The sequence below is a fragment of the Bacillus sp. SYZHCR11 genome (assembly GCF_057196865.1).
In genome coordinates this window covers 1-229,557 of the sequence record NZ_JBXUND010000002.1, presented here as the reverse complement: position 1 = coordinate 229,557, position 229,557 = coordinate 1, and the positions used below count along the sequence as shown (strand labels likewise).

230 protein-coding genes, 1 tRNA gene, 9 pseudogenes and 2 riboswitches (1 of these 242 only partly in view) are annotated in these 229,557 nt (G+C 47.2%); of the genes and pseudogenes, 163 read left to right on the top strand and 77 right to left on the bottom strand.

What is annotated here, in order from left to right; genetic code table 11:
• Positions 1-897, bottom strand: partial view of a class I SAM-dependent methyltransferase gene (locus AC2CGA_RS07835; protein ID WP_139885428.1) — the 5' portion only. 18 nt of this gene lie to the left of the window's left edge; the window shows 897 of its 915 coding nt (coding positions 1-897); its start codon is at positions 895-897; its stop codon lies off the left edge, out of view.
• 146 nt (positions 898-1,043) lie between these two features.
• Entirely contained in the window at positions 1,044-1,982 is a 939-nt protein-coding gene (locus AC2CGA_RS07830; protein WP_073981936.1) for an iron-hydroxamate ABC transporter substrate-binding protein, read from the bottom strand.
• A 247-nt stretch (positions 1,983-2,229) separates the two neighbouring features.
• Between AC2CGA_RS07830 and AC2CGA_RS07825 the strand changes: the two genes are divergently transcribed.
• From AC2CGA_RS07825 to AC2CGA_RS07815, 3 genes are read left to right on the top strand one after another with little or no spacing between them, the layout of a single operon-like run.
• Positions 2,230-3,267, top strand: a complete 1,038-nt coding sequence (locus AC2CGA_RS07825; RefSeq protein ID WP_172401312.1) for a FecCD family ABC transporter permease — start codon at positions 2,230-2,232, stop codon at positions 3,265-3,267.
• Positions 3,267-4,277, top strand: a complete 1,011-nt coding sequence (locus tag AC2CGA_RS07820) for a FecCD family ABC transporter permease (protein WP_003151770.1) — start codon at positions 3,267-3,269, stop codon at positions 4,275-4,277. Before AC2CGA_RS07825 ends, AC2CGA_RS07820 begins: the two co-directional genes overlap by 1 nt.
• Positions 4,278-4,295: 18 nt before the next feature.
• Complete coding sequence (locus AC2CGA_RS07815; protein ID WP_003151771.1) at positions 4,296-5,102, top strand: ABC transporter ATP-binding protein; 807 nt, start codon at positions 4,296-4,298, stop codon at positions 5,100-5,102.
• 33 nt (positions 5,103-5,135) lie between these two features.
• On the opposite strand, the gene AC2CGA_RS07810 is transcribed toward AC2CGA_RS07815, so the two are convergent.
• From AC2CGA_RS07810 to AC2CGA_RS07800, 3 genes are all read right to left on the bottom strand, one after another.
• Positions 5,136-5,558: a YrvL family regulatory protein gene (locus tag AC2CGA_RS07810; RefSeq protein WP_014305794.1), complete on the bottom strand. Its 423-nt coding sequence runs from the start codon at positions 5,556-5,558 to the stop codon at positions 5,136-5,138.
• Positions 5,559-5,625: 67 nt separating this feature from the next.
• Complete coding sequence (locus tag AC2CGA_RS07805; RefSeq protein WP_003151773.1) at positions 5,626-6,786, bottom strand: oxalate decarboxylase family bicupin; 1,161 nt, start codon at positions 6,784-6,786, stop codon at positions 5,626-5,628.
• 117 nt (positions 6,787-6,903) lie between these two features.
• Positions 6,904-7,059, bottom strand: coding sequence for a YvrJ family protein (locus tag AC2CGA_RS07800; protein ID WP_003151774.1), 156 nt, complete (start codon positions 7,057-7,059; stop codon positions 6,904-6,906).
• Positions 7,060-7,301: 242 nt separating this feature from the next.
• Between AC2CGA_RS07800 and AC2CGA_RS07795 the strand changes: the two genes are divergently transcribed.
• The 5 genes from AC2CGA_RS07795 to AC2CGA_RS07775 all read left to right on the top strand — a co-directional run bounded on the left by AC2CGA_RS07795 (position 7,302) and on the right by AC2CGA_RS07775 (position 11,644).
• Complete coding sequence (locus tag AC2CGA_RS07795; RefSeq protein ID WP_088005512.1) at positions 7,302-7,838, top strand: sigma-70 family RNA polymerase sigma factor; 537 nt, start codon at positions 7,302-7,304, stop codon at positions 7,836-7,838.
• Complete coding sequence (gene rsoA, locus AC2CGA_RS07790; RefSeq protein ID WP_003151778.1) at positions 7,835-8,071, top strand: sigma-O factor regulator RsoA; 237 nt, start codon at positions 7,835-7,837, stop codon at positions 8,069-8,071. Before AC2CGA_RS07795 ends, rsoA begins: the two co-directional genes overlap by 4 nt.
• A 172-nt stretch (positions 8,072-8,243) precedes the next feature.
• A complete protein-coding gene (locus AC2CGA_RS07785; RefSeq protein ID WP_024085784.1) occupies positions 8,244-8,963 on the top strand; it encodes a response regulator transcription factor in 720 nt (239 codons plus the stop codon).
• Positions 8,960-10,702 (top strand): HAMP domain-containing sensor histidine kinase, encoded by a 1,743-nt coding sequence (locus AC2CGA_RS07780; protein ID WP_003151781.1) that lies wholly within the window; start codon positions 8,960-8,962, stop codon positions 10,700-10,702. Before AC2CGA_RS07785 ends, AC2CGA_RS07780 begins: the two co-directional genes overlap by 4 nt.
• Positions 10,703-10,765: 63 nt before the next feature.
• Complete coding sequence (locus AC2CGA_RS07775; protein ID WP_014305793.1) at positions 10,766-11,644, top strand: SMP-30/gluconolactonase/LRE family protein; 879 nt, start codon at positions 10,766-10,768, stop codon at positions 11,642-11,644.
• 51 nt (positions 11,645-11,695) lie between these two features.
• Here the strand turns inward: AC2CGA_RS07775 and AC2CGA_RS07770 are convergent, their stop codons facing one another.
• Positions 11,696-12,487, bottom strand: coding sequence for an SDR family NAD(P)-dependent oxidoreductase (locus AC2CGA_RS07770; RefSeq protein WP_484480158.1), 792 nt, complete (start codon positions 12,485-12,487; stop codon positions 11,696-11,698).
• Positions 12,488-12,674: 187 nt separating this feature from the next.
• On the opposite strand from AC2CGA_RS07770, the gene AC2CGA_RS07765 reads away from it, so the two are divergent.
• The 11 genes from AC2CGA_RS07765 to liaR all read left to right on the top strand — a co-directional run bounded on the left by AC2CGA_RS07765 (position 12,675) and on the right by liaR (position 22,510).
• A complete protein-coding gene (locus AC2CGA_RS07765; RefSeq protein ID WP_044052914.1) occupies positions 12,675-13,619 on the top strand; it encodes an ABC transporter substrate-binding protein in 945 nt (314 codons plus the stop codon).
• Positions 13,582-14,628: a FecCD family ABC transporter permease gene (locus tag AC2CGA_RS07760; RefSeq protein WP_024085782.1), complete on the top strand. Its 1,047-nt coding sequence runs from the start codon at positions 13,582-13,584 to the stop codon at positions 14,626-14,628. The genes AC2CGA_RS07765 and AC2CGA_RS07760 overlap by 38 nt, the downstream gene beginning before the upstream one ends.
• Positions 14,625-15,851 (top strand): ABC transporter ATP-binding protein, encoded by a 1,227-nt coding sequence (locus tag AC2CGA_RS07755; RefSeq protein ID WP_003151786.1) that lies wholly within the window; start codon positions 14,625-14,627, stop codon positions 15,849-15,851. Before AC2CGA_RS07760 ends, AC2CGA_RS07755 begins: the two co-directional genes overlap by 4 nt.
• The gene (locus AC2CGA_RS07750; RefSeq protein ID WP_025853870.1) at positions 15,848-16,417 is read left to right on the top strand and encodes a cob(I)yrinic acid a,c-diamide adenosyltransferase; all 570 of its coding nucleotides are present in this window, start codon (positions 15,848-15,850) and stop codon (positions 16,415-16,417) included. The genes AC2CGA_RS07755 and AC2CGA_RS07750 overlap by 4 nt, the downstream gene beginning before the upstream one ends.
• A 164-nt stretch (positions 16,418-16,581) precedes the next feature.
• The gene (locus AC2CGA_RS07745) at positions 16,582-17,850 is read left to right on the top strand and encodes an MFS transporter (protein WP_003151788.1); all 1,269 of its coding nucleotides are present in this window, start codon (positions 16,582-16,584) and stop codon (positions 17,848-17,850) included.
• Positions 17,851-18,016: 166 nt separating this feature from the next.
• On the top strand, positions 18,017-18,397 hold the full coding sequence (locus AC2CGA_RS07740; protein ID WP_063174545.1) for a hypothetical protein: 381 nt from the start codon (positions 18,017-18,019) through the stop codon (positions 18,395-18,397).
• A gap of 13 nt (positions 18,398-18,410) precedes the next feature.
• Complete coding sequence (gene liaH / locus AC2CGA_RS07735) at positions 18,411-19,088, top strand: stress responsive protein LiaH (protein WP_003151791.1); 678 nt, start codon at positions 18,411-18,413, stop codon at positions 19,086-19,088.
• A gap of 105 nt (positions 19,089-19,193) precedes the next feature.
• A complete protein-coding gene (liaG, locus tag AC2CGA_RS07730) occupies positions 19,194-20,063 on the top strand; it encodes a LiaG family protein (RefSeq protein WP_025853871.1) in 870 nt (289 codons plus the stop codon).
• A gap of 26 nt (positions 20,064-20,089) precedes the next feature.
• Entirely contained in the window at positions 20,090-20,821 is a 732-nt protein-coding gene (liaF, locus tag AC2CGA_RS07725) for a cell wall-active antibiotics response protein LiaF (RefSeq protein WP_003151794.1), read from the top strand.
• The gene (gene liaS / locus AC2CGA_RS07720) at positions 20,818-21,900 is read left to right on the top strand and encodes a two-component system sensor histidine kinase LiaS (RefSeq protein ID WP_003151796.1); all 1,083 of its coding nucleotides are present in this window, start codon (positions 20,818-20,820) and stop codon (positions 21,898-21,900) included. Before liaF ends, liaS begins: the two co-directional genes overlap by 4 nt.
• Positions 21,878-22,510, top strand: a complete 633-nt coding sequence (gene liaR, locus AC2CGA_RS07715; protein WP_484480157.1) for a two-component system response regulator LiaR — start codon at positions 21,878-21,880, stop codon at positions 22,508-22,510. Before liaS ends, liaR begins: the two co-directional genes overlap by 23 nt.
• A gap of 42 nt (positions 22,511-22,552) precedes the next feature.
• Here the strand turns inward: liaR and AC2CGA_RS07710 are convergent, their stop codons facing one another.
• Genes AC2CGA_RS07710 through gerAA form a run of 3 tightly spaced genes read right to left on the bottom strand, consistent with a single transcriptional unit; the run spans position 22,553 to position 26,179 of the window.
• Positions 22,553-23,665, bottom strand: a complete 1,113-nt coding sequence (locus AC2CGA_RS07710; protein WP_003151800.1) for a Ger(x)C family spore germination protein — start codon at positions 23,663-23,665, stop codon at positions 22,553-22,555.
• Positions 23,662-24,762 (bottom strand): spore germination protein, encoded by a 1,101-nt coding sequence (locus tag AC2CGA_RS07705; RefSeq protein WP_003151802.1) that lies wholly within the window; start codon positions 24,760-24,762, stop codon positions 23,662-23,664. Before AC2CGA_RS07705 ends, AC2CGA_RS07710 begins: the two co-directional genes overlap by 4 nt.
• Complete coding sequence (gene gerAA / locus AC2CGA_RS07700) at positions 24,737-26,179, bottom strand: spore germination receptor protein GerAA (protein ID WP_003151804.1); 1,443 nt, start codon at positions 26,177-26,179, stop codon at positions 24,737-24,739. Before gerAA ends, AC2CGA_RS07705 begins: the two co-directional genes overlap by 26 nt.
• Positions 26,180-26,295: 116 nt before the next feature.
• On the opposite strand from gerAA, the gene AC2CGA_RS07695 reads away from it, so the two are divergent.
• Together AC2CGA_RS07695 and fumC are read left to right on the top strand one after the other, a co-directional pair.
• Positions 26,296-26,481 carry a YvzF family protein gene (locus tag AC2CGA_RS07695; RefSeq protein WP_003151806.1) on the top strand — a complete coding sequence of 62 codons (186 nt, stop codon included), beginning with the start codon at positions 26,296-26,298 and terminating at the stop codon, positions 26,479-26,481.
• A 67-nt stretch (positions 26,482-26,548) separates the two neighbouring features.
• Entirely contained in the window at positions 26,549-27,937 is a 1,389-nt protein-coding gene (fumC, locus tag AC2CGA_RS07690) for a class II fumarate hydratase (protein WP_003151808.1), read from the top strand.
• Positions 27,938-27,973: 36 nt separating this feature from the next.
• Here the strand turns inward: fumC and AC2CGA_RS07685 are convergent, their stop codons facing one another.
• Positions 27,974-28,849, bottom strand: coding sequence for a TetR/AcrR family transcriptional regulator (locus AC2CGA_RS07685; RefSeq protein ID WP_484480156.1), 876 nt, complete (start codon positions 28,847-28,849; stop codon positions 27,974-27,976).
• A 178-nt stretch (positions 28,850-29,027) separates the two neighbouring features.
• Here AC2CGA_RS07685 and spxO point away from each other — a divergent pair, with 178 nt between their 5' ends.
• Positions 29,028-29,192, top strand: a complete 165-nt coding sequence (gene spxO / locus AC2CGA_RS07680) for an anti-adapter protein SpxO (RefSeq protein WP_003151811.1) — start codon at positions 29,028-29,030, stop codon at positions 29,190-29,192.
• Positions 29,193-29,219: 27 nt separating this feature from the next.
• On the opposite strand, the gene cssS is transcribed toward spxO, so the two are convergent.
• Positions 29,220-30,575, bottom strand: a complete 1,356-nt coding sequence (gene cssS, locus AC2CGA_RS07675; protein WP_484480155.1) for a two-component system sensor histidine kinase CssS — start codon at positions 30,573-30,575, stop codon at positions 29,220-29,222.
• The gene (gene cssR / locus AC2CGA_RS07670; protein WP_053285174.1) at positions 30,572-31,249 is read right to left on the bottom strand and encodes a two-component system response regulator CssR; all 678 of its coding nucleotides are present in this window, start codon (positions 31,247-31,249) and stop codon (positions 30,572-30,574) included. The genes cssS and cssR overlap by 4 nt, the downstream gene beginning before the upstream one ends.
• 276 nt (positions 31,250-31,525) lie before the next feature.
• Here cssR and AC2CGA_RS07665 point away from each other — a divergent pair, with 276 nt between their 5' ends.
• Positions 31,526-32,887, top strand: a complete 1,362-nt coding sequence (locus AC2CGA_RS07665; protein ID WP_003151814.1) for a S1C family serine protease — start codon at positions 31,526-31,528, stop codon at positions 32,885-32,887.
• A 48-nt stretch (positions 32,888-32,935) separates the two neighbouring features.
• Here the strand turns inward: AC2CGA_RS07665 and AC2CGA_RS07660 are convergent, their stop codons facing one another.
• Both AC2CGA_RS07660 and AC2CGA_RS07655 read right to left on the bottom strand, forming a co-directional pair.
• Positions 32,936-33,400, bottom strand: a complete 465-nt coding sequence (locus AC2CGA_RS07660) for a Dps family protein (RefSeq protein WP_014305778.1) — start codon at positions 33,398-33,400, stop codon at positions 32,936-32,938.
• An 88-nt stretch (positions 33,401-33,488) separates the two neighbouring features.
• The gene (locus tag AC2CGA_RS07655; RefSeq protein ID WP_046560041.1) at positions 33,489-34,331 is read right to left on the bottom strand and encodes an oxidoreductase; all 843 of its coding nucleotides are present in this window, start codon (positions 34,329-34,331) and stop codon (positions 33,489-33,491) included.
• 132 nt (positions 34,332-34,463) lie between these two features.
• Here AC2CGA_RS07655 and AC2CGA_RS07650 point away from each other — a divergent pair, with 132 nt between their 5' ends.
• The 4 genes and pseudogenes from AC2CGA_RS07650 to AC2CGA_RS07635 all read left to right on the top strand — a co-directional run bounded on the left by AC2CGA_RS07650 (position 34,464) and on the right by AC2CGA_RS07635 (position 38,052).
• Complete coding sequence (locus AC2CGA_RS07650; RefSeq protein WP_057080201.1) at positions 34,464-36,245, top strand: M3 family oligoendopeptidase; 1,782 nt, start codon at positions 34,464-34,466, stop codon at positions 36,243-36,245.
• A 119-nt stretch (positions 36,246-36,364) separates the two neighbouring features.
• Positions 36,365-36,802 carry a YusW family protein gene (locus tag AC2CGA_RS07645; RefSeq protein WP_015387740.1) on the top strand — a complete coding sequence of 146 codons (438 nt, stop codon included), beginning with the start codon at positions 36,365-36,367 and terminating at the stop codon, positions 36,800-36,802.
• Between the two features lie 155 nt (positions 36,803-36,957).
• Positions 36,958-37,782, top strand: coding sequence for an ABC transporter ATP-binding protein (locus tag AC2CGA_RS07640; RefSeq protein ID WP_003151820.1), 825 nt, complete (start codon positions 36,958-36,960; stop codon positions 37,780-37,782).
• 2 nt (positions 37,783-37,784) lie between these two features.
• Positions 37,785-38,052: pseudogene (locus AC2CGA_RS07635) on the top strand (YusU family protein).
• Positions 38,053-38,225: 173 nt separating this feature from the next.
• Here the strand turns inward: AC2CGA_RS07635 and AC2CGA_RS07630 are convergent.
• Positions 38,226-39,266: a ketopantoate reductase family protein gene (locus AC2CGA_RS07630; RefSeq protein WP_117614682.1), complete on the bottom strand. Its 1,041-nt coding sequence runs from the start codon at positions 39,264-39,266 to the stop codon at positions 38,226-38,228.
• A gap of 13 nt (positions 39,267-39,279) precedes the next feature.
• A complete protein-coding gene (locus AC2CGA_RS07625; RefSeq protein ID WP_057080199.1) occupies positions 39,280-40,026 on the bottom strand; it encodes an acetoacetate decarboxylase in 747 nt (248 codons plus the stop codon).
• A 121-nt stretch (positions 40,027-40,147) separates the two neighbouring features.
• Between AC2CGA_RS07625 and AC2CGA_RS07620 the strand changes: the two genes are divergently transcribed.
• Entirely contained in the window at positions 40,148-41,035 is an 888-nt protein-coding gene (locus tag AC2CGA_RS07620; protein WP_025853876.1) for a LysR family transcriptional regulator, read from the top strand.
• A gap of 108 nt (positions 41,036-41,143) precedes the next feature.
• Here AC2CGA_RS07620 and AC2CGA_RS07615 read toward each other — a convergent pair whose 3' ends face one another.
• From AC2CGA_RS07615 to AC2CGA_RS07600, 4 genes are all read right to left on the bottom strand, one after another.
• Positions 41,144-42,739 (bottom strand): MDR family MFS transporter, encoded by a 1,596-nt coding sequence (locus tag AC2CGA_RS07615; protein WP_003151827.1) that lies wholly within the window; start codon positions 42,737-42,739, stop codon positions 41,144-41,146.
• A 19-nt stretch (positions 42,740-42,758) separates the two neighbouring features.
• The gene (locus tag AC2CGA_RS07610; protein WP_003151828.1) at positions 42,759-43,220 is read right to left on the bottom strand and encodes a MarR family winged helix-turn-helix transcriptional regulator; all 462 of its coding nucleotides are present in this window, start codon (positions 43,218-43,220) and stop codon (positions 42,759-42,761) included.
• A 138-nt stretch (positions 43,221-43,358) separates the two neighbouring features.
• Positions 43,359-43,691 carry a spore coat protein gene (locus tag AC2CGA_RS07605; RefSeq protein WP_003151830.1) on the bottom strand — a complete coding sequence of 111 codons (333 nt, stop codon included), beginning with the start codon at positions 43,689-43,691 and terminating at the stop codon, positions 43,359-43,361.
• 11 nt (positions 43,692-43,702) lie between these two features.
• Entirely contained in the window at positions 43,703-43,960 is a 258-nt protein-coding gene (locus tag AC2CGA_RS07600) for a hypothetical protein (RefSeq protein WP_003151832.1), read from the bottom strand.
• An 89-nt stretch (positions 43,961-44,049) separates the two neighbouring features.
• Here AC2CGA_RS07600 and AC2CGA_RS07595 point away from each other — a divergent pair, with 89 nt between their 5' ends.
• Complete coding sequence (locus AC2CGA_RS07595) at positions 44,050-44,958, top strand: proline dehydrogenase family protein (RefSeq protein ID WP_003151834.1); 909 nt, start codon at positions 44,050-44,052, stop codon at positions 44,956-44,958.
• A gap of 29 nt (positions 44,959-44,987) precedes the next feature.
• Here the strand turns inward: AC2CGA_RS07595 and AC2CGA_RS07590 are convergent, their stop codons facing one another.
• Entirely contained in the window at positions 44,988-45,128 is a 141-nt protein-coding gene (locus AC2CGA_RS07590) for a YuzL family protein (RefSeq protein ID WP_003151836.1), read from the bottom strand.
• A gap of 190 nt (positions 45,129-45,318) precedes the next feature.
• On the opposite strand from AC2CGA_RS07590, the gene AC2CGA_RS07585 reads away from it, so the two are divergent.
• The 19 genes from AC2CGA_RS07585 (at position 45,319) to sufB (ending at position 62,102) form a co-directional block, all read left to right on the top strand.
• Entirely contained in the window at positions 45,319-47,688 is a 2,370-nt protein-coding gene (locus AC2CGA_RS07585; protein WP_014305770.1) for a 3-hydroxyacyl-CoA dehydrogenase/enoyl-CoA hydratase family protein, read from the top strand.
• 10 nt (positions 47,689-47,698) lie between these two features.
• Positions 47,699-48,874: an acetyl-CoA C-acetyltransferase gene (locus tag AC2CGA_RS07580; RefSeq protein ID WP_117614681.1), complete on the top strand. Its 1,176-nt coding sequence runs from the start codon at positions 47,699-47,701 to the stop codon at positions 48,872-48,874.
• An 18-nt stretch (positions 48,875-48,892) separates the two neighbouring features.
• Positions 48,893-50,677 (top strand): acyl-CoA dehydrogenase family protein, encoded by a 1,785-nt coding sequence (locus tag AC2CGA_RS07575; RefSeq protein WP_014305769.1) that lies wholly within the window; start codon positions 48,893-48,895, stop codon positions 50,675-50,677.
• 113 nt (positions 50,678-50,790) lie between these two features.
• On the top strand, positions 50,791-51,147 hold the full coding sequence (locus tag AC2CGA_RS07570; RefSeq protein ID WP_003151843.1) for an arsenate reductase family protein: 357 nt from the start codon (positions 50,791-50,793) through the stop codon (positions 51,145-51,147).
• Positions 51,148-51,206: 59 nt separating this feature from the next.
• Positions 51,207-51,590 carry a glycine cleavage system protein GcvH gene (gene gcvH, locus AC2CGA_RS07565; protein WP_003151844.1) on the top strand — a complete coding sequence of 128 codons (384 nt, stop codon included), beginning with the start codon at positions 51,207-51,209 and terminating at the stop codon, positions 51,588-51,590.
• 54 nt (positions 51,591-51,644) lie between these two features.
• Positions 51,645-51,881, top strand: coding sequence for a YusG family protein (locus AC2CGA_RS07560; protein WP_003151845.1), 237 nt, complete (start codon positions 51,645-51,647; stop codon positions 51,879-51,881).
• A 69-nt stretch (positions 51,882-51,950) separates the two neighbouring features.
• A complete protein-coding gene (locus tag AC2CGA_RS07555) occupies positions 51,951-52,316 on the top strand; it encodes a toprim domain-containing protein (RefSeq protein ID WP_003151846.1) in 366 nt (121 codons plus the stop codon).
• A 2-nt stretch (positions 52,317-52,318) separates the two neighbouring features.
• On the top strand, positions 52,319-52,639 hold the full coding sequence (locus tag AC2CGA_RS07550) for a thioredoxin family protein (protein ID WP_003151847.1): 321 nt from the start codon (positions 52,319-52,321) through the stop codon (positions 52,637-52,639).
• 96 nt (positions 52,640-52,735) lie between these two features.
• Complete coding sequence (locus AC2CGA_RS07545; RefSeq protein WP_003151848.1) at positions 52,736-53,086, top strand: SCP2 sterol-binding domain-containing protein; 351 nt, start codon at positions 52,736-52,738, stop codon at positions 53,084-53,086.
• A 110-nt stretch (positions 53,087-53,196) separates the two neighbouring features.
• A riboswitch (SAM riboswitch) is annotated at positions 53,197-53,303 on the top strand.
• Positions 53,304-53,408: 105 nt separating this feature from the next.
• Entirely contained in the window at positions 53,409-54,434 is a 1,026-nt protein-coding gene (gene metN / locus AC2CGA_RS07540) for a methionine ABC transporter ATP-binding protein MetN (protein WP_003151850.1), read from the top strand.
• Entirely contained in the window at positions 54,427-55,095 is a 669-nt protein-coding gene (locus AC2CGA_RS07535) for a methionine ABC transporter permease (RefSeq protein ID WP_003151851.1), read from the top strand. The genes metN and AC2CGA_RS07535 overlap by 8 nt, the downstream gene beginning before the upstream one ends.
• A 13-nt stretch (positions 55,096-55,108) precedes the next feature.
• Entirely contained in the window at positions 55,109-55,924 is an 816-nt protein-coding gene (gene metQ, locus AC2CGA_RS07530; protein ID WP_003151853.1) for a methionine ABC transporter substrate-binding lipoprotein MetQ, read from the top strand.
• 92 nt (positions 55,925-56,016) lie between these two features.
• Entirely contained in the window at positions 56,017-56,394 is a 378-nt protein-coding gene (locus AC2CGA_RS07525) for a carboxymuconolactone decarboxylase family protein (RefSeq protein WP_031306536.1), read from the top strand.
• A gap of 192 nt (positions 56,395-56,586) precedes the next feature.
• Entirely contained in the window at positions 56,587-56,739 is a 153-nt protein-coding gene (locus AC2CGA_RS07520) for a YuzK family famiily protein (protein ID WP_003151857.1), read from the top strand.
• Between the two features lie 176 nt (positions 56,740-56,915).
• A complete protein-coding gene (gene sufC, locus AC2CGA_RS07515) occupies positions 56,916-57,701 on the top strand; it encodes a Fe-S cluster assembly ATPase SufC (protein WP_003151872.1) in 786 nt (261 codons plus the stop codon).
• Positions 57,702-57,718: 17 nt separating this feature from the next.
• A complete protein-coding gene (gene sufD, locus AC2CGA_RS07510; protein ID WP_210601976.1) occupies positions 57,719-59,032 on the top strand; it encodes a Fe-S cluster assembly protein SufD in 1,314 nt (437 codons plus the stop codon).
• The gene (sufS, locus tag AC2CGA_RS07505) at positions 59,032-60,252 is read left to right on the top strand and encodes a cysteine desulfurase SufS (protein ID WP_007410089.1); all 1,221 of its coding nucleotides are present in this window, start codon (positions 59,032-59,034) and stop codon (positions 60,250-60,252) included. The genes sufD and sufS overlap by 1 nt, the downstream gene beginning before the upstream one ends.
• On the top strand, positions 60,242-60,685 hold the full coding sequence (gene sufU / locus AC2CGA_RS07500) for a Fe-S cluster assembly sulfur transfer protein SufU (RefSeq protein ID WP_003151877.1): 444 nt from the start codon (positions 60,242-60,244) through the stop codon (positions 60,683-60,685). The genes sufS and sufU overlap by 11 nt, the downstream gene beginning before the upstream one ends.
• A gap of 19 nt (positions 60,686-60,704) precedes the next feature.
• On the top strand, positions 60,705-62,102 hold the full coding sequence (sufB, locus tag AC2CGA_RS07495) for a Fe-S cluster assembly protein SufB (protein WP_003151878.1): 1,398 nt from the start codon (positions 60,705-60,707) through the stop codon (positions 62,100-62,102).
• 35 nt (positions 62,103-62,137) lie between these two features.
• Here the strand turns inward: sufB and csn are convergent, their stop codons facing one another.
• Positions 62,138-62,974 (bottom strand): chitosanase, encoded by an 837-nt coding sequence (csn, locus tag AC2CGA_RS07490; protein WP_015387749.1) that lies wholly within the window; start codon positions 62,972-62,974, stop codon positions 62,138-62,140.
• Between the two features lie 136 nt (positions 62,975-63,110).
• Positions 63,111-63,354: pseudogene (locus tag AC2CGA_RS07485) on the bottom strand (DUF2691 family protein); the annotation flags it as partial.
• On the opposite strand from AC2CGA_RS07485, the pseudogene AC2CGA_RS07480 reads away from it, so the two are divergent.
• The 3 genes and pseudogenes from AC2CGA_RS07480 to AC2CGA_RS07470 form a co-directional block, all read left to right on the top strand.
• A pseudogene (locus AC2CGA_RS07480) lies at positions 63,347-63,580 on the top strand (class I SAM-dependent methyltransferase); the annotation flags it as partial. The pseudogenes AC2CGA_RS07485 and AC2CGA_RS07480 sit on opposite strands and share 8 nt — an antisense overlap.
• A 37-nt stretch (positions 63,581-63,617) precedes the next feature.
• Positions 63,618-64,733 (top strand): NAD(P)/FAD-dependent oxidoreductase, encoded by a 1,116-nt coding sequence (locus tag AC2CGA_RS07475; RefSeq protein ID WP_046560034.1) that lies wholly within the window; start codon positions 63,618-63,620, stop codon positions 64,731-64,733.
• Positions 64,734-64,799: 66 nt separating this feature from the next.
• Positions 64,800-65,174 carry a nucleotide excision repair endonuclease gene (locus tag AC2CGA_RS07470; protein WP_003151888.1) on the top strand — a complete coding sequence of 125 codons (375 nt, stop codon included), beginning with the start codon at positions 64,800-64,802 and terminating at the stop codon, positions 65,172-65,174.
• A 37-nt stretch (positions 65,175-65,211) separates the two neighbouring features.
• Here AC2CGA_RS07470 and AC2CGA_RS07465 read toward each other — a convergent pair whose 3' ends face one another.
• The gene (locus tag AC2CGA_RS07465; RefSeq protein ID WP_007410095.1) at positions 65,212-65,484 is read right to left on the bottom strand and encodes a DUF1648 domain-containing protein; all 273 of its coding nucleotides are present in this window, start codon (positions 65,482-65,484) and stop codon (positions 65,212-65,214) included.
• Between the two features lie 315 nt (positions 65,485-65,799).
• Here AC2CGA_RS07465 and AC2CGA_RS07460 point away from each other — a divergent pair, with 315 nt between their 5' ends.
• The 5 genes from AC2CGA_RS07460 (at position 65,800) to AC2CGA_RS07440 (ending at position 70,797) form a co-directional block, all read left to right on the top strand.
• On the top strand, positions 65,800-66,786 hold the full coding sequence (locus tag AC2CGA_RS07460; RefSeq protein ID WP_003151892.1) for an SIS domain-containing protein: 987 nt from the start codon (positions 65,800-65,802) through the stop codon (positions 66,784-66,786).
• Positions 66,787-66,859: 73 nt separating this feature from the next.
• Positions 66,860-68,125 carry an ABC transporter substrate-binding protein gene (locus tag AC2CGA_RS07455; protein WP_117614771.1) on the top strand — a complete coding sequence of 422 codons (1,266 nt, stop codon included), beginning with the start codon at positions 66,860-66,862 and terminating at the stop codon, positions 68,123-68,125.
• A 24-nt stretch (positions 68,126-68,149) separates the two neighbouring features.
• The gene (locus tag AC2CGA_RS07450; RefSeq protein ID WP_371979531.1) at positions 68,150-69,040 is read left to right on the top strand and encodes a carbohydrate ABC transporter permease; all 891 of its coding nucleotides are present in this window, start codon (positions 68,150-68,152) and stop codon (positions 69,038-69,040) included.
• Positions 69,041-69,044: 4 nt separating this feature from the next.
• Positions 69,045-69,929 (top strand): carbohydrate ABC transporter permease, encoded by an 885-nt coding sequence (locus tag AC2CGA_RS07445; protein WP_088461629.1) that lies wholly within the window; start codon positions 69,045-69,047, stop codon positions 69,927-69,929.
• Between the two features lie 13 nt (positions 69,930-69,942).
• On the top strand, positions 69,943-70,797 hold the full coding sequence (locus AC2CGA_RS07440; protein WP_015387755.1) for a PfkB family carbohydrate kinase: 855 nt from the start codon (positions 69,943-69,945) through the stop codon (positions 70,795-70,797).
• 24 nt (positions 70,798-70,821) lie between these two features.
• Here AC2CGA_RS07440 and frlR read toward each other — a convergent pair whose 3' ends face one another.
• Complete coding sequence (gene frlR, locus AC2CGA_RS07435; protein WP_003151898.1) at positions 70,822-71,550, bottom strand: transcriptional regulator FrlR; 729 nt, start codon at positions 71,548-71,550, stop codon at positions 70,822-70,824.
• A 155-nt stretch (positions 71,551-71,705) separates the two neighbouring features.
• Here frlR and AC2CGA_RS07430 point away from each other — a divergent pair, with 155 nt between their 5' ends.
• The gene (locus AC2CGA_RS07430) at positions 71,706-72,812 is read left to right on the top strand and encodes an ABC transporter ATP-binding protein (protein WP_003151899.1); all 1,107 of its coding nucleotides are present in this window, start codon (positions 71,706-71,708) and stop codon (positions 72,810-72,812) included.
• Between the two features lie 48 nt (positions 72,813-72,860).
• On the opposite strand, the gene AC2CGA_RS07425 is transcribed toward AC2CGA_RS07430, so the two are convergent.
• Positions 72,861-73,730 (bottom strand): endonuclease I family protein, encoded by an 870-nt coding sequence (locus AC2CGA_RS07425; protein WP_003151902.1) that lies wholly within the window; start codon positions 73,728-73,730, stop codon positions 72,861-72,863.
• Positions 73,731-73,949: 219 nt separating this feature from the next.
• On the opposite strand from AC2CGA_RS07425, the gene allC reads away from it, so the two are divergent.
• The 4 genes from allC (at position 73,950) to AC2CGA_RS07405 (ending at position 78,713) form a co-directional block, all read left to right on the top strand.
• Positions 73,950-75,191, top strand: a complete 1,242-nt coding sequence (allC, locus tag AC2CGA_RS07420; RefSeq protein ID WP_003151903.1) for an allantoate deiminase — start codon at positions 73,950-73,952, stop codon at positions 75,189-75,191.
• 60 nt (positions 75,192-75,251) lie between these two features.
• Positions 75,252-76,463 carry a pyridoxal-phosphate-dependent aminotransferase family protein gene (locus AC2CGA_RS07415; protein WP_372583980.1) on the top strand — a complete coding sequence of 404 codons (1,212 nt, stop codon included), beginning with the start codon at positions 75,252-75,254 and terminating at the stop codon, positions 76,461-76,463.
• A gap of 121 nt (positions 76,464-76,584) precedes the next feature.
• Complete coding sequence (locus AC2CGA_RS07410; protein ID WP_007410110.1) at positions 76,585-77,781, top strand: MFS transporter; 1,197 nt, start codon at positions 76,585-76,587, stop codon at positions 77,779-77,781.
• A gap of 491 nt (positions 77,782-78,272) precedes the next feature.
• Positions 78,273-78,713: a hypothetical protein gene (locus AC2CGA_RS07405; RefSeq protein ID WP_003151908.1), complete on the top strand. Its 441-nt coding sequence runs from the start codon at positions 78,273-78,275 to the stop codon at positions 78,711-78,713.
• Between the two features lie 793 nt (positions 78,714-79,506).
• Here AC2CGA_RS07405 and AC2CGA_RS07400 read toward each other — a convergent pair.
• A complete protein-coding gene (locus AC2CGA_RS07400) occupies positions 79,507-81,102 on the bottom strand; it encodes a PucR family transcriptional regulator (protein ID WP_014305757.1) in 1,596 nt (531 codons plus the stop codon).
• A 179-nt stretch (positions 81,103-81,281) separates the two neighbouring features.
• On the opposite strand from AC2CGA_RS07400, the gene AC2CGA_RS07395 reads away from it, so the two are divergent.
• From AC2CGA_RS07395 to yunB, 6 genes are all read left to right on the top strand, one after another.
• The gene (locus tag AC2CGA_RS07395; RefSeq protein WP_032857628.1) at positions 81,282-82,646 is read left to right on the top strand and encodes an allantoinase; all 1,365 of its coding nucleotides are present in this window, start codon (positions 81,282-81,284) and stop codon (positions 82,644-82,646) included.
• Positions 82,647-82,718: 72 nt separating this feature from the next.
• Positions 82,719-83,072, top strand: coding sequence for a YunG family protein (locus AC2CGA_RS07390; protein WP_015387759.1), 354 nt, complete (start codon positions 82,719-82,721; stop codon positions 83,070-83,072).
• A gap of 26 nt (positions 83,073-83,098) precedes the next feature.
• Positions 83,099-83,950, top strand: a complete 852-nt coding sequence (locus tag AC2CGA_RS07385) for a DUF72 domain-containing protein (RefSeq protein WP_014305754.1) — start codon at positions 83,099-83,101, stop codon at positions 83,948-83,950.
• Positions 83,951-83,969: 19 nt separating this feature from the next.
• Positions 83,970-84,791: a sulfite exporter TauE/SafE family protein gene (locus tag AC2CGA_RS07380; protein ID WP_052586528.1), complete on the top strand. Its 822-nt coding sequence runs from the start codon at positions 83,970-83,972 to the stop codon at positions 84,789-84,791.
• 17 nt (positions 84,792-84,808) lie between these two features.
• Positions 84,809-86,203 carry a bifunctional metallophosphatase/5'-nucleotidase gene (locus tag AC2CGA_RS07375; protein WP_014305753.1) on the top strand — a complete coding sequence of 465 codons (1,395 nt, stop codon included), beginning with the start codon at positions 84,809-84,811 and terminating at the stop codon, positions 86,201-86,203.
• Between the two features lie 126 nt (positions 86,204-86,329).
• Positions 86,330-87,088, top strand: a complete 759-nt coding sequence (yunB, locus tag AC2CGA_RS07370) for a sporulation protein YunB (RefSeq protein WP_024085756.1) — start codon at positions 86,330-86,332, stop codon at positions 87,086-87,088.
• A 37-nt stretch (positions 87,089-87,125) separates the two neighbouring features.
• Here yunB and lytH read toward each other — a convergent pair whose 3' ends face one another.
• On the bottom strand, positions 87,126-88,103 hold the full coding sequence (gene lytH / locus AC2CGA_RS07365) for an L-Ala--D-Glu endopeptidase (RefSeq protein WP_003151918.1): 978 nt from the start codon (positions 88,101-88,103) through the stop codon (positions 87,126-87,128).
• A gap of 201 nt (positions 88,104-88,304) precedes the next feature.
• Between lytH and lipA the strand changes: the two genes are divergently transcribed.
• From lipA to AC2CGA_RS07345, 4 genes are all read left to right on the top strand, one after another.
• Positions 88,305-89,201 carry a lipoyl synthase gene (gene lipA / locus AC2CGA_RS07360; RefSeq protein ID WP_003151923.1) on the top strand — a complete coding sequence of 299 codons (897 nt, stop codon included), beginning with the start codon at positions 88,305-88,307 and terminating at the stop codon, positions 89,199-89,201.
• Positions 89,202-89,419: 218 nt separating this feature from the next.
• Positions 89,420-89,695, top strand: coding sequence for a YutD family protein (locus AC2CGA_RS07355; RefSeq protein ID WP_003151928.1), 276 nt, complete (start codon positions 89,420-89,422; stop codon positions 89,693-89,695).
• A gap of 25 nt (positions 89,696-89,720) precedes the next feature.
• The gene (locus AC2CGA_RS07350) at positions 89,721-90,155 is read left to right on the top strand and encodes a DUF86 domain-containing protein (RefSeq protein ID WP_003151930.1); all 435 of its coding nucleotides are present in this window, start codon (positions 89,721-89,723) and stop codon (positions 90,153-90,155) included.
• Between the two features lie 33 nt (positions 90,156-90,188).
• Entirely contained in the window at positions 90,189-90,959 is a 771-nt protein-coding gene (locus AC2CGA_RS07345) for a TIGR01457 family HAD-type hydrolase (protein WP_003151932.1), read from the top strand.
• 26 nt (positions 90,960-90,985) lie between these two features.
• On the opposite strand, the gene AC2CGA_RS07340 is transcribed toward AC2CGA_RS07345, so the two are convergent.
• Entirely contained in the window at positions 90,986-91,486 is a 501-nt protein-coding gene (locus AC2CGA_RS07340; protein ID WP_014305750.1) for a phosphatidylglycerophosphatase A family protein, read from the bottom strand.
• 154 nt (positions 91,487-91,640) lie between these two features.
• Between AC2CGA_RS07340 and cotNH the strand changes: the two genes are divergently transcribed.
• The 5 genes from cotNH to AC2CGA_RS07315 all read left to right on the top strand — a co-directional run bounded on the left by cotNH (position 91,641) and on the right by AC2CGA_RS07315 (position 98,224).
• Positions 91,641-92,657, top strand: a complete 1,017-nt coding sequence (gene cotNH, locus AC2CGA_RS07335; protein WP_031306537.1) for a spore coat-associated protein CotNH — start codon at positions 91,641-91,643, stop codon at positions 92,655-92,657.
• 201 nt (positions 92,658-92,858) lie between these two features.
• Positions 92,859-94,160: a homoserine dehydrogenase gene (locus AC2CGA_RS07330; protein WP_003151938.1), complete on the top strand. Its 1,302-nt coding sequence runs from the start codon at positions 92,859-92,861 to the stop codon at positions 94,158-94,160.
• A complete protein-coding gene (gene thrC, locus AC2CGA_RS07325; RefSeq protein WP_484480202.1) occupies positions 94,160-95,218 on the top strand; it encodes a threonine synthase in 1,059 nt (352 codons plus the stop codon). Before AC2CGA_RS07330 ends, thrC begins: the two co-directional genes overlap by 1 nt.
• Positions 95,215-96,144, top strand: a complete 930-nt coding sequence (thrB, locus tag AC2CGA_RS07320) for a homoserine kinase (RefSeq protein ID WP_003151940.1) — start codon at positions 95,215-95,217, stop codon at positions 96,142-96,144. The genes thrC and thrB overlap by 4 nt, the downstream gene beginning before the upstream one ends.
• A gap of 103 nt (positions 96,145-96,247) precedes the next feature.
• A complete protein-coding gene (locus tag AC2CGA_RS07315; protein ID WP_207119988.1) occupies positions 96,248-98,224 on the top strand; it encodes a S9 family peptidase in 1,977 nt (658 codons plus the stop codon).
• A gap of 40 nt (positions 98,225-98,264) precedes the next feature.
• Here the strand turns inward: AC2CGA_RS07315 and AC2CGA_RS07310 are convergent, their stop codons facing one another.
• Complete coding sequence (locus AC2CGA_RS07310; protein WP_169510385.1) at positions 98,265-98,600, bottom strand: NifU family protein; 336 nt, start codon at positions 98,598-98,600, stop codon at positions 98,265-98,267.
• A gap of 79 nt (positions 98,601-98,679) precedes the next feature.
• Here AC2CGA_RS07310 and AC2CGA_RS07305 point away from each other — a divergent pair, with 79 nt between their 5' ends.
• The gene (locus tag AC2CGA_RS07305) at positions 98,680-99,006 is read left to right on the top strand and encodes a YuzD family protein (RefSeq protein ID WP_044052935.1); all 327 of its coding nucleotides are present in this window, start codon (positions 98,680-98,682) and stop codon (positions 99,004-99,006) included.
• A gap of 36 nt (positions 99,007-99,042) precedes the next feature.
• Here the strand turns inward: AC2CGA_RS07305 and AC2CGA_RS07300 are convergent, their stop codons facing one another.
• Positions 99,043-100,110: an NAD(P)/FAD-dependent oxidoreductase gene (locus AC2CGA_RS07300; protein ID WP_060657594.1), complete on the bottom strand. Its 1,068-nt coding sequence runs from the start codon at positions 100,108-100,110 to the stop codon at positions 99,043-99,045.
• Between the two features lie 266 nt (positions 100,111-100,376).
• Here AC2CGA_RS07300 and AC2CGA_RS07295 point away from each other — a divergent pair, with 266 nt between their 5' ends.
• From AC2CGA_RS07295 to AC2CGA_RS07280, 4 genes are all read left to right on the top strand, one after another.
• On the top strand, positions 100,377-100,613 hold the full coding sequence (locus AC2CGA_RS07295; RefSeq protein WP_007408721.1) for a YuzB family protein: 237 nt from the start codon (positions 100,377-100,379) through the stop codon (positions 100,611-100,613).
• 133 nt (positions 100,614-100,746) lie between these two features.
• The gene (locus AC2CGA_RS07290; RefSeq protein ID WP_024085753.1) at positions 100,747-101,964 is read left to right on the top strand and encodes a NupC/NupG family nucleoside CNT transporter; all 1,218 of its coding nucleotides are present in this window, start codon (positions 100,747-100,749) and stop codon (positions 101,962-101,964) included.
• Between the two features lie 123 nt (positions 101,965-102,087).
• Positions 102,088-102,942, top strand: a complete 855-nt coding sequence (gene dapF, locus AC2CGA_RS07285) for a diaminopimelate epimerase (protein ID WP_003151965.1) — start codon at positions 102,088-102,090, stop codon at positions 102,940-102,942.
• A gap of 77 nt (positions 102,943-103,019) precedes the next feature.
• Positions 103,020-103,382, top strand: coding sequence for a HesB/IscA family protein (locus AC2CGA_RS07280; protein WP_139885439.1), 363 nt, complete (start codon positions 103,020-103,022; stop codon positions 103,380-103,382).
• A 142-nt stretch (positions 103,383-103,524) separates the two neighbouring features.
• Here the strand turns inward: AC2CGA_RS07280 and AC2CGA_RS07275 are convergent, their stop codons facing one another.
• Both AC2CGA_RS07275 and AC2CGA_RS07270 read right to left on the bottom strand, forming a co-directional pair.
• Positions 103,525-104,286, bottom strand: a complete 762-nt coding sequence (locus AC2CGA_RS07275; protein ID WP_139885440.1) for an SDR family oxidoreductase — start codon at positions 104,284-104,286, stop codon at positions 103,525-103,527.
• A 39-nt stretch (positions 104,287-104,325) separates the two neighbouring features.
• Positions 104,326-104,652 (bottom strand): MerR family transcriptional regulator, encoded by a 327-nt coding sequence (locus tag AC2CGA_RS07270; RefSeq protein ID WP_257262507.1) that lies wholly within the window; start codon positions 104,650-104,652, stop codon positions 104,326-104,328.
• Between the two features lie 380 nt (positions 104,653-105,032).
• Here AC2CGA_RS07270 and AC2CGA_RS07265 point away from each other — a divergent pair, with 380 nt between their 5' ends.
• From AC2CGA_RS07265 to AC2CGA_RS07240, 6 genes are all read left to right on the top strand, one after another.
• On the top strand, positions 105,033-105,605 hold the full coding sequence (locus AC2CGA_RS07265) for a hypothetical protein (protein WP_139885441.1): 573 nt from the start codon (positions 105,033-105,035) through the stop codon (positions 105,603-105,605).
• Positions 105,606-105,672: 67 nt separating this feature from the next.
• Positions 105,673-106,008: an uberolysin/carnocyclin family circular bacteriocin gene (locus AC2CGA_RS07260; protein WP_003151973.1), complete on the top strand. Its 336-nt coding sequence runs from the start codon at positions 105,673-105,675 to the stop codon at positions 106,006-106,008.
• 82 nt (positions 106,009-106,090) lie between these two features.
• A complete protein-coding gene (locus tag AC2CGA_RS07255) occupies positions 106,091-107,746 on the top strand; it encodes a hypothetical protein (RefSeq protein ID WP_003151974.1) in 1,656 nt (551 codons plus the stop codon).
• Positions 107,739-108,443: an ABC transporter ATP-binding protein gene (locus AC2CGA_RS07250; RefSeq protein ID WP_003151975.1), complete on the top strand. Its 705-nt coding sequence runs from the start codon at positions 107,739-107,741 to the stop codon at positions 108,441-108,443. The genes AC2CGA_RS07255 and AC2CGA_RS07250 overlap by 8 nt, the downstream gene beginning before the upstream one ends.
• The gene (locus AC2CGA_RS07245) at positions 108,440-108,967 is read left to right on the top strand and encodes a stage II sporulation protein M (RefSeq protein WP_014305739.1); all 528 of its coding nucleotides are present in this window, start codon (positions 108,440-108,442) and stop codon (positions 108,965-108,967) included. Before AC2CGA_RS07250 ends, AC2CGA_RS07245 begins: the two co-directional genes overlap by 4 nt.
• 16 nt (positions 108,968-108,983) lie before the next feature.
• Positions 108,984-109,205, top strand: coding sequence for a DUF5970 family protein (locus AC2CGA_RS07240; protein ID WP_003151978.1), 222 nt, complete (start codon positions 108,984-108,986; stop codon positions 109,203-109,205).
• 62 nt (positions 109,206-109,267) lie between these two features.
• On the opposite strand, the gene guaC is transcribed toward AC2CGA_RS07240, so the two are convergent.
• Positions 109,268-110,248, bottom strand: coding sequence for a GMP reductase (guaC, locus tag AC2CGA_RS07235; RefSeq protein WP_014305737.1), 981 nt, complete (start codon positions 110,246-110,248; stop codon positions 109,268-109,270).
• Between the two features lie 217 nt (positions 110,249-110,465).
• On the opposite strand from guaC, the gene AC2CGA_RS07230 reads away from it, so the two are divergent.
• The gene (locus AC2CGA_RS07230) at positions 110,466-110,609 is read left to right on the top strand and encodes a hypothetical protein (RefSeq protein ID WP_003151982.1); all 144 of its coding nucleotides are present in this window, start codon (positions 110,466-110,468) and stop codon (positions 110,607-110,609) included.
• 40 nt (positions 110,610-110,649) lie between these two features.
• On the opposite strand, the gene yumC is transcribed toward AC2CGA_RS07230, so the two are convergent.
• On the bottom strand, positions 110,650-111,645 hold the full coding sequence (yumC, locus tag AC2CGA_RS07225; RefSeq protein WP_003151984.1) for a ferredoxin--NADP reductase 2: 996 nt from the start codon (positions 111,643-111,645) through the stop codon (positions 110,650-110,652).
• 311 nt (positions 111,646-111,956) lie between these two features.
• On the opposite strand from yumC, the gene AC2CGA_RS07220 reads away from it, so the two are divergent.
• The 4 genes from AC2CGA_RS07220 (at position 111,957) to AC2CGA_RS07205 (ending at position 114,607) form a co-directional block, all read left to right on the top strand.
• Complete coding sequence (locus AC2CGA_RS07220) at positions 111,957-113,177, top strand: NAD(P)/FAD-dependent oxidoreductase (RefSeq protein ID WP_012118337.1); 1,221 nt, start codon at positions 111,957-111,959, stop codon at positions 113,175-113,177.
• A gap of 174 nt (positions 113,178-113,351) precedes the next feature.
• Complete coding sequence (locus tag AC2CGA_RS07215) at positions 113,352-113,477, top strand: YuiA family protein (protein ID WP_007408708.1); 126 nt, start codon at positions 113,352-113,354, stop codon at positions 113,475-113,477.
• A gap of 68 nt (positions 113,478-113,545) precedes the next feature.
• The gene (locus AC2CGA_RS07210) at positions 113,546-113,866 is read left to right on the top strand and encodes a YuiB family protein (RefSeq protein ID WP_003151989.1); all 321 of its coding nucleotides are present in this window, start codon (positions 113,546-113,548) and stop codon (positions 113,864-113,866) included.
• Between the two features lie 99 nt (positions 113,867-113,965).
• Positions 113,966-114,607 carry a 3D domain-containing protein gene (locus AC2CGA_RS07205; RefSeq protein WP_015387773.1) on the top strand — a complete coding sequence of 214 codons (642 nt, stop codon included), beginning with the start codon at positions 113,966-113,968 and terminating at the stop codon, positions 114,605-114,607.
• A 28-nt stretch (positions 114,608-114,635) separates the two neighbouring features.
• Here AC2CGA_RS07205 and AC2CGA_RS07200 read toward each other — a convergent pair whose 3' ends face one another.
• Positions 114,636-115,112 (bottom strand): divergent PAP2 family protein, encoded by a 477-nt coding sequence (locus AC2CGA_RS07200; protein WP_003151991.1) that lies wholly within the window; start codon positions 115,110-115,112, stop codon positions 114,636-114,638.
• A gap of 147 nt (positions 115,113-115,259) precedes the next feature.
• On the opposite strand from AC2CGA_RS07200, the gene AC2CGA_RS07195 reads away from it, so the two are divergent.
• A complete protein-coding gene (locus AC2CGA_RS07195) occupies positions 115,260-116,750 on the top strand; it encodes a leucyl aminopeptidase (RefSeq protein WP_003151992.1) in 1,491 nt (496 codons plus the stop codon).
• 132 nt (positions 116,751-116,882) lie between these two features.
• Positions 116,883-118,211 carry a Na+/H+ antiporter NhaC family protein gene (locus AC2CGA_RS07190; RefSeq protein WP_115996649.1) on the top strand — a complete coding sequence of 443 codons (1,329 nt, stop codon included), beginning with the start codon at positions 116,883-116,885 and terminating at the stop codon, positions 118,209-118,211.
• Between the two features lie 46 nt (positions 118,212-118,257).
• On the opposite strand, the gene AC2CGA_RS07185 is transcribed toward AC2CGA_RS07190, so the two are convergent.
• Complete coding sequence (locus tag AC2CGA_RS07185; RefSeq protein ID WP_003151994.1) at positions 118,258-118,851, bottom strand: biotin transporter BioY; 594 nt, start codon at positions 118,849-118,851, stop codon at positions 118,258-118,260.
• Positions 118,852-118,950: 99 nt separating this feature from the next.
• Here AC2CGA_RS07185 and AC2CGA_RS07180 point away from each other — a divergent pair, with 99 nt between their 5' ends.
• The 8 genes from AC2CGA_RS07180 (at position 118,951) to AC2CGA_RS07145 (ending at position 132,697) form a co-directional block, all read left to right on the top strand.
• Positions 118,951-119,547, top strand: a complete 597-nt coding sequence (locus tag AC2CGA_RS07180; protein WP_003151997.1) for a sulfite oxidase-like oxidoreductase — start codon at positions 118,951-118,953, stop codon at positions 119,545-119,547.
• 175 nt (positions 119,548-119,722) lie between these two features.
• Positions 119,723-120,592: an alpha/beta hydrolase gene (locus tag AC2CGA_RS07175; RefSeq protein WP_484480154.1), complete on the top strand. Its 870-nt coding sequence runs from the start codon at positions 119,723-119,725 to the stop codon at positions 120,590-120,592.
• A 135-nt stretch (positions 120,593-120,727) separates the two neighbouring features.
• Positions 120,728-121,513, top strand: coding sequence for a 2,3-dihydro-2,3-dihydroxybenzoate dehydrogenase (locus tag AC2CGA_RS07170; protein WP_072588412.1), 786 nt, complete (start codon positions 120,728-120,730; stop codon positions 121,511-121,513).
• A 23-nt stretch (positions 121,514-121,536) separates the two neighbouring features.
• Positions 121,537-122,733, top strand: coding sequence for an isochorismate synthase DhbC (gene dhbC, locus AC2CGA_RS07165; RefSeq protein WP_003152002.1), 1,197 nt, complete (start codon positions 121,537-121,539; stop codon positions 122,731-122,733).
• A gap of 18 nt (positions 122,734-122,751) precedes the next feature.
• The gene (locus AC2CGA_RS07160; RefSeq protein WP_044052940.1) at positions 122,752-124,377 is read left to right on the top strand and encodes a (2,3-dihydroxybenzoyl)adenylate synthase; all 1,626 of its coding nucleotides are present in this window, start codon (positions 122,752-122,754) and stop codon (positions 124,375-124,377) included.
• 17 nt (positions 124,378-124,394) lie between these two features.
• Complete coding sequence (locus AC2CGA_RS07155; protein WP_003152006.1) at positions 124,395-125,321, top strand: isochorismatase; 927 nt, start codon at positions 124,395-124,397, stop codon at positions 125,319-125,321.
• A 14-nt stretch (positions 125,322-125,335) separates the two neighbouring features.
• Positions 125,336-132,463: an amino acid adenylation domain-containing protein gene (locus AC2CGA_RS07150; protein ID WP_283002434.1), complete on the top strand. Its 7,128-nt coding sequence runs from the start codon at positions 125,336-125,338 to the stop codon at positions 132,461-132,463.
• A gap of 18 nt (positions 132,464-132,481) precedes the next feature.
• A complete protein-coding gene (locus AC2CGA_RS07145) occupies positions 132,482-132,697 on the top strand; it encodes an MbtH family protein (RefSeq protein ID WP_003152009.1) in 216 nt (71 codons plus the stop codon).
• Between the two features lie 44 nt (positions 132,698-132,741).
• On the opposite strand, the gene AC2CGA_RS07140 is transcribed toward AC2CGA_RS07145, so the two are convergent.
• The 3 genes from AC2CGA_RS07140 to adeR all read right to left on the bottom strand — a co-directional run bounded on the left by AC2CGA_RS07140 (position 132,742) and on the right by adeR (position 136,000).
• A complete protein-coding gene (locus tag AC2CGA_RS07140) occupies positions 132,742-133,419 on the bottom strand; it encodes a YukJ family protein (RefSeq protein WP_044052941.1) in 678 nt (225 codons plus the stop codon).
• Between the two features lie 117 nt (positions 133,420-133,536).
• The gene (ald, locus tag AC2CGA_RS07135) at positions 133,537-134,667 is read right to left on the bottom strand and encodes an alanine dehydrogenase (RefSeq protein WP_003152011.1); all 1,131 of its coding nucleotides are present in this window, start codon (positions 134,665-134,667) and stop codon (positions 133,537-133,539) included.
• 103 nt (positions 134,668-134,770) lie between these two features.
• The gene (gene adeR, locus AC2CGA_RS07130) at positions 134,771-136,000 is read right to left on the bottom strand and encodes a sporulation transcriptional activator AdeR (RefSeq protein WP_003152012.1); all 1,230 of its coding nucleotides are present in this window, start codon (positions 135,998-136,000) and stop codon (positions 134,771-134,773) included.
• 315 nt (positions 136,001-136,315) lie between these two features.
• Between adeR and AC2CGA_RS07125 the strand changes: the two genes are divergently transcribed.
• From AC2CGA_RS07125 to AC2CGA_RS07050, 16 genes are all read left to right on the top strand, one after another.
• Complete coding sequence (locus AC2CGA_RS07125; RefSeq protein ID WP_003152013.1) at positions 136,316-136,609, top strand: WXG100 family type VII secretion target; 294 nt, start codon at positions 136,316-136,318, stop codon at positions 136,607-136,609.
• Positions 136,610-136,684: 75 nt separating this feature from the next.
• A complete protein-coding gene (gene yukD, locus AC2CGA_RS07120; RefSeq protein WP_003152015.1) occupies positions 136,685-136,924 on the top strand; it encodes an ESX secretion system protein YukD in 240 nt (79 codons plus the stop codon).
• A gap of 14 nt (positions 136,925-136,938) precedes the next feature.
• Positions 136,939-138,225, top strand: a complete 1,287-nt coding sequence (gene essB, locus AC2CGA_RS07115; protein ID WP_159164970.1) for a type VII secretion protein EssB — start codon at positions 136,939-136,941, stop codon at positions 138,223-138,225.
• Positions 138,226-138,282: 57 nt separating this feature from the next.
• Positions 138,283-142,758 carry a type VII secretion protein EssC gene (gene essC, locus AC2CGA_RS07110; RefSeq protein WP_484480153.1) on the top strand — a complete coding sequence of 1,492 codons (4,476 nt, stop codon included), beginning with the start codon at positions 138,283-138,285 and terminating at the stop codon, positions 142,756-142,758.
• The gene (esaA, locus tag AC2CGA_RS07105; RefSeq protein WP_139885446.1) at positions 142,755-145,871 is read left to right on the top strand and encodes a type VII secretion protein EsaA; all 3,117 of its coding nucleotides are present in this window, start codon (positions 142,755-142,757) and stop codon (positions 145,869-145,871) included. Before essC ends, esaA begins: the two co-directional genes overlap by 4 nt.
• A 7-nt stretch (positions 145,872-145,878) precedes the next feature.
• Entirely contained in the window at positions 145,879-146,352 is a 474-nt protein-coding gene (gene essA / locus AC2CGA_RS07100) for a type VII secretion protein EssA (protein WP_043867377.1), read from the top strand.
• 61 nt (positions 146,353-146,413) lie between these two features.
• Positions 146,414-147,145, top strand: coding sequence for a (S)-benzoin forming benzil reductase (locus tag AC2CGA_RS07095; RefSeq protein ID WP_015387781.1), 732 nt, complete (start codon positions 146,414-146,416; stop codon positions 147,143-147,145).
• Between the two features lie 163 nt (positions 147,146-147,308).
• Positions 147,309-147,839 carry an HD domain-containing protein gene (locus tag AC2CGA_RS07090; RefSeq protein ID WP_003152022.1) on the top strand — a complete coding sequence of 177 codons (531 nt, stop codon included), beginning with the start codon at positions 147,309-147,311 and terminating at the stop codon, positions 147,837-147,839.
• A gap of 137 nt (positions 147,840-147,976) precedes the next feature.
• Positions 147,977-148,213: a DUF2642 domain-containing protein gene (locus tag AC2CGA_RS07085; protein WP_003152023.1), complete on the top strand. Its 237-nt coding sequence runs from the start codon at positions 147,977-147,979 to the stop codon at positions 148,211-148,213.
• A 135-nt stretch (positions 148,214-148,348) separates the two neighbouring features.
• Positions 148,349-149,455: an AI-2E family transporter gene (locus tag AC2CGA_RS07080; protein WP_014305723.1), complete on the top strand. Its 1,107-nt coding sequence runs from the start codon at positions 148,349-148,351 to the stop codon at positions 149,453-149,455.
• Positions 149,456-149,516: 61 nt separating this feature from the next.
• Positions 149,517-149,738 (top strand): spore germination protein, encoded by a 222-nt coding sequence (locus tag AC2CGA_RS07075; RefSeq protein WP_003152026.1) that lies wholly within the window; start codon positions 149,517-149,519, stop codon positions 149,736-149,738.
• Between the two features lie 72 nt (positions 149,739-149,810).
• Entirely contained in the window at positions 149,811-150,059 is a 249-nt protein-coding gene (locus tag AC2CGA_RS07070) for a YueH family protein (protein WP_060387126.1), read from the top strand.
• Positions 150,060-150,124: 65 nt separating this feature from the next.
• Complete coding sequence (locus AC2CGA_RS07065; protein ID WP_484480152.1) at positions 150,125-150,523, top strand: YueI family protein; 399 nt, start codon at positions 150,125-150,127, stop codon at positions 150,521-150,523.
• Between the two features lie 96 nt (positions 150,524-150,619).
• Positions 150,620-151,171, top strand: a complete 552-nt coding sequence (locus AC2CGA_RS07060; protein WP_003152033.1) for a cysteine hydrolase family protein — start codon at positions 150,620-150,622, stop codon at positions 151,169-151,171.
• Positions 151,172-151,188: 17 nt separating this feature from the next.
• A complete protein-coding gene (locus AC2CGA_RS07055; RefSeq protein ID WP_014305722.1) occupies positions 151,189-152,655 on the top strand; it encodes a nicotinate phosphoribosyltransferase in 1,467 nt (488 codons plus the stop codon).
• A gap of 129 nt (positions 152,656-152,784) precedes the next feature.
• Positions 152,785-154,005, top strand: coding sequence for an EAL and HDOD domain-containing protein (locus tag AC2CGA_RS07050; protein WP_003152038.1), 1,221 nt, complete (start codon positions 152,785-152,787; stop codon positions 154,003-154,005).
• Positions 154,006-154,011: 6 nt separating this feature from the next.
• Here AC2CGA_RS07050 and AC2CGA_RS07045 read toward each other — a convergent pair whose 3' ends face one another.
• The gene (locus tag AC2CGA_RS07045; protein ID WP_014305721.1) at positions 154,012-154,353 is read right to left on the bottom strand and encodes a YuzC family spore coat inner layer protein; all 342 of its coding nucleotides are present in this window, start codon (positions 154,351-154,353) and stop codon (positions 154,012-154,014) included.
• A 465-nt stretch (positions 154,354-154,818) separates the two neighbouring features.
• Between AC2CGA_RS07045 and degQ the strand changes: the two genes are divergently transcribed.
• The 6 genes and pseudogenes from degQ (at position 154,819) to AC2CGA_RS07015 (ending at position 159,618) form a co-directional block, all read left to right on the top strand.
• Positions 154,819-154,959 (top strand): degradation enzyme regulation protein DegQ, encoded by a 141-nt coding sequence (gene degQ / locus AC2CGA_RS07040; protein WP_003152043.1) that lies wholly within the window; start codon positions 154,819-154,821, stop codon positions 154,957-154,959.
• 151 nt (positions 154,960-155,110) lie between these two features.
• Complete coding sequence (locus AC2CGA_RS07035; RefSeq protein ID WP_014305720.1) at positions 155,111-156,022, top strand: polyprenyl synthetase family protein; 912 nt, start codon at positions 155,111-155,113, stop codon at positions 156,020-156,022.
• Complete coding sequence (comX, locus tag AC2CGA_RS07030) at positions 156,022-156,186, top strand: competence pheromone ComX (RefSeq protein WP_007613432.1); 165 nt, start codon at positions 156,022-156,024, stop codon at positions 156,184-156,186. Before AC2CGA_RS07035 ends, comX begins: the two co-directional genes overlap by 1 nt.
• An 11-nt stretch (positions 156,187-156,197) precedes the next feature.
• Positions 156,198-158,489: a sensor histidine kinase gene (locus tag AC2CGA_RS07025; RefSeq protein ID WP_014305719.1), complete on the top strand. Its 2,292-nt coding sequence runs from the start codon at positions 156,198-156,200 to the stop codon at positions 158,487-158,489.
• 80 nt (positions 158,490-158,569) lie between these two features.
• Positions 158,570-159,213, top strand: a pseudogene (gene comA / locus AC2CGA_RS07020) (two-component system response regulator ComA).
• A 21-nt stretch (positions 159,214-159,234) separates the two neighbouring features.
• A complete protein-coding gene (locus AC2CGA_RS07015; protein ID WP_003152054.1) occupies positions 159,235-159,618 on the top strand; it encodes a hotdog fold thioesterase in 384 nt (127 codons plus the stop codon).
• A 39-nt stretch (positions 159,619-159,657) separates the two neighbouring features.
• On the opposite strand, the gene mnhG is transcribed toward AC2CGA_RS07015, so the two are convergent.
• From mnhG to AC2CGA_RS06980, 7 genes are read right to left on the bottom strand one after another with little or no spacing between them, the layout of a single operon-like run.
• Positions 159,658-160,032, bottom strand: a complete 375-nt coding sequence (gene mnhG / locus AC2CGA_RS07010) for a monovalent cation/H(+) antiporter subunit G (RefSeq protein WP_003152056.1) — start codon at positions 160,030-160,032, stop codon at positions 159,658-159,660.
• The gene (locus tag AC2CGA_RS07005) at positions 160,016-160,300 is read right to left on the bottom strand and encodes a Na(+)/H(+) antiporter subunit F1 (RefSeq protein WP_003152057.1); all 285 of its coding nucleotides are present in this window, start codon (positions 160,298-160,300) and stop codon (positions 160,016-160,018) included. Before AC2CGA_RS07005 ends, mnhG begins: the two co-directional genes overlap by 17 nt.
• Positions 160,300-160,776, bottom strand: a complete 477-nt coding sequence (locus AC2CGA_RS07000) for a Na+/H+ antiporter subunit E (protein ID WP_003152059.1) — start codon at positions 160,774-160,776, stop codon at positions 160,300-160,302. Before AC2CGA_RS07000 ends, AC2CGA_RS07005 begins: the two co-directional genes overlap by 1 nt.
• A gap of 5 nt (positions 160,777-160,781) precedes the next feature.
• Positions 160,782-162,263 (bottom strand): Na+/H+ antiporter subunit D, encoded by a 1,482-nt coding sequence (locus AC2CGA_RS06995; RefSeq protein WP_117614673.1) that lies wholly within the window; start codon positions 162,261-162,263, stop codon positions 160,782-160,784.
• Positions 162,256-162,597, bottom strand: coding sequence for a Na(+)/H(+) antiporter subunit C (locus tag AC2CGA_RS06990; RefSeq protein ID WP_003152063.1), 342 nt, complete (start codon positions 162,595-162,597; stop codon positions 162,256-162,258). The genes AC2CGA_RS06995 and AC2CGA_RS06990 overlap by 8 nt, the downstream gene beginning before the upstream one ends.
• Entirely contained in the window at positions 162,597-163,028 is a 432-nt protein-coding gene (locus AC2CGA_RS06985; RefSeq protein WP_003152066.1) for a Na(+)/H(+) antiporter subunit B, read from the bottom strand. Before AC2CGA_RS06985 ends, AC2CGA_RS06990 begins: the two co-directional genes overlap by 1 nt.
• Complete coding sequence (locus AC2CGA_RS06980) at positions 163,025-165,427, bottom strand: Na+/H+ antiporter subunit A (protein WP_015387786.1); 2,403 nt, start codon at positions 165,425-165,427, stop codon at positions 163,025-163,027. The genes AC2CGA_RS06985 and AC2CGA_RS06980 overlap by 4 nt, the downstream gene beginning before the upstream one ends.
• A gap of 242 nt (positions 165,428-165,669) precedes the next feature.
• Here AC2CGA_RS06980 and AC2CGA_RS06975 point away from each other — a divergent pair, with 242 nt between their 5' ends.
• Positions 165,670-165,888 (top strand): hypothetical protein, encoded by a 219-nt coding sequence (locus AC2CGA_RS06975; RefSeq protein ID WP_046560009.1) that lies wholly within the window; start codon positions 165,670-165,672, stop codon positions 165,886-165,888.
• A gap of 44 nt (positions 165,889-165,932) precedes the next feature.
• Here the strand turns inward: AC2CGA_RS06975 and nupQ are convergent, their stop codons facing one another.
• The 6 genes from nupQ to malK all read right to left on the bottom strand — a co-directional run bounded on the left by nupQ (position 165,933) and on the right by malK (position 173,382).
• Positions 165,933-166,892, bottom strand: a complete 960-nt coding sequence (nupQ, locus tag AC2CGA_RS06970; protein ID WP_139885450.1) for a guanosine ABC transporter permease NupQ — start codon at positions 166,890-166,892, stop codon at positions 165,933-165,935.
• Positions 166,893-167,939: an ABC transporter permease gene (locus tag AC2CGA_RS06965; protein WP_046560008.1), complete on the bottom strand. Its 1,047-nt coding sequence runs from the start codon at positions 167,937-167,939 to the stop codon at positions 166,893-166,895.
• Positions 167,932-169,464, bottom strand: a complete 1,533-nt coding sequence (locus AC2CGA_RS06960) for an ABC transporter ATP-binding protein (RefSeq protein ID WP_015387787.1) — start codon at positions 169,462-169,464, stop codon at positions 167,932-167,934. The genes AC2CGA_RS06965 and AC2CGA_RS06960 overlap by 8 nt, the downstream gene beginning before the upstream one ends.
• Positions 169,465-169,605: 141 nt before the next feature.
• Entirely contained in the window at positions 169,606-170,679 is a 1,074-nt protein-coding gene (locus tag AC2CGA_RS06955; protein WP_025853923.1) for a BMP family lipoprotein, read from the bottom strand.
• Between the two features lie 401 nt (positions 170,680-171,080).
• Entirely contained in the window at positions 171,081-171,788 is a 708-nt protein-coding gene (locus tag AC2CGA_RS06950) for a response regulator (RefSeq protein ID WP_003152077.1), read from the bottom strand.
• Entirely contained in the window at positions 171,781-173,382 is a 1,602-nt protein-coding gene (gene malK / locus AC2CGA_RS06945; RefSeq protein WP_015387789.1) for a malate sensor histidine kinase MalK, read from the bottom strand. Before malK ends, AC2CGA_RS06950 begins: the two co-directional genes overlap by 8 nt.
• Before the next feature lie 174 nt (positions 173,383-173,556).
• Between malK and AC2CGA_RS06940 the strand changes: the two genes are divergently transcribed.
• Positions 173,557-174,114 (top strand): YufK family protein, encoded by a 558-nt coding sequence (locus AC2CGA_RS06940; RefSeq protein ID WP_014305711.1) that lies wholly within the window; start codon positions 173,557-173,559, stop codon positions 174,112-174,114.
• 14 nt (positions 174,115-174,128) lie between these two features.
• Here the strand turns inward: AC2CGA_RS06940 and AC2CGA_RS06935 are convergent, their stop codons facing one another.
• The 3 genes from AC2CGA_RS06935 to AC2CGA_RS06925 form a co-directional block, all read right to left on the bottom strand.
• Positions 174,129-174,542 (bottom strand): thiol-disulfide oxidoreductase DCC family protein, encoded by a 414-nt coding sequence (locus AC2CGA_RS06935; RefSeq protein ID WP_014305710.1) that lies wholly within the window; start codon positions 174,540-174,542, stop codon positions 174,129-174,131.
• 21 nt (positions 174,543-174,563) lie between these two features.
• The gene (locus AC2CGA_RS06930) at positions 174,564-176,438 is read right to left on the bottom strand and encodes a transglycosylase domain-containing protein (RefSeq protein ID WP_014305709.1); all 1,875 of its coding nucleotides are present in this window, start codon (positions 176,436-176,438) and stop codon (positions 174,564-174,566) included.
• A gap of 89 nt (positions 176,439-176,527) precedes the next feature.
• On the bottom strand, positions 176,528-177,772 hold the full coding sequence (locus tag AC2CGA_RS06925; protein ID WP_015387791.1) for a multidrug efflux MFS transporter: 1,245 nt from the start codon (positions 177,770-177,772) through the stop codon (positions 176,528-176,530).
• A gap of 150 nt (positions 177,773-177,922) precedes the next feature.
• Here AC2CGA_RS06925 and kapD point away from each other — a divergent pair, with 150 nt between their 5' ends.
• Positions 177,923-178,540: a 3'-5' exonuclease KapD gene (kapD, locus tag AC2CGA_RS06920; protein ID WP_003152084.1), complete on the top strand. Its 618-nt coding sequence runs from the start codon at positions 177,923-177,925 to the stop codon at positions 178,538-178,540.
• Between the two features lie 24 nt (positions 178,541-178,564).
• Here kapD and kapB read toward each other — a convergent pair whose 3' ends face one another.
• The 3 genes from kapB to AC2CGA_RS06905 all read right to left on the bottom strand — a co-directional run bounded on the left by kapB (position 178,565) and on the right by AC2CGA_RS06905 (position 181,568).
• Positions 178,565-178,951, bottom strand: coding sequence for a kinase-associated lipoprotein KapB (kapB, locus tag AC2CGA_RS06915; RefSeq protein ID WP_117614671.1), 387 nt, complete (start codon positions 178,949-178,951; stop codon positions 178,565-178,567).
• Between the two features lie 47 nt (positions 178,952-178,998).
• Positions 178,999-180,282: a sensor histidine kinase gene (locus AC2CGA_RS06910; RefSeq protein WP_139885452.1), complete on the bottom strand. Its 1,284-nt coding sequence runs from the start codon at positions 180,280-180,282 to the stop codon at positions 178,999-179,001.
• Positions 180,283-180,404: 122 nt separating this feature from the next.
• Complete coding sequence (locus tag AC2CGA_RS06905) at positions 180,405-181,568, bottom strand: MalY/PatB family protein (protein WP_139885453.1); 1,164 nt, start codon at positions 181,566-181,568, stop codon at positions 180,405-180,407.
• Positions 181,569-181,654: 86 nt separating this feature from the next.
• Here AC2CGA_RS06905 and AC2CGA_RS06900 point away from each other — a divergent pair, with 86 nt between their 5' ends.
• Positions 181,655-181,915, top strand: a complete 261-nt coding sequence (locus AC2CGA_RS06900) for a DUF1871 family protein (RefSeq protein WP_003152094.1) — start codon at positions 181,655-181,657, stop codon at positions 181,913-181,915.
• A 25-nt stretch (positions 181,916-181,940) separates the two neighbouring features.
• On the opposite strand, the gene AC2CGA_RS06895 is transcribed toward AC2CGA_RS06900, so the two are convergent.
• Positions 181,941-182,762 carry an alpha/beta fold hydrolase gene (locus tag AC2CGA_RS06895; RefSeq protein WP_003152096.1) on the bottom strand — a complete coding sequence of 274 codons (822 nt, stop codon included), beginning with the start codon at positions 182,760-182,762 and terminating at the stop codon, positions 181,941-181,943.
• Between the two features lie 152 nt (positions 182,763-182,914).
• Between AC2CGA_RS06895 and AC2CGA_RS06890 the strand changes: the two genes are divergently transcribed.
• From AC2CGA_RS06890 to yugI, 3 genes are all read left to right on the top strand, one after another.
• Positions 182,915-183,415, top strand: coding sequence for an Lrp/AsnC family transcriptional regulator (locus AC2CGA_RS06890; RefSeq protein WP_003152098.1), 501 nt, complete (start codon positions 182,915-182,917; stop codon positions 183,413-183,415).
• A complete protein-coding gene (locus tag AC2CGA_RS06885; RefSeq protein WP_014305705.1) occupies positions 183,416-184,585 on the top strand; it encodes an aminotransferase in 1,170 nt (389 codons plus the stop codon).
• 197 nt (positions 184,586-184,782) lie between these two features.
• Positions 184,783-185,175, top strand: coding sequence for a S1 domain-containing post-transcriptional regulator GSP13 (gene yugI / locus AC2CGA_RS06880; protein WP_003152102.1), 393 nt, complete (start codon positions 184,783-184,785; stop codon positions 185,173-185,175).
• A 47-nt stretch (positions 185,176-185,222) separates the two neighbouring features.
• Here the strand turns inward: yugI and AC2CGA_RS06875 are convergent, their stop codons facing one another.
• The gene (locus tag AC2CGA_RS06875) at positions 185,223-185,459 is read right to left on the bottom strand and encodes a DUF378 domain-containing protein (protein WP_003152104.1); all 237 of its coding nucleotides are present in this window, start codon (positions 185,457-185,459) and stop codon (positions 185,223-185,225) included.
• A gap of 230 nt (positions 185,460-185,689) precedes the next feature.
• Here AC2CGA_RS06875 and AC2CGA_RS06870 point away from each other — a divergent pair, with 230 nt between their 5' ends.
• Positions 185,690-186,853 (top strand): iron-containing alcohol dehydrogenase, encoded by a 1,164-nt coding sequence (locus tag AC2CGA_RS06870; protein WP_014305704.1) that lies wholly within the window; start codon positions 185,690-185,692, stop codon positions 186,851-186,853.
• Positions 186,854-186,940: 87 nt separating this feature from the next.
• Positions 186,941-188,113 (top strand): iron-containing alcohol dehydrogenase, encoded by a 1,173-nt coding sequence (locus AC2CGA_RS06865; protein ID WP_014305703.1) that lies wholly within the window; start codon positions 186,941-186,943, stop codon positions 188,111-188,113.
• A gap of 253 nt (positions 188,114-188,366) precedes the next feature.
• Here the strand turns inward: AC2CGA_RS06865 and ycaC are convergent, their stop codons facing one another.
• Entirely contained in the window at positions 188,367-189,011 is a 645-nt protein-coding gene (ycaC, locus tag AC2CGA_RS06860; RefSeq protein ID WP_014305702.1) for an isochorismate family cysteine hydrolase YcaC, read from the bottom strand.
• 124 nt (positions 189,012-189,135) lie between these two features.
• Positions 189,136-189,702, bottom strand: coding sequence for an NADPH-dependent FMN reductase (locus AC2CGA_RS06855; protein ID WP_139885454.1), 567 nt, complete (start codon positions 189,700-189,702; stop codon positions 189,136-189,138).
• A 397-nt stretch (positions 189,703-190,099) separates the two neighbouring features.
• Between AC2CGA_RS06855 and AC2CGA_RS06850 the strand changes: the two genes are divergently transcribed.
• The 3 genes from AC2CGA_RS06850 to AC2CGA_RS06840 are packed head-to-tail and all read left to right on the top strand — an operon-like array spanning position 190,100 to position 192,299.
• Positions 190,100-191,452 carry a glucose-6-phosphate isomerase gene (locus AC2CGA_RS06850; protein WP_007408647.1) on the top strand — a complete coding sequence of 451 codons (1,353 nt, stop codon included), beginning with the start codon at positions 190,100-190,102 and terminating at the stop codon, positions 191,450-191,452.
• A gap of 21 nt (positions 191,453-191,473) precedes the next feature.
• Positions 191,474-191,872 carry a hypothetical protein gene (locus AC2CGA_RS06845; RefSeq protein WP_014305700.1) on the top strand — a complete coding sequence of 133 codons (399 nt, stop codon included), beginning with the start codon at positions 191,474-191,476 and terminating at the stop codon, positions 191,870-191,872.
• 22 nt (positions 191,873-191,894) lie between these two features.
• Entirely contained in the window at positions 191,895-192,299 is a 405-nt protein-coding gene (locus AC2CGA_RS06840; RefSeq protein ID WP_003152121.1) for a YugN-like family protein, read from the top strand.
• Here the strand turns inward: AC2CGA_RS06840 and AC2CGA_RS06835 are convergent.
• Positions 192,296-193,282, bottom strand: a complete 987-nt coding sequence (locus AC2CGA_RS06835; protein WP_024085731.1) for a potassium channel family protein — start codon at positions 193,280-193,282, stop codon at positions 192,296-192,298. The genes AC2CGA_RS06840 and AC2CGA_RS06835 overlap by 4 nt on opposite strands.
• Positions 193,279-193,533 carry a protein mistic gene (locus AC2CGA_RS06830; protein WP_003152123.1) on the bottom strand — a complete coding sequence of 85 codons (255 nt, stop codon included), beginning with the start codon at positions 193,531-193,533 and terminating at the stop codon, positions 193,279-193,281. The genes AC2CGA_RS06835 and AC2CGA_RS06830 overlap by 4 nt, the downstream gene beginning before the upstream one ends.
• A 132-nt stretch (positions 193,534-193,665) precedes the next feature.
• Here AC2CGA_RS06830 and AC2CGA_RS06825 point away from each other — a divergent pair, with 132 nt between their 5' ends.
• The 7 genes from AC2CGA_RS06825 (at position 193,666) to AC2CGA_RS06795 (ending at position 199,576) form a co-directional block, all read left to right on the top strand.
• Positions 193,666-193,929, top strand: coding sequence for a YuzI family membrane protein (locus tag AC2CGA_RS06825; protein ID WP_014305698.1), 264 nt, complete (start codon positions 193,666-193,668; stop codon positions 193,927-193,929).
• A gap of 46 nt (positions 193,930-193,975) precedes the next feature.
• Positions 193,976-194,653: a zinc metallopeptidase gene (locus AC2CGA_RS06820; protein WP_003152125.1), complete on the top strand. Its 678-nt coding sequence runs from the start codon at positions 193,976-193,978 to the stop codon at positions 194,651-194,653.
• A 42-nt stretch (positions 194,654-194,695) separates the two neighbouring features.
• Positions 194,696-195,985 carry a hemolysin family protein gene (locus AC2CGA_RS06815; protein ID WP_014305697.1) on the top strand — a complete coding sequence of 430 codons (1,290 nt, stop codon included), beginning with the start codon at positions 194,696-194,698 and terminating at the stop codon, positions 195,983-195,985.
• A gap of 89 nt (positions 195,986-196,074) precedes the next feature.
• On the top strand, positions 196,075-197,733 hold the full coding sequence (locus AC2CGA_RS06810; RefSeq protein WP_484480151.1) for a glycoside hydrolase family 13 protein: 1,659 nt from the start codon (positions 196,075-196,077) through the stop codon (positions 197,731-197,733).
• Between the two features lie 121 nt (positions 197,734-197,854).
• The gene (locus AC2CGA_RS06805) at positions 197,855-198,271 is read left to right on the top strand and encodes a secondary thiamine-phosphate synthase enzyme YjbQ (RefSeq protein ID WP_095315446.1); all 417 of its coding nucleotides are present in this window, start codon (positions 197,855-197,857) and stop codon (positions 198,269-198,271) included.
• Complete coding sequence (locus AC2CGA_RS06800; RefSeq protein ID WP_095315435.1) at positions 198,268-199,299, top strand: NAD(P)H-dependent flavin oxidoreductase; 1,032 nt, start codon at positions 198,268-198,270, stop codon at positions 199,297-199,299. The genes AC2CGA_RS06805 and AC2CGA_RS06800 overlap by 4 nt, the downstream gene beginning before the upstream one ends.
• Before the next feature lie 25 nt (positions 199,300-199,324).
• Positions 199,325-199,576, top strand: a complete 252-nt coding sequence (locus tag AC2CGA_RS06795; protein ID WP_014305693.1) for a hypothetical protein — start codon at positions 199,325-199,327, stop codon at positions 199,574-199,576.
• A 17-nt stretch (positions 199,577-199,593) separates the two neighbouring features.
• On the opposite strand, the gene AC2CGA_RS06790 is transcribed toward AC2CGA_RS06795, so the two are convergent.
• Positions 199,594-200,331: a protein-glutamine gamma-glutamyltransferase gene (locus tag AC2CGA_RS06790; RefSeq protein ID WP_095315434.1), complete on the bottom strand. Its 738-nt coding sequence runs from the start codon at positions 200,329-200,331 to the stop codon at positions 199,594-199,596.
• 141 nt (positions 200,332-200,472) lie between these two features.
• Between AC2CGA_RS06790 and AC2CGA_RS06785 the strand changes: the two genes are divergently transcribed.
• From AC2CGA_RS06785 to AC2CGA_RS06750, 8 genes and pseudogenes are all read left to right on the top strand, one after another.
• Positions 200,473-202,458 (top strand): methyl-accepting chemotaxis protein, encoded by a 1,986-nt coding sequence (locus tag AC2CGA_RS06785; RefSeq protein WP_003152135.1) that lies wholly within the window; start codon positions 200,473-200,475, stop codon positions 202,456-202,458.
• A 184-nt stretch (positions 202,459-202,642) separates the two neighbouring features.
• A pseudogene (locus tag AC2CGA_RS06780) lies at positions 202,643-203,683 on the top strand (cache domain-containing protein); the annotation flags it as partial.
• Entirely contained in the window at positions 203,678-204,631 is a 954-nt protein-coding gene (locus AC2CGA_RS06775) for a methyl-accepting chemotaxis protein (RefSeq protein WP_370648488.1), read from the top strand. The pseudogene AC2CGA_RS06780 and the gene AC2CGA_RS06775, both read left to right, overlap by 6 nt.
• Positions 204,632-204,758: 127 nt before the next feature.
• Positions 204,759-205,799: pseudogene (locus tag AC2CGA_RS06770) on the top strand (cache domain-containing protein); the annotation flags it as partial.
• Positions 205,794-206,744: a methyl-accepting chemotaxis protein gene (locus AC2CGA_RS06765; RefSeq protein ID WP_409363010.1), complete on the top strand. Its 951-nt coding sequence runs from the start codon at positions 205,794-205,796 to the stop codon at positions 206,742-206,744. The pseudogene AC2CGA_RS06770 and the gene AC2CGA_RS06765, both read left to right, overlap by 6 nt.
• Before the next feature lie 19 nt (positions 206,745-206,763).
• A pseudogene (locus AC2CGA_RS06760) lies at positions 206,764-207,900 on the top strand (HAMP domain-containing protein); the annotation flags it as partial.
• Entirely contained in the window at positions 207,895-208,866 is a 972-nt protein-coding gene (locus tag AC2CGA_RS06755) for a methyl-accepting chemotaxis protein (RefSeq protein ID WP_369719118.1), read from the top strand. The pseudogene AC2CGA_RS06760 and the gene AC2CGA_RS06755, both read left to right, overlap by 6 nt.
• A 65-nt stretch (positions 208,867-208,931) precedes the next feature.
• Complete coding sequence (locus AC2CGA_RS06750; RefSeq protein ID WP_003152143.1) at positions 208,932-209,456, top strand: type 1 glutamine amidotransferase domain-containing protein; 525 nt, start codon at positions 208,932-208,934, stop codon at positions 209,454-209,456.
• A 31-nt stretch (positions 209,457-209,487) separates the two neighbouring features.
• Here the strand turns inward: AC2CGA_RS06750 and AC2CGA_RS06745 are convergent, their stop codons facing one another.
• Positions 209,488-210,474 carry a Gfo/Idh/MocA family protein gene (locus tag AC2CGA_RS06745; protein ID WP_095315432.1) on the bottom strand — a complete coding sequence of 329 codons (987 nt, stop codon included), beginning with the start codon at positions 210,472-210,474 and terminating at the stop codon, positions 209,488-209,490.
• Positions 210,475-210,653: 179 nt separating this feature from the next.
• Between AC2CGA_RS06745 and AC2CGA_RS06740 the strand changes: the two genes are divergently transcribed.
• The 3 genes from AC2CGA_RS06740 (at position 210,654) to AC2CGA_RS06730 (ending at position 212,937) form a co-directional block, all read left to right on the top strand.
• Positions 210,654-211,814, top strand: coding sequence for an AI-2E family transporter (locus AC2CGA_RS06740; RefSeq protein WP_003152148.1), 1,161 nt, complete (start codon positions 210,654-210,656; stop codon positions 211,812-211,814).
• 91 nt (positions 211,815-211,905) lie between these two features.
• Positions 211,906-212,736 carry an undecaprenyl-diphosphate phosphatase gene (locus tag AC2CGA_RS06735; protein ID WP_007613337.1) on the top strand — a complete coding sequence of 277 codons (831 nt, stop codon included), beginning with the start codon at positions 211,906-211,908 and terminating at the stop codon, positions 212,734-212,736.
• A 128-nt stretch (positions 212,737-212,864) separates the two neighbouring features.
• A tRNA-Ala gene (locus AC2CGA_RS06730) sits at positions 212,865-212,937 on the top strand.
• Positions 212,938-213,113: 176 nt separating this feature from the next.
• Here AC2CGA_RS06730 and AC2CGA_RS06725 read toward each other — a convergent pair.
• Complete coding sequence (locus AC2CGA_RS06725; protein WP_046560004.1) at positions 213,114-213,635, bottom strand: hypothetical protein; 522 nt, start codon at positions 213,633-213,635, stop codon at positions 213,114-213,116.
• A 125-nt stretch (positions 213,636-213,760) separates the two neighbouring features.
• Positions 213,761-213,964, bottom strand: coding sequence for a hypothetical protein (locus AC2CGA_RS06720; RefSeq protein WP_046560003.1), 204 nt, complete (start codon positions 213,962-213,964; stop codon positions 213,761-213,763).
• Positions 213,965-214,282: 318 nt separating this feature from the next.
• On the opposite strand from AC2CGA_RS06720, the pseudogene AC2CGA_RS06715 reads away from it, so the two are divergent.
• Positions 214,283-215,413, top strand: a pseudogene (locus AC2CGA_RS06715) (response regulator aspartate phosphatase).
• A 312-nt stretch (positions 215,414-215,725) separates the two neighbouring features.
• Here the strand turns inward: AC2CGA_RS06715 and AC2CGA_RS06710 are convergent.
• A pseudogene (locus AC2CGA_RS06710) lies at positions 215,726-215,910 on the bottom strand (hypothetical protein).
• 764 nt (positions 215,911-216,674) lie between these two features.
• Here AC2CGA_RS06710 and AC2CGA_RS06705 point away from each other — a divergent pair.
• Positions 216,675-216,995, top strand: a complete 321-nt coding sequence (locus AC2CGA_RS06705; RefSeq protein WP_014305649.1) for a hypothetical protein — start codon at positions 216,675-216,677, stop codon at positions 216,993-216,995.
• Between the two features lie 52 nt (positions 216,996-217,047).
• Here AC2CGA_RS06705 and AC2CGA_RS06700 read toward each other — a convergent pair whose 3' ends face one another.
• Positions 217,048-217,689, bottom strand: coding sequence for a cupin domain-containing protein (locus AC2CGA_RS06700; RefSeq protein ID WP_003152172.1), 642 nt, complete (start codon positions 217,687-217,689; stop codon positions 217,048-217,050).
• A gap of 217 nt (positions 217,690-217,906) precedes the next feature.
• Here AC2CGA_RS06700 and hmpA point away from each other — a divergent pair, with 217 nt between their 5' ends.
• Both hmpA and AC2CGA_RS06690 read left to right on the top strand, forming a co-directional pair.
• Positions 217,907-219,082, top strand: coding sequence for an NO-inducible flavohemoprotein (gene hmpA, locus AC2CGA_RS06695; protein ID WP_043867650.1), 1,176 nt, complete (start codon positions 217,907-217,909; stop codon positions 219,080-219,082).
• 142 nt (positions 219,083-219,224) lie between these two features.
• A complete protein-coding gene (locus AC2CGA_RS06690) occupies positions 219,225-220,070 on the top strand; it encodes a glucosaminidase domain-containing protein (RefSeq protein ID WP_024085723.1) in 846 nt (281 codons plus the stop codon).
• A gap of 34 nt (positions 220,071-220,104) precedes the next feature.
• Here the strand turns inward: AC2CGA_RS06690 and ktrA are convergent, their stop codons facing one another.
• From ktrA to gbsR, 3 genes are all read right to left on the bottom strand, one after another.
• A complete protein-coding gene (gene ktrA, locus AC2CGA_RS06685; protein ID WP_014305646.1) occupies positions 220,105-220,773 on the bottom strand; it encodes a potassium uptake protein KtrA in 669 nt (222 codons plus the stop codon).
• Between the two features lie 163 nt (positions 220,774-220,936).
• Positions 220,937-221,476: a biofilm surface layer hydrophobin BslA gene (bslA, locus tag AC2CGA_RS06680; protein ID WP_003152178.1), complete on the bottom strand. Its 540-nt coding sequence runs from the start codon at positions 221,474-221,476 to the stop codon at positions 220,937-220,939.
• Positions 221,477-221,635: 159 nt separating this feature from the next.
• Positions 221,636-222,190 (bottom strand): transcriptional regulator GbsR, encoded by a 555-nt coding sequence (gbsR, locus tag AC2CGA_RS06675; protein WP_003152179.1) that lies wholly within the window; start codon positions 222,188-222,190, stop codon positions 221,636-221,638.
• A 200-nt stretch (positions 222,191-222,390) separates the two neighbouring features.
• On the opposite strand from gbsR, the gene betB reads away from it, so the two are divergent.
• The 3 genes from betB (at position 222,391) to AC2CGA_RS06660 (ending at position 225,742) form a co-directional block, all read left to right on the top strand.
• Entirely contained in the window at positions 222,391-223,863 is a 1,473-nt protein-coding gene (gene betB / locus AC2CGA_RS06670; RefSeq protein ID WP_014305644.1) for a betaine-aldehyde dehydrogenase, read from the top strand.
• A gap of 17 nt (positions 223,864-223,880) precedes the next feature.
• Entirely contained in the window at positions 223,881-225,089 is a 1,209-nt protein-coding gene (gene gbsB, locus AC2CGA_RS06665) for a choline dehydrogenase (protein ID WP_003152181.1), read from the top strand.
• A 71-nt stretch (positions 225,090-225,160) separates the two neighbouring features.
• The gene (locus AC2CGA_RS06660) at positions 225,161-225,742 is read left to right on the top strand and encodes an MOSC domain-containing protein (protein ID WP_139885456.1); all 582 of its coding nucleotides are present in this window, start codon (positions 225,161-225,163) and stop codon (positions 225,740-225,742) included.
• 1 nt (position 225,743) lies between these two features.
• Here AC2CGA_RS06660 and AC2CGA_RS06655 read toward each other — a convergent pair whose 3' ends face one another.
• Positions 225,744-226,232: a DinB family protein gene (locus tag AC2CGA_RS06655; protein WP_024085722.1), complete on the bottom strand. Its 489-nt coding sequence runs from the start codon at positions 226,230-226,232 to the stop codon at positions 225,744-225,746.
• A gap of 146 nt (positions 226,233-226,378) precedes the next feature.
• On the opposite strand from AC2CGA_RS06655, the gene AC2CGA_RS06650 reads away from it, so the two are divergent.
• Positions 226,379-226,909 (top strand): NfeD family protein, encoded by a 531-nt coding sequence (locus AC2CGA_RS06650; protein WP_024085721.1) that lies wholly within the window; start codon positions 226,379-226,381, stop codon positions 226,907-226,909.
• Between the two features lie 19 nt (positions 226,910-226,928).
• On the top strand, positions 226,929-228,458 hold the full coding sequence (floT, locus tag AC2CGA_RS06645; protein WP_024085720.1) for a flotillin lipid rafts scaffold protein FloT: 1,530 nt from the start codon (positions 226,929-226,931) through the stop codon (positions 228,456-228,458).
• A 30-nt stretch (positions 228,459-228,488) separates the two neighbouring features.
• Here floT and thiT read toward each other — a convergent pair whose 3' ends face one another.
• Positions 228,489-229,070 carry an energy-coupled thiamine transporter ThiT gene (thiT, locus tag AC2CGA_RS06640; RefSeq protein WP_003152189.1) on the bottom strand — a complete coding sequence of 194 codons (582 nt, stop codon included), beginning with the start codon at positions 229,068-229,070 and terminating at the stop codon, positions 228,489-228,491.
• 100 nt (positions 229,071-229,170) lie between these two features.
• A riboswitch (TPP riboswitch) is annotated at positions 229,171-229,271 on the bottom strand.
• Between the last annotated feature and the right edge of the window lie 286 nt (positions 229,272-229,557).

Here is a 229,557-nt window from a genome sequence, read left to right as displayed (position 1 = left end):
TATATAATGAATGGTCTCAAATGAGGTTAAATGGTCAGTGCGTCCGCTGAAAAAACGGTCATTGACGTCCGCCGGAGATACATGTTCATAAATAAGCAGACCTGATGATTCTAATATTTTTTCGATTTCTTTATAACTGAAACACGATAACATCGGTTCTCCGCCTGCTGCAGCCATTTTCACCATGTTTTCCACTCTGTTTGACAGTCCTCTTTCTTCAAAGAGCGACTCATCTGCATAATCAAACACGATAGAGCTTCCCGGCGGGACTTCGGCAAATAATTGTGTGAGCAGGCGGGCGAGATGCTCTTTTGTAAGGTAGTATGACACACCGAGCAGGCTGAAAAAGGTTTTTTGGCGTGAAAAACCTTCCTGATACAGACGGCTGAAAGAAAGCGAAGCGGCGAAGTCCATCGGTACAAAATGAAGATGATGGGAAATGTCGAGATTCAGATGTTTCAATCTGTTTATTTTGTCTTCCTGTGAAGCGGGATGATCAATTTCAAATATGTCTAACGCGTTTGTTACCTCAGGATGCCTGAAACAGAAAGTATCGAGCCCCGCGCCAAGGATAACATACTGTTTGGCCCCGAGCTTCACTTCATTCAAAAGCACTTCTTCACAATATGCGGCACGGGCTAACGGTGTAGGAGACAGCTGTACTTGAGTCACCCATTTTAAGATGTCATCCGGTTGGCCTTGAAGCCTCTGTGCCATGTCTTTACTGAAAAATGATATACCTTGAATCAGATGATCGCGGATGTCCGAATGCTCTTTTTCGGAAATCAGATCTTGTGCCATAAAATCATCAAATATCACCGGGGTGTCGTATTTACTGTGGTACGCCCTTCCGAAAGCGGACAGCAGGGAAGTCATACTCGCCTTGTTTTCTTTCATATAAAGATCCTCCGTTATTTACATCAATCTCCGGCCGGGAGAATCTTATTATACATGTTAATCCAAAAATGTAAATTATAACATAAATAAATTTTTTTGTCAAGTTTTAAGCGTAATAAAAAGCCGCTGTGACAGCGGCTTCGGGGTTACTTCGTTAAGCTTTTTGTGATGTAGTCGAGCTGGCCTTCAAGTGAGATCGGGTCTGAGAAATAGAAGCCGATCGGATCAATGCGGTAGACATGGTTTTGTTTGACGGCATCGAGGTTCTTCCAGATTGAGCTGTCAAGCACGCCTTTGTCGTCACCGCCGGCCTGCCATGGCCCCATAAAGATGTAGTCTCCCGCGAAGTCAGGCAGTTTCTCGAGTGAAATGCTGGCGTAGCCCGGCCCTTGATTAATGGCTTTTTCCTGCGTCAGTTTTGTGGCCTTCAGCCCGAGTTTGTCATAAATGATGCTTCCGCCGCGGCCGAAGTCTTTACCGAATACATAGATGTCTTTTCCGTTTGTCTGCATGATGGAGATGGTTTTTGAGCCGACCGCTTTTTGAACCTTTGTTTTAGCGGCAGCGGTTTTCTTATCCCATTCAGCCAGCCATTTGTCTGCTTTATCTTCAGTGCCTGTCATTTTCGCAAACTCTTTGAATTGATCAATGTTGCTGAGCTTGTCATATTTAATGGCGATGGTCGGCGCGATTTTTTCCAGTTTTTCAATATCGGCGCCTTGTGTCGTCCAGACAACGATTAAATCCGGCTTTAAGTCAATGATTTTTTCAACGGACGTGCCGTCGCCGATGTTTGTGACACCTTTTGTTTTCCCTTTGTAATAAGGGTTTTTAAATACGTTTTGCGGCGCGCCGACAACATTGATGCCGAGCTGTTTAAAGTCGCCGTAGTAGCCGTCAGCCATGACGACGACCCGTTTCGGGTGCTTCGGAATTTTAATATTGCCGTTTTCGGCTTTATACGTGATGGTTTCTTCTTTTTCAGAAGAACCTTTTGTGTCTGAAGAATTGCCGCATGCGGCCAAAGCGGCGAAGAGCAGCACGGCAATCAGCGCTGCGCCGATTTTCTTGTATGTATGGAACATCTGACATTCCTTCTTTCATAAAAATTAGTGATAAAGAGAATCATTATCAGTGTGATTATATCACTGCTTTCATAGAGAAGCACGCTCTTTTTAAAGAAAAACTTTCTTTTTTTATATGAAATTAGGTCTATTAAATGAGAAGATAAAAGTGCTATACTGAAACAAGTCATTGATAATCATTATCATTACCATTCTTGTTTTGAGAAAGGAAGAACGAGTGTTGGGTCTATTGAAAAAGAAACAGACAATGACGGCTCAAGGGGCATCAGGGAGTGAAATCCAGTGGACGGCGCGTTCATTCCGGGCTGCTGTGCTGCTGTGTGCCGGTATTGCGGTTTTATTGATCGGCGCCGCTCTGTCTGTTTCCATCGGAGCTGCCGATATTCATCTGCGGACGGTGTGGGATGCTCTCTTTCACTTTCAGCCGCAAAATACATCTCATCAAATCATACGCGATCTGAGGCTGCCGAGAACCGCCGCCGCCGCGCTCGTCGGGGCTTTTTTAGCTGTGTCCGGAGCGATTATGCAGGGGCTGACGCGGAACCCGCTTGCTGAGCCTTCCATTATGGGCGTGACGTCGGGGTCAGGATTTGCGATCGCATTGGCATTTGCTTTTTTTCCGGGTCTGTCTGCGGCGGGACTTGTTTTGTGGTCCTTTGCGGGAGCGGGAATCGGAGCGCTTATTGTGTTTGGCATCGGCCTGTTTTCAAAAGGCGGTCTGACACCGGTGAAGCTCGCGCTGGCCGGTACGGCAGTCGGCTATTTCTTAACGGGGCTTTCAAGCGCGATTGCGATCCGTTTTGATGTCGCCCAGGATGTGAAGTTCTGGTATGCCGGAGGAGTCGCTTCCGTCAAATGGGAAGGCGTGCAGCTGCTTTTGGCGGCCGGGGTTATCGGACTTTTGCTGGCATTTCTGATTGCGCGCTCAGTGACGGTGCTGAGCTTGGGTGAGGAACTGGCCAAAGGGCTCGGGCAGTACACATCGCTTGTGAAAGTAATCGGAATGTTTGTCGTTGTCCTCTTGACGGGGGCTTCAGTCTCAGTCGCCGGAGCCATTTCTTTTATCGGCTTGGTGATTCCGCATATCACCCGATTTTTAGTCGGAGTAGATTACAGGTGGATCATTCCCTGTTCGGCGGTATTCGGCGCCGTTCTGTTAGTCTTCAGTGATATTGCCGCAAGACTCGTCAATGCGCCGTTTGAAACACCGGTCGGCGCTTTAACCGCCCTTATCGGCGTTCCCTTTTTCTTTTATTTGGCGCGCAGGGAAAGGAGAGGGCTGTAATGAATGTAAAATCGAAAAAACCGCTGGCGGTCATGGCCGTTACGTTTGTGCTCATATGCATCGTCTTTTTTATCAGCTTAAACATGGGTGTGATCCGGATTGCGCCACTTGATACGATGCGTGTCTTTTTCGGACAGGGGGATGCCCGGGATCAGCTCGTTTTATTTGAATTCAGACTGCCGCGCATGGTGCTGTCATTGCTTGTCGGTGCAGGAATCGCGGTTTCAGGCGCGATTTTTCAAAGCGTGTCTCAAAATGACTTGGCGGAGCCGGGCATTCTCGGTATTAACGCCGGGGCGTCTTTGGCGGTCGTTCTGTTTATCTTCTTTTTCCAAGGGTCAGCTGTTGATCTAAGCATGGCCAGTACATGGCTGCTTCCGGTGAGCGCTTTGGCGGGGGCTTTTCTGGCTGCGCTGCTCATCTATGTGCTGGCTTGGAAAAAAGGCGTTTCACCTGTCCGGCTCGTTTTGGTCGGGATCGGTGTCAATGCGGGGTTTAATGCGCTTCTCTTGATTTTTCAGCTGAAAATGGACCCGCGGGATTTCATGCAGGCGCTTGTATGGATTTCCGGTTCGATTTGGAACGCCAATTGGAAAATGGTGCTGTCCATTTTGCCGTGGCTGCTGGTTCTTTTACCGTTCAGCCTCTATAAAGCCAGGTATTTAAATGTGCTCCAGCTCGGTGATCAGCTGGCGGCGGGGCTTGGCACCAAGGTTGAAAAGGAGCGGCGCGTTCTGCTGATGTCCGCCGTTGCCCTGACCGCGTCATGTGTTGCGGCAGCCGGCGGAATCGCTTTTCTCGGACTCATTGCGCCGCATTTGGCCAGAAGGCTTACCGGGCCGCGCCACCAGACGCTTATCCCGGTTTCAGCTTTGATCGGAGCATTTTTATTTCTGCTTGCCGATACGCTGGCGAGAAATGTGCTTGCACCGTCCGAAGTTCCCGTCGGCCTGGTGATTTCCGTGCTCGGAGCGCCGTATTTTGTATATTTGCTGATGAAAACGAAATAGAGGAAGGAGACTGCCGCGATGAACTCATTATCGGCGGAACAGCTTACTGTCGGTTATGGCGACCGTTTGATAGCGAAAGAATTGGATATCGCCATCCCGAAAGGAAAAATTACAACGCTGATCGGTCCGAACGGCTGCGGAAAATCGACGGTTCTCAAAACGATGTCAAGAATCATGAAACCGAAATCCGGCGCCGTCTATTTAAACGGACAGGCGATCATGCAAAAATCCACGAAGGACATCGCCAAGGAAATGGCAATACTTCCGCAGACACCTGAAGCGCCGAGCGGGCTGACGGTGTACGAACTTGTTTCTTACGGCAGGTTTCCGCATCAGTCCGGAATGGGCCGCTTGAGTGATAAAGACCGTGACATGATCAAATGGGCGCTTGAAGAGACGGGGATGGCCGAATTTTACGACCGGCCGATCGAAGCGCTTTCCGGGGGGCAGCGGCAGCGTGTGTGGATCGCCATGGCGCTCGCTCAAGAAACGGAGCTGCTGCTTCTTGATGAACCGACCACTTATTTAGATCTCGCCCATCAGCTTGAAATTTTGCAGCTGCTGGACAAATTAAACAAGGAGCAGGGCCGCACCATTTTAATGGTCATTCATGATCTGAACCATGCCGCCCGTTTTTCCCATTACATGATCGCGCTGAAAAAAGGGCGCGTCATCAAGGAAGGAACGGCGGAGGAAGTCATGACTCCCGGTATATTGGAAGACGTGTTTCAAATTGACGCACAGATTGTAAAAGATCCGCGCACGAACAAACCGGTCTGCTTAACCTACGATTTAATCCGGCATGAAAACGCAACGGTAAGATGAAAAAAACGCAGAGCCATTCCGGCCTGCGTTTTTTTATTGCGCCCGGGTCTGCTTTTGTCCGGAGACGCATTTATCCAAAACGAAAAAAACCCCCGCCACAATCAGCTCCTCCGTCGTTGACAGCCAAATCTTTTCAATCAGTTTATCCGTCGTATACGCGGTCATCCAGAGGAACAGCAGCTGAACGGTGCCGGCTAAAAGGAGAAAAGGCAGCCTGCCCGTCCCAAAAAAGGTAAAGCTATGTATCATCAGCCGCTCAAGCGGTTCAAAACATAAACCGAGAAGAATAAAAAGCACGGAAAAAAGCAGGACGTACGCCATCGATCCGTAGCTCGTCCCGGCTAATGAAAATACGGCCATCATCACGATGAAATACCCGAATAATACGGCAGCGGCTGCCAGGGCATACCGGAGCACCTGAAGAAAAAACATTTTCGTCCCGTTTTGATTGATCATCTGTTCAGCTCCTTTTCACACAGAGGAGACTTGCAGAGACGGAACTCTGCAAGTCGGGTGTGTATCTTCAGCATTTCTTTTTGACGACAGGGTGTTTCTCTTTCGAAAGAATATCCGTAAAGTCTTTGCCCAGATCCAGATGCTGCTGGACGAATTTCTCAGGAAGCATGGCAAGCCATTGGTTCAGGGACACATCGGCATAGTGGTCATCTTTGAAGATTTCCAGGAAGACGAGCGGCTCATCCCCCAAATTCTCCACATAGTGGCCCATTGCGAACGGGACGTAACCGACATCCCCGGCCTGATAGTTAAATGTTCTTGCATGGCCGTCCGATGCAAAAACCGTCATCCGCCCTTTACCGGAAATATAATACTGCCATTCATGCGTATTCGGATGCCAGTGCAGCTCTCTCATTGCGCCCGGTTCGACCACAACAAGCGCTGAAGCGATCGTTTTGGACACTTTGAAGTTTGTGGAATCCGCGATATATACTTTGCCGCCGTCCGTCTCAGCAGTCGGACCTTCATCCAGCAGGCGGTAAGTGAACGGATAAGGCACTTCGCCGTTCGGGCCTTCCACAATGTCGTCTTTCAGCTTCCCGGGAACCGGCTCTTCAAAGATGTATTTTTCTTTCCGAGGCAGGCCGGCGAGGTCTTTTTCTGAAACCCCGAAATTGTTGGCGATGACATCAAGCGGCGTGTGGGCAAGCCAGTCAGTCACTTGGAATGTGCTGTTTTCTGAGAAGGAACCGTCATCAAAAACCAAGAGGAATTCACAGCCTTCTTTCAGCGCCTGAATGGAGTGCGGCAGGCCTGACGGGAAGTACCACAGATCTCCTTCCTTCACGTCATCGATAAAACTGCGTCCCTGTTCATCAACGATCGTGACCCGCGCTTTGCCCGTCAGCATATATGCCCATTCGGCTTCTTTATGCCAGTGCAGTTCACGGATGGCGCCCGGTTTTAAACGCATGTTGACAGATGCCAGATTTTCAGAAATCGGCAGCTCGCGAACGGTCACCTCACGCGCGTACCCGCCCTTTTCCAGCCGGTTATGCACATCTGAGAAAGAGAATTTCATATTATCCACTGTGCCGTGATCCGTTTCCGGCGGCGTCAGCATATCCGGATTTTGGCGGTCTCTTTCAAGATTGCGCGGAATCGTGACGGTCGCTCCTTTGTCTCCTCTGATCGGCTGCGGGATATTGCAGTTGTTTTCTTTTGACATGTAAATCGTCTCCTCTCAAGCTTTGTTTTTTCAGAAAGAGAATGTGAAAGGCCTTTCGTTTTCCCTTCTGCTTTGTTAAGTGATGCGTTCCGATGAAAAGTCAACTTCGTGTGAAAATTAATTTTTCATTTTCTGCTCTTTCAGTTCCGTCATCAGTTCGATCAGGGCGTCAAACTTCTTCTCAAACCGTGTGAGAAGATACATGGCAATCAGAGCCGGAAAGCCGAGATTGCCGATCTGTCTGACCGCTTCTTCTATAAAAACCTGATCCATTGTCAGCCACCTCCTGACTTGACCTGCAGTCATGTATATAAGTGAAAGAAAGAGCGGCTCCTGTAAACCTGATATCCCGGTTGAGGGTCTTTTTTTTGTTCCGGCAAATCCGGGACATAAGGAATGCGGAATCTTAGTCGGAAAGGAGTAGTTTACTTTTTTTTGCTTTCTTTCATTTAATTTAAATAGGGGGCGGTTTTATGGACTATCAAGTTCTTTTACGGTCAAAATGCAAGGAAATTATGAAACATCCGATCGTTAAACATTTTTTAAGTGACCCAAAGCATTACGAGAAATTTAAAAATGTGCTGGAACATTCAGACGAGAAGGATGCAAAATCATTGGACGACCATTTTAAACAGTTTTATAAGGAAATCCGGATCATCAAATATATGAACTCTATGATCCGGATTTTCTCCATCGATTTTGACAAGCGCATCCGTAAAAATCAGAATCGCTATCCGCTGACGGTGGATCAGCCGGAGGGAGGTGAAGCGCTTCCCTATGAAATGGGAAAAGACGCGTATGAAGAGTTTCTGCGGAAGCAGGGAGATTTGAGCCAGCATGTCCAAAACCGTGATTTATACGAAGCGCTTCAGACGTTAACCGATAAACAAAAAAGCGTGCTGACGAATATTTATCTTCACGGAGCGACGATGAAGGAGATTGCCGAGTCGCTGGGTGAATCACGGCAGAACATTTCCAATATTCATAAAAAAGGGCTCGACAATCTCAGAAAGCAGCTGGACAAGCAAAAAAAGGGGGAAAATAAGCAGTGAACGGGCCATTTGACTTCAACAAAGAGAACACAGATACCGACGAAATGGAACTTTTGATTTCACGTTTTTCGCCAATGATAAAAAAAAAACTGAGCAATACATCATACCAGGAAAGAGAAGACCTTGAACAAGAATTGAAGATTAAAATAGTTGAAAAAGCGGACATGCTGTTATGCCAGGAAGTGCCGGGTTTTTGGGAATTTATTCTTCATCTTATAAATGAAAGCTCCTGACAAAAACGGCGGAATGATGGATATTCCGCTCTGACAACGTGAGAAAAACGAGAAGAGATGTCCGTCTCGTTTTTCTTTTCTGTTTCCCCGCAAGACCTCCGCACTAAAAAGGTACCAAATCTTATCCATATAATGATATGATGAAAAAAACAAAGAGAAAGGAACGTCCAAGGTGGAAAATGCGTCAATTTTAATTGTAGACGATGAGAAGGCGATCGTTGATATGGTCAAACGCGTTCTCGTCAAAGAAGGCTATCACAACATTAAGACAGCCGGAAGCGCTGAGGAAGCGATTGAGTTTGTTAAACATGAAACCGCGGATCTGCTCGTGCTGGATGTGATGATGGAAGGCATGTCCGGTTTTGAAGCATGCACCGAAATCCGGAATTATACCGACGCTCCGATCTTTTTTCTGACTGCCCGTTCTTCTGATGCGGATAAGCTGTCAGGATTTGCATTGGGAGCTGACGATTATATAACAAAGCCGTTTAATCCGCTCGAATTGGCGGCGCGGATCAGAGCGACGTTAAAAAGAACCTATAAGCGCGAAGAGAAAGCGGCGGTAAAAACGTATTCATACAGCCATTTTTCCTATTCGCCGCAAAACGCCGAGCTGATCGTCGGGGGCGAGCCCGTCAGCTGCTCCGCACAGCTTCTGCAATTGCTTCAATATTTCTGTGAACACCCTGATGTGGTGCTCTCAAAAGATCAGATCTATGAAAAAGTGTGGGGATATCCGTCTTACGGCGATAACAACACCGTCATGGTGCATATCCGCAAGCTCAGAGAAAAGATTGAAAAAGACCCCAGCAATCCGTCTTATATTGTAACGGTGCGCGGCCTCGGCTATCGGTTTATTCCCGATCAAGGAGAAAAAGGAACCCGCTCATGAGAATGCGCGGAAAATTTCTGCTCCACTTTTTCGGACAGCTTCTGCTTGTCATCCTGCTGATGTCCGTTTTGGCCGTCGCTTCTTTCTTCTATTTGGATTGGCGTTTCAGCGAAGCGGAAGCCAATGCGGGACTGACCAAAGCGACGGCAGACTCGTTTGAAGCGTGGCTTGATAAAAACGAAGACGGCACATGGGATGTCGATGAATTTTTAAAGATGTCGGTCAGAAAGCAGAAGGGCTGGCTGCAGATCATTAATGACAAAGAAAAAACGGACTACGCATACAGAGTGCCGAAAGACGTCCCGAGCCATTACAGCAGAAAAGACCTCTTATCCATTTACCAGTACCGGAATTTTGACAACTACAAGCTGAATTACTGGACGGTCACGATAAATGATGAGACCTATTTGATTCTGTTCGGCTGGAAATCCGCCAGTGAGCAGCTTCTCACTTACATCGAATCACAGGAGCCATCCCTCGCTTCCCTTTCTCAATATAAAAAAAGCACGGTTGATTATATTAAACGGGAAAAAGGGGCGGTCTACCTTCTCGAAAACAGCGGCAGACTGCTCGGGGATATCAACAGCACGAAAAAAGAACGGAACACCGTCAATGAGCTTGAATTGCTGAAATACAGTTCCAAGCCGTGGAATTACAAACGGGAAATTTCTTTTAAAAGACTCGATAAAACGAAATGGATGGTCGCGTCGGTGCCGAACCCCGTGTACATCCCCGATCACGAGTTTAACAAATCATTTTTGAGAAATGTGATGAAAACCCTCTTCCTCTTGATCGGAATCTTAGTATTTATGATCTGCATCCTGACCATCTGGTACTCTTTCCGTTTCGGCTGGCCGCTGTTTCATACCATCAAATGGCTTGTCAATTTATCAAAGGGCCGGCTTGAAGAGCCGAAGAACCGCAAAGGACAGCCGGTCAGCAAAAACAAAAAAGGCAAAACAAAACAGCCGTTCCGCTTTTTCGCCGAGATTTTCGAATCGATGGATCAGCTGACCGACACGCTGAAGCGGGATAAGAAAAACAGAGAAAAAATCCAGGCGACAAGGGAAGAATGGATCGCCGGGCTGAGCCATGACTTAAAAACCCCGCTGAGCACGATTTACGGCTACAGCATGATGCTTGAATCGAAGCAATACGACTGGACACCGGAAGAAGTCAAAGAAATGGGGCAGATCGTCCGGGAAAAATCAGAATATATGTCGAAGCTGATTGAGGACTTAAACTTAACATACCGCCTCAAAAACGCGGCTCTCCCGATCGAACGGCGGCTGATCAACGTCGTGCCGTTTATCAGAAACGTCACGAACGATTTTACGAAAAACACGTTCTCGGAAGGCTATGACATCGCCTTTGAAACCAAAAAGGAAGACATTCTTTTCGCCATTGATGAAGCGTGGTTCCGCCGTATTCTGGAGAATCTGCTGGCAAACGCGGTTAAGCATAATAAGAAGGGGACCGCCATTCGGGTCGTGCTTGAGGAATCAGCCGAACAGCTCATTCTGAAGGTGAAAGATAACGGAAGAGGAATGGACGATGAAACGATTCACCAGCTGTTTAACCGTTATTACCGGGGAACGAATACGAAGGGGCCGTCAGAAGGAACGGGACTCGGGCTCGCCATTGCCAAAGAGCTGGTTCACCTTCATAACGGAACCATCCATGTCAACAGCAGAATCAGCGCCGGAACGGTGATTACGATTCTTTTTAAAAAAGATTGAGTTTGGACGCCGCTTTGTCGGGAATAACAATAGAAGACTGACAAGCAAAAGAGGTGTTCACACATGGAAGCAGCATTACGAGCAGATACGAGAGCAGTTATCGGAGAAGGCCCTTTATGGGACAAGGATAAGGAATGCCTGTACTGGGTGGATATACTGGGCAGCCAGCTCCATATCTTCACTCCGGCTGACGGAATCAACCGTTCCGTTAAATTCAAGTCATTTGTCACGGCTCTGGCCTTGTATTCAAAGGAAGAGCTGGTGATGACGATGAAAGACGGGTTTTACCTGTACAATCTGCGGGAAGACACATTGACGAAGATGAAGCAGCCGAAAGACATGCGGGAAGATATCCGTTTCAATGACGCAAAATGCGACCCGTCCGGCAGATTATGGGCGGGAACGACGAGCATGGAAGGCAAAGAAGAGGAGGCTTCGCTGTACCGTCTGAATACGGACGGCAGCCTTGCCAAAATAAAAGACCAGGTCTCCACCTCGAACGGTTTGGATTGGGATCGGGACCGAAACCTGATGTACTATATTGATACTCCGACGCAGGAAATCGTCTGTTATGCATATGATCCTGAAACCGGAGCCGTATCAGATCCGAAAACGGTCTACCGCTTTCCGGAGTCGCAAGGATCTCCCGACGGAATGACCATTGACCGTGACGGAATGCTGTGGGTGGCTTTGTTCGGAGGCGGCCGCGCCGTCCGGATTGATCCGTTTTTGCATAAGGAAATTGCATCTATCGAAGTTCCGGCGAAATACGTTACCTGCTGCGCGTTCGGAGGCAGCAATTTGAACACGTTATACATTACGACCGCGACGGAAAAATTGACGGAAGCCGAAAGACTTGAGCAGCCGCATGCGGGCGGCCTGTTTTCAGCAGAGCTTGAGACGGGCGGCTGGGAGCCGGTTCCGTTTGCAGGCATGATGTAAAAAAAAGCCCTGGCATATGGGGAAGTTCCCCTTGTGCCGGGCTTTTTTGTGTTAAATGGAGCGGATGATGCCGCCTTCAACCCGCTGTGCGGTGCCGTTAATGGCAGAAGCAGCTGATGAAGCGAGAAATACAATCGTATTGGCGACTTCTTCCGGGGTTGCATAGCGCTGAATCAAAGATGTCGGTTCATTCACTTTAAAATAATCCCGGACGAAGCTGTCCGTGTCTTCTCCGGCAGCCTTTGCGGCTCCTTCCATGTAAAAAGCGACGCCTTCGGTCCATGTCGGTCCCGGCAGCACGGAGTTGACCGTGACATTCGTGCCTTTCGTCATTTCCGCCATTCCCCGGGACAAGCTGATTAACGCCGTTTTCGTCATTGAATACGGAATCATTTGCGCAAGCGGTTTGACACCGGCTTCACTGGAGATGTTCAAAATCCGTCCGCTGTTTCTTTCAAGCATTTGCGGCAGAAAACGCCGGCACAGGCGCACGGCGCTCATAACATTCACTTCAAAATACCGAGTCCATTCGTCATCAGACACCTCAGCGAAGTCCTTTACTTCAAAAAAACCGAGATTATTGACGAGAATATCGACTTCCCCGATTCCGCCGGCGCGCTTGATCAGGTCATCCGCCTCATCCTGACGCGATAAATCCGCAGCGATGCCGTGAACCGTTCCGTAAGCGGAAAGCTCCTCAACCGTCCGTTCCACGGTTTCTTTTTTTCTTCCGTTTACAATCACCTCGGCGCCTTCGGCTAAAAAGCTTTTTGCCGCGGCTTTTCCGATCCCTGAAGTTGATCCTGTAATCAACACGAGCTTTCGTTCAAGCTGTAATTCCATGATAATCCTCCTTATTACACCATTGTGTAACAGTATACATGATGAATTTTAGTGTGTACGAACAATTTGCTTTCATGCAAAAAGGCCGGATATACAAGCCTTAAAGACTTATAGTATAATTACTGCGAAAAAAGGATACGAATGTCAAAGAGACAATCGTTTACCATAATCAGGGGGAGTTAAAAGAATGAAGAAGATCACTGCCGTCTGGGCGGCGCTCTTGGTCACCGCCTTTGTGATCGCCGGCTGTTCCGGCGCACAGGAAGAAGGAAGCGCGGCCAAACAAAAAGCCGTCTCAACCGAAGCATTCCCGGTAACCATTAAGGATGCCGCGAACGAAAAAGTAACCATAAAGCAGGCACCGGAAAAAATCGTTTCCCTCATGCCGAGCAATACGGAAATTACATACGCGCTCGGACTGGGAGATAAGGTCGCAGGCGTCACGACAAATGATACATATCCGAAAGAAGCCGTAAAAAAACCGAAAGTCGGAGATATGAATGTGAACGCTGAAAAAGTCATCGCGCTGAAGCCGGATCTCGTGCTTGCCCACGCGTCCTCTATGTCCGCTTCCGCCGATGCGATGAAGCAGCTGAAAGATGCGGGCATCACCGTCTTAACGGTCAATGATGCGCAATCGTTCCAAGATGTGTACAAATCAATCAGCATGATCGGAAAAGCGGCCGGCAAAGAAAAGCAGGCGGATCAGCTGATCCAATCGATGAAATCCGACCTTTCCGGCATAGAAAAGAAAGCGGCGGCAATTTCTGAAAAAGACGAAAAGAAAGTATTCGTCGAAGTGTCTCCTGACGGCTACACGACGGGGAAAGACACGTTTATGAACGAAATGCTTGAAGATATACATGCGAAAAACGCCGCCGGCAGCCAGACCGGCTGGGTGCAGCTGACGGATGAAGCGATTGTCAAAATGAATCCGGACGTTATCATCACGACAGACGGCGTAAAGGCCGCTGAAGTGGAAAAACGCGCCGGCTGGGGTGCCGTCAATGCGGTCAAACACCACAATGTCTATTCTGTTGATCCTGACCTTGTCACACGCTCAGGCCCGCGCCTTGTCAAAGGGGTCGAGAAGCTTGCAGAAAGCGTTTATCCTGAAACGTTTAAAAAGTAACCGCCCGCTGGCCTACACGGTCAGCCTGCTGTTTTTAGCCGTTTGTACGGCACTCGGCATTTCAATCGGCAGTCTGCATATTCCTTTATCCGACGTTTTTTGGATCGGGATCGGCCGGACATCCTCTGTTGATCCCATGAATGTAAATATTATGATCAATATCCGCCTGCCGAGAGTCGTTCTGGCCGCTCTTGTCGGAGCCGCGCTATCCATTGCGGGGGCGGCGTTTCAGGGACTTCTGAAAAATCCGCTCGCCGACCCTTATACACTCGGGGTATCTTCGGGAGCCTCGGCGGGAGCCGTTATCACCTTGTTTTTCGGCATTCAGATTCCCGTCATCGGCCGGTTCACACTTCCGGTTGTCAGCATCGCCGCTGCCATTGCGGTTATGGCGGCGGTTCTGTTTTTCAGCCGCCTCGTTCATGCGTCGATGTCGGTTTCGACGCTCATTTTGACAGGCATCATTATGAATTCTTTTCTCGGGGCTCTCATTTCGCTTGTGATTGCTTTAACGGGAAATGATCTGCTCCCGATTGTCCGCTGGCTGTTGGGAAGCGTGTCAATGAGGGGCTGGGGCTATGTCGCGCTGTTTCTGCCTTTTTTTCTGGCCGGGACGGCGCTTCTGCTTATCAATGGCAGAGAATTAAACATTATGACTTATGGAGAAGAAAAGGCAAAGCTGTTAGGCGTCAGTACGGGAAAAAGAAAACTGCTGATGATCGCCGCCGGATCTCTGTTGACGGGAGGAGCGGTTGCCGTCTCGGGGACGATCGGGTTTGTCGGCCTTGTCATTCCCCACGTGACACGGCTTTTGTGGGGGACGGATCATCGCCATTTACTGCCGCTGTCAGCATTGACGGGCGCCGGGTTTCTCATTTTGGCGGATTTGTTTTCCCGCACCGTTATTGAGCCTGTCGAATTGCCGATCGGCATTATGACGGCTTTGGCGGGAGCGCCTGTGTTTGCCTTGATTCTGCTTCGCCAGCATCATGGAGGGAAACGCTTATGATCAGGGTGAGCAGCCTGTCCGGCGGGTACGGAGGCCGGATGATTGTAGAAGATGTCAGTTTTACCGCCGGAAAAGGTGAATTTGTCGGCATACTCGGTCCGAACGGCTCGGGAAAAACAACGCTGATGAAATTGCTGACGGGAATGCTCTCTCCGTCAAAGGGCGAGGTGCTCGTCGCAGGCAGGCCCGCGGGCAGATACAAGCCGCGGGAGCTTGCGAAAATTATGGCCGTTTTGCCGCAGCATACGGAGCAAGCTTTTACATTTACCGTTAAGGAAACGGTGTCCTTCGGCAGATACCCGTATCAAAAAGGACTCTTCAGACAGATGGATCAACATGACGAAGACATTGTCCGGGAAGCAATGGAAATGACGGGCATCGACCGATATGCACAGCAATCCGTCCGCAATCTGAGCGGAGGGGAGCGGCAGCGCGTCTATCTGGCGCAGGCGCTGGCTCAGCAGCCTGAGGTGCTGTGTCTGGATGAGCCGACGACCTTTCTTGATCTCAAATATCAAAAAGACCTGCTTGATACGGTAAAGCGGCTGACGAGAGAAAGAGGCCTGACGGTCATCAGTATTTTTCACGACCTCAACGCCGCAAGCCAATATTGTGATCAGCTCCTGATGATGAAAGACGGACGCGCTTTTCCGAAGCAGCCGCCGGATCAGGCTTTGAAAAAAGAGACGATTGAAGACATTTATGGCATTACCGTCAGCGCTGTTGCACGGCAATCGTCGCCGAAACCGCTGATCGCTTTCATGCCGGAAGCGCGGGAGGAAAGAGAGCCCGCCGGCGTTCCGTTCGCCTCTCTGATAAACAAAAGCGGAAATACCGTAACGCTTCATACAGAACGGCCGTTCAGAATGCTGTCAACCGCATCTGACGGCCCGGGCTTTTCGTGGAGCCGCCGGCTTTCCGGCTCGGCGGCAGCTGGTTTGATCTGCCGTACGTTTGATTCGGTTACGATAGCCGTGACTGCGCAGTATACCGTTTGGGTGCTGATCAGCGGACGTTTATCGGAACAGGGATTTGTTCGGCTGTTAACGGCAGCGGCTGAAGCGAGAATGCAGGCTCTTTCCGGCAGACAGGCAAAAGGCGACATTGCCATTTGTGCCTTGCAGACAGGAGAGGCAATGGACGTCCCTCACGCGGAAAGAGCCGTCAGAAGAGGAACCGCGGTATGTGTAAAAGCGGCGGAAGAAGGAGGAATACAACAATGAAGCTTTATACGAAAACCGGCGATAAAGGACAGACAAGCCTGATCGGCGGCAGAACGGATAAAGACAGTCTGCGGGTTGAAAGCTACGGGACGATCGATGAGCTGAACAGCTTTATCGGGCTTGCGCTTGCGGAGCTAGATAATTGTGAGAATTGCGGTGATGTGAAAGCCGAACTCCGAAACATTCAGCATGAGCTGTTTGACTGCGGCGGCGACTTGGCGACGGTCACTGAACATAGAAGCTATACATTAAGAGAGACATCTATTTCCGCATTGGAAGACTGCATAGACCGTTACACGGCTGAAGCGCCCCCGCTTGAGAAATTTATTCTTCCGGGCGGGCATAAGGCGGCTGCTCAGCTTCATATCGCGCGGACCGTCACAAGACGGGCTGAGCGTCTCGTCGTGAAACTGGGCAAAACAGAAGAGATAAACGATACGGTGATGCGTTACTTGAACCGCCTGTCTGATTATTTTTTCGCGGCGGCAAGAGCAGTTAACGCAAGACAGGGCGTTCAGGATATAGAGTATGAAAGAAGCGCCGCGGTATTCCGTGATGATGAATAACGTTTTGTTCAGCCGGCAGCAGCAAGCCGGCTGTTTTTTTATAGAGATATCCATCAATTGAACCTTTATTGACAGAAGGAAAATGTATCTTATGCATTATTGACTGAAAAATTAAAAAATGAGATATTATAAGAAACATTGTAAAATAATGGGGGATTTGATAGATGGATACATATAATAAGAGCGAGAGCATCTGGAATAAAAATTTCACCCTTCTGTTTATCTCGAGGCTTGTTAAATTGTCAGGCGACGGTTTTGCCTTTAATTCCATTCTGTGGTTTTTGATTTTTGACGGGGAAGGCGCGATCGGCACGTCCCTGCTCATTGCGGTCACGTTCCTTCCGGAGGCGATGCTGGCGCCGATTACCGGGCCTTTTATGAAGCAGCATACGCTGAAATTCTGGATGTATTTCTCCGATCTCACGCGCGCGGCGGTCGTGTTGATCATTCCGGTCTGTTACTTTAACGGTTTTTCTCCTTTATGGTTTGTCATGCTTCTCATGATTTTGCATTCAGCCACGGGAGCCGCTTATAATCCTGCATCTATCTCATTAATCCCCAATATTGTCGGAGAAAACAGCCTGCAGAAAGCGAATGCGGTCATCCAGTCATCAGGCCAGATCGTCAGACTTGCCGCCATTACGCTGAGCGGGGTGTTCTTAACATTTATCAGTCCCGCTTATTCTTTGTTTATCGCTCTTATATTCTATCTTCTATCAGGTTTTCTCGTACTCTTTATGTCATACCAAGTCCAGCATGCCAAAGAGGATACCGTCGCCGTCAGACAGCGCGGGACGTATGTCGGAAGGCTCAAACGGGGTTTCGTTCTTGTCAGGAAACACCAGATTTTATACCCGCTCGCCATCTATTGTATCTTCATGAATTTTGCGGCCGCTCCGTGGGAGGCGCTCTCTGCCGTTTATGTCGCCGAAGATTTAAACATGCCGCCGGTCATCTACTCGCTTTTGAAAGCGACAGGCACGGGCGGAGCCTTTTTAATGGGTTTTATTTTGGCTAAGGTGAAGGTGAACAAATACGGTCTCCTGTTTGTGTCAGCGGGAATCATAGAAGGGGCGGCATTTTTCATCACCGGCCTCAACACTTTTCTGCCGCTCGTCTTCCTCGCCGCGTTTGCGTTCGGATCTGCCGTCAGCGCGATTAATGTGCCGGAATATACGATTATTCAGACGTCTGTGGACCATGATGATCAGCCGCAAGTCTATGCCGTCATCCATATGATCTCAAACATATCCATTCCGCTCGGCGCGGTTCTTTGCGGATACGCGGCTAACGCCTTCGGTCCCGGAAAAGTCATTGCCGCCGGCGGTCTCGTTGAAGTCCTGTCCGGTCTCGGAATATTGCTCTTTACGAAGCTGGCCAAAGCTGAACGCTCAGATCTCATCAGGGAAAAAGAAGCGAGCATCAGAATATAGATTTTTCGTGAAACGCCCTGCGCCGTCCGGTGCAGCGGCGTTTTTTTATGCGAAGGTCCGGGGGGTTATACGACTCCGGTCTGATATGAAAATCAATCTCTGACTCGTTTTGCCGGCCGCGCGATTTGTTTATAGTAAAGACAAGGAAAACGAAAGGAGGATCTGCATGAATATAAATGTAAAAACGGCAGGCGGCTTTCTGCTGATTGTGTTCGGACTTTCTGTCTTTTTCGGAGGAGGCCATTTCGCATTTATCATCCCGCTGGCGATCGGAGGCCTGATGCTTTACTGGGGAATCAAACGTTTTTCAAAAGGCCGGGCGGTATCGGGTATCATCGCGGGCTTCATCGGAGCTATGATTCTCGTCGGTGCTCTTCCATTTATCGTTGCCATCGGACTGGCCGGCGCCATGGTGTATTTCGGGTGGAAGATGATGAAGCAGGGCGGCTCAGACACCGCTTCCCGCCAGTATGAACCGGAAGCGGCATCACCGGGCTATCAATCCGGATTTGACACTGAATGGGAAGAATTTCTGAAGAAAAAATAAGGAGGAAGACAAAATGGTCTTAAAAAGAATAAGAAATATGTTCGTCGCATCTGTTAACGAAGGGCTTGATAAATTAGAAAATCCGAAAGTCATGCTGAATCAATATGTGCGTGATATGGAAAGTGACATCGCTAAGGCGAAACAAACGATTGTCAAACAGCACACGATCGTCCATCAGTTTAAGAAAAAACAGGAAGACGCCTCCGAAACGGCGGCAAAACGGAAAAACCAGGCTCAGCTTGCTTTTGACGCCGGGGAAGAGGAGCTTGCGAAAAAGGCGCTGACTGAAATGAAATACCTTGAGGGAAAAGCGGCCGAACATGAAAAAGCGTATGAGCAGGCGAAAACACAGCTGGCAGAGCTGAAAGAGCAGCTGGAAACTTTAGAAACGCGCCTCCGCGACGTAAAGGATAAAAAACAGGCGCTCATCGCCCGCGCCAACGCGGCAAAAGCGAAGGAACATATGAACGCTTCTTTCGACAAAATTGACAGTGAAAGCGCCTACAGAGAGTTTCTTCGAATGGAAAGCCGCATTGAAGAAATGGAAGTCCGCGTCAAATACGGCACTTCAGCTGAGGCGAACACAGAATACAGCCGCTCCCAATATTCAGACGAGGTGGAAGCTGAGATTGAAAAAATGCGCTCGCTTTCTCTGGAGAAAACAGAGCATCAAAAAGCGGCTCATGAATAATGTGCACAAGGGAAGATCGGCGCTTTTACGCCTCTTCCCTATACGCACGTATCAATTCTCCGGCTTTTCCTTTATAATAAAATGAATGAAAAAGGATGGAACGTAATGAAGCGTAAGATTGCCAAAGGACTGATGGCGGCGTCCGTTTTGATCTGCTGTCTGTTTTTGGTGAAAGAAGTGTTTGCCGGGCGTTTTTTTCCGCTGTACGAAACAGAAGCGGAATCGGCAAGCATACCGCCGCGTGCCGTCAACAGCCTGTCGGTTTCATCGGAACAGACGGATGTAAAAATCATCGCGGAAGCGCGGAATGATATCGCGGCAAACATGGCGGGACCGGCGGGGAAAATGTTTGTCCAAAGCAGGGGAAAAACCCTCAATCTCAAAGCGAAGGAGAAAGGGTTCCAATTTCTGAATCTCTTTCAGCGTCCTCTGCTGATTGTCCGCATTCCGTATGATTATCATCGGGACATTACCGTCCATACGTCAAGCGGCACCATTGCCGTTGACGGAAACAAGGGGCTGTCTCTTGCGCACCTCGGCGTCCGTTCTGTAAGCGGGAATATGTCGCTGAAGCACGTGAAGACGGATGTGTTTGAAGCGAAGGGGCTGTCGGGCAACCTCACAGCATCAGGCCTTGCGGCGAAAACGGGGGATATCCGCTTATCCTCCGGACATGTCGGGCTTCAACATGCGGCGGGCGCCCTTGACGTGCGGGTCGCTTCCGGCAGTGTCGACGCCTCGCTTGAGACGGCGGATGCTCCCGTATCCGTCAGGCTTGCGAGCGGCAGCGCAGCGATCAGCCTGCCGAAAGACGGAAGTTTTACGGTGAACGCCGAGACGGCAAGCGGAAGGATTCAGCCGTCTTATTCCTTTGAGAAAACGAGTAAGGACGGCGGGGCATTCACCGGTATGAAGGGCAGCGGCGCCAGGCCGATTGATATAAAAGTGACGAGCGGCAATATTGCACTGCAATAGTCAAGGAAAGGAGGGGCAGGCAGCTGATGGCAAAAAAACAGATTCTCGGACTTATCATCGCCTTATTAGGCGTCAGCATGTTTTTGCGTATTATCGGCATCGGCGACTTCTTGTTTTGGCCGCTCTTTTTTCTGATCACAGGCTATATTTTTAATAAATATTCCCGCGGCTGGCTCGGCTCCGTCCTGTATATCTTCGCCGCTTTTTTATTTTTGAGGAACCTGTTCAGCGCCACCTTTAACCTGTTCGGCTATGCCTTCGCCGCCTTTCTCATATACGCGGGCTACAGGCTCCTGAAAGGAAAGCGCGTGTATGAACATAAAGAGAAGAAAATCAATCTTGAAAAAGAAGAGCAGCCAAAGCCTTCCGCCCAGACGGAAAGCAGACAGCCGGACCTCCGCAGCTTTTTTATCGGCGAGCTCCGGATGATGAAGGACCCGTTTGAGCTGAATGATTTAAATGTTTCCGGATTCATCGGCGATGTGAAAATTGATTTGTCAAAAGCGATGATTCCCGAAGGAGAAAGCACGATGACCATCAGCGGTGTCATCGGCAATGTCGATGTGTACGTCCCGCCGGATATCGAAGTGTCCGTCAGTTCATCGGCTTTTATCGGCGATATGAACCTGCTCGGATCTAAGAAAAGCGGCATGAGCCCGAATCTTTATAAAGTATCGTCTGAGTACGGCGACTCGCCGCGGCGGATTAAAATTTCAATTTCTTTATTCATCGGCGATGTGGATGTGAAGTATTTATGAGGAAAAAATTACTCGCCAATATTCAGTGGCGCGCCATGCGGATGACTGCGGGGCTCAGTCTGCTCCTTTGTGCGGTGTTTATTACGCTGATGCTGCTGTATTACGGGCTTGACCCGATGCTGCTGTTTTCTTCCGGCTGGTTCGGTATTCCGTTTGTGGTCATCCTGCTTCTGGCGTCTCTTTCGGCCGGATTGATTTCCGGTTATGTATACGGCGGCCGTCTGAAAACAAGAATGGATACACTGATTGAAGCGGTTTTGAAATTTGAAAACGGCAATTTCGCTTATCGGGTGCCGCCGCTCGGCGATGATGAAATCGGCCTGGCGGCAGATCAGCTTAACGAAATGGCCAAGCGGGTCGAGCTCCAGGTCACATCGCTGCAAAAACTCTCCAACGAGCGGGCGGAATGGCAGGATCAAATGAAAAAATCGGTCATCACTGAAGAACGCCAGCGGCTGGCGCGCGATCTGCACGATGCCGTCAGCCAGCAGCTCTTTGCCATTTCTATGATGACATCCGCCGTCTTAGAGCAGGTGAAAGATGCGGATGACAAAATCGTCAAACGGATTCGCATGGTTGAACATATGGCGGGGGAAGCGCAAAACGAGATGAGAGCGCTGCTATTGCATCTGCGGCCCGTCACTTTAGAAGGAAAAGGCTTAAAAGAAGGGCTGATTGAGCTGTTAAAAGAGTTCAAAGCGAAGCAGCCGCTGGATATTGAGTGGGACATCAGCGATACGGGTGTGTCAAAAGGTGTTGAAGACCATCTGTTCCGCATCGTGCAGGAGGCGCTTTCCAACGTTTTCAGACATTCAAAGGCGACCAAGGTCACCGTCAGACTCGGCGCGAAACATCAAAAGCTGCAGCTTAAAGTCATTGATAACGGGGCGGGTTTTACGATGGATCAAGTGAAAGCATCCTCATACGGGCTGCATTCCATCAAGGAAAGAGCGAGTGAAATCGGCGGCATAGCGGAAATTATCTCCGTGAAGGGAAAAGGCACGCAGATCGACGTGAAAGTCCCGATTTATCAGAAAACAAAAGGAGAGAACGACAGTGATTCGAGTGTTACTGATTGATGATCATGAGATGGTCAGGATGGGTCTGGCCGCATTTTTAGAAGCACAGCCGGACATTGAAGTCGCCGGTGAAGCATCAGACGGGCAGCAGGGCGTCGATCTGGCCGCAGAGCTTTTGCCGGATGTGATTTTAATGGACCTTGTCATGGACGGCATGGACGGCATCGAAGCGACAAAACAGATCTGCGCGAAACTCAATGGCCCGAAAATCATCGTGCTGACGAGCTTTATTGATGACGACAAAGTGTATCCGGTGATCGAAGCGGGAGCGCTCAGCTATTTGCTGAAAACGTCCAAGGCGGCAGAAATAGCAGAAGCCATCAGAGCGGCTGCCAAGGGTGAACCGAAGCTTGAGTCGAAAGTGGCGGGAAAAGTGCTGTCAAGGCTGCGCCATTCAGAGAATCAGCTTCCGCATGAAACGCTGACGAAAAGAGAACTGGAAATCCTCTGTCTCGTCGCGGAAGGCAAGACGAATAAAGAGATTGGTGAAGAGTTGTTCATTACGATTAAAACGGTGAAAACCCACATTACGAATATATTGTCAAAGCTTGATGTCAGTGACCGCACGCAGGCAGCCGTATATGCCCACCGCAATCATCTCGTGACATAAAAAAAGGAGAGCGGCGCCGGCACACTCTCCCGAGGGACGGGGTCATTGGGACATTCCCTTTGTTCCGAAATCCCTGATGGCGACTTTGACTTTGTATTCAATATCCGATTCACTGAAGTGATGATCCCAGTCAGAGGATATCTTTTTCCATTTATCAGGATAATGAATCCGGACTTGATCGCCTAACCCGGTAATATCCACTTTCAACTCATGCTGCATGTAATCAATGAATGCCATAACATCTGAATGAATGCTGCGTTTTACCGCGTTTTTGATTTCATTTATATAGGACTCCTTGAAAGAATCTTCTTTCGGATTCCAATCCTCAGACAGACGGCCTTCAACAAACCGGGTGACGATAAACTTGAATTTTCCGTTTTTATATTGTGTTTTTACATTATATTTGCTGGAAAATACCTCGAAAGATAAATAATAATTGTCATGCTTTGCAAACGTGACGCCTCCCTTTACCGTGCCTGTGAACAGGTTCATATTCTGGACTTGTAAAGGCGTTAAATTTGCATACCAGAATTTATTTTTAATAATGGTAGCGCCCCAGATTTCCAGTCTGCTGCCCACTTTGCGCACTTGAGGAAGGGCAAAGGTTTCGCCCTTGGCGATTTTCTCTGATATTTCCCCCAATGTCACGGGCTCCATCATCCGGATGGTGACCGAATTATTCTCCGTTAAGTCATAGATCGTATTTGACGCAGGTTCTCCCTGGTCACTGATATTGAAAATATCTTTCGTTTTATCCGGCACCGTCATCACATTGCAGCTTCTTCTCGTACCGTTGTCTCTGATAAATTGGTTCATCAATGCGTCAAGCGGAATGTCATCCTTTAACAGCGCTTCGGAAAACAGCATGATACGCAAGTGCTGGGAGAAGGCCGGGTGATTTTTTAACGATGCCGTTCTTAATGCTTGATGGACGGTTTCCCCCGGAGTGGAAGTCACCTTTGTCGTGTCGCCTGACGACGACTGCTGGGCACTTGCTTTTTGCGGAACCAGAATCTGCTGTGTCACTTCCACATTTTCTTCCGCGGGTTTATCGAGCCCGACTCCGATAACGAGGCTCAAATCTTCTAAATTGCGGCTGTCCCAGCACCCGGCCAAAAGCAATGTGCAAAATATGATTACGATGTATTTCTTCATTGCGCTTTTTTCACCTTCCTTTTCACAGCGACGACTGCAAACATCAGTAAAGGCAGCAAAAAGAAAACCAAGAAGATATAGCCGAGAATATCACTGAACAGCATCAGCTTGTTTCCGTCTTTTGGCAACAATGATCCGAAGAATGTCGCGATGCCTACGAAGATGATGCCTTTTTTCTGTTTCAGCCCGAAAATCTTATGAAGAGCTGATGTCGCGAAATATCCGTATGATACATAGGTGGCGAAAAACTGGATGATCCAGACAACAAGCAAAAAGGACTCGAACCTTTCAATAAAAAGCCCTTTGATTTCAAATGATTGAAAGAGCGCGATCGTTGGCCAGATCATTGTTTTGACATCCTGGGTGGTTAAGGCGCCGACGACGAGAACGTAGGTAATGATGTATAAAATAATCGGGATGCCAAAGCCTATGGCCGACATGCGGAATGTGTGTTTTTTATTTTTGAGGTACTCGGGGAGAAACAGCATAATCTCAATTCCCAAGAAGGAAACAGAAACGACGGTCAAGGAAGCCATAACGGGAGAAAATCCCTGCCCGAGCACCGGCCGCAGGTTGTCCAGATCAAATATTTTAAAGCTGAAAGAAAACACCACCAGCAAAATAATGATCGTAATCGTTAAATAGAAAGGAAAGAGCCTGCCGATATCGCTCATGCCGCCGATAATTAAATAAACGGAACAGGCGATAAAGATAAACAGTGTGACCGGCACGGGCGTTCTTTCCAATAAAAAGAACTTGACCATTTCCGCCATCGCCCGGGCTTCGAAGCTGGCGACTCCTATAAAATAGAGACAGATCATCAGATTGACAATATTTCCCGCCCATTTGCCGAGTCCTTCATTCATATAATCAAATAATGATCCGTACTGATGCTTTTTCATAATGAGCGTATTGAGATAAATCAAAAAGATAAAGATGACGCCTTCCAGACATAACGCGATCCAGCCGTCCGGCGAATTTGCCCTGGATGACAGCGCCCGCGGCATGGTGAGGAGCCCCGCGCCGAGCATCGTGTTTGCAATCAATGCTGTCCCTTGATAGCTTGTAAGCTTATTGTGAGTTGTTTTCTGGCTCATTTACGTTTTTCGCCTCTTTTGGTTGATTTTTAATAGGGAGACGGAGAATAGAGTCGTTTGCGTTTTTTAAGCTGAAAAATCCATTCGGCGAGAAATACGGAGAACCGAAGCTTCGCTGTCTCGATAAATGAGTGTAGATCGCCAGCATAAATAAAATCATGCCGTACAGCCCGAAAGCTGCCGCGGTAAACATCGAAATAAAACGGAGCACACGGAACGACAGACCCATCCCGTACTGCGGCACCGTAAATGAAGCGAGCGCGACAATGCTGACCACGATGACCATGATGGAGCTGACAATATTCGCTTCAACGGCCGCCTGGCCGATGACGACTCCGCCCACCAATCCGATCGTCTGGCCGAGCGGGCTGGGAAGCCTCAAGCCCGCTTCCCTCAGCAGCTCGATCGTAATTTCCATTACCATCGCTTCAATGATAGGCGGGAAGGGGACGTTTTCTCTGTTCGCCGCGATGGTGACTGCAAGCGACGTCGGCAGCAACCCTTGGTGAAACGAAACGAGGGCGATATAAATGGACGAAAAAAACAGCGTGATAAAAATAGACGTAAACCTGAGCGCCCGGATGAGCGAGGCGGAAATCCACCGTTCATAATAATCATCGGGAGACTGCATTAAAATTCCTAAAGAAGCCGGAACCACCAGCGCAAACGGCGAGTTGTCGACAAGGATGGCGACGCGGCCGTTGAACAAGGCGGAAGACACTTTATCAGGCCGTTCCGTATTTTGTATTTGCGGAAAGGGCGAATACTTATTATCCTCAATAAGCTCCTCAAGCGTTCCGGAATCCTGGATGTCATCCATCTTCACTTTGCTGAGGCGCTTTACAACATCGCTGACGACAGACGGGTCCGCCTTATCATCTATGTACATGACCGTGGCGTATTTTAACTTGTTTTCTCCGATCGGAACCTTTTTCGTTTTCAGCTTCGGATGGTTCGTGCGCTGCCTGATCATGGCGATGTTTGTATCAGAATCTTCTATGAAGGCGATTTTCGGACCTCTTACGACCTTTTCGGATGTGGGTTCATTTACGCTTCTTTTTTCTCTTTTTCCCGTGGACAAAATGTATACGCTGTCAAGTCCGTTAATAAACACGGCGCATTTTCCCCGCAGAATGGAGATGACGGCTTCCTTCGACGTAAAGACGGGACGGGCGTTGATCTTATCAAGACGTTTCGCCACCGTATCCAGCGTCAGAGTGTCTTCCTCCTGAAGCAGCGTTTCAATCGCCTCTTTTATTTTGTCTTCGTCGTTCATTTCACTCAGATACATATAATAAAAAACAAGCCCGTTCGGAAGCATCTTTTTATTTTGAACCAGGTCATCATTCTGCTCTACGTGGGGAAGCACCAGTGCCAGGTTAACGTGTATGTATTCCTTGAATTCCGATTGCGCCATCGACAGTCACCCGCCTTCCAATCCTTAATTGAGGTTATCTTTTCCTGTTAAAAAAATGATATACTATGATAAAGTATTTAATGGTACAAGTTTTTTTATGAAAGCGGAGGAGAGATGTGGCACAAGTCAGACTGGCAGGAAATGCCGAAGAAATTGAACAGCTCATCAAATCATTTGAAGCGCATTACGAAGTGGCTTACACGTCGAAAGAATACCGTAAAACAAATCCGAAGTATAAATACTCTAAGGATTCGCGCGTCTATCTTGAGCTGAAATTAAAAACGGCCAAGGCCGAAAAATAAAAAGGGTTTCATCTGTTACTGGCGAATAATACTCAGGGTGAAGCAACTGTTATGGAGGGATACATAAATGGACTACAGAATTGAAAAAGACACCATGGGAGAAGTTAAAGTTCCGGCAGATAAATTTTGGGGCGCTCAGACACAGCGCAGCAAGGAGAACTTCAAAATCGGTTCAGAAAAAATGCCTCAGCGTGTTGTGAAGGCGTTTGCAATATTGAAAAGAAGCACAGCGATCGCCAACGAACGCCTCGGCAACTTAGAGTCTGAAAAAGCACAAGCGATTGCCGCTGTATGTGACGATGTTTTAAACGGCAAATACGACGATAACTTTCCGCTCGTTGTCTGGCAGACGGGAAGCGGCACGCAAAGCAACATGAACATGAATGAAGTGGTGGCCAACCGCGCAACTGCTTTATTGAAAGAAAAAAATTCCGAGCTGAAGATTCATCCGAATGACGACGTCAACCGCAGCCAAAGCTCAAACGATACATTCCCGACGGCGATGCACGTTGCGGCGGTTCTTGCCGTATATGAGCAGCTCGTTCCGGCGCTTGATCAGCTGCGCGCGACGCTTGATGAAAAAGCGAAAGCTTATCAGGATATTGTGAAAATCGGACGCACGCATTTGCAGGACGCCACTCCGCTGACGCTCGGACAGGAAATCAGCGGCTGGGTATACATGCTTGACCGTTCGAAAGAAATGATTCTTGAGTCAACGGAAAAAATCCGCGCGCTTGCCATCGGAGGCACGGCAGTCGGCACGGGAATCAACGCCCATCCGCAGTTCGGTGAATACGTCGCGGAAGAAATCACAAAAGTAACGGGGCAGACATTCAAAAGTTCGCCTAACAAATTCCACGCGCTCACAAGCCATGATGAAATCACTCACGTTCACGGCGCGTTAAAAGCATTGGCTGCCGACCTGATGAAGATTGCCAACGATGTCAGATGGCTGGCCAGCGGCCCGCGCTGCGGAATCGGCGAAATCGTCATTCCTGAAAATGAGCCGGGAAGCTCTATCATGCCGGGCAAAGTCAACCCGACGCAAAGTGAGGCGCTGACAATGATCGCCGCGCAAGTGATGGGAAATGACGCGACAATCGGATTTGCGGCCAGCCAAGGAAACTTCGAGCTGAATGTCTTCAAACCGGTTATTATTTATAACTTCCTGCAGACCGTGCAGCTGCTCAGTGACGGAATGAATTCCTTCCATGACAAATGCGCTGTCGGTATTGAGCCGAACCAAGAGACGATTCAGGAAAATCTCTCTAACTCATTAATGCTTGTTACGGCGCTTAACCCGCACATCGGTTATGAAAACGCCGCGAAAATCGCCAAGCTTGCTCACAAAGAAGGCCTGACGCTGAAAGAAGCGGCATTACAGCTGAACCTTCTGACAGAAGAACAATTTAATGAAATGGTGCGTCCGGAAGATATGGTGCACCCGAAAGCATAAAAAGAAAGAACGGCTGCAGTCATTGCGGCCGTTCTTCTAAATAAACTGCTGTTTCAGTAAAAATCTGAGCTGTTCTGCATCTTCAGCCAGCAGGTCGGATTCCTTCAAATTCAAAATCATTCCTTTGATGATTGCCGGTTTCGGCGACTTTTTCTTCATTTCCGCTTCCAGAATATCCAAGCTCTCGGTGAATTCAGATGCTTCCGCCTTGTCCATCGTGCCGATGCGCGTGCGGAGGGTCTGCAAGATCGATTGGCTTAAAGGATCGGGCTGCCCGTTATGAAGGGGCCCAAACAGTGAGCTTGCCTCATCAAGAGAAATAAATGCTTCATCATGTCTGCCCGCCATTCCGTTTACGATGTCATCAATTCTGTGAATCACGGTATTTGCCAAAAGCGAAGGCTGTACGGACCGGCCGGTCAGAATGAGATATTCAAGATACATCTGACTGATTCCTTCTATTAAAAAACAAAGCTCGGCTGTGTATGGTTCAGCTTTTTCTCCGTAAATAGCAAGAAGACTGTCGATATGAAACTGCAGGATCGACCGGCGGATTCTCTTTCCGCACTGCGCCGCTTCTTCGGTATAAGGAAGTGAACCGTCTTTCATCTGCATGGTAATAAAATCCTGATGGGCGAGAATCGATTCGTAAAACACCGCAAGCTGTTTTTGGTAAGCGGCCCTCGGACTGTCACCCTCCGTTTGGATCGTCGTGATTCGGGTAAACGTTTTATCATAGTAGTAATTCAGCATGGATAGGAGCAGTGCTTCTTTGGAAGGAAAGTAAAGATAAAAAGCGCCTTTTGAGATTTTGCATTCATCGGCGATTTCCTGAACCGATGTAGATTTGTACCCTTTTCGGGCAAACAGTTTGATTGCTGCTTCAATGATCAGCTTTTCTTTTTCCTTCAATGGTTCCACCCTTTCGGAGCCAGGAGGCTGGCTTGTGCTTCTCATGTATGACTATATGGTCATATTGATATTCCGTAAATTTAACCTGATTGTAACTTGTTTTTTTGTTTTGTTTTATTTATATTATAAAGTGAGCTGACCGAATGGTCAAAGTTCTGGCGAAAGGGTGAATCTGAAAATGAAAGAATTAGATGAAATGATCAGCCGCTTGCGAAACAGAGGAATTAAAGTCGAAAAGGTGAAATATCCGAAAAAGACAATTTGTGAAAAGAAATGGGTTCATCAATGCCAAAAACCGCTGAAAGCAAACTACAGAGATTTTAACGGCTATTCCTTCACATAAAAAAAGACTGCAATGAAACACTACAGTCTACTTTGGTATGATAATTCGGTAGATTACACCCGATTGGTCATTTTCAATTGAAATTGATGCTTTATGCAGGGTTAAAATCCGTTTTACGATGCTGAGTCCTATGCCGAACTCGCCTTTCTTCCCTTTATTAAAAGGCTCGTACAAGCTGGATAGCATCTCATCCTCAATCGGAGGCCCGTCATTTTCAACCGTCATGACAATCTGCTGCTGATTTTGGCTGATCCGAATGTGAATCGCCGTTTCTGCATAGCGGATTTGATTTTCAAGAATGTTTTCAAGAAGTTTGCTCCATTGTTCCGGATCACCGGGCATCTTTAATGCATCTTCTGTATCAACGCTCCACAATAATTCCTTCCGGGCCCATTTGAGCCGTTCAATGACTTCTTCCGTGACCTTCACAATGTCAAATGTCTCATGGTGCACCCGCTGCTTCATTAAATAATCAAGCTTCGTTAAATATAATAAATCCTTAATTTTCTTCTCAAGTTTTTCTGCTTCGCCTTCAATGACATCAATTGTGGTTTCCAGATCCCCCTTAGGAAAAATCCCGTCCTTTATTGATTGAGTATAGCCCCTTATCACCATGACAGGCGTTTTTAAATCATGAGAGATATTTTGCAGGAGCGTTCTTTCCGTTTCATCCTTTTGTACCAGCTTGCTCCGCATGTCTTCAATGGTATGGCCTAATTTTCCGATTTCGTCTTTTCTGTCGACGATGACCGGATCATCCCAATCCTGTTTTGAAATCCGTTTGACATGCTTCTCTAAGGAAACGAGCGGGCGCGAGAGATATTTGGCAAGCCAAATCGCCGGAATCCAGCTTAACAAAATCACGCCGGCAATGATAAAGAGCAGCTGCTTGAACAGGGTGAATGCCAGATCATCACGATAGGAATCAAGGGCGTAAGACAGCATCATCGCATCCTGGCCGTTAATGGTGAGGCCTTTTTTAATGACGAAAAATACTTTTTCACCGCTGATGTCCGCGCTGTATCGTTTCGTGACGCTGTGCTGGCGGCCCGCGAGCTTGTACACCTTATGGATAAAGGAAGAAGAAAAGTAGTTCAAGTCTTTGTCACTGGCCGATTCCTCCCGTTCCGGCAGAAGAACGTGCTGAACGGATCGGAAAGTCGTCGGCGCGGTCGCATCCTCGCTGTAATATCCCCGCTCGATCGATCCGGGCAGCCGGTACTCCGTCAGTACATGCTGTTCATTTTCAATGGTCGTATACGTTTCATCCGTGAAAAAATTACGCAGCGTATTTGAGAACAGCACGAGCAGCAGAATCGAAATGGCTAAGAGGATGCCTGAGATGACCACCCATATTTGAAAAGCAAGCGGCTTATTTTTCATGACGTCATCATCCTGTAGCCGAATCCGTAAATGGTTTCAACCTTTAACTCCGGCATTTTTTTCCGCAGCCTCCGCACAAGATCATCGACCACCCGGTCAGTGCCGAAATAATCATGGCCCCATATTTTCAGCAGAATATCTTCCCTGGAAAAGGGGTGTCCTTTATGGTGAAGAAATAAAAGCAGCAGATCAAATTCCTTAGACGTCAAATTGACCAGGCTGCCGGTTTCATCATAAACCTCTCGGGCATCTTCGATCACATTGTAGGAAGAAACGGTGATGCCGGTTTTCTTTGCGGCGGGCTGTTCTTTATACACGAGCTCCAGCAGCTTCTGAACCCGTATAATGAGCTCTCTCGGCAAAAAAGGCTTGGCGATATAATCATTGCTTCCAAGCTCTAACCCGAGGACTCTGTCAATATCGGCATCCCGCGCGGAAATGAAAATGACGGGCACATCGGGATCTTTTTCTTTTATTTCTTTTATCAATGTATAGCCGTCCGTATCCGGAAGCATGATGTCGAGAATCCACAAGTGGGGAGACGGCAACATCTGCTTTCTGGCATCTTCGCCTTTTGTGAAAGATGTAATGTTCCAGCCTTCATTCTCTAAATATTTTGTGAGCAGTTCATTCAGGTTATCCTCATCTTCAACTAGATAAATGGTGTATGACAAGGCATTTCACATCCTTTCAACGTCATTATACTAGTTTTAACACACTCAAGCCGCATTTTCATAATTTCACATATTCTTTTCATTTTTATCCCACAATGTTTGTTTATGATGTGTATAAGGGAAGAAAGGAAGAAAAAAAGCGGGGAAGATAACATGTTCAAACACATTTTGTTTTGGAGCTTTGCTTTTCTCCTTATTATTGGGACAATAGAACTTGTACATGCGATGAATATGTAATCGATAGAATGAAAACATGCTGAAGGAGTGTGCGTGAATATGAATGATCATCGAGATGACGGCAGAAGCCGCGATCAGTCAGATCTTTCACATACGGAACAAAACAGAAATGAACAGCAGCAGATCAGCCATCAGGAGCCCGAGCTGCTTGAAGGGACCGTCTCGAAAGAACCGGAAAACGAGACGGCTGCCGGTACGGAATTTGAAAAAACGGCTGCCGTGAAAAAAGAAAAAAAACGGAGAGCCGCTTGGCTGAGCCCGATTTTAGGCGGCATTATCGGCGGAGGCCTCGTGCTTGGCATTGTGCCGAACCTGCCGGGTGAGCAGCATAAGACAGAAGCCGTTTCTGATACGAAACAAGTTCAGTCTTCGAATTTTACGTCAACGCCTTTGAAAAATACCTCAAGCGTAGCGGATATGGTGGAAGAATTGGAGCCCGCGATTGTCGGAGTGTCCAACTACCAAGCTTCGCAAAGCAGCCAGTTCGGACTTGACGGCGGTTCAAGCTCTGAAACGGAAAGCGGCACGGGGTCAGGCGTCATCTTCAAAAAAGACGGCGAAAAAGCGTACATCATTACAAACAATCATGTCGTAGAAGGGGCGAACAAACTGTCGGTCACTCTTTACAATGGGAAAACCGAAACGGCAAAGCTTGTCGGAAAGGATGCCATCAGTGACTTGGCTGTATTGGAAATCAGCTCGTCCAATGTCAAAAAAGCGGCCAGCTTCGGGGATTCCTCCAAGCTCCGCATTGCCGATAAAGTGATTGCCATCGGCAACCCGCTCGGCCAGCAGTTTTCCGGCACCGTCACACAAGGTGTCATCAGCGGGCTGAACAGAACGGTGGACGCCGATACATCCCAAGGCACGGTGGAAATGAACGTGATTCAGACGGATGCGGCGATTAACCCCGGAAACAGCGGCGGCCCGTTAATCAACTCAAGCGGCCAGGTCATCGGGATCAACAGCATGAAAGTCAGTGAAAACGGCGTGGAGTCACTCGGCTTTGCCATTCCGAGCAATGATGTAGAACCGATAGTCGACCAGCTGCTTGCAAAAGGAAAAGTCGAGCGCCCGTTTTTAGGTGTGCAGATGATTGACATGGCGCAAGTGCCGGAAACCTATCAGGAAAACACGCTCGGACTGTTCGGCGACCAGCTGTCTAAGGGTGTTTACGTAAAAGAAGTGCAATCCGGCTCACCGGCTGCGAAAGCGGGCATCAAATCAAATGACGTCATTGTACAACTGAACGGCAAAGATGTCGACAGCAGCGCCGATATCAGACAGATCTTATATAACCAGCTGAAAATCGGCGATAAAACGACTGTTCAAGTGCTCAGAAGCGGAAGCAAAAAGACGCTGAACGTCACATTAACGAAACAAACTGAAAGCGCAAGCTGAACGCAAAAAAAAAAAGCTGAACCTTCAACTGAGGTTCAGCTTTTTTCGTCATTCTCCCAAGTAGGCTGACAGCATCCACACATGCTTGTCCGCTTCTTCAACTAATCCGACAAACAGGTCGGCAGTTGACGGGTCATTTTGTTCCTCTGCGATGCCGATGACAAATTTTGATTCGCGGCTGATTTGTTTATAGTCTTGAACCAGTGATTTCACCATTTCAGAAGCCGTTTTTTCCTGACCTTCATCCGTAATGGAAGCTTGTTCAAGGTAAGTGTGCAAAGTCGCCGCAGGCTGTCCGCCGATGGCCAGAAGACGCTCTGCGATGGCGTCCGCCGTTTCCGCCGCTTCGTTATACAGTTCTTCAAATTTTTCATGAAGCGTAAAGAAGTGAGGCCCTTTTACATACCAATGGAAGCGGTGCAGTTTAGAGTAAAGGATAAACCAGTTTGATAATTGTGTGTTCATTGATTTCTCAACAAGAGTTTCAGTTTTTTTCGCGTTTTGTGTATTCATATTCATCGTCCTCCCTGTGATCTGTTAATTTAATTATATCACATATCAAATAAAAATCAATACTAAATTATAATTATTATAATTTAGTTTAAGTGAACAGCTTTTTCTTTATAATCGATTCCCAAGCGGACCACGGAAAGAGTGAGCGGAAAGCCAATGTCAGCTTAACGCCCCTGCCGATCGGATACCGCAGTTTCTTCAGCCGTTTCCTTTGTGCCAATTGATAAATCAGCTCCGCTACGTCATCAGGATCGCCGCTTTTGGATGCGTTGGCTTTGAAGTAAGCTTCAAGGGGCTGATAAAAGCGATAATAAGGCGAGTCTTTGCCGGGCGCCGTAATATGGCTGGAGAGAGACGTCTCCCAAATAGACGTTTTATAGGAGCCCGGTTCTATTAAAGCGGCATCAATTCCTAAAGGCAGAAGCTCGAGGCGCAGACACTCTGTAAACCCTTCAACCGCGAACTTGGAAGAGACATACGGAGATAGAGCCGGGAAACCGGTCAGTCCGCTGATACTGCTGATATTGAAGATTTTCGCCCCGCCATGTTTCCGCATATAAGGCAGCACGGTTTTTGTGACGTGAATCAGACCGAATACATTTGTTTCATACTGCTGTCTGTAATGTTCCATCAGCACATCTTCAATAAACCCCCCGTACGCAGTGCCGGCGTTATTGACAAGCAGGTCAATCAGTCCGAAACTGCTGATGGTGTTCCCGAAGTCAGACACCGACTGCTCATTTGTCACATCTAAAGAAACGACCGTAACATGTTCGGATGCACCCGCTTGAGCGGCGGCCTCTTTCAGTATTACAGCTTTCTCCGGCTGTCTGGCTGTTGCGATGACGTGATAAGACCGGGCGAGCTTCAGCGCTGTCAGCATCCCGAATCCGCTCGTCGCACCGGTTACAATGGCAACTTTTCTGTTCATCTTATAATCCTCCCCGTTTGTTCTTATCTCATAGTGTATAACATCTCGCGGAAAGAAGGAGAAATCGTTCGGAAATATGTCAGAATTGTTTTATAATGGAGTCAGCTTCGGATAGAAAGGGGTAAAGAAAAGATGGCATTAGAGGGATTGAAGGAAACATGGGATTTAAACTCCATTTTTGAGGGCGGGAGCCGGTCGGAAGAGTTTCAGCAATACATACAAGAGCTCAAAAAGCATCTAAGCGCTTTTCAACATGCGGTTGAAGCATTTACAGTTCCGACGCACGCGGATGAAAGCCGGGAGCTGATCAATCTGATTGATAGGTTTGAACGGTCAGCGATCATGATCAGGCAGGCGGGAGCGTTCGTCGGCTGTCTTCAGGCTCAGAACACTCATGATCAGAAAGCGAATGAATGGAGAGCGCGGATCAATCAGCTGAGCAGTGATTTTAAATCCGCTCTGGTCACCCTTGACGATACACTTGCCCGGATTGACGAGCGGGTCTGGGAGGAGCTCCTGCAAAAACCGGAACTTCAGGATCTCACATATGTTTTAAATGAGAGAAGAGACCGGGTCAGAGAGAAGCTCAGCGCTTCAGAAGAAAGGCTGATTGAAGGCCTGGCCGTTGACGGCTATCACGCATGGGGCGACCTGTATAATGCGGCTGTCGGCAGAATGAAGATTCCGTTTGAGGATAAAGAGCTGTCGGTCGGCCAAGCGGAAAATATGATGGCGCACCCGGATCGCCGCATCAGACGTCAAGTGTTCAAAGAGCTTAATGAAGCCTGGAAAGGAGAAGAGGAGCTTTTCAGCAGCACGCTGAACCATCTGGCCGGCTTCCGCACGGAAATCTATAAAGCGCGGGGCTGGAAAAGCGCTTTGGAAGAGCCGCTTGCGATCAATCGGATGAAAAAAGAAACGCTGGATGTCATGTGGCAGGTCATTACCGATCATAAAAAGCCTTTTGCCGAATACCTGAATCGAAAGGCGTCTCTTTTAGGGCTTGAGCGGCTGAACTGGTATGATGTGGGCGCGCCGATCGGCGAGGCTTCGAAAGAATACACATATGATGAAGCGGCTAATCTGATCGTCAGCCAATTTTCGACGTTTGGCAAAAAGCTGTCCGCATTCACGGAAAAAGCGTTCCGCGATCGGTGGATAGAAGCGGAAGACCGCAGCGGCAAACGGGTCGGCGGTTTCTGCACCAGCTTTCCCGACAGCGGAGAATCCCGGATTTTTATGACGTTTTCCGGAAGCGCTTCGAACGTATCGACGCTGGCGCATGAGCTCGGTCACGCGTTTCATCAGGAGGCCATGCTCCAAGTGCGGCAGCTGAACAGAGCCTACGCCATGAATGTGGCTGAAACAGCCTCGACCTTTGCGGAAATGATCGTCGCCGACGCCGCTTTGAAACAAGCGGAGACAAAGGATGAAAAGCTGTTCTTGCTTGAAGATAAAATTCAAAGAAGCGTAGCCATGTTTATGAATATACATGCGAGATTTTTATTTGAAACGCGTTTTTATGAAGAGCGGAAGCAGGGCGTCGTTCCGGCTGAGAAACTGAATGAACTGATGGAAGCGGCGCAGAAAGAAGCATTTTGCGATTCATTAGGGGAATACCACCCTCATTTCTGGGCATCAAAACTGCATTTTCATCTTACGGGAGTGCCGTTCTACAATTTTCCGTACACGTTCGGTTATTTATTTTCGCTTGGAATATATGCAAGAGCTCTTCGGGAAAAAGCGGATTTTGAAGAAAAATATATCGCGCTTTTGTGTGACACGGCTTCGATGACCGTTGAGGATTTGGCGATGAAGCACCTTGGAGCGGATCTCACGGAACGGTCGTTTTGGGAAGACGCGGTCCGCCTTGCCGTACAGGATGTGCAGGAATTTTTAGAGCTGACTGAATGATAATCTGGAGATGAACCGGCCGGAGCTGTTACCGCTCCGGTTCTTTTTTGTTCCGTGAATGACAGCCGCCTCCCTTGGAAATACCTAAAAACGATCGGAATGGAATGGGAGTGAATCGCATGAAATGGATCAGAACGGCGGGCGTTTTATGTCTTACGCTGATGCTGATTGCCGGCTGCCGATTGAATGAAGAAAAACGGGAAGCGGAACAAGACAGCACACCTGTGTCATCCGAGAAGCCGGTTCCTTACAGCAGCTTTTCCCTGCGCGTCAGCTACGGAGCCGGAGAGCATAACCGCTATGAAGGTTTGTATGAAAGAAAAAGCGGTCATGAAAAGGCGGACATCCGGGACAAGCTCTCAGGGGTTCACAGAGAGGGCGAGGAAGCGCTTGACGAAATGAAGATGATCCTCGGAGAACTTGCCGTAAACGGCCGGATGCAGGAAAGCGAGGTCGTCCGGCAGGTGCTTTCGGCTTTTAATTTGGACAGCCGCTATGACCATTTTTATCTGAAACTGAAAAAGAACGATGGAGAAATGACGGAAATAAAAAAATAACCGCCACCCGCTGCTTTTTTACCCAAAACTAATTGATAATGATATTCAGAGTCATTAATTTCTGTTACAATATAATCATGATCTCACGTTGAATGTTTAGGCAATTTGTTTATATACATAGTGTTGGGAAACTCAAAAAAGGAGCGGTTAGCGGTATGAGTGCAATTTCTACAGAGACGCTGAGCTTAGGGTACGGAGAGACTGTTATCATTGACGAATTGGATGTCGCGATTCCAAAAGGCGAAATCACTGTATTGATCGGAAGCAACGGCTGCGGAAAATCGACGCTTTTACGTTCATTGGCCCGGCTGATGAAACCGAGAGGCGGTTCTGTGCTTTTAGAAGGAAAAGCCATCGCTAAGCTTCCGACGAAGGAAGTGGCAAGAGAGCTCGCTATTTTGCCGCAGAGTCCGTCAGCTCCCGAAGGCCTGACGGTGCATCAGCTTGTGAAGCAGGGAAGATACCCTTATCAAAGCTGGCTGAAGCAATGGTCCAAAGAGGACGAAGACGCAGTCACAAAAGCGCTAAAAGCGACGAAGCTTGAGGAAATGGCCGACCGTCCTGTGGATTCCTTGTCAGGCGGACAGCGCCAGCGTGCATGGATTGCGATGACACTCGCTCAGGATACGGATATCATTCTGCTTGACGAGCCGACAACTTATCTCGACATGACGCATCAAATTGAAATTCTTGATTTGCTGTTTGAATTAAATGAAAAAGAAAAACGCACAATCGTCATGGTGCTGCACGACCTCAATCTGGCATGCCGTTATGCCCATTATCTGGTCGCCATTAAGGATAAACAGATTTACGCAGAGGGCCGTCCCGAAGAAGTCATCACTTGCGAGCTTGTACAGCAGGTCTTTGCAATGAACTGTCAGGTAACGCAAGATCCGCTGTTCGGCACGCCGCTTTGCATTCCGCACGGACGCGGCAGATGTATCGTGCAGGAAGCGGCCCTCACCGCCCGATTGTCATAATCATGAAAAAGGGAAGGAAACGGTATGGAAGAGAAACTGCAGCAGCAGCTGGACGGCCTGCTTGAGAAATACACTGAACTATTGCTTGGCGAAACAAACCCGGATGTAAAGGAAGAAGTCAGGCAGTGGATTTTGTATACACATATCGCAAAAAGCATGCCGCCGCTCGTCAAACATTGGAATCAATCCTACCCGGACGCCAAAGAGGGCATCAAAGCTGCGATACAGCACATTAAACAGCTCAATGAAGCTCACAGAAAAAAACAATAAAAAGCTTTCGGCATCAAAGAGAGGTGCCGGAAGCTTTTTTGCTGAAACGGAATCAATAAAGGCGCCGTTCAATCCATAGCGAAGAACTTTAATGTAACTAACACACCCGTTTGTTTACTTGCTGAACCAAGAAAAAAGGACCGCCGCAGCAATCCCTTACTCTTTCCTATATGTCACATTTCCTTTCGGATACGTAATAACTCTTTAAATGCTTTTATATTTGTATCAAAATTGGGCACTGTTTGAGATTCCTCGGCACATTTGACTTGTGCTACAACTAAATCATTAAAAGGTGTTGAAATTCCAGTACCTTCTGCCATTTTGGGAATAACTCCATTAATATAATCAATTTCAGTTTTTCGTTTTTTCTCAAGATCCTGAAGCATACTTGCTCTTAAAAGCCTGGATGGTTCCATGGCTGCCCTAAATGTTTGAATACGTTCAGGAATCTCATTTTCACTTCTTAATTCCAAAGATTCTAAATCAAGGCCGCCCATTTTCGCAAATGTGACACCATTGGCGTGTCCAACCTTAATCGTCTCATCTGCGATATGAACTGCGCTGACAATGCCGATTTCATGGTCAAGAATATCACCGTATTCTCCGTTTAATGCTGCCGATAAACCACTGAATGCATTATTGATAAGTAATTTTGACCACTTCGTTCCAACTAAATTATCGGAAATATGTGTTCCGCCGATAAGGTCTAAAACCGATTTAATACGCTGGATTCTTTCTGTTGTTTCACCATTTAATTCTCCAATTTGAAAAGCGTACTCTTTAAATTGAGTATACTCAGTTGTAAGTCTGGATACGCCTGGTTCAATAAACGTAGCACCAAATTCAACAGAACCTGCAATAACACGTTCACCACCAACGATCGAAGCAACTTTCTGTTCAGGTATACCGTTTTGCAAGGAACATACTACACTATCATCCTTTAAAAAAGGCAGTAACTCTTTAAGAATGGAGTCATTATATAATTGTTTCGTCAGGAGCAATATGAAATCATACTTGCCTGATTTGTTTTCAGGGGTAATGGCTTTCACCTTTGCCTGAAATGCCGTTGTACCAACTACTTTAGCACCTATTTGATTTAAAGTATCTACATGTTCTTTGTATGAATCAATCAATTCGACATCCATTCCGCCAGCAGACAGATATGCGCCAACTATGGTTCCTAAAGAACCTGCTCCTAAAATTGCAATTCTCATTGTAAACGTCTCCTTATTTTTCCTCTAAGTAGTTATAAACCGGCTGTGCTGCATTTAAGGTTAAATCCGTAATAATATGAGATGCTGAAACGACTTCTAATACAGGCAAATCTGCAAGAGGCGCCAGAGCATGTTCAAATAATTGAAGCCGCGCCGGTCCAGACCAGGCACCTTTAACTTCTATATTCGTTATTTGCGTGCGCACCAAATCGCAAACCCTTAAATCACCATTGTAATCAGTAGCAATCTTAACCATAAAATTAGGTCGGCAAATTTCCCTTTTCGCTTTTTCCTTGTCCATTTCGAAATGTTTATATCCCATAGTCGCAGCTGCCACACGAAGACTGCCATAATCTAATGTGCCAACGAGAGTATCAGAGTCTATATACAGCTTAGGGGCGCCCAATTTCTTTGGATATGCAGTAAGTTCCCGTCCGCTTGCAATAGCCGGGAAATTGTCTACATACATAGAATGTACATAATCTCCTTCTTCACCATTAAAGCTGACAGGGACGACTTGTCCCGCCTCTGTATAGGCACCAAGTCCGGAAACATCGGGCATCCGCATCACTTCGAATTTCACTAAAGGTTCAGTAATTTCAAGAGGTTCCGGCACTGCCGCACGCAAAGCTTTTTCATCCGTTCGGTAAATAATATTTAAATATTCACGGTTAACAAATTTATAATTTGGGATAGGATAAGCAGGAGCCGTTAGCGGTGTATTTAAATTTTTTGCTATATCTTTCACATCAATTTTCATTGCATGACACCCTTTCCTTTTCTTTAACTATGCTATTATCTTACATCCGCATTTACATTTAATCTAATACATAATAAGGTATATATATATTTATTGAAATAAATAAGGGGGATGCAGACAGATGGAATTGCTGCAGCTAAAATACTTTCAGACAGTTGCCTATACTGAGCATATTTCTAAAGCAGCAGAACAATTAAAGATTGCCCAGCCTTCTTTAAGTCTCACTATAAAAAGACTTGAGAATGAACTGGGAACAGCTTTGTTTGAGAGAAAAGGCAGAAATATTAAGCTGAGTTCATCAGGGAAAATTCTTTTAAAACATGTAAACAGGATTTTTACTGAGATTGAAAATGCACAAACGGAAATTCAATTGGAGGAACATCAAATGTCTGACACCATCAGAATATCTATTTCTAATCCGAGATTCCTTGCAGGACTGATGAGTGAATATATCAACCGCTCCCCTCAATCAAAAATTCTCCAAGCCATCGGAGTTAAAAGCGGGATCCTAACAAGTTTAAAAAAAGGGGACATTGATTTAGGAATAACAGGTCATCCGATTCAAGATGAAGAGATAGAAAGTTGTATGCTGGTAAATGAAGATATTGTTCTGGCTTTGCCCTCAAACCACCGATTTACGGGTAAAACCGAAATTTCTTTACGTCTTGTCGCCGATGAACCATTTATTACCCTTGCTAATAATGAAGAGTATAGCGGTTTTACAGCCTCGCTTTGTGAAAAAGCCGGTTTCACCCCAAATATTGCATTTGAGGCGGATTCTCATTTACTGGCCGAGATTATAAAGCTGGATCAGGGGGTGGCGTTGCTTCCTATTTCGGTTTGCAGAACATTGGGGCTGAATTTTATAAAAGTGACTGATCACTCTGCTTCATATCCAGTCGGCTTATCTTGGATGAAACATAAGCTGTTATCTTCTTCGGTAAGAAATTTTCGTGACTTTATTTTGTCGTACTATAAAGATAACGATGAAATGTTTAAGGTTTATTAAATAATTTTCACCCCCCGATTTCCAATGAGGCGGAAGACTGGTCATTCGGAAACGGAGAGGCCCAGATGATATAAAAAAATCCCGCGGCATCCGCGGGATTTTTCTTTGTTAAACGGCTTTCGCCTTTTCTTCTTGTTTGCCTGTCTTTTTGTTTGTCAGCGTAATTGATTTAACAAACAGCGTGAGGATCAATCCGGCAGCGATAAAGGCCAGGCCTGTGAAAAACACGCTGTGAAGCGAATCCATCAGTGACGTTTTCAAAACCGGCACGATATGGGAAGAAAATGCGGCCGGGATCTGCTTAATCGATTCCTGACTGAACAAGGATTGAAGCAGCCCTTCAGGATTTTTGTCAATCATACCTTTAAACTGGGCGGCAAAGGCACTTGCCTGTTTCGGGAGTGAGTCTAAGTAAGGCACCAGTCTGTCGGTTAAAAGGCTTCCTGATCTGGCATTCATGACAGCGCCGAGCACCGTAATGCCGAACGTTCCCCCGATCATCCGGAAAAATTGGCTTGATGAAGTCACAACGCCCAGCTCTTCTTTTGAAAACGTTTCTTGCAGAGCGAGTGTGAGAAGCGGCATGACGAGCCCCATTCCCAGACCGATCACGGCCATATAGCACGTAGCCGCGAGCTTGCTTGTATCCAGCTGTAAGGTCGTTAATAAGAAGAAGCCGACGGCCATGATCAGCATGCCGATCATGATTTGCGGTTTAATACCGATCTTATAAACCAGCTGGCCTCCGATAATACTTGTGATAATCATAGATACCATCATCGGCGTCATAATCGTGCCTGACGCGGTGGCGCTGACTCCGATAATTCCCTGCATAAAGAAAGGAACGAACGTAACGGCGCCGAACATGCCGATACTCATGAAAAAGCCGATCAGATTCAGTACGGTAAACGTTCTGTTTTTAAACAGGTACATCGGCAGAATCGGTTCTTTTGCTTTGATTTCAGCGAAAATGAATCCGACAATCCCGGCAAGCGCAAGCGCAAAGAGACCGAGAATCTGCCAAGAGCCCCATGCGTAATCCTTTCCTCCGAAGCTGAGCGCGAGAAGGAGGCTGACGATTCCGACGATCATTGTGAAAATGCCGGCAATGTCAAAGTTAATCGGCCCAGTCTGTTTTCTGCCCTGAAGTCCTCTTGCGATAAAGATCACGGCTAAGATTCCGACAGGCAAGTTGATATAGAAAACCCATTTCCAATTTAATGAGTCAACAATCCAGCCCCCGATTTGCGGGCCGATAACGGAAGCAAGCCCGTAAATCGCCCCGAAAAGCCCTTGGAACTTGGCACGCTGTTTCCCTGTGAACAAATCCCCGATGACGATCATGGCCATCGGCATCATGACACCGCCGCCGATTCCCTGAAGTCCGCGGAAAATAATCAGTTCCGTCATGTTGCTGGCCATTCCGCACAGTGCGGAAGCCCCCATAAAAATCAATAAACCTGACACATAGACGACGCGGCGCCCCAATAAATCTGCAAGTTTCCCCGCAATCGGAACGATCGTCGTCGAAGTTAAAAGATATGCCGTGGTCAGCCAGGTCATCATGCTTAATCCCCCGAGGTCACCCACGATTTTAGGAATCGCCGTTCCTACGATGGTGCCGTCAAGGGCTGAGAAAAACATGGCGATGATTAAGCCTGTTATTAATAATGTGCGTTTTGGATCTTTCTTTTCAATGCTCATGTTTCGGCAGCTCCTCTTTCTATTCGTTTTCTTTTTGATCAGCCGCGTATTTCTCGGCGGCTTCCGCTACTTTGCGGATGATGTTCACAGACTGAATCAGTTCATCGTCAGTCAGAACGGACAGGTTTCGCGCCAGTATCGCTTTCCGTCCTTCCACAACATCTTCGAATTTTGTTTCGCCTTTTTTGGTCAGGCTGATGTCGATGACGCGTCTGTCCTGCTGGTTATGTTTGCGGACGATAAGTCCTTTTTGTTCGAGGCGGTCGGCCATCAGCGTAACTGCGCTCGGCTTTACCTCCATGCGTTCCGCAATTTCGGAAACTTTGCAGCTCCCGTGTTTTTTCAGGCTGGCTAAAACAAATAATTGGGCAGGCGTCACCTCGTGTTTTGCCATGCTTTCCACCATTTCAGGCTGTATGTTTTGCAGCAGCGTCTGAAGAGATTTCTGGATGTCAGACACATATTGATCCGCGTTTTTCATAACTCCTCCTCATCTTGTTCCTCGAGAAAATAATTAACATTAGTTAAATATAAATAAGGATTAATGATAAGTCAATCTTTTTGTGCAAAAATAAAAAAAGGACTGATGCTTGGCGAAAACATCAAATCCTTCTTCATTTTACTGCTGGTAGGGAGACTGCTGCTGAATGGTCTGCCGGAACTTCTGATACGATTGCTGAAGCTTTTGGGTATCGGCGGCTTCAATGGAATACCAGCCATTTTGAAACATCACATCGTATAATCTTCTTTGCGCTTTTTGTGACTCATCGAAAATCGCCTGAATATCTTGATAAAGAGACTCGTGGCTGAACTCGTGCAGGGCTGTGCAATATGAAGCCGTGATGTATTTTTCCGTCGTCAGCAGCTCATTGACCAAGTCTCTGTCATTCATTTGCGCCGTATTGGGCACGGGCGTTTGCGGATTCGTGATTTTTTGATTTTGCTGTTCCATGTATTGTCCTCCTATTGCATGTAGCCTGTTGTTGTCTGTCCGCCTTGATCGGGGTTCAAGCGGCCCAATATGTGCTGATAATGCTTCTCATGCATCCGGCCGATCTGATCAAGCTCTTGTTTTAACGTCTGATTCTGGCAGTGTTCCGCCATAAAATGCGCTTTTTTCATGGCAAGCAGATTCCAGTTCAGCATGTCCTCAAGATACAAATGGTCTTTCGTTGAGATGACGGCAGGCGGCAAGTTTCCGTGCTGCTCTTGGTTGTTCATATAAACGCCTCCTTCAATTCTGTTCTTTTTAGCTTTCTCTGCGATCGGAAATTCATACACGAATAAAAGAAAAAGGAGGGAGTTCATCCTTGCTGCGGAGCATATGTTTATTTTTGTCGAAAAATAAAATGCTTACAAAATTCGCCCAGGCTTACGGAATCCGCTTCGGCGCGGGAAGGTTCGTTGCAGGGGAAACGCTCACGGAAGCTGTGAAAACGGTAAAGCGGCTGAACCAAAAAGGGCTGTCGGCTTCGATTGATTATCTAGGTGAATATGCGGGTTCAGAGAAGGATGCGAAAAAGACGGCGGAAGAATGTAAAAAAGCAATCAGGGCGATTGCCGAGAATCAACTGGATTGTGAGCTGTCGCTGAAATTAACATCCATCGGTCTGGATATTTCCGAGGAACTCGCGGAACAGCATATCAGAGACATATTGACGGAGGCAAAAGAACGCGGCGTGCCTGTAACGATTGATATGGAGGACTATTCAAGATGCGGCCGTACGCTTGAGCTGTATAAGCGGTGCAAGCCGGATTTTCCGATGCTCGGCACCGTCATTCAGGCTTATTTGTACCGCGCAGCTGAAGACATCAGCGGTCTGATGCCATATAAGCCGAGGCTCAGGCTTGTAAAAGGCGCTTATAAAGAATCGGCGGCCGTTGCGTTCCCTGATAAAAAAGCAACCGATCTTCATTTCCAGCAGCTGATTAAGCTGCAGCTTTTGAGCGGCTATGAAACGGCGGTGGCGACACATGATGATGACATCATTTCTTATACGAAAACACTCATCAGCGAGCATCAGATTCCCCGGGAGCAGTTTGAATTCCAAATGCTGTACGGCATCAGAACGGAGCGCCAGAAGGAGCTTGCCGAAGAAGGATACAGGATGAGGGTGTATGTCCCGTACGGAACCGATTGGTACGGGTACCTGATGAGAAGAATTGCCGAGCGCCCGGCAAATGCGGCGTTTGTGCTGAAAGGAATCTTCAAAAAATAACGGCTGCTCCAAAAAGCAGCCGCAGTATGTTATTCCATGTTGTCTTTTTTATATTGCTGATTTTGGCTCGTCCGTTTGCCGCCGCCGTATTTTTGCTTCGGTCCCGCATTTCCTTTCATGCTGGCCGCGCTCACTGCGGCAGAAGACGGATCTTTTCTCCCTCGCACCATTCCCTTCACCTCCGGGTTTAAGTTTCCCGCCCGCGCCATGGAACATGCGGAAGCCGAAAAATTTAAAAAAATTCCATATTTGCTATTGAAGTCATCCTGAAAATCTTTTAAGATGAAAGAAGAAAAGGGTTTCATTTTTTTTGCCGAAAAAATGAATGACTATTCATTCAAAGTTCAAGGGGGATGACTCATGCACAAGTTTATAAAGAAAGCAGCCGTTCTCGGATCAGGCGTCATGGGGTCCGGAATTGCCGCGCACTTGGCTAACATCGGAATTCCCGTCCTGCTGCTTGATATTGTGCCAAACGAGCTGACAAAGGATGAGATGAAAAAAGGGCTGACATTAGAAAGCCCGGAGGTCCGCAGCAGACTGAGCCGATCGGCCATGCAAAAGCTGCTGAAGCAAAAACCGGCGCCGCTGACTTCGGCTGCCAATCTCGACTATATAACGGCGGGGAATTTGGAAGATGACGCAGCTCAATTGAAGGATGCTGATTGGATTATTGAAGTCGTCGTCGAAAACCTTGACGTAAAAAAACAGATTTTCTCACTCGTTGATGAATACCGGAAACCGGGAAGCATCGTGTCGAGCAATACGTCCGGTATCTCCGTCACAAAAATGGCGGAAGGCCGATCTGCCGATTTTAAGGCTCATTTCTTAGGAACCCATTTCTTTAATCCGGCCCGCTACTTGAAGCTTCTGGAAATCATTCCGATTCAGGAAACAGATCCTGACGTGCTGGAGTTTATGACTTCATTTGCAGAAAACACGCTTGGGAAAGGTGTCGTCATCGCAAAAGACACGCCAAACTTTATCGCCAACCGCATCGGTACGTACGGCCTGCTGGTCACGGTAAGAGAAATGCTTTCTTCCGGCTGCCGCATCGGCGAGGTGGACACGGTGACCGGACCTTTGATCGGCAGACCAAAAAGCGCGACCTTCAGAACCCTTGACGTTGTGGGGCTTGATACTTTCGCTCATGTGGCAAAAAACGTATATGATAAAGCCGACGGCGCTGAAAAAGACATGTTTAAGCTTCCTGAATTTATGAATGACATGCTGAAAAACAATTGGCTGGGCAGCAAATCAGGCCAAGGTTTTTACAAAAAAGAAGGTAAAACAATATATGAACTCGATCCGCTGACCATGACATACGGTGAGCGCTCGAAAATGAAGACGCCCGCTTTAGAAGCCGCCAAACAGGCAAAGGGTGCCAAAGGCAAAATGAAAGCGCTTGTATATTCCGATGACCGCGCCGGACGCCTGCTTTGGAATATCACATCGCAAACACTCTTATACTCAGCCCGGCTTTTAGGTGAGATCGCTGATGATATAAAAGCGATTGATGACGCCATGAAATGGGGCTTCGGATGGGAGCTCGGACCGTTTGAGATGTGGGATGCCATCGGCGTCAGAAAATCAGCGGATCGGCTCGAAGAAGAAGGCGCAGCACTCCCCGGCTGGGTGAAAGAAATGCTTAATCAGGGTCATGAAACATTTTATATGAAGGAAAACGGAACACAATTTTATTATTCAGACGGCCAATACAGGGCTGTGAAAGAAAATCCGAAACGGATCAGCCTGCAGACGTTAAAAGAAACAAAAGGCGTTATCACTAAAAACAGCGGCGCAAGTCTGATTGATCTCGGCGATGATGTCGCGCTGCTGGAATTTCATACGAAAAGCAACGCGATCGGCTTAGACATTATTCAGATGATTGACAATGCGCTTGAGGAAACGGAGCGGAATTATAAAGGTCTTGTCATCGGAAACCAAGGCAGACATTTCTGCGCGGGAGCAAACCTTGCGATGATTTTAATGGAAGCCCAGGATGATAACTTCATGGAAGTCGATTTTGTCATCCGCCGTTTTCAGCAGACGATGCTGAACATCAAATACAGCGCTAAACCCGTTGTAGCGGCGCCATTCGGGATGACACTCGGCGGAGGCACGGAAGTCTGTCTCCCGGCGGCACGCGTTCAGGCGGCGAGCGAATCGTATATGGGTCTCGTTGAAACCGGCGTCGGCCTTATTCCGGGCGGCGGAGGAAACAAAGAGCTGTACATGAATTATTTGGACGGCGGAAGTGAACTCATGGACGCAGCGATTAAAACCTTCGAAACAATCGCGCTTGCCAAGGTGTCCGGTTCGGCACACGAAGCCCGTGACATGAAGATTTTGTCCGCGGCAGACCGTATCAGCATGAATCAGGATCACCTGCTGCACGATGCGAAACAGCTGGCTGCTTCCTTATATGACAGCGGATACCGTCCGCCTGCCCGCAAAAAAGTGAAAGTCACCGGAGAAACCGGCTGTGCGGCATTACTGCTCGGAGCAGACCAAATGAGACGGTCGGGTTATTTATCCGATCACGATATGAAGATTGCGAAGAAGCTGGCCCATGTCATTGCCGGCGGAAGAGTCCCGTTCGGCACGGAGGTTTCAGAAGAATATTTACTCGAGATTGAAAGAGAAGCCTTTTTAAGCCTCGCTGGCGAGGCGAAATCTCAAGCGAGAATGCAGCATATGCTCGTCAAAGGCAAACCTTTACGGAACTAGGAGGGTGTTTATGAGAGAAGCAGTCATTGTGGCCGGTGCGAGAACCCCGGTCGGTAAAGCGAGAAAAGGATCGCTTGCAGCCGTTCGTCCTGATGATTTAGGCGCGCTTTGTGTAAAAGAAACGCTGAAACGGGCAGGCGGCTATGAAGGAAATATCGATGACTTAATTATCGGATGTGCAACACCTGAAGCCGAACAAGGATTAAATATGGCGCGGAATATCGGTGCGCTGGCGGGGCTTCCTCATACGGTGCCGGCCATTACGGTGAATCGCTACTGCTCTTCCGGGCTCCAATCCATCGCTTACGGTGCTGAAAAAATTATGATCGGCGCGGGTGATACCGTCATTGCGGGCGGTGCGGAATCCATGTCGCAAGTTCCGATGATGGGGCATGTGACACGGCCGAATATCGCTTTGGCGGAGCATGCGCCTGAGTATTACATGAGCATGGGGCATACGGCGGAGCAGGTCGCCGAAACGTACGGGGTATCCAGAGAAGACCAGGATGCATTTGCAGTCCGCAGCCATCAGAATGCCGCAAAAGCCCTTAAGGAAGGGAAATTCAATGACGAAATCGTGCCGGTTGAAGTATCGCTGACAGAAGTCGGTGATGACCATAAGCCGCGGAAAAAACAATTTACCTTTTCTCAGGATGAAGGCGTTCGTCCCGGCACGTCGGCTGACGTCTTGGCGAAGCTCCGCCCGGCTTTTTCTAAAACGGGAACCGTGACGGCCGGGAACTCTTCACAAACAAGTGACGGCGCGGCGGCTGTCATGCTGATGGATCGCGAAAAAGCATCGTCGCTCGGATTGGCCCCGCTTGTCAAATTCCGTTCCTTTGCCGTAGGCGGCGTTCCGCCTGAGGTAATGGGAATCGGTCCGATTGAAGCCATTCCGCGGGCGCTCAAGCTTGCCGGACTCGAATTACAGGATATCGGGCTTTTTGAATTGAATGAGGCCTTTGCTTCACAGGCCATTCAAGTCATCAGATCGCTCGGGATAGATGAAGAAAAGGTGAACGTCAACGGAGGCGCCATCGCGCTCGGACATCCGCTCGGCTGCACGGGGACGAAGCTGACCCTGTCACTCATTCATGAAATGAAACGGAGAAACGAGCAATTCGGCGTTGTGACGATGTGCATCGGAGGCGGCATGGGCGCTGCCGGCGTATTTGAACTCATTTAAAAAAAGGGGGAAATGAACATGAAACAGGAAACGGTCAACGTCAAAAAAGGCGGCAGCTTTCTGATTGAAGAGACGGGATATGATCAAATATTCACTCCGGAGGACTTTACAGACGAACATAAAATGATCGGCAAAACGACAGAAGACTATGTCGTCAACGATGTGCTTCCTTATATCGATGAAATTGAAAACCATCAGTTTGAGCATTCGGTCAGACTGCTGAGAAAAGCCGGAGATCTCGGCCTCCTCGGAGCAGACGTGCCTGAAGAGTACGGCGGTATCGGCCTGGATAAAATCAGTTCAGCCTTCATCACGGAAAAGTTTTCACGTGCCGGCAGCTTTTCGCTATCTTACGGCGCTCACGTCGGGATCGGTTCATTGCCGATCGTGTTCTTCGGAACGGAAGAACAGAAAAAAACCTATTTGCCGGACTTGGCTTCAGGACAAAGAATCGCGGCATACGCCTTAACTGAGCCCGGTTCAGGTTCAGATGCCCTCGGCGCGAAAACGACGGCTGTTTTGAATGAAGCGGGCACACACTATATTCTTAACGGAGAAAAGCAATGGATTACAAACTCCGCCTTTGCAGATGTCTTTGTCGTCTACGCTAAAGTGGACGGAGATAAGTTTTCCGCATTTATCGTAGAAAAGAACTATCCGGGCGTATCAACGGGACCGGAAGAGAAAAAAATGGGGATTAAGGGTTCATCGACAAGAACGCTGATTTTAGATCAGGCGGAAGTCCCGAAAGAAAATCTTCTCGGCGAAATCGGAAAAGGCCATGTCATCGCCTTTAATATCCTGAATATCGGGCGCTACAAGCTTGCCGTCGGCACAATCGGCGCTTCAAAACGGGTGATTGAGCTGTCTGCCGCTTATGCAAACCAGCGCCGGCAATTTAAAACGCCGATCTCAAGCTTCACGCTCACTCAGGAAAAGCTTGCGACGATGTCAGCGCGGCTTTACGCCATGGAGAGCTCTGTATACAGAACAGTGGGCTTATTCGAAGATAATATGAGCAGACTGACGGAAGAGGAGCAAAAAGACGGACGCGAAGTCGCGAAGTCCATCGCCGAGTACGCGATTGAATGCTCGCTCAACAAAATGTGCGGTTCTGAAACGCTTGATTACATTGCCGACGAAGGGGTTCAAATTCACGGCGGTTACGGATTTATGCAGGAATATGAAGTGGAGCGCGCCTATCGCGACTCAAGAATCAACAGGATTTTTGAAGGCACAAATGAAATCAACCGCCTGATCGTAACGAGCACGTTTCTGAAAAAAGCCGTAAAAGGTCAGCTGCCGCTCTTTGAAAAAGCAAAAGCGCTCCAAGAAGAACTCATGATGCTGATGCCTGAAGAGCCGGGCTCAGAACCTCTTGAACAGGAAAAATACATTGTCAGACAGGCGAAAAAGATCGCCCTCTTGACAGCGGGTCTCGCGGCGCAGAAATACGGCAAAGAGATTGAAGGCGAGCAGGAAATCATGGTGAACATTGCCGATATTGTCAGCGCGCTGTATGCTTTGGAATCTGCCGTCCTCAGAACGGAAAAAGCAATTGCGGCGGACGGTGCCGAAAAAGCCGCGCAGAAGCTGTTATATACGGAAATCTTTGCCCAGGAAGCCCTTCAGAACATTGAAGCGCACGCCAAAGAATCACTGATCGCCATGGAGGAAGGAGATTCCCTCCGCATGATGCTTTCCGTGCTGCGCAAACTGACGCGCCTGACGCCGAAAAACCTCATTCAGAAAAAACGTGAAGCGGCAGCCGCCGTCTTCCGTGAAGAAAAATATACAGTCTGATCACATGCTGAAAGCGCTCCTTCATCAGGGGCGCTTTTTCATGAAGCAACGTTATAGGTTTTTACAAGTGATTGTGTTAAAATAACGACGATCATTTACAAGGGGTGAAGAAGATGTCGTTAAATTTTTACTGGTACCCTAAATGCGGAACGTGCCGTAATGCGAAAAAATGGCTGGAAGACCGCGGCAAGGAAATAAACGAAATACATATCGCGGAGGAAACTCCGTCGAAAGAAGAAATTAAAGACCTCTATGAAAAGAGCGGTCTTGAGCTCAAAAAGTTTTTCAACACGAGCGGAATGAAATACCGCGAGCTGAACTTAAAGGAAAAACTGTACCATATGTCAGAGGATGAACAGCTCGAACTTCTGGCATCAGACGGTATGCTCCTGAAACGCCCGATTACGACAGACGGCGAAAAAGTCACTGTCGGCTTTAAAGAAGACCAATTCGAAAAATATTGGATGTAATGCCAGGTTCAAAGAATTATGGTATCTTCTTATTATAAGAAAAAAATGGAGGGATTTAGATGAGCACACCGAAAGATATGCGTTATTCCAAAGAGCACGAATGGGTCAAAGTTGAGGACGGAAAAGCCCGTATCGGGATTACACATTTCGCGCAAGCCGAACTTGGCGACATCGTATTTGTCGAGCTTCCGGAAGTCGGCGCCGAAATTAAAGCGGACGAGCCATTCGGCAGCGTGGAATCCGTCAAAACCGTATCCGAACTGTACGCACCGATTAACGGAACGGTGACGGAAGTGAACGAAGACCTTGATGACAGTCCTGAATTCGTAAACGAGTCTCCGTATGAAAAAGCGTGGATGATCGTCGTGGAACCGGCTGATGCTGAAGAAATCGAAAACCTCATGACTTCTGAGCAATATGACGAAATGACACAGGAAGACTGATCGGATAGCAAAGGGGCCATTTGGACACTCTATCTGTAACGGGAGGTGTCTAAAATGGCTTTTGATAAACAAAAGGTCGATGTGACGGAGAACGTCACGGGCCGCTTTCAAAACGGCCGGTTTTCCTTGTTTCATGAAAATGAAGCCATCGGCGAGATGACAGGCATGGACCAGTACGAGCTCAAACAGGGCTTTTCATTTGAAAATCAAAAATTTTATAAAACAGCCGATGTCATAAACGGCAGCGATCCGAAATATGTCGATTGCGATTATGAGAATGGCTGGTGTTAACAGTTGGCGGTGAATTTCACTGCCTTCTTTTTCAATCTGACGCTAAAACAATCGGCAGGTGACACGCTTATGTACAACGGAGATGAAAAGGTCATTATCGTAGAAGGAAAATCTGATAAAATCAAAGTCAGGGAAGTGCTCATCGAACCCGCGGAAATCGTCTGTACAAACGGGACGATCGGCCAAACCGAACTGGAAGAGTTGGCGGACCGCCTGTTTGACAGAGACGTCTATATTTTAACGGACGCAGATGACTCCGGAGAAAAATTAAGAAAACAGCTGAAACGGGAGCTTCCCGAAGCGCGCCATATTTATATAGACAGAACATACAGGCAAGTCGAGTCGTGCCCGGGCCATCATCTCGCATCTGTGCTGATCAGAGCCGGCTTTGATGCTGACACTGTATTTTTGAAAAAGAACGACCTGAGGTGGTAATCATGAAAGAACTCCAAGAAAATGAACTCGAATCGATTCAGGATGACGTTTATCTCCTGTATTTGTACACCCCGTTTTGCGGCACATGCCAGCTGGCGTCCAAAATGCTTACTGTCGTCGAAGAAATGCTGCCCGGCGCCGCCTTCTATAAAAACAACGTGAATTATTCCCCCGCATTCGCCAAAGCCTATCAGATTGAAAGCGTTCCGTGCTTTTTGCTGTTTAAAGGCGGAGAGCTTGTTGAGAAAGGATACGCCTTCCGCTCCGTTTCCTATTTATATGAGCTGATTAAACAAAAAACATCGCAAACGTTCCCGATGTGACAATATTTACAGGAAAATGTCGTGCGGTTTATAAAGGGTTCTGTCCGTTAAAAAGAGAAAGTGTATGTATGGCCATTAAAACGGGAGGTTATACGAGTGGAGAAAATAGAAGTTTCAGAGAATGACGGACAGCATCTGTTTTTGAAACCGCTATTAAACGCCTCAACGCTGCTGATTACATTCCAAGGAGAAACAGAAGCCTTAACGGTCTCAATTAACGGACAGGGAGAAATGAGAAAAACGTCGGCTTCAAAGGAGAAATCTAATTTGACCTTTTACGGAAACCAGACGGAAATCATCCATCTCCTGCATGGTGATGTCTCTTTGCAAAAGCTTATCCAAAGCGGAAAACTCAAAGTGAAAGGATCATTCAGAGCCCTGCTGAAGCTGGAGGCCATCCTCTGGCTGACAAACGGATTTTTTCAGGCGATCAGTAAACGGCCGTAACTGCCAATCTACTATGTGACAATAGCTTCCAATATTTATTTTATTGACTTTTTATCATTCGCCGTGCTATTCTACAGTAAGAATTTCCGGACGAAAATACGATATGTTTTCTCTTATCAAGAGAGGTGGAGGGAAGTGCCCTATGAAGCCCGGCAACCATCAACAATGTTGAAATGGTGCCAATTCACTCAAAGCGGTCTGCTTTGAAAGATGAGAGAAAGGCCTTTTTCAATAAGCCTTTCTGCTCATTTTTGCAGAAAGGCTTTTCTTTTGCGGAGAAACCCGGAAGATTTCTTAGAATAGTGTAAGGCGGGTGATTGCTTTGATCCATCTTCAAAATGTTTCAAAAATTTACAAAGCGAAGCATGGGGATGTCAATGCTGTCCAAGATGTCACTCTTGATATCAAAAAGGGCGAAATATTTGGAATTATAGGATATAGCGGAGCTGGTAAAAGTTCCTTAATCCGTCTCCTGAACGGCCTTGAAAAGCCGACGTCGGGAACCGTGGAAGTCGCGGGGACGGAATTAAATAAAGTAAGCAGCCGCGGGCTGAGAAAAGCGCGCCAGGAAATCAGCATGATCTTCCAGCATTTTAACCTTTTGTGGTCGCGCACCGTCCGGGAGAACATTATGTTCCCGCTGGAAATCGCCGGCGTGAAAAAAAGCGAACGGGTCCGCCGCGCTGATGAATTGATTAAACTGGTCGGATTAGAGGGGAAAGAAAAATCTTATCCGTCGCAGCTGAGCGGCGGTCAAAAGCAGCGTGTCGGTATCGCCCGGGCGCTCGCTAATAATCCGAAAGTCCTTCTGTGCGATGAAGCGACATCAGCGCTCGATCCGCAGACGACCGATTCAATTTTGGATCTTTTATCCGATATAAACGACAGACTCGGTCTGACGATCGTGCTCATTACCCATGAAATGCACGTCATCCGAAAAATCTGCAACAGAGTCGCCGTCATGGAAAACGGGAAAGTCGTTGAAGAAGGCGAAGTACTCCAAGTTTTCAGAAACCCGCGCGAACCGATGACCAAGCGTTTCGTTCAGCAGGTGACAGAACCGGAGGAGACGAAAGAAACCATCCAGCATTTTCTGCAGGAAACAGCGACAGGGAAAACGATTCAGCTTTCATTTGTCGGGCAGGCCGCCGAGCAGCCCCTCATTACGGAAATGATCCGAAACTTTGATGTGGACGTTAATATTCTGCAGGGGAAAATTTCACAGACGAAGGACGGAGCTTACGGTTCATTATTCATTCATATTGACGGTCAGGAAAAAGAAGTAGAAAACGTGATCCGGTTCATCAAAGACAAACAGGTAGAAGCAGAGGTGATCACAAATGTTTGAAAAATGGTTCCCGAACGTTGATATAACCGAGCTGTGGACGGCCACATACGAGACCCTTTATATGACGGTCATCGCTTTAGTTTTTTCATTTATCATCGGAGCGATTCTCGGTCTTCTGCTCTTTTTAACGGGCAAGGGAAGCTTATGGGAAAATAAAATCATTAACACCGTGATTGCGGCGGTCGTTAATATTTTCAGGTCTATTCCGTTTCTTATTTTAATTATTCTGCTTCTCGGCTTTACTAAGATTTTGGTCGGATCGATTTTAGGACCGAATGCCGCATTGCCGGCGCTGATTATCGGCTCCGCGCCGTTTTACGCCCGTCTTGCGGAAATTGCGCTCCGGGAAGTCGATAAAGGAGTCATCGAAGCTGCCAGATCAATGGGAGCAAAGACATCGACGATTATCTTCAAAGTGCTGATTCCTGAATCAATGCCTGCGTTAATTTCAGGCATCACCGTGACGGCCATCGCCCTGATCGGATCTACCGCCATTGCCGGCGCCATCGGTTCAGGCGGACTCGGAAACCTTGCATATGTAGAAGGCTACCAGTCCAATAATACGGATGTAACGTTTGTAGCGACAGTATTTATACTCATCATCGTCTTTATCATTCAGATTATCGGTGATGTAATTACAAATATAATAGACAAAAGATAAGGGAGGATTTACATTGAAAAAGATTGTATTAAGTGCGCTGCTGCTTGTGTTCGCGGGAGTTTTAGCCGCCTGCGGATCAAACGGCTCGAATAAAAAGGAAATCGTTGTCGCCGCGACAAAAACACCGCATGCTGAAATCTTAAAAGAAGCGGAACCGCTCTTGAAGGAAAAAGGCTACACATTAAAAGTAAAAGTGCTGAACGATTACAAAATGTACAACAAAGCGTTAGCTGATAATGAAGTGGATGCGAACTACTTCCAGCACGTTCCTTACCTTGAACAGGAAATGAAAGAAAATAAAGATTACAAACTCGTGAATGCCGGAGCCGTTCACCTTGAGCCATTCGGAGTTTACACGAAAAAATACAAATCACTGAAAGACCTGCCTAAAGGCGCGACCATCATCATGACTAACAATGTCGCTGAACAAGGCCGTATGCTGGCGATGCTTGAAAAAGCCGGACTGATCACACTTGATCCGAAGGTAAAAACGATTGAAGCGACTACGAAAAACATTACGAAAAACCCGAAAAACCTGACATTCAAAAAAATCGCCCCTGAATTAACGGCGAAAGCATATAATGAAGAAGAAGGCGATGCAGTCTTCATTAACGTCAACTATGCGATTCAAAACAAACTGAATCCGTTAAAAGATGCGATTCAAGTGGAATCAACGAAAAACAACCCGTACGCAAACATCATCGCCGTACGCAAAGGTGACGAAAAATCAGAGAAAATCAAAGCGCTTATGGAAGTGCTTCACTCTAAGAAAATCAAAGACTTTATTGAGAAAAAATACGACGGAGCCGTGCTTCCCGTATCTGAATAAAGCGAAAACCCCGGATGAATCATCCGGGGTTTTTTTCGGGTATTAATCGGAGAACTGTCCATAATAAAAAGGAAGGTTAACGATTGGAGGGAATGGCAGTGGCTCAATACCAGGATAACGGAAAAAGCGTGCATGACGCATTGAAACAATATAAAGAAGGTTTAGGCATATTCGAGCAAAAAATGCCGATGATGGGGCGGAAGTTTAATGAATTTACTGAGCAGTGTTTCTCAGCGGATTCATTAACTGAAAAAGAGAAACAATTAATCGCTCTGGGCATCAGCATCAGCGCTCAAGATGAATTTTGCATGATTTATCATACGAAGGGCTGCCTTGACCAAGGGGCCACAGAAGAAAACATCCTTGAGGTCATCAGCGTCGCGGCGGCATTCGGGGGCGGCGCGGCTCTCAGTCAGGGAGTGACCCTCGTGCAGCAGTGTATTCAGGAATTCGGACATACGACGCATTAGAATGAGCAATCGTGTGAATACCGTTTTTCAGATAAAGCGAGCGCCGGTTTCCGGCACATTCGAAAGGATTCAGGGGCACACCCTCTTTGGCCGGAGCAGCGGATCATTGTTACAATAGAAACAAATATATGAAGGGATTGATTCATTATCTGCACCAGCCAAGAGAGACTGGACCTTGACTATACGCCTGAAATGGAAAAAGCGATGCAGAAGTCACACGGCATCGGCTACGAGGAATACGGACGGCGTCTTTCAAAAAGGATGGAAGTCGAACGGCAGAGGGAGCTTGAATATCAAAAAAGCAAGTTCCTCGCAGCGCAGCTTAATGAGAAAATCGGTCAGTAAAAAAGGGTGGATTTCCGCCCTTTTTCTGTTTCAAACAGCTTTAATTACGCCTTGATCTTTGATAAACTTTAGGAATGTTCCGGGTAATATAAAAAGTTGTATTTACTTTTCATTTGTTATAAAATTAGAATGAGAATAAATTGAGAATAATGATTATATATTTTGGAGGTATAGATATGGCTGCTTCAACATTAACGATCAAGGATCTTCACGTTGAAATCGAAGGAAAAGAGATCTTAAAAGGTGTAAACCTTGAAATAAAAGGCGGCGAATTCCACGCTGTCATGGGGCCGAACGGTACCGGTAAATCCACGCTCTCAGCAGCGATTATGGGACACCCGAAATACGAAGTTACAAAAGGCAGCATCACGCTTGACGGCAAAGATGTACTGGAAATGGAAGTGGACGAGCGCGCTCAGGCGGGTCTTTTCCTTGCGATGCAGTACCCAAGCGAAATCAGCGGTGTGACAAATGCCGATTTCCTTCGCTCTGCGATTAACGCACGCCGTGAAGAAGGCGATGAAATTTCTCTTATGAAATTCATCCGCAAAATGGACGAAAACATGGAGTTCCTTGAAATGGACCCTGAAATGGCGCAGCGTTACCTGAACGAAGGTTTCTCAGGCGGGGAGAAAAAACGCAACGAAATCCTTCAGCTTATGATGATCGAGCCGAAAATCGCCATTCTTGACGAGATCGATTCAGGTCTTGATATCGATGCGCTTAAAGTCGTTTCTAAAGGAATCAACAAAATGCGCAGCGAAAACTTCGGCTGCTTAATGATCACTCACTACCAGCGCCTTCTGAACTACATCACGCCTGATGTCGTTCACGTTATGATGCAGGGACGCGTAGTGAAATCCGGCGGCGCGGAGCTTGCACAGCGCCTTGAAGCGGAAGGTTATGACTGGATTAAACAGGAACTAGGCATTGAAGACGAAACTGTAGGCCAAGAAGCGTAAGCGTTAGGGGGATAATCATGACATTGGAAACGAAACTATCCGTAGATCAGGAATATGTCAAAGGCTTTTCCGAAAAGCATCAAGAACCTGCCTGGCTGAAAAACCTGCGCTTACAGGCTCTTGAAAAAGCTGAAGATCTGCCGCTGCCTAAGCCTGATAAAACAAAAATCACAAATTGGAACTTTACAAAGTTCAACAAGCATACAGTAGATAACGCGCCGCTTGCTTCTTTAGAAGATTTAGCTGATGAAGCAAAAGCGCTGATCGATATCGAAAACGAAGACAAAACGTTATATGTGCAGCGTGATCAAACGCCTGCTTTCCTTTCTCTTTCAAAAGAACTGAAAGACAAAGGCGTTATTTTCACGGACATCTTAACGGCTGCCCGTGAGCACAGCGACCTCGTTGAGAAATACTTCATGAAAGACGGCGTAAAGGTCGACGAGCATAAACTGACTGCGCTTCATGCGGCATTAATGAACGGCGGGGCATTCCTTTATGTTCCTAAAAACGTTCAGGTGGAGACGCCTGTTCAGGCCGTTTACGTTCATGAAAGCAATGACACGGCATTGTTCAACCACGTGCTGATCGTCGCTGAAGACCACAGCTCCGTCACTTACGTTGAGAACTACATCAGCACGGTGAATCCGAAAGAAGCGGTATTCAACATTATCAGTGAAGTGGTCACAGGTGATAATGCCAGCGTGACATACGGCGCCGTTGACAACCTGTCAGCAGGTGTCACAACATACGTCAACCGCCGCGGAGCCGCGCGCGGACGAGACAGCAAAATCGAGTGGGCGCTCGGACTGATGAACGACGGCGACACGATTTCTGAAAACACGACAAACCTCTACGGAGACGGCACATACGGCGATACGAAAACCGTAGTTGTCGGAAGAGGAGAACAGACGGAAAACTTTACGACGCAGATCATCCACTTCGGTAAGGCTTCTGAAGGCTATATCCTGAAGCACGGAGTCATGAAAGATGCCGCATCTTCCATCTTTAACGGAATCGGCAAAATCGAGCACGGCGCGTCTAAAGCAAACGCTGAACAGGAATCCCGCGTCCTGATGCTGAGTGAAAAAGCACGCGGAGATGCAAACCCGATTCTCTTAATTGATGAAGACGATGTAACTGCAGGACATGCGGCATCTGTCGGCCGTGTGGATCCGATCCAGCTTTACTACTTAATGAGCCGCGGAATTCCGAAAGAAGAAGCGGAGCGCTTAGTCATTTACGGATTCCTTGCTCCGGTGGTAAAAGAGCTTCCGATTGAAGGAGTTAAGAAACAGCTCGTCTCCGTCATCGAAAGGAAAGTAAAATAATGAATATCACCGATATTCGTGAACAGTTCCCGATCCTTCATCAGCAAGTGAACGGACATGACCTCGTGTACCTTGACAGCGCGGCGACTTCCCAGAAGCCGCGTGCTGTCATTGAAGCAGTGGATCAGTATTACAGCAAATACAATTCCAATGTTCACAGAGGCGTTCATACTCTTGGCACGAGAGCGACAGACGGCTATGAAGGTGCGCGTGAAAAAGTCCGTAAGTTTATCAATGCGAAGTCAATGGCTGAGGTCATTTTCACAAAAGGCACGACAACTTCACTGAATATGGTGGCGCTGAGCTATGCCCGCGCCAGCTTAAAACCCGGTGATGAAGTGGTCATCACCCAAATGGAGCATCATGCGAATATCATTCCGTGGCAGCAGGCAGTAAAAGCAACCGGCGCGACTTTAAAATATATCCCGATGCAGGAAGACGGCACGCTTTCGCTGGACGACGTCCGGCAGACTGTCACAAGCCATACGAAGATCGTGGCAGTCGCTCATGTGTCAAACGTGCTCGGCACGATTAACCCGATTAAAGAGATCGCCAAAATCGCTCATGACAATGGCGCTGTCATCGTGGTGGACGGGGCGCAGAGCACACCGCACATGAAAATTGACGTTCAGGACCTGGATTGCGACTTCTTCGCGCTTTCTTCCCATAAAATGTGCGGCCCGACGGGAATCGGCGTGCTGTACGGCAAGAAAGAACTGCTTGAGAATATGGAACCGGCCGAATTTGGCGGCGAAATGATCGACTTTGTAGGGCTTTATGAATCAACTTGGAAAGAGCTTCCGTGGAAATTTGAAGCAGGCACGCCGATTATCGCAGGCGCGATCGGATTGGGAGCCGCGATTGATTTTCTTGAAGAGATCGGACTCGACGAGATTTCCCGGCATGAGCATAAGCTTGCAGCCTATGCGCTTGACCGCTTCGAGCAGCTGGACGGCGTGACGGTATACGGTCCGAAAGAGCGGGCGGGACTTGTGACATTTAATCTTGATGAGGTTCACCCTCATGATGTCGCGACTGTCCTCGATGCTGAGGGCATTGCGGTCAGAGCCGGCCATCATTGCGCCCAGCCGCTCATGAAATGGCTGGATGTATCTGCTACTGCGAGAGCGAGTTTTTATCTGTATAATACAGAGGAAGAGATCGATAAGCTCGCGGAAGCCCTCCAAAAGACAAAGGAGTACTTTACAAATGTCTTTTAATGCAAATTTAGATACATTATACAGACAAGTGATCATGGATCATTACAAAAATCCGCGCAACAAAGGGGTTTTGGATGACAGCATCGTCGTCGATATGAACAACCCGACTTGCGGCGACCGGATCAGACTGACAATGAAGCTTGACGGCGATACCGTTCAGGAAGCGAAGTTTGAAGGGGAAGGCTGTTCTATCTCCATGGCTTCAGCTTCCATGATGACGCAGGCGATTAAAGGAAAAGATATTGATACCGCCCTTTCCATGTCTAAGATTTTCTCAGACATGATGCAAGGGAAAGAGTATGACGACTCAATAGATCTCGGGGATATTGAAGCCCTTCAAGGCGTTTCGAAATTCCCGGCCCGGATTAAATGTGCCACCCTTTCATGGAAAGCACTTGAAAAAGGAGTCGCTGGCGAAAAAGGCGGCAATTAAAAGATTGGAGTGAAAATGGATGGCTAAAAAAATGCCTGAAATTGGTGAATACAAGTACGGTTTTCACGATAAGGACGTTTCCATTTTCCGTTCAGAGCGCGGATTGACAAAAGAAATCGTAGAAGAAATTTCACGCATGAAAGAAGAACCTCAATGGATGCTTGATTTCCGCCTGAAATCTCTTGAGCATTTCTACAACATGCCGATGCCGCAGTGGGGCGGGGATTTAAACTCTTTAAACTTTGACGAAATTACGTATTACGTAAAGCCGTCTGAGCGTTCAGAGCGTTCTTGGGATGAAGTGCCTGAGGAAATTAAACAGACATTTGACAAACTCGGTATTCCTGAAGCTGAGCAAAAATACCTTGCCGGTGTTTCTGCACAGTACGAATCCGAAGTTGTGTACCACAATATGAAAGAAGATCTTGAAGCGCAAGGCATTGTCTTCAAAGACACAGACAGCGCGCTGAAAGAAAATGAAGACATTTTCCGTGAGCACTGGGCGAAAGTCATTCCGCCGACTGATAACAAGTTTGCGGCGCTGAACTCAGCTGTTTGGTCCGGCGGATCTTTCATCTACGTGCCTAAAGGCGTGAAGGTTGAGACACCACTTCAAGCTTACTTCCGCATCAACTCAGAAAACATGGGTCAGTTCGAACGTACGCTGATCATCGTTGACGAAGAAGCAAGCGTTCATTACGTAGAGGGCTGTACGGCTCCTGTGTACACAACAAACTCGCTTCACAGCGCGGTTGTTGAAATCATCGTCAAAAAAGGCGGCTACTGCCGTTATACAACAATTCAAAACTGGGCGAACAACGTTTACAACTTAGTAACGAAACGTACGGTTTGTGAAGAAAACGCGACGATGGAATGGGTTGACGGAAACATCGGTTCTAAATTAACGATGAAATATCCGGCTGTCATTCTGAAAGGTGAAGGCGCGCGCGGCATGACGCTCTCTATCGCTCTTGCGGGCAAAGGACAGCATCAGGACGCAGGTGCGAAAATGATTCACCTTGCACCGAATACGTCATCCACAATCGTATCAAAATCGATTTCGAAACAGGGCGGAAAAGTAACATACCGCGGTATCGTCCACTTCGGACGGAAAGCGGACGGCGCCCGTTCAAACATCGAGTGTGATACGCTCATTATGGATAATAAATCAACTTCTGATACAATCCCTTACAATGAAATCCTGAACGACAACATTTCATTGGAGCACGAAGCGAAAGTATCAAAAGTTTCTGAAGAACAGCTTTTCTACTTGATGAGCCGCGGTATTTCTGAAGAAGAAGCAACAGAAATGATCGTTATGGGCTTCATCGAGCCATTCACAAAAGAACTTCCGATGGAATACGCAGTTGAAATGAACCGTTTGATCAAGTTCGAAATGGAAGGCTCCATCGGTTAATAGTAAAACCCCGCCATATGGCGGGGTTTTTTTGTTTATTGAATAGTGAAATTTCCGTATTCGCTTGACCGGACATGAATCGGCCCGTTTAAATTGTAGTTCTTCTCTTTGACAATATCGCGGAAAACGTCGACACGGGCAACCGATTCTCTCCATTCATCCTGGGTGTCCTCATCTGCCGGATTCATCAGATCGTCATAGCGTACATCCAAGAATTTATTGAGCCATTTCTTCTCGTCCGTTCCGTCTTTCGGTGACCCGCCCATTTTTTTGTTCGTGCGTTTAATCAGGGCATAAAAGGAGTCTGGATCATCACCGTCACCATGCTGAATCACCGTATCGTACATCACCGCTTTGGCCAAGGCCGTTTTCAGTCCGGCATTTTCTGAACGTTTCATCGCCGGCTGATAATACAAGCTGTCGTTTACCTTATCCTGGGCAGCGCGGAAGGCTTTATCATTGCCAAGTGAGCGCCAGGCAGAAGCGAATCCTTTCAGATTGCTGATGTCATCGCTTTCGTCCTTCGCAAGACGGCGCAATTCAGGCAAATACTTTTTCAATTTGTTATTCGGCACCGCTTTCGTATATACTTCGACTACTTCCAGCGCATCTCCGGTAGCCGTCGTAAAGCCGGCCCGCCCGCAAGTGTAACCTCTTCCGTCATCCAACGCTTCAACATATCCATATTGGATTTCCGTCTTTCCGTTTTCAAAAATGCTGGTCAGCTGTTCCGCCCGGCGCTTCTGATCCTTATTCAGCCCGGCCGCAAAAACCGTACCGCTCATCATCAGGGTGAAAAACATGGTGAAAATAAGAGATGAAACCGCCGTCTTCTTCCAAAAACCTGCTTTTTTCTTCAAACTGATTTTCATTGCCATACCCCTTTCATATGTAAGTTACGGACTCAGTATACATGAGGGAGTGATTTTTTTGTTGAAAACACACGAATTTGTCAATATTTTGAATCCTAAGCCCTATCCGGCGCTTCATAAAAAGAACGCACCACCTTCACCAGACAGACAATCCCGTTCTCGCATCATTCTCATCTGTACATAGTCAACGCGGTGAAACCCGCATTGTACAGCCTGCTGAAAAAGGGCTTCGAGCATGTCCGGATCTTTGCAATATAACGTTACATACGAGCAATCTGCGATGAGAAGCACAAGTTCACAGGAACTATCCAAATATTCTCATACGTATTGATTTCCGTTACCATCCCGCTCGGGAAAGCTTTCAATTCAGCACACAACATTTCAGGCAGAAAAGAGAGGGAACGGGCGATCACGGAAATGGTGAGGGTGCTGAAGCCTGGCGGCACATTGGCCGTGTCAGATATAAAAAATACATCACAATACAGAGCAATTCTTGAGGAAAACGGCTTTCAGACAAGAACGTATTCCTTTTATTATACGTTTCCGTTTTCGAAACTTATCATTGCCGTCAGGACTCCGGTAGGAACCGGGCGCTCTATTTGTTAAAATAAATAAGACAAAACAGATAGAAAAGGTGTTACATATGAAGTCTTATATGATTATCGGAGCCGGCATTCTCGGTGCGTCCGCGGCTTATCATCTCGCAAAGGCCGGTGCGGATGTAACGGTCTTTGACAGGAAACACCCGGGGCAGGCGACTGACGCCGCGGCAGGGATCGTCTGCCCGTGGCTGTCGCAGCGCCGCAATCAGGCATGGTATGCGATCGCAAAAGGCGGAGCCCGCTATTATAACCAATTGATACAGCAGCTTGAAGCTGACGGAGAAACGGACACCGGCTATCAAAAGGTCGGTGCCGTCAGTCTCCATACGGATGAAAAAAAGCTCAGCCAAATGGAGGAAAGAGCTTATAAAAGAAGAGAGGACGCTCCTGAAATCGGTGACATTACGAGACTGACTCCGGCAGAAACGAAGGCGCTGTTCCCCGCGCTGTCGGAGGAATACGGGGCGGTTCATGTCAGCGGCGCGGCCCGGGTGAACGGGAGGGCGCTTCGTAAGGCGCTGTTAAACGCGGCCGTTAAGCACGGCGCGGCTGTTTACAATGAAGAAGCGTCAATATTGACAGACGACGGTGCTGTTATCGGTGTGAAAACCGCAGAACGCACGCTTACTGCCGGCCAGGTTCTCGTAACGGCCGGCGCTTGGGCGAGAGAGCTGCTTGAACCGCTCGGCATCCGTTTTTCAGTATCATACCAAAAGGCACAGATCGTTCATTTAGAGCTTCAGGGAGAGGATACGGGCGGCTGGCCCGTCGTCATGCCCCCAAACGATCAATACATTCTCGCCTTTGACAGCGGCAGAATCATAGCGGGCGCGACTCATGAAAACGATACCGGCATGGATTTGCGGGTGACGGCCGGCGGCCTCCGCGAGATTTTTGACAAAGCATTAACTGTGGCGCCGGGGCTTTCAGACAGTACTGTGATAGAGACAAGAGTCGGTTTCAGGCCGTTTACTCCCGGTTTTCTTCCCGTCATCGGCAAAGTGCCGAATATCAGCGGACTCCTCGTTGCCAACGGGCTGGGCGCCTCAGGGCTGACGAGCGGGCCGTATCTGGGGGCGGAACTGGCGAAACTCGCACTCGGCCAGCAGACGGAAATTGATTTGAGCCTTTATGATCCGGCCGGGGCGCTTGAATAAAAAATAGCTTTTGGCGCATTCTTATGATAGGATGGAGCTTTAATGAATAAGAGGACGTGACCCATTTTGATAAAAATAAACCTTCCTGCTCCTGATGTAACGATTACGGAACGGCAGCAGTCACCGTCGGAAAATGAACCGGCGATTAAAGCGATTTACGGTTTCATTGATTTTCACCGCATTCCGAGAGACAAAGGCGGCATCTTTATGTTTTATAACATTCATGATGAACTGCTGTTTGTCGGGAAAGCCCGTAAATTAAGACAAAGAATCAAAAAGCATTTTGAAGACAATGTGTCGCCTGTTAAACATCACAGGGACGAAGTGTATAAAATTGAAGTATGTGTCGTCAATGATCCGATGGAAAGGGAGATTTACGAAACGTACGCGATCAATACCCTTCAGTCGAAATACAACATTGAGAAAGTATTTTATAAATAAGAAAAACCGGAGCTTAAGGGCTCCGGTTTTCTTTATGTTACAGTGCCAGCCACATCACTGCAATATGCACGATCAGCAGACAGTAAACGACGAGGAACAGCTGAACGACCTTTTTTCTGAATAACATGCAGATCATCATGAGCACAGGAAAAATCAGGACGCCGGCCGTTTTATTGATTGATGTATTCGGACGGTTCGACACGTCATAGTGAATGGCCATATCAGCAGGAAGAAACGGATAAAACACAATCGACAGAATAAAGGCGAGAACCACAGCTCCCCACAGCACCTTATCATTCATCAAAAACATATGAACACTCCCTTTTTTACCTATAATAGTATTTTAGTGTGAAAAAGTTCATTTTTCAGTATTTATTTGATGGCTTTTTTCGTGAGACCCGTCTGCCTGGCGGCTTCTTTTATATTCATTCTGAATCACTCCCTGCTTTTCATTCTAAACGTGTCTCTAAGGGTCAGGTCAAGAAAGGGCGGGAAATTAGACGGGTTTATTCTATATTTTAGAAATTTCAGAAAATATGATTGACAACGCACCTTTGTTGCGATTAATATAACGTTATATAATGTTATATAACATTATATAATAAAACACTGAGGAGTGAAGGATTTGAGTCAAACTGCCGCACAAGTGAATCACAAGGTTCAGGCTTTCTTGGATGATCTGAAAGGAAAAACGATTGACCACGTCTTTTTCGTCGCTTGCGGGGGTTCTTCAGCCATTATGTATCCGAGCAAGTACGTGTTTGACAGAGAGGCGAAAGCCATCAGCTCTGATCTCTACAGTTCAAATGAATTTATTCAGCGCAATCCCATTCAGCTCGGAGAGAACTCTCTGGTGATTTTATGTTCTCAGTCAGGCAATACGCCGGAAACGGTGAAAGCCGCCGGTTTCGCCAGAAAAAAAGGCGCGCTTACGATTGCAATGACCTTTGAGCCTGATTCGCCGTTAGCGAAAGAAGCCGAATATGTCGCGGTGTATGACTGGGGTGAGAACGCACAGGCGATAAATACGAATTACGGGGTTCTGTATCAAATCGTGTTCGGCGCTTTACACGTGCTGGAAAACCATCCCGCGTTTGAGCAGGCGATCGACGGACTCAATAAACTCCAGACCGTATATGACAAAGCGCTTAAACAAGAAGCGGATCACGCAAAGGCATTCGCGAAAGCCCACGAAAAAGAAGATATCATTTACACGATGGCAAGCGGTGCGAACTACGGCGTCGCTTACTCCTACAGCATCTGCATTCTCATGGAAATGCAATGGATTCATTCTCACGCCATTCATGCCGGAGAATATTTTCACGGACCGTTCGAAATCATTGATGAATCCGTTCCATTTATTATCCTGCTCGGCTTAGACGAAACAAGACCCCTTGAAGAGCGGGCGCTTTCCTTCTCAAAAAGATACGGCAAAAAACTGACTGTGCTTGATGCGGCAGCATATGATTTTTCCGGAATTGACGATTCTGTAAAAGGCTACCTGGCTCCTCTCGTATTAAACCGGGTGCTCAGAAGCTATGCGGATGCGCTGGCGGAAGCAAGGAACCATCCGTTAAGCCAGCGGCGTTACATGTGGAAAGTCGAATATTAAGAACGCGCATTATATTTCACCGGACTATAATGATATATAACGTTATAGTCCGGTGACAAAGGAGGAAAAGCATCTGAAAAAGCTCATCTGCCTGTTCGTTCTGTTAGCTGTATGTCTGTCAGCCGCCGCCTGTTCAAGCCAAAGCAGTTCCTCTGACGGAAAAGTGACCCTGAAGTTTTTTCACAGGTGGCCGAAGGAGCCGGAAAAAAGCTATTTTGAAGAAGCGGTCAAAGATTTTGAAGCCGCTCATCCGGATATTCATATCCAAACGGAAGCGGTCTTAAACGATTCTTATAAAGACAAGGTGAAAGTCATGCTCGGAACAACGAGCCCCCCTGATATTTTCTTTTCATGGAGCGACCGGTTTGCTTATAAATTCATCAAAGGAGATAAAGCCCTCGATCTGTCGTCTTACTATCAGCAGGATAAAGATTGGTCCTCACAGCTTGTGCAGTCACAAATCAAACCCTTTACGCATGACGGAAAACAGTACGGTGTTCCGTGGCAAATGGACGCTAAATCATTCTTTTATAATAAAGACATTTTTAATACATTACATTTGAAGCCCCCGGCGACATGGGATGAACTGATCACAGTCTGTGAGAAATTGAAAGAGAACGGATATATTCCGATCAGTTTCGGCACAAAAGCGCCTTGGACCATTTCTCATTATATCGGGACGCTGAACCAGCGTATGGTGGATGAAAAAACGCGGGCGAAGGATTACAGCCCGGAAACCGGGGAGTTTACGGACGAAGGCTATGTCAAAGCGCTTGAAAAGCTTCAGGAACTTCTGCCGTACTTTACAAAGCACGTGAACTCCGTTGATCACGAATACGTGCGCCAGCAGTTTACGAGCGGCAAAGCGGCGATGATTTATGCGGAAACGGCAGAAATTAAGCTCGTCGAACCGGTCAATCTGGGCTTGTTTCCTTTCCCGAAAATCAGCGGCGAAAAGGGATCTCCCCGTGCACTGACCGGATCTCCCGAAGGATTTATGATTTCCTCAAAAACGAAGCACCCGAAAGAAGCCATGGAATTTCTTCAGTTTTTAACCTCGAAAAAAATGGGAGAGAAGCTGATAAAAGACGTCGGTAAATACAGCGCGGTTCAGGGAACGGCGACAGAAAACAATTCCACCCCGATCCAGCGCGAAGCCGTGCAGGATATCGTCCGCGCCGAAACAATGGTGCCGTGGTTTGATATGGATGTTGACGTTGAAATCGCCGATGTGTATGCGGCAGGCGTTCAGCAGATGCTCGGCGGCACAATGACACCGCGCGAGGTGATGAATTCCGTGCAAAAAGCGGCGCGTCAGGTCAAAGCGTTATCTGAATAGAACAGATTTCTTTGGAGAAAGGAGATGAGGATTTCCTTGGTCAGCCGAAAACGTTTCGTTCCATATCTGTTTCTCGCGCCCGCGCTGGTTTTTCTGCTGTTCGTTTACATTCCGATTATTGAGAATGTGTTTTTCAGTCTGTTTGAATGGAGCTCATTTCAACCCGAAAAGACGTTTATCGGTTTGAAAAATTATATTGACCTGTTCCGCGATTCCGTGTTTTTTACAGCACTCCGCAACAATGTGCTGTATGCGGTCATATCGCTGATTTGCCAGGTTGGCGGCGGGTTAATTCTGGCGGCCGTGCTGGAAGACAGATTGGTAAGAAAATGGTCGCCGTTTTTCCGTACGGTATTTTTTCTTCCGGTCGTCATTTCCATGACCGTCATTGCGCTGTTGTTTGATTTTATTTATAACCCGGAAATCGGGCTTTTGAATCAGCTGCTGGAAGCGGTCGGACTTGATGAACTGACCCGGGCGTGGCTGGGCGATGAAAACACCGCTATGCTGTCTGTCATTTTTGTGTCTCAATGGCAGTCTGTCGGTTACATCGCCATGCTGTACATTGTCTCGATTCAGAGCATTCCCGCTGAATTATATGAATCGGCGCAGCTGGACGGAGCCGGAAAAATCCAGCAGTTTTTTCACATTACGGTGCCGCAGACGAAAGAAATGTCGTTTGTTGCCGTGGTGATGACGCTGACCGGCGCATTTACCGTATTTAATGAACCGTATATTCTGACCGGCGGAGGGCCGGGCAATGCTTCAGAAGTGCTGAGCACATTTTTGTATAAGAGCGCTTTTACAAAGGATATGATGGGCTACGCTTCTGCGATCGCGACGGTGGTGCTTTTGCTGACGCTTGCTCTGTCGCTTATTCAGATGAAATTCTTTAAGACCGGAAAGGAGGAGTAGGCCGATGCTTCCTGAAAAGACGGACTTGCGTCATGCCCGTCAGGCCGTCAGAACAGGCGGAAAACCGAGAAAATGGTATGTCGGGGAAACGTCTGTGTGGCTGTTTCTCTTTATCTACCTCATTGCTGTTGCTTATCCGCTGTTATGGATGGCGGTCAGCGCCTTTAAAAGCTCGGATGAGATTTTTGAGCACAGCTGGTCGCTGCCCTCTGTCTGGCATCCCGAAAACTTCATATCCGCATGGAACCAAGGGATTTCCGCTTATTTTATGAACAGCGTCATTGTGACCGTGCTGACTTGTCTCATCACCGTATTTGTGAGTGCCTGGGCGGCATACGGGCTGGCCCGTTTTCAATTTAAAGGAAAAGGGTTTGTGCTGATCATTTGTCTTGGCGGCTTGATGCTGACGCCGCAGGTCAGTCTTGTGCCGCTGTACTCCATTATCCAGTCATTGGGATTGTACAATACGTATTGGGCATTGATTCTTCCGTACGCAGCCTACCGTATTCCGTTTACCGTGATTCTGATCCGTTCCTATTTTTTGTCGATTTCCAAAGAGCTTGAGGAAGCGGCCTATCTGGATGGATGTACAAGTTTCGGAATATTTTTCAGAATATTCTTACCTATGAGCGTGCCGATTCTGGTGACATCAGGCATTTTGACGGCTTACCATACATGGAATGAGTTTATGTTTGCGATTATTTTTATCGATGATGAAAATTTACGTACGATTCCGGCCGGGCTGATGCAGTTCAGAGATGCGCTGCAGACGGATTGGGGCGTGCTGCTGGCCGGGCTGACGATTTCTGCTGCTCCGATTATCGCGCTGTTTTTATTAATGCAGAGATATTTTATCCGCGGCATTGCAGCGGGAAGCGTGAAAGGATAAGGGGGATGAAAAGATGAAACTGATAGCGGCCGGAGATAATGTAGTAGATTATTATCAGGATCAGGAGACGTTTTACCCGGGCGGAAATGCGTTAAATGTAGCCGTGCTTGCCCGGCGCTTAGGCCACGAAACTTCTTATATCGGGATTCTCGGCAGTGATGAAGCGGCGGATCACGTATTGAATGTGCTGAAACTGGAGAAGGTGAATGCCGATCTGATCCGCCGGGCATACGGAGAAAACGGGATGGCGGTCGTCACACTTGATGAAAGAGGGGACAGGATATTTGCCGGATCAAATAAAGGCGGCGTGCAATCGCGTCTGACGCTCGCTTTTCAGGAGAATGACATCTCATTTATCGCCGGACATGATCTGCTGCATACGAGCGTATACAGCAGGATAGAACGTGACCTTCCGATGCTGAGCGGCCATGTGCCGATTTCCTTTGACTTCTCTGTAAAACGTGACGAAGCCTATTTAGAAGCGGTCTGTCCGTACGTGACGTATGCGTTTTTTTCCGGGAGTGATTTGAGTGAAAGTGAATGTGTGCGGCTTGCCGAAAAAGCCCGCGGTTTCGGAGCGAAAATCGTTTGTCTGACAAGGGGAGAACATGGCGCGGTGTTATCGGATGGGGAACGCGTCTATCATCAGCCGGTGGTAAGAGCTGATATCATAGATACATTGGGGGCGGGTGATTCTTTTATCGCCGGGTTTCTTACCGATTTCTACGAACATCAGGATATTCGGCGAGCGCTTACTGCGGCCGCCGGGACGGCTGCCAAAACATGCGGGGGGTTCGGAGCGTTCGGTTACGGGCATCCCTACAGGCCGGACGGCGGGAAAAGCAGTGAAAAAACGAGAATACGATAAGCATTGTCTCGTTTTTTATACTTGTTACGCATAGGGGCTGTTAATGGTAAACGTGACGCGGTCGGTATGCATTAAAAACAGCGAACTGTATATCGGCTGTTCTTTTGACATAAAAGCGGTTTTGTCAATTTCAAAAAGCGCATCCCCGATATCACAAGCCAGATAGCGGCTTTCTTCCTGCTTGGCGTATACGACATTTAACAGTTTCGTATTATGGGTGGGCACCACCTGATAGTGCTGTTTCAAAATGTCATGCATCGACACGCCGCCTTTAATATGCTTGCCGATGTCGGGAAATAAACTGAGCGGATAGTGGGCGATTTCGAATGAGAGCGGCTGGTCGTCGTGAAATAAAATGCGTTTTAATTCAAGAACGGGACTTTCGGAAGCGACGCGAAGTTTTTGAGCGATGGATTTAGGCGCTTCAATGATTTCATGGGAAAGGATCTGGTGTTTCGGTTTTTTTCCCGTTGATTCCATAAATTCAGAGTAGCCGTTGACCGCGATGAGCTCCCGCTTCAGTTTAGGGCTTTTAACGAACGTTCCCTTTCCCTGCTGCCGGACGAGCCAGCCTTCTTCCACAAGATCAAGGATGGCCTTCCTGACTGTTATGCGGCTGACGTTGTACGTTTCGCACAGCTCATTTTCAGTCGGCAGTTTTACGGACGGCGAATAAACGCCCTTCTTGATATCGTCCGCGATAATTTGTTTCAGCTGAATATATAAAGGTTTCGAGCTCCCGTTATTTAACAATGGGACGGACCTCCTTTGTCAAGTAGTAGTACTATTATATGTATTATGACGTTATAATACAAATTTGCTTTTCATTTATGAATCTGTCAGAAACCCCGAACATTTTTAACATAACAGAAAGATGTGGCGGTTTCCAGTATTGGAGGAGGTTTCGAATGGCATCATTAACATTTGACCATATCAAAAAAACATACGGCGCCCAATCGGCGGCAGTGAAGGATTTTCACTTAGATGTAAAGGATGAGGAGCTGCTGGTGCTTGTCGGTCCCTCCGGCTGCGGCAAATCTACGACACTCAGAATGATTGCCGGACTGGAGAGCATTTCTGAAGGGAAGCTTTATATCGATGGAGATGCGGTGAACGATCTGCCCCCGAAGGATCGTGATATCGCAATGGTTTTTCAGAATTACGCGCTGTATCCCCACATGACGGTGTTTGATAATATGGCGTTCGGTTTGAAGCTCAGAAAGCTGCCGAAAAAAGAAATCGCAGAGCGAGTCCGGACGGCCGCTGATATTTTGGAAATCGGGCATCTGCTCAAGCGGAAACCGAAGGCTCTTTCAGGCGGACAGCGGCAGCGGGTTGCGCTCGGCCGGTCGATCGTGCGGGAGCCGAAAGTGTTTCTGATGGACGAGCCGCTTTCCAACTTAGATGCGAAACTGCGTGTGACGATGCGCGCCGAAATCAGCAAGCTCCATCAGCGTTTGAAAGCGACCATCGTTTATGTGACGCATGATCAGACGGAAGCGATGACAATGGGCGACCGGATTGTCGTGATGAATGAAGGAGATATTCAGCAGGCCGCAAGCCCCCATGAGATTTATCATTATCCGGCGAATATGTTTGTGGCGGGTTTTATCGGTTCTCCGAGTATGAATTTTATAAAAGGCGTCATAGAAGAAAGTCACGGGCAATGGTATTTTGCCGGTTCGTCCGTTCGTCTGCCCATTCCGAAAGAAAAAGCGGCCGTTCTTGTGCAGAAAGGATACAGCGGTCAGGAGATGACTGCGGGGCTGCGTCCGGAGCATTTGACGCTTGCCGGACAATCAGAGCACCCGCCTGAAGCGGTGTGCCGCGCTGTGGCGGAAATATGTGAGAACTTAGGCGCGGAGATGTACGTTCATGCGGTGAGCGGAGATGACCGCATGACGATCCGCCTTGACGGCGCTTCAGAGGTGAAACCCGGCGATGCCATTCTGCTTGCGGTCAATATGAACCGGGCCGTGTTTTTTGATGCCGACACTGAAAACGCCGTATATTGAAAAAGGGAGCCTGATGATGGGGCTCCCTTATCACTTCTTATGATACGATTACCAGATTTCGTCCGCCCATTCCGGGTGGTCGATAAACGGATTGCGGTTATGCTGATAGTCTTCGTAAATGATTTCGTTCCGCCGTTTTTCCTTACTGTCGACGGGGTCTTGTTTATTCCATTTGAGCAAAACGGACAGTTTTCCCATGTAAGGAGCTGAGCCGTTTCCGGTTTTATCATTCAGCTCAAGGTCGGGATACCCGTCGCCGCCTTCATAACGCACCGCCATGTAAAACAGCATGCGGGCGACGTCTCCTTTGACCTCATCGCGCGGCTCCCAGGAATCACCGTCATAATAATTGCCCGGCGCTTTCGGGTATTCTGAGCCGCCGTTATCAAAATCCATGTTTCCTCTGGCGCTGTTCACCTGGACGTCTGCAGGGCGCAGATGATGAATGTCCGTCCCGGGGCCGGCAGCTGTTCCGAAGTTTCCGTGTGACTTTGCCCACACGTGTTCACGGTTCCAGTCCCCGACGCTGCCGCCGTTTTTACTTTTGGCCCGTGATTCCTGGGTGTAGAGCAAGATGACATTGTTCGGGTTTGCCGGATCTTCGTCAGTTTCCTTCAATGCATTCCATACTTGGCTGTAAGACAGCTTTGTATGTCCGCTGATGATGCGGTGCAGGGCGCTCTTTAAGGCTGTTCCGCTTTTTCCGGAAGCTTCTTTGTAATATGTCTCCGTATCCGCAGACGGAGTGATGACAGCTGAGGAAGTTTGCGGAAAAAGAGTTGTGCCGCCGGCAGTTGAAACCGCCAGCCGGCTGTACAGATTCGTGTCAGCCGGCGCGCCCGCAGAGGCTGACGGCGCGGTCCAACCCAAAATGAAAAACAGGCAGACAATCGGCAGAAACCAAAGTTTTTTTGTCATGACTTGCCCTCCTTTACCTCTATTATCCAAAAAATAAATCTAATATTCTATCTTTTTTGAAAAATGGTTCCTTCGGCTTATGGGACAGAGGGGCGGTTTCTTGGTCAAAGTATCCGGAAAATCATTGATTTTTTGGAAGATATGATAATGAACTCGTTATGCGCTCCTTCTATAATGAAGATCATCTTGTCAGTTTTTCAGTTTAAAAGGAGGGCGTGTATGGAACATCAGCAGCTTTCGGCGGCGAATATCGGGATTTCCGATGACATACAATGGCTGTCTCAATTCGGCGCTTCCGCTTCCGGCGGAGTGACGAGGCTTTTATATACGAAAGAATGGATGGACGCCCAGCTTGCCGTCAAAAAGAAAATGGAGGCGTTCGGGCTGGAAACGGCATTTGACGATGTCGGTAACGTGTTCGGCCGTCTGAACGGCACAGAATCGCCTGATGAGGTGATTCTGACCGGGTCGCATATTGACACCGTTATTGACGGCGGCAAATATGACGGTGCGTTCGGCGTGCTGGCGGGCATGCTGGCGATCCGGCATTTGCATGAGACGTGCGGGCGTCCGAAAAAAACGCTGGAGGCTGTGTCGCTCTGTGAAGAGGAAGGGAGCCGTTTTCCCATCACCTATTGGGGCTCAGGCAATATCACCGGTGCTTTCTCGCTTTCAGATGCGGAAACGCCGAAAGACGCGTCCGGCATTTCTCTGAAAGAAGCCATGCGGCAGAACGGCTTCGGTGCAGGCCGTTATCCGGCGCCGCTGCGCACTGATATTAGTGCCTTTCTGGAAATTCATATAGAACAGGGGCAAACGCTTGAACGATCGGGAAAGGATATCGGGATTGTCACCGGGATTGCCGGACAGAGACGCTATACCGTTACGCTTGACGGTGAATGCAACCATGCGGGGACCACTTCAATGAAATGGCGGAAAGATCCGCTCGCGGCGGGAAGCAGCATCATCCATGAACTCATGCTCTCAGCGGAAAGACAGCCGGAAGAGCTTCGCCTGACGTGCGGGAAAATGACGGTTGAGCCGAATATGGCGAATGTCATTCCGGGCCGTATCCAGTTTTCCGTTGATATTCGCCATCAGCAGGAAGACGTGCTGGCAGCCTTCCATCAGAAACTGGTGTCGATTATTGAAAACATCAGCCGCAGCAAAGGAGTCAGACCCTTTATTGATGAATATATGAGGATAGAGCCGGTTCAAATGGATCACACACTGACACGAACCGCAGCACAGGCTGCAAAAGAGCAGGGGGCGGACCCGGAGAAGATCGTAAGCGGAGCGGGACATGACGCCCAGATGCTCGGCAGAACCTTTCCGGCCTGCATGCTTTTTGTGCCGAGCCGTGGCGGGATCAGCCACTCGCCGCTTGAATTCACACCCGCACATCAGCTTGAAACCGGCGTCCTTACGCTGGCGAATGTATTACATAAACTTGCCTATTAACGTAAAGGGGGAATCGGCGTGCCGACCAGAAAAGAATTGTGCATTCCGCAAAGAACGATTATGACACCGGGACCGACTGAAGCTGAACCGAGAGTGCTGAGGGCGATGGGCGCTCCGATCCTCGGCCAGTTTGACCCGGCGTTTACCGGCATCATGAACGAAACGATGCAAATGCTCCGTGAATTGTTTCAAACGGAAAACCGCTGGGCCTATCCGATTGACGGCACATCAAGAGCGGGGATTGAGGCTGTTCTCGCAAGTTTGATAGAACCTGGCGACAGCGTGCTCGTTCCGATATACGGACGCTTCGGACACCTGCTGACTGAAATCGCCGAGCGGTACGGAGCGGACGTTCATACGATCGAGTGTGAATGGGGAACGGTCTTCCGGCCTGAAGAGATTATCGGCGAGATGAAAAAGATTTCCCCGAAAATCGTCGCTATGGTGCACGGAGAAACATCAACGGGGCGGATTCATCCGCTGAAAGAAATCGGGGAAGCGTGCCGCGCCCAAGATGCACTCTTTATCGTGGATGCTGTGGCCACGATTGGCGGATGCGCCGTAAAAACGGATGAATGGAAGATTGACGCAGTCATCGGGGGAACGCAAAAATGCCTATCGGTCCCTTCCGGAATGGCGCCGATTACTTATAATGACCGGACGGCCGCTGTCATTGCCGCTCGTAAAAAGGTAGAACGTGGCATTGCAACGGCAGCTGACGGTAAAATGCTGTCCGGTCATCGGCCGGTTACGAGCAACTATTTTGATCTGAGCCAGCTCGAAGATTATTGGAGTGAAAGAAGGCTGAATCACCATACAGAAGCGACAGCAATGCTTTATGCGCTGCGGGAGGGTGTGCGCCTTGTTCTGGAAGAAGGACTTGAAGAACGGTTCCGCAGGCATCAGCGCCATGAAAAAGCGCTTACGGCGGGACTTGCAGCGATGGGCCTTGATTTATTCGGCGATCCGGAGGCGAAGCTGCCTGTCGTCACATGTGTGAAGATTCCGCCGGAAGCAGACGGCGAATCGATAAGGAGTATGCTTTTGTCTCAATTCGGAATTGAAATCGCCAGCTCGTTCGGTCCGCTGCAGAGGAAAATTTGGAGAATCGGAACGATGGGCTACAGCTGCAGAAAGGAAAATGTGCTGTTTGTGCTGGCCGGACTTGAAGCGGTTCTGATCAGACACGGAGTTGCAGTTAAAGCCGGGGAAGCGCTGCAGGCGGCACTTAACATATATGATCTGCCGGCTGAAACCGGTGTGCTGTCATGAGATATGAAAACGAGATTGAAATCATCTGGACTTTTTTCCCTTTTCCCCGTTATACTGAATGGTATAAAAAATGACAAATATGGAATGACCATCTGTTTGTCTGGGGAGAAGGTAAGAAATCATGGCGTACATGGGGCGATTGTCAATTTTAATGCTGAATATGTTTATTGCGATGCTTGGGATCGGATTGATTATTCCGATTATGCCCGCATATATTACCGAATTCGGAGCGACGGGGAGCACGATGGGTCTGCTTGTTGCGGCGGCGGGGCTTACACAGCTTTTATTTGCGCCTATTGCCGGGGAAATAACCGACAAATACGGACGGCGGAAACTGATTATTTTCGGCATTGCCGCCTTTGCCGTGTCACAATTGATCTTCGCCTTTGCCGGAAGCCTGTGGCAATTGTTCGCATCCCGCCTTTTAGGCGGAATGGGCGCGGCGTTTTTAATGCCGTCAATGTTCGCTTACATTGCGGATATTACGACCGAGGAAGAACGCGGGAAAGGAATGGGGCTGTTCAGCGCGGCGATGACGCTCGGTGTCGTCATCGGACCCGGTGTCGGCGGTTATTTGGTTCATTACGGCATGTCTGTGCCGTTCATCGTGTCCGCAAGTCTCGCCTGCTTTTCAACCGTTCTTTCATTTTTCTTTCTGCCCGAAACGCTGGGGCGTGAAAAGCAGCTGGAAGCCCGGGCAAAAACGGAAAAACGTGAGCATCTGTTTAAGCAAATGTCACGCGCGCTCAAATCGCCGTTCGCGTTTATGCTGATTCTGGTTTTTGTGCTGAACTTCGGAATTATGAACTTTGAATCCGTTTTCGGCCTTTACGTTGACCATAAACACGGATTTAAAGCCTCTGATATTGCCTTTATTATTACGGCTGCGGGTCTCATCGGCGTATTTGTGCAGGCGGTCGGCGTCAGTTATCTCGTCCGCAGGTTCGGGGAAAAGCGCGTCATTAACGTGACGTTGATCGGTGCTGCTGCAGGACTTGTGTGGTGCCGGTTTGCGGGTTCATATTGGGCCGTTTTTGCCGCGGCAATCTTTTTCCTGACGCTGACATCGCTGCTCCGGCCGGCCGTTAATACGATGCTGTCGAAGCTCGCCGGTGACCAGCAGGGGTTTGCCGGCGGGATGAACACTTCATTCATCAGCTTAGCGAATATCGCCGGACCGTCAGCCGCCGGTTTTCTCTTTGATGTAAATATGGAATTTCCGTATATGCTGGGAGCGGCCATTCTCGCCATCAGTTTTCTGGCTGCGCTTGGCTGGGGCAAAAAGACACAGACCCGGCCGTTCACGCAGCAAGGATAAGAATCAAAAGCCTCCGGGTATCCGGAGGCTTTTTGCTTTTTCTTCAATTTGAAAATATCCATTTTTACTTATCTTCCAAGTTTGCTTCTGTTGTATTTTCTGTCTGTAATGAGGATATGAAGCAGGCTGACAGTAATAAAGTGGCCGAATACACCTTTTTGGTGAGTTCCGCCCCGGCTGCTATTGGGAAGCCAATAACAGATTGATACGCACAGAAAAAACGGCTTTTCGGCTAAAAAATCACAATGTCTTCCATTATTACTCAAGCCAATGAGAACTGAGGAGAAAATGAGGCGGAGGCTTTTGTTCTTATCAGATATCGTTTTTAAAATTTATTTATAAAATTCATACAATGTCTTTTAAAACTCATCTTATTCTTATCTAGTTTTTGTAACCAAAAGATTATTTAGTCTTTAAAAATCGGAAAATATGGGTTAGAATGTATAATAGTATTGTGTTTACAAGTATAATTATTAATGGAGGGATTTATCATGAGAAGTAAAACTAAGAATATTCTAGCAGTATTGTTGGCAGGTATTATGACTTTTGGCCTGATTATAGGATTCAGTCAATCAGCGCAAGCAGTAAGCAAAACAACGAGCTTTACTTACAATACTGGAACTGTTTCTGCAAAATCATATATACATACATCAGATAACTACAAAAATGTTAATGCCACAGTTGAATTAGGAAGATCAGGCACATGGGAGACCGCAGCTTATTGTAAATTATACCTTCAGCGGTATACAAGCGGTTCATGGAAGACTATTGATACTGCTTCCGGTAATGCGTCATACGGCAAAAAATTGAATGTTACTTTTACGAATATCGCTAAAAAATCTGCTTCAACTCGTGTAAAAGTGAAACTTTATAACAACTGGAAACACTCGGAACTACTTCAAACTGTAAATTCAAGTAAATGGAAACGCTAGTATCTAAAATATGATTTCGACTGATTAGTAATAATTATTCTTCTAAATTAATTTTTAAAGGCTGAAAATTTTCTGAATGTACTTAGGATGCAGGGGACCCCTGCATCCTTTTCATTGAGTATGAAACCCTAACTCCCCAGGTACAACTGATAGCCAAATAGGATGAGCAGGAGGGGGATGTGGTAGTCCTTTAATGCATCGATATATGAAAATGGATGGAGAGGGGTATTTTCAAGCAAGCCTAAACGAGAGAAGCAAGCACCCGTATGATTCCATCATATTTCTCCGTGCTGCATCCGTTCGCTGAGAATATGGCTGTCGAGCCGCCCGTCTTCGTTTTTCCTTCCGAGCATGGAATCTCACCGACGACTGTATCCCAAGTATGCTTTTGAGATTGGAAGGTAATGTGAAACAGCTAAGGAAATCTGCATCTAAATCAGGGTTCGCTATTGAGAGGGCTTGTTTGTGAAATACAGAAGCGGTTGGGCATGAACCTCTTCTGCGGCACCGTAGCCTTCGCGAAGCTCTCCGTACGATTTCCTTTGTATTCAATAAATCCCGCCGAATAAGGGATTGTAATGGCTCCTGCGTACATGGCAGCTACATACTGAGAGCGGATGGCCAGTGATGCTGTTTTTCTCTTATCCCAACTCCTCATTTTTCCGAATGTGATGTTTAAAACACGTTAGTATGCGGAAGACGGGCTGGCATTAGGCTTTATCGCTGAAATATTCGTGTTTTTTTGGCGGAAACGCCAATGAGAGTGGATTTCTTTTGAGAAAGCAGCAATTCCTTAACCGATCAGCCGCTGCATTCTCAGCGCGAGCCGCAGGCGCATCGTCGTCTCCGGATCTTTTAAGCTTTTGCCGAGCAGTTCCTCGCATTTTTCTAAACGATAGATCACCGTATTTCGATGGACGTACAGGCGCTTAGCCGTTTCTGAAATCTGGCAGTGGGTCTCCAGGTAAACAGACAGTGTATGAAGCAGGCTCTGGTCCTCCTTTTGCCGATCGGCCAGGCTTTGGAGGGTGGCTTCGTAAAACTTCTTCACATCTTCCGCCGGAAGCAGGCGGAGCAGCTCCGGCACGTCTTTGGCATGATAGATTTGAATAAACTCCGCGCTTCTGGACAAATGCCCGGATGAAATGGCGTCTGAAGCTTCAGTAAAAGCGTCAGGGACATCGATCAGCTTTTGGCATATGTTTGAGATGCCGAAGGAGACAGTCCGTTTAAACTGCGTCCGGACCTGTTTCTGAAACTGCTCCAAAAAGCTGATGACAGACGCGTGCATTTCATTCCAGCTGTCTGTCGCTTCAATTAAAAGAATACCGACATTTCCTTTAATAAAGAGATGAGGGGGAAACGGAAAGGATGACAGTTCCCCTTCAAGCAGATCAAATACATGATCGGAAACGAGCTGATTTTCGGTAAAGCTGATCGTTTTCTCATTTCGGTCGAGTTTTCCGCAAATGCACATGTATTTCTGATCCCAGCGAAGCCGGAATTCTTTGGCGCGGCTTTTGATTTCTTCATGGCCGGTAAACGAGCGGTCGATGAAATTGCTGAAAAATTCATTTCGCGCCCGTCTGCCGAATTGTTTGACGGCATTTTCTTTCAGCAGTTCAAAGGAAATGACGTTGGCCGCCTGTTCAATTGTCAAAATCATGCCTTTATCAGCGGTCTGCACCAGCTCCGGAATCACCAGATAACCGCAGTTTTTTTCAACATTCAGAATCGGCAGGACAGAATACGCCTTTCTGTCGGAGAGCATGGAAAAGCAGGTGAAATAAGGACCGGAAAGGGAATAACAGATGTTTTTCAATAAAGACGTGTCAATGGGTATGCTGTGGGACGATGATAAGAGTTTTGTATGCTGATCCAAAAGCAGCACGGGAAGCCGGAGAATGTCTGAGAGCTTCTTAAGCAGGGATTGCAGCCCTTTTCCGCTCATGATGTGGTTTGTAAATTTTTTATGGGCGTAAATGGCTTGCTGCAGCTCATTTGAACGCATATCAAGAATATGGCTCAGTGTAGCGTTGACGATATCTCCCAGCCTGATGTCTTCCGGCAGCTCAATAATCGGAAATTCATACCGGTCGGCAAGCTCCGCGGCATCTTTCGGAATGACATTAAGATAGCGCTTCGTTTTGATCCCCAGTCCCGCGCAGCCCCGTTTTGCCATGAGGCGGATTAAATCTTTCAACAGCTGCGGGCGGTCCTTCAAGTGGTAAGCGGTCGTGACGAGCAATTCGTTTTTATGTAAAAAATCAGCGATGTCCGGCGCATCCATCATGTTGACGTGCTGCACCTCCCTCCAGCCGCCGGATCTGCCTGCGATTAATGCGGCCCGCTCATAAGCGGGAATCTTCATTACATCATAAATATTCATCAGTCAATCTCCTTTCAGGTTCTAAAGACAACCATTGGTTAATATGAATAAAAATCATCAAAAATTATAGCGGTTTTGCTGATGTATTACGATCATAGTAGCAGTAAACTGGCAATCATAGACGCATGTTGTGATAAAAACTGACAGAAAATCGTCATCCTTACAGGGAGGAAGATAAAATGGCCTATGACGTAATTGTAAAGGGTGCGAAAGCTGTGCGAAAAGGCGGGACAGAGCGGGCCGATATCGCCGTCAAGGACGGGAAAATCGCATTGATCGAGCCCGGCATTGACGAAAACGCGGAACAAGTGGTGCAGGCAGACGGCATGTATGTGTTTCCGGGCGCGGTCGATTGTCACGTGCATTTCAATGAACCCGGACGCGAAGAATGGGAAGGCATTGAAACCGGCTCAAACATGCTTGCTGCCGGCGGCTGTACGGCTTATTTTGACATGCCGCTTAACTGCATTCCTTCGACGGTAACTGCTGAAAACCTGCTGGCAAAGGCGGAAATCGCCGAACGGAAGTCAGCGGTTGATTTTGCGCTTTGGGGCGGTTTGATGCCCGGGTATACCGAACATATCCGGCCGATGGCAGAAGCGGGGGCAATCGGGTTTAAAGCGTTTCTGTCTAAATCGGGAACGGATGAATTTCAATCAGCCGATGAACGGACTCTTTTAAAGGGAATGAAGGAAATCGCGGCGTGCGGCAGGATTTTGGCCCTGCACGCAGAAAGCGACGCCCTCACCCGATTCCTTGAAGCCGAGTACGCGCTCCAAGGGAAAATTGATGCCCGCGCTTACGCTTCCTCCCGTCCGGAAGAAGCCGAATGCGAGGCTGTGCAGCGGGCGATTGAATATGCAAGAGCGACGGGATGCGCGCTTCATTTTGTACATATCAGCACGAAACGGGCCGTGCTCTCCATTCAGCAGGCGAAAAAAGACGGATTGGATGTCACCGTTGAAACATGTCCGCACTACTTATTATTCAGCTTTGAAGACTTCCTCAAAAAAGGGGCGGCTGCCAAATGCGCTCCGCCGCTCCGCTCAGAGGCTGATAAAGAGGAATTGATCGGGGTTTTGGCTGAGGGCCTGATTGATATGGTGTCTTCGGATCATTCTCCCTGTCATCCGGCTTTGAAACGCGAGGATAATATGTTCCTGTCGTGGGGCGGGATCAGCGGAGGCCAATTTACGCTTCTCGGCATGATTCAATTAGCGATCGATCATGGGATTCCGTTTGAACATGTGGCCCGATGGACGGCAGAAGCACCTGCCAAACGTTTCGGTTTAACGAATAAAGGCCGGCTTGAAGAAGGATTTGACGCTGATTTTGCCATTGTCCGGCCGGAACCTTTTACCGTCACAAAAGAAACGATGTTTTCCAAACATAAGCAAAGCCTGTATGAAGGCCGCACCTTTCCATACCGAATTGCTGCGACCTACAGCAAGGGGCGCTGTGTGTACCAGGATGGCGGTCGTAAGCAGAGGGGGGCTTTCGGAACATTTCTGAAGCCTTCTGAAATAAAAGAGCCGATTCTCTGATGAGAATCGGCTTTTTTTGTCGTTTGGAGAGCGGGTCTCGTGGTATCTTTTTATAAAAAGGAGTAAAACACATTGTATGATCAAATCTTGAACATATTAACGGCATCCTGGTCGCGCAAGACCAGTACAAAATGGACGGAAGATTGCCCGGCCACAGGCCAGTGCGGCGTGACGGCTTTAGTCATCCAAGATGTTTACGGCGGTGACATTCTCAAAACAAAAACCGGCACAAGCTGGCATTTTTATAATCGAATAGACGGGGAGATATATGATTTCACGAGCAGTCAGTTTTCAGAGCCGATCGTCTATCAGCACATTCTTTCTTCCAGAGATGAGGCATTTTCGGACACCAATGAACATCAGTACCGTTACCTGAAAAGTGCATTCAGAAAAAACATGGAAACGGAAAGAGAAAAACACCTGTGATAAACTAGAATGAGAGGTGAAGGATTGTGATTTATATCGGACTGACGGGGTGGGGGGATCATGACAGCATCTATCCGCCTAAAACAGCGGGCCCGCAAAAACTGCAGGCGTATTCCTCCCATTTTCCCATCGTTGAGCTGGACGCGAGCTTTTACGCGATACAGCCCGCCCGCAATAACGAAAGATGGGTCAAAGAGACGCCGGAATCTTTTCAATTTGTCATTAAGGCATATCAAGGAATGACGGGTCATCAGCGCGGCGATATTCCCTTTGAATCGAAGGAAGAAATGTTTGAGGCGTTTAAGCTGTCATTATCGCCGTATATAGAGCATGGAAAGCTTGCCATGGTGCTGTTCCAATTCCCGCCGTGGTTTGACTGCAAGAAAGAAAACGTCGCATATTTAAGATGGTGCAGGCAGCAGATGGGCGATATCCCGTGCGCGCTTGAATTCCGCAACCGGTCTTGGTTTTCCCCGCCATTTTACGAACAGACGCTTTCCTTTATGAAGGAGGAAGGCTGGATTCACAGCATATGTGACGAGCCGCAAATCGGCGAGGGCAGCATTCCGACCGTCCTGAAAGCAACGGATGAAGAAAAAACGCTTGTCCGTTTTCACGGACGGAACAAGCAGGGCTGGATCAAACCTGACGGCGGACAAAACTGGCGTGAGGTCAGATATTTATATCGCTATAACAAACAGGAGCTCAAAGATTGGAAAAACAATCTTCAGGAGCTGAAAAAGCAGTCGCGCAATCTGTATGTGCTCTTCAACAATAACTCAGGCGGAGACGCCGCCGATAACGGGCTTGAGATGCTTGAAATGTTAAATATCTCATATACCGGGCTTGCTCCGAAGCAGCTCGACCTATTCAGCTAGAAAAGAGGTTTCAAGACACATGTCTTATCTTATTTTGATTATATTGGGATTTATCGCGGGAACGGTCGGCAGCCTGATCGGGCTTGGGGGAGGAATTATCATCGTGCCGGCGATGCTCTATTTAAGCACGATGACCCCGTTTTTCCATGACGTAACACCGCAGACTGCCATCGGCACGTCCCTTTTGGTGATTATTTTTACGGGCCTGTCGTCAACTCTGGCCTATATGAAATATAAAACCGTTGACTACAAAAGCGGACTGATCTTTTTTATCGGTTCCGGCCCGGGAAGCATCATCGGCGCGTATTTGTCTAAACTTTTTAATGCGCATACGTTTTCCGTCTGGTTCGGACTTTTTATGATTTTGATTTCTATTACATTAATGCTGAAGACGAAAGCAAAACCGGTCAATAAAGCGCATAAAGGCATGATCCGGACATATGAGGATGAAACGGGTGAGCTTTATACATATTCGTACCGTATTTTTACCGGTATCGCCATTGCCTTTTTCGTCGGTTTATTGGGCGGTCTTTTCGGCATCGGCGGCGGCTCTCTTATGGTTCCGGCCATGATGCTGTTATTTTTGTTCCCGCCGAAAGTGGCTGTGGCGACGTCAATGCTCATCATTTTCTTATCCTCCGTGACGGGTTCCGTGTCACATATCGCAGAGGGCCATGTCAATTGGCTGTATGCGCTGTGCCTCGTTCCGGGCGCGTGGTTCGGCGGCAAAATGGGCGCGTGGGTCAATAAGCGGGTGCAGACGAAAACGATCGTGCTTTTCATGCGGGTCGTCTTGATTTTGATCGGCTGTGAATTGATTTATCAAGGGATATTCAGCTAAAAGGTAGGAGAGATGGTATGTTAGAGAAGCTCCGTTTATATCATACGAATGATTTGCACAGCCATTTCGAAAATTGGCCGAAAATCGTACATTATATTGAGCAGAAGAGAAAAGAGCATGAAAAAAACGGGGAGGAAACACTCGTATTCGACATCGGCGATCATATGGACCGATTTCAAATGATAACGGAAGCGACCTTCGGCAAAGCGAATGTCGACTTGTTAAACCGGCTTGAGATCGATGCGGCTGCCGTCGGGAATAATGAAGGAATTACGCTGCCTCACGATGAGCTGGCGGGTTTATATACTCATGCCGCGTTTCCCGTCATTGTGTCCAACCTGTTTGACGCGGACGGACATCGGCCGGAATGGGCCGAGCCCTACGTGATCAAAACGCTGAAAAACGGGATGACCGCCGGCATACTCGGGGTCACGGTGCCGTATTATCCCGTCTATCAAAAACTCGGCTGGACGGTGACGGATGCGGAAAAAAGCATTCAAGAATCACTTGACGATATCAAGGGCAAAGCGGACATCATCATTCTGCTTTCTCATTTAGGCCTGATCGATGACCGGGCCGCAGCGGAAAAATTTCCCGACATCGATGTCATTCTTGAATCACATACGCACCACCTTCTTGAGGACGGACAGGACATAAACGGCGTATTGCTTGCATGTGCGGAGAAATACGGGAACTATGTCGGCTGTGTCGAGCTCACGATAGAAAGTGAATCACGAACCATTGTCAGCAAACAGGCATCTGTACAGAAAATGGCTGATTGGCACGGGGAATCTGAAGATACGGCGGCTTTTCTGAAAGAGAAAGAACGGGAAGCGGAAAACCTGCTCTCCGTACAAGTCGCCAATCTGAATGAAGAAGCCGGCGTGAAGTGGTTTGAGGAATCGCCGCTCCCGCTTCTATTAGCCGAAGCGCTGAAAAGCTGGTGCGGCTGTGAAGTCAGCATGGTGAATTCAGGCGTCATTTTGGGGCCTTTACAGAAGGGGCCTGTCACAAAACTTGACTTGCACCGCATCTGCCCTCATCCGATCAATCCGGTCGCCGTTCGTCTTTCAGGCAGGGAACTCCGGGAAACAATCAGCCAGGCCGCCTCGGAACAAATGGAACAGCTGCGGATTAAAGGCCTAGGCTTCCGCGGGGAAGTGATGGGCAGGATGGTATATGCCGGAGCGGAGGCAGAGGCCGGCATCCTTGAAGACGGTGTGACGCATCTCCTCAATGTGAAAGTGAACGGAGAAGAGGTTGATCCGGAGCGGATATACTCGGTTGCCGTTCTCGACATGTTTACACTCGGCAAGCTGTTCCCTTACATCCGCGATTCAAAAGAAAAACAATACTTTATGCCGGAGTTTTTAAGAGATCTGCTCGCCTGGAAGCTCGCGCGGCAAGCGTAATGTCAAATATCCGCCGGCCGTTCCATCTCACCCGAATGAAGGTAAGCGGGACTTTTTAAGAGCAAAAATAAAATACTATGTCCCCTCTTACAAGCATACATTGTGATATGTAAGGGGGGATTTTTCTTGCCTAGATACCGGAGCGCTCTTCGCAAGAGAGGGCCTTTGCCTTTTCGATATGTGCTTCTTCTGTCGTTTGCTTTTTTTATCATATCGACGGTCATCAGCCTCTGGATGATCAACTCCTCAATCAAACCGGTGCTGATGAACATAGGAGAAATGGAAACCAAACGGGTGGCGACAGAGGTCATTACGGAATCCATTGAAGAATACATGTCTCACAGCGACAATGTGAAAGATATGGTAGATATGAAAACGGATGAAAACGGAAAAGTCACAACGATGGATTTTAATACACAAATGGTCAACAGCATGAAGGCGAAAGTGACAAAGCAGCTTCAGGCTCATTTGAAGGAAGCGGAGTCGAACAATAAGCAGCATGAAACGGAAAAAGGCGCGAAAACGGCCGATGAAATTATGATTAACATCCCTTTAGGGCAGGTCACGGGAAACAGCGTTCTCGGAAATCTGGGGCCGAAAATCCCCGTGCGCTTTAACCTGATCGGTGATGCGTTAACCGATGTGAAAACAAAAATAAAGCCGTACGGCATTAACAATGCCCTGATCGATATCAGTATTTTTGTGGAGATTAAAGTGAAGGTCATTATTCCGTTTGCCAGTAAGACATCAGTCGTCACAAATAATATTCCGGTCTCCATTAAAGCGATTCAAGGAGAGGTGCCGCAGTTTTATAACGGAAGCGGCGGGTCAGGTGTGACGCCTTCTGTCCAGCTGCCGAGTGAAAAACAGAAGAAAGATAAATAAAAACACACAGCCGCAATCTTTCCTGGCGGCTGTGTGTTTACTTTTTCCTGCGGATTTCTTTTCGCTCCCATGCCCTTAAATGGGGATACGGGTCAAAAGACCATTCCGATCTGCCGTTATCTTTATACATCCCGTAGTGAAGATGCGGCGGGAATTTTCCCGCGGTGCCCGGCGGTCCGTATCCGGAACTGCCGACAGAGCCGATCACCTCTCCGGGTTTGACGATCTGGCCTTTATGCACACCTTTTGCAAAGCCGTTCAGGTGAGCGAAGTAGTGATACGTGTTATTGATATCCCTGATGCCGATTCTCCAGCCGCCGAAACGGTTCCAGCCCTTCATTTCAACAATACCGTAGCAGGTCGATCTGACGGGAAGTCCGTAATGAGCGAACAGATCCGTTCCTTCGTGAATCCGGCGCCCGCCGAAACCCCGCGCGGCGCCCCATGTGCTGCGGTAGCTGTAATCCGTCTTCACGGGAAGCGGAAAAGCGTGCTCTCCGAGATCAAGGCGGCCGAACGTTTTAAACAGTGTCATGAATTCGGTGATAATGCCGACCGTCTGATCACGGCGGTAATAATTCCAGAGGCCGATGCGGATATGGTCAAGATCCGTTCCGAATCCCGCTAAATACTGTGCAAATGTATAAAGGATATCCTCATCATTGCTGACCTCGGCTTTTCCGTCGCCGTCGCCGTCCAGGCCGATCCCGTCAAATACTTTAATGCTGAGGGGCGCCTCGTCCTTAGGATTTGGATTTTCAGGCCCGCTCCACAAATGATCCGGAATATAAATGCTGATGATTCCCGCTTTTTCCGGCAGATCCTTTCGGTTCGAGCGGACATTTTCTTCATATTGATCAACCGCCGCAAGCACATACCAAGGAATCTGCGTGACTGCTTCGGCTTTGCGGTACAACTGCATCCGTTCACCGTAAACAGGAGCCGATTGTTCTTTCCCGCTTGCAGCCGGACAGAAAAATGATAAAAGGAGAAGAGCAGATAACAGAACTTTCACAACATGATCTCCTTTCAGGATTAATACAACTAGTTTGCGGCAACAATCCGAGAAAATGTAAGTAATTCTCTTCCCTTGTCGAGAAATTTTTCCTATGTTAAAGTGACTATTGAATAGAAATCTGCAAGTTTTATATCCATCGTGAAATAGAAATTTTTCGCACACGAACATGAATAAAGGGATAATGGAGATGATGGGGAAATGGCAAAGAAAGACGAGCATCTGAGAAAGCCGGAATGGCTCAAAATAAAGCTGAACACGAATGAAAACTATACGGGTCTGAAAAAATTAATGCGTGAAAATAATCTGCATACCGTATGTGAAGAAGCAAAATGCCCGAACATCCATGAATGCTGGGCTGTCAGACGTACGGCGACGTTCATGATTCTCGGTTCCGTCTGTACGAGAGCATGCCGCTTCTGCGCTGTCAAAACGGGTCTGCCGACTGAGCTGGATCTGCAGGAACCGGAACGCGTAGCTGATTCGGTTGCACTGATGAACTTAAAGCACGCCGTCATCACGGCCGTGGCGCGTGATGATCAGAAAGACGGCGGAGCAGGCGTCTTTGCGGAAACGGTCCGGGCGATCCGCAGAAAAAGCCCGTTCACGACAATTGAAGTGCTGCCATCCGATATGGGCGGAAATTACGACAACCTGAAAACATTAATGGATACCCGTCCTGATATTCTGAACCACAACATTGAAACCGTCCGCCGCCTGACACCGAGAGTCCGGGCCCGCGCAACATATGACCGTTCTTTGGAATTCTTGCGCCGTGCGAAAGAAATGCAGCCTGACATCCCGACGAAATCAAGCATTATGATCGGTCTCGGCGAAACGAAGGAAGAAATTATTGAAGTGATGGACGACCTGCTTGCGAACAATGTCGACATCATGGCGATCGGCCAATACCTGCAGCCGTCGAAAAAACATTTAAAAGTCCAAAAATATTATCATCCGGACGAATTTGCCGAACTGAAAGAAATCGCGATGCAAAAAGGCTTCAGCCACTGTGAAGCAGGCCCGCTTGTCCGTTCTTCCTATCATGCGGATGAACAAGTGAACGAAGCGTCTAAAAAACGCCAGGCCCAAGCATAGGATAAGCCGAAAAAACCCAAAACGCCGCAGGTTTTGGGTTTTTTGTGATGGAGCCGTCTGTGCAGGGAAAAAGTCATTCTTGAATAAGGATCGTCAGAACCGCTACACTGGATATAAAAGGGGAAAATTTTTCCGTCCGTCCGAACCGTCTCATTTTGCAATTGATGGACAGAAGTCAATGAATTATGATAGTAAAGAGTGATAAAAGAGGTGAAGACATGATTCTTATTCAAAATGCCGAGTTTGAACTCGTACACGATTTTAAAAACGGCTTTAATGAAGAAGCGTTCAAAGCCCGCTATTCGGACATATTAAATAAATATGATTACATTGTGGGAGACTGGGGATACAGTCAGCTGCGGCTCAAAGGCTTCTTTGATGACCAGAATCAAAAAGCAACCTTTGAAACGAAAATCAGCACATTGGACGAATACATTTACGAATACTGCAATTTCGGCTGCGCGTATTTTGTTTTAAAACGAATCAGAAAATAATTGATGCAGAAGGGGATGCTGTCACGTGTATTTTGTTGACAGAAATAATATCGAACAAACACTCCGTTTTTTTGAGACCCAGCTGGCGCTGTTTGACAGCACGCCTGCATGGCAGAGCGAAATCGAAAAAAGAGCGCTTGAGCGGATCAGCCATCTTATGATCGAATGCATTCTCGATGTCGGAAATGATATGATTGACGGCTTTATCATGCGCGATCCGGGGAGTTATGACGACATCATGGATATTCTGACGGATGAAAAGGTGGTAGCTGAGGATGAAGCGAATAAGCTCAAGCAGCTGATCTCTTCCAGAAAGCGGCTTGTTCAGGAATATCAGCAAGCCGATCATCAGGAGCTGTTTACGCTGATCACGTCAAACAGGGACGTGCTGAAAGCCTTTCCGGCCCGTGTAAGAACCTACCTGGAAACAGAATTAGGGCCTGTTTCCGCATTTAAATAACAACGAGTGAGAAAATCCACAGGAGTGTTGAGTATGAAGGATTATAAAGGATATTTGATAGATTTGGACGGCACAATGTACAACGGGACGGAAAAAATCGAAGAAGCGTGTGAATTCGTGAGAACGCTTAAAGCGCGCGGCATTCCGTATTTATTCGTGACGAACAATTCTTCCCGGACGCCGAAGCAGGTGGCGGACAAGCTGATGAGCTTTGACATTCCGGCAACTGAAGAGCAGGTCTTCACGACGAGCATGGCGACTGCGCAGCATATCGCCCAGCAGAAAAAAGACGCGTCGGTGTATGTGATCGGCGAAGAAGGCATCCGCCAGGCCATTGAAGAAAACGGGCTGAGCTTCGGAGAAGAAAACGCGGACTTTGTCGTTGTGGGAATCGACCGCGGCATTACATATGAAAAGTTGGCAACGGGATGCCTTGCGATCAGAAACGGCGCCCGGTTCATTTCAACAAACGGCGACGTCGCCATTCCGACTGAAAGAGGGCTTTTACCAGGGAACGGTTCGCTCACATCCGTTTTGACGGTGTCAACGGGCGTTGAGCCTGTCTTTATCGGCAAGCCTGAATCCATTATTATGGAACAGGCGATGCGTGTGCTCGGAACGGATATTTCCGAAACACTCATGGTCGGCGATAACTATGCAACGGATATTATGGCCGGCATCAATGCTGGCATGGATACGCTGCTGGTTCATACCGGAGTGACAAAGCGTGAGCATATGGCAGATTACGACCGGAAGCCGACATATGCGATTGACTCTTTAACAGAATGGATTGAACATCTATAAAAAAGGGACGGCCATGACGGCCGTCCTTATTCTGTATTTCTGGCGCTGTGGGCAAGCCGGCTTGAAGCCGCTGCTGCGATTGCGCCGACGATATCATCAAGAAACGTATGGCATTCCCCCGTAGATTTATCATTTAACCGCCCGAGAATGCCGGGTTTTTCTTTGTCAATGTAGCCGTAATTCGTAAAGCCGATTGAGCCGTATATATTCACGATAGAGAAGGCGAGCACCTCGTCAACCCCATACAGGCTTTCATCAATCGCCAGAATGGTCTGAAGCGGTTCAGACAGTTTTTTTTGTTCGGCGAGCACATCTAATTCTATTCCCGTTAAAATGGCGTTTTGCACCTCGCGTTTTGCGATGACACGGTTCACATTGAGCCTGCATACTTCCATCGTCAAATCAGGATGATATTTTTTCTGAAGGAAATACACCAGCTCGGCAATATCGTCCGTCTCAACCCCCCGTTCTTTTAAACGCGCTCTGGCGACAGCTTCCACCTGATTCAGTTGTTCCTTTTCTGACATTTGCTTCACCCAATCTTTTTTTACTAGTTTATACAACACCCTTCCGATGTGTACGATGTTTCTCCACTTGATTCAAAGGATTACAATATGTATTCATAATTCCGCCGGCGTATGACTACGATGTGAATAGCTCTAATTTTTCAGGCAGGTGATTATGATGAAAAGCATCATTAAAGAAAAGTACGGCATCCACGTCAGACAGCTTTCCGTTTATCAGAAATACCAATGCTTCCAGACGCCTAATTCCTTCTTTCTTATTATTCCCGTTTCCGGGTTTTCGCAATCAGAGCTGACGGAGCTTTACTACATGAGTCAGTATTTACAAGAACAAAGTGACCCATACGTTTCAGTGTTTATCTTTACGAAGGAAGGAGAACTGACCTTTGAGGACGAAGGCAAAACGTATGCGCTCTTAAAAGCGCCGATCCCCGTCGCAAACCGGTCGTTTTCTGTCGGAGGGGAGCTTGCCGAATTTCACAGAAAAGGGCGGGGTTTTCCGTACGAAGTGAAAGAAGCGGGCAGGATCGGCCAATGGAAGGACTTATGGGGAAAACGGGTGGATCAGCTGGAATCATTCTGGATGCAGAAAATTCATATGTCTCCGCTTGAACCGTTCGAAAAGAAAATGATCGAAGCATTTCCTTATTATTCAGGCTTAGCGGAAAATGCGATTCAATATTTAGTGGATACGGAGCTGGATGACAATCCCGGCGCAGAAGACTCGGGGACAATCTGCCATCAGCGGATGGAACGGGATACCTGGTCGGAGGAATCATTGATCCGCATTCCGGGAGATTGGGTATTCGACCATGCCGCCCGTGATATTGCGGAATATATGCGCAGCACATATTTGTATCATCGTGACGACTTGCTTAACGAAGGGTTTTTGTTTTTGCAGGAATATGAGCAAGTTACGCCGTTATCCTCCTTTTCCAAGCGCCTGTTTTACAGCCGCCTGCTGTTTCCGCTTCATTTCTTTGAGACGGTGGAGAGCTATTACATTTCTCATGATTCTGAAAAACAGTTTTACGAAGAGCAGCTTGACTACATTCTTGCCGACTGCACCCGCTATGAACAGTTTTTACAGACATGTCACGACATGATGAATGTCAGGTCGGCGCAGGTTTTTGTCCCGCCTGTAGCGTGGCTCGGAAAAGGAATCAGTTCGTAAGAAAATATAACGTAAAAATATTTAGAAAATAGGGAATCTTGTCATATCAATGTGTTAAGCGTTTTCATGGCCGTAGAAACAATATTCAGCCGCTTGTCAAAACAAATACGGGCTTATATAATATTTGTAACTTAAATGTCTGTGAAGGGTTAACAATTGTCCTTTTCTAGTGGACAAAAGGAAGAAAGGTGGAGTTTCTCTTTGGAAGCGATTCGTATTGGACTGTTAGGACTGGGAACCGTGGGAAGCGGAGTCGTCAAAATTATACAAGATCATCAGGATAAGCTTATGCACCAGGTCGGCTGTCCGGTGACGATTAAAAAAGTGCTGGTTAAAGATATTGATAAAAAACGAGACGCAGACCTGCCGAAAGAAGTGCTGACGACAGAAGTCTATGATGTGATCGATGACCCTGAGGTCGACGTGATTATTGAAGTCATCGGCGGTGTTGAACAGACGAAGCAATATCTTCTTGATGCCTTGAAAGCGAAAAAACATGTTGTGACCGCAAATAAAGATCTGATCGCCGTATACGGGTCAGAGCTTTTAGCCGCCGCAAAGGAAAATGGCTGTGACTTGTATTATGAAGCGAGTGTCGCCGGCGGAATCCCGATTTTACGCACGCTCGAAGAAGGCCTTTCCTCTGACCGGATCACAAAAATGATGGGAATCGTCAACGGAACGACGAACTTCATCTTAACGAAAATGATTAAAGAAAAAAGCCCGTATGAAGAAGTGCTGAAGGAAGCGCAGGATCTCGGATTCGCGGAAGCGGACCCGACCGCCGATGTAGAAGGACTCGATGCCGCACGCAAGATGGCGATTTTAGCCCGTCTCGGTTTCTCTATGAACGTCGATCTGGACGATGTCAAGGTAAAAGGAATTTCCCGGATTACGGATGAAGACATCAGCTTCAGCAAACGGCTCGGCTATACGATGAAGCTGATCGGCATCGCCCAGCGTGATGACAATAAAATCGAAGTCAGCGTTCAGCCGACACTGCTCCCGGATCATCATCCGCTCTCTGCCGTGCATAACGAGTTTAATGCCGTTTACGTGTACGGAGAAGCCGTAGGCGAAACGATGTTTTACGGCCCCGGAGCCGGAAGCATGCCGACTGCGACATCAGTCGTTTCCGATCTGGTCGCGGTCATGAAAAACATGCGTCTCGGCGTAAACGGAAACAGCTTTGTCGCCCCGCAATTTGAAAGAAATCTGAAGCAGCCGTCTGATATCTACGCCCAGCAGTTTTTAAGAATTCATGTCAAAGACCAGGTGGGCTCTTTTTCAAAAATCACATCGGCCTTCTCAGAGCGCGGCGTCAGCTTTGAAAAAATTCTGCAGCTGCCGATAAAAGGACATGACGATCTCGCGGAAATCGTCATCGTCACGCATCATACATCGGAAGAAGATTTCAGTGACATTCTGCAAAACTTAAATGATCTAGAAGTTGTACAAGAAGTAAAAAGCACATATCGTGTAGAAGGGAACGGTTGGAGCTAATGTGGAAAGGACTCATCCATCAATATAAAGAATTTCTGCCGGTGACGGATCGGACGCCGGCCCTGACATTGCATGAAGGCAACACGCCGCTGATTCACCTCCCGAAGCTTTCTGAAAAGCTCGGAATTGAACTGCATGTGAAAACAGAAGGCGTTAATCCGACGGGATCTTTTAAAGACCGCGGCATGGTCATGGCGGTCGCCAAAGCGAAAGAAGAACGCAATGATACCATCATGTGCGCCTCAACAGGCAACACATCCGCTGCGGCTGCCGCATACGCGGCGAGAGCCGGCATGAAATGCATCGTCATCATCCCGGACGGGAAAATCGCCTTCGGAAAGCTTGCGCAGGCCGTCATGTACGGTGCGGAAATCATCGCGATTGACGGAAACTTTGACGACGCGCTGGCCATCGTCCGGTCGATTTGTGAAAAATCACCGATTGCATTAGTGAATTCAGTAAACCCTTACCGGATTGAAGGGCAAAAAACAGCGGCCTTTGAAGTATGCGAACAGCTCGGCGAAGCGCCGGACATTCTGGCGATCCCGGTAGGAAATGCCGGGAATATCACGGCCTACTGGAAAGGGTTCAAAGAATATCATGAGAAAAACGGCACCGGACTTCCGAAGATGCGCGGTTTTGAAGCGGAAGGTTCTGCGGCTATCGTCCGCGGCGAAGTCATTAAAAATCCAGAAACCGTTGCGACGGCAATCCGGATCGGGAATCCCGCCAGCTGGGACAAAGCCGTGCTCGCTGCGGAAGAATCAGCCGGAAAAATTGATGAAGTCACAGATGGAGAAATCCTTCACGCTTATCAGCTGATTGCCCGTGAAGAAGGCGTATTTGCCGAGCCGGGCTCCTGTGCATCCATCGCCGGTGTTTTAAAACAGGTGAAATCCGGTGAAATTCCAAAAGGAAGCAAGGTTGTCGCAGTTCTGACCGGAAACGGCCTGAAAGATCCGAACACGGCTGTGGACGTATCTGACATAAAACCGATCACGCTGCCGACAGATGAGGACAGTATTCTGGAATACTTAAATGGAGCGGCGCGTGTATGAATGAGGCGGAGATGCTGTTTTCCATTACGGTTCCGGGAAGCACCGCCAACTTAGGACCTGGGTTTGATTCCATCGGAATGGCGCTCAGCAGATATTTGAAGCTTTCGGTTTTCCGAAACGATGAATGGCAGTTCTCGGCGGAAACCGAAACTGTCGCGGGCATCCCTCAAGGAACGGACAACCTCATCTACCAAGTCGCCAAACGGACGGCTGACCGCTATCAGAAAGAGCTGCCGCCCGCCCATGTCAAAGTTTGGAGTGACATCCCCCTTGCGCGGGGTCTCGGAAGCAGCGCGGCCGCTATCGTCGCCGCCATTGAGCTTGCGGATGAGTTATGCGGCCTGCAGCTGTCGGAAAGCGACAAGCTGCACTTAGCCAGTCTTGAAGAGGGACACCCTGATAATGCCGCTGCTTCCCTTGCAGGAGGGCTTGTAATCGGCCTTCACGAAGAAGATGAAACACATATCGTGCGTGTTGCCGAAGCGGATATCGATGTTGTGGCAGTGATTCCGTTTTACGAAGTTCTGACCAGGGACGCAAGAGACGTGCTCCCGAAAGAGCTGCCGTACCGACGCGCAGTTAAAGCAAGCGCCGTCAGCAACCTTCTCGTTGCTGCGATCATGTCAAATGACTGGGCGCTCGCCGGGAAAATGATGAGAAAAGACATCCTCCATCAGCCGTACCGCGCCATGCTTGTTCCTGAGCTTTCAAAGGTGGAACACGCGGCCGAAATGAAAGGCGCTTACGGAACGGCGCTGAGCGGAGCGGGACCGACGATTCTTGTCCTGATTGAAAAAGGAAAGGGAGAAGAGCTGAGAAAACAGCTTTCTGAGCATTTCCCTCACTGTGAGATTGCGGCGCTTACCGTCCCGTCAGAAGGAAGCGTAATTGAACGGAATCCTTTAGAACAGGTGAAAAGTGTATAATGATAAAAAAGCGTTCTTCCCATCAGAGAAGGACGCTTTCTTTTTCTGGAGAAGGATTTTTATTTAGGGAAGCGAAATAAAAAAGAAAAGGAGGAGAAACGATTTGAAAAAACTCATAACCGAGGAGGACATTGCGTCTCTCGTATCCGTGACAGACCCGCAATATGCCCCTGACGGCAGAAGAGCCGCTTACGTCCGGACAACAGTCAATCATAAGCGGGATTCCTATTCCTCAGCTATTATGGTATATGACACAGAATCCGGCATCTCAAACCCGTGGACTTTCGGGGACGATAAACATACAAGTCCGCGGTGGTCGCCTGACGGTCGGCGCCTCGCCTTTGTTTCTGACAGGGAGGACGGCATCCCTCAGCTGTACATCATCGACGCTGCCGGCGGAGAGGCGGAACAGGCTGCCGATATTCCTTGGGGCGTATCAGATCCGATATGGGCGCCCGACGGCAGATCCGTGCTTGTGTCCGTCAGTCTGACATCAGCGGAGCGCGCCGATGAGAAAGAAAAAAAGAAGCATGACGAGTATGAGCCGGTTGAGATTCAATCATTAACATATAAACGTGACGGGAAGGGCCTGCTGAACGGAAGCCGGACACAGCTTGTGCTGATTCATCTTGAAACGGGGGAGATTCAGCAGCTGACGGATCATGAAGCGGATCATTATGGCGCGGCCTTTTCACCGGATGGCAGGCAGCTTGCGTTTACCGCCAATTTATGCGAGCCGGGTGACGCCGGAAAGCCGAGCGATGTCTATCTGATGAATCTGGCGGACGGAAGCCTGAAGCAGATTACGCCGCACCGCGGTTCTTTCGGTTCCTGCGTGTTTTCACCGGACGGTTCTTATATCGCGATGCTGGGCCATGAGAATGAATTTCGCAATGCGACTTTAGAGAAAGCGTGGCTGTACGACGTGAAAACTGAGCGGCTGTCCTGCCTGACCGACATGCTGGATGTTCATTTGAGCGATGCGCTGATTGCGGATTCAATCATAGGAGGAGTGACGCCCCGGCCGGTATGGACAAACGACGGGAAGGGCTTTTACGTTCTCGGGAGCGAGCAGGGAAGCACCGGTATTTATTATATCTCGATTGACGGCCTCGTATATCCGATCCGATTAGAAGAAGAGTACGTGAACGGTTTTGCTTTTCATCCTGATCAGAAAAGCTGTATCGCTGTCATTGCCAAACCCGCACAGCCTTCCGAGCTTTACAGCATTTCACTTGAAAATGGGGAAGAGAGGCAATTGACATTTTACAATGATCGGTTTATAGAGGAGCGTATCATATCCGTGCCGGAAAAGCTGCAATATGAAACAAAGGACGGGCTGACGGTAAACGGCTGGTTTTTAAAGCCTGCCGTTTTTGAAGAGGATCAAACATATCCCCTCATTCTATACATACACGGCGGGCCTCACATGATGTACGGCCATACGTATTTTCACGAATTCCAAGTGCTGGCCGCACAAGGATATGCTGTCGTGTATGTCAACCCGAGAGGAAGCCACGGCTACGGACAGGATTTTGTCAATCGTGTCAGGGGTGATTACGGAGGCGGAGATTACCGTGATGTCATGCAGGCGGTGGATGAAGCCGTTCAGGCGTATCCGTTTATAGACAGCGGCCGTCTCGGTGTGACGGGCGGAAGCTACGGAGGGTTTATGACGAATTGGATTGTCGGACAGACAGGCCGTTTTAAAGCTGCCGTCACGCAGCGTTCCATTTCAAATTGGTTCAGCTTCCACGGTGTCAGCGATATCGGCTTCTTTTTTACCGACTGGCAGCTCGGACATGATTTGTTTGAGGAAGCGGATAAGCTTTGGGATCGTTCTCCTGTAAAATATGCATCCCGCGTTTCGACGCCGCTTTTGATCCTGCACGGTGAGCGAGATGACCGCTGTCCGATAGAGCAGGCGGAGCAGCTCTTTACCGCGTTGAAGAAACTGAACAAAACGACGTCGTTCATCCGATTTCCGAAAGCTACGCATGAGCTGTCGAGAAGCGGCCATCCCGAACAGCGGATGAAACGCATCCGTTATATTTGTTCATGGTTTGATGACTATTTGTAAAAATAAAAAAACCAGGCTGTCATGCAGCCTGGTTTTATAATTAAAATACTTGTTCTACTTCAACGACACCCGGTACTTCTTCAAGAAGGGCGCGTTCAATTCCGGCTTTCAGCGTAATCGTTGAACTTGGGCAGCTGCCGCATGCGCCAAGGAGGCGAAGCTTTACAATGCCTTCGTCTACATCAACAAGCTCACAGTCACCGCCGTCACGAAGCAGAAACGGACGTAATTTATCCAATACTTCCTGTACTTGCTCTTTCATTTCAACCTCAGTCATGAGATTCGCTCCTTTCATATACATAAAACCATTATATTCACAGTAACGGTAAAAATCTAATGTTTGGTTTGCAAAGCTGCTTTCTCCATTATAGCATATTTAAACTTGAACATAAAAACCGTTTTTTATACAAAAGCTGCCCCGTCCTTTGTATACTGGTGTAAAGGGGATGATATACATGACAAAGCCGGTTACGCTCAGTGTTTACGGCGCTGAAACGCTTTGCGCAAGCTGCGTGAATATGCCGAGCGCCAAAGATACGTTTGAATGGCTGGAGGCGGCGCTGAAACGGAAATACCCGGAGCAGCCTTTTAACATGCGGTATATTGATATTGACGCACCGCCTCAGCAAAAGGAGACAGAAGAGCTTGCGGAGCGCATCAAGAACGATGAATTTTTCTATCCGCTCGTGCTGGTGGAGGATGTCATTGTGGGGGAAGGGAATCCGCATTTAAAAGATATATATGAAGAAATGGAAAAGCGCGGCTATGTGGCGGGCTCTTAAAAATGGCCGCTGATCGCAATCAGCGGCTTTTTCTTATCAGCCGTTATGATGCTTGTACATCCATAAAAGGCCTGATTTTAATAAACGGGGCACACGCCCGATGAGCGGACGGTCGTTGACAAGACCGAAGCCCGCTTTTTTTCCGAGTGAACCGAGGACGCCTTTCAGCTTAAATTGCGGCATTGTTTCCGGCAGCTCTTCATTGTTCCAGCGTTTCAGGAGGATCTGCACAATTTGTTCCGCCTGCGCTTCAGCCAGCTGGGCGCTCGGCGCATGCGGCAGGCTCGCGCAATCACCGACGACGTAAACATGCTCATCGCCCGGAAGATTGTGATGCGGTGTTAAAACGATGCGGCCTTGCGGGTCTTTTTCAGCATCCAGTTCTCTGACGGCTTTATTCGGCTGAATTCCCGCCGTCCACACGATGGCATCGGCCGGTATTCCTTCATCATGATTATAAACGATGCCGTCTTCCACTTTTGTAATATTCGCATTATTGATAATGGTGACGCCGTGTTCTTCAAACCATTTCTGAACGTACTTGCTGAGTCTTTTCGGAAAGCTTGATAAAATCAGGTCGCCCCGGTCAAATAACATAATCTTCAGATCGTCACGGCTCTCTCTTAATTCACTGGCAAGCTCCACGCCGCTTAATCCCGCTCCGACGATAGCGACAGATGCATTGGCGCCGAGGTTGTTCAGCTTTTGATAGGCTTCGCGTGACTGATCAATGGTCTGAATGCTGTAAGTATGTTCCGGCGCGCCGGGCACGTTATGATACTTATCTTCACAGCCCAGTCCGATCACCGCGTCATCGTAAGAAATCGGTTCGCGGTCATGAAACAGAACCTGTTTGTTTTTCGTGTCGACGGAAGCCACCTCACCGTACTGAACATCCAGATTCGGATGCTCAGGAAAAGACACCCTGATATGATGATCAGAAATCGTGCCGGCTGCGAGCGCATAATATTCTGTTTTTAAGCAGTGATACGGGTTTCTGTCAATCAGCGTGATGGATACATCTGACGGAAGCTGGTTCGGCAGTAAGCGGTGCAGCACCCGCATGTTTCCGTAACCCCCGCCGATCAAGACCAATTTTTTCATAATGATTCCCCTTTTGCCCGAAAAATATGGTAGTCAATATTGTTACAAAATAACGAACTATGTAAAATAACATCTAGAATTATATCGAATTTGATCTAAAACCACAATAATAGTTTTAAAATAACCTACAAATTGACCAGAAAACACGCAATAGTAAAACCTTTAACCTGAATTAATATGTTACGATAACATTGAGCGTGAAACCGGATCTTTGACGAATAGAGGAAATTCCGTTAGGATAAGGTACATATGTGAGGTGAAACCGCATGAATCCGATGATTGAATTCTGTGTCAGCAATTTAGCGCGCGGTTCCCAGGAAGCACTTGAGATCTTAGAGAAGGATCCGAACTTGGACGTGCTTGAGTACGGCTGTTTAAGCTACTGCGGAAAATGCATGGAGTCCCTGTTCGCCCTGGTTAACGGCGAAGTGGTCACGGGGGGCACGCCTGCTGAGTTGGTTGACAACATATATACATTCATAGAAGAAAATCCGATGTTTTAATCAGAGGCTCCGAACGGGGTCTCTTTTTTATTGCGCCCGGGTTTTGGCAAAATAAAAAATTTGTAGACAGCAAAAATAAATATTGTTATCTTAATAAAGACTTTTTTTAAATAAAATTTTAGAGGTGGATTCATTGAATATCGTTTGGGGGCTGCTCGGGGCAGTTGCTATATTAGCCATTGCTTTTTTGTTATCAGAGAAGAAAAGCAAAATTAACCTGCGAACCGTCATTGTCGGTTTATGTTTACAAATGGCCTTCGGATTCATCGTATTAAAGTGGGACGCCGGCCGGGCCGTATTTTTATGGTTCTCAAGCCGTGTGCAGCTTCTCATTGATTATGCGAACGAAGGCATCAGCTTTATTTTTGGCCCGCTGTTAAAAGTGGGCAGCAGCCCGGCTTTCGCGCTGAGCGTTCTGCCGGTCATTATCTTTTTCTCAGCGCTGATTGCCGTTTTGTATCACTTGAAAATCATGCAGCTCATCTTTCGCGTCATCGGAGGCGGACTGTCAAAACTTCTTGGGACAAGCAGAACGGAATCGCTTGCGGCGGCTGCGAATATTTTTGTCGGACAGTCTGAATCACCGCTTGCCATTAAACCGTTGATTGCGGGATTGACCCGTTCCGAGCTGTTTACGATTATGACGAGCGGCCTTTCGGCTGTAGCGGGTTCGACGCTTTTCGGTTACGCCCTGTTAGGCATTCCGATTGAATACCTGCTGGCGGCCAGCTTTATGGCGGCTCCCGCCGGTCTCGTGTTCGGAAAAATGTTAATACCTGAAACAGAAAAAACGCAGACGATAAAAGGCGATTTTAATATGGACGAAGAAGGCGAAGGCGCCGCTAACGTGATTGATGCAGCGGCAAAAGGCGCGTCCACGGGCCTTCAGATTGCTCTGAATGTCGGCGCCATGCTTCTTGCGTTTGTCGCGCTCATCGCCGTAGTGAACGGAATTCTCGGCGGAATCGGCGGCTGGTTCGGTTTCAAACATATTACATTAGAATCCATTCTCGGTTACGTGTTTTCACCGATCGCATTTGTAATCGGCGTTCCTTGGCATGAGGCGCTCGGAGCGGGAAGCTATATCGGACAGAAACTTGTGCTGAATGAGTTTGTCGCTTATTCAAACTTCGGTCCGCATATTGCGGACTTTTCTAAAAAAACGTCTACGATTATCAGCTTTGCGCTGTGCGGATTTGCCAACTTCTCTTCGATTGCGATTATGCTCGGCACACTGGGCGGTTTGGCCCCAAGCCGCCGTTCGGACATTGCGCGCCTCGGATTAAGAGCGGTTATTGCGGGAACACTCGCAAACCTTCTCAGCGCGGCGATTGCCGGCATGTTTATTTAGTAAACGATAAAAGCTCCCTGCATATGCAGGGAGCTTTTATGTATGAAAAACGGGGGATATTTGTATTGTGTCCGAGGGGAAGAGCTTTTATACTAAGTAAAAGAAAAAAAGTTGGAGGCCGATATGAATTCATTCCGTTTTACCAAGATGCACGGTCTTGGAAACAGTTATATATATGTAAATCAATTTGAAGAACAGCTGCCGGAAGAACGGCTGGCTGAGATTGCCGTTAAAGTGTCCAGCATTCACACGGGCATCGGCTCTGACGGAATGATCCTCATCTGTCCGTCAGAAAAAGCGCCGGTCAAAATGCGGATTTTTAATAATGACGGCTCAGAAGGGAAAAATTGCGGCAACGGCCTTCGCTGTGTGGCAAAGTATGCATACGAACATAAGCTGACAGAAGAAACGTCCTTTTTCATTGAGACGCTTTCAGGCCTTGTGAAAGCAGATATTACGGAAGAAAACGGGATTGTGCGTGAAGTCGCCGTCGATATGGGCGAACCGCGCCTCACCAAAAAAGAGCTGCCGATGCTCGGCAATGAAGATGAACGGACGATCGATGAAACCTTTGTTTTTGGAGAAACGGAGCTTTCCGGAACAGCCGTATCAATGGGAAACCCCCATATTGTTTTTCCGGTTGCGGATATTAATCAAGCGCCTCTTACAACGCTCGGTCCCGTCATTGAAAAAGACCCGAGATTTCCGGAAGGCGTCAATGTCGAATTTGTGGAAACCGTCAGCGCCGATGAACTTCATTTCCGCGTATGGGAACGCGGCTCCGGCATTACACAGGCTTGCGGAACGGGCGCCTGTGCGGCGGCTGTTGCATCCGTATTGAACGGTGTTTCCGAACGAAACCGGGATATCACCGTTCATTTAGCGGGGGGCGATCTTGTGATTAATTGGCAGGACAACGGGCACGTGCTGATGACGGGACCCGCCGAAACCGTATGCAGCGGCGTCTATTATTTGTAAACAGCTCGTTTGAGAAATACGCTCCTCAAGGTTTATAATAGATATCAGCATCCGTTTTTAAAAAAGGAGGTCTACTTATGAGTGTTCCAGTAACTATTACTGAAGCAGCGGCTTTGCATATAAAAGATATGATGAAAGAGCATGAAGAAGAAAACGCGTTTCTCCGTGTGGGCGTAAAAGGCGGCGGCTGCAGCGGCCTGTCTTACGGAATGGGATTTGAGCACGAAAAAGGCGAAAAAGACAGCATGTTTGAACAGCACGGAATCACCGTTTTGGTTGACAGCGAAAGCCTTGATATTATGATCGGCACGATCATTGACTTCAAACAGTCCATGATGGGCGGCGGTTTCACTATTGACAACCCGAATGCCATCGCTTCCTGCGGCTGCGGATCTTCTTTCCGCACGGCCAAAAACGCCGGTACGCCGGAAGAGTGCTAAGGGTCAGCCCGCCATTCTCAGGATGAAACAATAGGACGTCTTTCTTTTCGATGGCGCTTGCACCATTGTTAAAAAAGGCGTTTATCTGTTTAATAAAAGCAAAACCCGCTCAACAGAAGCGGGTTTTGCTTTTTCAAAGAGGTTATTCAATTGTATGTTTCATCGCATTGTACATATTTGCCGTATGTTCATCGGCTTTATCCCGGGACATGCGCAGCCGTTCCGCTGAAGAACCGTATCCGATTTCTAGTTTGCCCTCTTTCAGTCCTTTAAAAATCCCATCAGCGAATTCATCCAGCGGTTCTCCTTGAGTATGCAGCCCTGCTCCGCCTAAATCTGTATTTACCGCCGGAGGCGCAACTTCAATCACTTCTACAGATGAATCAGAAAGCTGATGTCTCAGACTCATTGTAAATGAGTGAAGCGCCGCTTTCGTTGCTGAATAGATCGGTGCAATGGCAAGCGGTGTAAAAGCCAATCCCGAAGAGACGTTAATGACAGCCGCATCTTCTTTTCCGGCAAAAAACGGAGCGAACAGCATAGACAAGTGGAAGGGAGCTTCAATGTTCGTTGTGATTTCTTTATTAAAATAGTCCCAATTGTCCTTCGCGTCCGCTTTCAGCACATGAAAACGTTGTTGAATCCCCGCGTTGTTTACTAACACATTCACTTCCGGATAATTTTCTTTCACCCAATCAAACAGTGATATACGTTCAGATGGAATGCTCAAATCACTGACATAGGTAGTAAGATCCGGGAATGTTTCCTTTGCTTTTTGAAGAGCGTGCTCACGCCGTCCGGTCACGATGACTTTATTTCCCGCTTTTAAAAACCGTTCTGCGAAAGCCAATCCTATTCCGGCATTTCCGCCTGTAATCAGTATTGTATTTCCCGTCAGTTTCATATTAACTCCTCTTTTCCGATTGTTTTTACTTCAACAAACTTACGTCTCTTGAACAGAGCTTTTGATATAAGCCTTTGTCATTGACGACATTTCATCCAGTACTGACCGCTTGTGTCTCCTCATCATGTCAAGCCGGAGTTTAATAGGACTCTCTCCTTCAATTACCCAATCAATATATTGCTTAAAGCCTTTGATGGTCATGCGGGTATTTTTTAAACAAATCACGATTTCAAGGAGCGGCATTTGATCTTCTGAAAATAACCGCCGGCTGGCTTCATCACGTTCAATCAGCGGCAGCAGTCCCTTTTTTTCATAATAACGTAACGTTGATTCTGTCATATTACACTTTGCTGCTGCTTCACGAATTGAACAACATGTCTTCGAAAGACCTCCAACAGTATTTTTTCCTTGTCACTGGGTGATGATACGACTTAAACCATGTTTTAAGTCAATAAAAAAAATGTGATGAATTCAGACATATGTCACAAAAGGAAATGGGCAGATTTTCAATAGGTTTAGGAGTGACGGCCTTCACAAAAATCCTCAAATCAACGGTTCAAATCATACTATTTGCAAATTCGGAAAAAAATAAAGGGTATATAGAATCAAAAAATCTGAAAGATGTGCTCTTAGTCAACACGTTCTAAAGTCATATTTTTCGAAAGGATATTGATTTTTTGATAGGAATAAACTAAATTGTAAAAGTATAGAATAGTTAATTTATTTTGTAAGAAAAGGATGATAATATGATAGGTCAATTGAGCAATAAAAAAATATTTTTAAGTTCTTTTTTCATCATTTTGATCTGTTCATTACTCTTCCAATTCAGTATTTCCGATAAAGTTCTGCAGTCGTATTATTCTTCCGTCGGAGAAAGTACCTACGATATCAGGGAGAAAAGTGTTCGTACGATTGTCATGTTTCTGCAAGGGTTTATGATCTTCACAACTTTTGTGGAAATTCTGATAGGCGGATTTCTATTATTCGTTGCCGCTTTTATTCTCGGTACAAAAAAACCGAAAAAAATATATTTGCTTCTATATACACTGACTTCTTTAATCTCGGCATTTAAAATGTTGATTCTTTCAGTTGTTAACTACTTAACGGCTGATTCCTCGCTTATATATTCTGCCGGCGGCACCAGCTTGAGTCTGCAGCTGCTGGATCCATTTCTGCTCATATCAATTGCGGCTCTTTATGCTGCCGCAGGAAAACTGACCGATCTCAGTAAAGGCAAGAGAATCATTTTGACTGGATGTTTTGTTTTATTAAAACTCTTTACTATTTTCTTTAATTATTTTATGGCGGATAAAATTTAGCTCGGGAGAGAGTCAATTAAGCTGAATTTTATTATAAATTAAAAAAACAGAGTAGGGAGATGTTATGATGAACTTAGTAAAATCTAATAAAAAGTCTTTCATTTTGTTTGGCGCGGCTCTTGCTGCAGCAACATTGGTTTATGCACTATTATTAACGGGAACTGAATTAAACGTGGCGGCGGCTCATGCATTCTCAGCCAATGCTGAATTAGCTTCGACTCTGGGCATCTCTACAGCAGCAGCTAAAAAAGCAATTGATATTATTGATGCGGCATCAACAATTGCTTCTATCATTTCTCTCATCGGTATCGTTACAGGCGCAGGCGCGATTTCTTATGCAATCGTTGCAACAGCAAAAACAATGATTAAGAAATACGGCAAAAAATACGCAGCTGCTTGGTAAAATCGACCAATAAATAATTGCTCTTTTTGTACAAGCTGCAAAAAGAGCCTCTCTCCCAAATACATATGTAAGGATTGAAAGTATGATAGTCAAACAAATTGCGGCTCTTATCAAATATAATACCCTGTCATCGTTTCGAAAAAGAAAGGAAGATTGGGGCATTCCTCAACTCAACAGCAAACTGCTGTCTGCCATTATTATTTCTCTGTTATGTTTATATCTCGTTTTCCTGGGATGCGGTGTTGTATTCGGGACAAAACTGATTCAGCTGCCCCTCAGCGCATGGGGGCAATTTGTTTTAATCGCCGTTTCACTTGAGCAGCTTTTTTGGGCTGCCGGCTTCTTTAAAGAACATCACAATGCCTTTCTGCTGGATACGCGCAAGGTCATTCATCAATTAAAAAAGGTGCGTTTTTTACAGCTGTTTTCTGTTTTTGCCGGCCAGGCGATCAAAAAAACCATTTTCGTATGGTATCTTTTTGTTTTTCCGGTCTTTTTGTTTTTATCAAGCGCAGGCATGACCGGGTCTGCGGCGATCATCGTATTTTTCTTGGGCTTCGTTTATTTTCTTCTCAATTTATTTTTATCTATGCTGTTTTCTTATGTTGTTTATCTTCTTACAAATATATGGAGCAAATTGTTTTACTTGAAAATCCTGAAAGGCATTTTATTCAGCGTCAGCCTGCTGGTTCCGCTTGCAGTCGGGTATGCCGTTTATCTTCTCGTGTTTGGGGAGTATACCGCAAAGGATATTTCAAGCTTTACGGAGTCACCGGCTTTCCGGAACATCCTCATGAATACGCCGTATGTATGGTTAGCATTCCGCTCACATTCCGTGCTCGTTTTCGCTGCGGTGTTTGCGGCCGCCGTCCTTTTAACGGCGGGGATGTTTAAACTGTGGTCGGCCACGCTGAAGAAAATGGACCTTATTCCTTATATGTTTTTGACAAACGCTGATTTTGCGCCAAAGCTGAAATTATATAGAAATAACAAAATATTTCATGCCGTTTTTCAAAAGGATCTGCTGTTTTTATCGAGAATTGACGGGTTTTTTATCAGGAACTTCGGCAGTATGCTGTATTTGTTCATGCTGTTTTTAGGTTTTTGTATTCCGCTTCTATCGCATCACTTTATCGGGTATTCGGCAGCCGCCATCGTGTCTGCGGCGGTTATCATTGCGAACTTTTCGTATCAGCTCGTCGGAGATGCGCTCAAAACAGTATTATCAGTTGACGGGGAAATAAAAAATCAGCATCTGTTTCACCGGAATATCAAACATGCGTGGCAGCTGGTGTTTCCGAAAGTATGTATTTATAATCTCGCCGCTCTTATCTATTCGTTCATCATCACCATTTTGATTACGGTGTTTTTTCCGTCTTCCGCGGCGCTGACGATTTACTTGTTTATTGTGTTTTTATGTTCGGGTTTTTTATACAGTCTTGTCCAGATTTCAAGCACCGCCCTGTATCCTAAGAAAAACTGGGAGCATCTGTACGAAATTGGAGAAGCGGGGAAAGCAAAGACGTATAACAACTTATACAGTTCTTTCATTTTCATTGTGTCGCTTCAAATCGCTGCGATCACGTCCTATTTTATCTATAAAAAGCCGGAACTTGAAACGATGCTTATTCATTCTGCATCAGGTATTTTTGTCCTGTTCACACTATTAAACTATGGAGTCATGTTTCTGTTTCTTCGCAGAATCAATATGGCGGAAAGGTTTGCGAACAATGATTAAATTAGTGAATATACAAAAAAACTATAGTGAAAAACAGGTATTGAAAGATATTTCGTTTGAGGTGAAAAAAGGCTCAATCTATGCTTTGCTGGGGACTAATGGAGTCGGGAAAACAACGACTTTGAAAATCATTTCGGGCCTGCTTAAACCGACTTCAGGCCGCGTCATGATTGACGGCAAGGAACTGGATTCAGAAGAGGGGGGGCAAATATCGGCTGATATCGGTTTTGTGCCCGACCATGCTTTTTTATATGATTACTTAACGGGAGTCGAATACTTGCGTTTTACAGCGGAAATGTTTCAAGTTCCGTCTCAGCGGACAAATGATTATATAAAGAATATGTTGGAGACGCTGAAGCTTTCTCAAGACGGAAATCAGCTGATTAAAACTTATTCACATGGAATGAAACAAAAATTATCAATTGCGGCAGCGCTCATTCATCAGCCAAAGATATTAATTCTTGACGAGCCGCTGACGGGCATTGATTTAATCAGCGGTAAAACGATACGGACGTTATTAAAGGAGTACGTCAAGCAGGGAAATACAGTCCTGTTATCGACTCACCTGCTGGAGCTGGCGCATTCGCTGTGCGATACGATCGGTATTATACATGAAGGCGTTTTTGCGGCGGAGTATCAGTCATCCGAGCATTCATTAGAAGAGATTGAAGAATTGGCTGAGCGTATCTATACATGATGAACCGCATGTTGCCGGCAATCAGAACGTCCGCCATTCCGTTAACCGCGTCAGTGCTGTTTTTTTCAGGCGGTGTGATCGCTGCGTTTTTTTCCGATCACTTTGTTTCATCAGCGTCTTACAACGGCTCGTCAGGCGCGGTTGAACTGCTGAAAAACAATGCAATCGCTTGTCTGTTTTTAGCCGCGGGTTTTTTTACCTTTGGGTTGACCTCAATCTTTTATTTATTCACCAACGGGTTTATTTTAAGCGGCTCTATTATAGAAAATCTGCATAGCGGGGTTCCTTTTTATCAGATTTTTTTACTGCTAATTCCTCATGGTATATTTGAAGTTCCTGCGTTATTATTAAGTGGCGCCATTGGTTTTAAGGGCGTTGAATTGGTCATCAGGCTGTGTTTTTCTAAGGAAAAAAAGATAATGGTTTCAATGTTCAGGCATATTGGAATATTGGTGCTGCTTATTATTTGTCTGCTGATCGCCGCTGCCGTTATTGAAGCTTACATCACACCAATTTTTAAGTAAAAGGGGCAGAAATCATATGAGAAGTAAATTATCATTAATCGGTGTGCCGATTGTTATGATTATCGGTTATATCATTTCTTTATCCTTTGAGTGGCTGTTTCCTGTTCTTACTTTTGGGGTGGCAGGACTATATCTCTTTATATTTGCTCCGGTGCAAAATAAATTCATTCGTTACATCTTTTTGTTTATTTTTGTGATTAATCTGTTAGCCAGTGCGGCTCTTTATTTCGGTATTTAATAAAAAAATGACATTCAATATGAATGTCATTTTTTTTTATCTTCGAGCGGCTCTGCTGCGTGTTAAAATCTGTCGCCGTTGAAAATAGAGTTTTTTACGATTACATAGTCGACATTACGGATGGCTTCGAGTGTATTGCCGCCGGCGTAAGAGATGGAAGATTGCAGATCCTGCTCCATTTCAACCAGCGTGTCCCGCAAAGACCCTTTATGTTCGACATGCATTTTTTTGCCCTCGACGTTTTTCTTTTCGCCTTTTTGAAATTCAGAAGCGGAGCCGAAATATTCTTTGTACAGCTTTCCGTCGATTTCAATCGTTTGTCCCGGTGATTCTTCGTGGCCGGCGAATAATGATCCGATCATGACCATAGACGCGCCGAATCGGATGGACTTCGCGATATCGCCGTGCGTGCGGATGCCGCCGTCAGCAATGATCGGTTTGCTCGCCGCTTTTGCGCACCAGCGAAGCGCGGCTAATTGCCACCCGCCGGTTCCGAAGCCGGTTTTAATTTTTGTGATGCAGACTTTCCCGGGGCCGATTCCCACTTTTGTCGCGTCAGCGCCCGCGCGTTCCAGCTCTCTTACGGCTTCAGGCGTCCCGACATTCCCTGCAATGACAAAGCTTTCCGGGACATGTTCTTTAATAAATTCAATCATGCTGATCACGGCATTGGAATGGCCGTGCGCGATATCAATGGTAATATAATCCGGCACCAGCTCCTGTTCTTTCAGCTCCCGGATGAATTCATAGTCATTTTCCTTCACGCCGACACTGATGGAAGAAATCAGTCCGCGCGCTTTCATATCCCGGACAAAAGCCAGACGTTTTTCCGGCTCGAAGCGGTGCATGATATAAAAATACCCGTTTTCCGCGAGCCAGGCCGCGATGTTTTCATCTATAATCGTCTGCATGTTGGCCGGTACGACCGGAAGTTTAAACGTGTGTCCGCCCAACGTAACTGATGTATCACATTCAGATCGGCTTTCAACAATGCATTTTGCAGGAATCAGCTGAATATCTTCGTAATCAAATACATTTTCCATATATAACACCCCTAAAAGCGAATAATATAATTAAATAAAATTAAAATGTTCGTCTTTTTATAATGTACTTTGTTTTGTCAGGAATGTCAAATGATTTCATGCTGCCTCATATGCGGTCAGCTTGTCATCCATTTGCAGTTTGGTTATCATAGTAGTATTGGTTGTTGTAAGACATTTGTTACGATAGATAGATTTGCAGAAGAAGGGAGGGGCCGGTATGGAACAAAAACAGCCCGGGCACAGTCCGAAAGCCCAGAAAATTCAGGACCGGATTATTTTAGGCACGATTTGGGTCGTGTCGGCGCTTGTCATTGCGCTCGTTGTCGGAACCGTCATGAATTATATTTGGATGTTTAAATAAAAAAGAGTCTGTGCCGGTATGACACAGACTCTTTTTTATATTATTTTTCAAACATGCTTGTAGAATGCAGTGGCTGGACGCGCGCTTTCGGGTCCATGTAAGCCTTCGCGTTGTTCACGGCTGTCGGAGCTTCGCCGAAACCGCTGGCGATCAGCTTGACTTTGCCTTCATATGTGCAGATATCTCCGGCGGCAAAGAAGCCTTCAATATTCGTTTCCATCGTGCTTTTGACGACGATGGAATTTTTCTCGATGTCAAGGCCCCAGTTTTTAATCGGACCGAGAGAAGAAACAAAGCCGTAGTTTACGATCAGGTCATCAATTTCAATGATTTCTTTGCGGTCGCCTTTCACTTCTTCGAGAACGAGCTGTTCGATCCGGTCTTCACCGACAAGTTCAGCGGGAACAAACGGTGTCAGCACGTTGACTTTAGAATTATGCAGGTTTTCGACACTGTGCTCATGCGCGCGGAATTTATCACGGCGGTGGATGATGCTGACTTCTTTGGCAATCGGCTCAAGCATGAGCGCCCAGTCAACAGCGGAATCGCCGCCGCCCAGAACGGCAACGCGTCTGCCTGCGAATTGGTTGAGGTCGTCAATGAAGTAGTGCAGGTTTTTGCCTTCATATTGTTCCGCTGATTCCAGCTCAAGCTTTCTCGGCTTAAATGCGCCGTTTCCCGCGGTGATAATGACCGTTTTTGAATAATGCGTTTCTGAATTCGTGACAAGCTTAAACACACCGTCCGCCTGTTTTTCAACAGATTCAACGGCCTGCTCTAAGCAGATGGTCTGATCGAACTTTGCCATTTGCTCTTTTAAGTTGTTCACAAGTTCCTGGGCGCGGATTTTCGGGAATCCGGCTACATCATAAATATATTTTTCAGGGTACAGCGCGCTGAGCTGGCCGCCAAGCTGAGGCAGGCTCTCGATGATTTTGACGCTCGCCTGTCTCATTCCCCCGTAAAAAGCGGTAAACAGGCCGACCGGGCCGCCGCCGATGACCGTAATATCATAAACCTTTGAATCCTCTTGCATACCAAATTGCCTCCTAATTGAAAATTGTTATTAATTATAACATACAATTTGAAAGGATGACGAGTGCCGAAAACCGCCCGGCCGCTTCATTCTTGAAAAAAATTGCGGCCGCCGCTAAGATGGGGACAAATTCCAATCTGTTTTTTCCTGAATGTTTTCCGATTCTTCCGGATAGTATGGTGATATGCAGACATGTGCGGTTTTCTAAAAAATTTTATATTTCATTTCATAAAATCCCGCCAATAAGCTGAAGCTAATACAAATGTTGATTTGATTATGCGTCTAACAGCAAAAAAAAGAAGGTGGATGTGATGGCATTGAATAAACCCAAAATCGTGGTTTTAGGTGCAGGTTATGGTGGATTAATGACAGTAACAAGGCTTCCGAAGCATATCGGGGCAAATGACGCCGACATTACTTTGGTCAATAAACACAATTATCATTATGAAACGACATGGATGCATGAAGCGAGCGCAGGAACGCTGCATCATGACCGCTGCAGATATCAAATAAAAGATGTAATCAATGAATCACGGGTTAAATTTGTGCAGGATACCGTAAAAGCGATAGATGTGCAAAATAAAAAGGTGACGCTTTCACAAGGGGACATCCCTTATGATTATCTCGTCATCGGGCTTGGCGCCGTCCCTGAAACATTCGGGATTAAAGGTTTAAAAGAATTCGCTTTTCCGATCGCGAATATTAATACGTCGCGCCAGCTGAAAGACCATATTGAGCTCCAATTTGCGACATACAATACGGAGGCCGAAAAACGCCCTGACCGCTTAACCATCGTTGTCGGCGGAGCGGGCTTTACAGGAATTGAATTTCTCGGTGAACTTGCGAACCGCAAGCCGGAGTTATGCAGATATTATGATATAGATGAAAGTCTCGTCCGGATCGTCTGTGTCGAGGCCGCCCCGACGGTTTTGCCGGGATTTGATCCGGAGCTTGTCGATTACGCCGTTCAATACCTTGAGAGCAAAGGCGTTGAATTTAAAATCGGCACCGCGGTTCAAGAATGCCGCGCAGACGGTGTCACAGTCGGCAAGAAAGATGAAGAGCCGGAAGAAATCAAATCGCAGACCGTTGTCTGGGCCGCGGGTGTGCGCGGACATCCGATCGTGGAGGAAGCGGGTTTTGAAAATATGCGCGGCCGTGTCAAAGTCAACCCTGATCTTCGGGCGCCGGGACATGATGACGTTTTTATTCTCGGCGACAGCTCGCTCTTTATCAATGAAGAGACGGAACGGCCGTACCCGCCGACTGCTCAGATCGCGATGCAGCAAGGAGAAACGGTCGCCAAAAATCTGGGCGGTTTGATTAAAGGAGGCCAGCTTGAAGAGTTCAAGCCTGACATTAAAGGAACGGTCGCCTCCCTCGGTGAGCATAACGCCGTCGGAGTCGTATACGGCAGGAAGCTCAAAGGAACGCCGGCGTCCTTTATGAAAAAGGTCATTGATAACCGCTCGCTCTTTATGATCGGCGGGCTGGGCCTGACGCTGAAAAAAGGGAAGTTTAAATTCTTCTGAAAACCCGCAGCCGCGGGTTTTCTCTTCTTTTAAAAAAGAGCGCTATAAAAAGCATGTAAAAGAAAAAAATGAATGTTTCCGCTTACATGAGTTGTTATGTTACATATTCTGACTTGTTGCTTGACAAGTAAATATGATATATTATCAGAAAATTAAGAAAAAAGGGTGATCCGCATGAAAACGACAGCAAAAAGCACGGCGGCGTGTCCGTTCTGCTCAGGTAAAGGGTATTTTCAATTGCTTCTTGGCGGCTCCGAAACATGTCCCTCCTGCCAGGGAAGCGGCAAAGAGAGACGCTGATTTTTCCAGACGTTGACTTTTTTACCGCCCCCGAGGTACACTGAAAGTGCTGTAGGGGGTGGATGTTTGTGATTAGTTTGCCGGTTGTCCTGATCTCAATCGTACTATTTTTTGTACTGTTTTTCGGCATAGGATTTCTATTGAACATGCTGCTTAGAATGTCGTGGATTATGGCTGTTGTCTATCCGATTGTATGCCTTTTCATTATCAGCAATAAAAAGATGATCAGTTACGTGCAGGCGCCGGGGGAATCCTTTCAAAGCCTGTTTCAGCGCATCATGTCATTAGCGGTTGCGGATGTCGTGATTTTGGCGGGCGGACTGGCGGGAGCCATCATGTCAGGCATTGCCATAAAGGCGCTCAGAAAAAGAGGATATCAAATGTTTTAAGCCGCTTTCTTATTCAAGAAAGCTTTTTTTGTGTCGCGGCGCTTTTGTATAGCACCTCACCGAGTTGGGAACAATGACTCGGAGGAGAGTGATTTCAGATTGACGATAATCAGACGCATATTCATGATCGTGCTCTTTTTGGGCGCATGCCATGCGACATACTTTTCCATAACCGGTGTTGAAGCAAAGGATCTGACAAATTGGATGACGGAACATCGCGGCGCCGTTTTGAAAAACATGGGCACTCCGTTTCAATCCTTACAGAATCAGCCGGAAAAGAAGGCATCAGGCAGGGTAAAGCCGCTGGAAGAAGCTTTTGACTGGGAACGCTATCCGTCACAAAAGGTGACGGCCACCGGTTATACCGCCGGAGCGGAATCTACCGGAAAATCTCCGGGTCATCCGCAGTACGGAATTACATATTCAGGTGTGAAGGTCAAACGCGATTTATATTCAACTGTTGCGGCCGATCCGTCTGTTTTCCCGATCGGGACGATTCTATTTATACCGAATTACGGTTACGGGGTTGTCGCCGATACCGGCTCAAAAATTAAAGGCAGCCGCCTTGACCTCTACTTTGACACCGTCAAGGACGTCTATAACAATTGGGGCAAAAAAACACTTGAGGTCTACATTATTAAAAAAGGGAACGGCACAGTGACCGAGGACGAACTTGTAAAGCTGAACGAAACAAAGTCGCTGCAAGTGTTCAGAAATCAATACAAAACGGTAAAAGAATAAAAACGCTTCAGCATCCGCTGAAGCGTTTTTACATAAAGAAATAATCTAAAATCAATGTCAGCACAATACCGGTGACGCCGCCGAAGAACACTTCAATCGGCTGATGGCCGAGCAGTTCTTTCAGTTTCTTCTGTTTTTCTTTCTCTTCCGCTTTCTGAAAGTCCTTCGCTTCGCTGACAAACCGATTAAAGTCGATGACCAGTTTATTAATGACTGTCGCCTGTTCACCCGCATGCCGCCTGACACCTGTAGCATCGAACATCGTAATGACGGCGAAAATCGCGGCGACTGCAAACAGGGGCGAGTCCAGTCCCTGTTCCAAAGCGATTCCGGTTGACAGCGCGGTGACGGCGGCGGAATGGGAGCTCGGCATGCCGCCGGTGCTCGTCACAAGAGACCAGTCAAGTTTTTTGGATACGATAAATTGAATAGGCACTTTTACAACTTGGGCAAAAATAATGGCGGCAAAACTCGCCAGTAAAGGAAAATTCATAAGTACATCCATATGCGACATCCTTTCTGTATCTGCTGATTCCGATCGTATCGAAAAACTGCAGAAAACGCCCTTAGTTTGGTAAAATAAAATCAATGAAAAATGTTTTTTCATTATACCACTTTACATAACAAATACCCACATAAGGAGTGTGTACTCATGTTTTATGCATCTGATCAACTGCGGCATCCCGAAACACTGGTCATCGGTCTTTTTCAAAAAAGCACGCTGAACGGATTTACGAAGGAATTGGATGATAAATTAGACGGTCATCTGACCCAGCTGTTAAAGGATGGTGATGTGTCCGCCAAACGCAATCGTGTATCAAAAGTATACCCTCCGGCTGCGACCGGTATGAAACGTATTTATTTTATCGGCCTGGGAAGAGAAGCGGATTATTCGTTTGAAGATACGAAAGAATGCTTTGCACGAGTATTTCAGCAGATTCATCAAGATAAAAAACAGGAAGTATCCGTGTTGCTCGATACATTCGTCTCCGGGGAAGTGCCTGCCGCCGATGCCGCTCATGCGCTTTCGGAAAGCTGTCTGCTTGCGGTTTATGAGGTGCAGGATTATAAACATAAATCGAATGAGCCGGATCAGGAACTGAAATCAGTCTGCGCCGTGACCGAAGAAGACCTGAGGGAAGTGCAGGCCGGCCTGAACGTCGGCGCGGCATACGGCCAAGGGACGAATTCAGCCCGCACGCTTGTGAATATGCCGGGTAATATGCTGACGGCCACTGATTTGGCGTCATATGCCGCTGAGCTTGCGGCAAAATACGATTTCGAGTGTGAAATTTTAGAAAAAGATGAAATGGAAGAGCTCGGCATGGGCGGGCTGCTTGCCGTTAACAAAGGCTCATCCGAACCGCCGAAAATGATCGTTCTGAAGTATCAGGGCAAAGATCAGTGGGAAGACGTCATCGGCCTGGTCGGTAAAGGAATTACCTTTGATACGGGCGGATATTCAATTAAGCCGAAAACCGGCATCGTCGGCATGAAAAGCGATATGGGAGGGGCCGCCTCGGTATTGGGCGCAATGGAAATTATCGGCGAACTCCGGCCTGAACAAAACGTGCTCGCCGTCATACCGTCTACGGACAACATGATTTCGTCCGATGCTATGAAGCCGGATGACGTCATCGTTTCGCTCAGCGGAAAAACCATTGAGATCCTGAACACCGATGCGGAAGGGCGTCTCGTGCTTGCCGACGGCATCACATACGCCAAGCAGCACGGAGCCTCTGTCCTTGTAGACGTCGCAACGTTAACGGGCGGTGTCATTGTCGCCTTAGGTAACGAAATGACGGGCGCCATGACCAATCACGCCGCGTTTTATGAACAGGTGGCGGAATCGGCGAAAGAATCCGGCGAGCCGATCTGGCAGCTTCCGATTACAGAAAAGGATAAAAAACGGGTGAGAAACAGTCAGATGGCTGATTTGAACAATTCTCCGGGAAGAGAAGGCCACGCGATTATGGCGGGGGCATTCCTTGGTGAATTCGCGGAAAACACGCCGTGGGTTCATCTCGATATTGCGGGAACCGCGACGGCGAATAAAGCGACATGCTTCGGCCCTGCCGGCGCAACAGGCGTCATGGCAAGGACGTTGGCTGTTTTGACTGAGCGGTTTACGCCCGAAAGATAACAGCATCCCGCTGCCTTGATGCAGCGGGTTTTTTGATTTCCAAAATCTTTAGTTGACTAAAGCGCAGAATGTATGTTAACTTTAATTATCTACTACATTAGCAAACTAAAGGATTTTTGGAGGGACTCATCAATGAATGCTGTTGTTGTCGCAGTATTGCTTATGCTCGTCTTAAGCCTGCTGCGTGTCAATATTATTATAGCTTTAATGATCGGCGCGCTTGCCGGCGGGCTGACCGGCGGCTTAGGCCTCGGAGAGACGGTGAAGGCTTTTACGGACGGTCTCGGCGGAAATGCCACCGTCGCGGTCAGCTACGCGCTGCTCGGAGCATTTGCCGCGGCGCTGACGAAGACGGGGCTTCCCGATGCAATGGTGGAAGCGTCTGTCAAACTAATCGGAAAAAAGGAAGATTCGCGGAAAAAAGCACTGTCAAAAGTGTTAATCGTACTGGTTATTTTAATCATATCCTGTTTCTCGCAAAACGTGGTGCCCGTTCACATTGCGTTTATTCCGGTATTGATTCCGCCGCTTTTAAAAATATTTAACGAACTTGAAATAGACCGCAGGCTGATCGCGTGTGTGATGACATTCGGACTGACTGCGCCGTATATCGTTCTGCCTGTCGGATTCGGACAGATTTTCCAGGGGATGCTGAGAGATAATATGGCGTCCGCCGGTTTAAAGGTGCCGCTCAGTGATATTCCGTATGCTTTAATCATCCCGACGGCCGGGATGGTAGTCGGTTTAATTTTATCCGTCATCGTCTTCCGGAAACCGAAGAAATATGAGACGAAGGAGATTGCCGGACTGTCGTCTTCTCCTTATACGAAAAAAAGCATTGCCATCGCCCTGATCTCCATTGCCGTGTCGCTTGCCGTTCAGCTCTATCTGTCACAAGTGCTCGGAGTGGAAGGTATGATCATGGGCGCGCTTGCCGGCTTGTTTACGCTGTTTATCAGCGGAGTCATGAAGCGCAATGAAGCGGATAAGCTGATCACGGACGGCATGATTCTGATGGCTTTTATCGGGTTTGTCATGCTTGTTGCGGCCGGTTTTTCAAATGTATTGAATAAAACGGGCGATGTGGCTTCCTTGGTCAAAGCATCAACAGGCTTTATCGGTCACAGTCAATCAGTAGGCGCGCTCCTGATGCTGGTGGTCGGTTTATTAATCACGATGGGAATCGGATCATCATTTGCAACCGTACCCGTCATTACGACCATATTTGTCCCGCTGTGCGCTCAGCTCGGATTCAGCCCGATGGCGACGATCGCCGTAATCGGAGCGGCCGCCGCGGTCGGTGATGCGGGTTCTCCTGCAAGTGACAGTACGCTCGGGCCGACGTCAGGCCTCAGCGCCGACGGACAGCACCACCACATTTGGGATACGTGCGTACCGACATTTATTTTCTATAACATTCCGCTTGTGATATTCGGCTGGATTGCCGCACTTGTTCTGTAAAAAAAGGCTCCCGGAAAGGGGAGCCTTTTTGTATGCTGAGAACATCTTACGCCGGATTTCTGCTGAACCCCGTCGCTTTATGAATAGACCTGTATACGGCAGGCGCGATAGATGCCAATAACAGTGCTAAAATGATATCTTTTATGAAAAACCATATCATGTAAAACCAGGCCATTCCGTAGCTGATCGGAGCATGAAGCCATAATTTCAGCGCAATATACGTATAGGTCGTGCCAATGATATAAATGACGGCGGTACCGATCAAAGAGGCCCATGCATAATGCAGGCGGCCGGGTTTTTTTGTTTTTTCCAGCAGCCATCCGGCTGCAAATGCCGCCGGGATGTAAGCGAGAATAAACCCGCCGCTCTTTCCGATAAACGGCGCAAAGCCTGCTGAGAATTGAGCGAAAACAGGCGCCCCAGCGAGTCCGGCCAATGCGTATACCGTCATGGCAATGGCTGCCCGTCTGGCGCCGAGAAGCATCGCGGCTAACAGACAAAAGAAAGGCTGCAGCGATAACGGAATTCCCGCAACTTGCAAAAAAGGAGCCATTGATGTAATGTTGGCGCCGACGGCCATCAGGGCGGCAAACATGCCGATAAGCGCCATATCGCCCGCGCGAAGGTTGCGTTGTTTCATTTGTTTTTCCCCCTTACACTTGTACCAGATTAGCGTAATCGAAGGGTGATTGATTGTCAACAAAGATTTAATAAAGGTTTACTAAATGGAGGGAGCCATATGTTTTTCGGGAAAACGAAGCAAACAAAACAGTCGGAACGGATTCCGCCAAATCAAAATGTCACAACGAAGTTTCCCGTGCTTCACGCCGGAAATGTTCCTTATTATGAAGATATGTCAAAATGGAATCTGCAAGTGTACGGGCTTGTTGACCGTCCTATGCTGTTAAGCTTTAAAGATATCAAAGCCTTTCCGGAAGCCGAAGTGAAAAATGATATTCATTGCGTCACGGGCTGGTCCCGTCTTGATAATATCTGGCAGGGAATACGCGCCAAAGACATCGCTGAGAAAGCGGGTGTGCACAAAGAAGCGGGATTCGTCATTCTGCACGCTGAAGAGGGCTGGACGGCCAACCTGCCGCTTTCTGATTTTACGCGGGAAACATCCCTGCTGGCATATGCGCATAACGGCGAGCCGTTAACGCCAGAGCACGGCTATCCGCTCAGAGGCGTTTTCCCCCATCTTTATTTCTGGAAAAGCGCAAAATGGCTGCGCGGCATTCAGTTTACAAAGGAAAACCACCCCGGCTTTTGGGAGAAAAACGGCTACCATATGAGGGGAGATCCATGGAAGAATGAGCGCTTTACATGGGATTAAGCCCCTATCCCTATATAGTTCTTAGGTACCTTATTAAAATAAGGTGCTTTTTTTATATCAAAAATCCATTGACTTTGTTTGGCAAAAAACCTATTATTTGAGGTGTCTTTTGATATTGAAAATCATTATCAATGAGGATAGATAAAGCAATTGCCACAAAGGGGATGAACACATAATGGACGGAAAACAAATAAACCGGGGGTTCGCGCCGGCCGGCCGATACGCGGTTCCGGGCACAGAAGTAAGAGAAATGCGCTCAAAAGGAGGCCGTACGTATCGTATCTTTGTCTCTTTTCCTCAGGAAGAACCGCCTGCCTCCGGCTTCCCCGTCATCTACCTGCTTGATGCAAATTCCGTGTTCGGCACAATGGCCGAAGCTTTGCGGGTGCAAAGCCGGCGGCCTGAAAAAACAGGCGTTGTTCCGGCGGTGATTGTCGGAATCGGCTACCCGACAGATCAGCCGTTTTCCGCCGAACGGCACAGTGATTTTACGATGCCGCTTTCTGAATCAGAACTGCCGGTGCATCCGCGCGGCGCGGCATGGCCCGAACAGGGAGGGGCGGAAGCGTTTCTGGAATTTATAGAAGAAGAAGTAAAGCCCGCGATGGAGCGGGATTATCCGATCGACAGAGACAGGCAGACGATTTTCGGCCATTCGCTGGGCGGTCTTTTTGTGCTGCAAGTGCTTTTGACGAGGCCGGACATGTTCCAGACCTATGTTGCGGGAAGTCCGTCAATTCATTGGAACAAGCGTTTTATTCAGGAAAACGCAGAACGTTTGTCAGACCGGCTCTCTGCGGAAAATCTTCAAGTCAGCGTATTGCTGGCTGCGGGAGAAATTGAAAAAACACATAAAAGCAGAATCCCGCAGCACGCAGAGGCGCTGTACTCTTTATTATCCGGATTTGAAGATGATGGAGTCCGTGCTGAATACAGCGAGTTTGAAGGAGAGGGCCATATTTCTGTCCTGCCCGTTTTAATCAGCAGAGCCCTGCGTTTCAGCCTGAATCCGGGAGGGCCGCATACCCCGTATTCTCCCGCATGAGAAAAAACAGGCCCTTCGAACTAAATGCGGCTGATTCTAATTTTCTAATTGACTGCGTGTTTTGATTTGGATATGATTGTCTTGAATCATAATTGATAATGATAATCATTATCAATATAGAAAGGGAATGATAATATGGACGCATTGGGAATGAAAGGGAAAACGGCCGTTGTCACCGGCGCCGCTCAAGGCATCGGAGAAGCAACAGCGCTTGCCCTTGCTGAACAAGGCGTAAATGTGGCAGCTATAGATACAAATGAAGACCTGCTTCCCGGGCTAACTGACAGACTGCGGCAAAAAGGCGTGCAGGCGCAGGGGTTTGCCGCAGATGTATCTGACAGTGCGGCTGTCAATGATATCATCGCTGCCGTTGAACGTGACATGGGGCCTATTGAAATATTGGCGAACGTTGCGGGCGTGCTGCGGCCGGGTCCGGTGCAATCCCTCAGTGATGAAGATTGGGATCAAACATTTTCTGTTAATACGACCGGCGTATTTCATGTATCGCGGGCTGTCAGCCGGTACATGATTGAGCGGAAAAAAGGCGCCATCGTAACGGTCGGTTCGAATGCAGCCGGCGTTCCGCGTGCTTCCATGGCGGCTTATGCGGCGTCAAAAGCGGCTGCCGCCATGTTTACGAAATGCCTCGGACTGGAGCTTGCGGCCTATCATATCCGCTGCAACATCGTATCTCCCGGTTCAACGGAAACCGACATGCAGCGGGCGCTGTGGCGGGATGAAAACGGAGCACAGGACGTTATCAGAGGTTCGCTTGATACATATAAAACGGGAATTCCGCTTCAAAAGCTGGCAAAGCCTTCTGATATTGCAAATGCCGTTTTGTTTCTGGCCTCTGAACAGGCAAGCCATATCACGATGCATGATTTATGCGTTGATGGCGGCGCTACTTTAGGCGTTTGATGTAACGAAAAGGAGGGACAAACATGACAAATCAACCTGTATTGACGGAAGTGGCTGCAAAAAAGGTGCTGGATACTTACAAGCCCGGGGCGTTCTTTTTAGCTTCCCCGAAAAGGACGATGCTCGCGGAAGGTTTGTTTGCAAAAGTGCCGGATGCAGACGCGGAGAATCAGCTGGATTCACTGCCTGAACGTGTGAGACAGACGCTTCTTGAGGCAAAGCAAGCCGGCATCAAACATCCGATTGCGGCCGGCGCCATTCCTTTTGACGGAAGAAAAGCTTCCCGGCTTTTTGTACCGAAGATTGTCCATACGGCAGGCCCGCTTTCGTTTGCGGAATCTTCCGCAGAAAAGCCGCAATCCAATACATATGACATCCGTCCCGTTCCGGAGCCTGAGGGCTTTATGAGCGGTGTGGAACAAGGCGTATTCAACATTACGGACGGTCCGCTCAGCAAAATCGTGCTGTCAAGGACGCTTCATCTGACCGCTGAAAAGGATATCGACATTCCTCAGGCCGTCAAGCATTTGGCGCAGCACAACCCGCGCGGCTATACATTCGCTGCGGATGTGACGGGAACGTCAGAAACAAGAAAAACGCTTTTCGGCGCAAGTCCTGAACTGCTGCTGTCCAAAAACGGAACATCGATTCTGTCCAATCCGCTGGCAGGTTCCAGACCGCGCAGCACAGATCCCGCCGAGGATCAGAGAAGAGCGGAAGAACTGCTGCAATCAGCAAAAGATCTGCATGAACATGCCGTAGTCGTGGCCGCCGTGGCCGCCGCCCTAAAACCGTTCTGCCGTGTGCTTGATGTGCCGGAAAAACCGTCACTCATTAAAACTGAGGCGATGTGGCACCTGTCCACCGAGGTAAAGGGAGAGCTTAGTGATCCGTCAACGACATCGCTTGAGCTGGCCATCGCTCTTCATCCGACGCCCGCTGTATGCGGAACGCCGACGGATGCGGCGAGAGAAGCGATTCAGGATATAGAGCCGTTTGACCGCAATTTCTACACGGGAATGGCGGGCTGGTGTGATGCTGAAGGTGACGGAGAATGGATTATCGCACTTCGCTGCGCCGAAGCGGAAACAAGGTCTCTCCGGCTCTTTGCGGGTGCCGGGATTGTCGCCGGATCAAAGCCGCAGGATGAACTGGACGAGACATCGGCGAAATTCCGCACCATGCTCCGGGCGATGGGGCTTTACCAAGATGAGTTGTAAAAAAGGAGGGAACGAATCGTGCTGACTGGATTTACGCCATGGCCGGAAGAATGGGCTGAAAAATACCGAAAAGACGGCTGCTGGAAGGGTGAGACGTTCGGAGGAATGCTGAAAGAGCGCGCGGCTTTATACGGAAATCAAACTGCCGTGACGTGTAAAGATGTACATTGGACCTACAAAGAATTAGATGAAAGGGCCGATCGTTTAGCGGCGGGGCTGCATAAGCTCGGAATTCAAAAGGAAGACCGCGTTGTCGTTCAGCTGCCGAATATCGCTGAGTTTTTTGAAGTGATTTTCGCGCTGTTCCGACTCGGAGCACTGCCCGTTTTCGCGCTGCCTTCTCATAGAAGCAGTGAGATTACGTATTTCTGCGAGTTTGCAGAGGCGAAAGCATACATCATTCCTGATATGCATTCAGGTTTTGATTACAGGGCGCTTGCCAGACAGGTGAAAGACAAACTTCCGGATTTGGCGCATGTCATTGTGGCCGGCGAAGCTGAAGAGTTTCAGGAACTGAGCAGCCTGCATAGAGAGCCTGTTCAGCTGGAAGAGGTAAGCCCGGCGGAAGTCGCTTTTTTACAGCTTTCAGGAGGCAGTACGGGGCTGTCCAAGCTGATTCCGCGAACACACGACGATTACATATACAGCTTGCGCCTCAGCGCGGAAATATGCGGCTTGGATCATCACAGCGTTTATTTGGCCGCTCTGCCGACAGCGCATAATTATCCGCTCAGCTCGCCGGGTGTGCTGGGAACTTTATATGCCGGAGGCCGTGTTGTTCTGTCACCGACGCCGAGTCCGGATGACTGCTTCCCGTTAATTGAAAAAGAACGTGTCACGATTACAGCGCTCGTCCCGCCGCTTGCGATGGTGTGGATGGACGCATCCGGTTCGCGAAGTGATGATTTATCAAGCCTTCAAGTGCTGCAGGTGGGAGGGGCCAAATTCAGTGCTGAGGCGGCCCGCCGCGTAAAGAGCGCTTTCGGATGCACCCTTCAGCAGGTTTTCGGAATGGCGGAAGGATTGGTGAATTATACGAGACTGGATGATCCTGAAGAGATCATTGTCAATACGCAAGGCAGACCGATGTCACCTTTTGATGAGGTAAGGGTTTTAGACGATGACGGGCGGGATGTCGCCCCCGGAGAAGCGGGACATTTGTTTACACGCGGCCCTTACACGATTCGCGGGTATTATAAAGCGCCTGAACATAATGAAAGATCATTCACAGCCGACGGATTTTATCAGACCGGCGATATCGTCAAACTGACGGCGGACGGCTATATCATCGTTGAAGGACGTGCGAAAGATCAAATCAATCGGGGCGGCGAAAAGATTGCCGCTGAAGAGGTGGAAAATCACCTTCTGGCCCATCCTGCCGTTCATGATGCGGCCATGGTTTCAATGCCGGATGATTTTCTCGGAGAGCGGTCCTGTGTGTTCGTCATTCCGAAAGGAGAAGCGCCGAAACCGGGAGAGCTGAAAGTGTTTTTACGGGAGCGCGGGCTGGCGGCATATAAAATTCCCGACCGGGTTGAATTTATCGCTTCTTTCCCGAAAACCGGCGTCGGCAAGGTCAGCAAAAAGGACCTTCGCGAAACGATCGCCCAAAAATTGAAGCCTGCTGAAATCAAACAATCTTAAAAAAGGAAGTGTTTACATTGGCTATACCGTCAATTCCCGCATATGCGCTGCCGACAGCGTCAGATATGCCTGAAAATAAAGTATCGTGGACGCTGAACCCGAAACGCGCGGTGCTTCTGATCCATGACATGCAGAATTATTTCGTCGATGCTTTTGAGAAAGGGAAGGCTCCGATCACGGAGGCGGCTCAGAATATCAAGAAAATAAAAGAGCAATGCAAAGCGCTCGGCATTCCGGTGGTGTACACCGCGCAGCCGGGCAGCCAAGACCCGGCGGACCGCGCGCTGCTGACGGATTTTTGGGGACCGGGGCTGAAAAGCGGGCCTTATGAAGAAAAGGTCATTCCGGAGCTTGCCCCGGATGATCAGGACATTGTCCTCACAAAGTGGAGATACAGCGCGTTTAAACGGACGAATCTCCTTGACATCATGCGTGAAAGCGGCAGAGACCAGCTCATGATTACGGGAATTTATGCACACATCGGCTGTCTCGTCACAGCCTGTGAAGCATTTATGGATGATATCCAAAGCTTCTTTATCGGAGACGCCGTTGCTGATTTTTCTTCAGAAAAACATAAGATGGCCATCGAATATGCGTCTCAGCGCTGCGCTTACACGGCTTTGACAAACGAAGTGCTGGAGCTGCTGGGCGGCGCGCCGGTTTCTGAAGGAGAAGGGAAGACTTCCGCCGTATTGACAAAAGACCGGGTGCGGGAACAAATTGCGGCGATTCTTCAAGAATCACCGTCTGATATTCCGGATCATGAAGACCTGCTGGACAGAGGCCTTGATTCCGTCAGAATCATGAGCCTTGTCGAACAATGGCGCCGTGACGGAGCTGAAGTGACGTTTGTTGAACTGGCGGAGAACCCGACGCTTGAAGAGTGGTGGAGACTTCTTTCTTCCCGATCTCAAAAAGTCTTGCCGAACGCAGATTATTTATAAAGGGAGAGAATAGAATGCATGATACACAACAGCTGCCTCTGACAGGCGCACAGGCCGGTATCTGGTTTGCGCAGCAGCTTGATCCTGATAATCCGATTTACAATACAGGCGAGTATGTTGAGATAAACGGCGCGATCGATGTGAACATATTTAAAACAGCTTTCGAACGTGTGCTGACGGAAGCCGTGTCATTACACGCCCGCTTCGAAGAGGGAGCAGACGGGCCGAAGCAGATCATCAATCCTCCATTTGAAGCTGCGATCGATGTCATAGATGTGAGTTCAGAAGCTGATCCGAAGCAGGCCGCACTCAGACTCATGCAGACAGATTTGGCTGAGCCCGTTGATATGGCGGCCGGGCCTTTGTTCCGCGACATTTTATTTCAGGCGGGACCGGAACGCTTTTTCTGGTATCAGCGCATTCACCACATTGCGATAGACGGCTACGGTTTTTCACTGCTGGCACGGCGTACGGCGCAAATATACACCGCAATACGGGAAGGACGTCCGGATAACGGGCGCTCCTTCGGCTCTTTGGAGGAACTGGTAAAAGAAGATCAAGAATACCGCGCGTCTGATCAATTCCTGAAAGATCGGGAATTTTGGATGGAGAAATTTGCGGATGAACCTGATGTCGTCACTTTGGCAGAAAGAGCGCCGAGAACGTCAACAAGCTTTCGGAGAAGCACGGCTTATCTTTCTGAAACGGCTTTGCAGCATGTAAAAGCGATTCCGAACTGGCATGAAGCCGTCACAGCCGCAGCGGCGGTATATGTCCACCGGATGACAAACGCAGGGGATATCGTGCTCGGTTTACCGATGATGGGACGGATCGGCTCGATTTCACTGAATATTCCGAGTATGGTCATGAATCTTCTGCCTTTGCGGCTTTCTCTCCGCCCGGATATGAATTTTCATGAGGCCGTCAGCCAAGTGGCAAAAGAAATCCGAAACATCCGGCGCCATCAGAAATACCGCCATGAAGACATGCGCCGCGATCTTAAATTGCTCGGAGAAAACCGCAGGCTGTTCGGCCCGCAAGTCAATGTGATGCCGTTTGACTACGCGCTTGATTTCGCCGGAGCGCCAGGCACCGTCCATAACTTATCAGCCGGGCCCGTTGATGATTTGTCAATTAACGTTTACGACAGAGCGGACGGAAGCGGAATGCGTGTGGACTTTGATGCGAATCCGGAAGTGTACAGCGCCGAAGATATTGAAAACCATCAAAAACGATTCCTGCTTCTGCTGGAATCCGCTGTGAAAGACCAGACACAAAAAATCGGCACACTCAACCTTCTGCCTGAAAGTGAACGTCTCTGCGTACTGGAAAGCTGGAATGACACGCGCAAGGCCGAGAAGCAGAAAAGTCTGCCGGAGCTGTTTTACGAACAGGCCGTAAAAACACCGGACCGGCCGGCAATCATCACCGAAAACGAAGAGCTCAGCTATGCCGAATTGAACAAGCGCGCGAACCAGCTTGCCGGCATGCTAAAGGAAAAGGGGCTCGGACCGGAACAATTTGCCGCTTTGCTGCTTCCGCGGTCACAGGAGTTGGCCGTGAGCATGCTGGCCGTTTTGAAAACGGGAGCCGCATACCTGCCGCTTGATCCTGATTTTCCTTCTGAGCGGATCACATACATGCTCAAAGATGCACAGCCTGCATGCCTGATTACAACGATGGAATTATCCGGCCGCATGCCGGAAGACAGTGATGCAAAAAGGATCATTCTCGATGACCCGGATACGGTAAAAACCGTTGCCGCTCAAAATGCTGACTGTCCCGATCAGGCGGAATGTTCGCCTTTGCACCCCGCTTATGTCATATATACATCGGGTTCAACGGGCAAACCGAAAGGCGTAGTCGTGACATTAAAAAGCGTAAGCAATTTCCTCTTATCCATGCGGGAAATGTTCCCGCTCGGCGCACAAGACCGCCTGCTTGCCGTTACGACTGCGGCGTTTGATATTTCCGGACTTGAGCTCTTCCTTCCGCTCATCAGCGGGGCGGGGTGCGTCATCGCACGTAAAGAGACGATTCAGGAACCGCGGGCGCTTGCGAACATGATTCACTCATACGGTATTTCAATCATGCAGGCAACGCCGACATTGTGGCATTCATTAGTCACCAATGAACCTGATTCCCTCCGGGCGCTGCAGGTGCTTGTCGGAGGTGAGGCGCTTCCGAACGCGCTTATGCATGCTCTGCTTGAATCAGGCTGTACGGTGACGAATCTGTACGGGCCGACTGAAACAACAATCTGGTCGGCCGCACAGCCGCTTGCAAAAGACCATACAGGGGCGCCTCCGATCGGAAAGCCGATTTGGAACACGCGGGTATACGTGCTGGACGCCGCATTGCAGCCAGTCCCGCCGGGAATTGCGGGCGAGCTTTATATAGCGGGCGAGGGGCTTGCCAGAGGTTATTATAACCGTCCTGATTTAACAGCTGAAAGATTCATTGCCGATCCGTACGGGCCCGCGGGCGCGAGGATGTACCGGACGGGAGATCTCGTGCGCTGGCGTGAGGACGGCTCGCTTGATTATATCAGCAGAGCCGATCACCAAATTAAAATCCGCGGGTTCCGGATAGAATTAGGAGAAATTGAGTCAGTGCTGTCGAAATACCCGGGTATTTCGCAGGCCGCTGTTATTGTCCGTGAAGACCAGCCGGGAGATAAGCGCCTGGCGGCTTATACTGTCGCGGATCAGCCCCTTGATATCGGCGGACTTCGTGAATATATGGGCGAAAGCCTGCCGGATTATATGGTGCCGGGCGCGTTTGTACAGCTGAAAGAATTGCCGCTGACGCCGAATAAGAAGCTCGATCGCAGCGCTCTGCCTGCACCTGATTTTTCAGCTGTCCTGTCTGACAGAGGGCCGCGGACGCCGCAGGAAGAAATATTATGCGATCTGTTTGCCGAGGTTCTCGGTCTCGCGCGGGTCGGAATTGATGACGGGTTCTTTGAATTGGGCGGACATTCGCTCTTAGCCGGACGCCTGATGAGCCGGATCCGGGAGACGATGGGCGCAGAGCTTGGCATCGGACGTCTGTTTGATACCCCGACCGTTGCCGGGCTCGCCGTACAGCTTGACACCGCAAAGAGTGCGCGGCCTAAGCTCAAGCCGTTTGACCGGCCGGAGCACATCCCGCTGTCATTTGCGCAGCTGCGTCTTTGGTTTCTCTACTGTCTTGAAGGGCCGAGCCCGACTTACAACATTCCGGTGATTGTCCGCATGTCAGGCAAGCTTGACCAATCAGCGCTGAAACACGCCTTTTACGATGTTGTCAGCCGTCATGAAAGCCTGCGCACCGTTTTTCCGGAAAATAAGGGATCATCTCATCAGCTTATTTTACCTGCTGAAGAAGCCCGCCCTGTGTTTACAGTGACACGTGCAGACAAAAACGAGCTCCAAGACATGCTTGCCGCTGCGGCAAGATATCGGTTTGATCTCGCTAAAGAGCCGGCCGTCCGGGCTGAGCTGTTTGATCTTGGTGACGGCGAATATACGCTGATGGTTCTCCTGCATCACATCGCAGGCGACGGCTGGTCCTTGAATCCGCTCATGCGTGACTTATCCATAGCCTATATCGCCCGGCAAACAGGTGAAAAAGCAGAATGGGCGCCGCTGGCGGTTCAATATGCGGATTATGCGCTTTGGCAGCAGCAGCTTTTAGGCAGCGCGTCTGATTCTGAGAGCTTAATTGCGCGCCAGCTGGATTTCTGGAAGAAAACGCTTGAAAATGTACCGGATCAGCTGGAGCTGCCGTCTGATTTTCCGCGTCCCGCTGAATCAAGCTACAGGGGCGGCGTCATTCCGGTCAACATCGGCCAAGAGCTTCATGCCCGTCTTCTCTCACTTGCCAGAAATCAGCGCGTAAGCCTGTTTATGGTGCTTCAATCAGGGCTTTCCGCACTGCTGACCCGGCTCGGGGCGGGAACCGATATTCCGATCGGCAGTCCGATAGCCGGCCGCAGTGATGACGCATTAGGAGACCTTGTGGGTATGTTCATTAATACACTCGTACTGAGAACCGATACCTCTGGCGATCCGAGCTTTTGTGAGCTTCTTGAAAGGGTCAGGGAAATGAATCTCGCAGCATATGAACATCAGGACGTGCCGTTTGAACGTCTCGTGGAAGAATTGAATCCGGTTCGCTCCCGGTCAAGACATCCGCTGTTCCAAGTGATGCTCGCATTCCAAAATACGCCTGACCCTGTACTCAGTCTTCCTGATATGGAAACAAGCCTGCAAATCAGCAGTGTCGGATCGTCCAAATTTGATTTGACATTGGAATTGGCTGAACAGCGCCATGATGACGGCACGCCTGCCGGTATTGAAGGCCTGCTGGAGTTCAGTACGGACTTATTCAGAAAAGAAACGGCTGAAGCACTTGCGGGACGCCTGCTTCTTCTGCTCGAAGATGCCGTATCACATCCGGATAAACCGATCGGAAGCTTAACCATTCTTACTGATGAAGAGCGCCGGAAGCTTTTGCCGGTTAAACGGGCAAAACAGCATATTCAGCCTCGGCAGACACTGCCTGAACTGTTTGAAATACAGGCCGCCGCAAAATCGGATGAAACGGCGGCAGTATTTGAAGAGAGCGGACTCACTTATCAAGAGCTGAATGAAAGATCCAATCAGCTCGCGCACATGATGATTGCCCGCGGCGTCGGCCCGGAGCAGTTTGTCGCACTGGCAATGCCGCGTTCTTTAGATATGATTGTCGGGCTGTTAGCCGTCCTGAAGACGGGGGCAGCGTATTTGCCGCTTGATCCTGATTATCCCGCGGACCGCATCGCTTTTATGTTACATGATGCCAAGCCTGTATTTATGCTCACCAACCGTGAAGGCGCAAGTAAGCTCTCTGGCGAAAACGGCATGCCGGCCTTCATCCTGGATGATCCGCAGAATAAGGAAACACTTCGGCAATATGCCGTCACGAACCCTGAGAATGCCGACCGGATTCGTCCGCTGAGACCGCTTCACCCGGCCTATGTCATTTACACGTCGGGATCAACAGGTGTGCCGAAAGGTGTCATCATTCCGCACAGCAATGTTATCCGGCTGTTTGAGTCGACGCGGCATTGGTATCACTTTAATTCTGATGATGTATGGACGATGTTTCACTCCTACGCTTTTGATTTCTCTGTCTGGGAAATATGGGGGCCGCTGCTTCACGGCGGACGTCTCGTCGTCGTGCCGCATGACATCAGCAGATCCCCGGAAGCGTTTCTGCATCTCCTCGTGAAAGAGCGAGTGACCGTACTTAACCAAACGCCGTCAGCGTTTTACCAGCTGATGCATGCGGAAAAAGAACACAAAGAGCTGGGGCGTCAGCTCGCACTCAGATATATCATCTTCGGCGGCGAGGCGCTTGAGCTGAGCCGGCTTGAGGATTGGTACAGCCGCCACGCGGACAATCAGCCGGTGCTCGTGAATATGTACGGCATTACGGAAACGACGGTGCACGTCAGTTACCTTGAATTAGACAAAAACATTGCCGAACTGAGAGCAAACAGCCTCATCGGCTGCGGCATTCCTGATTTGAACGTATATGTGCTTGATGACCGGCTGGAGCCTGTGCCTCCGGGGATCACGGGCGAAATGTATGTTGCCGGAGGGGGCGTGGCACGAGGCTACTTAGGGCGGCAAAGCCTGACCGCCGAACGCTTTGTGGCTGATCCGTACGGCCCGCCGGGAACGAGAATGTACCGGACGGGGGATTTAGCCCGTCTGCGGACGGACGGTTCTCTTGATTATATGGGCAGGGCGGACCACCAGATTAAAATCCGCGGCTTCCGGATTGAATTGGGGGAAATCGAAGCGGTTCTCGTCAAACATCCGGATGTCGAGGATGCCGCCGCAGTCGTCCGTGAAGACCGGCCGGGAGATAAACGGCTGGCCGCCTACCTTGTCCGATCTGCCGGCAGCACCTTGGACACGGGGGACATGCGCCGGTTTGCCGAAGAAAGCCTGCCGGATTACATGATTCCGTCAGCTTTTGTCCAAATGAATGAACTGCCGCTGACACCGAATGGAAAGCTTGACCGAAAAGCGCTCCCTGCGCCTGACTTCCAAACGGAGGTCACCGGCCGGGGACCGAGAACGCCGCAGGAAGAAATGCTGTGTGAGCTGTTCGCAGAGGTGCTTCATCTGCCGCGTGTCGGTATTGATGACAGATTTTTTGATTTAGGCGGCCATTCTTTGCTTGCGGTTCATTTAATGAGCCGTATTCGGGAAGCGATGGGAGCCGAGCTCAGTATCGGAACACTATTTGAAGCTCCTACGGTGGCAAGCCTTGCTGAAAGACTTGAGTCAGGAACGGGCACAAGCGCGCTTGATGTTCTTCTTCCGCTCAGAACGGCAGGAGAAGAAACACCGTTGTTCTGTGTCCATCCGGCCGGCGGTCTCAGCTGGTGTTATGCCGGGCTGATGTCTTCTTTAGAAGCTGATTATCCGATATACGGCTTACAGGCGAGAGGCATCGGAAAAAAAGAACCGCTTCCGCAAAGCTTAGATGACATGGCGGCTGATTATATTGAAAAAATCCGCACCGTGCAGCCGAAAGGGCCGTACCGTCTGCTCGGCTGGTCTCTCGGAGGGAATGTCATTCAGGCCATGGCGACACAATTACAGAGCCGGGGCGAAGAGGTTTCGCTTTTGGTGATGCTTGACGCGTATCCGAATCATTTTCTGCCGATAAAAAATGCGCCTGATGACGAGGAAGCCGTCATTGCGCTGCTTGCCCTGGGAGGGTACGACCCGGACAGCCTCGGGGATCAGCCGCTTGATTTTGACACCGCGCTGACCATTCTCCGCCGTGAGGGAAGCGCATTAGCCAGCCTGGACGAGTCAGTGATGATGAATCTGAAAGACACGTACGTAAATTCTGTCGGGCTGTTAGGAACATACAAGCCGAAGCCGTTCCACGGAGATGTGCTGTTCTTCAGATCCACGATTATTCCGGAGTGGTTTGACCCGATCGAGCCGGATACTTGGAAACCGTATATTACGGGGAAAATCGAGCGGTATGACTTAGACTGCCGCCATAAAGATATGTGCCAGCCGGGCCCGCTTGCCGACATCGGCGCGATTCTGGCAGAGAAATTAAACGGACGGCGTACAGTCCGGTAAAGAAAGGAAAGAGATGATATGACAAATCCATTTGAACGGGAAGACGGTTCATACCATGTGCTCGTCAATGCTGAAGGCCAGTACTCACTGTGGCCGGCCTATCTGGATGTGCCGGACGGCTGGGAAACCCGCCTGACGAATGAAACCCGCCCCGTTTGTCTCGAATATATTGAAACAAACTGGCGTGATATGAGGCCGGAAAGCCTGAAGCGGACCGAAGCTGCTAAAATGTAATAAGAAAAGCCTGCCGTTATTTCGGCAGGCTTTTTATGCGGACATCAGCCGTTAAGCTGTGTATGATCACAAAATGTATAAGGGTGGCCTTCTTCATCCGTGCACCATGACTGAGACAGAAAAGCCAAAAAGACCGCGGCCCACTGGTCTGCAAACTGGATTAAAATACCGCCGTCGTGCCACGTTCCGTTATCCTTCTCCCAGCGTGTATCAATTGGGTTTCCCTGATTCATATGAATATTATGCATGCCGTTTGTCGGCTTGAACCCGAAAATCTTATCAGCGCCCGGCTCCGGCCCGAATTTAGAGCCGTAAATATAGACGGTGGCTTTTTCTGATTTGGCTTTTTGCATGTACGTCTCAATAAAGTCATTTAAGTCATTATCCGGCCCGGTGACTTCATGCGGAAGGGGCACCATGTTCCGGGGATCAAACAATCCGCCGCGGACATAATCCAGCGCCAGCTCACGTCTGGTTTCATCAATTGGGGTATATCCGTACGGAATGTTCGGCAGCAGGGTGATCGCGCTTGCGTCAAAATGATCGCGTGCCGCATACAGCACCTCTGATTCTTTTGAACTTGACATGACATTGATCGCACAGCGATAGCGCGTATCAGGCTCGCCTAGCACCTCGACTTGAAAATGCGGAGAATCATCATCTGTTTCCCTTTTCATATCTAACACAGTGCCTTTTAATACACCATAGTGCTGAACAGCCATATGAATCCTCCTTTTTCTTCCGGGATATGAATTGATATTCGAGACAGGGGGCCGTTTTTCCTTTTGTGAGAAAGAAAAAAGGGCAGCCCGCTGATCAGGCTGTCCTCTTCATCTCTATTAAGCTTTTGCAGCCGAACCTTGCATTGCTTTTTCAGCAGGCACGTAGTCATAGCCTAAGTCTTTGGCTACCGCTTCATACGTGACATGTCCGTTAGCCGTATTTAAGCCCGCTTTAAGCGCAGGGCTGTCTGCAATGGCTTGTGCCGCGCCTTTATTGGCGATTTGAAGCGCGTAAGGAACGGTTACATTCGTTAATGCGAGCGTAGACGTACGCGGTACGGCGCCCGGCATATTGGCGACAGCGTAGTGAACGACGCCGTGTTTTTCGTAAGTCGGATTATCGTGGGTTGTAATATGATCAACGGTTTCCACAATGCCGCCCTGATCGATGGCAACATCAACAATGACGGAACCCGGTTTCATTTGTTTAACCATTTCTTCCGTAACGAGAGTCGGCGCTTTGGCTCCCGGGATGAGCACGGCGCAGATCAGAAGATCCGCTTCCGCGACGGAATCTGCAATATTTACAGGGTTTGACATCAATGTTTTAATCTGATGCCCGAAAATATCATCAAGCTGACGCAGGCGGTCTGCGTTCAAATCGATCATTGTCACATCGGCACCGAGTCCGACAGCCATTTTCGCGGCATTTGTTCCGACGCCGCCCCCTCCGATGATCGTGACTTTTCCGCGGGATACACCCGGTACGCCGGCTAATAAAATTCCTTTTCCGCCCTTTGGTTTTTCAAGAAACTGTGCCCCGATCTGCGCGGCCATTCTGCCGGCCACTTCGGACATCGGCGTAAGCAGCGGAAGGGAACGTCCGTCCGTTACCGTTTCGTACGCGATAGCTGTCACACCTTTTTCTGTAAGCGCTTTAGCTAATTCCGGCTCTGCGGCTAAATGAAGGTAAGTGAACAAGACCAGACCTTGACGGAAATACGCATACTCTTCAGCCAGCGGTTCTTTTACCTTCATGACCATTTCCGCATCCCATACTTGCTTTCTGTCCTCCAGAATTTCCGCCCCTGCTGATACATAATCTTCATTTGTAAAGCCGCTTCCGAGTCCCGCTCCGGATTCCACAAGAACCCGATGGCCGTTTCCGATAAGCTGTGAAACGCCTCCAGGTGTTAATGCCACTCGATTTTCATTGTTTTTGATTTCTTTTGGAACCCCGATAATCATGTCTGTTTCCCCCAATGTTTGTGTGATGCTTCAAGTGTAGCGCGATTTTTGCGAAAATTCTTTGTTTGAAACAGAAAATAAAAAAACACGGATTTGTGAAATTTCACGAACCCATGCTGCGAAGTTTGATATCCAGGTAAATCGTAAACTTCTCATTCACATTTTTTAAGTCGATTTCTGCGATCTGGCTGATTCTTTTCAGCCTGTAATTCAATGTATTGACATGGATGTTAAGCGCTTTAGCGGCGGTGTTGACATTGCTGTCGGCATCAATAAAATGTTCGAGCGTTTTTACCATATCGGCTTGGTGCTCCCTGTCATACTGCTCAAGCTTTGACAGGGAATAGTTCATATAGCCGCTGTGCTTGCGTTTTTCATCCAACACATCAAGGTACTGATAAATGCCGAGTTCAGAAAAGCTGAAAAGGTGTTTGGTTTCTCTCACAAACCGCTCTTTCGCTTTTAATACGGAAAGCGCTTCCTGATAGGATCGGTAAACGTAAGAAATCGATTCGTAAATACCGCCGATCGCAATCGACGCATCCTCAATTTTATATCGTTCCTTCAGCTGTTTTTGAATATGAAGAGCGAAGTGCTTTAAATCTTTAAAAGGCTGATCGGTTTTCGGCGCGGCTAATAAGATTAATTCATTTGAATCAACAGTCGCCAGCATGACATGAATCTGCTGTGTCGTTTCCTGCAAATATTGCAGCTGCTGTTCCGTCTTTTCAGTCAGCTCATCATGTAAACGGATGATCATGACGCTGAACACGGACGGCAGCGCCATTCCGAGCTTATGAAACCCTTCGGCCATCTCGGCTTCCTGATAAATATGGCCGGTCAGCATTTTCCAAAAAAACTCCTGGCCCCGCTCTTCGATTTTCGTTTTGCGGATCTGCAGGTGCAAAAGCTTGTTCCGCACCGCTTTGGCTGCCAGCTGAAGTGTCTTCAGATCTTCGTCATTGAGCTTTTTTTTGATCTCAAGCGCCCAAATAAATCCGAGAACCTGACTGTTTTTCCAGATGGAAATCGCCACGCGGTTGCTTAGGCCCACCTCGTCAATTTCTTTCACTTTGATCGGCTGGTCCGTTTTTAAAAGGGCCGGAATGGTTCCGTCTTTCCACAGTTTGTTGATGACTTTTTCCGGCACCCTCCGCCCGATAATCGTCGACGTCCGGGCCGGATCTGTACAATCGCTGTGCGTGCTGTATGCAAGCAGTTTATGATTAACGTCTTCTATTGTAATGGGGCATTGAAGAACTTCACTGATATGGTCGGCAACATCTTCAAGCCTGTCGAAACTGTACTTAAATGGATCTTTTGGATTGGTCATCTGTATCCCTACTTTTTCATAGCTTCATATCTTGATCTTACCATCTTGCTTTTCAGACTGAAAGGCATCTTTGCAGGGAAATAGACTAGGACAATAAGATCATTCAGTGAAAACGAAAATAATAAGAAAATCATACTATTGTATTTACAAAATGTGTAATTATGACGAAAAATCCAATATATCATAAGACTCATTTTGTAAAATTAAAACAGATTTGTTTGACTGTGCCGATTGGTTGTTTTTATAATAATGACGTTCAAAAAATAAGTGAATTAGCCCATATTTAGGCTGATGACACAGGAGGGTATAAGGAATATGTCTGGATTAATTCGTGTCACACCCGAAGAGCTAAGAGCGATGGCTAAGCAATATGGCGTTGAAAGTCAGGAAGTCATGAATCAGGTTGACCGCCTGAACCGCATGATTTCTGATTTGAAAGGCATGTGGGAAGGTGCTTCAAGTGAAGCATTCGCGGATCAATATGAGCAGCTGAAACCTTCATTTATTAAAATGTCTGAATTGCTTCAAGATGTGAATCATCAGCTCGATCAAACGGCAAATACGCTTGAGTCTACCGACCAAGATATCGCTAACCAAATTCGCGGATAATAAGATGAATGAAGAAACGGAGCGCCTGATTCAATCAAGAAGACGGCGCTCTTTCTATGTAAGGGTGATATGAATATGTATATCGATATTACAATAGATTTAACACATTATAACGGCAGCGTCTTCGATCTCAGATTGTCAGATTACCATTCTGTGAAAAAAGTCATTGATATTGCCCGGCAGGCTCAGCATGTATCCGTTCCGCCGCGTGAAGGCTATTGGATCAGAGTGGTCAATAAAGAAACGGTTTTTTCCGGAGAACAAAAGCTATCTGACTGCGGCATTACGAACGGAGACCGCCTTGAAATTTTATGAAAGGACATGGTGGAATGACAGGTCATAACAGATCTTATTTAGAAACAGAATTAGACGCCGTCCGGGAAGAAACCGAAACAGGCTTCACGTTCACCTTCCAGCGGGAAAAAATCAAGCTTCTTGACGGGCTGGAAGCGAATGTGATTAAAGATGCCGATCCTTTTTTTCAAAAAGAGGTCTCAGTTTCAGAAGACGAAGTAACCATCACAATCAAACCTCCTTCTTCTTATCAGGCTTTCCGCTATATAAAAGGAAGAGATAAAAAAAGCAGGTGGCAATTTGCCTACCGTCTCGTCCAAGCCGTGAAACAGCATAAGCTGAAACGTCTCAATCTGATTGCCGCCCCTGAAAATATCGTGTTTGATAAAGCGCTGACGCCTTACTTTCTTCATTACGGCGTAAAGGAGAGCCTTCCGCCTTATGAGGAAGATAGAGAAAGGGTGTTAAAAGAGCTCAAAGCCTGTGCGGCGCTTGCAGCTGACGGGGCGTACACCTTCGATGAATATTTGAAGTACAAGGAGACGCTTCATTTCTCTCCTGAGGTGAAAAGCGTGTTAGAGGCGGAGACGATTGAAGAACTGGAAGAAGCCATTCAAACCGCAATCGATTCCCTCGAAGAAAGGGACAAGACATACATAAAACTGCCGAAAAAGAAATGGAAAATCCAAAGATACGCCGGTCTGGCGCTTGCCGTCCTCCTTGTGCCGGCACTTCTTTACTCCTTATACGTTCTGTTTTTCGTCCAGCCGAAGCAAGAGGCAATTACGGAAAGCAACCGCTATTTTTTAAATCAGCAGTACAGCAAAGTCATTGACACACTCGCTAAATACGATGCGGAAAGCCTCCCGGAATCTGTGCAGTACGAGCTTGCTTCCTCTTATGTGGCAGTTGAAAATCTGAGGGAAGAACAGCGGAAAAACATCGGGAATCTGGTCACGCTGCAATCAGACCCGAAGCACTTCCTTTATTGGATTGATATCGGCAGAGGGGAAAATGAAGAAGCCATCAAAATCGGCCGCAATCTTGAGTACAACCCGTACATCTGGCTCGGACTTACAAAATATAAACAGCAATTATTAGCGGATGACAGTATGAAAGACGACGAAAAGCAGAAAGAACTGGACGCCGTGGAAAGCGAGCTTGCGAAGGCGAAAAAAGAGGCGGAGGAACAGCATAAAGAAGCGGAGGAAAACAGTGACACCGCCGAAGCTTCCGCCGGACAAGATGAAAGCAAACAAGACAAAGCGAAAGATAACAAAGAGAACGACAAGAAAGATGAGAAAAAAGATGAAAAAAAATAACAGCACACATCAAATGGCCGCATGTAACGATCAGGCTGTCGTCAGGAGGTTCGCCATATGAGTCTGTTATGGGTCTTTTACCGAGAGCACGTACAAAAGGTTCAGCTGTCTGAACTCCCGCCCTCTCAGCCGATTACGATCGGTCCGGATATGAAAGATACAATAACGGTCGGCACACTTCCGTTACGGCAAAGCGCCGCAACCCTTTATCGGAAAGAAACAGATCGTTATGATGTTTTCCTGGGAAATAACTGTGCCGGCGAATTGACAATAGGAAATGAAATGCCCTGCCGGATTGAAGAAGAGACGATGCGGCTTCTGCTCACCCCTGACCAGGAAGAATCCTCCGTGTATTTTATAGGAGGGAAGGATGAGATCGTTTTCTCATCAGAAACAGAGGAAGCGGATATATACAAAGAGCCGTCCTCCGCTCAAACAGGGGCTTTTTATCTGCGTAAGTCGGGAGGATGCTGGTCTGTCGTCCCTGATGGTCAGGAAGTTTATGTGAACGGAAAGCTTGCAGAAGCTCCCGAAAGGCTCCGGACGGGAGATGAGCTGCTGTGGAATTTTCTGCGTGTGAGGCTGACGGAGGACGACCTTTTAGAAATCGTTCATCACGAAAAGCTTCAAACCGGTTTAACCAAAACGGTAAAACCAAGCACCGAAATGAAAAAGAAATACCCGCAATATCGAAGAACGCCGCGCATGGTCTACGATCTTCCCGAAGACCGCGTTTCATTCAGCTTTCCCTCGCAGGAAAGCGAACAGAATAACCGGGGGCTGTGGCTCGTCATTCTGCCTCCTGTGGTCATGCTGATTGTAATGGGGGTTGTCGCTATTATACAGCCGAGGGGCATATTCATCCTTGTCTCTTTGGCGATGTTTATGATGACTCTCATTACGTCCACCGTGCAGTATTTCCGTGAAAAAAACCAGCGGAAAAAACGGGAGGAAAAACGGGAGCGTGTGTACAAGCAGTATTTAGAAAGCAAACGGAAAGAGCTTCAGACGCTGTCGGAAAAACAGCTGCACGTGCTGACGCATCATTTTCCCCCGTTTGAAAAAATGAAATATTTAACTTCTGAAATCAGCGGCCGCATTTGGGAGAAATCGCTGGAAAGCAGGGATTTTCTGATGCTTCGGCTCGGAACGGGCACGGTCCCGTCAAGCTACGAGATTTCAATGAGCGGCGGAGACCTGGCGAATCGTGATGTGGATGACTTGATGGAGCAGTCGCAGCACATGCAGCGTGTGTATAAAGACATCCGCCATGCGCCCGTGACCGTTGATTTACAAGAAGGGCCGATGGGGCTTGTCGGGAAACCTCAGATCGTCAAAAATGAAATTCACCAGCTGATCGGCCAGCTCGCGTTCTTCAACAGCTACCATGACCTGCGATTTGTCTTTATCTTTCATGAGGACGAATATAAGGAATGGGAATGGATGAAGTGGCTGCCGCAATTTCAGCTGCCTCATATGTATGCGAAAGGATTTATTTACAATGAACAGACCCGCGATCAATTGTTATCGTCCATTTACGAGCTGCTGCGGGAGCGGGATTTGGAAGAGGATAAAGAAAAAAGGATCTTTCAGCCGCATTTTGTCTTTGTCATCACAAATCAGCAGCTGATCGCAGAGCACGTCATTTTAGAATACATCGAAGGCCGGCATGAGCATCTCGGCATCTCGGCCATCATCGCCGCGGAAACGAAGGAAAGCCTGGCAGAAAACATTCACACCCTCGTCCGCTACATTAATGAAGATGAGGGAGACATTCTCATTCAACAGAAAAAAGCGGTGCAGATCCCGTTTAAGCTGGACAGGCATGAACGGACAAACAACGAGCGGTTTTCCCGGACGCTTCGGACATTGCACCATCAGGTCGGAATGACGAATTCCATTCCTGAAACGGTCTCATTTCTCGAGCTGTTTCATGCGAAGGAAGTAAAAGAAATCGGCATCAGGCAGAAGTGGGAGACAAGTGAGTCTGCAAAATCGCTGGCTGTTCCGATCGGCTATAAAGGAAAAGACGACATCGTTTATTTAAACCTGCATGAAAAAGCGCACGGGCCGCACGGATTGCTGGCGGGAACGACCGGATCCGGGAAAAGTGAATTTCTGCAAACATATATCCTGTCATTGGCCGTTCACTTTCACCCGCATGAAGCGGCGTTTTTGCTGATTGACTATAAGGGCGGAGGAATGGCGCAGCCGTTCCGCAAAATGCCGCACCTTCTCGGGACCATCACGAATATTGAAGGAAGCAGAAACTTCAGTATCAGGGCGCTTGCATCCATTAAGAGCGAGCTGAAAAAACGGCAGCGGCTGTTTGATCAATATCGCGTCAATCACATCAATGACTATACAAAACTGTATAAACAGGGAGAAACGGATATTCCCATGCCGCACCTGTTTTTGATTTCAGATGAATTCGCCGAGCTGAAAAGCGAAGAGCCTGACTTTATCAGGGAGCTTGTCAGCGCGGCCCGCATCGGACGGAGCCTTGGTGTGCATTTAATTCTCGCCACGCAAAAGCCGGGCGGCATCATTGACGACCAAATATGGAGCAACTCACGCTTTAAGGTCGCGCTGAAAGTGCAGGATGCAAGTGACAGTAAAGAAATCCTGAAAAACAGTGATGCGGCGAATATTACGGTCACCGGACGCGGCTACTTGCAAGTCGGAAATAACGAAGTGTATGAGCAGTTCCAGTCTGCCTGGAGCGGCGCCCCTTACATGGAAGATGTATACGGCACCGAGGATGACATTGCCATCGTTACCGATACCGGCTTAATTCCGCTGTCTGAGGTGGATGCGGATGATGCGGCGAAAAAAGACGCCCCGGCAGAAATAGAAGCCGTAGTCGAAGAAATCGAGCGGATTCAAAATGAAATGGGAATTGAAAAGCTGCCGAGCCCGTGGCTTCCGCCGCTTGCCGAACGTATCCCGCGCACGCTTTACCCCGCGCAGGAAAAAGACCGCTTCTTCATCGCCTGCGTTGATGAGCCTGATCAGCAAAGACAGGCGCCTCTCGCTTACACGATGATGGATGACGGCAACATCGGCATTTTCGGCTCATCCGGCTACGGCAAGTCAGTGGCTGCCATCACCTTCCTGATGAACTTCGCGGAAGGATACACGCCGGAAGAGCTTCATATGTACATCTTTGACTTCGGAAACGGCACGCTTCTGCCATTGGCAAAGCTTCCGCACACCGCAGACTATTTCTTAATGGATCAAATGAGAAAGATCGAAAAATTCATGATCCGCATCAAGGAAGAAATCGAGCGGCGGAAACGGCTGTTCAGGGAAAAAGAAGTCAGCCATATCAAAATGTACAATTCGCTCAGTGAAGAAGAGCTGCCGTTTATATTTATCACAATTGACAATTTCGACATCGTCAAAGACGAAATGCATGAATTAGAAACGGAATTTATCCAGATTTCACGCGACGGGCAAAGCTTAGGCATTTACTTCCTGCTGACCGCAACGAGGGTAAACGCCGTCCGCCAGTCGCTGTTAAACAACATAAAAACGAAAGTCGTCCATTATTTAATGGATCAGTCAGAAGGATACTCCATTTACGGGCGTCCGCCGTTCAGTCTCGAACCGATCCCTGGCCGCGTCATGATCCAAAAAGAAGAACTGTATTTCGCGCAAATGTTTCTTCCGGCTGAAGCGAAAAATGACCTCGAGATGTTCCAGGCGCTGAAAGCTGATGTCAAAGCTTTAGCTGAGCGCCACGCCGGAACAGCCGGACCAGACCCGATTCCGATGCTTCCGGATATGCTGACGGCCGGCGAATTTTCACTCCGTCTCGGCCCGGAACAAGACCCGTTCCGCATTCCTGTCGGGCTTCATGAGGAAAAGGTCAGCCCTGTGTACTTTGATCTGGGTAAAAATAAGCATTGTCTTATTTTGGGCCAGACACAGCATGGAAAAACAAATATCCTGAAAGTGATGCTGAATCACCTGCTGCGTGAAGGTGCGGAACGGGTCGGGCTGTTTGACTCGATTGACCGCGGACTGTCGCAGTATGCGCAGGAAACAAAGGTCAGCTATCTGGACACAAAAGAAGACGTCCGGCAGTGGATCGAAACGGCAGAAGCCATTTTCACGGAGCGCGAAGCTCAGTATACGCAGGCCGTCAAAAATGGCAATGTGCACAAACTCAGTTTCTCTCCGGTCGTGTTAATGGCCGACGGCATTACAAGATTCCAGCAGACGATCGACACCGCCTTACAGGACAAGCTGGCGATGTTTATGAAATCTTACGCGCATGTGGGCTTCAGTTTTATCCCGGCGGGTAATCACAGCGAATTCTCAAAAGGCTATGATTCCTTAACGACGGAAATGAAACAGATCCGCCACGCGATGCTGCTTGTGAAAAAATCCGAACAAAATGTCATTCCGCTGCCTTACCAAAGGCAGGAACCGGACATTCAGCCGGGCTTCGGCTATTTGGTTGAAAACGGGAAGGAGCAAAAAATTCAAATACCTTTATGTTCAGCGGAAAGGGAGGCCGTCAGATGACCGAACAACGAAAAAGCCTGATCAAATTAATAGCCGCGGTCGTCATCATTCTGCTGCTGCCGGTGCTGTTTTTCCGGTTTATCGGCGATGACCCGGGAAAACAAAAAATCAACGCCACCCGCCAAATCGCAGTCGTGAATGAAGATATGGGTTTACAAACAGATGAAAATGAGGAAGAGGAATCCGTCCATTTCGGCAAAGAAGTAGCGGCCGCTCTCGGCGGCCGTCCGGATTATTCATGGACGGTTGTCAACAGGAGCGCGGCAGAAAACGGTCTGGCGGCTAAGAAGTATGACGCCGTCGTTTACATTCCATCCGATTTTTCAAAAGACATCTTAAGCTATGACAAGGAGCGTCCGCAAAAAGCCACGCTGACATTCAATATTCAAAGCAACCTGAACGCCGTCAACAAAGAAAAAGTGCAGCGTGAGCTTGAAGACGCCCAAAAATCAATGAATAAAAAAATGTCGGCATTATATTGGAATTTCGTCTCACAAAAAGTGAACAATGTCCGAGGCGATTTTGACAAGATCGTCAATAAAGAATCAGAGTTTCAAAATGTCATGTACAACTTTTACAAGCCGAGCTCCAATGACTTGGCAGGTGAAATCAAACGGCAAAAAGACCTGATTGACGAACTGAAAAAATCAATGAATGAAGCGCAGGGCGCGGCAAAAGAAAAACTGACTTCGGCAGATGAAGCCAAAACCACGCTCAAAGACTTTGCCGACACGGTCGAGCGCTACAAACAATATCAAGAAAATCAGAAAAAACTGCTGATGGCCGCGCAGGAACAAAATCAAAAGCAAATCACAACCGGACTGAACGCCATTAAAGCACAGCAGGCCGCCAACCAGTTCAGCACGATGATGAGCGGGCTCTCTTCAGGCATAAACCGGGCGCAGACACAGCTTGACCAGACGGGATCGGCTCTTTTTGCCGCCCAACAGGTGAGAGAAGCGCAGGTTCCTGATCAGGAACGCGGGATGGCGAATATTCAATCCAATTTACTGGACAATTATTTGACTCAATATAAAGCGCAAGCAAGATTTGAAACATTGAACAGCATTCAAACCCTTATGAAAAGGGATCGGCCGGCATTAACCGTTCCGGAAAAGGACCCGGGCGATGACGGCTCGGATGAACCGAAAGAAGAAGAAAAACCGGAAGAAGAAAAGCCCGGCGATCTGAAAATTGACCTTGACGATCAGCGTGACGAATTAAAACGTATCTCCGCTGAAATCAATCACATTTCTGACGGATTAAAAGAACCGGAAAAAGAAAAACCGGAACCGGAAAAAACGGGCCAAGGCGATGACGGTGAAAACTCCGGCGATACCGATCCGAATAACGGAACGGCTCCCGGAGAAGACGGAAAAACGGAAGACGGCACAAAAGAAGAGCAGCCTGCCTCCGATAACACAGGCGATCAGGAGCCAAAAACCGTCCAGACCGCTACAGCCGCTGAAAACGTCACTCCGCCTGCTGATGAGCCGGCGGACGATCCGAACGATTCTGAAGGGGACGGCGGCACGGACATATCTGAGGCAAAAGAAAGGCTGAACCAAGCCGCAGAGCGCATTCAGCAAATTGAAAAAGAGCTGGAAGAGAAACAGCAGACTCATAATGAAGAACTAAAAAAACGTCTCGATGCTCTTGATGAAGAAATCCAAGGCCTTAAAGACCAGATTGATGACGTCAAAAAACGCGCAGAAAAATTAAAGAAAAAGCTGGAAGAAACGAGAAAACAAGACTTCGATACCGTTTACAGAATGATTGTAAGAACAGAACAGAACATTCTGAACTACCCGTCATTGGATAGCGGCCGCAAATCTGCTCTTGAACAGATGTTTGCCGCTGACATCAATACAAAAAAGATATCCGATTTAATGAGTTACTATAATGATTTATCCCTGTATGAGGCGACACTCTATCACTCTCTTGACGCGGGCTCGCTGCCTGATGTGAAAAACCGGGTGCTGAAAGCCCAGCAAGGTGAAGTCCAAACCGTTCTCGCCATCAAACCGGAAGAAACGGCAAGCTGGGAAAATCTGAAAAACAACAAAATGCAGACTGATGAAGACATCAGCAATTTCATTAAAGGCATGACCGAATTCTCGGATAACTACAGCTCGTATATCAGAGATGAACAAGCCGGGGTGCTCAATGAGCTTGCCAGCATTTCAGACAGCGCGGCGAGAGCATCCGATCAGCTGGCTGAAGGTGCTGTGCAGGAAGCGGCCGCGTTCAGCGGAGACGGATTAACCGGAACAATGGCGCTCGGCGCTCAGGATACCGTCGGCCGCGAAGTCCTGCAAATGTCTGACACGATGGGCCATCTGTCAGAACGCCAGTCCGGCATCATCAGCTATACCGACAATATGCAGCAAAGCGTAAATGACGTCCAGCAAAAAGCGGACACCCTGAACAGCAACTGGGGCAAAAACGTCGATTCCACGAAATTGATCAGAAATGACGTGTACGGCATTTTAGGGAACGCGCTCGTTGACGGACAGGAAAACGGCTATGTTTACGATTATCTCGCCAATCCGCTTAAAATCAGCGGAGAGGTGCCGGAAGACCGGGTTCAGAATGTTCCGCCGGTCGTCATTTTGGTGATCGTCCTGATCAGCAGTCTTCTGATCGGCTATTTCAGCTCGTATTATCAGCAGGCGCCGCTTCTTGTCAAAGGCGCGCTCTTTGGGATTTTAAACATTATGGTCGGATTGATGATCAGTCTGTTCGGTCTGAATATCTATTCGCTTCCGGATGATCAGACGATTAAATGGTCAGTCTTTACGATTCTCCTGCTTGCGGCGAGTTCAGCTTTTATCCGGGCAGCCTTTGTCTTCAGCTCAATTACCGGATGGATCGCATCATCAGCGCTCATTCTCTTTTATGTGGCGCCTTTGATCGACCTGATTATGCCGAACTTCACCTTTGACAGTCCGGTTTCGAAAGTCTATATCGATATTCAATACGGAACGGGCCATCTGTTTGCGTTGGGGGTAACGGTTCTTGCGATCATTACGCTGATTGCGGCGGCGCTTCCCCTCGTCATTCGGCTGTTTGCGGAAAAAACGGAGGAAAGTGATCAGTCTTATGAGGCGTAACACGTTCATGGAAAAAGGATTGCTGCTGTTTGCTCTCTCCTTTTTCCTTTTCCTTCCCCAAGCCGCAGCCGCGAATGAGGAAAATACTGATGTCAAGCCGAATGAATATGAAAAGAAAGACATTGAAATTCGTACGGACTACCTGCACGACGATGCCTACTCCGAGGAAAAAACGGCGCTTCCGAAAGAACAGAAGGATATCACGTTTGATCAGCCGGCCGAAAACCCGGATGACAAACTGATATCAAATTTGTTTACATCGTCAGACACGGAGCCGAATACGATCAAAGCGCAATCGAAACAACTGGGTATCACATTTGCCGAGCCGGCGGTGCGGCATACCTCGGCAGATATGGAAACGGAAGAGAAAAAGACTTCTTATCTGCTTCCTGCTATTTATGCCGTCTTGATCCTCCTCGGGATTGCGGCAATGATCTATCTGATCCCGAAAGTCACGGCGCAGGAAAAGGCAAAGCGGTAAAACGGATCGCTTGTGTTTGCGGGAAGACAGCCCGTAAAATAAGAAAAAAAGGAGGAGTTTCATGCAGTTTTTTCTTATAACAGGCGCGTCAAAAGGCTTGGGCCGGGCGCTTACGGAACAGGCGCTTCAAGAAGGAGCCGAAGTCGCCGCGCTTTCAAGAACGATAAGCGGGGAAAAGCGCGAGGGGCTGACAGAATACAGTGTTGATTTAACCGATCTCGCAGATACCGGGCGGCAGATGAAGGCGATTCTTGATCAAGCAGAGGAGAAGGGGTACTCCGCCGTCACACTGATCAACAATGCCGGAATGGTGGAACCGATCAAGCGGGCGAAAGAGGCTTCCGCCGAAGAATTGAACCGCCATTACACCCTTAACCTGACGGCGCCCGTTTTGCTCAGCCAAATGTTCACAAAGCGCTTCGAAGCGTTCAGCGGCAGCAAAACAATTGTCAACATCACATCGGGCGCGGCGAAAAATCCTTATAAAGGCTGGAGCGCGTATTGCAGCTCAAAAGCGGGGCTTGATATGTTTACGAGAACATTCGGGTTTGAACAGGAAGATGAAGAGCTGCCGGTCCGCATGATATCATTCTCGCCGGGAGTGATGGATACAGACATGCAGTCGGTCATCCGTTCTTCGTCAAAAGAAGATTTCCATGACATCGAACGGTTCCGCAATCTGAAAGAAACGAAAAACCTCAGAAGTCCTGAATACATCGCCGGCGTCATTCACTCACTGATCGCGGGCGAGCCGGAAAACGGACGGATATACGATATCAAAGAATTTTTGTAGAGCAGCTTTCACGCTGCTCTTTTTTGTTTGTACAATCACTTAGGGGTCCGGCGGCATATGATGAATGAAACAACATATAAGGGGTATAAGAAATGTATCAGATGAATTGAGTTTCTTCTCGATTTATGTTAGGATTCTAAAAATATATGAAGGAGGGGTTTCCATGAGAAATGTAACGTTAATGGATGTCTTCACCCATCCAATCGCACAAAAGTATTTACAGCGTTCCGGTGTCGCCCATGCGATCGCCTGCGCGTTTCATGCATACCGTCTTGCCGTAAAAGCAGGTGTCAGCCCGGATCTGGCGGCGAAAGCGGCGTTACTGCATGACGTCGGCCATTATGAATGGTACACAGACGGCAAATGGGATTATGAAAAGTACAGAAGAAACGATATCCATGCCATTAAAGGCGCGGAACGGGCGCATAAGCTGCTCATCCGGCTCGGTGAAGAACCGAAAGCGGCGAAGGACATTGCGCTGGCGATTCTGCTTCACACCGATTCCTATCTGCCTGAAGGCGAACTGGACAAGAATACGCTCCAGCAAATCGTGAAACAAGCGGATGAACTCGATGAAGAACCCGGCGGACATCACCATTACCGCCAAATGGATCACACGGCCGCACTCAAACAAATCCAAAAGCTTGATCAGTTAATTGACCGAGCCCAATATCCCATAAGAAGCTCAGTCTAGGCCACTCATGCGGCCTTTTCCGCTTACATAACTCCGCATGCTCACTAACACCTTTTCCGCTCCGATAGACGTACTGTGTCAAAGCCTTTGTCCGCTGCATATGCTGAAGGAAAACATAGTAAAGGGGATCAGCGAAAATGGCCCATCAAGGAAGCCCGCAAATCGTCTCGTTAGTGGATCCTTACGTTTATCAGACCATCCATAAGCTTATCGGCTCAAGGTTTATCATTCAAACCGTCAGACGCATTGTCAGAGGACGGCTGATTGATGCCACTCCGGATCACATCGCCATTGAAGAGACGCATGACCGTGTATTTTATATCAGAAACCGCCATGTGGTTTCCGTCATGCCTGATTATACCGAACGCGTGTAACAGCCCGAAAAGGCGCAAACCGGAGGCGGCACTATAGAACCCCGGTGCGTCTTCTTTTTTGAGATACATAGATGCACGGCGGCTTTTTTTGGTACAATCACAGTACAAGTTCACACGATAATAGGAGGAAACCGCTTGTTGAAATCAAAGGTCCATTTTTGGACGCTGCAAATTTTGCTCGTTTTGCTCATTATTTACGTATCAACGAAAGTCTCGTTTATATTTCAGCCGTTTTTCGGTTTTATCACCACTCTGTTTTTTCCGATTTTGATCTCGGGCATTTTGTTTTTCATTTTTAATCCGATCGTGCGCCTGCTTGAGAAAAAAATCCCCCGGACATTGGCGATCCTGCTCATTTATCTCGTTTTCATCGGTCTGATTGCCTTTATGTTCACTGCCATCGGGCCGATTGTGGCTTCCCAGGTCACGGGGCTGATTAACAATTTCCCTGATTACATTCATCAGATTCAAGTCTTGACGGCGCAATTATCCCATTCCAAATGGTTTACGTGGATGATGACGCAGGATTATGTGTCGATAGAAAAAATCCAGCAGTCTCTGACGGGATTTTTACAAAGCCTTCCGCAAAATATTACGGCAAGCCTGTCGGCCGTGTTCGGCGTCGTTACGAATATCACGCTTGTCGTGATCACCGTTCCGTTCATTTTGTTTTATATGCTGAAGGACGGCCGGCGGTTTCCGCTCTTGGCGGTCAAAATTCTGCCTTCTTCCTACCGGGCGGAAGGTCGGAAAATATTTAACGACTTATATGTCACATTGGCCGCCTATTTCCAAGGCCAACTGCTGATTTGTCTCTTTGTCGGAACGGCATGTTTTATCGGATATTGGATCATCGGCCTGCCGTATGCGTTAATTCTCGGGATGGTGATCGCCGTCACCAATATCATTCCGTACCTGGGGCCGTTTCTCGGGGCGGCGCCCGCGGTGATTATCGCGTTTATGGATTCGCCGGCTAAGGCGCTGTTTGCCGTTATTGTTGTCGTTGTCGTCCAGCAGCTTGACGGGAACCTGCTTTCTCCGCTTGTGATTGGAAAACGGCTTAATACCCACCCGCTCACCATTATTCTTCTGCTTATCGGAGCGGGCAGTTTCGGCGGCATTCTCGCAATGATCCTGGCCGTGCCGGTTTACGCGGTTTTAAAAGCTTTCGTCTTAAATATCGTCCGGCTTATCAAACTTCGTCAGCGGTCAAAGCTCGAAGACAGCCGCAAGCCGAAATAAAAACGGGCACAACTCCCGGTGCAGCGCATAAAATGCTGTAAAGAAAAGCGGAGGTGTGGGTATGCCTGCAATTGTGGGACCGATTTATATTATGAGTTTAGCCGGAGACGCTGCGGCGAGCTTCGGTGACGTGTTTGCCATTTCTCCCAAAGCCGTTGACCACTCAGGCGCGGGGGCAGGGGCGTTTCATTCCGGAGATTTTGTCAAAATTACTAATAAATTCAGCAAAACGCGCTTTGAAGACATTGATGTGTTTGACGAACCTGATTGGTTTAACGCGTGACAGCCTCCTTTTAGGAGGCTGTCGCTTTTTTGTAGTATAATAGAATCAGTCTTTATAAAAGGGGAATGTTTTATGAAAATCAGAAAAGCGAATATTACCGTGCAGTCCGGAATGATCGGTGATGTATATCTGCATGAAAATAAAAAAGAACAGCATACCCTTGTAGCCGTTCCGGAACTTGAGTGGAGCACGATCATTTCCTATGAGGAAGAGAAAAAGGCGCTGGCGCTGCGGCTTTTACAATCATTCAGCAAGCTGATTGAAGAAGAACCCGCCGGAGAGCTCGCCGGCAAGATCTCCCATTGGGTGGCTGAAATGTAACGAAAACGGTTTACCGCGTCCCGTCCGGGGCGATAATTGTAAAACAAGCTGGGAGGGACAGGCCGATGAGCGACAAAACGGTTGACCTTTATTTACAGCAGGGGATGTACGGCCCTTTGCAGACGAAACCGGATGAACGCCATTTATTTTTAGGCTCGCTGCGTGAAAGAGTCATCATTGCCCTGACGAAGGGACAGGTGCTGCAAAAGCAGCCGTATGAAGAAGTGAAACAGGCGCTGAAAAGCCGAAAAGACGCGGTGCTCTATATAAACGGAAGGCTCCCGTATCATGCTTATTCACCATATATGAAGCTTGCCGCACTTGCCGGTGTCCGAAGCTCCGTCATCTCGGACCTTCAATTCGAAACGCCGCTCGGCCTGGTTTTTGCCGCCGATTATGCCGTGAACCTTGACGGCATTTACGTGCAGGATGACATTTTTCAGTGCTCACTCCTGAAATCTTAAAAGGGCAAAACACCGTTTGTCATTTTACAATGCCAATTCACTTACAAGTGGAGATAGGATATAATGGTTTTCATATGAATGGCGGGGAGGCCGGCTATGAAAAAAGCATTTATATGCATTGATTATACGAATGATTTTGCAGCTGAGAACGGGGCATTAACCTGCGGAGAACCCGCGAGACAGATTGAAGATACGATTGTCAGTTTGACGCAAGCATTTATAGAAAACGGTGATTACGTTGTCTTTGCGGTAGATTCGCATGATGCAGACGATGACTTTCATCCCGAGACACGCCTGTTTCCTCCGCATAATATCAACGGCACGGAGGGCAAAGAGCTGTACGGAAGGCTATCGCCTCTTTATGAGAAACATAAACACGCAAAAAACGTAAATTATATGGAAAAAACGAGATATTCTGCTTTTGCGGGAACGGATTTAGAGCTGAAACTGCGGGAACGGCAGATCACTGAGCTGCATCTTGCGGGCCTGTGCACCGACATCTGCGTTCTTCACACGGCGGTTGACGCCTACAACAAGGGCTTTCAGATCGTCATTCATCAAAACGCTGTGGCCAGCTTTAATCCGGAAGGGCATGAATGGGCCCTGTCCCATTTTAAGAACAGCATCGGAGCGCAAGTGGCAGAGTAAGGAAGGGGAAAACAATTTTGGTGGAGCATGGTTTTAAAGACGACAGTTTGTCTTTACATACAGATCTTTATCAAATTAATATGGCCGAAACGTACTGGAGAGACGGCATTCATGAGAAAAAAGCGATTTTTGAGCTTTTTTTCAGAAAGCTTCCCTTTGAAAACGGCTATGCGGTATTTGCGGGCTTAGAAAAAGCAATCGAATACTTGGAGAACTTCAAATTTACCGACAGCGATCTGAATTATTTAAAAACGGAATTGCACTATGCTGATGATTTCATTGATTATTTACGGGATCTTTCTTTTACCGGATCTCTTTACAGCATGAAAGAAGGCGAGCTCGTTTTTAACAACGAACCGATTATGCGGGTCGAAGCGCCCCTGATTGAAGCGCAGCTGATTGAGACGGCTCTGCTTAACATTGTGAATTACCAAACATTAATCGCCACGAAAGCGGCCCGCATTAAAGGCGTTGTCGGTGACGAAGACGCCCTCGAATTCGGAACGCGGCGCGCCCATGAAATGGATGCGGCCATGTGGGGAGCGAGAGCGGCTTTGATCGGCGGCTTCAGCGCGACGAGTAATGTAAGAGCCGGAAAGCGTTTTAATATACCGGTATCCGGCACGCACGCTCATGCGCTCGTACAAGCGTACCGCGATGAATATACGGCATTTAAGAAATATGCGGAGACCCACAAAGACTGCGTATTTCTCGTAGATACGTACGATACGATCCGTTCAGGCATGCCGAATGCGATTAAAGTCGCAAAGGAATTCGGCGACCGGATCAACTTCATCGGCATCCGCCTGGACAGCGGGGACTTGGCGTACCTGTCAAAAAAAGCGCGTGAAATGCTTGATGAAGCGGGTTTCACAGACGCAAAGGTCATTGCTTCAAGCGATCTTGATGAGCACACGATATTAAACCTGAAATCCCAAGGAGCGAAAATCGATACGTGGGGCATCGGCACGAAGCTGATTACCGCATACGATCAGCCGGCTCTCGGCGCGGTTTATAAGCTTGTCGCCATTGAAGAGGACGGCAAACTGACCGACACCATTAAAATTTCGTCAAACCCTGAAAAAGTGACAACGCCGGGAAGAAAGAGAGTATACCGGATTATCAACAAGCTGAATCACCACTCGGAAGGTGATTATATCGCGCTTTATGACGAGCGGGTAAATGATCAGAAACGCTTAAAAATGTTCCATCCCGTCCACACGTTCGTCAGCAAATTCGTCACTGATTTCTATGCGAAAGACTTGCATGAGCCGATCTTTGAAAACGGCGTTTTATGCTATGATAATCCCGAAATTACCGACATCCAGCAATACGTGCAGGATAACCTCAAACTTCTGTGGGAGGAATACAAACGGATCAGCAAGCCGGAAGAATATCCGGTCGATTTAAGCGAAGACTGCTGGAGCAACAAGATGCAGCGGATTCATGAAATCAAAAGCAAGCTGAAACGGGAACTTGAATAGAAAACAAAGCGGCCTTTCCTATCTCTGGAAAGGCTTTTTTGTTGTGATAATATTTTTCACATTTAGACAAATTTCGTCAAGTTATTTGATATACTTATGTTCGAAGGCCGCATCTAAGGGGGTAAATGAATGAAGGTGTTTGTTGCGAGACAGCCTATCTTCAACAGAAACGAACAGGTTGTTGCTTATGAACTTCTTTACCGGGAGAGCGAAGAGAACCGTTATTCGGCCGCGGACGGAGATAAAGCTACGACGGATCTCATTATTAACAGCTTTATCAACATCGGAATCGAAAAGCTGACTGAGGGGAAACGCTGCTTTGTGAATTTTACAGAAAGCCTGATGTTTTCAGATCTCCCTACCTCCTTTGATCCTGACCAGCTTATTATCGAAATTCTTGAGGACATACCGATCACTCCGGCGCTCATCTCAAGATGCAGACAGCTGAAGAAATTAGGATATACATTAGCACTTGATGATTTTTACGCCATCAATCCGGAAAATGAAGAGTTAGTGGAACAGCTGATGAAATATATTGATATTTTAAAAATCGACTTTTTGCAATCCTCGCGTCTGGAGCGCAAAAAAATCATTCAGACGTACAGCTGTAAAAGTCTGATTTATTTAGCGGAGAAAGTGGAGACGAGAAAAGATTATAAACAGGCGGCCATAGACGGCTTTCACCTGTTTCAAGGATATTTTTTCAGTGAACCGCGTGTCATCAGCGGAAATGATCTGACGTTTCATTTTCATTCTTACTACCAGCTTTTAAGCGAATTAAACAATGACCAGCCTAATATACAGCGCGTGACGGAATACATAGAGCGTGACGTCAGCTTATCGTATCAGATTCTGCGTTTTTTAAACGGATCGCAAACAAGGCTGAAAAAAAAGATAGACAGCATCCAGCAGGCCATCATGATGCTCGGGCTGAATGAGATTAAGCGCTTGATTTACATTCTTTCATTCAGAGATTTAACGGCGAAAAGCCACTCAAGCCAAAAAGAAATCATTAAGATTTCCTTAATCAGGGCCAAACTGTGCGAACTGCTGGCGAAAAGAACCGGAAGGCCCCAGCCCTCTTCTTACATGCTGATCGGCATGTTTTCGCTCATCGATACGCTTCTCCACAGGGAACTGGAGGATATCATCAAAGAACTGCCTTTAATCGATGAAGTCGGACAGGCGCTGCTCGGTTATGAAAACGATTATTATAAGATGCTCGCGCTCGTCAAAGCCATTGAATGCAACAACTGGGACTGTGACGAGTGGGGAAAAGAACTGAACAAAGAAGAAGCGTATGAATGTTACTTACAGGCGATCGAATGGTGCCGGCAGCTGATCGATTGAGCCGCTTTAAGCCGACCATCTGAGGGCGATGATAAACCGGCTTTGCTCTCTGATCAGACTGACACGGATGCCGTCGGGATTATACGTCACGTCAAAGTCATTTTTGATGCCGGTCTGCTTAATGAGCCGCTTGACCGCTGCGGTGTCAGATGATTGCGCTGCGGTGAGGATGCTGCGCGCAAGCTCTTTTGACGCCGACAGCCGCGCAAGGAGCAGGCGCGCATCCTCCAGCATGCCCGCAGCTTCTTTTGCGGACGCTGTCAAAATATCTGCGTGAACCGGGGCACTGGGCGCTGGATGCCGGTATGGCGCGGCGAAAACAGGGCAGCATGGATACACATAATGCATACGGCGGCCTCCTTCCTGAGAAAACATTCGTTATACATGAGTATAGGCGGCGTGATAATGAGTTATGACATGCAAAAAGACCACAATGCGGGGGTTGCGGTCTTTTCGGTGTTTGTCGGTGGTTATGCGACGCTGTTCGCCCATTCTGTTTTGAAATTGTGACGGCAGGGACTATAGTCCCTGCCGGTTTGTCGGAAAACCGTTGAAAAAACAGCAGAACCGTCAGATTGGTCTGCTTTATCCTAAACGTCTGCCTTTGTGGTAGTCATATAGTCCTGTTCGCTAAATGCCCTGTTCGGGACTATGGAATTACCATGGTTTGCGGTGTCACGCAGATACTTTTACACATACTTTTCGGTGAAAAATCCCGCAAAAACGTTTACACTATTAGTAACAGATCAAATACCTAGGACTCGTTCACCATACACAATTCATTGATCTTTCAAAAAAAGGAGTGTGGAAACGGTGGAAAACAAATTAGAAGAAGTAAAGCAATTATTATTCCGACTTGAAAATGATATCAGAGAAACAACCGACTCATTACGAAACATTAACAAAAGCATTGATCAGCTCGATAAATTCTCATATGCAATGAAAATTTCTTAAAAAGACTTGGAAACAAGTCTTTTTTTTGTGCATTTTTTATCCATTTCATGGATAAAGTATTATACGATTGTTAAAAAACGAAAAACCTGCTGTCTTTCATCACCTGCATTTAGTAAAATAGAATGGGAGGGTGAAGACAATTATTGAGCAAATGTGTTTAGATGCCGAAACGATTAAAGAGAAGATGAAGGAAATTGTGGCGCACAATATATGCAATACTAACTTGAAAATGTACCTTCTAAAATTTATTGCATCAAAAGATTCATTTGGATTTGCTGAATTGGCATATCAACATTACAAGGCGTTCAATGGCAGAGACACAGAGGCGATTTTAAAGTTAGCCGCAGGTATAGAATTATTAGTCCTGTCATATGACATTTATGATGATTTAGAAGATAATGATAATCTGAAAATGGAATGGATGAAAACAGGTCTCCCCATTACGCTGAATACTGTAACGGCCCTCTATACATTAAGTATACAGGTTATGAATCAGGTTAGTGAAAATCCGGATTTTCTTAAGCAAATATTAAACTTTGCTTTGAGTTCAATTGAGGGCCAGCAAGATGATATTTTGAATGCACCGCAAACTGAAGAAGAGTGCTTGAAAATGATTAAGAATAAATCGGGCTCTTTAACTGCAATGCCTTGCGTTATGGGAGCGATGCTGGCGACAGGAAAGTTAAACCCAATCGTTCAATCATATTCATATGAACTCGGTATAATATCCCAGATTGATAATGATTATCAAGGTTTGTTTTACTTAAATAATGATTTTGTTCAACGCAAAAATACACTTGCTTATTTATACTTAAAAAAGAGATTCAATAAAGCTTCTGAAGAAATCTTACAATGGTATGAAAACCCGGAGTTATTCAAAACCTTAAAGACTCGAGACATAAAAAAGAAATTAATTGAAGCAGGTGTAACCCAATACTTATTGGTTTTGAAACATTTGTCGTTAAAAAAATTAAAAAGTAAGATATTTGAATTGGAGATAGAAAGAAATAAAACGGAAGCTTTATTAAATGCGATTGTTAATTTAGAGGAGGATGAAAAATAATGCAGGAAATTGTAGGATACTTAACCAAAAATCCAGAAGTTTTAAATAAAGTGATTGAAGGAAATGCTAGTCTGATCGGAGTTAGCCAGGATCAAACAGATTGTGTTATAAATGCGTTTAAGGGTATAGATGTTATTTCTTTCGGCGGTGATTGGAAATATTGAGGATGATATAAATGAAGTCCAAGTACAATAAGATTTCAGTTGTCTTAATTCTGCTTACATTGGTATATGTCATTTATCTGACTTATATAAGCACAAATAATCTTTTAGTCGGCGCCACCATTTCTGAAAATAAACAGGGCGAAATTAAAATAAAAGATGTAGAAGATTTTACAATGGCATATTACGCCGGAGTGCAAAAGGGAGATATAGTAAAGAATATTAACGGCCAAAATGTAAAGTCAATTAATATTCAAATGAATAAGCTGAAAAATGTAAACTCGATGGTCGTTGATAGAAACGGTCATGATATTGAGATTAAGCTCAATTTATTTAATGATAGGAACTTCAGTACTTACTTAATACCGATAATTTTTTATGTAGTATGTTTATTTTGCTGCTTCTTCATCATCAAGATAAATGAAGAAAAAAACTTGAAATCTGCTTTGGTGCTAATTGTATTTCTTTTGTCTGCTTCAATCGCATATATCAGTGCTGGAGGATCGGCAAAAGGCGATTTGCTTAGCAGATGCATCATGTTGTTAACATTAATAACTGTACCTTTAAATTATCTTCTGTTTCTTTATCATTACTTTAAAGAATTAGGTACTGTGCTTTTCAGCAAAAAAGTTTTCGCTTTGTATTTATTTCCAACTATAAATATATTATTTGAATTATTTCGGTCGCGATTATCTTTTGGTGATTTTATTCCAAAATTTAATTTGATTTCGTTTTTTCTTCTTTTTTTGGTTGTAGCATATTACTTTATTGTTATTTTGAGAAGAAACAAAGATACTGACCAGGCACATATTATAAAGGTGCTTGTGGTTATAAATATATTGGCATTTTCGCCTTTTTTATGTCTGTATCTTATACCGTATGTATTTTTTAATGATTATTATGTCTCTTCTTTCTTAACAGCATCATTTATGCTGCTGATACCTTTTTCACTTGTATATCAATTCATGTCGAATAAAATATATAACGTTGATTTTATCTTAAGTAAGTTAAAATATTACGGCTTTTTAGCGTTAACCCCAACTATAATTCTGGTTACGACAATTGAGTTATTACGTGAGCCGGAAGAAAATTTTTACAATCTTAAACTGACATTTTTAATTTATATTTTAATGTTAGCTGTTTTTTATTATAAAGAAATACTCGATTTCCGGTTTAAATTAAAAAGGGTCTCTGAAAGATTCAATTACCAAGACAGTATTTATAAGTTTACCCAATTAATCAGAAACTCGTCTTCTTTAAATCAGGTTTTTGGAGAATTAAAAACCACCATTCTCGAAGTCACTCTTACAAGTAAAGTGTATATATTTGAAGTTACGTATGATGGGAATGTAAAGGCATTTGACGAAAGAGATTCAAGTTTGATAGATGATTATCAAGTGCTTTTAAATAGTGTTACTGTTGAAATAGGAAAAATAACGGAGTTTAATCAAGGTTTCGCAATGAAAGTAGGAGAACGGGGAGATAGATCATTCGTTGTTCTCTGTTTGTCTAAGATGAATACGCCCCGTTTATCACGTGAAGAAATTTCTTGGTTAAAAACATTATCTTTTTACGTTAATGTTTCAATAGAAAACGTGATGAAAATTGAAGAACTTATGAATCACCTTGAAGATTTAAAGAAACAGGAGACAAACCCGGTCTGGCTCAAAAAGCTGATGTTTACGATCGAGGAAAAGCAGCGTTCGGATTTGGCCCGTGATCTGCATGATTCAGTGCTGCAGGATTTGATTTCTTTGAAGCGCCAGTGTGAGCTGTTTCTGGCCGATTTTAAGAAAGAGGAGCCTTGCCAGTTAGAGGTGCAGGACAAGCTTCATCAGATGAATGAGCAGATGTCGGATGTCATTTTGATGACCCGGGAGACGTGCCATGAGCTTCGGCCTCAGCTGCTGTATGATTTGGGTCTGGTCAAGGCGGTATCCAAGCTTGCCGCGCAGCAGCAGGAGCGTGCGCCGTTTCATATCCGTCTGAATACGGGCCGGTTTACGGCGGCGCTGGATTTGGATACGCAGCTGAATTTGTACCGCATTATTCAGGAATTTCTTTCGAACGCCATGAAGCATTCACAGGCGAATGAGGTGCTGATTATGCTGATCAGCATTCAAAATAAAGTGATTCTGCATTATGAAGACGACGGTGTCGGCTGCAATCAGGAAGAAGGCGGCGGACAGTCGATGAGCATGGGTCTTTCGGGTATTAAGGAGCGCGTCCGTGCGCTTGACGGACGGATGAAAATCGACACAAGTGAAGGAAACGGTTTTAAAGCGGATATTGAAATGGAATTGTAACCATTTTATCACCAAATCGACTTGGCAGAAGCCAAGTCTTTTTAATAAAATGGAAATGAGTGAGTAAAAGGGAGGAAACCATGAAAAAGATACTAGTGATTGATGATCATCCGGCTGTCATGGAGGGCACCAAGACGATTCTGGAAACGGACACGAATCTTTCTGTCGATTGCCTCAGTCCTGATGCCAGTGAACAATTCGTTCTCCGGCATGATTTTTCAGCTTACGATCTCATATTAATGGATTTAAATCTGGGTGATGACATCAGCGGCATCGAGCTTTCCAAGAAAATCTTAAAAGAGAATCCTCTCTGTAAAATCATTGTCTACACAGGCTATGAGGTTGAAGATTATTTTGAAGAATCATCCGCGCGGGCCTGCATGGCGCCATCAGCAAAACCGAATCTAAAGAGAAAATCATGCAATACATATATCACGTGCTCAACGGACAGATTTTAGTTGATTTCTCCTATTTCAAACAGCTGATGACCCAGCAAAAAACAAAAACGTCTTCTTCCCCTCAAAGTGAGCAGGATCGGTTAACCCCGAGAGAGCGCCATATTCTCCAAGAGGTCGAAAAAGGTTTGACCAATCAGGAAATCGCAGATGCGCTTCACTTAAGCAAGCGGTCGATTGAATACAGCCTGACATCCATTTTTAATAAGCTGAATGTCGGCTCCCGAACTGAAGCGGTGCTGATCGCCAAGTCAGATAACGTACTATAAATCTTGAAGGGAGAATGACCTATGAATCTGAACAATACATTGCTCGGCGCACTCGGTATTGAAATCACTGAAAACACGCCGGAGAGATGCGTGGCGGTGATGCCGGTGGATAAGAGGACGGTGCAGCCTTTCGGATATCTGCATGGGGGTGCATCAGCAGCGCTGGCGGAGACTGCTGCAAGTGTCGGGGCCCAGCATTTTATCGACCGGTCGAAACAGGCGTGTGTCGGGCTTGAGATTAATGCCAATCATTTAAAGTCCGTGAAAGAGGGCGGAACGGTCACGGCGATAGCGGAACCCGTTCACACAGGCAGGGCAACCATTGTGTACGGGATTAACATTTTCGATGAACGAGAAAGGCTGATCTGTGTTTCCCGCTGTACGCTGGCTGTTATAACAAAATAAACAAACAGCCGGAACCCTGAATCGTCCGGCTGTTTGTTTTTACAAATATGAATCTTCTTTTCGTTTGATCACAAAGTTTCTGATCCCTTTGTAATCATCCTGAACGCTTCTTTTATCAAGCGCCGCTCCCGAATTGTACGCGGCCCTGCATATGAGGTGCGCTCCGACCGGCGCCGTCAGCAGGATAAAAATGATGCCGAGCAGTATTTTTACAGAAATTTCTCCGGTCAGCATCCACAAGTAGCCTAACACCCCGAGCAATACCAAATTAACGCCGAGTGTCGAGCCTTTTGAAGAGGCGTGGGCGCGCGTATACACATCAGGAAGCCTGAGTGTGCCGAAAGACGCGACCAGGCAGATCAGCGATCCCATCAGAATACAAACGGCGACGGCCCATTTAACGATTTCGATCATTTTCGATAATCTCTCCTTTCTCCAAAAACTTAGCAAAGGCAATCGTGCCGATAAACGATAAAATGCCGAGCAGCAGAATGATGTCCAAAAAGGCCGATGTGTTTAAGAGAATGGATACAAGCGCGGTCATGGCAATCAGATTAATGCCGATTCCATCAAGCGCGACGACCCGGTCCGGTATCGTTGGCCCTTTCATGACGCGAATGACGTACAGAAGAGTCGAAACCGCCATAATGCCGAGTGATAATTGCAGAATAAACGTAAACATCAGCGGCTCACCTCCTGAATGGCTTTCTCAAAAGAGACGCGGATGTCGTGGATCGCTTTCTCCGCATCTTCAATATCCATGGCGTGTATATAGAGAATCGACCGGTCATCGGAGATATCCATCACGAGCGTACCCGGTGTTAAAGTGATTAACAGCGAGAGCAGCGTGATCTCCCAATCCTCCGTCAATTCCGTCTTAAACGCGAAAATGCCCGGGCGGATGTTCAGTTTCGGCGCTATAACGGTTTTCAGCACGCTGACATTGGCCAAATATAGTTCCTTTATAAAGATCAGCACCAGTCTGATGACTGACCATATTTTCCAAATGTAAAACGGCCGCGAGAAGAAGCGCCGGAAAAAAAACAGCGCCGCCAAGCCTGCGATAAATCCGGTTATAAAACCCGCCGTGCTGAGGCTGTTTGTGAGAAACATCCAGCAAACAGCGAGAAGAACGTTTAATAATAGTTGAAAAGCCATGCCATCTACTCCTTCAAAACAGCTTCAATGTATTTTTCCGGATTCAGCAGATTCTCAGCCGTCTGATTGACATACGGTGAAACCCATTCGGTTCCGAGCCCGAACAGAAGCGACAAAAGGAGAAAAGCGGCTGCCGGATAAAGAAGTCCTTTTGCGGACCGTCCGCCTGCGCCGGGGATTTCTTTTTCTTCGCCCCAAAAAGCCGTCGTAAAAACCTTCAGCACCGAATAGAGCACAAGCAGGCTTGATACAAGAATCAATACGGAAAACAATGTTTCCCCCTTATCGAACCCGCCTTCCGCGATCTTCAGCTTGCCCACAAATCCGCTGAACGGCGGGATGCCGGCCAAAGATATGGCTGAAATAAAGAACATCCATCCTAAAACGGGATAACGGGTGATCAGTCCGCCCATTTTATGCAGGCTGGCAGTGCCTGTCAATGCGATAAGCGTGCCGGCAAGCATAAACAGCGCTCCTTTAATCAGCATATCGTGAATCAAGTAATAAACCGCTCCTTGAATGGAGGCCGGCGTGTTCATGGCAATGCCGAACAAAATCACGCCGACGGCTGTAATAATATTGTAGATGACGATTTTCATGACATCCGAAAAGGCGATAGATCCGATTACGCCGAATAGCACCGTCAGCATCGCAAGCCACATCATCAATTGGTGGGTAAAGCCCGTATCGTGAATAAAGATCAGGGTGAATACTCTTAAAATGGCATACAGGCCGACTTTCGTCAAAAGAGACCCGAATAAAGCCGAAATTGCAGCCGGCGGGGCGTAATAAGAGCCCGGCATCCAGAAATACAGCGGGAATATCCCGCCCTTTAAACCGAAAACGACGAGAAGAAGGACGCCGATCACGGTTATCAGCCCGGTCTGGCCCGATTCGCTTATTTTTACGCTTAGATCAGCCATATTCAGCGTGCCCGTCACCGCATATAAGTAACCGACGCCGATGACAAAAAACGCGGATGACACAATGTTAAACACGATATACTTCAATGATTCTCTTAATTGAATTTTCGTTCCGCCAAGCACGATCAGCATGTAGGACGCGATAAGCAGAAGCTCAAAAAAGACGTACATGTTGAACAGGTCACCCGTCAAAAACGCTCCGCTTACGCCGGCCAGAAGAAACTGCACCCCTGAATAATAGAAAGCGCGCTCCCTTTTTTCTCCGATGGAGCGGAAGGAGTACAGGGTGACGAGCAGCCCGATTATGGCGGTTGTCAAAACAAGCAGTGCGGCAAGCTGATCCGCGGCGAGCACAATGCCGTACGGCGCTTTCCAGCCGCCGAGTGTCAGCGTCTGAATCCCGTGTGTGAAAACCGTCTGAACGAGAGCGGCGCTGATGACGATGGAGACACAGGAAGCGGCAGTGCTGAATATCCGCATCAGCAACACGTGCCTGTTCATAAAAATCAGCAGCACTGCGGCAAGCAGCGGCACCAGAATAGGCAATATCACAAAGTTATTCATGTTGATCATTTCCCCTCATTCGATCCATATCGTCCGTTTTCAGTTCCTGATAAGCGCGAAACGCCATCACAAGCAGGAAGGACGTGACGCCGAACGAAATAACGATCGCCGTCAGTATGAGTGCCTGCGGCAGCGGATCGACAAAGGACGTGCTTTTTCCGCCCAGTATGGGGGGAGCGCCTTTTTTCAGTCCGCCCATGGTCAGGAGCAGCAAATGGACGCCGTGGCTCAAAAGCGCGGTGCCGATAATCACGCGCAGCAGACTTTTAGAAAGCAGCAGGTAGGTTGCCGCCATAAACAAAATACCGGCAATGACAGACATTAAGATTTCCACTATTCTTCCTCTCCAATCGTTTGAATAATGGTCATCGTCACGCCGACAACAACGAGATACACACCTAAATCAAACAAAGTGGCCGTCGCAAGCTCCGTATTCCCGAGCACCGGGAGATGAAAATGGCCGAATGTATGGGTGAGGAAGGGCGCTCCGAATAAGAACGAACCTGCACCCGTTGCAATCGCGATAAGCAGACCCGCGCCCGCCACATAAATAAAATTGACGGGCAAAATCGATTTGACGGTTTTTAAATCAAAGGCCAAAAGCAGCAGCACGATGGCCGAAGACGTAATCAGTCCGCCGACAAATCCTCCGCCGGGGGCGTTATGCCCCGATAAAAATAAATAGAAAGAGAAAAGCAGAATGATAAAAGATACAAGCTTCGTTGCCGTCTGAAGGATGATGTCGTTTGTTTTTGGCTGTCTCAACGCTTTTCTCCCTCCTCTGTTACTTTTGTTCTGATCATGCCGTAAATCCCGAGTGCGGCAATCGACAGCACCGTGATTTCAAACATCGTGTCAAATCCCCTGAAATCAACGAGGATGACGTTGACGATATTGTTTCCTCCCCCAAGCTTATGGCTGTAAGCGGTGAAAAAGGAGGAGATGCTGTCTTTTGTTTTTTCGCTGGAAGACGCGATTCCGAGCATTGTCACGATGACGCCGACACCGAGAGAAATGATAAAATTCGTCATCCGGAATGTTCTTGTCTTCTTTTTCCGCCGCATTTTCGGCAGATGGTAAAAACAAAGAAGAAACAAGGCGACGGATATCGTCTCAATGACGAGCTGCGTGAGCGCCAGATCGGGCGCTCTGAAAATCACGAAAAACAGCGCGAGTGTGTACCCGACAACACCGAGTGAGATAATGGCCGTCAGCCGTGATTTGGCGAACACAGTCGCAATCGTTGCGCTCACCATAACGAGGGACAGCACGATTTCATACAGGCCGATCTCAGCCATTCCTTTCGCTGTCATGGAAAAGCCGCCTTTCATGACGAACGCCGCTCCGATGAGAATGATAAACGACGCAAAGATATACAGCAGATAATCCCGCAAAAATCCGGTCATATAAGATGACGTCAGCTGGTAAGATCTTTTTTCCATACTGCCCGTCACCGCATCGTAAAGCTTGTTCAGCGTCAGTTTTTTCGGAAACAGACCGTACAGACGCTCCCATTTAGACAGCGTTACGTAACCGATCGTGCCGACAATGATGATGCCGAGGGTCATCATTACCTCAGCCGTCACCCCGTGCCACTGGGAAATATGGACATGGAATGTATCTCCGCCGGTTAACAGAGCGGGATAAATGGAGTTCATCGCCGGTTCAATCAGGCTGTAAGACAAAACGTTCGGGGCAAAAAACAGACTGACGGCGCAAGCGGCAAGAATCACCGGCGAAATCAGCATGCCGAGCGGAGCTTCATGCGGCGTCTTTTCAAGCTGATCCGTTTTGCGCGCGCCTCGGAACGTTCTGAAAAACAGCTTCATGCTGTAGATGAAAGTGAAGACGCTCCCGATCCATGCGAGAACGGGGAACAGCACGCCCCACGTATCCAGGCTGAAAATATCTGCATGAGCAATCCGCAGCATACTTGTAAAGAACATTTCTTTACTTAAAAAGCCGTTAAACGGAGGGAGACCGGCCATGGAAAACGTTCCGATCAGTGAAACGGTGAACGTTACCGGCATGAGCGCCATCAGGCCGCCGAGCCTGCGGATATCCCGCGTTCCCGTTTCATGGTCGATAATGCCGGCCGCCATGAATAAACTTCCTTTAAAAGTAGCATGGTTAATTAAGTGAAACACAGCCGCGGTGACAGCCGCCGTAAAATACTCTGAATGCTCATAATGAAGCGCGGCGGCTCCTGCGCCGAGCATCGATACAATCATACCGAGCTGGCTGACTGTGGAAAATGCCAGAATCGCTTTTAAATCGGTTTGTTTAATCGCATTAAAGGAAGCCCATACCATCGTGATCAGACCGACTGAGGCAACCGTCCAAAACCAGACGGGTGAAAAAGCAAAAACCGGACTGAATCTGGCAATCAGATAAATACCCGCTTTCACCATTGTAGCCGAGTGCAGATAGGCGCTGACAGGAGTCGGCGCCTCCATGGCATCAGGAAGCCAGATATAAAACGGAAACTGCGCTGATTTCGTAAAGGCCCCCAATAACAGGAGAACCATCGCCGGAATAAAGAACGGGTGGCCTGCGATAATATGCACCTGGTTGACCATTTCCCTGATACTGAAAGAATCCGTCATCAGATACAGCAGGATAAAGCCGCCGAGCATGCACAGCCCGCCGCCGACGGTAATCAGCAGTGATTTTTCCGCCCCGTAGCGTGATTTCTTCCGCTTATGCCAATACCCGATTAATAAGAAGGATGACAGGCTTGTCAGCTCCCAGAACATATAAAGCACGATGACGTTATCGACGAGCACAACGCCGAGCATCGCGCCCATAAACATCAGCAGGTACACATAAAAAGGGCCGAGCTTTTCTTTGTCCTTCGATAAGTAAAAAATACTGTAAAGCGTCACCAAAGAGCCGATGCCCGTAATCAATAAAGCGAATAACAGCCCGAGTCCGTCAATATAAACGGTATAGTTAATACCGAGGGACGGAATCCATTCGGCCGCATACCGGACGGTTTCTCCAGCCATTGTGACAGGGAGCTTGCTGATAAAGTAAACAAACAGCACAACGGGCACTATCAGCACAAACCAGCCTGTATGGACTTGTTTTACCCGTTTATAAAGAAAGGGAACGATAAATGCAAATAAAAAAGGCGCCAAAATCGCGAAATGTAACAGTTGCAACAGAAGACCTCCTTTGCTTGTTTTTTCATCAAGCAACTGCTTTATGTAAGAATGAATCAATCAATTCACGGTCATAGGACCCAGTACAAATTATATCGCACTTTTTTTTACCCTGCTACGGCATAATGTATTCCTCTTTGTATTTTTGTGGTCTTTTGAACCCAAAATAAATTTATCAAATATCCGGATCTTTGTATATACATTTCTTTTTCAGATCAAGCTTTACAAAAGGAGCTGGTCAGATGAAGAGAAAGGCGGCGGCCTGTATTGGAATATTTTGTTCTATTATTGCAGGAACATTCATAGTTGATGATTTCTGCAAAACGCGGCAGCAGACGGAAACAGATGATTGGGAGCATTTTTTTCTCGGTGCGGAATACGCAGAAGACAAGCTGAGTGCGGCTGAATCAATGCAAACGCCGTTTCAGCCGCGTGAGTATATCAGAATCGTATATAGATGAAAAGAGTTCCGGCACCAGGGTGCGGAACTCTTTTTGTGTGGCAATCAGCGTTTTCCTTTAATATAAGGGATGCCGTTGGCTTTAGGCGCATCCGCGCGGCCGATGAAGCCGGCAAGCGCGAGAATGGTCAGAATGTAAGGAGCCATCAGCATGTATACATTCGGAATGTCTTTGAACAGGGGCAAAAGCGAGCCGATAATGCTCAAACTCTGCGCAAACCCGAAGAACAGCGCAGCCCCGAGCGCGCCGATCGGATGCCATTTGCCGAAAACCAGCGCGGCGAGAGCGATAAAGCCTTGTCCGGAAATGGTGGAGTGCGTGAAATCAAGCGCGATCGTGGAAGCATACACACCGCCGCCGAGCCCGCCGAACAGCCCGCTGATCATGACGCCGATATAGCGCACGCCGAACACGTTGATTCCCATCGTATCGGCCGCCATCGGATGTTCCCCGACAGAACGGATGCGAAGGCCGAACGGCGTTTTGAATAAAATAAACCAGGAAACAAAGGCCAGGACGATGGCTAAAATCGACGTATAATATACGTCTGAAAAGAAAATCTTTCCTAAAACCGGAATATCGCTTAACCCGGGAATGTTCGTTTTGTAAAAGGGCTCCGGGATTTTATCAGTCTGCGCCTTTCCGTAAATCAGTTTGACGATAAACAGTGTCGCTCCTAATGCGAGCATATTGATCGCCACACCGGTTACCGTCTGATCGGCGCGGAAAGAAACCGCGGCAGCCGCGTGGATCAGTGAGAACAGTCCGCCGGCAATCATAGCCGCAGCCAGAGCGAGCCACGGAGCGGCGGCGCCAAGCTCGCGTCCGAAAAATAAGTTGAACATGACGCTTGTAAAGGCGCCGATAATCATCAGTCCTTCAAGACCGATGTTGACAACCCCCGATCTTTCAGAAAACACGCCGCCGAGAGCGGTTAAAATAAGCGGAGCCGCATATACGAGTGTTGCCGGAACAATAATGGATAAAATCTGCAGGAAGTCCACTTACTTCGCCCCCTTTTTCTTCAATTTATCAAGGATGAGACGGATGGCGTAGCTTGATGCCACAAACAAAATAATAATGGCGATGACGATGTCAACGACTTCAGAAGGCACCCCGGATTCAATCGGCATATTTAATGCCCCGACTTTAAGGCCGCCGAGAAGACATGCCGCCAGAACAACGCCGATTGCCGTGCTGCCGCCGAGAAGCGCAACCGCAATGCCGTCGAAGCCGACGCCGGTAAAGGCGCCCTTAACCGCCGCATATTGAAAGGTTCCGAGTCCTTCCATCGCGCCGGCAAGCCCTGCGAAGGCCCCGGAAATCATCATGGCGTACATCATATTTTTTCTGACGCTCATTCCGGCGTATTGTGCGGCGTGCTGGTTAAAGCCGACAGCCCGGAATTCAAATCCGCTTTTTGTTTTATGAATGATAAACCACATGAGGACTGCCGCAAACAGAGCGATCAGAATGCCCCAATGAAGGCGGGAGTAATCTGTCAGCTGCTCTAAAAACGGCGAGCGGAGCGACGCGCTTTCATGAATTTTGTCTGTTTTGTCCCGGTGGTCCGTCATGACATCGGAAATGAGATAATTGGTTAAATGAAGAGCGATATAATTCATCATGATCGTGACAATCACTTCGTGGACAAAAAAACGGGCTTTTAAAAATCCGGGAATCAGGCCCCAAATGCCGCCCGCAGCCGCAGCCGCCAATAACGAAAGCGGAAGGTGGATGTAAGCGGGGGCGTCAAAGGAAACGCCGACCCACACCGCGGCGGTCCAGCCGACAAGGAGCTGTCCTTCAACCCCGATATTAAACAGGCCGGTCCGAAATGCGAATGCCACGGCCAATCCGGACAGAATATATGGCGTAATCTGCCGGATCGATTCCCCGATGTAATACACTTCACCGAAAATGCCGCTCCAAAGAGCCGAATACCCGCTTACGACATTGTAGCCGCTGGCGAGCATGATGACCGCACCCGCAGCTAATCCAAGGATGATCGCAATCAGCGGCACAGCCAGATGAGAAAGTCGATTAATCATGTGTTTTCCCCGCCTCCATTTGCTTACTTCCCGCCATTAAAAGTCCGAGCTCCTGCTCGTTTGTTTCAAGCGGATTGACGTTTGCGATGATGCTGCCTTCAAAGATGACGGCGATGCGATCGCTGAGATTCATTATTTCATCAAGTTCAAAAGATAACAGAAGCACCGCTTTACCGGCGTCACGCTGCTCAATGAGCTTTTTATGGACGAATTCAATCGCGCCGACATCGAGTCCCCGCGTCGGCTGGGCCGCAATTAAAAGATCCGGATTTCTGTCCACTTCCCGGCCGATAATGGCCTTTTGCTGATTCCCCCCGGAGAGAGCGCGCGCAGGCGTATATTCATCAGGTGTCCTGACATCGTATTCTTCAATCAGGCTTCGCGCTTTGTCATAAATCGTGTGTTTATTTAATATGCCGAAAGAAGAGTAGGGCTTTTGGTAATAACTTTGCAGCACGATATTTTCTCCGATCGGAAAATCAAGGACGAGCCCGTGTTTATGTCTGTCCTGCGGAATATGCCCGATTCCGGCTTCAGTGACTTTCCTGGGCGGCATATTTTGCAGCTGTTTGCCGTTTAACATGATCGTGCCGGCATTTGTTTTTCTGAGACCTGTAATGGCTTCAATTAATTCAGACTGGCCGTTTCCGTCAACGCCCGCAATGCCGACGATTTCACCGGCTCTGACAGAGAGGGAGAGCTGTTTGACCGCCTCAACGCCGCGCGCGTCTTTCACCGTTACATCAGAAAGCGAAAGCACTTCTTGTTTCGGTTCAGCCGGCTGTTTATCCGTCTTGAATGACACTTCGCGTCCGACCATAAGGCTTGCCAGTTCATCTTGATCCGTATGTGCGACATCAAGTGTTGTAATGCCTTTTCCTTTCCGGATGATGGTGACACGGTCGCAGACTTCCATAATCTCTTTTAATTTGTGGGTGATGAGGATAATTGATTTTCCTTCATTGACAAGATTTTTCATAATCTGAATCAGTTCTTGAATTTCGTGCGGAGTCAGCACCGCGGTCGGCTCGTCAAAAATGAGAATGTCGGCGCCCCGGTAGAGGGTCTTTAATATTTCCGCCCGCTGCTGCATACCGACGGAGATATCGGCAACTTTGGCTTCAGGATCAATGTGCAGGCCGTAACGGTCGGAAATATCACGCACGTCCCGGGCGGCGCGCTGTCTGTCAATTCGGCCGAAAGTTTTCGGCTCTTTTCCGAGAATGATATTTTCTGAGACGGTGAAGGTATCCACAAGCATAAAATGCTGGTGCACCATCCCGATGCCGAGATCGTTGGCTTTGTTCGGACTGTTGATGTGAACGCGTTCGCCACGCACCCGGATCTCGCCTTTTTCCGGCTGATACAGGCCGAATAAAACGTTCATGAGTGTCGATTTTCCGGCGCCGTTTTCACCGAGAAGGGCGTGTATTTCGCCTTTTTTCACTTGAAGCGTGACGTCATCATTGGCGACGATTCCGGGAAATTCCTTGCGTATATTAAGCATTTCAATGATATAATCCACCGATTTGTCGCTCCTTTTCAGAGATACTTTGATGAGAAAGAGCTTGGCAAAAGAAAAGCTGCAAGAGATGCAGCTTTTCCTTCACCGCTCTTTTCAAAAAAGAGAGGGGATAAGCACGAAAGTCTCCTTATCCCCTGGTTCTTACTCAGCCTTGAAGGATTTCAATTCTTTTTCAGTTGAAGGGATCACGAGTCCGTCCGCGATTTTCTTCTTCCAATCGTCTGTTGCTTTGATGACATCGTCAGAAAGGTTCTCCTTGTGATCCGAGATGCCGACTGCATCTTGCGCCAAACCGTATGTTAATGTTTTGCCGCCCGGGAATTTACCGTCACTCGCTTTTTTCGTTAAGTCCTCCACGGCAGTATCCACTTTTTTGACCATTGATGTGAGAGTGACATTGTCTTTTGTTCCTTTGACTTGGCCTTCCGCGTACTGGTCTTTATCGACACCGATAACCCATACATTCCGCTTCGGATCTTCTTTTTTCAGATTTTTCGCTTCTGTGAAGACACCCGTTCCCGTTGCGCCGGCCGCGTGATAAATGACGTCAACGCCTGATTTGTACATGCTTTCAGCCGTCGCCTTGCCGACATCGGCTTTGTCAAACCCGCCCGCATATTTCACTTCGACGGTCGCTTTCGGATTTGCGGCTTGTACACCCGCGCGGAAGCCGATTTCAAATTTTTTGATCAATTCAGATTCCATTCCGCCCACGAATCCGACTTTTCCCGTTTTGCTCGATAGCGCAGCGGCCGCTCCCACGAGGAATGAACCTTCCTGTTCCTTAAATGTAAGGCTCGCCACGTTGTCTTTTTTGACAACGGCGTCAATGATCGCAAAATGTGTGTCTTTGCGCTGATCGGCGATTTCGCTGATGGAATCCTGCATCAGATACCCGACGCCGTAAATCAGGTCAAAGTGTTCCCGCGCTAATTTATTTAAGTTCGTTGTATAATCTGCATCTGATTTTGATTGAAGATAGTCAAAACCGCTTTTGCCTTTTGTAAGCCCGTTGTCTTTTCCGAATGCCTGGATGCCTTCCCAGGCGGACTGGTTAAATGATTTGTCATCAACACCGCCGATATCCGTTACCATGCCGACGGTAAAGTTTTTGCTGCCGGAGCCGTTTGCTTTGTCACTTGAACCGCATGCGCTTAATATGGTTCCGGCCGCTGCGATGAGCGCCATCGCCATTCCGATTTTGCGTTTTTTCAAAGATATAACCCCCCTGTAAAATATGGCTGTGCCGTTCAATTCAGACTTGAGTCCCCGTGCCGGATGCAGAATCGAAAAAACTTTCTGATAATAATGATGAGACGTCTCTCTTTTTCCCGCCTTGAGCGGCTGTCTCTTCCGGGTTCGGGACTTATGACTTATCTGAAAAGATCTGCTAACCAATCATAATTTATCATTTTACCCGCCATAAATAAATAGAAATTTGCTTATTTTTTAAAAAATATCAATTTTATGAATCGGCTTCCTCATCTGGTTAAAACAGAGGAGGATCAGCCGGGTCATTATCCTTATATAGCATATCAAAAAGGAATCTCAAGCCTTTTGTCACGGGATATGACAGTAAAAAAGCACCGTTCACAGCGAAACGGCGCTTTTTGACATTATAAATATTGTTTGATGCTGCTGACATTGCCGGTGTTGATATGATATTGAAAGACGGGTCTGCCGATCGTGCCGTACGCCATCTCTACATTCAGCACTTGTATGTCTTCCAGAAATTTAAGGTATTTCCGGATGGAGACTTGCGAGATTTCAGTATGCTTGGCGAGATCTTCCGTGGTAAAAGAGCCGTCGCCGAAAGACTCAATGCTCGCCCAGATGAGTTTAAGCGTGCTCTTTGTCAATCCCTTCGGAAGGTGAACCTTTTCTGCCGCTTCTTTCTTTTGAAAAAGCTCGGCATCCAATTCTTTCTGTGTCATGCTTCTGTGTGATTGATAAACTTTCTGCTTGCGTCTGTAGTCGGAAAGAGCGGTTTGAAAGCGGTCAAATTCAAATGGTTTGATTAAATAATCGACGGCGCCGTACCGAAGCGTTTTTTTAATGACGTCCAGCTCGCTTGCGGCCGAAATGACGATGACATCAACCGATTCATTCTGCTTGCGGATTTCCGTTAAAAGCTCAAGCCCGTTTTTTCCCGGCATGTAAATGTCAAGAAGGATGAGATCGATATGATGCTCGCTCAGCACGTGCAGCGCGCTTTGAAAGGATGATGCGATCCCTTTCAGCTGAAATCCTTCAATCTGGCTGAGGTAGCGCTTATTTAATTCACCCACCATGGGGTCGTCTTCAACTATGAGTACATTAATCATCATTTTCCTCCTTCGGTTCATACGGAATGCGAAGACTGAAAGTCGTTCCTTCATTCTTTTCACTTGTCACAATCATATGGCCTTTTAAATTTTCTGTTGCCTGCTGGGTGAAATAGAGGCCGAACCCCCGGTTTGTCCCTTTCGTGGAATAACCTTGTTCAAAAATACGGGCTTGGTCTGCCGCAGACATTCCGGCTCCCGTGTCCGTAATCTCTATGTCAAGCTGGCGATCCTGAAACCGCATCGAGCACGTAATGTTTTTTTTCGGCATCTGCGCCACCGCGTCGAGCGCGTTGTTTAACAGGTTTCCGATAATCGTAATGAGCTCATGGATGACGGCCGGATCCGCCGCATTCGGAATCAGGCTGCCGAGCTGAATGTCCAGATCAGCGCCCTGCTCGCGTATGTAGCTTTGTTTTCCCAGAAGAAACCCTGCGAGAACCGGACTTTTGACATCACTTATAATCTCGCTTGTTTCCGTCTTCTGCTGAATGGCAATGTCTTTAATGTAAGTGCCGAGATCATCGTATTCTTTTAACTGGACAAGCCCTAAAATGACATGAAGCTTATTCATGAATTCGTGAGACTGGGCTCTTAATGCGTTTGCATACATTTTAACACCGGACAGCTGTTCTGCTAAATGTTTGACCTCCGTTTTGTCTCTGAACGTGGCGATCGCTCCGACGGTTTGTCCTTTCAGATGAATCGGAACTTCATTAAAGACCAGCTCAAGTCCATTAATGCGGATATCCCTGTCCTGAAGCGGTTTTTTCGTTTCAATCACCTGTTTCAGCCGGCTTTTCGGGAGAATATCGTTCACATCTTGATCGACCGGATTAGTCGGAATACCCATTTTAATAAAAAGCCGTTTCGCTTCCGCATTGGCAAGCTTTATTTTTCCCCGCGCGTCAACCGCAAGGATGCCTTCCTTCGTTGATTCGAGCATGGCGCTCCGCTCTTCCAGGAGGGTGGCGATTTCATAAGGCTCAAGACCGTACATAATGTTTTTGACGGTGCGGGCGACAATGACGGCTCCGATGACGCCGACAAAAATACTTACGCAGATGATGAAATAAAGCGGTCTCAAACTGTGGCTGACGACATCCTGTATTTTGTTAAGCGAAATTCCGACCGAAACGACGCCCACTTGTTTTTTATCTTTTCCATAGATCGGTACGAAGGCTCTCATGGATTTTCCGAGAGTTCCCGCTGATGTGCTCGTTTTGATATGGCCGTGCAACGCCGGCTGTTCGTCTCCGCCGGTGAATTTCTTCCCGATTTTATTTGCGTCGGGGTGGGTGAGGCGGATGCTGTTCATATCCATCACCACGACAAATTCGGTTCCTGTCGTATGCTGGACATCCAGTGTATAATTCCGGAGCTCTTTCAGCCCTTTTCTTGTTTGCAATGCCTGCGCGACACTCGGTGTTTCCGCGACCAGCTTTGCGGTGCGCAGCGCGGTTGTCCGTTCTTCTTCTTTCACGCGGTCCGCGGTCTGGACGCTGATCGTGAAAAAGGTGATACAAAGTGCGATAAGGACGACAATACAGACGAATATCGTTAACCGGGTTTGCAATTTTAATGTTTTTTTCATAACAGCCTTCCTTACGTTTATCATTCCCGCGTTCTACTTTACTCCGAAAAAGCCGGTTTGTGAAGATCAGGCCCTTATTTCGTAAAAGTGAGGAAAAATGGAATTTTTTATCTTGTCAATGTGTTTTAAGTCCTCCATAATAAGTGAGGTAGATTACAGAAAGGGACTTTTTATATGAAAAATACTTATTGGACGGGTTATTTTCCGCTCGTTGCGATTCTGCTTTTTAGTTCGTCATTATCCATTTCTACCTCGCTTTATGTCATGAAGATACTTCAGACGCTCGGCATGTATCAGGGGATGCTGGATTATTTCTCTGAGAAAGGGATCAGACTGGCGCTTTTTGCAGCGTTCGCCCTTGTGTATTTTATGCTTTTTTCGGCTTTGAAGCTGATTGCAAACACAGTGACAGAGCTGTCTCTTTTGTTTTTCACAAATGACCCTGAGGGGGACAATCTGAAAAAAATCAGATTAGGCTCTTTAATTTATGTAGGCGGAGGAATTCTTTCCTTTGCGCTCGTGCAGAATGGTTTTTGGATTGCGGCGTTATTTGCCGTTGTTACGCTCATTTATTTGATTTTCATGGTGTACAGAATCTATTCGACACTCTCGATCGTTTCGCTGATCGGTTTTATATTGCTTGAGATTCTGTTTTGGTTTACTTTTGTTATCGGTATTTTGTACATCTTTATCAAGCTTTATAATAGCATAATGGCTAGCTTACCTGTGTAAGCTAGCCATTTTTGTTAAGACAGAAATCTGTTTTTGATCTCAGGGGAGGGGAGCATGCATGCTTCCCTTTTTCCGAACCATTTGTAACGGCGCCGGGCGATGAAAGAATAGGCTCTGTCCCTGAGGGGGCGGGGCACTGCGAAAAAAACCGCTGACAGCCGCCAGGCTCCGCGGAGATGACGCGAAACCTTTAACACGGCTGCGGATTTTTTGTATATCCGCCCGTTTTCGATAAAAATCATGCTGTCAAATTGTTCTGTCGGAAGTCCTTCTGATGCCAAAAGCTCCCGGGCGGTATCTGATTGCAATGAAGCAAATGAGATTTTGCCGGCCGGATCGCGTTTAATGATGAATTGAACGGCGCCGCTGCATAAGTTGCAGACGCCGTCAAACAAAAGCACGCGGTCCGGAAGCTGAGCTGGTTTCAAAGCGGATCCCCTCCGTTATCTTTAATAAGCTGCCTGCAGCGTGTTTTTCCAGATCGAAAGCTGAGGGCTTGCGTCATGAAGGTATTCGACGCTTGACGGTGTATCCTTGCCGACCCATACCCCCATCGTATAAGCGTCCGTCAGGCCGACAAACCACATATCGTGATAGTCATTTGACGTTCCTGATTTTCCGCCGACGTACGGAGCTTTAAAGTTCGCTTTTTTTCCTGTTCCGCTTTTGACGACGGCTTTCATCATTTCTTTGATCTGCATGTTGGTCCGCACGCTGAATACCTGCGCCGGCTCATCTTTCCATTTTAATATCGTTTTTCCTTTTAAATCAGTCACTTTTGTAATCGCGTGACTCGGCGTATAAACGCCGTTGTTGCCGAACGTGGTGTACGCATTGGTCATTTCAAGCGGCGTCATGCCGTTTGTAAAACCGCCCAGCGCCGCAGGCAGGCGGTAATCCGCGCTGACCAGCTTCGCGAAATGAAACGGTTCAAGGTAGCTGAACGCCTTATTGACGCCGACGCGGTCCATGATTCTGATGGCCGGTGTGTTGTACGAGTATTTAAACGCCGTTTCCAGCGTAACCGTGCCGTATGTGCGGTTATTATAGTTCTGCGGGCAGTAATCCGCACTGCAGAATTTGCTTGCGTCAATTTTGCTGTGTGGCGTTGCGCCGGTCTTTTCAATGTAAGGTCCGTAATCAAGCAGCGGCTTAATGGATGAACCGGGCTGTCTGTATGCTTGATAGGCGCGGTTGAAATCATATTTATGATAATCTTTCCCGCCTGAAAGCGCGATAATCTGATGTGTCTGATGATTAATCACGGCCGCTCCGCCCTGGACGCCTGCATACGGCAGATTTTGATTCACTTGGGCGACGACCTGGTTTTGCATATACGGATTCAGCGCCGTATAAATCTTCACGCCGTCTTTTAACAATGTGCTGACTCTGTCGGAAAGCTCACTCTGTATTTTTTGTTTCGCCTTTCCGGAAGCTTTTTCAAGACGTTTGTCATAGCCTTCGGATGAGGAAACAAGCTGTGTGAATTCATCATTTACATAGGAAACATAGTCAGGATATTTATTTGTTTTTTCGTTTATATCAAGCTTGATCTTTTCCTTTTCGGCTTTTTTCAGCTGTTTCCCGGATATAACGCCTGCTTTTTTCAATCCGTTAAGCAATCTGACTTGTCGTTTTTTCGTATAATCAAAATGCTTGAGAGGATCATATAATGTAGGGTTATTAGGGATGGCGCAGATAAAGGCCATCTCTCCCAAAGTGAGAGATTTCAGCGGCTTGCTGAAATAAAATTGTGCCGCCGAACCGACACCGTATACACCGTTATTAAAATAAATCGTATTTAAGTAGCCTTCTAAAATCTCATCTTTGCTGTATTTTTTCTCAAGCTGATAGGAATAGGCCAGCTCCGTCAGTTTTCGGCTGAAGGTGCGTTCATGGCTTAAATACACATTCCTTGCCAGCTGCTGGGTGATGGTGCTGGCGCCCTGGTCAATTTTATGATCTTTGAAATTGGAGGCGGCCGCCCTGACCATCCCCATAAAGTCAAACCCTTTATGCTCATAAAAATGGCGGTCTTCAGAGGTTAAAAACAGCTGTTTTACCTCATTCGGTATTTTATTAAAGGGCACGATCACGCGGTTCTCATGATCGCTGACAATCTCAGAAACAAGGCTTCCGTCCCTGTCATACATGTAACTGTTTTGAACCAGGTTGATCGCTTTTAAATCAATATGTTTATCGAGCACCTGATCAAAAGGCTTGATTTGTTTTACCTCTTTGCCGGAAGCAATAACTGTAAATGCACACAACGGGATAATGCCGAGCAGCAAAATCCATCCGATTATTTTACGTACCATGGTCACTCTCTTTTCTCCTGATTTCTAGCCATATCGTATCATTCTTTTAAGAATACGAGAAGGTTAAATTTAGAAGAAATCGTGATCGCTGCCGGTCAGCCCGCATTTGACGCTGTATCCTTTTGCAGATGTCCCGCCATCCATAAAAGCCCCGCGCCTATTAAAAAGAGAAAGGCGGTGACGTAGAAAGCAGCCGAAATAGAAAAACCGCTTGAGACCGCACCTCCGAGCAGAGGGCCGAGCACGTTTCCGAGAAAACGAAAGCTGACGTTATAGCCGAGCACCTCTCCCTGGATGCTGCCCGGAGCCCTGACGCGGATCGCGGCCGTAATGCAGGGGAGCGTGCCGCCCATGACCATGCCGAACAGAAATCTGAAGACTAACAGAATGGAGAGGGAGGAGGCGAGCGCCTGCGGAATAAAAAACACCGCTGATGCAATCAAAAGCACGATTAAGATCCGGCTGTGGCCGAAGCGGTCGCCGAAGTCCCCCCATTTCCGGGCAAGCAATAAGCTTCCGAGTCCGGTCGCTGAAAACGCCATTCCGGAGAAAAAGGCTAAATTAACAGGTCCGTGCAGCTCATTGACATATAAAGCGAGCAGCGGCTGGATGCTGAAATTGCCGGTCTGCACGATCATGGTAAGCACCATCATCGCCCAAAGCGCGGGCTGGTGAAAAATATAGGAGAGCACCTGTTTTCTGGAATAGGTTTTCCGCTTGTTTTGTTTCTCGCCGAGCGGCTGCTCATTCACCTGAAATAAAACGAGAAGCACAGATGCGAAAATGACAAAAGACGTAATAAAAAATGTGTACGTAAATCCGAAGCTGTCAGCGAGCAGCCCGCCCAGCATCGGTCCGAATAAAGTGCCTGACACCTGACCCATCTGCAGCGTGCCGAGCGTTTTCCCGGCAGTCTCTTTCGGCGTCTGCGCCGAAATCATGGCAAGCGAAGTCGGAACAAAGCCCGTTACAAGGCCCATAAGCAGCCGGAGGACAAACAGCTGATAAACGGATGTCACAAACCCCATCAATAAAATGCTGACGGCAATGCCGGTGCCTGTGATCAAGAGAATTTTTTTGTAGCCGCGCTTATCGCCGAATCTGCCCCAAAACGGGGAAATCACAAACGCCATTAAAAACGTGACGCCGAACACATACCCGCTCCATCTCTGCACATACCCGCCCGAATGGGGGCTGATCGTTTCGATATATAACGAAAGAAACGGAACAATCATGGTCATGCTGGCGGAAATAAAGAAATTTGTAATCCAAATGACGACGAAGTTCTTCTTACGGACAGAAATAACATCACCTTCTTTAATTTTCGTGTGTCTAATCATTAGTATATAGGAATGAATCCGGTATTTGTATTTTCGATGCGGATATAGGAAAATTCATTATTTTTAGAAAATGAAGAAAGTTTCAGAGGGGAAACTGATATACTATCATAAAATATCATTTTTGATCGGAGGAAAGGCAGGTGTAAAAAAGTGGATCAGCGCAGTCTGCTCATTATTGATTTTGAATTTACGATGCCTGACGGAAAATACAGCCCGCAAAATTTCTTTCCCGAGATTATTGAAGCGGGGATTGTCAAGACGGTGAATGATGAAGTGACTGAAACGTTTTCGAGTTATATCAAACCGAAAAAATTTCCAAAGCTGACGAAACGATGCAAAACCTTTCTGAACATCACCCAAAAAGACGTGGACGGCGGAATCACGTTTAATGAATTCATCCGCAAATTAAATGAGCTTGATCCTGATAAAAATTGCACGATCGTCACCTGGGGCAATATGGATATGAAAGTGTTAAAGCAAAATTGCATGTTTAACCACATCCCTTTTCCGTTCAAAGGAGAACTTCGGGATCTGTCCCTAGAATATAAAAACTTCTTTGGCGACAGAACATTGACCGGCCTTTGGAAAGCGGCGGAGGAGTATGGCGATAAAGGGACGGGCACGCATCATAAAGCGCTGGATGATGCGCGGACGACATACAAATTATTCAAGCTTGTCGAGCGGGATAAACAATATCTTGAAAAACCGAAACCTCCGACGATCGGTGATCGCGTCGATCTGACTGAACTGTTTCGCCGGGCCACATAAAAAAACCCAATCATGCCGACTGGGTCAAGTTCTTTTAAAATAGTCACACTCTAACGCGGCCAAGTTGGCGAGCGAACGTTCCGCCCATTCTGAGCCGTCCGCTGTAAGCTGATCTTTCAGCCGGGCAGACGCCGCTTGTAAGGAAGCCGTATAATCAGGAACTTCGCCATCAAACGGTTTGACCATCTGATGCGGTATGTTTGTCTGTTCCCCGAATGCAAGCGCTCTTCTTTCATGAAAGAACGGAACATCCGCCTGCTTCGGATGATGAAGATCTCCTTGAGCGGGATGCGTCAGAACGGCTTTAATTTTCACTAAATAGTGATTGGGCCTGACGTCTGTCACTTCCCCTATGTATGCTCCTGTTTTATAAAACCCTTTTACGATTGTGCCGATTTCAAACGAATTCATAGCGTTCACCTCTCTCTAGTTATTCTATAAAAGATCAACGCGATTGGCTAGTGAACAGCTGCCGGAAGCCTGACTGAAGCCGTTGTGCCCGAGTGCTCGCCGCTGGTGAAATAGACGGAGCCTTCATGATGCTGAATAATCGAGAATGTCACGGTAAGCCCGAGCCCGGTGCCATTCGTTTTCAGCGTATAATACGGTTTGCCGAGTTTCTGCAGTTCTTCATCGGACATGCCGATTCCGTTATCCGTAATCTGAATGAGAATCATCTCTTCCTGTTTTTGGACGGAGACCTCGATTCGGCCGTTTTCAGAGGGCACGGCTTCAATACTGTTTTTAATCAGATTAATGAAGGCCTGTTTCAGTTTTTTTACATCGCCGAACACATATAAATCAGGCTCGCTTTGAACAGTCACGGTCACCGATTTAAAATTGGCATAAGACTCCATTAAGGAACCTGTTTCCTTTACGAGCAGTGAAATATCAAACTTTTCTTTTTCATAGTCATCCTGCTTCGCCATATCGAGATAATTCGTAATAATCGTCTGAGCCCGGTCGAGTTCGGACAGCACAAGTTTCTGATATCCGGAGTGGGATTTGTCCTGAAGCTGCTCGCCGCTGAACAGCAGCTGCACAAAACCTCTGACGACCGTAAGCGGATTGCGGACTTCATGGGCGACGCTTGCCGCAAGCTCGCTGACGACGGCCATTTTTTCTGAGTGAATCAGCCTTGCCCGCATGGACGCATTCTCATCAATGATCTCAATCAAATAAATGCACAGCAAAAGGGCGCTGACTTGAAAAAAAACGGATACTGCCGCCTCATAATAAACGGAAGATAGATTTTGAAAATTGAAAATATTGGTCGCGGAATAGATGAAGACAGATGCGGTTAATAAGGCGGTTTCAGTGCAGCCGATGAGAAGAGCGAAAAGCAGTTTCTTCCGCTTTGAGAAAAAAGGCCATTTCGTTTGGAGCTGGATAGGGATGATGATTAAAAAAGGAATTAAGGATAAGAAAAAAAGAGCGGTAGGTTCAAACCATATGAGCTGAAAAAAAACGGATGCCGCCCCTGCGGCAAGTCCTGCTGCGGTACCGGAATAAAGCAGGCAGACGATAATGGGAATCAGCTGCAAACCGTAACGGACGGAATGAAGCTCCTGGATGGGAAAAGCCGTACATAATAAGGAAGATGACGCTGCAAATACGGCGACCAGCAGGCGGTTCGCTCTCGGCACAAGCAAATCGGGCTTGCTGAGCCAGAAGACTTGATAGAGAAAAATAGGGAATAAAATAAAAGAGAAGTGAAGCAGGTAATCCTTTACAATCTCCATTTATGCGAAATCCTTTCCTATGTAAATATGAATCTATTATAACATCTTTACCGGCAAAAAAAGTATTTATTTCTCTAAAGCGAACGCCCTTATCTCATCTGATAAAGGCGTTCTTTCCGCTGCTAAGAGAGCGCTGCTTTCATTCTCTTAAGCCCTTCTTTTACGGCGGCGGCTGAACAGCCGACATTAAGTCTCATAAATCCTTCGCCGCCCGGTCCGTATTTCGTTCCCGGCTCTAATATGATTTTTCCTTTTTTGAGCATTCTTTCTTTGAGCTCGGCATCCGAAAATCCGTATCCGCTGAAATCCATCCAGATCAAATAGGAAGCGTCAGGTTTCATCATGCGGACTTTCGGCAATTCTTTTCTTAAAAAGGCCTCAGCCAATTTCATATTCCCTTCAATGTAAGGAATCAGTGCGTCAAGCCAAGGGCCTCCCTTTGTATAAGCCGCTTCGATTGCTGCAACCGCAAATGTGTTGAGGCTGGAAATCCCGTTCTGATGCAATGCGGCAGAGAATTTCGCCCGCTTATAACGGTCGGGAATGATAATGGCGGATGCCTGAATGCCGGCAATATTAAACGTCTTGCTCGGCGCGACACAAGTAATGGAAATCCGCGCAAACTCCTCAGACAGAGAAGCAAAAGGCGTATGCGGCTTTCCGTACAGCATCAAGTCGGAATGTATCTCGTCAGAAACGACGGTGACGTTATGAGCGGCGCACAGGGATCCGAGCTTCATAAGCTCATCCCGGCTCCACGCTCTGCCGGACGGATTGTGGGGATTACAAAGAATCATCAGCTTGACCTCAGAATCGCTCAGCTTTTTCTCAAGATCCTCAAAATCCATGCAGTAGACGCCGTTTTCTTCCCGTAATGGGTTATGTAAAACCTGCCGTTTGTTTTCCTTGATCATCTGATAAAAAGGCGTATACACCGGTGATTGAATCAACACCGGATCGCCCGGTTCGGTAAAGGCTTGTACTGCCATGCTGATTGCCGTGACAACCCCGGGACTGAACGTGATGCTTGCGGGATCGGGCCGGTAGCCGTGCCGTGTGTCAAGCCATGAAGCGACGGCTTCTCTTGTGTTTTCGTCAGGAGACGTATAACCGAATATGCCGTGGTCAAGGCGGGCTTTTAAGGCGTCAGTGACCGCTTCGGGAGCGCGGAAATCCATATCGGCAACCCACATCGGAAGTGCATCCGATACGCCGAATAACGCTTCCGCCTTGTCCCATTTCACCGATTGTGTGCCAAGACGGTTTTCTCGAAGATCAAAGTTCATGTATGTCACTCCTGTAGTATCATTATTTTGCACAGCGTATCTATGATAAAATAGATTTGCAAACTTTATTATAAGCGGTGATGAAAATGGAAGAAAGCCAAGCGGTCATGGAAATGATGAAAATCATTGCCAAGTGGGACCCGTTTAAATATGGAGAAGATTTTTATGAGACAGAAGCCGTCGATATCGTTCAGGCCGTCTACAGTGAAGACCGTGCCGACAAGCTGGCAGCAGCCATTCAGGATATCTTTGAAGCTTCATTTGAGCAAAAGCTACCGATCGAAGGCTGCCAAAAGGCCGCCGAGCAGCTTCTGTTCATAAAAGAAAGCAGCTCCTGCACCCCTTAAAAACCGGCGGTTCCGCCGGTTTTTTTTATTGAATAAATTCAAAAATCCGTTCCGAAACAAACTCCGGGCGCTCTTCGGGTACGAGGTGTCCCGTATCCTTGAGTGAATACAGAATGGAATCCGGCAGGTCGTCATGAAGCCGTTTTCCGACTGAGACCGGAACGACCCGGTCTTCTTCTCCCCATATTAAAAGAGCGGGGTTTTGCACTTTCTTCAAATCCTCGGGCTCTAAATCGCCCTCCCTGTGTCTGATGAACCTTGTCATCGCTTTGAAAATCTGGCGGTCTGTAAATGGTTTTTCGTAACCGTCAATCATTTCCTGATCGATAAGCGTCCGGTCGTGAACGACATTTAACAGGTTTTTCAGCACACCGTCTTTTGAAAGCCAATACTTAAGATACAGGTCAAAACAAGGGAGGTGCGTCCCGAATATAATCGACGGGTGCGAGCGCTTTAAATACCCCGAGCTGCACAGCAGGACGATTTTAGAAAAAAGCTCGGGTCTGAGAAGAGACGCGGATAAGGAAATCTGGCCGCCCATCGAATGGCCGATGAGTGCGGCCCGGCTGATACCGAGCTTTTCCAGAAGTCCGATCAGAAGCTTGGCGAGGTTTGCGTAAGTATATACGAAAGTCCGTGACTTTTCCGATTGCCCGAAAGGAGGCAGGTCAACGGCGATAATATCATAATGGTTTCTGAGCAGCGGGATCAGTTTTCTGAAGCTGAATGCCGAAGATAAAAAACCGTGTACGCAGACGAGTGTCTGTCTGCCGGGATTTTCATAATGCTCGTAATACAGTTCAACTCCGTCTATCGCGGCCCGTTTAATCGGTGAAACAGCTTCCATGAGAGCCTTCGCCGTCCTTTCTTTGTTGTAATGTAAAGGCTTTTTTGATTGTCAGATTTTAGTTCTGGTTTCTTTCGGGTTTTTCTTAGCATTTGTCGAAAATCGTGATATAATGTCATGAAGATTTTTGATAATGCAAAGGTGTGAAACGTATGAAGCTGACGGAAAAAGAAACAGAAATATTAGAAATTTTAGACGAAAACAGCCGCGTTGATGCGGAAACGATCGCGAAAATGGCGAACATTCCCGCCGAAGAAGTCAAAAGCATCATTGAAAAGCTTGAAAAGGAAAAAGTCATCATTGATTATGCGGCGATGATCGACTGGCGCAAAGTCGACGGTTTGGAAGGCGTCACGGCGATGATTGACGTAAAAGTCACTCCGAAACGAAATGTCGGCTTTGATGAAGTCGCTGAACGGATATACAGATTCCAGGAAGTTGAATCAGTGTACCTGATGTCAGGGGTGTATGACTTATCTGTCGTTATTCGCGGCAACACGATGTCAGACGTGGCAAGCTTCGTGTCTGAAAAATTGTCCACCCTTGAGTCCGTCGTTTCCACGACGACGCACTTTATCCTGAAAAAATATAAGCATGACGGCAAAGTCTTTGAAAGCGGAGACGATGACAAAAGAATCGTGGTGTCTCCGTAAATGGAAACGAAGACTTCTTATTTATCTGACTACGTGCAGCAGATTAAACCGTCAGGCATCCGCAAATTCTTTGATCTGGCTGCTACGATGGAAGGCGTCATTTCACTGGGAGTGGGAGAGCCTGACTTTGTGACGGCCTGGAACGTGAGGGAAGCGAGTATTCTTTCTTTAGAACAGGGTTATACGGCTTATACGGCAAATGCGGGTCTTTATGAACTGAGAGAAGAAATCAGCCGCTATTTAGATCAGCGGTTCGGCCTGAGTTATTCGCCTGACAGTGAACTGATCGTTACGGTAGGGGCAAGCCAGGCGCTTGATCTCGCTGTCCGCGCCATTATGAATCCCGGAGAGGAAATGTTAATTCCCGAACCGTGTTTTGTCGCATATGAATCACTCGTGACCCTGACGGGGGCGAAGCCGGTGCCGATTCAGACTGTAGCTGCAAAAGGTTTCAAAGCATCAGCAGCCGATTTTGAAGCGGCCCTGACGGACAAAACAAAAGCGCTGCTTCTATGCTCGCCGTCAAATCCGACTGGTTCCGTCTATTCGAAAGAAGAGCTTGAATCCATCGCTTCCTTCGCTGAAAAACATGACTTGATCGTGCTTGCCGATGAAATTTATGCCGAGCTGACGTATGATGAGCCATTCACGAGCATGGGAGCCATCCGCGGCATGAAGGAACGCACGATTTTGATTTCAGGTTTCTCCAAAGCGTTTGCCATGACGGGGTGGAGACTCGGGTTTACGGCGGCGCCTCCCGTGATCAGGGATGCCATGCTCAAAATTCATCAGCACGCGATGATGTGCGCGCCTTCCATGGCTCAGTACGCGGCACTTGAAGGGCTGAAAAACGGTCAGGAAGACGTCGAAAGAATGAAAAAAAGCTACCGGAGACGCCGAAACCTGATTGTGGAAACATTGAACGAAATCGGACTCGGCTGCCACCACCCCGGCGGAGCGTTTTACGCCTTTCCTTCCATTCAGTCGACCGGCATGAGTTCAGAAGAATTCGCGGAACAGCTGCTCATTGAAGAAAAAGTAGCCGTCGTTCCGGGGAATGTATTCGGCCCGAGCGGCGAAGGCTACATCAGATGTTCCTATGCGACATCCATTGAGCAGATTCAGGAAGCGCTCGTCAGAATCAAACGGTTTGTTGAAAAAAGGGCATAAAAAAAGATACGAACCCGGTTCGCATCCAAATAAAAGGGGGGGAATACTAGAAAGCCTTCGTAATGATAGTATACCCCCCTTTATCTGCGCTTAAACATGATGATGTAAAAAAGTTCTCTTTGCGAAAAACAAACTTGTATGATATAATTTTAAATTGCGTATAATCTGTATTTAATTTAACTTAGGAGTTGTTATGAATGGCAGCAAAATTTGAAGTGGGCAGTGTTTACACTGGTAAAGTAACAGGATTACAAGCGTATGGTGCGTTTGTTGCATTAGATGAAGAAACTCAAGGACTTGTTCACATTTCTGAAGTCACTCACGGTTTCGTAAAAGACATTAATGAACACCTTTCTATCGGTGACGAAGTACAAGTAAAAGTACTTGCAGTTGACGAAGAAAAAGGCAAAATCAGCCTTTCTATCCGTGCGACTCAAGCGGCGCCTGAAAGAAAAGAAAGCAAACCAAGAAAACCGAAAGCGGCACAAGTTTCTGAAGAAACATCTGCTCCGCAAGGTTTCAACACATTGAAAGATAAGCTTGAAGAGTGGATCGAACAGTCCAACCGCAAAGACCTTATCAAAAAATAACCATCAAAAAAAGCACCGGATATGTATGTTCGGTGCTTTTTTTATGTTTATCTGACTTCCGGATTTGCCGCTTCCTCGCGGGATGTTTCTTCGTTCGGCTTAAACAGCAGGCCGAGATTGATCAGACCGGCGATGCCGACAAGACCGTAAATAATCCGCGACAGAGCTGATCCTTGGCCGCCGAAGATGGCTGCTACTAAATCAAATTGGAAAAATCCGATCAGTCCCCAGTTAATAGCGCCGATAATCGTTAATACGAGACAGATACGCTGAATAACACTCATGTAAACAACCTCCTCTATAAATTCGTGAAACAGTTATAGATTGTGACAAAGCAAAGAATCTATGCATACTACATTCTCCGCCGTGTAAATCACACACTGTCTCAAGCTGTACAAGTGCCTTTCCCGGGAAACCGCTGTCTGTAAACCGTGTGATGTGCCGTCAAAAAAGCGGATTGCTTTACATTGAACGTCAACTTTCTGCATAATATAAATCCAAAGGAGGAGATGTCATGCAAAACTTTACATATTGGAATCCGACCAAATTGATTTTCGGAAAGGGAGAGGTCGAAAAACTTCCTGAAGAAATCAAGCCGTACGGAAAGAACGTACTGCTCGTATACGGAGGCGGCAGCATTAAGCGCAGCGGTCTTTATGATCAAGTAACCGACCTGCTGAAAAAAGCAGGAGTTACCGTACATGAATTGGCAGGCGTAGAGCCGAATCCGCGTGTCTCAACGGTGAACAAAGGTGTTGCGATCTGTAAAGAAAACAGCATCGATTTCTTATTGGCCGTCGGCGGCGGAAGTGTCATTGACTGCACGAAAGCCATCGCGGCGGGCGCTAAATATGACGGCGACGCGTGGGATATCGTCACGAAAAAACACCAGCCGAAAGAAGCGCTGCCGTTCGGAACAGTGCTGACACTTGCGGCGACCGGTTCAGAGATGAACTCCGGATCAGTCATCACAAACTGGGAGACACAAGAGAAATACGGATGGGGGAGCCCGCTCGTTTACCCTAAATTCTCTATTCTCGATCCGGTAAACACATTTACCGTTCCGAAAGACCACACCATTTACGGCATGGTCGATATGATGAGCCATGTGTTTGAACAATATTTCCACCACACGTCAAACACGCCGTATCAGGACCGGATGTGTGAATCGCTTCTGCGCACGGTGATTGAAACAGCGCCGAAGCTGATCAACGATCTGGAGAACTATGAGCTTCGTGAGACGATTTTATATACAGGCACGATCGCATTAAACGGAATGCTGTCAATGGGCGCAAGAGGGGATTGGGCCACACACAACATCGAGCATGCGGTATCAGCGGTATACGATATACCGCACGCCGGAGGTTTAGCGATTCTGTTCCCGAACTGGATGAGACATGTGCTCAAAGAAAATCCGGCCCGCTTTAAACAGCTTGCCGTCCGTGTTTTCGATATTGACGAGACAGGCAAATCAGATGAAGAGATCGCACTTGAAGGAATCAGCAGGCTGTCTGAATTCTGGACGAGCCTCGGCGCTCCGAACAGACTCGCTGATTACGATATTTCTGATGAGAAGCTGGATACGATTGCAGATAAAGCGATGGCAAACGGAGCATTCGGACAGTTCAAGTCACTGCAGAAAGAAGATGTGCTTGCGATACTGAAAGCATCATTGTAATAACATAAAGGGGGGCGGCCGGATTGGCAGCTCCTTTTTTTCTGTGTTATAGTAATTCCCTTACGATTTTTTTGGAGGTCATGATAAATGGAGAACTTTACGTACTGCAATCCGACGAAACTGATTTTCGGAAAAGGTCAAATCGACCAATTGAAAAAAGAGCTGAAGCAATACGGGAAAAACGTGCTGCTTGTTTACGGAGGCGGCAGCATTAAGCGAAACGGCCTGTATGACCAAGTAACAGGCATTTTAAAAGAAGAAGGCGCAGCCGTTCATGAACTTGCGGGCGTTGAACCGAACCCGCGTCTGGAAACGGTAAATAAAGGAATTGAGCTGTGCAGACAGCATGAGATTGATTTCCTTCTCGCAGTCGGCGGCGGAAGTGTCATCGACTGTACAAAAGCGATTGCGGCCGGTGCGAAATATGACGGCGACGCATGGGACATTTACAGCAAAAAAGTAACGGCGCAGGACGCGCTCCCGTTCGGCACGGTGCTGACGCTTGCGGCGACAGGCTCTGAAATGAACCCTGATTCCGTTATCACAAATTGGGAAACAAACGAAAAATTCGTATGGGGCAGCAATGTCACTCATCCGCGTTTCTCCATTTTAGATCCTGAGAATACTTTCAGCGTTCCGGAAAACCAAACCGTATACGGCATGGTGGATATGATGAGCCACGTATTTGAACAATACTTCCACAATGTTGAAAACACGCCGCTTCAGGACAGAATGTGTTTTGCGGTCCTTCAGACGGTAATTGAAACAGCGCCGAAACTTTTGGAAGACCTTGAGAACTATAAGCACCGCGAAACGATTTTATACGCGGGTACGATCGCATTAAACGGCACGCTGCAAATGGGCTATTTCGGCGATTGGGCTTCCCATACGATGGAGCACGCCGTATCAGCGGTTTATGACATCCCTCACGCAGGAGGACTTGCGATTCTGTTCCCGAACTGGATGAGATACACGCTTGATACAAATGTAGACCGTTTTAAAAACCTCATGCTTAATATGTTTGACATTGATACTGAAGGCAAAACGGATAAAGAAATTGCGCTTGAAGGGATCGATAAATTGTCCGCGTTCTGGACAAGCCTCGGCGCACCGTCCCGCCTTGCGGATTATGACATCGGCGAAGACAAGCTTGAGCTGATCGCAGACATCGCCGCAAAAGAAATGGAATACGGCGGATTCGGCAATTTCCAAAAACTGAACAAAGATGACGTACTTGCCATCTTAAAGGCGTCACTGTAAGATACATTCCCGGCCGGAGTGATTTTCAAGCTGCAGATGTAACCGTTTTGGGAATCCCTCTTTCCGGATTCTCTATTAGTTCATTAGGAGCAAGTGAAACACCCTTTGCCATGAGACAACTATGGAAATCGTTTCATCCGTAAAGGACCAATTAACTTTGCGATTGCCTGTCATCTATTTACACGAAATCTAAATCACGAAGATGAAGAGCCGCGAATTTAAAAAAGGGGCGCTGATTCAATCAGCGCTCCTTTTATGCATTTTGTGTACTAAGGTCCCGCTGCGCCCCCATATAGCTTCCCATTAAGTTTTGATAACCGGGAAGATGACTGGAGATTAATGCACCAAAACCTTCAACATCGTTGCGCCAATCACGCTGAAGCTCGCATGCTGTGCTGAACCAGTTCATAAGCTGCGCGCCGCCATGAGCCATACGGGTTAATGATGCATCTGCTACTTGCTTATTAAACGTCCCCGAAGCATCTGTCACAACAAACACTTCGTAGCCTGCTTTAATGGCAGAAAGCGCAGGAAAAGCAACGCAGACGTCTGTTACCACCCCCGCGATAATCAGCTGTTTTTTGCCGGTCGCTTCAATGGCTTTAACAAAGTCTTCATTGTCCCATGCATTAATTTGTCCGGGACGGGCTATTTTTGGCGCATCAGGAAAGAGATCAACGAGTTCTTGCATGAGCGGTCCGTTGGGTCCATTTTCAAAGCTGGTTGTTAAAATAACCGGTAAATCAAAGAATTTAGCCGTATCACCGAGAGCCAATACATTGTTTTTAAATTCATCAACGCCATAGTCACGCACGAGACCGGAAATAAGGCCGGTTTGATGGTCAACTAAAAGCACGGCAGCATCATCTTTTGAAAGACGGGAATAAAGATCAGACATTTTATCATCCTCCTTGAATTAAGGCAAGTCAGTTTGTCAATGGAAAACGGTAAATCTATTCATATACTGTATAGGTAGAAAGTTATTTCTGAAGTGACTTTTCGTGAGGGTGATGATCTTTCAATTAATCCGGAACGGGAACCGGAGCATGATCAATCCAATGGATGAACTGTTGTAAATAGCGTTGAAGATAACGTTTTGTTTGTTCATCCGTAAGTATGTGTTGAGCGGAATCAATTTTCTCATGGACTTGCGAAATCAGCATTTTTTGAAAGGGCAGAACATTGACTTGCATAGCTTCGAGTACTTCTCTCATTTGCATTTGACCAAAAGAGGTGCCGAACCCTCCGGGGGTTGCGCCGATTAAGCCAACCGGTTTTCTGTTTAAAACGGAAGAGGTCCGCGGTCTCGATGCCCAGTCCAATGCATTTTTTAATACCCCCGGGATTCCGGAATTGTACTCTGGACTTACAATGATGACGCCGTCAACGTCTCGTATATCAGCTCTAAAGGATGTTACGGAGTCTGGTGCTCCGGCGATTTCTAAATCTTCGTTAAAAAAAGGAAGACTGTCTATTTCAACCCAGCGAAATTGAGCCGAATTATCGAAGTCAATCAATGATTGAGCAATCACTCGATTATACGAGTTTTTTCGTAAACTTCCACAAATAAGACCAATGGTTTTAGTCATAAAATCACCTCCCGGTTTAAAATTAGTTTCATCTTAACATGATAACCCAAATATAGACACTATTTTTAAAAATGGACATTTATACCTTAATATGCCTGCTTAGCAGCCTCTCAAGAGGAGTACTATATAAAAAGAACCGTCCCATGGGTATTGGCGATGGATGTCATCCTGCTCCAAAGTAAAAGTGATACGTTCCTGGATCACCAACATTCGATTCGTTACCTCTTTCACGATTATTACAAATATAACTATTTCGAATCCGGGATATTGTATAAAAAATGAACGCATCTTCAGCGCAAATCCCGTATTCATCATGCCTTCTTCATGACTTGATTTAGCGGGTGAGTTCATATAAAGTGAAAGAGAAAACAATTCACCGTGATGGAGGGACAAGCAAATGACGCATGTACGCTTTGATTACTCAAGAGCGTTACCTTTTTTCAATGAACATGAACTTACATACGCACGTGATTTCGTAAAAACGGCACACCATAATATCCATGAAAAAACAGGCGCCGGAAGCGACTTTTTAGGCTGGGTGGACCTCCCTGAAAACTATGATAAAGAAGAATTCGCGCGCATTAAAAAAAGCGCTGAAAAAATCAAATCAGATTCAGACGTGCTTCTCGTCGTGGGTATCGGCGGTTCATACTTAGGCGCCCGCGCGGCGATTGAAGCGCTCAATCATTCTTTCTATAATGTTCTGCCGAAAGATAAGCGCAAAAACCCTCAAGTTATCTTTATCGGCAACAATATCAGCTCAACTTATATGAAAGATGTTATGGACCTTTTGGAAGACGCTGATTTCTCTATCAATGTCATTTCTAAGTCAGGCACGACGACGGAACCTGCAATCGCTTTCCGGATTTTCCGCAAACTTCTTGAAGAAAAATACGGAAAAGAAGAAGCGAAAGCGCGGATTTACGCGACAACAGATAAAGAACGCGGCGCTTTAAAAACGCTTTCTAATGAAGAAGGCTTCGAATCATTCGTTATTCCTGATGATGTCGGCGGACGTTTCTCCGTTCTGACTGCGGTAGGCCTTCTGCCGATTGCGGTAAGCGGGGCTGATATCGATGAAATGATGAAAGGCGCTCTTGATGCAAGCAAAGACTTTTCCAGCTCGGAATTAGAAGAGAACGCGGCTTACCAATACGCCGTCGTCCGCAACGTTCTGTATAATAAAGGCAGAACCATTGAAATGCTCATCAACTATGAGCCTGCGCTGCAATACTTTGCTGAATGGTGGAAGCAGCTCTTCGGCGAAAGTGAAGGAAAAGATGAAAAAGGCATCTATCCTTCTTCCGCTAACTTCTCAACAGACCTTCACTCTCTCGGTCAATACGTGCAGGAAGGCAGACGTGATCTGTTTGAAACCGTATTAAACGTTGAAAAACCGAAGCATGAGCTGACAATTGAAGAAGCGGAAAATGATCTCGACGGCTTAAATTATTTAGCCGGCAAAACGGTCGATTTCGTCAACAAAAAAGCGTTCGAAGGCACGATGCTTGCCCATACAGACGGAAAAGTGCCTAACTTAATTGTCAATATTCCGGAGCTTAACGCATATACATTTGGATATCTCGTTTATTTCTTTGAAAAAGCGGTGGCGATGAGCGGTTATCTGCTCGGAGTCAACCCGTTTGATCAGCCGGGTGTTGAAGCCTATAAGGTGAATATGTTCGCGCTTCTCGGCAAACCGGGCTTTGAAGAGAAAAAAGCAGAGCTTGAAAAACGCCTTGAAAAATAAAAAGAAGGGCTGGCCCTCAGCATGACGGGTCAGCCTTTTTTAAACCGTGAAAGGTGTGATGATGAATTGATGCGGCTTTTATGTAAGCATGTCTTCATTTCCGTCTGTTCCGCCGCTATCGTCTATTCGGCACTAAAACTGTCTCCCGAATCCCTCTTGCAAACCATCCTGTTTTTCGCTTTCCCTCTCGGCTTGTTTACGGACATGGTCCGGCTGAAACTGAAGATTGGCCGGATGCATACGCTGATCACGAAGTGCTGTCTCTATGCCGCCGTTTTCTATATTTCAACGGAAGCCGCTCTCTCCGCAATTGTGACGTATGTTCTGATTGAATGCGCCGTCACCTCTTTTCAGCGTCTGTCTGCCGCTCCCGGTTCTTCCCGGACGCCGTATGAAGATGCCGCAGAGCGGGGACGCTAAAGACAAAAAGGAGCATATGCACATGATCAGCATACCATCTTCACTTGAAGGGCAATCGTTTTTACTCCGCGAACTGGAACAGGTGATGAAACCGATCGGTTATACCATCGGAGGCGGCTGGGAGTATGACCGCGGGTTCTTTGATTACAAAATTTCCGATCAGGACGGCTATTTATTTCTCCGTATCCCTGTTGAAGCAAATAAGGGACACCTGGATGAACGGGGGGCCGCCGTTACAATCGGCACACCCTTTTTGCTGAGGCACGTTTATCAGCAGGAAACGGATGATGCAGCAGGCGGCGGTGTTTTTGAGTCATTATTCAACCAATTCTCCGAGCCGAAACGGCGGGATGCGGCAATTGACCGCTCATATACAGATATCGGCATCTCGCTTGTAAAAGAGCTGGAAGACGTCCTGCTGCATTAAAGAGCCAAAAACAGATCAGTATCGAGCACCTGGTATGACAGGGGAGGGGTCAGCATCGGCCCCTCTTCTTTTTGTATGCCGATGATCGTGGTATTCCGTCTGAGATAATAGAGCGCGCAGTCATGATAAGATGAGCCCTTTAGTTCCTCGGGGACGGGAATGATGCGCACCTTTTTCTCCAGCGTCAGATCTGACAGCGTTTGCGGTTTGGCAAGCTGCAGCTTGACCCGGTAATGCTCAAACATCACCCGGCTCGACAGGCGTGATGTGCACAGAATCTTATTGGCTCCTGCGCGCTCGGCGTTTTTGACATACCGTTCCGTTAAAATTTCTACGATACAATAAACAGACGGATGCAGCCCTTTGATGGCGAGAAGCGTTAATACCGACAGCATATCAGCTTCGGATTCATTTTTCTGCTGGTCCGCTGTCAGAATGACGGTATCAGCTTCCGTAATATTCGCCTTATTGAGCGTGCTGTCATCAGCGGCATGTCCGCGGATGAAATGGACGTTTTCAATAAGCGGCCCTTCCCTTAATGAATCATCAATCAGGACGACAGTTTTTGACGGTGCGATGTGCTGCAGCTCTTTCAGCAGCATATGCGATTTTTCGTTCCATCCGATAAGAATGACGTGCCCCTTGCCTTTAAAGGCGACCTTCCCTTCGACATAGCGGTGCTGTTTGCTGAACACGGCTGAAGAAAGCGTGGCGAAATAGGCGGTCACAAAACTCGCTCCGCTTAATACAAGCACCATGCCGGCAATCTGCCCGAGCGGCGTCTGCGGAACGTAATCGCCGTAGCCGACTGTGGCCACCGTAATGACCGCCCACCAAACCCCTTCAAACACAGACGTGAATTGCTTCGGTTCGAGCATGTAAATGAGTTGGCCGAACAATAAAATCAAGGCGATAATGATCAGCCCGATCCGAACATATAACGGCCATCTCAGCCAGGAAATAAAAATACGGTTTGATTTCATTCGTCCGGCTCTTCTTTCGACAGAGAGATGGATAAAATCTGCTTAATAATGGTGTTTAGTTTTTCGTCCAGCTGTTCCTGGCCGTATGAGTCACGCGCATGTCTGATTAAATCGGCCGTCTCATCTTCAAACTGAATGAGAGGTTCGTCGTTTTCCGATTCATTATAGAGCTGGATGAAGGCGTCAAGCCCTTCGTTCATTCTGTCTATCGCATTGCTCAGCTGTTCTTTCTCGCCATTTGTCACTTTCATGTCGATCACACCTGTATCTTTTTTTATACAGTATGTCCCAGTTCATTTGATGTCTTTCAAAAATCGCCGAAAACATATTCACCCTTATTTTTTCATATGATAAAGAAAGCGGACCGAAAAAGGGTGAGTCAAATGACAGTCATTCAAAAACTGCTGGCGGCGCTGGCCGGAGCGCAGCTGCTCGCTTCGGCGGCCGTATTGCTTATTTTCGATTTGAATGGATACAATCACATGTCCGGCGGATTTTCATGGCTTGTTTTTGCAAAAGAGACCGCAGGCACGTTTCCGTTTTACATCGGAATGGCCGGGTGTATCCTCATCATGCTCGGAGGGTTGATTCCTGTCAGAAAAAAGAAGCGGATTTCTGTACAGGAAAGCGGGCAATCATTAAAATAATATATAAGCAGATCGTACGATATAAGAGAAAAAGGAAGAGGATAATATGCTGTTTATCTTTTTAACAATTGCTGCATTGGGTTTGTCGTTTTGGGCACAATTTAAAGTGAAAAGCAATTTTCAGAAATACTCAGACGTGGAAGCCTCCAGTCAGCGGACGGGGGCGGAAACGGCAAGACGGATTCTTGATATTAACGGTTTATATGATGTGCCGGTAGAACCGGTAAGAGGCACTTTAACAGACCATTACGACCCGACGGAGCGGGTGGTGCGTTTATCTGAGCCGGTATATTACGGCCGCTCCATTTCCGCCATTTCCGTCGCTTCCCATGAAGTCGGACACGCTTTGCAGCATCAGGAATCATACGGCGCGCTTGTGCTGAGGCACAAAATTTTTCCGGTCGTCAATTTTGCCTCCGGGGTCGCCCCTCTGCTTTTCTTGGGCGGGATGCTCCTGGGCAGCTTGAACTTAATCGGACTCGGCATTATTTTGTTTTCGGCCGCTGTTTTTTTCCAGCTTGTCACACTGCCTGTCGAGTTTAATGCCAGCGCGAGGGCGAAGCGGATTATCGTGTCGGAAGGATTCATTCGCAACAGTGAAGAACACGGCGTGAATAAAGTGCTGAACGCCGCCGCGCTGACGTATGTGGCTGCGGCGCTCGTTTCATTATTCGAGCTGCTTCGTTTTGTGATGATTTTCTTAAATGGTCGTGATGAGAATTAACACGAAGGAGGTGGCCCCTTACCGTTTGCGGTAGGGGTTTTTTTGCTTATATTAAAACTGATTCTCATTATGCTGTTAATCGGATTAACGGCCATCTTTGTCGCTGCGGAATTTGCGATTGTCAAAATCCGCGGTTCAAAAATTGCGGAGCTGGTTGAAACCGGAGACAGCCGGGCGCTCGCGGCGCACAGGGTGATTTCAAATCTCGATGAATATTTATCAGCGTGCCAGCTCGGCATTACGATTACGGCGCTCGGACTCGGCTGGCTCGGTGAACCGACGATTCAGCGGCTTCTTCATCCTGTTTTCAGCCTGATCGGAATGCCGTCATCTATTACGCACGTCGTCACGTTTATTGCGGCGTTTATCGCCGTCACGTATCTGCACGTCGTCATCGGAGAGCTTGCGCCGAAAACGATATCCATTCAAAAAGCCGAAGCTGTCAGTCTGTGGACGGCGAAACCGCTCATTCTGTTTTATAAAGTGATGTATCCGTTTATTAAGCTGTTAAACGGCTCAGCCGGATTTTTGGTCAAGCTGTTCGGTTTTCATTCGGTGAAAGAACATGAGGTCGTGGTCAGTGAAGAAGAATTGCGGCTGATTTTGTCCGAAAGCTATAAAAAAGGTCAAATCAATCAATCTGAATTCCGTTACGTCAATAAAATATTTGAATTCGATAACCGGGTCGCCAGAGAAATCATGGTGCCGCGCACCGAAATCGCCGTCATCTCGCTTGAACAGTCAGTTGATGAAGCCATACATTTGATCATCAACGAACGGTATACGCGATATCCGGTTATTAAGGAAGACAAAGATCACATTCTCGGCATTATTAACAATAAGGATTTATTTAAAGCGTATTTTCTCGGCCGCTCCATTGAATTAAAAGAAATGATGCGTCCGGTCATCAGAGTCATTGAAAGCATCCCCGTTCAGGAGCTTTTGATCCGCATGCAGAAGGAGCGGATTCATATGGCGATTCTCGTTGACGAATACGGCGGCACGGCGGGACTTGTGACCGTCGAAGACATATTGGAGGAAATCGTCGGGGAAATCCGTGATGAATATGACCAGGATGAAATGCCCCACATCGTCAAAAAAGGCGAACACCATTATGTGATGGACGGCAAGGCGCTCATAGAAGAGGTGAATGATCTCCTTGATATCGCCATCGAAAATGAAGACATTGACACGATTGCCGGCTGGCTCTTAACACAAAAAATGGAGCTGAAAAATGGTGATGTGTTTCATGCCGAAGGGTGTGAATTTAAGGTGCTGGAAGCGGAAGACCATCATATCCGCTTCGTTGAGATTAAAAAAACTGATTTCTGAGCCTCCTGCTTTTGCAATGAGGCTTTTTTTATGGAAAAAATGCTTCTTCGTCCCGCTCCTTCATATGCTGTAAAGAAAGGAGTGTCGGTATGAAAACGGATTGGTGGAAAACGGCGGCCGTCTATCAAATTTATCCCCGAAGCTTTATGGATTCGAACGGGGACGGAATCGGCGATATTAACGGCATCAGAGCAAAGCTTCATTACATAAAAGAGTTGGGGGCGGATGTGATCTGGCTTTGTCCCGTTTTTGACTCGCCGGGCGCGGACAACGGCTACGATATTCGGAATTATAAACAAATTGCCGGCGAATTCGGGACGATGAAGGATTTTGACCGGCTCCTTGCGGATGTCCATGCGCTCGGCATGAAGCTGATTATAGACCTCGTCATTAACCATACAAGCGATGAACACCCTTGGTTTATCGAATCACGCTCAGCGAAAGATTCCGAAAAACGGGACTGGTACATCTGGAGAGACGGAAAAAACGGCAAAGAGCCGAATAATTGGGAAAGCATTTTCGGCGGATCGGCGTGGGAATATGATCAAGAGACCGGCCAGTATTACCTGCACCTGTTTGACAAAAAACAGCCTGATTTAAATTGGGAAAACGAAGCGATGAGGCAGTCCGTTTATGAGATGGTTCGCTGGTGGCTTGATAAAGGCATAGACGGCTTCCGGGTGGATGCCATTTCTCACATTAAGAAAAAAGAAGGGCTCCCTGACATGCCGAACCCGGACGGTCTCCCGTACGTCCCGTCTTTCCCGTATCATATGAATGGGGAAGGCATAATGGATCTCTTAAAAGAGCTGAAGCGGGAAACATTTTCGCGCTATCCGATCATGACGGTCGGCGAGGCGAACGGAGTGGCGGCTTGGGAGGCGGCTGATTGGGCCGGTGAAGAAAACGGCGTCTTTCAAATGATTTTTCAATTTGAACATCTCGGCCTCTGGGATACGGAAGATGATCAAAGCATCTCCATTCCGGCGCTTAAGCGCGTCTTGTCCGGCTGGCAGTACAGCCTTGAAGGAAAGGGCTGGAATGCGTTATTTATGGAAAATCACGACCAGCCCCGTTCCGTTTCGGTATGGGGTGACGAACGGTTTTTGACAGAAAGCGCCAAGGCACTCGCCGTGATGTATATGCTGATGAAAGGCACGCCGTTTATTTACCAGGGACAGGAGCTCGGCATGACCAATGTTTCGTTCCCATCCATTGAAGATTATGATGACGCCGCAATTAAATATCTGTATGAAAAAGAGACGTCCCGCGGCGTTCCGCATGAACAAGTGATGAAGATCATCTGGAAGAAGGGCCGGGATAATTCACGGACACCGATGCAATGGAGCGGTGAGGCGAACGGCGGGTTTTCTGATGCTTCTCCGTGGCTCGGAGTGAATCCGAACCACACATGGCTGAACGCTGCATCACAATTGCAGGATGAAACATCCGTATACCATTTCTACAAACGGCTGCTCGCCCTCAGAAAAGAACACGGCGTATTGATCAGCGGCACATATGAATTGCTGCTTCCGAATGACCGGCAGATTTATGCCTATCTAAGAAAAAACGGAACAAAAACCGCCCTGATCATCACCAATCTGTCCCGAACCCCCGCTTTATACAGGCATCCCGGATATCCGCTTGACTCCGATTCTCTCGTGCTTGCAAACGCGGAAACAGAATCGCACCGCCATGTGACATCCTTCCTCTTAAAGCCTTATGAGGCACGCGTATATATATGGTGAAAAACTTCAGTCCCGAGGCTGAAGTTTTTTGTGATCTGCGTTTATCATCGCGATCCGACAGGAAAAGACAAATACAGAAACGAATATGGGAAAGGAAGAGAAAAAGAAAGGAGCCATTCATATGCTGAAAAAATTGCAGATTCAAACAAACAAAAGGGATGAAATGATCGACATCACACATGAAGCCGAATCGTTTCTCCGCGAAACAGGCGTAAAAAACGGTTTGGCGCTCATATACTGTCCCCATACCACCGCCGGCATTACCATCAATGAAAATGCCGACCCGGATGTGAAGAGGGATATGCTCAGAAGGTTTGATGAAATATATCCGTGGGAGCACGAACTGGACCGGCATATGGAGGGAAATACGGCGGCACATATGAAAGCGAGTACAACCGGCGCCTCTCAGCATGTCATCATAGAAGACGGGCGCCTGATACTCGGAACATGGCAGGGCGTTTATTTTTGCGAATTTGACGGTCCGCGAAACAGAACATGTTATATCAAAATACTGGCTGAAACGGAGGAAAACAAATGAGTGAGTGGATGAGTCCGTTATCATTAACAAAGCCCGTCATTCAGGCCCCGATGGCCGGCGGGCTGGTCACGCCGCGTCTGGCTTCGGCGGTATCAAATGAAGGGGCGCTCGGAAGCCTCGCTTCAGGATACGTCAGCCCGCAAGCGCTTGAAAAACAGCTTATCGAGATGAAAGAGCTGACGGACCGCTCCTTTCAAGTAAATCTTTTCGTCCCGGAAGAAAGACAGATGCCTGAGGCGGAACTTGTTGAAAAATGGAAAGCCCGTATTCCGAGGGCAAAAGACGCCAAGCCGTTCTCTGATCTGAAAGAAGAATGGAATGATTTCGAGGAAAAAGCGGAGCTTCTGATCCGTTACGGAGTCAAAGCGTGTTCATTCACCTTCGGCCTGCCGCCGGAAAAAACGGCGGAAAAGCTGAAGGAAAGCGGTTGTTTCCTTTTCGGCACGGCGACAACGCCGGAGGAAGCGAAGGCTTTTGAAGAACGGGGAATGGACGCCGTTATCCTTCAGGGAATAGAAGCCGGCGGGCATCGCGGGTCGTTTCTGCCGGTTAAAGGAGAACCGGCTCTCGGCCTTATGGCGCTGATTCCGCAGGCTAAAGACACGCTGAATATCCCGGTGATTGCGGCAGGCGGCATTTTTGACCGCCGCGGGGTGCAGGCGGCCCGATGTTTGGGTGCGGACGGCGTTCAAGTAGGAACACCGTTTCTCCTTTGTGAAGAAAGCAGCGCCTCACCGGCATATCAAAAAGTCATTGCCGAATCAAAAGGAGCCGATACGCGGCTGACCACCCTGTTTTCAGGAAAACAGGCGCGGGGAATCGTGAATCAGTTCATGAAAACATATGAAGCTGACGAGGGAAAAACGCTGCCTTATCCGCTGCATAATACGCTGACAAAGCCGATGCGCGGGCACGCGGCTCAATCAGGAGACGCGGAGCATATGTCTTTATGGGCAGGCCAGTCCGCCGCGAAACTTGAGGGGCCGACAGACGTGAAAACCGTTTTGGACAGATTGTGCGAATCATAATCCAGAAATCGTGAGGTGATGGATGATGAAGATTCTTCAAATGTCCTATAAAAAAAGAGGGACTATTGAGTTTGTCTTTGAAGATTTTCCGCATTCCAAAGTCACCATGGCGCCGATTAAAGGATATTACTTTGTCCGCGCCATTAAATGGAGCAGACGGGACAGAGCCGTCACCCGCCATGATTTAGAGAAGTTTGAATGGGCTGCAAACCAAGCGCTCGGCACGACGGCTTTTTACCGGAAAAGAAAAGCATTTCACATCCCATCGTCACAATGACAGACGATGGGATTGTTTTAATGCATGATCTGATAAAGCGCGGGTGCATCAAGCCTTGTTGCCTGGTTAAGCAGATAAGCCGGCTGCACGGCATTTTTTTTTCTTAAAGAATTCAATCTCTGGATGATTTGTTCAGCGGTCAGAATCCCGAGACCGTGGGCGAAATATTGATCATTCCCAATCACAATGACATTTTCTCCCCGCCACTGAGCCTTTGCAGGGTTAAAATCAGGATTTTTAAAATATAAACAGTCTCCCCGTAAAAAGTGGCTGCCGGTTTCCGTGTAGATCGGCAGATGCTCATAGTGCCAGTCATACAAAGTGATATCCCGGAAACGCCGGTTAAACCGTTCTTCACCGATTGTCTTTAAGACGGCCAGATAATAAATCACAACAATGGCGGTAGCGCATTCAAATGCGTAAAACGCCCCGTTTTCAATAATATCCCGAATCGCTTTTGAAGCGGGAATCCTGTACTTCAGCTCCAGGGCTCCTTCCGGCGTCAGTCTCCAATAAGCCGTATTTCCGTATGTTTTGGCGAAAGTTGCAAATTTCACACCTGATCCGTGCAGTTCTCTTGCGGCTTCCACAATATGGCGGCGCAGCCGCACCTCGAACATCAGTTCAGCAATCGACCCGTAATCGAATTGTACGGGAGAATTGAGCAGTTCATTTATATACGGAACAAGGCTTTCTTCCGTCTGCCAGTTCGCGATGTCCTGAGGCCGAAGCACTTGGCCGGATATGATAATCATCTGCGCGCCCCCTATCTTTTTTTATAAGGTATGCAGGAAGCTTGGGCAATGAAAATCAAGTGATAAAAAAGGAGGAAATGTTAACAAAATGTGAAGACTGAGCCGATATATAAGGTATCACACTTGAGGGAGCAGCTTAATATGAAAAAATTCATTAATTGGTGCACAAAGGCATCGATTTCACGGAAATTAATCATTTCATTTATCGTGATCTTAATCATACCGATTCTCGTGTTAGAATTCAGTTCATACCATACGGCGAGCAATTCGCTGGATGATCAGATTTCAGGCAACGCGAAAAATAACATCGAATCTTTTAACACAACGATTACAAATGATATCGGCGCAAAAGCAAAGGCGATTGAATTTTTCAGTGAAACGTTAAAAGGATCATCCTTCTCAAAGAAAAACATGTCTGCTCTTGAAGAAAAGTTCGGGCAATACACGTCTATTCATAAGGACGTAGCCCGCATTTACGGAGGTACGGAAGACGGCAGCTACGCACAGGCGCCGAAAGAAAATACTCCGGCCGATTACGATCCGAGAACACGCACTTGGTATAAAGACGCTGTGAAGGCCGGCGGCACGCTCGTTGTCACCGACCCTTACACCGCGGCAAGCGACGGCAGCATGGTCATTACCGTGGCAAAGCAGATGCAGGACGGAACAGGCGTAGTGGCCATGGATATTACGATTGACCAGCTGCTGAAGCAGATGCAGGGAATCAAAATCGGGCAAAAAGGATTCGTGTTTATCACGTCCAAAAATAAAACCTATGTCGCGCATAAAGACCACAAACCGGGCGATAAAGTTTCAACCCCGTGGCTGAATGAGGTATACAGCAAAGACAGCGGCATTATTTCATACAAGCTCGATGATCAAAATAAAAAAATGGCATTTACGACAAATAAACTGACCGGGTGGAAAATAGAGGGGAGCATGGAGCTCAACGAAATTAAAGACGCCTCACAACCGGTGCTGACGATGGGGATGATTGTCCTTGCAGCATCTATTATCATCGGGGGAATTTTAATTCTGTTGATTGTCAGATCCATTACGTCACCGCTGAAACGGCTTGTCCGCTCTTCTAAACAAATCAGCGGCGGAGACTTGACTGAAACCATTGATATCCGCTCGAAAGATGAATTGGGCGAACTCGGCGCGAGCTTTAATGAAATGGGAGAATCTCTGCGCGGACTGATCAGCGCGATCCAAAACTCTGTCGATAACGTGGCCGCGTCATCGGAAGAGCTGACCGCTTCAGCTTCTCAGACAAGCAAAGCGACGGAACATATTACAATGGCGATTGAGCAGTTTTCAAACGGGAACGAAGAGCAAAGCGAAAAAGTCGATTCAAGCTCAGCCAAGCTGAATCATATAAATGACGGACTCGCCGCCGTTTCCCGCACATCATCATCCATTACGGAGGCATCTAAACAATCGAAGGAAGCTGCCGGCACCGGGGAAGAATATGTGCAGCAAACCGTCGGGCAGATGAATCTCATCAATCAATCGGTCCAGCAGGCGGAAGCGGTTGTAAAAGGCCTTGAGGCCAAATCAAAAGACATTACTCATATTTTAAGAGTCATCAACGGTATTGCCGATCAGACAAACCTGCTTGCATTAAATGCAGCCATTGAAGCGGCAAGAGCCGGTGAATACGGGCGGGGCTTCTCAGTAGTAGCCGAAGAAGTGAGAAAGCTTGCCGTCCAATCCGCCGGTTCTGCCAAAGAGATTGAAAAACTCATTCAGGAAATCACGGCTGAAATTAATACTTCGCTTCACATGTTCACCTCCGTTAATGAAGAAGTGCAATCAGGACTTGCCGTAACGGACCGCACGAAAGAAAGCTTCCAGAATATCTTCGGCATGACGAACGACATCGCCGAAAAACTGCAATCAATGAACGGCACGGTTGAACAGCTGTCAGACAGCTCTCAGCACGTTTCAGCCGCAGTGACCGATATTGCGGACGTATCACGGGAAAGCGCAGCAAGCATTCAGGATATTGCCGCATCCGCAGAAGAACAGCTTGCATCAATGGAAGAAATCAGCACATCCGCCGATACTTTGGCGCAAATGGCCGAAGAACTGCGGGAATTAACGAAACAATTTAAAATCAACTAGTAAAAAAGGACGCTTTCCAGGTGGAAGGCGTCCTTTTTTATAGTGACAGCCGGATAATTAAATAAAAAGTCTTGCATACAAAGGGAGTACATAGAACTATTTTTCATTTATGACTTAATTTTCAATGTAATAAAAAGGGAGTCGGCCGATATAAACAGTAAATGATTGAAAGAGGTTTACAAAATTGAAAAAAACAGCAAAAAAAACCGCCAGAAAATCAATAGCCAAAAAACTTATCATTTCATTTTTACTGATCTTAATTATTCCGGTAGCAGTATTGGCCGCCGGCGCCTACCGTTCGGCGGCTTCATCCGTTGAAAAGCAAATGATGGAAAGCGCCGAAGGAAATGTGCAAATCTTAAACAATATGATTGATGACCGGATCGGAATGTTTACAAAAAGCTCTGCATATTTCAGCGAATGGGCGACAAGCGCTAAATTTAAAGAAAAAAACCAAACGGAAATGCAAGAAAGGTTCAAACAGTTTATTGAAAGCAATGATAAAGCGTCCGCCATATTTTCAAGCAGCAAGGAAGGAACGTTTACCCGTTATCCGCATGCCGATATGCCGGCCGATTTCAATCCGCTTGAAAGAAGCTGGTATCAGGAAGCCATGGAGAATAAAGGCCAAACCATCATCACGGACCCTTATGAGTCCATCTCAAACAAAAAGATGGTCGTCACCATGGCCCGCGCGGCGCAAGACGGATCAGGCGTCGTGGCCATTGATATAAAAATCGACGATCTCATCACGATGACAAAAGAAGTGAACATCGGAAAAGAAGGATACGCCTTTATCCTCAGCAAAAATAAAAAAGCCGTTGCCTACAGTGATGAAAAAGCCGGCGCGGCGGTATCGGGAAAATGGGTTGATACATTATACAGCGGGCAAAAAGGCGACTATGAATATACGCTGAACGGGAAAGCGAAAAAAATGGCGTACGTGACCAATGAAGCGACGGGCTGGAAGATCAGCGGAACCATGTCCGTGGATGAAATCAAGGATGCGGCAAGACCGGTTCTGACTCTGGCCGTTATCATATTGGCGATAGCCGTTGCCGCAGGGATGATTTTCATTTATTTTGTCATCCGCTCAATTACCAAACCGTTAAAACGTCTCGTAGCTTCAGCGGAAAAAATCAGCAGCGGAGATCTGACGGAAACCATTGATGTCAGCTCTCAAGATGAGCTCGGCGTGCTCGGTAAAAGTTTTAATCATATGACAGATTCACTCCGTTCGCTTATTCAGGGAATTCAGGACTCTGTTGAACATGTCGCTTCTTCCTCAGAGGAGCTGACGGCTTCGGCTGAGCAGACGAGCAAAGCAACGGAACATATCACCCTTGCGATTGAACAGTTTTCTAATGGAACGGAAGACCAAAGTGAGAGTATTGATAAAGCGACAGCACAAGTGAATGAGATGAAAGACGGGCTCAGCGATCTGGCGGAAGCGGCAGCCGTTGTGACGGAAACTTCAATTGAATCGGCGGAGATATCCGGCGCCGGTGAGCGGCTTGTCAAGAAAACAGCCGGCCAGATGGGCGCCATTGACCAATCCGTAAGTAAAGCGGAGCAAGTCGTACAAGGGCTTGAACTCAAATCGCAGGACATCACCAGCATTTTGCGCGTCATTAACGGCATTGCCGATCAAACGAATCTCCTTGCTTTAAATGCAGCCATTGAAGCGGCAAGAGCGGGAGAATACGGACGCGGTTTTTCAGTTGTTGCCGAAGAAGTGAGAAAGCTTGCCGTCCAATCCGCCGATTCAGCGAAAGAAATCGAATCCTTAATTCATGAAATCGTCAAAGAAATTCATACTTCGCTCGGAATGCTGGAATCCGTCAATCACGAGGTGAAAAGCGGACTTCAGTTAACGGACGAAACGGAAAAAAGCTTCCGGGACATTTCCGCCAAAACAAGTCAGATTGCCGGTGAACTGCAAAATATGAATGCAACCGTGGAACAGCTTTCTGCCGGATCTCAGGAAGTATCAAACGCTTCAGAGGATATCGCGGCAGTCTCCAGACAAAGCGCGGCCGGCATTCAGGACATCGCGGCTTCAGCTGAAGAGCAGCTTGCGTCCATGGAGGAGATCAGTTCCTCAGCCGTCACGCTGGAAAAAATGGCGGAAGAATTACGCGAACTGACAAAGCGTTTTAAGATAAACTCTTAATTAAGTCTAAAAGACTAATTTTGCAATAGGTAAAAAGTATGTTTCGTTATATTTCTTCTTTTTGGATGTGTATATTTACCCATAATTGCCGATATGAAGGGTAAACACGCAAGAGGAGATATAGCAGATGAAAAAAATTGTGCAAATCATCAAGCAGAGATCGCTTACAAGAAAACTGCTCATTTCTTTTTTGGCCATTCTCATTCTTCCTATTTCAACGCTGGCTTTTATCGCCTATCAATCGGCGGTAAGTACGCTTGACAGGCAGATGATGGGAAGCGCATTAGATAATGTGCAGCAGATTAATGATATGATCAACACAAGCATCAGCCAAAAGGAAGACGGAACGGCATATTTCAGCGACTGGCTCACAAAGGATCGGTACAAGCCGAAAAACCAATCGCAAATTACCGATAAATTCACAGAGTACATGAAGATTAATAAAGACGTGGAATCCATCTATACGAGTGACACGGAAGGACATTTCACACGGTATCCGGATCTGCAGATGCCTAAAGGATATAATCCGCTTGAAAGAGACTGGTATAAAAAGGCCGTGGAAAATAAGGGGAAAGTTGTTGTAACAGATCCTTACCGCACGGCTTCCACCAATACGATGGTCGTGACGGTCGTTCAGCAGACGAAAGACGGCTCAGGGGTCGTCGCCATCAATATGAAAATCGATGAGCTTCTGAAAACGACAAAGAAAGTGAACATCGGAAAATCAGGCTACGCTTTTATCCTGACGAAAGACAAAAAAGTGGTCGCCCACCCGAACCGTGCGTCAGGCACAGTATTAAACGGGGAGTGGGCTGAACAGCTGTTCACCAGCAAAAAAGGTGATTTTCAATACAAATACGACGGCCAGGAAAAGAAAATGGCTTATGATACGAACGGGCTGACAGGCTGGAAGATTACCGGAACAATGTATCTGGACGAAATTCATGAAGCGGCCCTGCCGATCCTTCATCTGTCCCTGCTCGTTCTCGTATTAGCGATTGTCATCGGAACCATCGTCATGGTGCTGATTATCCGTTCAATCACAAAACCGCTCAAGCAGCTTGTGACATCATCGAAACAGATCAGTGAAGGCGACTTAACAGAAACGATCGAAATTCAGTCAAAAGATGAATTAGGCGAGCTGGGCAAAAGCTTTAACAATATGGCCGCTTCACTCAGGTCTCTCATCCATGCCATTCAGGATTCCGTGAATAACGTCGCATCTTCCTCAGAAGAGCTGACGGCTTCAGCGGAGCAGACAAGCAAGGCAACGGAACATATCACACTGGCGATCGAACAATTTTCTAACGGAAATGAAAGCCAAAGTGAAAATATCGAAAGCGCGGCGGAACATATTTATCAAATGAACAGCGGGCTTAAAGATATGGCGAAAGCATCTGCCGTCATTACCGAATCCTCCGCCACATCAGCGGAAGTCGCCAATTCAGGCGGAAAGCTCGTCCACCAGACGGTCGGCCAAATGAACGTCATTGACCGGTCAGTGAAAGAAGCTGAACAAGTGGTGCGCGGACTTGAAACAAAATCAAAAGACATTACAAACATTCTCGGTGTCATTAACGGAATCGCTGATCAGACAAACCTTCTTGCGCTGAACGCGGCAATTGAAGCCGCGCGTGCGGGTGAATACGGCCGGGGCTTCTCAGTCGTCGCCGAAGAGGTCAGAAAACTTGCGGTCCAGTCTGCCGATTCAGCGAAAGAAATCGAAAGCTTAATTATAGAAATCGTCAACGAAATCAATACATCTCTCGGCATGTTCCAATCCGTCAACAAAGAGGTGGAGAGCGGACTGGATATTACGAATCAGACCGAAACGAGCTTCAAACGGATTTCTGAAATGACGAACCAGATCGCCGGAGAAATTCAAAATATGAATGCGACGGTAGAACAGCTGACAGCAGGATCACAGCAGATTTCAGGAGCTTCTGAGCAAATCGCGTCCATCGCAAAAGAAAGCTCCGCCAGCATTCAGGATATCGCGGCCTCTGCCGAAGAACAGCTGGCTTCAATGGAAGAAATCAGTTCGTCTTCGGAAACGTTATCCCAAATGGCGGAAGAATTACGTGATATGACGAAACGATTTAAAATAGATTAATAGATCATAGAACACCCAAATGTGCTGTTTGGGTGTTTTTTTTAGTTTTTTTAATAAATCTTTTGTCCTATCTGACGATATTAGATTTAGCTTTTCAAAGAAGGAGACTGAAAAAATGAAACAACTGATACATTGGATCAAACAGCCATCCATCAGCAAGCCGCTGATCGCGGCATTTTTAGCCGTATTGGTGCTTCCGGTCGGCATACTCGCCTACTTCAGCTACCAAACGGCGGGGAGTACATTAGAAAGCGAACTGACCCACAGCGCCCAGGGAAATGTCAGTGAACTGAACAGCGTGCTGGAAAACATGCTTGAGGGTAAGCTGAAAGCGATTGACTACTACAGCGAATCAATCACAAAGGAAAAACTGAACACGAAAAATAAATCGGTACTGCTCGACAATATGAAGCAGTATGTCACCGTAAATGGCGATGTCGCGTCAATTTACGCCGCGTCTCGCGACAAAGCGTTCGTGAAATATCCGTCCGCTGACATGCCGTCCGATTATAATCCGCTCACGCGCGAGTGGTATACAAAGGCGGTTGAAAAAAGCGGACAGCCGGTGTTTACCGAGCCTTATAAAGACGCTGCAACCGGACAGACGGTCGTTACGATTGCCCAGCAGACAAAAGACGGATCAGGCGTTGTGGCGCTTGATATTAATCTGGGCGACCTGCTGAACGCTTCCGAACGCGTCCAGATCGGTCATAAAGGATTTGCCTTCATTACAACGGGGGATAAAAAATACATCGCCCATCCGACTATAAAAGCGGGAACGGAAGGCTCCGGAGAGTGGACGAAAGAAGTATTTTCCAAATCAAGCGGATCGTTTGAATACATGTTTGAAGGACAGCAGAAGAAAATGGCCTTCACGACAAACAAACTGACGGGCTGGAAAATCGCCGGCACATTTTTTGTCAGTGAGATCCATGACGCAGCCTCGCCTGTCATGAAAATGGCGCTGATCATCCTGGCGGTTTCTCTTATCGTCGGCGGTATTTTAATCTTCTTTATCATTCGCTCGATTGCAAAACCGCTCAAAAAACTTGTCTCGACATCAGCTAAAATCAGTGACGGCGATTTAACGGAAGTCATTGACATCAAGTCAAAAAATGAATTCGGGCAGCTCAGCCAAAGCTTCAATGAGATGTCGGCATCACTCCGGTCTGTCATCGGCGTCATCCAATCATCCGTCGAACATGTCGCTTCTTCATCCGAAGAGCTGACGGCATCCGCCGGACAGACAAGCAAGGCGACAGAGCATATTACTCTGGCGATTGAACAATTCTCAAACGGAAACGAATCACAAAGCGAGAAATTGGAAGAAAGTGCCGATCACCTTTCCCAAATGAATGCCGGCATTGCCGAGACGGCGAATGTATCGGCGGAAATCACTGAATCCGCCATCCAAACCTCTGAAACGGCCGGAAGCGGAGAAGAATTAGTGGCGAAAACGGTCGGCCAGATGAAAACAATTGATCGTTCCGTACAGCAGGCGGAAGCCGTCGTAAAAGGGCTGGAAACGAAGTCGCACGACATTAAGAGCATTCTGAACGTTATTAACGGCATTGCCGATCAAACAAATCTGCTTGCCTTAAACGCGGCCATTGAAGCGGCAAGAGCAGGCGAATACGGGCGGGGCTTCTCCGTCGTTGCGGAAGAAGTGAGGAAGCTTGCCGTACAATCAGCCGGATCCGCAAAGGAAATCGAAACGCTGATTCAGGAAATCGTCAAAGAAATCGCCACATCGCTTTCCGTATTCCAAGCGGTGAATCAAGATGTGAAGGAAGGCCTCGATATTACGGATCAAACGGCCGAAAGCTTCAAAAAAATCTCAGAAATGACGACTCAGATTTCAGGCGCCTTGCAGCATATGAACGGAACGCTTGAGCAGCTTGCAGCCGGGTCGCAAAATGTGACAAACGCAGTGGAGGACATTACCTCAGTCGCCAAAGAAGGGTCCGCCGGCATTCAAGACATCGCCGCCTCAGCTGAAGAGCAGCTGGCCTCCATGGAAGAAATCAGTTCATCCGCCGAAACGCTTGCGCATATGGCTGAAGAACTGCAGCAGGTCACACGGAAATTTACGATTCAGTCTGAAGACGAAGAACAGCTGTAACGAGCTGTTTCTTTTCCTCATCTGAAAAAAGCGATACACTAATATAAAAGAAGGGAGTGGCAGTGATGAGATTAGAAGGCAAAAAAGTCATAGCGCTTGTCAGTGACGATTTTGAAGACTTAGAGCTTTGGTATCCCGTCTACCGGCTGAGAGAGGAAGGCGCGATCGTTCATTTAATAGGAGAAGAAGCGGGCCGTTCATACAAAGGAAAATACGGCGTGCCCGCGACGGCGGATTACGATTTTAAGAGCCTGATTATTCAGGAGTATGATGCCGTGCTCGTGCCTGGCGGCTGGGCTCCTGACAAACTGCGAAGATATCCCGAAGTTTTGGACATCATCCGTACGATGAACGAGCAGAAAAAGCCGATCGGCCAGATCTGCCATGCGGGCTGGGTGCTTATATCTGCCGGAATTCTTGCAGGAAAAAAAGTAACGAGCACGCCCGGCATCAAAGACGACATGACAAATGCAGGGGCACAGTGGCTGGATGAAGCTGTCGTAACTGACGGCCACATTGTATCAAGCCGCCGCCCGCCCGACCTTCCGCAGTATGCAAAAGCGTTTGCTGACCTGTTAGCGTCCAAATAAAAAACATCCGCCCGAATCCGGGCGGATGTTTTTAGTTTTGATCGGCGGGAAAGACGATTCCGATTTGTTTTCTCGCTTCTTCCATAATGCTTGCCGTAAGGAAAGAGCGTTCAAATGTATTTTCGGAAGACTCCCGCTGTCCGTTTCGAAGAAGATTGATGAATTCAGCCGTTTCGTAGTACATCGACGGTTTCAGATCAGGGACTGAAATGTCTTCCGTCCGTCCGTCACGATAGCGGATTTCCGCCCGTTCCGGTCCGTGAATGCTGTCCAGAACGATCGTGCCGTCTTCCCCCTGAATTTCCGCGGGGGCAAACGAATTTGAGATTTTCGAATGCATCAGCACCGCTTCAAATCCGTCGTATGACAGAATGACCGTGCCTTCGCCGTCAACGCCGGATGCTAGTTTATGACCGGTCGCAATGACGTTTTTCGGTTTGCCGAACAGGACGACGGCCGGATAAATGCAGTACACGCCTATGTCCATTAACGAACCGTTCGATAATTCAGGCTTAAACGCGTTAAGCACCGTACCGTTTTTATATGCATCATATCGTGATGAATATTGGCAGTAGCTTGCCGTGAATCTCCTGACGGATCCGATTTTATGTAAGTGGTTTTGAAGCATGCTGAAGTTCGGCAGGAACGTCGTTTTCATGGCTTCCATCAAGAGAACGCCGTTCGTTTTGGCTGCGTGAATCATTTCATCCGTTTCCCTTGCGTTAGACGCAAACGGTTTTTCGCATAGTACATGCTTGCCGTGTTCCATAAAAAGGACCGCCTGCTCTTTGTGAAATGCATTCGGGCTGGCGAGATACACCGCGTCATAGGCTTTGCTTTCCGCCATTTCTTTCAGGCTGGTGAAATAATGAGCAGCGCCGTGTTTGCCGGCGAATTCCGCCCCACGTTCCTCAGTTCTGGAATAAACCGCCGTTAATTGAAAATCATCAATAGCAGAAGCCGCCTCCAGAAATCGTTCTGTAATCCAATTCGTTCCGACTGTTGCAAATCGAATCATTGCTATCGCTCCTTCTATGTATTGGCTTACATTATAGCTTTTTTTCTGAGAAACATAAATGGAAAAAAGGCTGCCAGCTAAACGGATAGGAAAAATTCCCATAGAGACCGGTTATTATTTTTCATTACAGGAACGATAGTGTACAATTTAAGTAAAATACATATGATGGAGGAACAATAGTGGAAACATTGCAAACATGGGGCGGCAGATTTAAACAGTTTTTCTTAGACAATAAATTTGTCTTGTTTTTGCTTGTATTGCTGCTCATCGGTCTCAATATCCTTGTCTTTATGAAGACATCATTTATTTTCACACCCATTATCGTCCTGCTCAAAACGATTGCGCTCCCCGTCATTTTGACAGGAATTGTTTATTATCTGCTTAATCCGATCGTAGATATATTGGAAAAAATAAGAGTGAAAAGAGTCTATTCCATCCTGCTCCTTTACCTCATTATTATAGGGCTGATTTCGATTACGGTCGTTTCAATTATTCCGTTTTTAAAGGAACAGATCATGAGCCTGATCGACAACCTGCCGAAATATGTGGACATCGTTGAAGATCAGACGAAAAGCCTGATCGGAAGCGATTTTGTAAATCAGGCGCAAAAGACGATGAATATCAACATTTCCGATCTTGCCAATAAAGTATCGGCGCAGGCGGCGACAATTGCAAACAGCACATTTACCGGAGTCGGGAATTTTATCGGCGCGCTGACTGAAGTGATTATTTCAATTGTGACCGTGCCGTTTATTCTGTTCTATTTGCTGAAAGACGGCAAAAAACTGCCGATCTATATCTTAAAGTTTGTGCCCACCCGTCTGAAAGAACAAACGTATACGATGCTGAGTGAAATGAACCACAGATTAAGCTCCTATATCAGAGGACAGGTCATCGTCAGCTTCTGCATCGGGTTTTTATTATTTATCGGCTATCTGATTATCGGACTTGATTATGCGTCACTGCTTGCGGTCATTGCCGCTTGTACGAGCGTTGTTCCGTATTTAGGGCCGACCATTGCTATCACGCCGGCGATTATTATCGCGTTGGTCACTTCGCCCTTTATGCTGCTGAAGCTTGCGATTGTCTGGACCGTTGTCCAGCTCGTGGAAGGGAAATTAATTTCGCCGCAGATCATGGGGAAAAATCTTCACATTCACCCGATTACCATCATCTTTGTTCTTTTAACCGCCGGAAAGCTGTTCGGGGTTGTCGGCATTATTTTAGCCATCCCGGGGTATGCGGTCATCAAAGTGGTCACGACCCATCTGTTTGATTGGTTCAAAATGCGCTCGCATTTATATGAAGAAGAAAAAAATGATGCTGTATCGAAGTCATAAAATCGGAACGGACATGATATTTATTATAAGACAGGCTTTCCTTCAAAGGAGAGCTTCTCTTTTGTAAATGATGAATGAAGGGAAGAATGGGATGACACTATGGGAGATGTTCACAGCAGCCGTTTTGGGAATCGTGGAAGGGCTGACGGAGTACGCGCCGGTTTCTTCCACGGGACATATGATCATAGCGGATGACATCTGGCTGAAATCCGGAAGCCTGATGAATCCGGAAGCCGCCAATTCCTTCAAAGTGGTGATTCAGCTCGGTTCGATTCTGGCGGTGGCCATTGTGTTTAAGGATCGGATATTACATTTACTCGGCCTCAAAAAAAACGTCACGCGCGATCAGCAGAAGGGATACAGGCTGACCATCGCGCAAATCGCCGTCGGTCTTGTCCCGGCGGCGGTGCTCGGCTTTTTATTTGAGGATTTCATTGACCGCTATTTATTCTCCGTCAGAACGGTCGCTTACGGATTAATTGCCGGAGCCGTGCTTATGCTTATAGCGGACTGGATCAATAAAAGGAAAGAAACGATCGATACGGTGGACAGAATCACCTACAAACAGGCTTTCTGTGTCGGATTATTCCAGTGTCTCGCCTTATGGCCCGGATTTTCCCGATCAGGCTCAACGATTGCCGGAGGTGTTATTGTCGGCTTGAATCACCGGGCAGCCGCAGACTTCACATTTATTATGGCGATTCCGATTATGGCGGGCGCAAGCCTTCTGAAGCTGGTGAAATACTGGAGCAGTCTTTCTTATGACATGATTCCGTTTTTTCTTGTCGGCTTTATCTGCGCCTTTGTCGTCGCCCTCTTAGTCGTCAAGTTTTTTCTTCGGCTCATTAACCGGATTAAGCTTGTCCCGTTCGCCATTTACCGTGTCATCCTCGGCATCATTTTAATCATGCTCGTGCGATAAACGAAGAGGCCCCCCGGAGGGTCTTCTTTTTATGTTCGAAAAACGTCTCAGGAAAATATGAGCAAACTGAATTTTCTGCTTGAAATTCATAGAAGAGTCGTCTATAATAAAACATGACGTTACAGCACGGGGCCATAGCTCAGCTGGGAGAGCGCTACGCTGGCAGCGTAGAGGTCAGGGGTTCGAGCCCCCTTGGCTCCATACCTTTAAACCCTTATTCTATAAGGGTTTTTTTGTTTGTCAGGAACAGAGCCAACAGCCCCAAAAAGCAATTGGGGACAATTTGGGGACGAAAAATTTATTTTGAGGAAGTTTAGTTGCTTTTCGCCTTCAATTAGGCTCGAAGAAGCCGCCTTTAAAGGCGGCTTTGTTGTTTATCAATTTTCTTTCGGAGCAATCTTTGCTACTGGAGCACCACATAGCAGGAAGAATGCAAATACTGCTGGTGGGGAAATTGCTAAACCTATAGTTCCTAGAAATCCTACAACAGTCAGCCACTCGCCCTTTTCAATGGCTTTTTGAACTTGATTCAAAGCACCTTTACTTAAGTTAAGTGCATCCTCTAAACATCCTTGAACACTACTGATTTGGGCATCCGTATAATTATATTCCTTATTCATATAATTAGCGAAAGCGATCATGCCCTCCTTTTGAGCAGGAGGATAAGGAGATTTTTCAAGCTCATCTTCTTTGACTGTATAGCCGGTCTCTTTGTCAAAAACTAGAATTTTAGTAAAGATGTGCTCAACTTCTGCAACAGATTTTTCAATTTGTTCTTCAGTTAAGCCGTCTAAACCGTCCTTAGGATTCAATTGTGCTGCTGAAGCTGCTGGTGCTGGTGCTATTGTCGCGATAGCCAGAAAGAAAACCGACGCCAGAAAAAGCAATCTTTTCAACATTATAACTCCCCCTTTTGGAAAATTGTACAAGCAACTAAACAATAACTTACTTTTTTCCAAATAAGGGTGCATTTATCTAGTTTTAATCTGTTTAGACAGGATAAGTCAAATATCGACAAAAAAGATTATGACCACAAATTCAAAGCAAGAAACGAAAGACCCCAAGCTAATATACCGAACATCACAGAGAACCTAAGACAAGCTTCAAATTTTGTAAGCCCTCGCTCTCTTTTTGTTTTACCTAATTTCCAATAAATAGCATATCCTGAGAACACCAAAATGAGTACTCCGAGTCGTGTCATATTTTCTAAAAATTCTATACCATCCATTGATTTTCACCTCGTTTATTTATGAGAAAAAAATAAAGTAGACTTGTAGAGAGTCTACTTATAAACGCTATCCCAAAGTACACATTTTCATACAACTTAAAACATTTGAGTGATAAGTAAGGCTCATTTTAAATGACACATCCTTAATCCCTCCCATTTATATTCCCCATACATTAGTTTTATTATCGCAAATAGAATGGATGTTTCCAACAGTTATGTGAAAATAAGCAATCTGGCAACTGCAAACAAATTGCGGTTTTTTTCGTCCAAACATATTATGGAAATGTTAGAATATTATATAAAAGGAGGAGTGGCCTTGTGAGTTCTGTTTTACCATCATCGGAGGTTGGCGTTAAGATTAATGAATGGTACAAAATGATACGTCAGTTCAGTGTTCCGGATGCGGAGATTTTGAAAGCGGAAGTGGAATAAGAAATAAATGAGATGGAAGAAGACGAGTATCTACTGATTTACTACACCCTCATGAAATTCCGCCATCAGCTCATGCTGGATTATTTAGAACCGGTGACTACCCGTGTGAGACCGACAATTGACGAGCTGCTGGAAAAAATCGAAGCATCAAATAAAGGAATTTCCGGCCTGCTGTGCTATTACTCTTTATTTTTCCGCGGCATGTATGAATTTGATCAAAAGCAGTATGTAAAGGCGATCGGCTTTTATAGAGAGGCTGAAAAACAACTCGTTCATGTGCATAATGAAATTGAGAGAGCGGAATTTCATTTTAAACTGGCTGAAGCATATTACGGTATGAAACAAAGTCACGTCTCTATGCATCACGCAAAGCAAGCACTCGATATTTACGATCAGTATGAGTTGTATAAAGTCCGGAAAATTCAATGTCTATTCGTCATCTCTGGGAATTATGTTGACTTTAAACGCTTTGAAAAAAGTTTGCCTCATTTAGAAAAAGCTTTAGAGTTGTCGAAACAAGTAAACAATAATGAAAGGCTGCTCAGTTCTGCTTATTACAACATAGGAAAGAATTACGGAGACCTAGAAGAATACAGTAAAGCTGAAATCTACTTAAAAAAAGCAGCGGAGATATCTGAAAAGTATAAATTGGGTAACCTTCCGCATTCCTTGTTTACATACGCAAAGCTTCTATTTAAACAAGGGAAAACAAGCGAGGCGATTCAAATCAGTAAAAAGGGACTTTCATCAGCGATATATCAAGGGGATAAGCTGTTTGAATCTCTGCAAAAATATTTGGAGGCTTTATATATTAATGCAATAGACCAATTGGGAATCAAAAAAACAATTGATTACCTTGAGAAAAATAAAAACTATTCGTATGTAGAAGATATTGCTCTTGATACGGCTGCTGTTTATGCAGAATCAAAGCAATATGACAAATCTTATTTTTATCATCAAAAAATGATTCAAACGCAAAAACAAATTCAGAGGGGAGAATGCCTGTATGAATTTTAGAAAAGGCGTATTTATCATTGTATCGGCTGTTGTTTTAATGTCAGGGGCCGGTCTAACGGCATCGTCTGTTTCATTTGATGGATCTTATCAAGTTTCATCTGATCGTAATCAAACCTAAGAAGGAGAGTGCCAGTATGAAAAAAAGCATCTTCATTATTTTGGGTCTGTCGTTATCTTTAGTATGTGGATTGGGTATGAACTCAGTGGAAAAAACACATGATACCTTTCAAACTGCTTCAGATCGCCTTCAAACTTGAACAGCTTAAGCCTTTTCTTCGGAAAAGGCTTTTTTCCTTTCTTCATTATATTGTTTCAAAACATCCACTTGTTTTTATGCTTATCCCACTTCAGCACACACTGCCTCATGAGGTTCTTCACTGCTTCCCGGATAGCGCGTTTATCCTTGCCGGTTTTTCTCTTCAATTCATCCAAGGAGGGGTTTTTCCTGAATTGGATCTAAAGATAATCCGGTACACTTTTCGTTCAAAATCAGTCATTTGATCATCTCTTAACTTCATAAGTCTCAACGGATAAAAGAGAATCAAATACAATAATGTATCCCCCTTTAAGTCCTTTACACGAAATTCCTTCCGTAGGTAGTCCCGTAATGAACTGCGCAGATAACCTCGCGTATGTATCCGCCGTCATAAAGCTCGAACGATAATTCTATGCTAATATTTAAAAAATATGGCACTCAATATTTATAAGTTCAATTTTCTTTTCAATTTATCAATTTAATGGAGGGAAAATAGAAAGGAGAGAAATGAGAAAGTATTTTGGGCTCGTGTCGCTTATCATCCTTTTATTCGCATTGTGTTTCCTGCCTCATATTCATTGGGCGCTTGGAATCCTAGGAATTGTCGTGGGGAGTATTCTAGCAATCAAATCGCCTAAAGGAATTGCAAAGAATATTTCTTTTGTTATCCTAGCACTTTGTTTACTTTTACTATTATTATTGATTGTGATGGGCGTTTTGATGGCAGGTCTAGTGGAAAATTAACCTTTAATTTATTATCCTATTTGGGGACCAGCTTATTCATTTTTAGCCAAATAAAAGATTAGGGTTTGAAACAAAACGTCTGTTCCTATCAGAAAAGCATCTCCACACCGGCAGCGTAGAGGTCAGGGGTTCGAGCCCCCTTGGCTCCATACCTTTAAACCCTTATTCTATAAATAAGGGTTTTTTTGTTTTTTCATCTTCTGCAGCAGCCTCTGTGTTCCGCTTCATTTCTAACAACTCAAAAAAAAGGAAAGAGAGAAAATGAAAAAGAAAATCTATCTTATATTATCTCTGTCAGCTGCACTGGCACTTCTTTTAACAGCGCTCCCGGCTCTTTCTCCTGTCATCTTCACGTCTGCTTCAGAAAAAGGAGCCATCAGGCATGACATTTATAAAAAAGGATATCCGTATCAAAGCTACTTTGCGATTCTTCAAAAAGAAGAAGGAGGCGGAGAGGCCGGGAACCTTTATTATGTAAATTGGTTCAATTGGAAAGATGAAACCGGACAGACGCCGCACGTATGTTATTCAAAAAAATCGTCCGAAGGCGAGTACAAAGTAAGCTGCGGAACCGGACCGTAATGATCAAGAGCCCCTCTGCAATGAGGGGCTCTTTCTGTCGATGCGGATCCGCTTAATACCCCCTATAGAACGGCTGAACATAATGCCGATACGGATCATTCGGATAATGCGTATTTGGCTGATAAGGCTTATTCATATCATGAATACCCGTGTTTTCAGACTGTCCGCAGTATTTATCGGGACCTATCACAGTTGATTGCCGGATCGGTGAAACGGCTTTTTCCCACTCGTGCTCATTCAGACAGTACGTATGCGCCATGATCTCAGGCGGCGTCAGACGGAGAATATCCGAGCCGTATATCACTTCAGGCGAAGGGGCGTCAAATATGGCCAAAAGGTGGGTTTTGTCTGAAGTGGCGACTTCATAATGCCACCACCCCTGCGGAACATTCGCCACTTGTCCTGGAGAGATCGGATAATTCCGTATTTTCTGGGTGAACGGATTCAGCATCGACACCACCGCGGAACCCGAAATACAGTACACCAATTCAGCGGCGTTTTGATGGGTATGCGGTTCAATCACATTTGTTTTACTCAGAAAGATATCTAATAATGAAATATTTTCAAGCGTGTTTAACTGTTTAATCCCCAATACATTGATAAAGTTCCGAGCATCTTTCGTAAAAAAACGGCTCTCATTTACATCATAAGTGAACTGTGTATTCGGAGACGTGTAATCGATATCGGAAACCATGCAATCCCCCGCTTTCATCTTTAAACGTATATTCCCAAATATATGTGTCCCTGTTTCACCGGGTGATAAAAAAGGAGGTGAAATCCATAAATTCCAAATCCAACACAATATTGTGACGACTTTTTTAAAGATTCATTATAGATATATCTTTTATTCGAAATATCTCTTACTATAAAGATATATTAAAAATACATCTTTAGAAGGGTTGAGGATGAACATGCTGGATGAGAGAACAGTAGACATCATCAAAAGCACAGTACCCGTATTAAAAACACATGGAGAAAACATCACCGGACGCTTTTATAACCTGATGTTTCAAGATCATCCCGAACTGTTAAATATGTTTAACCAAACGAACCAAAAGAAACAGACTCAGCGCGCAGCATTGGCAAATGCAGTCATTGCGGCTGCGGCGAATATTGATCAATTAGAACAAATCATTCCGGCGGTCAGACAGATCGGCCATAAACACACAAGCATCGGTGTAAAACCGGAACATTATCCGATTGTCGGAAAGTATCTGCTTCTGGCGATTAAGGATGTGCTGCAGGATGCCGCAACTCCTGAAATTATGCAGGCATGGGAAAAAGCTTACGGTGTTATTGCGGAGGCTTTTATCGGCATTGAAAAAGACATGTACAATGAAGCCGGATGGCAGGGGTATAAAGAATTTACGGTTATACAGAAAACAAAAGAAAGCAAAGATATCACATCATTTTATATCAAACCGAGTGACGGCTCTTCGCTTCCTGGATTTGAAGCGGGACAATATATCAGCATTAAAGTGAGGATTGCGGATTCTCCTTATACGCACATTCGCCAGTACAGCCTGTCTGATGCTTCTCGAAAAGGCGCATATCGGATATCTGTGAAAAAGGACGGAGCGGTTTCTTCTCATCTCCACAATGAAGTTCAAGAGGGAGATAAACTTGAAGTCAGTGCACCCGCCGGGGATTTCAAGCTGTCTTCTTCCGAAAAACCGGTTGTTCTTATCAGTGCCGGTTCCGGAATCACGCCGATGATGAGCATGCTGAAAACAGCCGCCGAAAAACAGCCCGAGCGTTCCGTTACTTTTATTCATGCCGCGAAAAACGGAGAGTACGCCGCGTTCCGCAAAGAGGCTGAACAAGCTGCGGAGAATCATCCGAATATTAACGTCATTTATGTATACAGTGAACCGGCAGAACAAGACCGCTCAGGAGACAAGCCTTTTTACAGCGGCCGGATTGATCAAACCTTCTTGGAGCAGCTTCATCTGAATCAAGATGCTGAATGTTACTTGTGCGGATCAGCACAGTTTATGACGAAAATGAAAGATATGATTCTTCCACTCGGGTTTGACTCTGATTCCGTTCAATATGAATTGTTCGGCCCTCAGCTGAGCATGGCATAACAAAAAAAGACTCCTCATTGAGGAGTCTTTTTTATTTGCACGATGTGTTCTTTCTCCGTCTTTTTCCCTATTTTATTGAAATTTTCATCAATGACCAGTAAAATTATAAATCTAGTGATTCCGGAATTAAAGGAAGGTTGATATGAAAAAGAAAGCAAAGACCAAAAGGGTGCTTGGGTGCCTTTTTGCTGTATCTCTTATATTCGGATTATTTCTGGTATCAATGGTATTTTCGAAATTCATAGTGACGGAAGAAAAACCGCCTGAAGAGGTGGACGAGCAGCAGGTCTTTATTGACAGCCTTTCCGGGCATGCTCAAATTTTATATGAGAAATATCATGTCCTTCCGAGCATCACCCTCGCACAGGCCATTCTTGAATCGGACTGGGGGAACAGTGAGCTTGCGGGGAAAGCGCGCAACCTGTTCGGTGTAAAAGGTGATTATAAAGGAAAACACGTCACGATGAAAACGGATGAATTTGAAAAAGGAAAACGAAAAACGATTCGGGCAAAATTCCGTAAATACAGCACGTTTTTTGAATCAATGGATGACCATGCCAAATTATTTGTCAACGGAACGTCTTGGAATAAAAAGAAGTACAAGCCCGTCATTGAAGCGGACAATTATAAAACAGCGGCGGCTGCCCTTCAAAAATCCGGCTACGCCACAGACCCCGGCTATGCTGAAAAAATTAAAGATGTCATAGAAACCTATAACCTGAATGAATATGACAAAATCAATGCCTCTCTTAAAGCAGTTGATAAGAAAGGCGCCATCAAAGACCATGCCATTGAAGACGTGTGGTCCAAGCCGTCGAAAGAGCGGCATTCTATTAAACTGGCATCGGCGCAAAAGTTTACCGGCCAGCATATTAAAGTCGTATCTGAAAAACAAAACGGAGAATCCGTCTGGTACCAAATTCAAGTGAAAGATAAGCTGATCGGCTGGGTTGACCAAACCGCCGTCCAGTTAAGTGAAGAAACATAAGCATCAAAAAAAGCCGGCAGCTTGCCGGCTTTTTTTACATTCCTTCAGTTTCAAACCTTTTAATATCACGTTTATGCCCCATCAGCACAAGGCAGTCACATTCATGAATGACAGTCTCCGGAGAAGGGGACAGCTGAATGTCTCCATTATGTTTCACGGCGAGAATGGTGCAGCCGAATCTGGCGCGGGCGCCGAGATCAAGAATGGATTTTAAATGCAGCTTTTTAGTGGCTGAAAGCTCCACAATGCTGTATTCATCTGACAAATCGATGTAATTTAAGACGTTTTCATCTGAAAGGCTTTGCGCAATCCGCACGCCCATATCTTTTTCAGGATGGATAATACGATCAGCACCGATCTTTTCAAGCACTTTGTGATGATAATAGTTTTGCGCTTTCACCCAAATATTAGGGATGTTCAGCTCCTTCAATAACAGCGTCGTCAGCGTGCTTGCCTGTATATTGGCTCCGATTGCTACGATGACATATTCAAAATTTCTGATGCCGAGCGACTGAAGCTCGCTTTCTTCCGTTGAATTTGCCCGCACGGCATGCGTGGCATAAGAGGAGTATGCGTTGACCCGCTCTTCGCTGATATCGATCGCAAGCACCTCATGCCCCATTTTAAAAAGCTCTTTACAGATACTTCCGCCGAAACGGCCGAGTCCGATGACGGCAAATTGTTTATTTTTGATTTTTCCCAATCCTCATAACTCCTTAAGAAACTGTTTTCGTCACTCCAAATACAACAAACAAGAATGTACTCCTGTTTCAGGGGTTTGTCAATGCGAGGGCCGGAAGAAAGAAAACACCACAAAAAAAGACCGGCTGACAAGCGATGAGCTTGTGCCGGTCCGTTTTTCGCAATTATTTGCAGTTGCATGGCTGTGTCGGCGGTGTGCTGCGTTTTTGAACAACAATTGTGTCCTCAGCATAGAATTTAGAGCCGATGCTTAATGATTTATTTTCTGCACGGAACTTATATGTACCTGCAGCAGGCAATGTTTTATTATTAAGAGAAAGCTTAAATTCCGCTGCGCCGAGCAAATCAATGTTTAACGGAAGTCTGACTGTTTTGCCGTTATTCAGAATCTGTCTTTCGCGCAAAGCGTGTCCGTTGACTGTATCTTTTGTTGTAGCCGCAAATCCGCTAGGAAGGGTAAATTCCATAACGCCTAAGCTCAGGATCGTGTTCGGACGGTACGTCAATTCGATATCAGAAAATGACCATTCCTGCTGGCTGGCACCTGTATATTTTGCAAATAAGGTAGCTGTTGCTTTCGTGGACATTTCCGGCTCGTGAACGGTTGAGCCTGACTCAGCGGCGAATGACGCTGTCGGCAGAGAAAGAAGCAAAACCAGGCCGAATAAACTTGCCATGACAGTTGAGAAAAACTTGTGTTTCATTTTTATAAATCCCCCTAAAAAAAATTTGCTGGTTGTTCTTAAAAAAGAACGACCATACCTATAAAAATTTACCATCAATTTTAATGGAAGTAAATGGGGTTATGTTCCTATATTTTCTCAAAAATAATCAAATCACGACAAAAAACGCCTGAATCAAAATCAGGCGTTTTTTTCGTCCGTTTCTATCGGAATAAATTTAAAAATCTCCCCGCTCTGAACCGAGTCGGCGAGCCGCTTCAGCCAATGATAATAAGCTTTCGAGCTTTCAAGCTGATCATATAACTGCCGCGCTTCTTCCTGTAATTCCGCGCTGCCTTCCTCGGCCAGCAAAACGGACTGCAAATCCGCCTGAGCCTGTACGATGGCGGACAAATTCACCTGAACTTCACGGTCCCATTTCGGCGGAAAGAAATTCGTGAAAAACGTAAAGAAATCCTTTTCCGCTACAAATGTATGCTTCCGTGTGCCGCGGTGAAAGGTTTTTTTGACCACATTTAAATCCTGCAGCTTTTTAACGCCCGTGCTCATACTCGGTTTGCTCATCTGCAGCTCCTCACGCATTTCGTCAAGCGTCATTTCATCCCTCATATACATTGTTCCGTATAAAATCCCGACACTCCGTGTGATTCCGTAAAGATCCATCGTCTCTGCAATGGAATCAATGACAAGATCCCTGGCTTGTTCTATAGCTGCGAATTCTGGATTCTCATCCATACTGTCCCTCTTTTCCTCTTGAAGTTTAAATTTGTTAAGTCATTTCTTTATGTTCTTAATCTTAACGAATCATGACAAAATGTCAAAATCTAAACGGACTGACCGGGTTTTGACAGGCAAAAAAACATGTGTTAAATTAACATTGTTAAAAACATTAAATTTTTATTTAACAAACTTACTTCTCGGTAAGGAGGACTCTTATGAGCAAAACGCTTTATATCGGCGGCGAATGGATCAGTGCAGAAAAAAAACAGACCCGCCGCATCATTAATCCATTTAATCAAGAAGAAATTGCAACGGTATGCGAAGGAGACCGGAATGATGCGGTGAAAGCCATCGCCGCAGCCAGAAAAGCATTTGATGAAGGGGAATGGCCGGTGCTTTCCGGGCTCGAGCGCGGACAATTTGTTCTGAAAATTGCGGAATTAATCAGACGCGATCTGAACGAATTAGCTGAGCTGGAATCGCTTGATACAGGAAAAACGATTGAAGAAAGTAAAGCCGATATGGATGATATCGCAAATGTATTTCAATATTATGCCGGTTTGGCGGATAAAGACGGAGGCGAAGTCATTTCATCTCCGATTCCCGATTCCGTAAGTAAAATCGTCAGAGAGCCAATTGGCGTATGCGGACAAATTACGCCGTGGAACTATCCGCTCCTTCAGGCGAGCTGGAAAATCGCTCCCGCTCTTGCGGCCGGAAACACGATCGTTTTAAAGCCGAGCGAGATTACTCCGCTTACAACCATTAAAGTCTTTCAATTAATAGAAGAAGCCGGTATTCCGAAAGGGGCCGCCAATCTCGTGCTGGGGCCGGGCGCCTCTGTCGGCGATGAGCTGGCGAGAAACCTCGACGTCGATTTGGTCTCTTTTACGGGCGGAATTGAAACAGGCAAAAAAATCATGCAGGCGGCAAGCGGCAACGTGAAAAAGATTGCCCTGGAGCTTGGCGGCAAAAATCCGAATATCGTATTTCAAGATGCAGATCTCGAAACAGCTGCAGATCAAGCGCTGAACGCCGTGTTTTTCCATGCCGGTCAAGTTTGTTCGGCCGGGTCACGTCTTTTGGTGGACGAAGCCATTCATGATGAATTTTTAGCCGAGCTGATCAAGCGCACGAAACGCATCAAATTAGGAAACGGTTTTCATGAAGATACGGAAAGCGGTCCGCTGATTTCCGCCGAGCATCGGGCCAAAGTCGAAAAATACGTAGAAATCGGTATCGAAGAAGGGGCAAAACTGGAAACAGGCGGCAAACGTCCTGATGATCCCGCCCTTCAAAACGGTTTCTTCTATGAACCTACTATTTTCTCAAACTGCAAGTCTGATATGCGAATAGTCCAAGAGGAAATCTTCGGCCCCGTTTTAACAGTCGAGTCATTCTCTTCAGAAGAAGAAGTGATCAGACTTGCCAACGATACCATTTACGGGCTGGCCGGAGCGGTATGGTCAAAGGATATTGAAAAATGCGAACGCGTAGCCGCCAAACTGCGGATGGGAACGGTATGGATCAATGATTTCCACCCGTATTTCGCGCAAGCGCCATGGGGCGGGTACAAACAATCGGGCTTCGGCCGCGAACTCGGCAAAATCGGCCTGGAAGAATACACGGAAATCAAACATATTTACCGCAATACGAAACCTGCGGCTGTGAACTGGTTTCAAGCATAATTAGGAGGAGATACAATATGACATTAAATATGAAAGTAGAAAGCATGCATAAATTCCATACATTCGAAATCCCGACAGTCATTAAACACGGAATCGGCGCGATTCAGCACGCGGGAAGTGAAGTCAGAGCGCTTGGCGTCACAAAAGCGCTGCTCGTAACAGACCCGGGAATTTATAACGCGGGAGTGGCAAACCCGGTCATTGAATCTTTGCAGGAAGCGGGCATCGAAGTCGTCCTGTTTAACAAAGTGGAGCCGAACCCGCCTGTACGTCTTGTAAACGAAGGATCAGAACTGTATAAAAAAGAAAACTGCAACGGTCTAGTGGCTGTCGGCGGCGGAAGCTCCATGGATACGGCGAAAGCGATCGGGGTAGAAGCGACACACGAAGGAAGCGTGCTTGATTATGAAGCCGCGGAAGGCAAAAAGCCGCTGGAAAACCGCATTCCTCCGCTGACAACGATCCCGACGACTGCGGGAACAGGTTCAGAGGTCACACAATGGGCGGTCATTACAGATGAGGAAAGAGAATTTAAATTCAATACGGGCGGACCGCTAATCGCCGCGCATTTAACGGTTATTGACCCTGAGCTGCACACGTCCATGCCTCCGCATGTGACGGCCATGACAGGTATTGACGCACTTGCGCACGCCATCGAGTGCTATACGATGAAATTCGCGCAGCCGATCACTGATGCCGTCGCTTTAATGGCCATTGAATATGCGGCGCATTATATTAAGCGCGCGTTTGCGGACGGAGAGGATTTGGAAGCAAGATACGGCATGGCGCAGGCGGCGATGCTTGCCGGCCTTTCATACGGCAGTGAATCAGCAGGCGCGGCGCATGCGATGAGCCAGACGCTCGGCGGCATCATCCCTGTCGCTCACGGACAATGCGTCGCAGCTATGATGGGACCGGTAATGGAATACAACTGGAAAGGCTATCCGGAAAAATTCGCCCGCATCGCCAAAGCATTCGGAATCGATACAAGCAACATGACAACCGAAGAAGCGGCCAAAGCGTCCGTCAACTGGATGTATGATCTTGTAAAAGATTTAGAGGTGCCGAGTTTAGAAGAACAAGGTGTGTCTCCGGACATGATTGAACGTTTATCAAAAGAAGCCATGAAAGATCCGCAAACATTCGGAAATCCAAGAGATTTGAATGAGAAAGCATACAACTGGATTTACAAACGCTGCTTTGACTTAACGCCGAAAACGGTATAATAAATGAACCCCGCTCCTTTACAGAGTGGGGTTTTTTAAGGATAATGTCAAGAAAAAGGCGGTGGTGGCTGATGTGGAAACGCATAACAGCAAAGACGGAAGGCGTATATATAGCGGATACCGAACAATTTGTTACCAAAAAGATGGACAAGCTTCGCGCGGAATACGGCGGGTTTCCCGGTGACCTGCATTTCGGACTGACAAAAAAGGCCGGCGCGCGTGAGCCGATGTATGAAAGAGGAACAGAAATTTTTAACCGGAGACAAATTTCAATCGTGTCCATAGAGGAATGTGATGACATTGCGGAGAAGATGGGGATTTCTCATATCTTTCCCGAATGGCTCGGCGCTAACATCGCAATCAGCGGTTTTTCTGCGCTGACGCCGCTTAAAGAAGGAAGCAGAATGATTTTTCCAAGCGGTGCGTCTCTGTTGTGCGAGGGAGAAAATGATCCGTGCATTCAGCCGGGAGAAGTCATTCAATCCTTTTATCCGGATCAGCCAAAACTCGCCGCGGCGTTTGTGAGGCACGCGATGGGCAGAAGAGGAATTGTCTGTATTGTTGAACGCCCGGGTGATATATGCACGGGCGATGCGGTCACCATCCATTCCTATGAACCGAAACGCGCCAAGAAAAAAATTGAGAAGGTCTGACTCAGACCTTCTCGATTTTTTGTTTGATTTCTTCTATTTGATCGATGTGACGCTTTTCATGATGGCCGATAAAATCAATCCACTGGCGGATCGTCAGTTCTTGAAAAACGGGATGCGGAAGCACACGTTCAAAATCTTCCTCGTTTAATGATGAAATAACTGCGGTCAGCTGCTGTCTTGCCGTATCTAATTCTTGTTTTGCTTCAATGACTGAGATTCGGTTTTGCTCAGGTTCGAGGTGTGACGGCGCCGGCCGTTTATTTGATCTGTCCTCTATAAACTCCATCGGTTTGTCTTCGATTTTTTTAAACGGTGCGTCTTTTGCCTGCTTTGATAAAAGGGTCTGCGCTGTTTCGTCAATTTTCTTTAAATGGTCAAGGACTTCCCGCACGCTCCACTCATCAGCCGCGGGCTTTCGGTTGAATTCCTCATCAGAGAGCCCTTTCAGTACTTCCCAGGTCTGCTGTCTGGCTTCATTAAAAATGCTCATCCTATCTCCTCCTTTAGAGTAAACATATCATATCCGGATTGGATAATCATGTAATCAGCCTTCCTTATCAGAAAATTGAAACCATTTACCTTTACATCCGTATATAAAGTAACACTCCGACACCTCAGCCGAAAGGAGGATAGAATGTGGACATATTTCATCTGCCGTTTGAAACGGTCTATCTTTACACATTGATTATTTCGGGAAGTCTCACGCTTTTGATTCTGTTTTTTCAAGATGTGTTTCACGGCCTCTCAGAAGCCATTCCTGTTTCATTTTTAAACCCTGCATTGATTCTATCTTTTTTAACAATCTTTTCAGCCTCAGGTTATATCGGCGAAATCGCCGCTCCGCTATCAAGTCCTGTCATTGCGTTGCTTTCATTTGTTCTTTCGGTTCTTTTGGTCAGCCTGCTTCACTTCTTCGTCCTTGCCCCGCTTTCATCAGCGGAAGAATCGCTCGCATATCGGGAGACGGATTTAAAGGGCAGGGTCGGCAGGGTCATTACTTCTGTCCCGAAAGACGGCTATGGGGAAGTGATCATAGAGGGAATAGGGGGCGCCATTTCTAAATCAGCCGTCAGCTTTGATCAAGAACAGATCAGGTACGGAACGGCCGTATTAGTGATTGACGTGAAAGACGGAGTGCTTTTTGTGACGCCGCATGAACCAATCTGATATCTAAGGGGGAACTGTTATGACTATGCCGATTATCATTGTTATCGGAATCGTATTCTTTTTACTCATCGCACTTATTGCTGTATTTATTACGAAGTACCGGACAGCGGGGCCGGACGAAGCCCTTATCGTGACCGGAAGTTATTTGGGAAATAAGAACGTCCACATTGATGAAGGCGGAAATCGTCTGAAAATCGTCCGGGGCGGGGGAACGTTCGTGCTCCCGGTATTCCAGCAGGCAGAACCTCTCAGTTTACTGTCAAGCAAACTTGATGTCTCTACACCTGAAGTCTATACAGAGCAAGGGGTGCCGGTGATGGCCGACGGAACCGCCATTATTAAAATCGGAGGCTCCATCGGTGAAATCGCCACAGCAGCTGAACAATTTTTGGGGAAATCCAAGGACGACCGTGAGCAGGAGGCGCGGGAAGTGCTGGAAGGCCATCTGCGCTCCATCCTCGGCTCCATGACCGTTGAAGAGATTTATAAAAACAGGGAAAAGTTTTCTCAGGAAGTCCAGCGGGTCGCGTCTCAGGATCTTGCTAAAATGGGGCTGATGATCGTTTCTTTTACGATTAAAGACGTCCGGGATAAAAACGGCTATCTTGAATCATTAGGCAAGCCGAGAATCGCCCAAGTCAAGCGGGATGCGGACATTGCCACGGCAGAAGCGGATAAAGAGACGAGGATTAAACGCGCGGCCGCTGATAAAGACGCAAAAAAATCAGAGCTGGAGCGGGCGACGGAAATAGCTGAAGCGGAAAAAATCAATCAGCTGAAAATGGCGGAATACAGAAGAGAGCAGGATACAGCAAAAGCCAATGCCGACCAGGCATATGATCTTGAAACCGCAAAAGCGCGCCAGCAGGTGACAGAGCAGGAAATGCAAATTAAAATTATTGAGCGGCAAAAGCAGATTGAATTGGAGGAAAAAGAAATTCTGCGCCGTGAGCGCCAATATGACTCTGAAGTGAAGAAAAAAGCCGATGCTGACCGTTACTCGGTGGAACAAGCGGCCGCGGCCGCAAAAGCGAAGCAGCTCGCCGAAGCCGATGCCGAGCAGTACAGCATCGAAGCAATGGCCAAGGCGGAAGCGGAACGCGTGAGAATTGACGGTCTTGCTAAAGCGGAGGCTGAAAAGGCGAGAGGAGAAACCGAAGCGGAAGTCATCCGCCTGAAAGGTCTCGCAGAAGCGGAAGCTAAAGAAAAAATCGCCGACGCATTCGAAAAATACGGGCAGGCTGCAATCCTTGATATGATTGTGAAAATGCTGCCTGAATACGCAAAACAAGTCTCAGCGCCTCTTTCAAACATTGATAAAATTACCGTCGTGGATACGGGAGGAAGCGGTGAAAACGGCGGGGCCAATAAAGTCACAGGCTACGCAACCAATTTAATGGCCGGTCTCCAGGAAAGCTTAAAAGCATCTTCCGGAATCAATGTAAAAGAGCTGATTGAGAATTTTTCAGGCAAAGGAAACATAAAACAAAGCATAAATGAACTTACAAAAGAACTGAGTGATTCTAACGAACGGCACAGCCCGGAATAAAAAAACAGCAGGCGTAAACCGCCTGCTGTTTCAGTTCGTCCGCTTAGCTTCAAGAAGCCGCGGCGCAGTTATGAATAATAAGATAAGGACAATGGCCGAAAGGATAAAAGAAGGAATCATGTAAGTCGCGTTATAGACGGATGAATAAATCCAGACCGGCGTACCCTTCGGAGCATAGCTTCCGAAAAAGACCGCTCCGGAGACCACATGCGCCGCATACCGCAGCACACTGCCGATGAAAACACCGCCTATAACATACATCGTTAAAGCGCCTCTTTTTTTATTCAATGCCGATGCTCGTACACCGGAAGCGAACAAGCCGCTGAAACCGAGAACTGCAAATGCCGCGATGTAATCAAGAAATAGCTGCACCGGGTGCTGCAAAAACAAATTGCCGATGGCGATCTGGACAATCCCTGTTAAAAAGCCTGTCGTAAGCCCGGCCTTCACTCCCCAGCGGAATGAAATCAAAAAAATCGGAATCATCATAATAGAGACCGAACCGCCTTGGGGCATCCGGAGAAACATGCCTGAGACAATGTCCAGAATGACAGCCGCCCCGGTCATAATCGCTATTTCAATTAAGCGCACAAGCTGTGTTGAATGATTCATAGTTTTCCCCCTGGTCAGACAACCGTATCAAGGATAAACAAAAAAGCAGCGCGGGGAAGGATGGGAAAAGGTCCGCGCGCTGCTTACATAAACTGCAAATCATTTGGCTTTGCCACATCCCTACGCCAGCGTTAACTAACAGGTTCAAAGGGTCAGAACAAAACGTTCACTCTCAGCTTTAATGCTCCCCTTGTGGTCATCAAGTATTTAGTTCAATCTTACTATACAAGAAAATAGGCCAAACCACAAGACAGCTTATCTTTCTATAGAAGAGAAACTGAAATAAGTATGAAAGAAAATAACTAATGATTTTTTTAAAAAAACTATTGTCATATTTTCAAAAGGGTGTTATATTATTAAACGTCGCTGATGAACAGCAGACAACAACGAAAAGCTTCGGAAACAACTTGAAAAAAGTTGTTGACATAAAAGAAGCTGAGTGGTAAGATAATAAAGCTGCTTCAACAAGCGGTCATGATCTTTGAAA

Bases quoted from the DNA above. Each gene is read 5' to 3' on its own strand.
- AC2CGA_RS07560 (WP_003151845.1), top strand. From the start codon at position 51,645: ATGGCTTTTGATAAACAAAAGGTCGATGTGACGGAGAACGTCACGGGC.
- AC2CGA_RS07585 (WP_014305770.1), top strand. From the start codon at position 45,319: ATGCACAAGTTTATAAAGAAAGCAGCCGTTCTCGGATCAGGCGTCATG.
- AC2CGA_RS07230 (WP_003151982.1), top strand. From the start codon at position 110,466: ATGGAACAAAAACAGCCCGGGCACAGTCCGAAAGCCCAGAAAATTCAG.
- AC2CGA_RS07300 (WP_060657594.1), bottom strand. From the start codon at position 100,110: ATGAAAAAATTGGTCTTGATCGGCGGGGGTTACGGAAACATGCGGGTG.
- AC2CGA_RS07775 (WP_014305793.1), top strand. From the start codon at position 10,766: ATGGAAGCAGCATTACGAGCAGATACGAGAGCAGTTATCGGAGAAGGC.
- AC2CGA_RS07340 (WP_014305750.1), bottom strand. From the start codon at position 91,486: ATGTCAGAAAAGGAACAACTGAATCAGGTGGAAGCTGTCGCCAGAGCG.
- sufB (WP_003151878.1), top strand. From the start codon at position 60,705: ATGGCTAAAAAAATGCCTGAAATTGGTGAATACAAGTACGGTTTTCAC.
- liaS (WP_003151796.1), top strand. From the start codon at position 20,818: ATGAGGAAAAAATTACTCGCCAATATTCAGTGGCGCGCCATGCGGATG.
- AC2CGA_RS07375 (WP_014305753.1), top strand. From the start codon at position 84,809: ATGTTAGAGAAGCTCCGTTTATATCATACGAATGATTTGCACAGCCAT.
- AC2CGA_RS07550 (WP_003151847.1), top strand. From the start codon at position 52,319: ATGAAAGAACTCCAAGAAAATGAACTCGAATCGATTCAGGATGACGTT.
- AC2CGA_RS07050 (WP_003152038.1), top strand. From the start codon at position 152,785: ATGAAGGTGTTTGTTGCGAGACAGCCTATCTTCAACAGAAACGAACAG.
- AC2CGA_RS06940 (WP_014305711.1), top strand. From the start codon at position 173,557: ATGAAAAATACTTATTGGACGGGTTATTTTCCGCTCGTTGCGATTCTG.
- AC2CGA_RS07830 (WP_073981936.1), bottom strand. From the start codon at position 1,982: ATGTTCCATACATACAAGAAAATCGGCGCAGCGCTGATTGCCGTGCTG.
- AC2CGA_RS07440 (WP_015387755.1), top strand. From the start codon at position 69,943: ATGAAACTGATAGCGGCCGGAGATAATGTAGTAGATTATTATCAGGAT.
- AC2CGA_RS06795 (WP_014305693.1), top strand. From the start codon at position 199,325: ATGAAGATTCTTCAAATGTCCTATAAAAAAAGAGGGACTATTGAGTTT.
- AC2CGA_RS07770 (WP_484480158.1), bottom strand. From the start codon at position 12,487: ATGGAATTACAGCTTGAACGAAAGCTCGTGTTGATTACAGGATCAACT.
- AC2CGA_RS06855 (WP_139885454.1), bottom strand. From the start codon at position 189,702: ATGACTAAAACCATTGGTCTTATTTGTGGAAGTTTACGAAAAAACTCG.
- AC2CGA_RS06690 (WP_024085723.1), top strand. From the start codon at position 219,225: ATGAAAAAGAAAGCAAAGACCAAAAGGGTGCTTGGGTGCCTTTTTGCT.
- AC2CGA_RS07415 (WP_372583980.1), top strand. From the start codon at position 75,252: ATGACACCGGGACCGACTGAAGCTGAACCGAGAGTGCTGAGGGCGATG.
- AC2CGA_RS07710 (WP_003151800.1), bottom strand. From the start codon at position 23,665: ATGAAGAAATACATCGTAATCATATTTTGCACATTGCTTTTGGCCGGG.
- AC2CGA_RS06775 (WP_370648488.1), top strand. From the start codon at position 203,678: ATGACAGATTCACTCCGTTCGCTTATTCAGGGAATTCAGGACTCTGTT.
- AC2CGA_RS07355 (WP_003151928.1), top strand. From the start codon at position 89,420: ATGATTCTTATTCAAAATGCCGAGTTTGAACTCGTACACGATTTTAAA.
- AC2CGA_RS07015 (WP_003152054.1), top strand. From the start codon at position 159,235: ATGAATCTGAACAATACATTGCTCGGCGCACTCGGTATTGAAATCACT.
- AC2CGA_RS07345 (WP_003151932.1), top strand. From the start codon at position 90,189: ATGAAGGATTATAAAGGATATTTGATAGATTTGGACGGCACAATGTAC.
- AC2CGA_RS06995 (WP_117614673.1), bottom strand. From the start codon at position 162,263: ATGAATAACTTTGTGATATTGCCTATTCTGGTGCCGCTGCTTGCCGCA.
- gbsB (WP_003152181.1), top strand. From the start codon at position 223,881: ATGACATTAAATATGAAAGTAGAAAGCATGCATAAATTCCATACATTC.
- AC2CGA_RS07260 (WP_003151973.1), top strand. From the start codon at position 105,673: ATGAACTTAGTAAAATCTAATAAAAAGTCTTTCATTTTGTTTGGCGCG.
- AC2CGA_RS06875 (WP_003152104.1), bottom strand. From the start codon at position 185,459: ATGAGTGTTATTCAGCGTATCTGTCTCGTATTAACGATTATCGGCGCT.
- AC2CGA_RS07625 (WP_057080199.1), bottom strand. From the start codon at position 40,026: ATGAAAATTGATGTGAAAGATATAGCAAAAAATTTAAATACACCGCTA.
- AC2CGA_RS06905 (WP_139885453.1), bottom strand. From the start codon at position 181,568: ATGAACTTTGATCTTCGAGAAAACCGTCTTGGCACACAATCGGTGAAA.
- AC2CGA_RS07400 (WP_014305757.1), bottom strand. From the start codon at position 81,102: ATGAATATTTATGATGTAATGAAGATTCCCGCTTATGAGCGGGCCGCA.
- AC2CGA_RS06950 (WP_003152077.1), bottom strand. From the start codon at position 171,788: ATGATTAATGTACTCATAGTTGAAGACGACCCCATGGTGGGTGAATTA.
- AC2CGA_RS07810 (WP_014305794.1), bottom strand. From the start codon at position 5,558: ATGATCAATCAAAACGGGACGAAAATGTTTTTTCTTCAGGTGCTCCGG.
- AC2CGA_RS07605 (WP_003151830.1), bottom strand. From the start codon at position 43,691: ATGGAACAGCAAAATCAAAAAATCACGAATCCGCAAACGCCCGTGCCC.
- AC2CGA_RS06725 (WP_046560004.1), bottom strand. From the start codon at position 213,635: ATGTTGAAAAGATTGCTTTTTCTGGCGTCGGTTTTCTTTCTGGCTATC.
- AC2CGA_RS07220 (WP_012118337.1), top strand. From the start codon at position 111,957: ATGGCATTGAATAAACCCAAAATCGTGGTTTTAGGTGCAGGTTATGGT.
- dhbC (WP_003152002.1), top strand. From the start codon at position 121,537: ATGACAAATCAACCTGTATTGACGGAAGTGGCTGCAAAAAAGGTGCTG.
- AC2CGA_RS07535 (WP_003151851.1), top strand. From the start codon at position 54,427: ATGTTTGAAAAATGGTTCCCGAACGTTGATATAACCGAGCTGTGGACG.
- gcvH (WP_003151844.1), top strand. From the start codon at position 51,207: ATGAGCACACCGAAAGATATGCGTTATTCCAAAGAGCACGAATGGGTC.
- AC2CGA_RS07005 (WP_003152057.1), bottom strand. From the start codon at position 160,300: ATGTTTACGTTTATTCTGCAATTATCACTCGGCATTATGGCGGTTTCG.
- AC2CGA_RS07465 (WP_007410095.1), bottom strand. From the start codon at position 65,484: ATGTTTTTGATGAATGATAAGGTGCTGTGGGGAGCTGTGGTTCTCGCC.
- AC2CGA_RS07815 (WP_003151771.1), top strand. From the start codon at position 4,296: ATGAACTCATTATCGGCGGAACAGCTTACTGTCGGTTATGGCGACCGT.
- AC2CGA_RS07280 (WP_139885439.1), top strand. From the start codon at position 103,020: ATGAGTGTTCCAGTAACTATTACTGAAGCAGCGGCTTTGCATATAAAA.
- AC2CGA_RS06655 (WP_024085722.1), bottom strand. From the start codon at position 226,232: ATGAGCATTTTTAATGAAGCCAGACAGCAGACCTGGGAAGTACTGAAA.
- bslA (WP_003152178.1), bottom strand. From the start codon at position 221,476: ATGAAACACAAGTTTTTCTCAACTGTCATGGCAAGTTTATTCGGCCTG.
- lipA (WP_003151923.1), top strand. From the start codon at position 88,305: ATGGCAAAGAAAGACGAGCATCTGAGAAAGCCGGAATGGCTCAAAATA.
- AC2CGA_RS07765 (WP_044052914.1), top strand. From the start codon at position 12,675: ATGAAGAAGATCACTGCCGTCTGGGCGGCGCTCTTGGTCACCGCCTTT.
- thrC (WP_484480202.1), top strand. From the start codon at position 94,160: ATGTGGAAAGGACTCATCCATCAATATAAAGAATTTCTGCCGGTGACG.
- AC2CGA_RS06975 (WP_046560009.1), top strand. From the start codon at position 165,670: ATGAAGAGAAAGGCGGCGGCCTGTATTGGAATATTTTGTTCTATTATT.
- AC2CGA_RS07070 (WP_060387126.1), top strand. From the start codon at position 149,811: ATGAAAATCAGAAAAGCGAATATTACCGTGCAGTCCGGAATGATCGGT.
- AC2CGA_RS06885 (WP_014305705.1), top strand. From the start codon at position 183,416: ATGGAAACGAAGACTTCTTATTTATCTGACTACGTGCAGCAGATTAAA.
- AC2CGA_RS07185 (WP_003151994.1), bottom strand. From the start codon at position 118,851: ATGAAACAACGCAACCTTCGCGCGGGCGATATGGCGCTTATCGGCATG.
- essC (WP_484480153.1), top strand. From the start codon at position 138,283: ATGAGTCTGTTATGGGTCTTTTACCGAGAGCACGTACAAAAGGTTCAG.
- liaF (WP_003151794.1), top strand. From the start codon at position 20,090: ATGGCAAAAAAACAGATTCTCGGACTTATCATCGCCTTATTAGGCGTC.
- AC2CGA_RS06660 (WP_139885456.1), top strand. From the start codon at position 225,161: ATGTGGAAACGCATAACAGCAAAGACGGAAGGCGTATATATAGCGGAT.
- AC2CGA_RS07215 (WP_007408708.1), top strand. From the start codon at position 113,352: ATGAAAACGACAGCAAAAAGCACGGCGGCGTGTCCGTTCTGCTCAGGT.
- AC2CGA_RS07000 (WP_003152059.1), bottom strand. From the start codon at position 160,776: ATGGCTTTTCAACTATTATTAAACGTTCTTCTCGCTGTTTGCTGGATG.
- AC2CGA_RS07035 (WP_014305720.1), top strand. From the start codon at position 155,111: ATGTGTTTAGATGCCGAAACGATTAAAGAGAAGATGAAGGAAATTGTG.
- AC2CGA_RS07570 (WP_003151843.1), top strand. From the start codon at position 50,791: ATGTCGTTAAATTTTTACTGGTACCCTAAATGCGGAACGTGCCGTAAT.
- thrB (WP_003151940.1), top strand. From the start codon at position 95,215: ATGAATGAGGCGGAGATGCTGTTTTCCATTACGGTTCCGGGAAGCACC.
- AC2CGA_RS07740 (WP_063174545.1), top strand. From the start codon at position 18,017: ATGAATATAAATGTAAAAACGGCAGGCGGCTTTCTGCTGATTGTGTTC.
- ald (WP_003152011.1), bottom strand. From the start codon at position 134,667: ATGATTATCGGGGTTCCAAAAGAAATCAAAAACAATGAAAATCGAGTG.
- spxO (WP_003151811.1), top strand. From the start codon at position 29,028: ATGAAAGAATTAGATGAAATGATCAGCCGCTTGCGAAACAGAGGAATT.
- AC2CGA_RS07620 (WP_025853876.1), top strand. From the start codon at position 40,148: ATGGAATTGCTGCAGCTAAAATACTTTCAGACAGTTGCCTATACTGAG.
- AC2CGA_RS06750 (WP_003152143.1), top strand. From the start codon at position 208,932: ATGAGATTAGAAGGCAAAAAAGTCATAGCGCTTGTCAGTGACGATTTT.
- AC2CGA_RS07250 (WP_003151975.1), top strand. From the start codon at position 107,739: ATGATTAAATTAGTGAATATACAAAAAAACTATAGTGAAAAACAGGTA.
- AC2CGA_RS07085 (WP_003152023.1), top strand. From the start codon at position 147,977: ATGGCCCATCAAGGAAGCCCGCAAATCGTCTCGTTAGTGGATCCTTAC.
- AC2CGA_RS07170 (WP_072588412.1), top strand. From the start codon at position 120,728: ATGGACGCATTGGGAATGAAAGGGAAAACGGCCGTTGTCACCGGCGCC.
- floT (WP_024085720.1), top strand. From the start codon at position 226,929: ATGACTATGCCGATTATCATTGTTATCGGAATCGTATTCTTTTTACTC.
- AC2CGA_RS07755 (WP_003151786.1), top strand. From the start codon at position 14,625: ATGATCAGGGTGAGCAGCCTGTCCGGCGGGTACGGAGGCCGGATGATT.
- AC2CGA_RS06800 (WP_095315435.1), top strand. From the start codon at position 198,268: ATGAGTGAGTGGATGAGTCCGTTATCATTAACAAAGCCCGTCATTCAG.
- ycaC (WP_014305702.1), bottom strand. From the start codon at position 189,011: ATGTCTGATCTTTATTCCCGTCTTTCAAAAGATGATGCTGCCGTGCTT.
- guaC (WP_014305737.1), bottom strand. From the start codon at position 110,248: ATGGAAAATGTATTTGATTACGAAGATATTCAGCTGATTCCTGCAAAA.
- AC2CGA_RS06845 (WP_014305700.1), top strand. From the start codon at position 191,474: ATGACGGGTCAGCCTTTTTTAAACCGTGAAAGGTGTGATGATGAATTG.
- AC2CGA_RS07265 (WP_139885441.1), top strand. From the start codon at position 105,033: ATGATAGGTCAATTGAGCAATAAAAAAATATTTTTAAGTTCTTTTTTC.
- AC2CGA_RS06870 (WP_014305704.1), top strand. From the start codon at position 185,690: ATGCAAAACTTTACATATTGGAATCCGACCAAATTGATTTTCGGAAAG.
- AC2CGA_RS07255 (WP_003151974.1), top strand. From the start codon at position 106,091: ATGATAGTCAAACAAATTGCGGCTCTTATCAAATATAATACCCTGTCA.
- AC2CGA_RS07245 (WP_014305739.1), top strand. From the start codon at position 108,440: ATGATGAACCGCATGTTGCCGGCAATCAGAACGTCCGCCATTCCGTTA.
- allC (WP_003151903.1), top strand. From the start codon at position 73,950: ATGGAACATCAGCAGCTTTCGGCGGCGAATATCGGGATTTCCGATGAC.
- AC2CGA_RS07825 (WP_172401312.1), top strand. From the start codon at position 2,230: ATGACGGCTCAAGGGGCATCAGGGAGTGAAATCCAGTGGACGGCGCGT.
- AC2CGA_RS06820 (WP_003152125.1), top strand. From the start codon at position 193,976: ATGCTGTTTATCTTTTTAACAATTGCTGCATTGGGTTTGTCGTTTTGG.
- AC2CGA_RS06705 (WP_014305649.1), top strand. From the start codon at position 216,675: ATGAAAAAGAAAATCTATCTTATATTATCTCTGTCAGCTGCACTGGCA.
- AC2CGA_RS06840 (WP_003152121.1), top strand. From the start codon at position 191,895: ATGATCAGCATACCATCTTCACTTGAAGGGCAATCGTTTTTACTCCGC.
- AC2CGA_RS07025 (WP_014305719.1), top strand. From the start codon at position 156,198: ATGAAGTCCAAGTACAATAAGATTTCAGTTGTCTTAATTCTGCTTACA.
- yumC (WP_003151984.1), bottom strand. From the start codon at position 111,645: ATGCAAGAGGATTCAAAGGTTTATGATATTACGGTCATCGGCGGCGGC.
- AC2CGA_RS06900 (WP_003152094.1), top strand. From the start codon at position 181,655: ATGGAAGAAAGCCAAGCGGTCATGGAAATGATGAAAATCATTGCCAAG.
- AC2CGA_RS06865 (WP_014305703.1), top strand. From the start codon at position 186,941: ATGGAGAACTTTACGTACTGCAATCCGACGAAACTGATTTTCGGAAAA.
- AC2CGA_RS06965 (WP_046560008.1), bottom strand. From the start codon at position 167,939: ATGATTAATCGACTTTCTCATCTGGCTGTGCCGCTGATTGCGATCATC.
- AC2CGA_RS07090 (WP_003152022.1), top strand. From the start codon at position 147,309: ATGAGAAATGTAACGTTAATGGATGTCTTCACCCATCCAATCGCACAA.
- AC2CGA_RS07520 (WP_003151857.1), top strand. From the start codon at position 56,587: ATGGAAAAAGCGATGCAGAAGTCACACGGCATCGGCTACGAGGAATAC.
- AC2CGA_RS06735 (WP_007613337.1), top strand. From the start codon at position 211,906: ATGACACTATGGGAGATGTTCACAGCAGCCGTTTTGGGAATCGTGGAA.
- betB (WP_014305644.1), top strand. From the start codon at position 222,391: ATGAGCAAAACGCTTTATATCGGCGGCGAATGGATCAGTGCAGAAAAA.
- AC2CGA_RS06925 (WP_015387791.1), bottom strand. From the start codon at position 177,772: ATGATTAGACACACGAAAATTAAAGAAGGTGATGTTATTTCTGTCCGT.
- AC2CGA_RS07575 (WP_014305769.1), top strand. From the start codon at position 48,893: ATGAAACAGGAAACGGTCAACGTCAAAAAAGGCGGCAGCTTTCTGATT.
- AC2CGA_RS06745 (WP_095315432.1), bottom strand. From the start codon at position 210,474: ATGATTCGATTTGCAACAGTCGGAACGAATTGGATTACAGAACGATTT.
- AC2CGA_RS07450 (WP_371979531.1), top strand. From the start codon at position 68,150: ATGAGGATTTCCTTGGTCAGCCGAAAACGTTTCGTTCCATATCTGTTT.
- AC2CGA_RS07175 (WP_484480154.1), top strand. From the start codon at position 119,723: ATGGACGGAAAACAAATAAACCGGGGGTTCGCGCCGGCCGGCCGATAC.
- AC2CGA_RS07075 (WP_003152026.1), top strand. From the start codon at position 149,517: ATGCCTGCAATTGTGGGACCGATTTATATTATGAGTTTAGCCGGAGAC.
- AC2CGA_RS07655 (WP_046560041.1), bottom strand. From the start codon at position 34,331: ATGAACAGAAAAGTTGCCATTGTAACCGGTGCGACGAGCGGATTCGGG.
- essB (WP_159164970.1), top strand. From the start codon at position 136,939: ATGACAGGTCATAACAGATCTTATTTAGAAACAGAATTAGACGCCGTC.
- AC2CGA_RS07200 (WP_003151991.1), bottom strand. From the start codon at position 115,112: ATGGATGTACTTATGAATTTTCCTTTACTGGCGAGTTTTGCCGCCATT.
- AC2CGA_RS06805 (WP_095315446.1), top strand. From the start codon at position 197,855: ATGCTGAAAAAATTGCAGATTCAAACAAACAAAAGGGATGAAATGATC.
- AC2CGA_RS07295 (WP_007408721.1), top strand. From the start codon at position 100,377: ATGAATCCGATGATTGAATTCTGTGTCAGCAATTTAGCGCGCGGTTCC.
- AC2CGA_RS06790 (WP_095315434.1), bottom strand. From the start codon at position 200,331: ATGATTATCATATCCGGCCAAGTGCTTCGGCCTCAGGACATCGCGAAC.
- AC2CGA_RS07750 (WP_025853870.1), top strand. From the start codon at position 15,848: ATGAAGCTTTATACGAAAACCGGCGATAAAGGACAGACAAGCCTGATC.
- AC2CGA_RS07650 (WP_057080201.1), top strand. From the start codon at position 34,464: ATGGCATTAGAGGGATTGAAGGAAACATGGGATTTAAACTCCATTTTT.
- AC2CGA_RS06890 (WP_003152098.1), top strand. From the start codon at position 182,915: ATGAAGCTGACGGAAAAAGAAACAGAAATATTAGAAATTTTAGACGAA.
- AC2CGA_RS07795 (WP_088005512.1), top strand. From the start codon at position 7,302: ATGAAACATCCGATCGTTAAACATTTTTTAAGTGACCCAAAGCATTAC.
- AC2CGA_RS07445 (WP_088461629.1), top strand. From the start codon at position 69,045: ATGCTTCCTGAAAAGACGGACTTGCGTCATGCCCGTCAGGCCGTCAGA.
- AC2CGA_RS07145 (WP_003152009.1), top strand. From the start codon at position 132,482: ATGACAAATCCATTTGAACGGGAAGACGGTTCATACCATGTGCTCGTC.
- AC2CGA_RS07590 (WP_003151836.1), bottom strand. From the start codon at position 45,128: ATGGTGCGAGGGAGAAAAGATCCGTCTTCTGCCGCAGTGAGCGCGGCC.
- AC2CGA_RS07095 (WP_015387781.1), top strand. From the start codon at position 146,414: ATGCAGTTTTTTCTTATAACAGGCGCGTCAAAAGGCTTGGGCCGGGCG.
- AC2CGA_RS06830 (WP_003152123.1), bottom strand. From the start codon at position 193,533: ATGAAAGTGACAAATGGCGAGAAAGAACAGCTGAGCAATGCGATAGAC.
- gbsR (WP_003152179.1), bottom strand. From the start codon at position 222,190: ATGGATGAGAATCCAGAATTCGCAGCTATAGAACAAGCCAGGGATCTT.
- sufS (WP_007410089.1), top strand. From the start codon at position 59,032: ATGAATATCACCGATATTCGTGAACAGTTCCCGATCCTTCATCAGCAA.
- AC2CGA_RS07180 (WP_003151997.1), top strand. From the start codon at position 118,951: ATGTTTTTCGGGAAAACGAAGCAAACAAAACAGTCGGAACGGATTCCG.
- csn (WP_015387749.1), bottom strand. From the start codon at position 62,974: ATGAAAATCAGTTTGAAGAAAAAAGCAGGTTTTTGGAAGAAGACGGCG.
- sufD (WP_210601976.1), top strand. From the start codon at position 57,719: ATGACATTGGAAACGAAACTATCCGTAGATCAGGAATATGTCAAAGGC.
- AC2CGA_RS07410 (WP_007410110.1), top strand. From the start codon at position 76,585: ATGGCGTACATGGGGCGATTGTCAATTTTAATGCTGAATATGTTTATT.
- liaH (WP_003151791.1), top strand. From the start codon at position 18,411: ATGGTCTTAAAAAGAATAAGAAATATGTTCGTCGCATCTGTTAACGAA.
- AC2CGA_RS07190 (WP_115996649.1), top strand. From the start codon at position 116,883: ATGAATGCTGTTGTTGTCGCAGTATTGCTTATGCTCGTCTTAAGCCTG.
- AC2CGA_RS07580 (WP_117614681.1), top strand. From the start codon at position 47,699: ATGAGAGAAGCAGTCATTGTGGCCGGTGCGAGAACCCCGGTCGGTAAA.
- AC2CGA_RS06755 (WP_369719118.1), top strand. From the start codon at position 207,895: ATGTCGGCATCACTCCGGTCTGTCATCGGCGTCATCCAATCATCCGTC.
- comX (WP_007613432.1), top strand. From the start codon at position 156,022: ATGCAGGAAATTGTAGGATACTTAACCAAAAATCCAGAAGTTTTAAAT.
- AC2CGA_RS07405 (WP_003151908.1), top strand. From the start codon at position 78,273: ATGAGAAGTAAAACTAAGAATATTCTAGCAGTATTGTTGGCAGGTATT.
- adeR (WP_003152012.1), bottom strand. From the start codon at position 136,000: ATGACCAATCCAAAAGATCCATTTAAGTACAGTTTCGACAGGCTTGAA.
- AC2CGA_RS07240 (WP_003151978.1), top strand. From the start codon at position 108,984: ATGAGAAGTAAATTATCATTAATCGGTGTGCCGATTGTTATGATTATC.
- AC2CGA_RS06825 (WP_014305698.1), top strand. From the start codon at position 193,666: ATGACAGTCATTCAAAAACTGCTGGCGGCGCTGGCCGGAGCGCAGCTG.
- thiT (WP_003152189.1), bottom strand. From the start codon at position 229,070: ATGAATCATTCAACACAGCTTGTGCGCTTAATTGAAATAGCGATTATG.
- AC2CGA_RS07555 (WP_003151846.1), top strand. From the start codon at position 51,951: ATGTACAACGGAGATGAAAAGGTCATTATCGTAGAAGGAAAATCTGAT.
- AC2CGA_RS07610 (WP_003151828.1), bottom strand. From the start codon at position 43,220: ATGAAAAACGCGGATCAATATGTGTCTGACATCCAGAAATCTCTTCAG.
- AC2CGA_RS07525 (WP_031306536.1), top strand. From the start codon at position 56,017: ATGGCAGTGGCTCAATACCAGGATAACGGAAAAAGCGTGCATGACGCA.
- cssS (WP_484480155.1), bottom strand. From the start codon at position 30,575: ATGAAAAATAAGCCGCTTGCTTTTCAAATATGGGTGGTCATCTCAGGC.
- sufC (WP_003151872.1), top strand. From the start codon at position 56,916: ATGGCTGCTTCAACATTAACGATCAAGGATCTTCACGTTGAAATCGAA.
- AC2CGA_RS07425 (WP_003151902.1), bottom strand. From the start codon at position 73,730: ATGACAAAAAAACTTTGGTTTCTGCCGATTGTCTGCCTGTTTTTCATT.
- AC2CGA_RS07645 (WP_015387740.1), top strand. From the start codon at position 36,365: ATGAAATGGATCAGAACGGCGGGCGTTTTATGTCTTACGCTGATGCTG.
- yugI (WP_003152102.1), top strand. From the start codon at position 184,783: ATGGCAGCAAAATTTGAAGTGGGCAGTGTTTACACTGGTAAAGTAACA.
- AC2CGA_RS06810 (WP_484480151.1), top strand. From the start codon at position 196,075: ATGAAAACGGATTGGTGGAAAACGGCGGCCGTCTATCAAATTTATCCC.
- AC2CGA_RS07060 (WP_003152033.1), top strand. From the start codon at position 150,620: ATGAAAAAAGCATTTATATGCATTGATTATACGAATGATTTTGCAGCT.
- gerAA (WP_003151804.1), bottom strand. From the start codon at position 26,179: ATGGCGCAATCGGAATTCAAGGAATACATACACGTTAACCTGGCACTG.
- AC2CGA_RS07305 (WP_044052935.1), top strand. From the start codon at position 98,680: ATGACAAAGCCGGTTACGCTCAGTGTTTACGGCGCTGAAACGCTTTGC.
- AC2CGA_RS07150 (WP_283002434.1), top strand. From the start codon at position 125,336: ATGCATGATACACAACAGCTGCCTCTGACAGGCGCACAGGCCGGTATC.
- AC2CGA_RS07745 (WP_003151788.1), top strand. From the start codon at position 16,582: ATGGATACATATAATAAGAGCGAGAGCATCTGGAATAAAAATTTCACC.
- kapB (WP_117614671.1), bottom strand. From the start codon at position 178,951: ATGAATTCGTTTGAAATCGGCACAATCGTAAAAGGGTTTTATAAAACA.
- cotNH (WP_031306537.1), top strand. From the start codon at position 91,641: ATGATGAAAAGCATCATTAAAGAAAAGTACGGCATCCACGTCAGACAG.
- AC2CGA_RS07705 (WP_003151802.1), bottom strand. From the start codon at position 24,762: ATGAGCCAGAAAACAACTCACAATAAGCTTACAAGCTATCAAGGGACA.
- AC2CGA_RS07380 (WP_052586528.1), top strand. From the start codon at position 83,970: ATGTCTTATCTTATTTTGATTATATTGGGATTTATCGCGGGAACGGTC.
- sufU (WP_003151877.1), top strand. From the start codon at position 60,242: ATGTCTTTTAATGCAAATTTAGATACATTATACAGACAAGTGATCATG.
- AC2CGA_RS07395 (WP_032857628.1), top strand. From the start codon at position 81,282: ATGGCCTATGACGTAATTGTAAAGGGTGCGAAAGCTGTGCGAAAAGGC.
- fumC (WP_003151808.1), top strand. From the start codon at position 26,549: ATGGACTACAGAATTGAAAAAGACACCATGGGAGAAGTTAAAGTTCCG.
- AC2CGA_RS07275 (WP_139885440.1), bottom strand. From the start codon at position 104,286: ATGAAACTGACGGGAAATACAATACTGATTACAGGCGGAAATGCCGGA.
- AC2CGA_RS07125 (WP_003152013.1), top strand. From the start codon at position 136,316: ATGTCTGGATTAATTCGTGTCACACCCGAAGAGCTAAGAGCGATGGCT.
- liaG (WP_025853871.1), top strand. From the start codon at position 19,194: ATGAAGCGTAAGATTGCCAAAGGACTGATGGCGGCGTCCGTTTTGATC.
- AC2CGA_RS07640 (WP_003151820.1), top strand. From the start codon at position 36,958: ATGAGTGCAATTTCTACAGAGACGCTGAGCTTAGGGTACGGAGAGACT.
- AC2CGA_RS06835 (WP_024085731.1), bottom strand. From the start codon at position 193,282: ATGAAATCAAACCGTATTTTTATTTCCTGGCTGAGATGGCCGTTATAT.
- AC2CGA_RS06720 (WP_046560003.1), bottom strand. From the start codon at position 213,964: ATGGATGGTATAGAATTTTTAGAAAATATGACACGACTCGGAGTACTC.
- AC2CGA_RS07195 (WP_003151992.1), top strand. From the start codon at position 115,260: ATGTTTTATGCATCTGATCAACTGCGGCATCCCGAAACACTGGTCATC.
- esaA (WP_139885446.1), top strand. From the start codon at position 142,755: ATGACCGAACAACGAAAAAGCCTGATCAAATTAATAGCCGCGGTCGTC.
- AC2CGA_RS07430 (WP_003151899.1), top strand. From the start codon at position 71,706: ATGGCATCATTAACATTTGACCATATCAAAAAAACATACGGCGCCCAA.
- yukD (WP_003152015.1), top strand. From the start codon at position 136,685: ATGTATATCGATATTACAATAGATTTAACACATTATAACGGCAGCGTC.
- AC2CGA_RS06895 (WP_003152096.1), bottom strand. From the start codon at position 182,762: ATGGAAGCTGTTTCACCGATTAAACGGGCCGCGATAGACGGAGTTGAA.
- AC2CGA_RS07615 (WP_003151827.1), bottom strand. From the start codon at position 42,739: ATGAGCATTGAAAAGAAAGATCCAAAACGCACATTATTAATAACAGGC.
- AC2CGA_RS07600 (WP_003151832.1), bottom strand. From the start codon at position 43,960: ATGAACAACCAAGAGCAGCACGGAAACTTGCCGCCTGCCGTCATCTCA.
- AC2CGA_RS06765 (WP_409363010.1), top strand. From the start codon at position 205,794: ATGGCCGCTTCACTCAGGTCTCTCATCCATGCCATTCAGGATTCCGTG.
- AC2CGA_RS06850 (WP_007408647.1), top strand. From the start codon at position 190,100: ATGACGCATGTACGCTTTGATTACTCAAGAGCGTTACCTTTTTTCAAT.
- AC2CGA_RS07820 (WP_003151770.1), top strand. From the start codon at position 3,267: ATGAATGTAAAATCGAAAAAACCGCTGGCGGTCATGGCCGTTACGTTT.
- AC2CGA_RS07065 (WP_484480152.1), top strand. From the start codon at position 150,125: ATGAGCGACAAAACGGTTGACCTTTATTTACAGCAGGGGATGTACGGC.
- mnhG (WP_003152056.1), bottom strand. From the start codon at position 160,032: ATGATCGAAATCGTTAAATGGGCCGTCGCCGTTTGTATTCTGATGGGA.
- AC2CGA_RS07475 (WP_046560034.1), top strand. From the start codon at position 63,618: ATGAAGTCTTATATGATTATCGGAGCCGGCATTCTCGGTGCGTCCGCG.
- AC2CGA_RS07660 (WP_014305778.1), bottom strand. From the start codon at position 33,400: ATGAATACACAAAACGCGAAAAAAACTGAAACTCTTGTTGAGAAATCA.
- AC2CGA_RS06785 (WP_003152135.1), top strand. From the start codon at position 200,473: ATGAAAAAATTCATTAATTGGTGCACAAAGGCATCGATTTCACGGAAA.
- AC2CGA_RS07630 (WP_117614682.1), bottom strand. From the start codon at position 39,266: ATGAGAATTGCAATTTTAGGAGCAGGTTCTTTAGGAACCATAGTTGGC.
- AC2CGA_RS07800 (WP_003151774.1), bottom strand. From the start codon at position 7,059: ATGGATCAGGTTTTTATAGAAGAAGCGGTCAGACAGATCGGCAATCTC.
- AC2CGA_RS07045 (WP_014305721.1), bottom strand. From the start codon at position 154,353: ATGCATTATGTGTATCCATGCTGCCCTGTTTTCGCCGCGCCATACCGG.
- AC2CGA_RS07805 (WP_003151773.1), bottom strand. From the start codon at position 6,786: ATGTCAAAAGAAAACAACTGCAATATCCCGCAGCCGATCAGAGGAGAC.
- dapF (WP_003151965.1), top strand. From the start codon at position 102,088: ATGAATTCATTCCGTTTTACCAAGATGCACGGTCTTGGAAACAGTTAT.
- AC2CGA_RS06700 (WP_003152172.1), bottom strand. From the start codon at position 217,689: ATGGTTTCCGATATCGATTACACGTCTCCGAATACACAGTTCACTTAT.
- AC2CGA_RS06910 (WP_139885452.1), bottom strand. From the start codon at position 180,282: ATGGAGATTGTAAAGGATTACCTGCTTCACTTCTCTTTTATTTTATTC.
- malK (WP_015387789.1), bottom strand. From the start codon at position 173,382: ATGAAAAAAACATTAAAATTGCAAACCCGGTTAACGATATTCGTCTGT.
- AC2CGA_RS07140 (WP_044052941.1), bottom strand. From the start codon at position 133,419: ATGGCTGTTCAGCACTATGGTGTATTAAAAGGCACTGTGTTAGATATG.
- AC2CGA_RS07780 (WP_003151781.1), top strand. From the start codon at position 8,960: ATGAGAATGCGCGGAAAATTTCTGCTCCACTTTTTCGGACAGCTTCTG.
- hmpA (WP_043867650.1), top strand. From the start codon at position 217,907: ATGCTGGATGAGAGAACAGTAGACATCATCAAAAGCACAGTACCCGTA.
- AC2CGA_RS07665 (WP_003151814.1), top strand. From the start codon at position 31,526: ATGAATGATCATCGAGATGACGGCAGAAGCCGCGATCAGTCAGATCTT.
- essA (WP_043867377.1), top strand. From the start codon at position 145,879: ATGGAAAAAGGATTGCTGCTGTTTGCTCTCTCCTTTTTCCTTTTCCTT.